The organism is Leadbetterella sp. DM7, from assembly GCF_040829825.2.
Lineage (GTDB): Bacteria > Bacteroidota > Bacteroidia > Cytophagales > Spirosomataceae > Leadbetterella.
The window spans coordinates 230,687-415,000 of record NZ_JBFOLH020000003.1; the positions used below are offsets into that span (position 1 = coordinate 230,687).

The 184,314-nt window shown below is 50.1% G+C and carries 162 protein-coding genes, 2 tRNA genes and 1 other RNA gene (1 of these 165 running past the window's edge); 72 read left to right on the top strand and 93 right to left on the bottom strand.

The features are described from left to right. From AB2U10_RS04750 to AB2U10_RS04775, 6 genes are all read left to right on the top strand, one after another. Window positions 1-2, top strand: partial view of an efflux RND transporter periplasmic adaptor subunit gene (locus AB2U10_RS04750; RefSeq protein ID WP_367913155.1) — a 2-nt sliver only. Its footprint begins 1,180 nt before the window's first position; only 2 of the gene's 1,182 nt are visible here; its start codon lies off the left edge, out of view; the stop codon is cut by the window's left edge — 2 of its three bases fall inside, at window positions 1-2. A 3-nt stretch (window positions 3-5) separates the two neighbouring features. Then, entirely contained in the window at window positions 6-3,161 is a 3,156-nt protein-coding gene (locus tag AB2U10_RS04755) for an efflux RND transporter permease subunit (RefSeq protein WP_367913154.1), read from the top strand. A gap of 102 nt (window positions 3,162-3,263) precedes the next feature. After that, window positions 3,264-4,649, top strand: coding sequence for an efflux transporter outer membrane subunit (locus tag AB2U10_RS04760; RefSeq protein WP_367913153.1), 1,386 nt, complete (start codon window positions 3,264-3,266; stop codon window positions 4,647-4,649). A gap of 59 nt (window positions 4,650-4,708) precedes the next feature. Next, a complete protein-coding gene (locus AB2U10_RS04765; protein WP_367913152.1) occupies window positions 4,709-5,164 on the top strand; it encodes a hypothetical protein in 456 nt (151 codons plus the stop codon). Window positions 5,165-5,366: 202 nt separating this feature from the next. Further along, window positions 5,367-5,645: a type II toxin-antitoxin system RelE/ParE family toxin gene (locus AB2U10_RS04770; protein ID WP_367913151.1), complete on the top strand. Its 279-nt coding sequence runs from the start codon at window positions 5,367-5,369 to the stop codon at window positions 5,643-5,645. 12 nt (window positions 5,646-5,657) lie between these two features. Then, complete coding sequence (locus tag AB2U10_RS04775) at window positions 5,658-5,996, top strand: HigA family addiction module antitoxin (protein WP_367913150.1); 339 nt, start codon at window positions 5,658-5,660, stop codon at window positions 5,994-5,996. A 296-nt stretch (window positions 5,997-6,292) separates the two neighbouring features. Here the strand turns inward: AB2U10_RS04775 and metH are convergent, their stop codons facing one another. Next, entirely contained in the window at window positions 6,293-10,042 is a 3,750-nt protein-coding gene (gene metH / locus AB2U10_RS04780; RefSeq protein ID WP_367913149.1) for a methionine synthase, read from the bottom strand. A gap of 211 nt (window positions 10,043-10,253) precedes the next feature. Here metH and AB2U10_RS04785 point away from each other — a divergent pair, with 211 nt between their 5' ends. The 5 genes from AB2U10_RS04785 (at window position 10,254) to AB2U10_RS04805 (ending at window position 14,533) form a co-directional block, all read left to right on the top strand. Further along, window positions 10,254-10,730, top strand: a complete 477-nt coding sequence (locus tag AB2U10_RS04785; protein ID WP_367913148.1) for an Lrp/AsnC family transcriptional regulator — start codon at window positions 10,254-10,256, stop codon at window positions 10,728-10,730. A 98-nt stretch (window positions 10,731-10,828) separates the two neighbouring features. Further along, complete coding sequence (locus AB2U10_RS04790; protein ID WP_367913147.1) at window positions 10,829-11,239, top strand: HYC_CC_PP family protein; 411 nt, start codon at window positions 10,829-10,831, stop codon at window positions 11,237-11,239. Between the two features lie 48 nt (window positions 11,240-11,287). Further along, entirely contained in the window at window positions 11,288-13,489 is a 2,202-nt protein-coding gene (locus tag AB2U10_RS04795; protein ID WP_367913146.1) for a TonB-dependent receptor plug domain-containing protein, read from the top strand. Between the two features lie 22 nt (window positions 13,490-13,511). After that, window positions 13,512-13,862, top strand: a complete 351-nt coding sequence (locus AB2U10_RS04800; RefSeq protein WP_367913145.1) for a heavy-metal-associated domain-containing protein — start codon at window positions 13,512-13,514, stop codon at window positions 13,860-13,862. Between the two features lie 248 nt (window positions 13,863-14,110). Next, the gene (locus AB2U10_RS04805; protein WP_367913144.1) at window positions 14,111-14,533 is read left to right on the top strand and encodes an OsmC family protein; all 423 of its coding nucleotides are present in this window, start codon (window positions 14,111-14,113) and stop codon (window positions 14,531-14,533) included. Between the two features lie 393 nt (window positions 14,534-14,926). Here the strand turns inward: AB2U10_RS04805 and AB2U10_RS04810 are convergent, their stop codons facing one another. After that, on the bottom strand, window positions 14,927-16,918 hold the full coding sequence (locus AB2U10_RS04810; RefSeq protein WP_367913143.1) for a thioredoxin domain-containing protein: 1,992 nt from the start codon (window positions 16,916-16,918) through the stop codon (window positions 14,927-14,929). Then, window positions 16,915-18,534 (bottom strand): T9SS type A sorting domain-containing protein, encoded by a 1,620-nt coding sequence (locus tag AB2U10_RS04815; protein ID WP_367913142.1) that lies wholly within the window; start codon window positions 18,532-18,534, stop codon window positions 16,915-16,917. Before AB2U10_RS04815 ends, AB2U10_RS04810 begins: the two co-directional genes overlap by 4 nt. 38 nt (window positions 18,535-18,572) lie before the next feature. Here AB2U10_RS04815 and AB2U10_RS04820 point away from each other — a divergent pair, with 38 nt between their 5' ends. Together AB2U10_RS04820 and AB2U10_RS04825 are read left to right on the top strand one after the other, a co-directional pair. Next, on the top strand, window positions 18,573-19,019 hold the full coding sequence (locus AB2U10_RS04820; protein ID WP_367913141.1) for a hypothetical protein: 447 nt from the start codon (window positions 18,573-18,575) through the stop codon (window positions 19,017-19,019). Between the two features lie 20 nt (window positions 19,020-19,039). Beyond that, the gene (locus AB2U10_RS04825; RefSeq protein WP_367913140.1) at window positions 19,040-20,482 is read left to right on the top strand and encodes a helix-turn-helix domain-containing protein; all 1,443 of its coding nucleotides are present in this window, start codon (window positions 19,040-19,042) and stop codon (window positions 20,480-20,482) included. 89 nt (window positions 20,483-20,571) lie between these two features. On the opposite strand, the gene AB2U10_RS04830 is transcribed toward AB2U10_RS04825, so the two are convergent. The 3 genes from AB2U10_RS04830 to rplU form a co-directional block, all read right to left on the bottom strand. After that, the gene (locus tag AB2U10_RS04830; protein WP_367913139.1) at window positions 20,572-21,168 is read right to left on the bottom strand and encodes a NifU family protein; all 597 of its coding nucleotides are present in this window, start codon (window positions 21,166-21,168) and stop codon (window positions 20,572-20,574) included. A gap of 180 nt (window positions 21,169-21,348) precedes the next feature. Continuing rightward, window positions 21,349-21,621, bottom strand: coding sequence for a 50S ribosomal protein L27 (rpmA, locus tag AB2U10_RS04835; RefSeq protein WP_367913138.1), 273 nt, complete (start codon window positions 21,619-21,621; stop codon window positions 21,349-21,351). Window positions 21,622-21,654: 33 nt separating this feature from the next. Next, window positions 21,655-21,969: a 50S ribosomal protein L21 gene (gene rplU / locus AB2U10_RS04840; protein ID WP_367913137.1), complete on the bottom strand. Its 315-nt coding sequence runs from the start codon at window positions 21,967-21,969 to the stop codon at window positions 21,655-21,657. Between the two features lie 265 nt (window positions 21,970-22,234). Here rplU and AB2U10_RS04845 point away from each other — a divergent pair, with 265 nt between their 5' ends. Together AB2U10_RS04845 and AB2U10_RS04850 are read left to right on the top strand one after the other, a co-directional pair. Beyond that, entirely contained in the window at window positions 22,235-23,719 is a 1,485-nt protein-coding gene (locus AB2U10_RS04845; RefSeq protein WP_367913136.1) for a leucine-rich repeat domain-containing protein, read from the top strand. Window positions 23,720-23,784: 65 nt separating this feature from the next. Continuing rightward, window positions 23,785-24,576: a thymidylate synthase gene (locus tag AB2U10_RS04850; RefSeq protein WP_367913135.1), complete on the top strand. Its 792-nt coding sequence runs from the start codon at window positions 23,785-23,787 to the stop codon at window positions 24,574-24,576. An 85-nt stretch (window positions 24,577-24,661) separates the two neighbouring features. Here the strand turns inward: AB2U10_RS04850 and AB2U10_RS04855 are convergent, their stop codons facing one another. After that, window positions 24,662-26,497 (bottom strand): LTA synthase family protein, encoded by a 1,836-nt coding sequence (locus tag AB2U10_RS04855; protein ID WP_367913134.1) that lies wholly within the window; start codon window positions 26,495-26,497, stop codon window positions 24,662-24,664. A gap of 87 nt (window positions 26,498-26,584) precedes the next feature. Between AB2U10_RS04855 and AB2U10_RS04860 the strand changes: the two genes are divergently transcribed. The 9 genes from AB2U10_RS04860 (at window position 26,585) to AB2U10_RS04900 (ending at window position 36,806) form a co-directional block, all read left to right on the top strand. Continuing rightward, window positions 26,585-28,780, top strand: a complete 2,196-nt coding sequence (locus tag AB2U10_RS04860) for a glutamine synthetase III family protein (RefSeq protein ID WP_367913133.1) — start codon at window positions 26,585-26,587, stop codon at window positions 28,778-28,780. Between the two features lie 2 nt (window positions 28,781-28,782). Continuing rightward, on the top strand, window positions 28,783-29,316 hold the full coding sequence (locus AB2U10_RS04865) for a hypothetical protein (RefSeq protein WP_367913132.1): 534 nt from the start codon (window positions 28,783-28,785) through the stop codon (window positions 29,314-29,316). Continuing rightward, window positions 29,300-30,007: an RsmE family RNA methyltransferase gene (locus AB2U10_RS04870; RefSeq protein WP_367913131.1), complete on the top strand. Its 708-nt coding sequence runs from the start codon at window positions 29,300-29,302 to the stop codon at window positions 30,005-30,007. Before AB2U10_RS04865 ends, AB2U10_RS04870 begins: the two co-directional genes overlap by 17 nt. A gap of 103 nt (window positions 30,008-30,110) precedes the next feature. Further along, on the top strand, window positions 30,111-30,761 hold the full coding sequence (locus tag AB2U10_RS04875; protein WP_367913130.1) for a DUF4159 domain-containing protein: 651 nt from the start codon (window positions 30,111-30,113) through the stop codon (window positions 30,759-30,761). Between the two features lie 112 nt (window positions 30,762-30,873). Continuing rightward, window positions 30,874-31,452, top strand: coding sequence for a 30S ribosomal protein S16 (locus tag AB2U10_RS04880; RefSeq protein ID WP_367913129.1), 579 nt, complete (start codon window positions 30,874-30,876; stop codon window positions 31,450-31,452). 74 nt (window positions 31,453-31,526) lie between these two features. Beyond that, window positions 31,527-32,057: a ribosome maturation factor RimM gene (gene rimM, locus AB2U10_RS04885; RefSeq protein ID WP_367913128.1), complete on the top strand. Its 531-nt coding sequence runs from the start codon at window positions 31,527-31,529 to the stop codon at window positions 32,055-32,057. A gap of 3 nt (window positions 32,058-32,060) precedes the next feature. Further along, entirely contained in the window at window positions 32,061-32,738 is a 678-nt protein-coding gene (gene trmD, locus AB2U10_RS04890) for a tRNA (guanosine(37)-N1)-methyltransferase TrmD (RefSeq protein ID WP_367913127.1), read from the top strand. Window positions 32,739-32,860: 122 nt separating this feature from the next. After that, window positions 32,861-35,368, top strand: a complete 2,508-nt coding sequence (gene gyrA / locus AB2U10_RS04895) for a DNA gyrase subunit A (RefSeq protein ID WP_367913126.1) — start codon at window positions 32,861-32,863, stop codon at window positions 35,366-35,368. A 28-nt stretch (window positions 35,369-35,396) separates the two neighbouring features. Next, window positions 35,397-36,806, top strand: a complete 1,410-nt coding sequence (locus AB2U10_RS04900; RefSeq protein WP_367913125.1) for a tetratricopeptide repeat protein — start codon at window positions 35,397-35,399, stop codon at window positions 36,804-36,806. Window positions 36,807-37,090: 284 nt separating this feature from the next. Here AB2U10_RS04900 and AB2U10_RS04905 read toward each other — a convergent pair whose 3' ends face one another. Next, entirely contained in the window at window positions 37,091-37,501 is a 411-nt protein-coding gene (locus AB2U10_RS04905) for a helix-turn-helix domain-containing protein (protein ID WP_367913124.1), read from the bottom strand. Window positions 37,502-38,012: 511 nt separating this feature from the next. Beyond that, the gene (locus AB2U10_RS04910) at window positions 38,013-38,822 is read right to left on the bottom strand and encodes a 2,3,4,5-tetrahydropyridine-2,6-dicarboxylate N-succinyltransferase (RefSeq protein WP_493820241.1); all 810 of its coding nucleotides are present in this window, start codon (window positions 38,820-38,822) and stop codon (window positions 38,013-38,015) included. A 318-nt stretch (window positions 38,823-39,140) separates the two neighbouring features. Between AB2U10_RS04910 and gap the strand changes: the two genes are divergently transcribed. Then, a complete protein-coding gene (gene gap, locus AB2U10_RS04915) occupies window positions 39,141-40,154 on the top strand; it encodes a type I glyceraldehyde-3-phosphate dehydrogenase (RefSeq protein WP_367913123.1) in 1,014 nt (337 codons plus the stop codon). Window positions 40,155-40,228: 74 nt separating this feature from the next. Here the strand turns inward: gap and trmB are convergent, their stop codons facing one another. The 6 genes from trmB to AB2U10_RS04945 form a co-directional block, all read right to left on the bottom strand. Continuing rightward, a complete protein-coding gene (gene trmB / locus AB2U10_RS04920) occupies window positions 40,229-40,897 on the bottom strand; it encodes a tRNA (guanosine(46)-N7)-methyltransferase TrmB (RefSeq protein WP_367913122.1) in 669 nt (222 codons plus the stop codon). 3 nt (window positions 40,898-40,900) lie between these two features. Next, entirely contained in the window at window positions 40,901-42,196 is a 1,296-nt protein-coding gene (locus tag AB2U10_RS04925) for a bifunctional folylpolyglutamate synthase/dihydrofolate synthase (RefSeq protein WP_367913121.1), read from the bottom strand. A gap of 2 nt (window positions 42,197-42,198) precedes the next feature. Continuing rightward, window positions 42,199-43,149, bottom strand: coding sequence for a hypothetical protein (locus AB2U10_RS04930; protein ID WP_367913120.1), 951 nt, complete (start codon window positions 43,147-43,149; stop codon window positions 42,199-42,201). Next, complete coding sequence (locus AB2U10_RS04935; RefSeq protein ID WP_367913119.1) at window positions 43,142-44,086, bottom strand: HU domain-containing protein; 945 nt, start codon at window positions 44,084-44,086, stop codon at window positions 43,142-43,144. Before AB2U10_RS04935 ends, AB2U10_RS04930 begins: the two co-directional genes overlap by 8 nt. Window position 44,087: 1 nt before the next feature. Continuing rightward, window positions 44,088-45,803, bottom strand: coding sequence for a hypothetical protein (locus tag AB2U10_RS04940; RefSeq protein ID WP_367913118.1), 1,716 nt, complete (start codon window positions 45,801-45,803; stop codon window positions 44,088-44,090). 76 nt (window positions 45,804-45,879) lie between these two features. Continuing rightward, entirely contained in the window at window positions 45,880-48,867 is a 2,988-nt protein-coding gene (locus AB2U10_RS04945; RefSeq protein WP_367913117.1) for a tetratricopeptide repeat protein, read from the bottom strand. A 111-nt stretch (window positions 48,868-48,978) separates the two neighbouring features. Here AB2U10_RS04945 and AB2U10_RS04950 point away from each other — a divergent pair, with 111 nt between their 5' ends. Further along, window positions 48,979-50,790, top strand: a complete 1,812-nt coding sequence (locus AB2U10_RS04950; protein ID WP_367913116.1) for a M61 family metallopeptidase — start codon at window positions 48,979-48,981, stop codon at window positions 50,788-50,790. A 54-nt stretch (window positions 50,791-50,844) separates the two neighbouring features. On the opposite strand, the gene dapB is transcribed toward AB2U10_RS04950, so the two are convergent. From dapB to AB2U10_RS04995, 9 genes are all read right to left on the bottom strand, one after another. After that, window positions 50,845-51,561 carry a 4-hydroxy-tetrahydrodipicolinate reductase gene (dapB, locus tag AB2U10_RS04955; protein ID WP_367913115.1) on the bottom strand — a complete coding sequence of 239 codons (717 nt, stop codon included), beginning with the start codon at window positions 51,559-51,561 and terminating at the stop codon, window positions 50,845-50,847. Between the two features lie 36 nt (window positions 51,562-51,597). Further along, the gene (locus AB2U10_RS04960) at window positions 51,598-52,269 is read right to left on the bottom strand and encodes a DUF5683 domain-containing protein (RefSeq protein WP_367913114.1); all 672 of its coding nucleotides are present in this window, start codon (window positions 52,267-52,269) and stop codon (window positions 51,598-51,600) included. A gap of 2 nt (window positions 52,270-52,271) precedes the next feature. Beyond that, the gene (locus AB2U10_RS04965) at window positions 52,272-53,159 is read right to left on the bottom strand and encodes a ParB/RepB/Spo0J family partition protein (protein ID WP_367913113.1); all 888 of its coding nucleotides are present in this window, start codon (window positions 53,157-53,159) and stop codon (window positions 52,272-52,274) included. Further along, window positions 53,149-53,757: a ParA family protein gene (locus AB2U10_RS04970; RefSeq protein ID WP_367913112.1), complete on the bottom strand. Its 609-nt coding sequence runs from the start codon at window positions 53,755-53,757 to the stop codon at window positions 53,149-53,151. The genes AB2U10_RS04965 and AB2U10_RS04970 overlap by 11 nt, the downstream gene beginning before the upstream one ends. Window positions 53,758-53,962: 205 nt before the next feature. Then, window positions 53,963-54,826: a sigma-70 family RNA polymerase sigma factor gene (locus tag AB2U10_RS04975; protein ID WP_013407728.1), complete on the bottom strand. Its 864-nt coding sequence runs from the start codon at window positions 54,824-54,826 to the stop codon at window positions 53,963-53,965. 58 nt (window positions 54,827-54,884) lie between these two features. Next, window positions 54,885-57,047, bottom strand: a complete 2,163-nt coding sequence (gene pnp / locus AB2U10_RS04980; RefSeq protein WP_367913111.1) for a polyribonucleotide nucleotidyltransferase — start codon at window positions 57,045-57,047, stop codon at window positions 54,885-54,887. A 119-nt stretch (window positions 57,048-57,166) separates the two neighbouring features. Then, window positions 57,167-57,442 (bottom strand): 30S ribosomal protein S15, encoded by a 276-nt coding sequence (gene rpsO, locus AB2U10_RS04985; RefSeq protein ID WP_367913110.1) that lies wholly within the window; start codon window positions 57,440-57,442, stop codon window positions 57,167-57,169. A 287-nt stretch (window positions 57,443-57,729) separates the two neighbouring features. Next, window positions 57,730-59,091, bottom strand: a complete 1,362-nt coding sequence (locus tag AB2U10_RS04990; protein WP_367913109.1) for an LptF/LptG family permease — start codon at window positions 59,089-59,091, stop codon at window positions 57,730-57,732. 94 nt (window positions 59,092-59,185) lie between these two features. Beyond that, complete coding sequence (locus tag AB2U10_RS04995) at window positions 59,186-59,566, bottom strand: START-like domain-containing protein (protein WP_367913108.1); 381 nt, start codon at window positions 59,564-59,566, stop codon at window positions 59,186-59,188. Window positions 59,567-59,695: 129 nt separating this feature from the next. Here AB2U10_RS04995 and AB2U10_RS05000 point away from each other — a divergent pair. From AB2U10_RS05000 to AB2U10_RS05015, 4 genes are all read left to right on the top strand, one after another. Then, window positions 59,696-59,772: transfer RNA gene (locus AB2U10_RS05000), tRNA-Met, on the top strand. Between the two features lie 315 nt (window positions 59,773-60,087). Then, complete coding sequence (locus AB2U10_RS05005) at window positions 60,088-62,868, top strand: TonB-dependent receptor (RefSeq protein ID WP_367913107.1); 2,781 nt, start codon at window positions 60,088-60,090, stop codon at window positions 62,866-62,868. Window positions 62,869-62,881: 13 nt separating this feature from the next. Continuing rightward, the gene (locus AB2U10_RS05010) at window positions 62,882-64,138 is read left to right on the top strand and encodes a beta-helix domain-containing protein (protein WP_367913106.1); all 1,257 of its coding nucleotides are present in this window, start codon (window positions 62,882-62,884) and stop codon (window positions 64,136-64,138) included. A gap of 11 nt (window positions 64,139-64,149) precedes the next feature. After that, window positions 64,150-65,217 carry a phytase gene (locus tag AB2U10_RS05015; RefSeq protein ID WP_493820246.1) on the top strand — a complete coding sequence of 356 codons (1,068 nt, stop codon included), beginning with the start codon at window positions 64,150-64,152 and terminating at the stop codon, window positions 65,215-65,217. Between the two features lie 40 nt (window positions 65,218-65,257). On the opposite strand, the gene AB2U10_RS05020 is transcribed toward AB2U10_RS05015, so the two are convergent. From AB2U10_RS05020 to AB2U10_RS05030, 3 genes are all read right to left on the bottom strand, one after another. Further along, window positions 65,258-67,468 (bottom strand): TonB-dependent receptor, encoded by a 2,211-nt coding sequence (locus AB2U10_RS05020; RefSeq protein WP_367913105.1) that lies wholly within the window; start codon window positions 67,466-67,468, stop codon window positions 65,258-65,260. A 144-nt stretch (window positions 67,469-67,612) separates the two neighbouring features. Then, complete coding sequence (locus AB2U10_RS05025; protein WP_367913104.1) at window positions 67,613-69,901, bottom strand: hypothetical protein; 2,289 nt, start codon at window positions 69,899-69,901, stop codon at window positions 67,613-67,615. A gap of 189 nt (window positions 69,902-70,090) precedes the next feature. Beyond that, a complete protein-coding gene (locus AB2U10_RS05030; RefSeq protein WP_367913103.1) occupies window positions 70,091-70,750 on the bottom strand; it encodes a DUF937 domain-containing protein in 660 nt (219 codons plus the stop codon). A gap of 315 nt (window positions 70,751-71,065) precedes the next feature. On the opposite strand from AB2U10_RS05030, the gene AB2U10_RS05035 reads away from it, so the two are divergent. Continuing rightward, complete coding sequence (locus tag AB2U10_RS05035) at window positions 71,066-73,081, top strand: tetratricopeptide repeat-containing sensor histidine kinase (RefSeq protein WP_367913102.1); 2,016 nt, start codon at window positions 71,066-71,068, stop codon at window positions 73,079-73,081. 10 nt (window positions 73,082-73,091) lie between these two features. On the opposite strand, the gene AB2U10_RS05040 is transcribed toward AB2U10_RS05035, so the two are convergent. From AB2U10_RS05040 to AB2U10_RS05060, 5 genes are all read right to left on the bottom strand, one after another. Continuing rightward, on the bottom strand, window positions 73,092-73,424 hold the full coding sequence (locus tag AB2U10_RS05040; protein WP_367913101.1) for a tRNA-binding protein: 333 nt from the start codon (window positions 73,422-73,424) through the stop codon (window positions 73,092-73,094). A 76-nt stretch (window positions 73,425-73,500) separates the two neighbouring features. Next, entirely contained in the window at window positions 73,501-74,886 is a 1,386-nt protein-coding gene (locus AB2U10_RS05045; protein WP_367913100.1) for a sigma-54-dependent transcriptional regulator, read from the bottom strand. A 207-nt stretch (window positions 74,887-75,093) separates the two neighbouring features. After that, a complete protein-coding gene (locus AB2U10_RS05050) occupies window positions 75,094-75,270 on the bottom strand; it encodes a lmo0937 family membrane protein (protein ID WP_367913099.1) in 177 nt (58 codons plus the stop codon). 309 nt (window positions 75,271-75,579) lie between these two features. Beyond that, the gene (locus tag AB2U10_RS05055; RefSeq protein ID WP_367913098.1) at window positions 75,580-76,203 is read right to left on the bottom strand and encodes a YciE/YciF ferroxidase family protein; all 624 of its coding nucleotides are present in this window, start codon (window positions 76,201-76,203) and stop codon (window positions 75,580-75,582) included. Window positions 76,204-76,305: 102 nt separating this feature from the next. Continuing rightward, complete coding sequence (locus tag AB2U10_RS05060; RefSeq protein WP_367913097.1) at window positions 76,306-76,902, bottom strand: hypothetical protein; 597 nt, start codon at window positions 76,900-76,902, stop codon at window positions 76,306-76,308. A 438-nt stretch (window positions 76,903-77,340) separates the two neighbouring features. On the opposite strand from AB2U10_RS05060, the gene AB2U10_RS05065 reads away from it, so the two are divergent. Continuing rightward, window positions 77,341-77,541 (top strand): CsbD family protein, encoded by a 201-nt coding sequence (locus AB2U10_RS05065; RefSeq protein WP_367913096.1) that lies wholly within the window; start codon window positions 77,341-77,343, stop codon window positions 77,539-77,541. A 58-nt stretch (window positions 77,542-77,599) separates the two neighbouring features. Here the strand turns inward: AB2U10_RS05065 and AB2U10_RS05070 are convergent, their stop codons facing one another. The 11 genes from AB2U10_RS05070 to AB2U10_RS05120 all read right to left on the bottom strand — a co-directional run bounded on the left by AB2U10_RS05070 (window position 77,600) and on the right by AB2U10_RS05120 (window position 86,562). Continuing rightward, a complete protein-coding gene (locus AB2U10_RS05070; RefSeq protein WP_367913095.1) occupies window positions 77,600-78,451 on the bottom strand; it encodes an SDR family oxidoreductase in 852 nt (283 codons plus the stop codon). Window positions 78,452-78,626: 175 nt separating this feature from the next. Continuing rightward, window positions 78,627-79,286: a YetF domain-containing protein gene (locus AB2U10_RS05075; protein WP_367913094.1), complete on the bottom strand. Its 660-nt coding sequence runs from the start codon at window positions 79,284-79,286 to the stop codon at window positions 78,627-78,629. 55 nt (window positions 79,287-79,341) lie between these two features. After that, the gene (locus AB2U10_RS05080) at window positions 79,342-79,878 is read right to left on the bottom strand and encodes a DUF4142 domain-containing protein (RefSeq protein WP_367913093.1); all 537 of its coding nucleotides are present in this window, start codon (window positions 79,876-79,878) and stop codon (window positions 79,342-79,344) included. Window positions 79,879-80,251: 373 nt separating this feature from the next. Then, the gene (locus AB2U10_RS05085; protein ID WP_367913092.1) at window positions 80,252-80,698 is read right to left on the bottom strand and encodes a hypothetical protein; all 447 of its coding nucleotides are present in this window, start codon (window positions 80,696-80,698) and stop codon (window positions 80,252-80,254) included. Between the two features lie 2 nt (window positions 80,699-80,700). Further along, the gene (locus tag AB2U10_RS05090) at window positions 80,701-81,102 is read right to left on the bottom strand and encodes a helix-turn-helix domain-containing protein (protein WP_367913091.1); all 402 of its coding nucleotides are present in this window, start codon (window positions 81,100-81,102) and stop codon (window positions 80,701-80,703) included. Beyond that, a complete protein-coding gene (locus AB2U10_RS05095; protein ID WP_367913090.1) occupies window positions 81,089-81,484 on the bottom strand; it encodes a hypothetical protein in 396 nt (131 codons plus the stop codon). The genes AB2U10_RS05090 and AB2U10_RS05095 overlap by 14 nt, the downstream gene beginning before the upstream one ends. Window positions 81,485-81,559: 75 nt before the next feature. Next, the gene (locus AB2U10_RS05100; protein WP_367913089.1) at window positions 81,560-82,027 is read right to left on the bottom strand and encodes a GNAT family N-acetyltransferase; all 468 of its coding nucleotides are present in this window, start codon (window positions 82,025-82,027) and stop codon (window positions 81,560-81,562) included. 98 nt (window positions 82,028-82,125) lie between these two features. Further along, window positions 82,126-82,998: a DMT family transporter gene (locus AB2U10_RS05105; RefSeq protein ID WP_367913088.1), complete on the bottom strand. Its 873-nt coding sequence runs from the start codon at window positions 82,996-82,998 to the stop codon at window positions 82,126-82,128. Between the two features lie 32 nt (window positions 82,999-83,030). Continuing rightward, window positions 83,031-84,095 carry an NADH:flavin oxidoreductase/NADH oxidase gene (locus AB2U10_RS05110; protein WP_367913087.1) on the bottom strand — a complete coding sequence of 355 codons (1,065 nt, stop codon included), beginning with the start codon at window positions 84,093-84,095 and terminating at the stop codon, window positions 83,031-83,033. 66 nt (window positions 84,096-84,161) lie between these two features. Next, complete coding sequence (locus tag AB2U10_RS05115) at window positions 84,162-85,289, bottom strand: RCC1 domain-containing protein (RefSeq protein ID WP_367913086.1); 1,128 nt, start codon at window positions 85,287-85,289, stop codon at window positions 84,162-84,164. Between the two features lie 49 nt (window positions 85,290-85,338). After that, window positions 85,339-86,562, bottom strand: a complete 1,224-nt coding sequence (locus AB2U10_RS05120; RefSeq protein ID WP_367913085.1) for an MFS transporter — start codon at window positions 86,560-86,562, stop codon at window positions 85,339-85,341. A 333-nt stretch (window positions 86,563-86,895) separates the two neighbouring features. On the opposite strand from AB2U10_RS05120, the gene AB2U10_RS05125 reads away from it, so the two are divergent. Together AB2U10_RS05125 and AB2U10_RS05130 are read left to right on the top strand one after the other, a co-directional pair. Next, on the top strand, window positions 86,896-89,118 hold the full coding sequence (locus AB2U10_RS05125) for a glycosyltransferase family 4 protein (RefSeq protein WP_367913084.1): 2,223 nt from the start codon (window positions 86,896-86,898) through the stop codon (window positions 89,116-89,118). A gap of 3 nt (window positions 89,119-89,121) precedes the next feature. Further along, the gene (locus AB2U10_RS05130; RefSeq protein ID WP_367913083.1) at window positions 89,122-90,564 is read left to right on the top strand and encodes a glycoside hydrolase family 130 protein; all 1,443 of its coding nucleotides are present in this window, start codon (window positions 89,122-89,124) and stop codon (window positions 90,562-90,564) included. Window positions 90,565-90,642: 78 nt separating this feature from the next. Here AB2U10_RS05130 and AB2U10_RS05135 read toward each other — a convergent pair. Continuing rightward, window positions 90,643-90,727: transfer RNA gene (locus AB2U10_RS05135), tRNA-Ser, on the bottom strand. Between the two features lie 87 nt (window positions 90,728-90,814). Next, a complete protein-coding gene (locus AB2U10_RS05140) occupies window positions 90,815-93,538 on the bottom strand; it encodes a PD-(D/E)XK nuclease family protein (protein ID WP_367913082.1) in 2,724 nt (907 codons plus the stop codon). A 143-nt stretch (window positions 93,539-93,681) separates the two neighbouring features. Here AB2U10_RS05140 and AB2U10_RS05145 point away from each other — a divergent pair, with 143 nt between their 5' ends. The 3 genes from AB2U10_RS05145 to AB2U10_RS05155 are packed head-to-tail and all read left to right on the top strand — an operon-like array spanning window position 93,682 to window position 95,940. After that, a complete protein-coding gene (locus tag AB2U10_RS05145; protein WP_367913081.1) occupies window positions 93,682-94,821 on the top strand; it encodes a 5-(carboxyamino)imidazole ribonucleotide synthase in 1,140 nt (379 codons plus the stop codon). Then, on the top strand, window positions 94,818-95,306 hold the full coding sequence (purE, locus tag AB2U10_RS05150; RefSeq protein WP_367913080.1) for a 5-(carboxyamino)imidazole ribonucleotide mutase: 489 nt from the start codon (window positions 94,818-94,820) through the stop codon (window positions 95,304-95,306). Before AB2U10_RS05145 ends, purE begins: the two co-directional genes overlap by 4 nt. Before the next feature lies 1 nt (window position 95,307). Further along, window positions 95,308-95,940 (top strand): LysM peptidoglycan-binding domain-containing protein, encoded by a 633-nt coding sequence (locus AB2U10_RS05155; protein ID WP_367913079.1) that lies wholly within the window; start codon window positions 95,308-95,310, stop codon window positions 95,938-95,940. Window positions 95,941-95,968: 28 nt separating this feature from the next. Here AB2U10_RS05155 and rnpB read toward each other — a convergent pair. The 6 genes from rnpB to AB2U10_RS05185 all read right to left on the bottom strand — a co-directional run bounded on the left by rnpB (window position 95,969) and on the right by AB2U10_RS05185 (window position 101,808). Then, an RNA gene (gene rnpB / locus AB2U10_RS05160) (RNase P RNA component class A) lies at window positions 95,969-96,321 on the bottom strand. A gap of 50 nt (window positions 96,322-96,371) precedes the next feature. Continuing rightward, the gene (locus AB2U10_RS05165; protein WP_367913078.1) at window positions 96,372-97,661 is read right to left on the bottom strand and encodes a DUF4403 family protein; all 1,290 of its coding nucleotides are present in this window, start codon (window positions 97,659-97,661) and stop codon (window positions 96,372-96,374) included. A 189-nt stretch (window positions 97,662-97,850) separates the two neighbouring features. Next, the gene (locus AB2U10_RS05170; protein ID WP_367913077.1) at window positions 97,851-99,932 is read right to left on the bottom strand and encodes a VWA domain-containing protein; all 2,082 of its coding nucleotides are present in this window, start codon (window positions 99,930-99,932) and stop codon (window positions 97,851-97,853) included. Between the two features lie 10 nt (window positions 99,933-99,942). Further along, window positions 99,943-100,686, bottom strand: a complete 744-nt coding sequence (fabG, locus tag AB2U10_RS05175) for a 3-oxoacyl-[acyl-carrier-protein] reductase (protein ID WP_367913076.1) — start codon at window positions 100,684-100,686, stop codon at window positions 99,943-99,945. A gap of 10 nt (window positions 100,687-100,696) precedes the next feature. Continuing rightward, the gene (gene rsmI / locus AB2U10_RS05180) at window positions 100,697-101,368 is read right to left on the bottom strand and encodes a 16S rRNA (cytidine(1402)-2'-O)-methyltransferase (RefSeq protein ID WP_493820270.1); all 672 of its coding nucleotides are present in this window, start codon (window positions 101,366-101,368) and stop codon (window positions 100,697-100,699) included. Window positions 101,369-101,685: 317 nt separating this feature from the next. Next, on the bottom strand, window positions 101,686-101,808 hold the full coding sequence (locus AB2U10_RS05185; RefSeq protein ID WP_367913074.1) for a hypothetical protein: 123 nt from the start codon (window positions 101,806-101,808) through the stop codon (window positions 101,686-101,688). Window positions 101,809-101,911: 103 nt separating this feature from the next. Here AB2U10_RS05185 and AB2U10_RS05190 point away from each other — a divergent pair, with 103 nt between their 5' ends. Beyond that, window positions 101,912-102,676 (top strand): queuosine precursor transporter, encoded by a 765-nt coding sequence (locus tag AB2U10_RS05190; RefSeq protein WP_367913073.1) that lies wholly within the window; start codon window positions 101,912-101,914, stop codon window positions 102,674-102,676. On the opposite strand, the gene AB2U10_RS05195 is transcribed toward AB2U10_RS05190, so the two are convergent. The 3 genes from AB2U10_RS05195 to AB2U10_RS05205 are packed head-to-tail and all read right to left on the bottom strand — an operon-like array spanning window position 102,673 to window position 105,129. Further along, the gene (locus AB2U10_RS05195; RefSeq protein ID WP_367913072.1) at window positions 102,673-103,188 is read right to left on the bottom strand and encodes a YfiT family bacillithiol transferase; all 516 of its coding nucleotides are present in this window, start codon (window positions 103,186-103,188) and stop codon (window positions 102,673-102,675) included. The genes AB2U10_RS05190 and AB2U10_RS05195 overlap by 4 nt on opposite strands. Before the next feature lie 2 nt (window positions 103,189-103,190). Continuing rightward, complete coding sequence (locus AB2U10_RS05200; RefSeq protein WP_367913071.1) at window positions 103,191-103,979, bottom strand: inositol monophosphatase family protein; 789 nt, start codon at window positions 103,977-103,979, stop codon at window positions 103,191-103,193. After that, window positions 103,960-105,129, bottom strand: a complete 1,170-nt coding sequence (locus AB2U10_RS05205) for an Lnb N-terminal periplasmic domain-containing protein (RefSeq protein ID WP_367913070.1) — start codon at window positions 105,127-105,129, stop codon at window positions 103,960-103,962. The genes AB2U10_RS05200 and AB2U10_RS05205 overlap by 20 nt, the downstream gene beginning before the upstream one ends. Before the next feature lie 126 nt (window positions 105,130-105,255). Between AB2U10_RS05205 and AB2U10_RS05210 the strand changes: the two genes are divergently transcribed. Further along, window positions 105,256-105,753 (top strand): SixA phosphatase family protein, encoded by a 498-nt coding sequence (locus AB2U10_RS05210; protein WP_367913069.1) that lies wholly within the window; start codon window positions 105,256-105,258, stop codon window positions 105,751-105,753. A gap of 42 nt (window positions 105,754-105,795) precedes the next feature. Then, entirely contained in the window at window positions 105,796-106,692 is an 897-nt protein-coding gene (locus AB2U10_RS05215; protein ID WP_367913068.1) for a helix-turn-helix domain-containing protein, read from the top strand. Window positions 106,693-106,764: 72 nt separating this feature from the next. Here AB2U10_RS05215 and AB2U10_RS05220 read toward each other — a convergent pair whose 3' ends face one another. Continuing rightward, a complete protein-coding gene (locus AB2U10_RS05220) occupies window positions 106,765-109,293 on the bottom strand; it encodes an ATP-dependent Clp protease ATP-binding subunit (RefSeq protein ID WP_367913067.1) in 2,529 nt (842 codons plus the stop codon). Window positions 109,294-109,334: 41 nt separating this feature from the next. Further along, complete coding sequence (locus tag AB2U10_RS05225; RefSeq protein ID WP_367913066.1) at window positions 109,335-109,934, bottom strand: WbqC family protein; 600 nt, start codon at window positions 109,932-109,934, stop codon at window positions 109,335-109,337. Window positions 109,935-110,021: 87 nt separating this feature from the next. Here AB2U10_RS05225 and AB2U10_RS05230 point away from each other — a divergent pair, with 87 nt between their 5' ends. Then, window positions 110,022-111,920: an OmpA family protein gene (locus AB2U10_RS05230; protein ID WP_367913065.1), complete on the top strand. Its 1,899-nt coding sequence runs from the start codon at window positions 110,022-110,024 to the stop codon at window positions 111,918-111,920. A 19-nt stretch (window positions 111,921-111,939) separates the two neighbouring features. Here the strand turns inward: AB2U10_RS05230 and AB2U10_RS05235 are convergent, their stop codons facing one another. The 3 genes from AB2U10_RS05235 to AB2U10_RS05245 all read right to left on the bottom strand — a co-directional run bounded on the left by AB2U10_RS05235 (window position 111,940) and on the right by AB2U10_RS05245 (window position 115,322). Continuing rightward, window positions 111,940-112,899: an L-threonylcarbamoyladenylate synthase gene (locus tag AB2U10_RS05235; protein ID WP_367913064.1), complete on the bottom strand. Its 960-nt coding sequence runs from the start codon at window positions 112,897-112,899 to the stop codon at window positions 111,940-111,942. Window positions 112,900-113,228: 329 nt separating this feature from the next. Beyond that, a complete protein-coding gene (gene truA, locus AB2U10_RS05240; protein ID WP_367913063.1) occupies window positions 113,229-114,014 on the bottom strand; it encodes a tRNA pseudouridine(38-40) synthase TruA in 786 nt (261 codons plus the stop codon). Window positions 114,015-114,086: 72 nt separating this feature from the next. Continuing rightward, window positions 114,087-115,322: an MFS transporter gene (locus tag AB2U10_RS05245; protein WP_367913062.1), complete on the bottom strand. Its 1,236-nt coding sequence runs from the start codon at window positions 115,320-115,322 to the stop codon at window positions 114,087-114,089. A 176-nt stretch (window positions 115,323-115,498) separates the two neighbouring features. On the opposite strand from AB2U10_RS05245, the gene fumC reads away from it, so the two are divergent. The 4 genes from fumC to AB2U10_RS05265 all read left to right on the top strand — a co-directional run bounded on the left by fumC (window position 115,499) and on the right by AB2U10_RS05265 (window position 118,786). Next, window positions 115,499-116,896: a class II fumarate hydratase gene (gene fumC, locus AB2U10_RS05250; protein WP_367913061.1), complete on the top strand. Its 1,398-nt coding sequence runs from the start codon at window positions 115,499-115,501 to the stop codon at window positions 116,894-116,896. A gap of 62 nt (window positions 116,897-116,958) precedes the next feature. Next, window positions 116,959-117,192 (top strand): hypothetical protein, encoded by a 234-nt coding sequence (locus tag AB2U10_RS05255; protein ID WP_367913060.1) that lies wholly within the window; start codon window positions 116,959-116,961, stop codon window positions 117,190-117,192. Between the two features lie 53 nt (window positions 117,193-117,245). Beyond that, window positions 117,246-118,265, top strand: coding sequence for a YncE family protein (locus tag AB2U10_RS05260; protein ID WP_367913059.1), 1,020 nt, complete (start codon window positions 117,246-117,248; stop codon window positions 118,263-118,265). Beyond that, on the top strand, window positions 118,262-118,786 hold the full coding sequence (locus tag AB2U10_RS05265; protein WP_367913058.1) for an NUDIX hydrolase: 525 nt from the start codon (window positions 118,262-118,264) through the stop codon (window positions 118,784-118,786). Before AB2U10_RS05260 ends, AB2U10_RS05265 begins: the two co-directional genes overlap by 4 nt. Window positions 118,787-118,799: 13 nt before the next feature. Here the strand turns inward: AB2U10_RS05265 and AB2U10_RS05270 are convergent, their stop codons facing one another. The 6 genes from AB2U10_RS05270 to AB2U10_RS05295 form a co-directional block, all read right to left on the bottom strand. Beyond that, a complete protein-coding gene (locus AB2U10_RS05270) occupies window positions 118,800-120,671 on the bottom strand; it encodes a tetratricopeptide repeat-containing sensor histidine kinase (protein WP_367913057.1) in 1,872 nt (623 codons plus the stop codon). 72 nt (window positions 120,672-120,743) lie between these two features. Continuing rightward, on the bottom strand, window positions 120,744-121,763 hold the full coding sequence (gene holA / locus AB2U10_RS05275) for a DNA polymerase III subunit delta (RefSeq protein ID WP_367913056.1): 1,020 nt from the start codon (window positions 121,761-121,763) through the stop codon (window positions 120,744-120,746). Continuing rightward, window positions 121,753-122,355 carry an acyl carrier protein phosphodiesterase gene (locus AB2U10_RS05280; RefSeq protein ID WP_367913055.1) on the bottom strand — a complete coding sequence of 201 codons (603 nt, stop codon included), beginning with the start codon at window positions 122,353-122,355 and terminating at the stop codon, window positions 121,753-121,755. The genes holA and AB2U10_RS05280 overlap by 11 nt, the downstream gene beginning before the upstream one ends. Beyond that, window positions 122,352-122,810 (bottom strand): deoxycytidylate deaminase, encoded by a 459-nt coding sequence (locus AB2U10_RS05285; protein WP_367913054.1) that lies wholly within the window; start codon window positions 122,808-122,810, stop codon window positions 122,352-122,354. The genes AB2U10_RS05280 and AB2U10_RS05285 overlap by 4 nt, the downstream gene beginning before the upstream one ends. A gap of 7 nt (window positions 122,811-122,817) precedes the next feature. Continuing rightward, on the bottom strand, window positions 122,818-124,062 hold the full coding sequence (locus AB2U10_RS05290) for a zinc metalloprotease (RefSeq protein WP_367913053.1): 1,245 nt from the start codon (window positions 124,060-124,062) through the stop codon (window positions 122,818-122,820). Beyond that, on the bottom strand, window positions 124,043-124,981 hold the full coding sequence (locus tag AB2U10_RS05295) for a PhoH family protein (RefSeq protein ID WP_367913052.1): 939 nt from the start codon (window positions 124,979-124,981) through the stop codon (window positions 124,043-124,045). The genes AB2U10_RS05290 and AB2U10_RS05295 overlap by 20 nt, the downstream gene beginning before the upstream one ends. Before the next feature lie 208 nt (window positions 124,982-125,189). Between AB2U10_RS05295 and dnaB the strand changes: the two genes are divergently transcribed. Continuing rightward, window positions 125,190-126,737: a replicative DNA helicase gene (dnaB, locus tag AB2U10_RS05300; RefSeq protein ID WP_367913051.1), complete on the top strand. Its 1,548-nt coding sequence runs from the start codon at window positions 125,190-125,192 to the stop codon at window positions 126,735-126,737. A gap of 101 nt (window positions 126,738-126,838) precedes the next feature. Here dnaB and AB2U10_RS05305 read toward each other — a convergent pair whose 3' ends face one another. The 3 genes from AB2U10_RS05305 to lysA all read right to left on the bottom strand — a co-directional run bounded on the left by AB2U10_RS05305 (window position 126,839) and on the right by lysA (window position 130,336). Next, window positions 126,839-127,855 (bottom strand): Gfo/Idh/MocA family oxidoreductase, encoded by a 1,017-nt coding sequence (locus tag AB2U10_RS05305; protein ID WP_367913050.1) that lies wholly within the window; start codon window positions 127,853-127,855, stop codon window positions 126,839-126,841. 74 nt (window positions 127,856-127,929) lie between these two features. Beyond that, window positions 127,930-129,126 (bottom strand): acyl-CoA dehydrogenase family protein, encoded by a 1,197-nt coding sequence (locus tag AB2U10_RS05310; protein ID WP_367913049.1) that lies wholly within the window; start codon window positions 129,124-129,126, stop codon window positions 127,930-127,932. 1 nt (window position 129,127) lies between these two features. Continuing rightward, window positions 129,128-130,336 carry a diaminopimelate decarboxylase gene (gene lysA, locus AB2U10_RS05315; protein WP_367913048.1) on the bottom strand — a complete coding sequence of 403 codons (1,209 nt, stop codon included), beginning with the start codon at window positions 130,334-130,336 and terminating at the stop codon, window positions 129,128-129,130. A gap of 216 nt (window positions 130,337-130,552) precedes the next feature. Between lysA and AB2U10_RS05320 the strand changes: the two genes are divergently transcribed. From AB2U10_RS05320 to AB2U10_RS05330, 3 genes are all read left to right on the top strand, one after another. After that, on the top strand, window positions 130,553-131,989 hold the full coding sequence (locus AB2U10_RS05320; protein WP_367913047.1) for an arginine deiminase family protein: 1,437 nt from the start codon (window positions 130,553-130,555) through the stop codon (window positions 131,987-131,989). A 32-nt stretch (window positions 131,990-132,021) separates the two neighbouring features. Continuing rightward, window positions 132,022-132,945 carry a citrulline utilization hydrolase CtlX gene (gene ctlX / locus AB2U10_RS05325; protein ID WP_367913046.1) on the top strand — a complete coding sequence of 308 codons (924 nt, stop codon included), beginning with the start codon at window positions 132,022-132,024 and terminating at the stop codon, window positions 132,943-132,945. Between the two features lie 116 nt (window positions 132,946-133,061). After that, window positions 133,062-134,213 carry a Gfo/Idh/MocA family protein gene (locus AB2U10_RS05330; RefSeq protein WP_367913045.1) on the top strand — a complete coding sequence of 384 codons (1,152 nt, stop codon included), beginning with the start codon at window positions 133,062-133,064 and terminating at the stop codon, window positions 134,211-134,213. A 70-nt stretch (window positions 134,214-134,283) separates the two neighbouring features. Here AB2U10_RS05330 and AB2U10_RS05335 read toward each other — a convergent pair whose 3' ends face one another. Further along, window positions 134,284-135,009 (bottom strand): nitroreductase family protein, encoded by a 726-nt coding sequence (locus AB2U10_RS05335; protein WP_367913044.1) that lies wholly within the window; start codon window positions 135,007-135,009, stop codon window positions 134,284-134,286. 438 nt (window positions 135,010-135,447) lie between these two features. On the opposite strand from AB2U10_RS05335, the gene AB2U10_RS05340 reads away from it, so the two are divergent. Genes AB2U10_RS05340 through AB2U10_RS05350 form a run of 3 tightly spaced genes read left to right on the top strand, consistent with a single transcriptional unit; the run spans window position 135,448 to window position 141,177 of the window. Beyond that, window positions 135,448-136,818 (top strand): TolC family protein, encoded by a 1,371-nt coding sequence (locus tag AB2U10_RS05340; RefSeq protein WP_367913043.1) that lies wholly within the window; start codon window positions 135,448-135,450, stop codon window positions 136,816-136,818. A 4-nt stretch (window positions 136,819-136,822) separates the two neighbouring features. Beyond that, window positions 136,823-140,095, top strand: coding sequence for an efflux RND transporter permease subunit (locus AB2U10_RS05345; protein ID WP_367913042.1), 3,273 nt, complete (start codon window positions 136,823-136,825; stop codon window positions 140,093-140,095). After that, window positions 140,092-141,177 carry an efflux RND transporter periplasmic adaptor subunit gene (locus AB2U10_RS05350; protein ID WP_367913041.1) on the top strand — a complete coding sequence of 362 codons (1,086 nt, stop codon included), beginning with the start codon at window positions 140,092-140,094 and terminating at the stop codon, window positions 141,175-141,177. Before AB2U10_RS05345 ends, AB2U10_RS05350 begins: the two co-directional genes overlap by 4 nt. A 4-nt stretch (window positions 141,178-141,181) precedes the next feature. Here the strand turns inward: AB2U10_RS05350 and AB2U10_RS05355 are convergent, their stop codons facing one another. Then, a complete protein-coding gene (locus tag AB2U10_RS05355) occupies window positions 141,182-141,361 on the bottom strand; it encodes a hypothetical protein (protein WP_367913040.1) in 180 nt (59 codons plus the stop codon). A 227-nt stretch (window positions 141,362-141,588) separates the two neighbouring features. Beyond that, a complete protein-coding gene (locus AB2U10_RS05360; RefSeq protein ID WP_367913039.1) occupies window positions 141,589-142,356 on the bottom strand; it encodes an endonuclease/exonuclease/phosphatase family protein in 768 nt (255 codons plus the stop codon). A gap of 118 nt (window positions 142,357-142,474) precedes the next feature. On the opposite strand from AB2U10_RS05360, the gene AB2U10_RS05365 reads away from it, so the two are divergent. Both AB2U10_RS05365 and AB2U10_RS05370 read left to right on the top strand, forming a co-directional pair. Further along, the gene (locus AB2U10_RS05365; protein WP_367913038.1) at window positions 142,475-143,389 is read left to right on the top strand and encodes a bestrophin family protein; all 915 of its coding nucleotides are present in this window, start codon (window positions 142,475-142,477) and stop codon (window positions 143,387-143,389) included. Between the two features lie 56 nt (window positions 143,390-143,445). Then, entirely contained in the window at window positions 143,446-143,865 is a 420-nt protein-coding gene (locus tag AB2U10_RS05370; protein ID WP_367913037.1) for a DUF805 domain-containing protein, read from the top strand. 54 nt (window positions 143,866-143,919) lie between these two features. Here AB2U10_RS05370 and AB2U10_RS05375 read toward each other — a convergent pair whose 3' ends face one another. After that, window positions 143,920-144,681: a MerR family transcriptional regulator gene (locus AB2U10_RS05375; protein ID WP_367913036.1), complete on the bottom strand. Its 762-nt coding sequence runs from the start codon at window positions 144,679-144,681 to the stop codon at window positions 143,920-143,922. A gap of 116 nt (window positions 144,682-144,797) precedes the next feature. Between AB2U10_RS05375 and AB2U10_RS05380 the strand changes: the two genes are divergently transcribed. Next, window positions 144,798-146,453: a glycoside hydrolase family 140 protein gene (locus tag AB2U10_RS05380; RefSeq protein ID WP_367913035.1), complete on the top strand. Its 1,656-nt coding sequence runs from the start codon at window positions 144,798-144,800 to the stop codon at window positions 146,451-146,453. A 21-nt stretch (window positions 146,454-146,474) separates the two neighbouring features. Here the strand turns inward: AB2U10_RS05380 and AB2U10_RS05385 are convergent, their stop codons facing one another. After that, window positions 146,475-146,909, bottom strand: coding sequence for an OsmC family protein (locus tag AB2U10_RS05385; RefSeq protein ID WP_367913034.1), 435 nt, complete (start codon window positions 146,907-146,909; stop codon window positions 146,475-146,477). Between the two features lie 188 nt (window positions 146,910-147,097). Between AB2U10_RS05385 and AB2U10_RS05390 the strand changes: the two genes are divergently transcribed. The 3 genes from AB2U10_RS05390 (at window position 147,098) to AB2U10_RS05400 (ending at window position 149,520) form a co-directional block, all read left to right on the top strand. After that, the gene (locus tag AB2U10_RS05390) at window positions 147,098-147,763 is read left to right on the top strand and encodes a DUF2461 domain-containing protein (RefSeq protein ID WP_367913033.1); all 666 of its coding nucleotides are present in this window, start codon (window positions 147,098-147,100) and stop codon (window positions 147,761-147,763) included. 58 nt (window positions 147,764-147,821) lie between these two features. Then, window positions 147,822-148,682 (top strand): helix-turn-helix domain-containing protein, encoded by an 861-nt coding sequence (locus AB2U10_RS05395; RefSeq protein ID WP_367913032.1) that lies wholly within the window; start codon window positions 147,822-147,824, stop codon window positions 148,680-148,682. 70 nt (window positions 148,683-148,752) lie between these two features. Continuing rightward, window positions 148,753-149,520 (top strand): hypothetical protein, encoded by a 768-nt coding sequence (locus tag AB2U10_RS05400; protein WP_367913031.1) that lies wholly within the window; start codon window positions 148,753-148,755, stop codon window positions 149,518-149,520. A gap of 12 nt (window positions 149,521-149,532) precedes the next feature. On the opposite strand, the gene AB2U10_RS05405 is transcribed toward AB2U10_RS05400, so the two are convergent. The 3 genes from AB2U10_RS05405 to sucC all read right to left on the bottom strand — a co-directional run bounded on the left by AB2U10_RS05405 (window position 149,533) and on the right by sucC (window position 153,408). Then, window positions 149,533-151,209 carry an alpha/beta hydrolase-fold protein gene (locus AB2U10_RS05405; RefSeq protein ID WP_367913030.1) on the bottom strand — a complete coding sequence of 559 codons (1,677 nt, stop codon included), beginning with the start codon at window positions 151,207-151,209 and terminating at the stop codon, window positions 149,533-149,535. A 69-nt stretch (window positions 151,210-151,278) separates the two neighbouring features. Beyond that, window positions 151,279-152,103 carry a helix-turn-helix domain-containing protein gene (locus AB2U10_RS05410; protein WP_367913029.1) on the bottom strand — a complete coding sequence of 275 codons (825 nt, stop codon included), beginning with the start codon at window positions 152,101-152,103 and terminating at the stop codon, window positions 151,279-151,281. Between the two features lie 93 nt (window positions 152,104-152,196). Continuing rightward, window positions 152,197-153,408 carry an ADP-forming succinate--CoA ligase subunit beta gene (sucC, locus tag AB2U10_RS05415; RefSeq protein WP_367913028.1) on the bottom strand — a complete coding sequence of 404 codons (1,212 nt, stop codon included), beginning with the start codon at window positions 153,406-153,408 and terminating at the stop codon, window positions 152,197-152,199. Between the two features lie 122 nt (window positions 153,409-153,530). Here sucC and AB2U10_RS05420 point away from each other — a divergent pair, with 122 nt between their 5' ends. Next, complete coding sequence (locus AB2U10_RS05420; RefSeq protein ID WP_367913027.1) at window positions 153,531-154,181, top strand: ABC transporter ATP-binding protein; 651 nt, start codon at window positions 153,531-153,533, stop codon at window positions 154,179-154,181. On the opposite strand, the gene AB2U10_RS05425 is transcribed toward AB2U10_RS05420, so the two are convergent. The 6 genes from AB2U10_RS05425 to AB2U10_RS05450 form a co-directional block, all read right to left on the bottom strand. Further along, a complete protein-coding gene (locus AB2U10_RS05425) occupies window positions 154,178-155,554 on the bottom strand; it encodes a sensor histidine kinase (protein ID WP_367913026.1) in 1,377 nt (458 codons plus the stop codon). The genes AB2U10_RS05420 and AB2U10_RS05425 overlap by 4 nt on opposite strands. Beyond that, window positions 155,554-156,246 carry a response regulator transcription factor gene (locus AB2U10_RS05430; RefSeq protein WP_367913025.1) on the bottom strand — a complete coding sequence of 231 codons (693 nt, stop codon included), beginning with the start codon at window positions 156,244-156,246 and terminating at the stop codon, window positions 155,554-155,556. Before AB2U10_RS05430 ends, AB2U10_RS05425 begins: the two co-directional genes overlap by 1 nt. A 51-nt stretch (window positions 156,247-156,297) precedes the next feature. After that, window positions 156,298-157,989 (bottom strand): sodium:solute symporter family protein, encoded by a 1,692-nt coding sequence (locus AB2U10_RS05435; RefSeq protein WP_367913024.1) that lies wholly within the window; start codon window positions 157,987-157,989, stop codon window positions 156,298-156,300. Between the two features lie 219 nt (window positions 157,990-158,208). Beyond that, a complete protein-coding gene (gene porW, locus AB2U10_RS05440) occupies window positions 158,209-160,338 on the bottom strand; it encodes a type IX secretion system periplasmic lipoprotein PorW/SprE (protein WP_367913023.1) in 2,130 nt (709 codons plus the stop codon). Window positions 160,339-160,418: 80 nt separating this feature from the next. Then, window positions 160,419-161,273, bottom strand: coding sequence for an MBL fold metallo-hydrolase (locus AB2U10_RS05445; RefSeq protein ID WP_367913022.1), 855 nt, complete (start codon window positions 161,271-161,273; stop codon window positions 160,419-160,421). After that, window positions 161,270-163,864, bottom strand: a complete 2,595-nt coding sequence (locus AB2U10_RS05450) for a T9SS type A sorting domain-containing protein (protein WP_367913021.1) — start codon at window positions 163,862-163,864, stop codon at window positions 161,270-161,272. Before AB2U10_RS05450 ends, AB2U10_RS05445 begins: the two co-directional genes overlap by 4 nt. Window positions 163,865-163,937: 73 nt before the next feature. Between AB2U10_RS05450 and AB2U10_RS05455 the strand changes: the two genes are divergently transcribed. The 5 genes from AB2U10_RS05455 (at window position 163,938) to AB2U10_RS05475 (ending at window position 168,603) form a co-directional block, all read left to right on the top strand. Continuing rightward, window positions 163,938-165,866, top strand: a complete 1,929-nt coding sequence (locus AB2U10_RS05455; RefSeq protein ID WP_367913020.1) for a RecQ family ATP-dependent DNA helicase — start codon at window positions 163,938-163,940, stop codon at window positions 165,864-165,866. Between the two features lie 71 nt (window positions 165,867-165,937). Continuing rightward, a complete protein-coding gene (locus tag AB2U10_RS05460; RefSeq protein WP_367913019.1) occupies window positions 165,938-166,252 on the top strand; it encodes a hypothetical protein in 315 nt (104 codons plus the stop codon). Continuing rightward, window positions 166,239-166,970, top strand: a complete 732-nt coding sequence (locus AB2U10_RS05465; protein ID WP_367913018.1) for a phosphoglycerol geranylgeranyltransferase — start codon at window positions 166,239-166,241, stop codon at window positions 166,968-166,970. The genes AB2U10_RS05460 and AB2U10_RS05465 overlap by 14 nt, the downstream gene beginning before the upstream one ends. Beyond that, the gene (gene folK, locus AB2U10_RS05470; RefSeq protein WP_367913017.1) at window positions 166,971-167,486 is read left to right on the top strand and encodes a 2-amino-4-hydroxy-6-hydroxymethyldihydropteridine diphosphokinase; all 516 of its coding nucleotides are present in this window, start codon (window positions 166,971-166,973) and stop codon (window positions 167,484-167,486) included. Next, window positions 167,464-168,603, top strand: coding sequence for a glycosyltransferase (locus AB2U10_RS05475; protein ID WP_367913016.1), 1,140 nt, complete (start codon window positions 167,464-167,466; stop codon window positions 168,601-168,603). The genes folK and AB2U10_RS05475 overlap by 23 nt, the downstream gene beginning before the upstream one ends. Here AB2U10_RS05475 and aat read toward each other — a convergent pair. Then, the gene (aat, locus tag AB2U10_RS05480) at window positions 168,596-169,183 is read right to left on the bottom strand and encodes a leucyl/phenylalanyl-tRNA--protein transferase (RefSeq protein ID WP_493820271.1); all 588 of its coding nucleotides are present in this window, start codon (window positions 169,181-169,183) and stop codon (window positions 168,596-168,598) included. The genes AB2U10_RS05475 and aat overlap by 8 nt on opposite strands. Beyond that, a complete protein-coding gene (pyrR, locus tag AB2U10_RS05485) occupies window positions 169,183-169,722 on the bottom strand; it encodes a bifunctional pyr operon transcriptional regulator/uracil phosphoribosyltransferase PyrR (protein WP_367913014.1) in 540 nt (179 codons plus the stop codon). The genes aat and pyrR overlap by 1 nt, the downstream gene beginning before the upstream one ends. A 60-nt stretch (window positions 169,723-169,782) precedes the next feature. On the opposite strand from pyrR, the gene pth reads away from it, so the two are divergent. Both pth and AB2U10_RS05495 read left to right on the top strand, forming a co-directional pair. Further along, on the top strand, window positions 169,783-170,343 hold the full coding sequence (gene pth, locus AB2U10_RS05490; RefSeq protein ID WP_367913013.1) for an aminoacyl-tRNA hydrolase: 561 nt from the start codon (window positions 169,783-169,785) through the stop codon (window positions 170,341-170,343). Window positions 170,344-170,605: 262 nt separating this feature from the next. Beyond that, window positions 170,606-171,037 (top strand): hypothetical protein, encoded by a 432-nt coding sequence (locus tag AB2U10_RS05495; protein WP_367913012.1) that lies wholly within the window; start codon window positions 170,606-170,608, stop codon window positions 171,035-171,037. A 52-nt stretch (window positions 171,038-171,089) separates the two neighbouring features. Here AB2U10_RS05495 and AB2U10_RS05500 read toward each other — a convergent pair whose 3' ends face one another. Both AB2U10_RS05500 and AB2U10_RS05505 read right to left on the bottom strand, forming a co-directional pair. Next, window positions 171,090-171,593 (bottom strand): GNAT family N-acetyltransferase, encoded by a 504-nt coding sequence (locus AB2U10_RS05500; protein WP_367913011.1) that lies wholly within the window; start codon window positions 171,591-171,593, stop codon window positions 171,090-171,092. Then, the gene (locus AB2U10_RS05505; RefSeq protein ID WP_367913010.1) at window positions 171,590-172,204 is read right to left on the bottom strand and encodes a 7-carboxy-7-deazaguanine synthase QueE; all 615 of its coding nucleotides are present in this window, start codon (window positions 172,202-172,204) and stop codon (window positions 171,590-171,592) included. The genes AB2U10_RS05500 and AB2U10_RS05505 overlap by 4 nt, the downstream gene beginning before the upstream one ends. Before the next feature lie 92 nt (window positions 172,205-172,296). On the opposite strand from AB2U10_RS05505, the gene ispG reads away from it, so the two are divergent. The 4 genes from ispG (at window position 172,297) to AB2U10_RS05525 (ending at window position 175,890) form a co-directional block, all read left to right on the top strand. Next, entirely contained in the window at window positions 172,297-174,222 is a 1,926-nt protein-coding gene (gene ispG / locus AB2U10_RS05510) for a (E)-4-hydroxy-3-methylbut-2-enyl-diphosphate synthase (protein ID WP_367913009.1), read from the top strand. Window positions 174,223-174,273: 51 nt separating this feature from the next. After that, window positions 174,274-174,465, top strand: a complete 192-nt coding sequence (locus AB2U10_RS05515; RefSeq protein WP_367913008.1) for a DUF6728 family protein — start codon at window positions 174,274-174,276, stop codon at window positions 174,463-174,465. Then, the gene (locus AB2U10_RS05520) at window positions 174,465-174,824 is read left to right on the top strand and encodes an MmcQ/YjbR family DNA-binding protein (protein ID WP_367913007.1); all 360 of its coding nucleotides are present in this window, start codon (window positions 174,465-174,467) and stop codon (window positions 174,822-174,824) included. The genes AB2U10_RS05515 and AB2U10_RS05520 overlap by 1 nt, the downstream gene beginning before the upstream one ends. 163 nt (window positions 174,825-174,987) lie before the next feature. Next, a complete protein-coding gene (locus AB2U10_RS05525; protein ID WP_367913006.1) occupies window positions 174,988-175,890 on the top strand; it encodes an OmpA/MotB family protein in 903 nt (300 codons plus the stop codon). 107 nt (window positions 175,891-175,997) lie between these two features. Here AB2U10_RS05525 and AB2U10_RS05530 read toward each other — a convergent pair whose 3' ends face one another. After that, the gene (locus AB2U10_RS05530; RefSeq protein WP_367913005.1) at window positions 175,998-176,564 is read right to left on the bottom strand and encodes a hypothetical protein; all 567 of its coding nucleotides are present in this window, start codon (window positions 176,562-176,564) and stop codon (window positions 175,998-176,000) included. A gap of 154 nt (window positions 176,565-176,718) precedes the next feature. Here AB2U10_RS05530 and trxA point away from each other — a divergent pair, with 154 nt between their 5' ends. Next, window positions 176,719-177,042, top strand: a complete 324-nt coding sequence (gene trxA / locus AB2U10_RS05535) for a thioredoxin (RefSeq protein ID WP_367913004.1) — start codon at window positions 176,719-176,721, stop codon at window positions 177,040-177,042. Window positions 177,043-177,088: 46 nt separating this feature from the next. Here the strand turns inward: trxA and AB2U10_RS05540 are convergent, their stop codons facing one another. The 6 genes from AB2U10_RS05540 to AB2U10_RS05565 are packed head-to-tail and all read right to left on the bottom strand — an operon-like array spanning window position 177,089 to window position 183,194. Beyond that, window positions 177,089-178,282, bottom strand: a complete 1,194-nt coding sequence (locus AB2U10_RS05540) for an aspartate aminotransferase family protein (protein ID WP_367913003.1) — start codon at window positions 178,280-178,282, stop codon at window positions 177,089-177,091. Further along, on the bottom strand, window positions 178,283-179,482 hold the full coding sequence (locus AB2U10_RS05545) for a hypothetical protein (RefSeq protein ID WP_367913002.1): 1,200 nt from the start codon (window positions 179,480-179,482) through the stop codon (window positions 178,283-178,285). It lies immediately after the preceding gene. Next, the gene (locus AB2U10_RS05550) at window positions 179,467-180,300 is read right to left on the bottom strand and encodes a type 1 glutamine amidotransferase (protein WP_367913001.1); all 834 of its coding nucleotides are present in this window, start codon (window positions 180,298-180,300) and stop codon (window positions 179,467-179,469) included. The genes AB2U10_RS05545 and AB2U10_RS05550 overlap by 16 nt, the downstream gene beginning before the upstream one ends. A gap of 46 nt (window positions 180,301-180,346) precedes the next feature. Continuing rightward, window positions 180,347-181,444: a carboxylate-amine ligase gene (locus tag AB2U10_RS05555; protein ID WP_367913000.1), complete on the bottom strand. Its 1,098-nt coding sequence runs from the start codon at window positions 181,442-181,444 to the stop codon at window positions 180,347-180,349. 2 nt (window positions 181,445-181,446) lie between these two features. Then, window positions 181,447-182,454 (bottom strand): ATP-grasp domain-containing protein, encoded by a 1,008-nt coding sequence (locus AB2U10_RS05560; RefSeq protein ID WP_367912999.1) that lies wholly within the window; start codon window positions 182,452-182,454, stop codon window positions 181,447-181,449. A 29-nt stretch (window positions 182,455-182,483) separates the two neighbouring features. Next, window positions 182,484-183,194, bottom strand: coding sequence for an alpha/beta hydrolase-fold protein (locus AB2U10_RS05565; RefSeq protein ID WP_367912998.1), 711 nt, complete (start codon window positions 183,192-183,194; stop codon window positions 182,484-182,486). A gap of 80 nt (window positions 183,195-183,274) precedes the next feature. Between AB2U10_RS05565 and AB2U10_RS05570 the strand changes: the two genes are divergently transcribed. Further along, entirely contained in the window at window positions 183,275-184,093 is an 819-nt protein-coding gene (locus tag AB2U10_RS05570; protein WP_367912997.1) for an alpha/beta hydrolase, read from the top strand. The last annotated feature ends 221 nt before the right edge of the window (window positions 184,094-184,314 follow it).

Sequence of the window (184,314 nt, forward strand, 5' to 3'; positions counted from 1 at the left end):
AAGCTATGTTAAAAACATTTATAGAAAGGCCGGTCTTTTCATCGGTTATTTCTGTTTTGATCGTCATATTGGGGGTGCTGGGCCTGTATACCCTGCCCGTTTCGCAATACCCCGAAATAGCCCCGCCTACCGTGCAGGTTATGGCCAACTACCCGGGCGCCAACGCCCAGACCGTACTGGAAAGTGTAATCGTACCCATTGAAGAGCAGATCAACGGGGTGGAAGGCATGGACTATATTGCCTCTACTGCCTCCAATAACGGCTCGGCCACCATCCAGGTGATCTTTAAGCAAGGCATTGACCCGGATATTGCTACCGTAAACGTGCAGAACCGGGTTTCAAGGGCCACGCCCTTGCTGCCGGCCGAAGTAACCCGCTCTGGAGTAACTACCCAGAAGCAGCAGACCAGCGCGCTGATGTTTCTTTCGTTTTATTCTTCCAGCACCGAATACGATGCCACCTATATCCAGAATTACCTGAACATAAATGTGATACCCGTACTGAAACGGGTAAATGGGGTAGGAGATGCCACCGCCTTCGGGCAGAAAATTTACTCCATGCGGATATGGCTCGACCCGGTAAAAATGGCCACCTACGGACTCGTACCGGCCCAGATCTCGCAGGCCATCAACGAACAGAGCCTGGAGGCAGCCGCAGGGCAACTGGGTGAAAATAACGGGGCTTCTTTCCAGTATATCCTGAAATACGGCGGCAAATACCGTACGGAAGACCAATACGAAAATATAGTGGTGAAAGCATTGCCCGGCGGACAGGTGCTTTACCTCAAAGACGTCGCCAAAATAGAGCTGGGCTCCCTGTCTTACTCCGGGAACGGCGAGCTGAACGGGAAACCATCGGTAACCATTGCCGTATACCAGACTCCCGGCTCCAACGCCCAGCAGATCAATAACGACCTGAAAACAGAGCTGGAAAAAATAGGGAAGCAATTGCCTGACGGCGTAAAATACATCATTAACTTTGATACCAACGAATTCCTGGATGCCTCCATTTCAAAAGTGGTCAGCACGCTGATAGAGGCATTTTTGCTGGTGTTTATAGTCGTATTTATTTTCCTGCAGGACATCCGTTCCACCCTCGTACCCCTGATAGCCGTTCCGGTATCTATCATCGGTACCTTCTTCTTCCTGACCCTTTTCGGGTTCTCGCTGAACCTGCTCACGCTCTTTGCCCTGGTGCTGGCGATCGGTATTGTGGTAGATGACGCCATTGTGGTGGTAGAAGCTATCCATGCCAAGATGGAAAGCACCCGGATGGAGGCCCGGCCGGCCTCGATCAGTGCCATGGGAGAGATCTCCACGGCCATTGTCTCCATTACCCTGGTGATGGCTGCCGTGTTTATCCCGGTTACTTTTATCACCGGTCCTACAGGCGTATTCTACAAACAATTCGGGATAACCCTTATTGTAGCCATCTTTATATCGGCCGTCAATGCCCTAACGCTCAGCCCGGCCCTGTGTGCGCTGTTCCTGAAACCGCACGAAGAAGGCCATAGGAAAGGGTTTATGCAGCGTTTCTTTACCGCTTTTAACTCGGCCTTTAACACCATGACCCGGAAATACGCCCGGGCGTTCACCTTCCTTTTCCGGAACAAATGGGTAACGGCCCTGATCCTGGTGCTTTGCCTGGGGGGTGTTTACCTGGCGAACAAAACCATGCCTTCAGGCTTTGTACCCAACGAAGACCGGGGCTTCCTTTTCGGTAACGTGGAGCTTCCTCCGGGAGCATCTACTGACCGGGTTTATTACCTGCTCAAAGAATTTGAAGGGAAAGCCATGAAGATCAAAGGAATCAATAACGTGACGGCCATCACCGGGAACAACTTTATTTCGGGAGCAGGCGCTAACCACGGTATGTTCCTGATCAAGCTTGACGGCTTCAAAGACAGAACCACAGCTGAAACTTCGATTACTTCCATCATCGGGAAGCTGTTTGCCCTGGCGGGTAAGGATTTCAAAGACGCCAAAATGGCCTTCTTCCAGCCGCCCAGCATACCTGGCTTCGGAGCTTCGGCCGGTTTTGAGCTGAAGCTGCTTGACCGTTCGGGAGGCGAGCTGAAAAGGCTGGATGAAGTAACCCAGGGCTACCTGGCCGAGCTCACCAAAAGACCGGAAATACAATACGCCCAGTCGTCACTGAATACCAACTATGCCCAGTACGAGATCAAGCTGGACGTGGAGCGGGCCAAACGTTCAGGCGTTACCGTAAGCAGCATCCTGTCTGCGCTCCAGGGCTATATCGGCGGTATTTATGCAGCAGATTTTGTACGGTTCGGTAAGCAATACCGGGTGATGATCCAGTCGCTGCCGGAAGACCGCAGGGACGAATCGAGCCTGAACAGCATCTATGTGAGCACTTCTACCGGGCAAATGGCGCCTATCACGCAGTTTGTCACCCTTCAGAAGGTATATGGCCCGCAGTCGGTCAACCGTTTTAACCTGTTTACGTCGGCCAACATTTCAGGCGCCACCAACCCGGGGTATTCCAGCGGAGACGCCATCAAAGCCATCAACGAGGTGGCCGCTACACAGCTCAGCCAGGACTTCGGCGTAGACTTTACCGGTCTTACCCGCGAAGAGCTCAAAGCCGGCTCCCAAACCCTGCTGATCTTCATCCTGTGTGTGGTGTTTGTATACTTCATCCTGTCGGCACAATACGAAAGCTATATCCTGCCGCTATCGGTTATCCTTTCTTTACCGGCCGGTATTATGGGGGCTTACATGTCGCAAAAGCTGGCCGGCCTCGAAAACAACATCTATTTCCAGATAGCCCTGGTAATGCTCGTGGGACTCCTCGCAAAAAATGCCATCCTCATCGTCGAGTTTGCCATTCAGCGCCGGCAGCACGGGGAATCTATTCCCCAGGCAGCCATTAACGGGGCCATCTCCCGTTTGCGCCCTATCCTGATGACCTCGTTTGCCTTCATCCTGGGACTGATGCCGCTGGTATTTGCATCAGGGGTGGGGTATATCGGTAACCGTTCGGTAGGTACGGGAGCAGCCTTCGGTCTGCTGGTAGGAACCGTGATCGGGGTATTTATCATCCCGGTACTGTTTGTGATCTTCCAGACCCTGCAGGAAAAGATCAAACCGGTAAAGCAAGTGGAAACGAATAATAATGGACAATTGACAGTTGACAATTGACAACGGTCGTCCCGGTACCCACTCGGCACAAATGTACTCGGAACTCGGAACTAACGCACTCGGAACTCGGAACTAACATACTCGGAACTCGGAACTAACAAAATGAAATATTACTCACTCATAATCACTGCTCTTTTACTACAATCGTGTTTTGTGGCAAAAGACTATAAAAGACCCGAACTGCCGGTAGCAGATGGCTTTAAAGCCGAAGCAGCGGCGGCAGACAGCGCCAGCCTGGCATCGGTATCGTGGCGAACCTTCTTCCGCGATGAAATGCTGGGCCGTTACATTGAAAAAGCGCTTCAGAATAACCTGGACATCCGTACAGCCCTGCAGAATGTATCCATTGCAGAGTCGTACATGAAGCAGGGAAAAGCGGGGTATTTTCCTACCCTGAACATAGGGCCCAACTTTACCTTTACCAAAACCTCGGCCAACACGCAATTTGGCCGTATCACGGGCAGCCAGACGCTGGCCCAGTTTGATATCACCGGAAACTTTGCCTGGGAGGCAGATATCTGGGGAAAAATACGGAGCACCAAAAGAGGGTTTATTGCCGACTACCTGCGCAGCATCAATGCGCATCAGGCGGTGTCTACCCAGATTATTGCTTCGGTAGCCAATACCTATTACAACCTGGCAGCGCTCGACGAGCAGAAAAAAGTGCTGGAAGAGACCATCCGTACCCGCGAGGAAGGAGTGGAGACCAACCGGTCGCTGAAAACAGCCGGTATTGTGAGCGAGGTAGCCGTCAAACAGAATGAAGCGCTTTTGGTCAATGCCCGCGCCCTGCTGCTGGATACCGAAAATGCCATCAAGCTGAACGAAAATATCCTGAGCGTGCTGCTGGGAGAAGCACCTGCTGCAACCGAACGGAATTCATTTGACGCACAGGCACCGCTCATGGACGTAAAAACCGGTTTCCCGGCCCAATTGCTGGAAAACCGCCCGGATGTGAAAGCCGCTGAAATGGCACTGGTCAAAGCCTTCGAAAATGTGAATGTAGCCCGGAGCAGCTTTTACCCTACCTTAAGGATCACCGCCACAGGAGGCTTCCAGAGCATTGATTTTCCCCAACTGTTCAACCCGAAATCCTTGTTTACCAATGCCGTAGCCGGTCTTGCCCAGCCGGTATACAACCGCCGGGCACTCAAAACCCAGAAAGAAGTGGCTGACGCAGGGCAGGAGCAGGCCTACCTGGCCTACCAGAAAGCGGTCATCACGGCCAGCCGGGAAGTATCTGACGCCCTGTACAATTACACTACCGCCGACCGTAAGATTGCATTGAAAGAAGAAGAATACGCTTTGTACAACCAGTCGATAGACTATTCGGAAGAGCTGCTGGAAAACGGGATGGCCAACTACCTGGAGGTGATCACTGCCAAGCAAAATGCCCTGAATACCCGGTTAAGTATTATTACCACGAAACTGCAGAAGCTGAATGCAGGAGTGGAGCTGTACCGGGCCCTGGGCGGTGGATGGCGCTGAGAAGGTTAAAAAAATATGGGGAAGATATGTAAATTTGCAATTGCAAAACAACCTTATATATGAAAAAAATCTTACTCCCGGCCCTGATAATGGGCTTATGCGCCTGCCAGAACGGGGCAACAACAGGCAAAGATCACTCGCTGTCAGGTACTTACCGGCTTCTGAACTCCGTAACCATCAAAGGCCCGGATACCACCCGCGTAGCCGTGGATGACTCGCGTACCGAAATGCTGAAGATGTTCAACGGCACTCATTTCTCTTTCTTCAACCACGACAAAGCCAAAGGAGCCGACAGCCTCAACAATCTCTATGTCAGCGGTGCCGGTACCTTTGTTCTGGAAGGAAATAACTATACGGAAAACCTCGACTACTGCAATTACCGCGCATGGGAAGGCAAACAATTTCACTTCACGGTCGAATTCAGGGGCGATACCCTTATCCAGTCCGGTGAAGAAGCCATTCCCGAGCTCGGCATCAACCAGGTTATCCGGGAAACGTACGTAAAAGTCAAATAAAATAATAGGAACACGCCCTGGGGCGTGTTCCTGAAAAATTATAAAATTTACCTCATCCTCAACTTCCTCTTCAACTTACAATTTCTGTAGCCGTCTGCAGTCTGCTTTAGCCTTTACCCGGTTTTTAATTGCAATAACAGAACTTAATGTAACACCCTCTTGTTATCAGGATAACACATAACGTTATGCGTTAATAATTCACATGATCTGTAATTTCCATCACAAAGGATTGAAGTTTTTCTTTGAAAGAAACGACCCTTCAAAATTAAATAATAACCACGTTGAAAAGATACGAAGAATTTTATATCGGCTGGATGTGGCAGAAGATTTAGAAGATATGAACGTTGCAGGATGGTCCCTGCACGCTTTATCCGGAAATTACAGAGGGTTCTGGTCTGTCAAAGTCAATGGAAACTGGAGAATTATATTTCGGTTTATTAACGGATTAGCCCACGATGTGGATTATTTAGATTATCATTAAAGAGAAAGTAATATGTTAAAAAGAGGTATGCGCCCACCACATCCGGGCTCTATGATACGCGATGTCATTGAAGGGATTAAAGAAGAAACCGGAGAGAACTTTACAAACAAAGAAATAGCGGAAGGCCTGGGGATAACCCCCAAAACCTTATCGAATATCCTGAATGAACACCAGGGAATAAGTTCGGAAATGGCCATTCGATTATCCAGGGCATTCGGTTCTAAACCTGAATTCTGGCTGAAGCTTCAACTCGATTATGATTTATGGAAGGCACAGAATACCATAGGAAATATTAAGGTGAGACACTTCCGGCAAATAGAACCCAATGGCAGAAGCACCCCCGTCTTGTGAGAAAAACGGCTAATTTTTTTTGCCCTGCACAGCTTGCTGTAAGAATCAATAAGCCGTTTCATCCAGCAGATTTAGCCGATAATCTAATTGTATATTTCGCTATTTTACTAAATATTTATAATAACAGGAATAAATTGAACCACAGTATTTCGCCTTTGTGTCCTTTGCGCACTCTGTGTAAAATAAACTATATTTTCACAAAGCCCACCAGGTAAAATGCTCAAAGAACACGAAGCAAAGCCCGGGAAAAATCATAATCATCTGCGTTCCTTACACCGTACTTCTTATATCCCCCATCAATAATTCAGTACCGGGCTCAGCCACCGCTCCGCCTCTTCAACCGATACCTCCCGTACCCGCACATACGCTTCGATCTGGTCTTTTTCAATTTTCCCCAGGCCGAAGTAGCGCGACTGCGGATGCGCATAATAAAAGCCTGAAACCGCCGATGCCGGCCACATAGCCAGGCTTTCGGTCAGCCGCAGCCCGATTTTCTGCTCCACATTCAGCAGGCGGAAAATATCACGCTTCGGATTGTGGTCGGGACAGGCCGGATAACCCGGTGCCGGCCGGATACCCACATATTTTTCCTTGATGAGCTCTTCATTGCTCAGCTCCTCATTCGTTTGGTAAGCCCAAAGCTCTTTCCTGACCTTTTCGTGCAGCAATTCGGTAAAAGCCTCGGCAAAACGGTCAGCCAGCACTTTCACCATAATGGCGTTGTAGTCGTCAAACTGGGCCTCCATTTCCTTGGCAATCTTCTCTGCACCAAAGATCCCCACAGCAAACGCACCGAAATAATCCTGTTTCCCTGTTTCCAGGGGGGCAACAAAGTCGGCCAGCGACAGGTTGGGAATCCCGCCGCCCTTTTTCCCCTGCTGGCGCAAATGCTGGATACGGGCAAGCACCCGGCTGCGATCCGGCTGAAAAACCCGGTGCTCATGCCCCGGCAGCTTGCAGTCGCACCGCACGGTGGTTTCCGTAAAATCATATACCAGCTGGGTATCGTCGTTTTCTACATTGCTCGGCCAGAACCCGATAACCGCCCGCGCGTCAAACCAGTTTTTCTCCAGCACCGTTTCCAGCATTTTCTTCCCGTCTTCAAAGAGCCTCTGCGCCTCTGTGCCTACTACTTCATCGTTCAGGATCTTCGGGTAATGCCCGTGCAGGTCCCAGGCCTGGAAGAAGGGCGTCCAGTCAAAATAATTGACTATCTCCTTTAAATTATAGTTCTCATAAGACTTTGTTCCCAAGAACTTTGGCACCGGTATCTCATAGTTGTCCCAGTCGATTTTCAGCTTGTTTTCCCGTGCTTCTTTCAGCGGGATATACGTCTTAATGGTCTGGCGTTTCTGGTAATCTTCCCTGAACCTGGCGTAGTCCAGCTTCACCGACTGGATATAGTGATCTCTCTGGTCCTTACTCAGCAGGTTAGACACCACCGGCACCGATTTGGAGGCATCCAGCACATGGATCACGGGACCGTCAAAGCAGGTATCAATTTTCACGGCCGTATGCGCCCGTGATGTGGTGGCTCCACCAATAAGCAGGGGCATATCCATGCCTCTTTTCTGCATTTCTTTGGCCACATAAACCATTTCATCAAGCGAGGGCGTAATGAGCCCGCTCAGGCCTATGGCATCTACCCGATGCTTCTCGGCCTCTTCCAGGATCTTCTCGGCCGGAACCATCACACCCAGGTCAATGATCTCGTAGTTGTTACAGGCCAGCACCACGCCCACAATGTTCTTCCCGATATCGTGCACATCGCCTTTTACCGTGGCCATCAGTACCTTACCGTTATTTTGGGCGGTATTCCCCGACTTCAGCTTTTCTTCTTCCAGGAAGGGCAGGAGGTAAGCCACCGCCTTCTTCATTACCCGGGCCGACTTCACCACCTGGGGCAGAAACATCTTCCCGGAGCCGAACAGGTCGCCCACCACATTCATTCCATCCATCAGCGGCCCTTCAATCACCTGCAGCGGACTGGGGAAAAGATGACGGATCTCTTCGATATCCTCATCAATATACTCCACAATTCCCTTCACCAGGGCATGTTCAATACGCTTAGCCACCGGGAGGGTCCGCCATTCCTGAACGGCTTTTTCATCGGTCTTTCCTTCTCCTTTCAGGCCTTCTGCCATCTCCAGGAGCACCTCGGTGGCATCATCCGTACGGTTTAGCAGCACATCTTCCACGGCTTTCAGGAGATCCTGCGGGATATCATCGTATACTTCCAGCATGGCCGGGTTCACAATGCCCATATCCATACCCGCCTGCCGGCCGTGGTATAAAAAGGCCGAATGTATGGCCTCCCGCACCCGGTCATTTCCCCGGAAAGAAAAAGACACGTTGCTCACCCCGCCGCTGACGTGGGTGTGCGGCAGGTTCCCGCGCACCCATTTCGTGGCTTCAAAGAAAGACACCGCGTTGATCCGGTGCTCTTCAATACCGGTAGCCACCGGGAAGATATTCAGGTCAAAGATGATATCCTGGGGTGGGAAACCCACCTTATTGACCAGGACATCGTACGAACGCTTCGCTATTTCTATTCTCCTTGCGGTATTGTCGGCCTGCCCGTCTTCGTCAAAGGCCATTACAATCACCGCTGCACCGTACTTCCGCACGGTTTTGGCCTGGCGGATAAACTCTTCTTCGCCTGATTTCAGCGAAATAGAGTTCACAATGCCTTTCCCCTGCACACATTTGAGGCCGGCTTCGATGATCTCCCATTTGGAGGAGTCAACCATCACCGGGATCCGCGATATTTCCGGCTCGGAGGCCATCAGGTTCAGGAAAGTGGTCATGGCTTCTACGCCATCCAGCATGCCTTCATCCATGTTAACGTCGATCACGTTGGCGCCGCCTTCCACCTGGTCAAGGGCCACGCTGAGCGCGTCATCGAATTTCCTGCTTTTGATCAGCCTCAGGAACTTTTTCGAACCGGTCACGTTGGTTCTTTCTCCCACGTTCACAAAACCCAGCTCAGGGGTCAGTGTCATGGGCTCAAGGCCGCTCAACCGCAGGAAAGGAGTTATTTCAGGGCGTTTACGCGGTGCATAGCCTTTGGCCAGCTCAGCAAATGCCCGGATGTGGTCAGGCGTGGTACCGCAGCACCCGCCCAGGATATTCACATAGCCTTCTTCCAGGAATTCTTTTACCTGGTCGGCCATATACTCCGGCGACTCGTCGTATTGCCCCATCTCATTGGGAAGGCCCGCATTGGGATACACGCTCACAAAACAATCCGCCACCCGGCTCAGCTCGGCCAGGTAAGGCTTCATGGCCTTTGCACCCAGGGCACAATTCAGGCCTATAGAAAGCAGCCCCCCATGTGCAACCGAGTTATAAAAGGCCTCGGAAGTCTGGCCTGTAAGCGTACGGCCCGACTGATCGGTGATGGTACCGGAGACCATCACCGGCATTTCAAAGTCCGGGTTGGCCGCTTTTCTTTCCTCAATGATGGTATTGGCGGCAAAAAGAGCCGCCTTACAGTTCAGCGTATCGGTAACGGTCTCAATAAGCAGGCAATCTACACCGCCGTCTACCAGGGCATTGATCTGCGTGGAGAAGGCATCGGTAAGCTGATCAAAACTAATGGCGCGGAAGCCCGGGTTATTGACATCAGGAGAAAGAGACGCCATTTTAGTCGTGGGTCCGATAGAACCTGCCACAAACCGCGGCTTCTCCGGGTGCGCACGGGTATATTCATCAGCGGCCTGCCGGGCCAGCCGGGCCCCTTCAAGGTTAATTTCATAGACCAGGCCGGCCATATGATAATCGTCCTGAGCCACCCAGGTACCGCTGAACGTATTGGTTTCGAGTATATCGGCACCGGCTTCAAGGTATTCTTTGTGAATAGCCAGAATGACATCCGGCCGCGTCAGCGAAAGCAGGTCGTTGTTTCCTTTTATATCGTGCGGGAAGTCTTTAAAGCGTTCTCCCCTGTAATCTTCATCGGTAAGTTTATAGCGCTGGATCATGGTGCCCATGGCGCCGTCTAAGATCAATATGCGTTTCCCGAGCTCTTCTTTTAAAGTCGACATAGCTGCCCCTAAGTAAATTTTTACTTCAAATATACTATGAAAAGATAAAAATATAAGTCATTTCAACAACAAACAGATAATTTATCTAAAAAAATACAATATTTTTGATTTATTTTCTAATTTTGCAACACAATATAATGATCAAAGCTAAAATATCTTTTAAAACCGGCGCTGATCAGGCCCAAACGGGTATATCCTGTACGATACAATTATGATAAAACTGGACGACACCGACCGCGACATCCTGCGCTACCTTCAGCAGGATGCCAAGCTGACCACCAAAGAACTGGCCGGAAGGCTCAATCTTTCCGCCACACCGGTTTATGAACGCATCCGGCGACTGGAAAACGAAGGAGCGATCAAAAAATACGTGGCCCTGGTAGACCGTGAGAAAATAGGCAAAGACCTCATGGTATTGTGTAACATCCGGCTGAAAGAGCACGCCCGCGAGGCAGGAGCCCGGTTCGTAAAAGCAATAATAGCTATGCCCGAGGTGGTGGAATGCCTCAATATTTCCGGCGATTACGACTTCCTGATCAAAGTAGTGGTAGGCGACATGCGCGAATACCAGTCGTTTATCATGAATAAGCTGGCCGGGCTGGAGAACATCGGTTCTACACAATCTATTTTTGTGATGGGGGAAATTAAAAATGAAACGGCCTATGAGCCGGCAGGCGCTGCGAATTAACGAAAGAATAGCGGTACCCGATCACCTGCTCTCTCATAAAAAATGAAGCCGGTGAATTATTTTTCCCGAAATTTCGTTAGTATGTCATAATGGCGAAAATGTTCAAAAAAACACTGGCAATTTCTCTGGCGCTTACCGTCCTGGTAAGTTCGCACTCTTTTGCCTGGTTTGAACACCTGTGTACCATTACAAAAATCAAAAAGCTGTCGTTTGACGTAGAGTCCTGTTTTGGTGAAGCTACCCAAACCCCGCCTTTGCAGCAGCATGCCACCCTGAAAAAGGGAAGCTGCTGTGAGATCACCCTGAAAGTAAATAAAGCCAACACCGCCGTTCAGCAGAATTTCGGCCCGGCATATACTTTCCTGGTAGCCGAAGAGCCGGTAGTTCCTGCATTTACTTTTGAACCGGTAACCGAAACGCTGGCCGAAGAACCGGCTTTTTCCCACGGTGATTCATCACCGCCCCGTTTACTTCCCCTGTATCTTCTGAATGAGCAGTTCATTATCTGAGATTGCGGTAAAAAGTTATTTTCTTTTTATCCGTAATTTTCTATTTATATGAACCGACTGATCATAGTATTATTCTCATTATATACATCAGCTGCCTTTTCACAGGATGTAAAGGGCAAAGTGGCCGATAACGCCAACTCCGCCATTGCCGGCGCCACGGTTTCGTGGGTAGGCAAACCGGTAACCGCCGTAATGACCGATGAAAACGGCATGTTTACCATTGCCCGGATCCCCTCAGAAGACCGGCTGGCCTTTAGCTTCATCGGCTTTAAACCCGATACCCTGTATGTGACCGAAGACCGTTTCTATGCCGTATTCCTCAAAGAAAGCAGCACAGATCTCGATGAAGTGGTGGTAAAAACTTCCGGAACCACGCTCGATAAAATGTCGCCGATCCATACGCAGATCATCAGCTCAAAAGAGCTCGTAAAAGCCGCCTGCTGTAACCTTTCGGAAAGTTTTGAAACCAATGCCTCCATCAGTGTGGGCAATACCGACGCCGTAACGGGCTCACGGCAGATCCAGCTGCTGGGCATGAGCGGCTCGTATGTGCAAACCACCCTGGAAAACATCCCGGCCATCCGCGGACTGGGCCAGACCTTCGGCATGAACTATATTCCCGGTACCTGGATCCAGTCGATCGACATCGGCAAAGGAGTGGGCTCGGTAGTTACCGGTGCCGATAACATGGTAGGACAGGTTAATGTAGAGCTGAAAAAACCGGATCTGCCCGAAAAAATGCTGGTCAACATGTATTTTAACAACTTCGGCAGGGCAGAGGCCAACCTCAATATCGCCCGGAAGCTGAAAAACGAAAAGTGGTCTTACGCCCTCCTGACGCACGGCTCCCTGTTGAAATCGGAGATCGACCGCAACGACGACGGCTTCCGTGACCTGCCAAAATACCACCAGGTCAACCTGTTCAACCGCTGGAAATACGGCGGCGAGCGCATGATGGCCCAGTTCGGTGGCCGTTTCCTCTCCGAAAACCGGGCAGGAGGACAAACAGGCTTCAAAAGCAATGCCGCAACACCCGGCCTGTACGGTTTCGTGAACCATACGCAGCGCTATGAGGTATTTTCCAAAACAGCGCTCCTGTTCCCGGAAGCACCTTACCGCGGGCTTGGCCTTATCCTGAACGGAACGATACACGATTCGGAATCTTCATTCGGGAAAACACCTTACCTCGGAAAGCAGACCACGCTCTACAGCAACCTGATCTACCAGGACATTTTCGGAAATACCAATCATACCTATAAAACGGGGGCAAGCTTTGTCAACGACGTATTTGATGAGCAATACGGCAGCATCTACCTGGATAGAAATGAAGTAGTTCCGGGTGTTTTCTTCGAGTATAACTATAAAAGTACCGATAAGACCAGCATCCTTGTGGGACTGAGAAATGATTTTCACAATCTTTACGGCAATTTCTTTCTTCCCCGTATCCATATTATGCAAAAGCTGGCCCCGCGTCATACCCTCAGGCTCTCAGCCGGCAAAGGCTACCGGGTACCCAACCCGTTTGCCGAAGGCTACGGATTGCTGGTCAGCAGCCGGACGGTCCGTATCCTGGAAGAGCTCAGGCCCGAAGTTTCCTGGACATTTGGCGGAAGCTATGTGATCGATTTCCTGCCCAACCTGTCGCTGTCGGGCGAGTTCTACCACACCCGCTTTGAAAACCAGATGATTGTAGACATGGAACACGACGGATACCTGTACTTTTATAATCTTCAGGGAAAATCACGTACCAACAGCGCACTGATAGAGCTGAATTACGGCCCGGTAAACCGCTGGGAATTCAAAATGGGTTACCGGTATGTCAACAATAAGCAAACCGTGGGCAAGCCTATGGGCGAAAAGGTGCTGATGGACAAGATGTTCCTGCCGCAGGACCGGCTGCTGGTGAATGCAGCCTACAGCTTCCCGTACGAAAAATGGAAAATTGATGCTACCCTGCACGTAAACGGACGGCAGCGGATACCCGTGGGCCATGCCGTAAGCGATAAAATGAGCTATGCAGAAATGCAATCTCAATATGCCCCGACATACATGAATATCAACGGGCAGATTTCGCGGAATTACCCCAAGCTGGAAGTGTACCTGGGCGGTGAAAACCTCACCGGCTTTACCATGAAAAACCCGGTGATCAGCGCAGATCAGCCTTTCGGACCGGAATTTGATGCAGGTAAGATCTGGGGACCGGTCACCGGGGCAACCGTATACACCGGTTTCCGTTATAAAATCAAGTAAATAACTTAAATTAAATATACCTATGAAAAATGTAATCGGCGTTTTAACACTTGTTCTGGGCCTTAGCTTCGGAGCGTTTGCCCAGAAAGGAAAGACAGCAGAGGTCAGCTTTGCCTCATCGGTTAAATGCGGCATGTGCAAAAAAACGGTAGAATCTAACCTCGGAAAAGAAAAGGGCGTGCAGGAAGTGAACGTAGACCTCAAAAGCCATACGGTAAATGTGGTTTACAATCCTAAAAAAGTAAGCAAGGACGAGCTGAAAGAAAAAATCACGAAGATCGGGTACGATGCCGACGAAATGGTGGCCGATCAGAAAGCGCACGATGCGCTTCCGGGATGTTGCCAGAAAACAGCGAAGGCCCATAAGGATTAATTTATTAAATTTGGGCTTCGGTTCTCGACTTCGCTCGAACTGACAAGTGCCATTTGCTTCTGTCAGCAAGTGCTGGTTCTTCCTGTTGGTAAGTGCCATTTACTCTGTCAGCAAGTGCTAGTTCTTTGTGTCAACAAGTGCTAGTTCTTCCTGTCAGCAAGTGCTAGTTCTTCCTGTCAGCAAGTGCTAGTTCTTCCTGTCAGTTCGAGCGAAGTCGAGAACCAAAACCCAAACAAAATAAATAAACAATGAAAATTGAACTGGACAGAGTAGACGACGCCTTCCATATGCAGGGAAAAGGGATGTCGCCTGTAGTAGTGAACATCGATGCGGCCGAAGATATCGGCGGAAAAAACGCAGGTGTACGCCCCATGGAGCTCCTGCTGATGGGACTGGGCGGCTGCACCTCCATTGACCTGATCCTGATCCTGAAAAAGCAGCGTCAGCCCCTCAACGACCTTAAAATTGAGGTGACCGGCGATAGAGAGCAGATAGAGGGTACGGAAATGAAGCCGTTTAAGAAAATCAATATTCACTATAAATTGTACGGCGCGCTTGATCCAGCCAGGGTAGAAAAGGCCATTGCGCTCTCTATGGAGAAATACTGCTCGGCCACGGCCCAGCTCAGGCCTTCTGCCGAAATCACGCACAGTTACGAGATTATCGCGTAATTGGCACCATATTGGGCTTAAAAGAGGTATAACTTTTAAACCCATGATATAATGAATATCATCGGGGCGAGTTACATACTGAATTGTTCCTTATTCAGGTTTTAGAGACCGTTTGAGCCTGACGGAGTCGGCGAAAGAGGTTATTCTAAAACCTATGTTTTTGCTCTACTTTTTCAAAAAAGTAGAAAAGAAAAATATTTATATTGGCTTAAGAGACTCAAATTGTTATTATCCGTAAATTAAAATTCAATAGCTTCTTTTTTATTGGAATTTCAATAAATAGATAATTGTATAAGTCTACAAATATATTCGCATTATTACCGGATTGATTTTTATTTGCGAAGCAATCGACTGTTCCAAGAACAGATCTGCCGCCCCGGCACATCGTATTCCTTATTCACCGGCCAGGGCTTCTTCCAGGGTGAAAACAGGCCTCCTGCAGCTATAATCTTCACAGATATACACCGTGTTTTTCCCGGTAAACCGGTTCTCAAATACGGGCAGGGAGCTTGCATTATCAGCACCAAAGTACAGGGTGGCCGCTGAGGTTCCCTGCTTCTGCAATGCCCGGACCCACTCCCGGTAATCGGGCCCGGTGACCACCACCTCTACCTGCTTGGCACTCAGCAGGAGGCCCAGGTCTACCCAATTGCCCAGCCATTGCGGGTCCTGCAGGGTCAGGGGTTTCAGGCGGGCAAACATCTGCCGGGCAATTTCGGTATAGCTGGTCCGGCCGGTGTACCTGCCCGCAAAATACAGGCTTTTGGCCATCATGGAGTTCGAAGAAGGGATCACGTTGTCAAACAGCTCTTTTTTGCGCGAGATCAGCTTCTCGGCCTCTACATCGGTATAGTAAAAAAGCCCCTCATCCGGGTCGTAAAAATTGGCCAGCACATACCAGCACAGCTGTTCTGCCGTTTCCAGGTAATGCTCTTCCAGGCTGAGCGAATACATATCGGTATTGGCCTGTATCAATGCAGCATAATCGTCGAGAAAACCCGGTATCTTTCTTTCACCCGCCTGGTGGAAAACCCCCAGGGCAGTATCGCCGTCTTCGTTCCGGCAGGAGAAAGTGAGGTTCCGGTTGAGATAGGCCAGCTTTTCACTGGCAAGGGTATAGTCGCCGCCCCACGTTCTGCTGCGCTCTGCCAACCCCGAGATCATCAGGGCATTCCAGGAGGTCAGCACTTTATTATCCAGGCCGGGAGACACTCTTTTCTGCCTTGCTTCCAGCAATTTTTCGTGCGATTCCCTTATTTTATCCCATTGTGCAGGCAGATGCTCCAGGTGCAGGATGTTGTTCCCGTTTTCCCAGTTCCCCTCTTTTACTATACCGTATTCACCGGTAAACAGGGCGGCATCAGCTCCCAGCGCTTTCTCTGTCTCATCCAGGGTCCATACATAAAATTTCCCTTCTTCTCCTTCCGAATCTGCATCCAGGGCCGAGAAAAAGCCCCCTTTGGGCCGGTTCATCTCCCGAAGCAGCCAGGCGTATGTCAGGTCAACCGCCCACCGGTACAGGCCCTGCGGGTCTGAACGGGCCGCGGCGGCGGCGTAAAGGCTCATCAGCTGTGCGTTATCGTACAGCATTTTTTCAAAATGAGGCACTTTCCAGTAGCTGTCTACCGAATAGCGCGTCCACCCGCCGCCCACATGATCAAACAGGCCACCCAGCACCATGCGCCCCAGCGTAAATTCCAGGTGCTCCTGCAGGTACGGATCACCGGTAAGCCCGGCCAGGCGCCGGATCATATTCCACAGTGCCGGCATCGGGAATTTCGGTGCGCGCTGCATGCCCCCGTCTTCCGCATCAAAATCTTTGGCCAGCTTTTCGCTGATAATGCTCAGCTCTTCTTTCGTATATAATGAACTATCTGATGTTTTACCGAATAAATACTTATCAGAGTCCCGTGTATTTAGACTATTAACAAAGCTTCTACCTGACTCTTCCACCTCTTCGCGCCGGTGTTGAAATACCTGGACCACCCCGGCCATAACCTCCATCCAGCGGCCCTTCGGGAAATACGTACCGCCGTAAAAAGGCTCACCGCCCGGCAGCAGGAATACATTCAGGGGCCAGCCCCCGCGGATACCCATGTTCTGCAGGGCTTCCATGTACACCTGGTCAATATCGGGGCGCTCCTCCCGGTCTACCTTGATATTGACAAAATGCGCATTCATAAAATCAGCCACTTCCCGGTCTTCAAAGCATTCGTGCTCCATCACGTGGCACCAGTGACAGGCCGAGTAGCCTATGCTCAGCAGGATCACCTTGTCGTTCGTACGTGCTTCTTCCAGGGCCTCGTTTCCCCAGGCATACCAGTGCACCGGGTTGTCTTTATGCTGAAGCAGGTAAGGGCTGGTTTCGTATTGTAATCGGTTCATTGGCTGATAATAATTTTTCGGGTATGCCGGAAAGTGCTTCCTTTTACCTGCAGGTATACCTTGTACAGTTTAAATTTCCGGAGGTCAAGATGCCCCGTATATTCGCTCACCCCTGCGGTATTCAATTCTTCCGAATGCAGGACACGTCCCGATTCATCAGAAACCGACAGGGTCAGGAGGGATTCTCCCCCCGTTTTAACCGAATAGGTCACGGGTCCTTCTGCCGGGTTGGGGTATACGACCAGGCCGGTATCTTCCGGTTCATTACCGGCAACCGGGTCAGCCGCGTATTCGCACAGGAAAACCTCATAGCCCTTCAGGGTGATGTTTTCTTTCAGGCTCCCGTAATTTATAGTAAGCGTAACTTCTTCATTATCTGTTGTTGCCCACGGGTTATGCGCAGCTACCAGCAGCCTCCCGTTTTTGTACACCCCGCGCCAGACCGGCAGCTTATTTTCATTGTAATCACGGGCCGAAATGGTTTGCACCAGCCGGTAATCCCCCTCGAAAAACGAGCGGAAGGCAGAAAGCCGGTAGAGTCCGTTCATGAAATATTCATAGCCCGAATAATCGGCTGAGGGCGACATATCGTCCCACAGCCAGATTCCCCGTGCCCCGGCAAAAAAAGGGAAGATGGCCATGGCCTCCGACATCCACGGCCGGATGTTCTTTCCCACGTATTGCGGCGTGTAGCTGTACCTGTTCCATAAAAACAACCACTGATCACGCGAAGACCAGGCCCGGTTAGCTTCGGTCTGGAACATCAGGTAAGACAGGTACTCACCGGCAAAAATATGGGGATAGTCGTAATAAAAATACGCATTGGGCGAAAGCACGGTCATCAGCTCATCATAGCTCCCGCCTGCCTTGTTGCGGGTAAAGTCGTAGCTGATATAATGCAGCACGGAAGGGTCGGTCTGCCATTTCTCCCACGTAGGCCCCTGTATGTTGGTAAACGTATTGATCACGGGTACATCGCCATAGGCAGTGAATACACGGGCATTCACCCTTTCTTTTATATAAGCCGCCGCATGGGCATAAAGACCCTGCATGTCCTGCTGGTAGCGCAGAACAAACGCATCATCATTCAATGCCCGTACATCTGCCGGTACAAAATCCATTTTCTTCAGTGTCAGCACCGAATCGCGCGATTTATAATGCATTTCAATATCCAGGCAAAAAATATCCACATCTGCGCTGCCGCCGTTCAGCGATTTGAAATACGCCAGGTCTTCGTCCCATTTGCGGTGATAAACGGCCATATCATTGCCGTAAGGCGACTTGTAGTTCCTCCAGGGCTGATCGGCACCGGCCACCCCGTAGTAAATATAAGCCCGGTTGCCTACAGGCAAATTACTGATGCCGTTGGGGTTCGATACATGCGTAAAGCCTCTTTTGAGCAGGGCGCCCGGATCGGAAAGGGCCTGGGGTCCGCTGTAAATAAGGGTAAACGGCAGTGAAAATTCAGGAAAACGGTACCAGTTCACTCCTCCGGCCGACGGCACAAAGGGAGTATCACCTGCCGGCCGGCAATTCTGTCCCGAAACCCGGAAAGCAGAAACAAAAAGCAGCGTGAATCCGAAAACAATCCATTTCCTTTTTAAATTTGCAACCATTATCCTGCGTTATTATATAAATCAAACTCAAAAGTAATTTGAAAAATTTTGTTTTAATTTCATTCTTCGCGCTTATTTTAACTGCCTGTAAAGATCCGAATATAGGAGCAGAAGACAAAACTACTTCTGAATTATTGGTAGCGCACGGCTGGCAGCTCGACAAATATACCGATACACAGGGTACTACGATCAGTGACGGCCAGTTAAATTCTTCAGCCCGGATGCTTTACGGACTGGCTTTTGAGTTCAAGGCCAGCCAGGAGGTGCGCGGTATCGACAAGACCACCAAAACGGTAGTGAACCGGGGAAAATGGGCCATAGAAACCGATCAGACAACACTGGATATTGATATTGTAGGATTTGAAGGAGATTTTGAGATAGTTCAGATCAATAATACCTCTATGATCCTGAACGCCAAAACCGGGAATAACCTGCTGGGGGTAGGACCGGAGGTTCACCTGGTATTCTCTGAATTTAAATTGTAAACCCAACGGAAATCAGGCGTATGAAGGAGAAAGCAGATCCCATAAGACTGATTTTCGGTTTAAAGCTCAAACAGTTCCGCCAGGAAAAGGGGTGGTCGCTCCAGGAGCTCTCGGAACGGAGCCATATTTCGGCCTCCTATCTGAATGAAATAGAGAAAGGAAAGAAATACCCCAAAACCGACAAAATAGCCGACATTTCACGGGCCCTGGGGGTAGAATACGATGAACTGGTATCTTCTGACCTCAAAAAAGCACTGGGGCCTACCGGTGAAATCCTCAAAAACAAGTTCTTTACCGATATCCCTTTCGAGTTTTTCGGGATAGATCCCGCCCATATCATAGAGATTATTGCCGATGCCCCTGTCAAATTCAGCGCCCTGGTCAATACCCTCATAAAAATAGGCCGGAGCTATAACGTAAGTGTGGAAAAGCTGTATTTCGCCGTATTGCGCTCGTATCTCGAAATCCACAAAAACTATTTCCCCGAGCTGGAAGATCTGGCCGACCAGTTTCTTCCCGGTGAAGAAAAAACCGAAAGCACCCTTAAAAAATACCTGCGGGTGGAGCATCAGCTGGCCACAGATATTTTTGACGGCGAAAAACATCCCGCCCTGGCCGGCTTACGGACCGTACTGGTGCCTAAATCCAGGAAATTCTTCCTGAACCGGAACCTCACTGAAAAACAACGGATTTTCGCCCTTGCGCGGGAGTCCGGCTTCCGGTATATGGGCATCCGGGTGCGCCCGCTTACGTCTACATGGGTGAGTGTGCATTCTTTTGACGAGGTTTTTAATAACTTCAAGGCCTCTTACTTTGCTGCCTGCATTCTTATTCCGGGAAATGTACTGATCCGGGAAATGCAGAAGGTGCTGTCTGATCACAAATTCAGCAAACGCAAATTCCTGCAGGTGCTTGACCAGTTTCCTGTATCCGAAGAAACAGTTTTTTACCGTCTTTTTTCCCTGTTACCTGCACATTTCCAGGTCGAAAAGCTGTATTTCCTGAAGTTTACCTCTTCTGACGGGAGCCGGGCGCCCCGCCTGATCAAGGAAATTCACCTGGTAGGACAGCACGATCCCCAGGAAAGCCGGAACCAGCATTACTGCCGGAGGTGGCCGGGAATCAGCATCCTGGATGAAGTTCTGCCGAACAATGAGGAGCGGATAGTGAAAACCCAGATCTCCAATTTTGAAAGCATGGGCCACCGTTATTTCGAGATAGCCCTGGCCAAGTCATCCAAAGACGGCGGACAGGAGAGCATCACCCTGGGGATGGAGATTGACAGCAATGTGCGGTCAAGGGTAGCGTTTACCGATGACCCCGGGATCACCCGGAAAGAAGTGGGGCAGACCTGCGAAAAATGTGCCCTGTTTGACTGTAAAGACCGCGTGGCGGCCCCGGCCGTGCTGCATCAGCAAAGGAAGATGAGCGAGGTGAATAGAGCGATTGAGCAGCTTAGGTAGTTCCGAGTGGAGAGTTCCGAGTGGATAGAGCAAGTTTTGACACATTAGCTAGAACCTGCTTTCATTTACTCGGAACTCGGAACCCGAACTTACATCTCCTCCGCCTCCACCAGCCTCACTTCAGGGATCATAGACGTCAGCAGGCGCTCTATACCCGCCTTCAGTGTCATGGAAGCTGACGGGCACCCGCTGCAGGAGCCCTGGAGGAGCACTTTCACCGTGCCGCTCTCCTCATCAAACGACGAGTAGTTAATAGCGCCGCCGTCTGATTCCACAGCCGGCCGTACGTACTGATCGAGCGTAGATTTTATTTTGGCCACTACCGGCGAATCATTGCCCTGAACAATCAATGTATTGGAATCAATGGTTTTTTTGGCAAATACCGGGTGGCTTTCATCAAAGTAAATTTTGAGGAACTTCCGCACATCGCCGATCACCTCTTCCCATTCGATATCTTCCCGCTTGGTGATCGTGATAAAATTCGAAGAAATGAAAACGCGCTCTACAAAATCAAACAGGAAGAGGTCGGAGGCAAGGGGAGAAGCCTTCTTTTCTTCGAGTGTAGCCGCCTTGTCAGGATAATCAAACGACAATCCCTCGGGAACAATCTCGTAATTGAGTACAAATTTCATGGAGTTAGGGTTAGGACTTAACTCCGTATATATCATGGTGTTTCTTTTCAGCATTATTTCTTAAGATGTTCTTTGGTAAATAACAAATGGGAGGGGCTGAAAGTGCCGGGAGGAGGGTTTTTGTTTTTTGTAAAGTCGTTTTTCCGGAGAAGCAGCTTCGGGCCCACCAGAAAAACAAAAACACAAAAAAAGAGGCCCTAAAGCCTCTTCCTTCTATTTCTCTAACCCGTTTGCTTATGCTTCAGCAGACGCCTCAGCCGGAAGTACGTGTACGAAAGATTTTCCGTCACGGCCTTTCCTAAAGTTAATTACGCCGTCTGTTAAAGCAAACAAGGTATGATCACGGCCCAGACCTACGTTCTGACCCGGGTTATGCTTTGTACCGCGCTGACGAACAATGATGTTCCCGGCGATAACTGACTGTCCTCCGAAAAGCTTAACGCCCAGACGCTTACTTTCCGACTCACGACCGTTTTTCGAACTACCGACCCCTTTCTTATGTGCCATTGTATTCTAATGTTTTAAGATTCTGAAATTTTGTTATGCACCAACAATCTGGTTGATCTGAACTTTCGTCAATGCCTGACGGTGTCCGTTCTGCTTCTGGTAACTTTTACGTCTCTTTTTCTTGAAAACGATTACCTTTTCGCCTTTCAAATGCTCTAAAATGGTGCCTTTTACAGACGCACCTGCTACGGTAGGGGCTCCTATGGATACTCCTCCTTCCGATTCAACAAGAAGAACCTTGTCGAATACAAGCTCAGCGTTCGCTTCACCTTCTAACCGATGGGTATAGATGTAACGACCCTCTTCTACTTTAAATTGCTGGCCTGCGATCTCTACGATTGCGTACATATGATTACTAATTAAATTTTTGAGGTGCAAAATTAAAAAGATTCTCCAATATAAACAAATATTTTTCAAAATCCCTGGTAAATAATGCATTATAACCACAAAGTAGTAGCATTACCATAGAAACCGGTGCCATCCGCCCGCCTTAACCCTGAAAGGGCGACATTTCTCGCCTGTACCCGGTTAACGGTGCAGGTATATTTTAAACTAATTCATTAGTTATTTAATTATTCCTTTCTATATTTGCTTTATCAAACTTTTACAATTCATGAGAAAACCGCTATTCCTTACCCTTATTCTGTTGCTCAGCCTGTCGGCAGGAGCCCAGAAGATCGTTTGTATAGGCGATTCCACGATGTTAAAACAGTATTTTGGCAAAGCCAGGGAAGTGACTTCCGTATCGCCGGATAAAAAAGTGACCCGCACCATGCAGAACACCATAGTGCTGCCCCGGCCTGAAGTAAAACAAGATGAAGAGAACGTAGGGATACCGGGCGGGCCCCGGATCAGCCTGCCCCGCCAGGATGCAGCCGCTCTCTTACGCAAGCAACTGACCTCTGTAACCCGTACCATGGACTGGTCTCCGCTGCTGACCGGTACCACTACCCGCCTGCAATTCTATGTATATGTTAATCCGCAGGGCACCGCCGACAGCCTGATCTATTGCCTGGTGCAGGCCGACAGCACCCGTGGAGCGCGGGTTTTCCGGATGCGCGACAGGCTGGCCAACCTGGAAGCAGGCAGCTTACGTACCCACCTGGAAGCCGTATGGTCAAAGCTCCTGGGGAATTTCAAAATGGAAACCTCGGATTCACCGGTGCGAACCTACTCCGGGATGATTTTCCTGAGAACACTTCCCCGGGATATCGATGAATTCCTGGGCGCCCAGCCTGATGATATAACTGAAATCAACCTGACCGACTTTGGCCTGACCGAATTCCCGTACCAGCTGAAGCGCTTCCGGAACCTGCAGAACATCAATCTCAAAGATAACTTCATTGCTTCGGCCACCCTTGACAGGAAAGATTTCCCGAAGCTGGCCACGATTTCTTTCCAGAATAACCTGCTGGCCAACAACAGCCTCCGGGTTACGGGCAGAAAAGGCCCCACCGCCATTAACCTCACCGATAACCATTTTACCCGTATCCCGAAAACCCACCGGAAGGTAAGGTACCTGTACCTCGCCAACAGCTCGGTCAGCGAGGTAACCCGGAAAGACATCCGGAAAATAAAAAAAGTACAATTCCTCAATCTGTACGGCAATACCCTTACGGAAATCAGTCCTGCCATACGCCGCCTGAAAAAGCTGAAAGAGCTGGATCTTTACCGGAACCGCTTAGCTTCCCTGCCTTCCCGCTTAACCCGCATGAAAAAACTGGAAACGCTGGCCATATCGTATAACCGGCTGGAAGAGCTGCCGGCCGGAATACGCTCCATGCGCGGACTCAAAATCCTGTATGCTCACCACAACCGGCTGGAAGCACTGCCGGTGCTCCCGCCTAACCTCGAAACCCTAGATGTAGGCTATAACCGGTTGCAGGAGGTATCGGCACGGGTACAACCCCTTAAAAAGCTGAAAACGCTGGATTACAGCTACAACAAGGTAAAAGGCGACCTGGATTTCCTGCTGGGCCTGCCGCAGATAAAAGAAATTTACCTGCTCGAGAACCGCTATGCCGGCACGGAAGAAGAAGAAAAATATTTCAGCCGCATATTTACCACGCTGGTGAGCAAAGGGGTGAACATAAAGTAAAAATCGGGAGATCGGCTCGGAGCCGTGTGGAATATTTGTTTTCTTTGTACCAAAAATTCAGGGAAATGCAGCAATACCACGATCTCTTAAAACATATTTTAAAGGAAGGAACCCCCAAAACCGACCGCACCGGCACGGGCACGCTCAGTGTTTTCGGCTACCAGATGCGGTTTGATCTGAACAGGGGCTTCCCGATGGTGACTACCAAAAAGCTGCACCTGAAGTCGATCATTTATGAGCTTCTCTGGTTCATTCAGGGCGATACCAATACCCGGTACCTGAATGAGCACGGCGTGAGCATCTGGGACGAATGGGCCGATGAAAACGGTAACCTGGGCCCTGTTTACGGGAAACAGTGGCGGGCCTGGTCGTCGCAAAACGGCGAAATCGATCAGCTGAAAGAAGTATTGAAGCAGCTCAAGAATAATCCCGATTCGCGGCGTATCATGGTTTCTGCCTGGAACGTGGGCGAGCTTTCGCAGATGGCCCTGATGCCCTGTCACGCCTTATTCCAGTTTTATGTAGCTGACGGCAAGCTGTCGTGTCAGCTGTACCAGCGCAGCGCCGACGTATTCCTGGGCGTACCCTTTAATATTGCTTCTTACGCGCTTCTTACCATGATGATCGCGCAGGAATGCGGGTTGGGACTGGGTGATTTCGTATGGACCGGCGGCGATACCCACATTTATTCCAACCACCTCGAACAGGTAAACAAACAGCTGGAACGTACGCCCCGCCCGCTGCCCGTTATGAAGCTGAACCCGGCCGTACGCTCCGTATTTGATTTCAGGTTTGAAGACTTCGAATTGCTGAATTATGATCCTTACCCCGGTATCAAAGCGCCCGTAGCGGTTTAAACCGGCCTGAACCACAAAGTCATATAAGTCAATCAAAAGATTAAACTTATATGCCTTATATAGTGAAAAAACAAGGCGGAGCCGTTTACAGGTCCAGGAAGCTTTGGTAGGTTCGCTGCATGAGCGCCTTGCCGGCTTCCAGCTCCTTAGAGCGGGCGGCCTCAGGGTTATCCATCACCAGGCGGCCCACGTTATCAAAAAGCACGGGTGTGCGGTCGTTCACGTAGCCGAAACCATCATTAAAGACAAAGAAAGCCCAGGGATGCGTACCCTTATCGAAGATATTCTTGCTCCACCCGAACTCCCGTGACGGGATACCCAGCTGGCCCAGCACAGTAGCCGCCACATCCAGCTGGCTGTATACATGCTTCACCGTGAACCCGTTTTTCACGAGCCCGCCGGTCCAGATCATCGGCACCTTAAAATTATCAACCTTGCTGCCGGTCTCAGGCCACTTATGTCCGTGATTGCCCAGGATGATCACCAGTGTGTTATCCCACCAGTCCTGCTTGCGGGCTTCCTCCAGGAACTGCTCCAGGCTGCGGTCGGCATAATGCAGCGAATTATAGAACTGCTCCTGTACCGTAGCACCGGCAAGCAATCCGCTTCCCGGAATTCCGTACGGCTCATGGCTGGAGAGGGTCAGGATTGTGCTGAAAAAGGGCCGGGAATGATGGTTCCCGTGGTCATCCAGGAACTTACGGTACACCGTGCTGTCGGGTGCTCCGAGCGACGACAGATCATCCGCTCCGTCAAAATCTCCTTTCTCCAGTATCTTCTCAAAATTACTGGCAAAAAGATAGGACTTCAGGCTCAGGAAGCTCACATCTCCGCCATAATAAAACTGGGTAGAGTAGCCCTGATCATTGAAAATACTGCTTAAAAACGGTAATTTCTTAATTTTATCCGAAAATTCAGACAAAGCTTCCCGGGGTTGGGCCGGGTAGGCGCTCAGCACGCTCACCACCGTCTTATCGGTGCGGTCGGCCGCTGCATACATATTTTCAAAGTAGATGCCTTCCTGCTTCAGGCGGTTCAGGTAAGGGGTTACGGGCACATCGTTATACCGGAAATCCATGACCTTCCCCGTCAGGTTTTCTACCAGGATCAGCAGCACATTGCTCTTTTCTGCCGTCCGGATCACCTTGTCGGTATTTTCACTCCGGCTGAAAAGGCTCTTCAGGTTGTTGTCCAGGGTTTCCCGCGGAAGATAGCTGTACGGGTTTTCATTCACAGAGGTGCGGTTTAGCAACGAGCTGAAAAAATTCCAGGGGGCGTTAAGCGCTGAAACATTCGCGAAATTGCGGGTGGAAAAATACACCGAGCTCTGCTTCAGGGGCTCACGGCCCCATCCGCCGCGGATGGGCAGGAGCAGGGCAGCGCTCATTATAAGCCCGTAAAGAATAAAAGGGAAATTGCCGATGCGCTTCCAGTCGTAAATCTTGTTGGCCACAATACGGTATACAATGATGCTGGCCATGGCCAGCAGGAGAATATAACTCAGCAAAAGCCTCAGAATAGGAGAACTTTTTACCGAAATATAGGCTTCCTTGGGGCTGCTCAGGAACTTCAGCGGGGTGCTGTCGAGCCGGAAATTCCAGGTATTGTACACCTCAAGATCGGCTACAACAATCAGGTTGGTCAGCGTAAGCAGGATAAACGTATACGAAAAGAAGCTATTCTGGAAAACGCCTTTATCGATAAAATTACTGAAGGTTACCCACAAAAAGGGCAGGAGGGAGTAATAGGCGGCCATGGCCAGGTCCATCCGGATCCCGTGCCGGAAAATCCCGTACACCTGCTCCAGGGTCAGGCTCCTGGAATCATCTATATGGTATGCCAGGAAAAGTATCCGGGCAAAAACGAAAAAAACCACCCAGAAGGCATAGTAGATCAGCAAAAAACGCAGCCGCTCCCGCATTAAATTTCAGCTTTTAGTTTAAAATAAAAGAATCAGGTATTTATTTTGTTGTAAATATAGATACTTCCTACAAAAATACCTTTTCATATGTCAGAACTTAGACGGAAAGCCATTCAGGTAGCACAATCAAGAACCATACCTGAAGTGGATATTCCTACGGGAAAAGTGAGCGAATACTACAGCTCCAATACATTCACTGATGAAGTGATGAAAGAACTACTTACCGCTGAAGCCTACGAAAAGGTATCCCAGGCCATCCGCTCGGGAGAGAACATAGAAGGAAAGGTGGCAGACGAAGTGGCTACAGCCATGAAAACCTGGGCAATCTCCAAAGGAGCTACCCATTACACCCACTGGTTTCAGCCCCTGACCGGCGGTACGGCTGAAAAGCACGATTCGTTTTTTGATGTTTCGGGAGACGGTCACGCCATAGAGAAATTCAAAGGTTCTGCTTTGGTTCAGCAGGAGCCCGATGCTTCGTCGTTTCCCAGTGGCGGCTTAAGAGCTACATTTGAAGCCCGCGGGTACACCGCCTGGAACCCTACCTCGCCGGCATTTATCCTCTATAACCGGGCCGGCAGCGGTACGCTTTGTATTCCTTCGGTTTTCTTCTCGTATTCGGGTGAGCTGCTGGACGCCAAATCGCCGCTCATTAACTCTACGGCGGCCCTTGACCGCACCGCCACTGCAGTAGCCCGGATATTCGACGAAAACGTTACCCGTGTAACCGCTACCTGCGGCATTGAGCAGGAGTATTTCCTGGTAGACAAGGCCCTGTACAACTCCCGGCCCGACCTGGTCATGTGCGGCCGTACGGTATTCGGGCACTCGCCGGCCAAAGGCCAGCAGCTGGAAGACCACTATTTCGGGTCAATTCCTACCCGGGTCAATGCCTTTATGGTAGATTTTGAATTCGAGGCCCTGAAGCTGGGTATCCCGCTGAGAACCCGGCATAACGAGGTAGCACCGGCCCAGTTTGAGGTGGCGCCCACCTTCGAGGAGATCAATATTGCCAGCGACCATAACATCCTGCTGATGGATGTAATGAAGAAAGTGGCTTCAAAGCATAATTTCCAGGTGCTGTTCCACGAAAAGCCCTTTGCCGGCATCAACGGCAGCGGCAAGCACAACAACTGGTCGTTTTCTACCGATACAGGAGTGAACCTCCTTTCGCCCAGCGATGACCCTACACGCAAGCTCATGTTTATCACCTTCCTGGTAAACGTGGTGAAAGCCGTGCATGATCACGCCGATATGCTGCGCGCCACCGTGGCCACAGCCAGCAACGAGCACCGCCTGGGGGCTAACGAGGCACCGCCGGCCATTATGTCGATCTTCCTGGGCTCTACCATGACCCGAGTGCTGGAAGAGCTCGAAAACAAGGAGAATTTCGACATAAAGATAGGGGAGAACGCCTACATCCAGCTGGGAATCAACCGGATCCCTTCTATTCTGCTCGACAACACTGACCGGAACCGCACCTCACCGTTTGCCTTTACCGGTAATAAATTTGAATTCCGGGCGGTGGGTTCGCTGGCCAACTCGGCTACGCCCATGATGGTGCTGAATACCATTGTGGCCCGGCAGCTGAACGACTTCAAGGCGGCTTACGACGAAGCCATTGCTACCGAAGGCGACAGCAACAAGGAAGGCGTGGTTCTGAAGATCCTGAAAGGATATATCAAAGATTCTAAAAACATCCTTTTTGAAGGAAACGGCTATTCCAAAGAATGGGAAGAAGAAGCCGCCCGGCGCGGACTAAGCAACATCAAGGATGTTCCGGAAGCGCTCAAGGCTTATATTTCCGATAAAACCATCGGGGTATTTGAATCCATGAAGGTGCTTAACCGGCGTGAGCTGCACTCGCGCTACGAGATCAGGGTGGAAAACTTCATCAAAAAGATCCAGATCGAATCCAGGGTGATCGGCGACCTGGCCCAAAACCACGTGGTGTCTACCGCCGTGAAATACCAGACCCGCCTGGCCGAAACCGCCAAGGCCCTGGTAGACCTGGGCTTAAAAGAAGAAGCCGACCCGATCATCAATATCATCAAAACCATTTCTTACCGGGTGAAAGTGATCACTGAAAACGTGAAGCTGATGACCAACGCCCGTAAAAAAGCCAATAACCAGGACGACGTCTTTGAAACAGCCCATATTTACTCTGCAGAAGTAAAGCCTTATTTTGATATTATCCGGAGGCAGGTAGACAAGCTGGAGCTGATGATTGACGACCAGGACTGGCCATTAACCAAATACAGGGAACTTTTATACGTTAGATAAAAATGAATGCAGGTTACACCCAGGAAGAAATTGATCTTCTGAAAGAAGAATGTGAAGAGCTCGGCCTGAGCTTTGTGCTCGTTGACGAAGACGATGAGCCCGAAGAGGAGGCCGATTACGTGCAGTTCCAGTTTGTGGGAAAGCACGAAGGCAAAGAGGTCATCTACGATGCGGTACTGAGTACCCTATCGATGCACCACAGCAGCCGGCTCTACGAAGAAGCCGAGAAAAAGGTAGCAAAGATCTACAAAGATTTTGTGCCTTATGAGCTGAGAGACGAAAACACGCCGGTAAACGAAGAAGCCGAGCTGATGATGGAAGAGTTTATCCAGGAAATGGAAGACGAAGAAACCATCAAGGTGGCAGAGTTTGTGGAAATCGACCTCGACTTTGATTTCGGTATCGGCATAGACGCCGCGTTAAACGTGGAAGAAATTACGGCAGATGTCATTGAAAAGTTCATTTCCGACTTCAATAACGGTACATTGAAGCTGGATAAAACCTTGTATAGCTTTAAGGATGGATTTGAAGACTGATTTCTTGTTTTATAGTCCTGATATAGAAAAAACGCAGGCTTTAGACCCAATAGAATCACTTCACGCCGTTAAAGTTCTCCGGAAAAGACAGGGAGATTTAATTCAGGTTACAGACGGAAAGGGCGGGTGGTTTCGCTGCGAGATCACCCGTCCGGATCCGAAATGCTGTCGGGTGAACATCCGGTCGGCAGAATACGGCTATCAGCAGCCCGATCGCGGCATTTATATCGCCATCAGCCCCACCAAAAACAGTGACCGGATCGAATACTTCCTGGAAAAGAGCATTGAAATAGGGATTTCGGGCGTTTTTTTTCTCAAAACACAGAATACCTATCCAAAGAAGATCAACCGCGAAAGGCTGGAAAAAATTGCGGTATCGGCCATGAAGCAGTCGCTCAAAGCCTACCGGCCCGAACTTTCCGACCTGGTCAGCTTTTCTGACTTTGTCAAAGCATCCGGTTCTTTTACCCATAAATACATTGCGCACCTGAACGATACGGCCACCGATATCATGGACATCCCGATGGGCGACAGGATGCTGGTGGTGGTGGGTCCGGAAGGCGATTTTTCAAAAGAAGAATTGCAGATGGCTGCTGAAAACGGTTTCAAGACCATAACTTTGGGCAAAAGCCGCCTGCGCACCGAAACGGCAGGGGTGTTTGCGGCCAGTATACTTAATGCAAGAAAGTAATCTCGTGCCGGCTTACCGGCAGATTTCAAAGTACCCGACACTCGGCACTAAAAACTCGGTACTCGGTACTCGGAACTAAGTACTCGGAACTAATATAACATTTATGAAGAAGCTCACCCTGTTTATATACCTCCTGGCCCTTTCACTGCCGGGAACCGCCCAGGTCAGGATTGCCAAGCTGAAATACAACGGCGGAGGTGACTGGTATGCCAATAAAACCGCGCTGCCTAACCTCATCCGGTTTTTTAACCAGAACCTGAAAGGGAATATCTACCCCGAAGAAGACATTATTGAAGTGGGCGACAGCAAGATATTCCAGTACCCCTACGTATACATGACCGGGCACGGTAACGTGGTTTTCAGCGAGCGCGATGTGGAAAACCTGCGGAAATACCTGTTGGGAGGCGGTTTTCTCCATATTGATGACAATTACGGGATGAACGAGTTCATCCGGCGGGAAATGAAAAAGGTCTTCCCGGAGCACACTTTCGTGGACCTGCCGTACAGTCACCCGATCTACCACCAGAAATACGCCTTTCCGGGCGGCATACCCAAGATTCATGAGCACGACAACAAGCCGCCCCAGGGCCTGGGTATCCTGCACGAAGGCCGGCTGGTATGCTTCTTTTCGTATGAAACCGACCTCGGAAACGGGTGGGAAGACCGATCGGTGCACAACGATCCCGAAGAAAAACGCCAGGAAGCCCTCCGAATGGGCGCCAATATCCTCCAGTTTGCTTTTACCAGCTATTAATCCCGGACAAAAACAACGAAAAATTGAAATCTCCCGATTGTTTATCCAAATAAAACCCGTATCTTTGCACTCCAATTTTTAACAGGGACGGGTTCCCATAAAATAAAAACCAATGGCAGTAAAAATCAGATTAGCAAGAAGAGGTCGTAAAAAACATCCTGTTTATGACATCGTTGTTGCAGATTCTCGTTCACCACGTGATGGTAGATTTATCGAGAAATTAGGGCAGTACAACCCGCATACCACGCCTGCTTCCATCTACCTGAAAGATGAGAGAGCATTGTACTGGATGCAGGTAGGAGCTCAGCCTACAGACACCACCCGCAAAATCCTGAGTGTAAAAGGCGTTATGCTGAAAAAACACCTCCAGATCGGTGTGGAAAAAGGAGCGATCACGCAGGAGCAGGCCGATGCTAAATTCCAGTCGTGGGTAGATGCCAAAGCTACTATACGGGAAGAAAAGCTGGCTAAGCTGGCTACCGGTAAAGAAAGCGCTAAAAAAGCCGTTCTCGAAGCCGAACGCAAGAAAAAAGAGGAGATGATCGAAGCGAAAAAGAAAGCGGAAGCGGCCCTGATCGCTGAAGCAGAAGCTACCGAAGAAGCTCCGGCTGCATCAGAAGAAGAAACTCCGGCAGAGGAGGCTCCGGCTGCAGAAGCTGCAACCGAAGAAACAGCTTCTACGGAAGAATAATAGCCGATGAGTAAGGTTTTCAGGATCCCCGCAAGTATATTGCGGGGATTTTTTATTCGGAACCAATAACTAATATGCAAAAATCAGATTGCTTTTCTTTAGGCAAAATTACCAAAACGCACGCCCTGAAAGGAGAGGTCATTATCTTCCTCGACGTGGATGCGCCCGAATATTACAATAATCTCGAAGCCGTTTTCCTGGAAATCAAAGGACAGCTGGTTCCCTATATCATCGAAGAGCTGCAGGTCAAAGGCCGTAAGTCTATCCTGAAGCTGGAAGACATCAATTCCATAGAACAGGCCGAAACCATTGTGAATGCGGAGGTCTGGCTGCCGCTTACCGCGCTCCCGGACCTGAAAGGCAACCAGTTTTATTACCACGATGTGATCGGCTACGAGATTCATGACGTTTCTTCAGGCACCACCATCGGGAAGCTCAAAGCTATTTACGAAAGTACCGGCCAGGATCTTTTTGCCATTGAGGCCGAAGACAAAGAGGTGCTGGTGCCTATTGTAGACGACTTCATTCACAGGATCGATCGTGAAAATCAAAAAATTGAAGTAAAGCTGCCGGAAGGCCTCCTGGAGATTTACATGAATCCGTGAACTATGAGAATTGATATTATCAGCTGTCAACCCGGGCTGGTAGAGGGCTTTCTGAGCCAGTCTATCGTAAAAAATGCCGTTCAGAGTCAACTCGTCGATATCCGCCTGCACGACCTGAGACCCTACGGACTGGGCAATTACAAACAGATTGACGACTACCAGTATGGCGGCGGCGCCGGGATGGTGCTGATGGCCGAACCGCTGGCCCGGCTCATTCGTGACCTGCAGGCAGAATTCACCTACGACGAGGTGATCTACATGACCCCTGACGGCGATACGTTTAACCAGAAAACCGCTAACCGCCTTTCCCTGAAAAAAGGGATCATCTTTATCTGTGGCCATTACAAAGGCATAGACCAGCGCATACGCGACATGTTTGTTACCCGTGAGATCTCGATAGGCGACTACGTGCTCTCCGGCGGAGAGATTGCCGCAGCCGTGGTTACCGACGCCATCGTACGGCTCATACCGGGTGTGATCAACGACGAAACCTCGGCCCTTACAGACTCTTTCCAGGACAATCTCCTGGCTCCGCCGGTCTACACACGTCCGGCCGATTTTGAAGGGCACCTGGTGCCCGATGTGCTGTTATCCGGCAACGAAAAGCTCATCCAGGAATGGCGAATGGAAAAATCAATAGAAAGGACCACCCTCAGGAGGCCTGATTTATTAGATAAATGATTGCGAAAATAGTAATATTTACGTATTTTTGACCATTAATGTCTGAGCATGTCTGAATCTTGCGGAAGCAAATTTCAAATAGGCTCGTAAACGCACTTTAGAAACATTTTTCACAATAATTTATGGCAGAAGAGACTGAAAATCCCGATTTGGGTGCCGGTACCATAATCCCGATCAATATTGAAGATGAAATGCGTGGCGCGTATATCGATTACTCGATGTCGGTAATCGTTTCACGTGCTTTGCCGGATGTACGCGACGGCTTTAAACCGGTTCACAGAAGGGTGCTTTACGGAATGTCCGAACTGGGCGTATTCCATAACCGGCCTTACAAAAAATCAGCCAGGATAGTAGGAGAGGTGCTGGGGAAATACCACCCGCACGGTGACTCTTCCGTTTACGACACCATGGTACGGATGGCCCAGGACTGGTCACTGCGGTACCCGCTGGTTGACGGACAGGGGAACTTCGGTTCGGTAGACGGTGACTCTCCGGCCGCGATGCGTTATACCGAGGCCCGCCTCCGGCGGATAGCGGAAGAAATGCTGGCCGATATCAATAAAGAAACGGTTGACTTCCAGGGAAACTTCGACGACTCCCTGACCGAACCTTCCGTTCTGCCTTCGCGTATCCCGAACCTCCTGTTGAACGGAACATCGGGTATTGCTGTAGGTATGGCCACCAACATGGCCCCGCATAACCTTTCAGAGGTAACAGACGGCATCACGGCCTACATCAATAACCCCGAAATCACCATTGAAGAGCTGATGCAATACATCAAAGCTCCTGACTTTCCGACCGGTGGTATCATTTACGGGTATGGCGGCGTGAAATCTGCCTTTGAAACCGGCAGAGGCCGCGTGGTGCTTCGCTCCGTAGCCAATTTTGAAGTATCCAAAACCGGCAAGGAGCAGATTGTGGTCACGGAGATCCCGTACCTGGTCAACAAAGCCAACATGATCGAACGCACGGCCGTGCTGATCAATGAGAAAAAGATCGAGGGCATTTCCGATATCCGCGATGAATCAGACCGCCTGGGACTGCGCGTGGTATACGACCTGAAAAGAGACGCCGTACCCAATGTGGTACTCAACAACCTGTACAAATATACCCAGCTGCAATCTTCTTTCAGCATCAATAACGTGGCCCTGGTGAACGGACGCCCCGAGATTCTGAACCTGAAAGAGCTCATTGAGCATTATGTAAAACACCGGATCGAGGTCATTACCCGCAGAACCCAGTACGACCTGAAAGAAGCCGAAAAACGGGCTCATATCCTGGAAGGCCTGCTGATTGCGCTGGACCACCTCGACGAAGTGATCGCCCTGATCCGGAGCTCGAAAGACCCGGATGAAGCCCGCAGCGGACTGATGGAGAAATTCTTACTCTCCGAAATACAGGCCCGGGCTATCCTCGATATGCGGCTTCAGCGTCTGACCGGCCTGGAGAGAGAGAAAATTGTGGAAGAATACCGGCAGATCAAAGAGCTGATCGAAGAGCTGAAATCTATCCTGGCATCGGAAGAAAAGAAAAAAGAGCTGATCAAAACCGATCTCCAGGACATCAAAACCAAATACGGTGATGAAAGGCGGTCCAAAATTGAAATGGCGGGCGGCGAATTCAACATCGAAGACATGATTCCTGATGACGAGATGCTGGTGACCGTTTCCAGCCAGGGATACATCAAACGAACCAACCTTTCCGAATACCGGAGCCAGAGCCGGGGCGGTACTGGCTCAAGAGGCGTGAAGACCAAGGACGACGACTATACCGAGCACCTCTTCATGGCCACCAACCACAACTACCTGCTTTTCTTTACAGAGAAAGGCCGGCTTTACTGGCTGAGGGTTTTTGAAGTTCCGGAAGGCAATAAAACCTCGAAAGGCAGGGCCATTCAGAACCTGATCAACATTGAATCAGACGACAGGATCCGGGCGGTTCTTAACGTAAAAACCCTTTCAGACGAAGACTACATCAAGAACAACTATATCGTGATGTGTACACAGAACGGTACTGTGAAGAAAACCCTGCTGGAGCTCTATTCAAGGCCTCGCCAGAACGGTATTATCGCCATCAATATCAACGAGGGTGACCAGCTGATCGATGTGGCCCTGACCAACGGCAACGATTATATCATCATTGCGGCAGGGCAGGGGAAAGCGGTCCGCTTCCACGAGTCGGGAATCCGGCCGATGGGCAGGGGAGCTACCGGTGTAAGAGGGATCAACCTGGCCGATGACGACAAGGCGATCGGCATGATCTGTGTGAGCCGTGAAGATGCCCAGTTGCTGGTGGTATCTGAAAAAGGCTTTGGTAAACGTTCGGATATAGAAGATTACCGGATCACTTCCCGGGGTGCAAAAGGTGTAAAAACTTTGAACATTACGGATAAAGTAGGTAATTTAGTTGCCATAAAAGAAGTAACCGACGACGATGACCTCATGATCATCACCACCCGCGGTATTGCCATCCGGATCCACGTATCGGATCTCCGGGTAATGGGAAGAAATACGCAGGGGGTGAAGCTGATCAAGCTCAACGACAAAGACGGCATAGCTTCTGTAACCCGTATTATCCGGGAAGAAGACGAGGAGGAGCAGGGTGAGGATGAAACCACTTCTGAAGAATAAAAAACGTAAAACAAAACCGTAACATAGAATGAAAAAACTAGTTTTAAGCGCATTCGGCAGCTTTATAGCGCTGGCCGCGCTGGCTCAGCAGGATGCCTCTTTACAGGCGATAGAATGTAAGGGGTATGCTGATGCCGTAGCCAAAAATCTGAAGAATACCGAAAATGCGAAAAAAGCGGAAAAAAGCGCTACATGGGTAGCCCTGGGCGATTCTTATCTTAACCTGGCACAAAGGTGTACAGATGACTCTACCGCCGCCATGAAAGCGGAAAATGCTTATAAAAAGGCGTTGGAAATAGAGAATGCTGCCGGAGGCAAAAAAGCAAAAGATATCGAAACCTCTTTGAAAAGTCCGGAACTGGCTTCTGCATTCCTGATGCAGGGTGCCGGCTTCTACAATAACAAAAACTACAAGAAAGCAGCCGAATTCTTTGGGAAAAGTGCATCTATCAGCCCTAAAGATACAACTGCCGCTCTTTATGCCGGTATTGCTGAGCAATTGCTGGAAAATAACGCCGGAGCTCTTGCTCATTTGAATAGCTTTATTGCTAACGGAGGTAAAGATGTCAGCGTATTTTACAGTGTGGCACAGATTTACAAATCGGAAAAGAAATTTGACGAGGCGACTGCCGTTCTGAAAAAAGGAATGGAGGTCAACCCTGAAAACAAAGACCTTCCGAACGAGCTGATCAACGTTTACCTGGCTTCCAACAATATTGACAAGGCCATTGCCGACCTCGAAGTGCTGGTGAAGAAAGATCCGAGCAACCTGATCAACCTGACCAACCTGGGTCTGATTTATGACTCCAAGGCACAGGAAATGGGCAATGAGCTGAATAAAATCCAGGATAAGCTGGCAGAAAGCAATACTGAAAAGCTGGATAAGAAATTACTGGCTGAGCAGGATAAGCTGGCCGCTTATGATTCGGAGATCGCTTCGTTGAACGCCAAGCTGAAAAAAGAACCGAAAACAGCGGCTGCTACCAAGAAACGTCTTACCGAAATCACCGAGCAGAAAGCAGATATCGAAAAGGGTATAGCTTCACTGATCAGCGAGATCCAGCAGAAAAAATCAGCTGCAGCGGGCAATACCGAATTAAATGCCAAAGCTGAAAAGCTGGCCGCCCAGCAAAAAGAAGCAAAAGACAAAGCTTCTGAAACGTATCACAAAGTACTCGAAAAAGATCCTAACAGCTACGAAGCGCTTTACAACCTGGCCGTATTGAACTACAACGAGGGCGTAGAGATCAAGAAAATCGTAGACTATATGGATATCGCTACGTACAGGAAAGAAGGTAAGGCCATTGAAGACAAAGCCTGTGCCAAGTTTTTGACCTCAAAACCGTTCTTTGAAAGAGCTTCCAAACTGAAGCCCGATGATGACATAGTGAAAGAAAGCCTTTCCAACCTGGAGAGAATCCTGGAACAATGTAAATAAGAATAGAGAAACGGATATAAACAGGGCTGCGTTCTGAGAACGCAGCCCTGTTTTTTTTTTATTATCACCGCACAATCACTTTATCTCTGCCGATCACGGAGATCGGTGAGAGGATTGGTAAGGCATTCCAGGCATTCATGAAAACACAGGAATCTTTATTTAACATAATATTAATTATACAACAATAGTATTGCAGACCCTGGGGAAGCCCCACAGGCCTTAAATAAACTCCATTCATGGAAACAACCATCCCCGGTAAATAGAAAAGCTCCGGTAAGCCCGGGTTAAGAAAATGCTTCCGGGCTATAGACTTTAAAGGTATCGTCCGAATAGAAAAACATGACTTTGGTGAGAACCCGTCCGGGTTTGGGTTCGGCCTGAGAATGGAGTATTTCCGGCTCGCCTGCCTCAGTGCCCGAACCATTCGATTCTCGTGCGGAAGCAGAAAAGTCGTTGTTTTCCTTAATAGTCCTGATTACTTCCGGATCCAGGTCCTGGTCGTCACCAATCCAATTGTATTCCAGCTCCGGAAACCGCTCTACAATCTTCTGAATAATATCGAGGCTGGGTTTGTTCCTTTCCGTCAGGATATGGCTTATAATAGGCCGTTTAACGCCTATTACATCAGCAAACCGTGTAGAGCTGAGCTCCAGGCCCAGGATCAGTGCTTCTATTTTATCTCGTAATGAAGACATTCTAACCGGGAAATAACATTTGAAAATTATTCAAAGTAACAATAGTATTTCCTGATTTACAAAAGTTATTTATAAAATTTTCATTTGTAATTAGATAATTTACAATTGTTAATTTTAGATATATTTATAGATAATTAATTGTAACTGTTTAATAAATAGTATTTTGTATTATTCCAATAAGAAGACATATGGCTATATATAATTATCCAAAATAATTATACCCGGGTGTTTGGAATTACAATTCTTTATGGTTTACATTTGCAATGTGAAGTCGGGGATGACCGGCTTACGTGCTGAAATAAATAACTTACGTGCTTTCCTTATACTACACATGGAGTTGCCTGATCACATTTTTGTTTAGACAACTCCATGTATTCAGATCTAGGCTTTCCTGATAAAAAATATATAGGTTTAAGAATCCATTTTAATCAAAAAGGCCCCGGAAATTTCCAGGGCCCTTTTTATTTTTTACCATATAAGGCATATGAGGCATAGAAGTATTTTTTTATGGTTACACAGTCACATTATTCTCCCGCAACGCCTCATTCAACGAAGTCTTCAGATCCGTGCTGGCCTTTCTCTTACCAATAATCAGCGCACAGGGCACACCGTATTCGCCCGCAGGGAATGATTTGTTGATCGTACCCGGGATAACCACTGAGTTTTCGGGCACATAACCCGTGTATTGTACAGGCTCCGGACCCGTCACATCGATAATTTTAGAACTACCGGTAATGGTAACTCCTGCACCCAGCACGGCCCGTTTCCCGATGTGCGCTCCTTCCACCACAATACAGCGTGAACCGATAAAGGCGCCGTCTTCCACAATGACCGGTGATGCCTGGGCCGGCTCAAGCACGCCACCGATGCCCACACCACCGCTCAGGTGCACATCTTTGCCGATCTGGGCACAGCTGCCCACCGTGGCCCAGGTATCTACCATAGTGCCCGAATCCACATAAGCTCCTATATTCACATAGCTCGGCATCAGGATAGCACCCGGGGCAATATAAGCGCCATACCGCACTACTGCCGGCGGAACCACCCGTACACCCAATTTTTCATAATTGCCCTTTAATTGCATTTTATCGTGATATTCGAAGATTCCCGCCTCCATTTTTTCCATTTTCCGCAAAGGGAAATAAAGGATAATCGCTTTTTTGACCCATTCATTAGTTTTCCACTCTCCGTTACTATCCATATTAGCAACCCTGAGCTCACCGGCATCTACCATAGCAATAGCCTTTTCTATGGCTTCTACCGTTTCCTTTTCCTTAAGTAATTCCCGGTTTTCCCAGGCGGCTGAAATAATCTGCTCCATTTGAATATTATTGATATTTACTTTATTTACTTATACTGTTACTATTCAACTATAAAATACTGGTTTTGTCTACAATAGGATTATTCCTCTACCCCTTCCCTCCTATTTCCGTCTTGTACTTTTTATGGCCGAATATTATTCTGTTTTACAAGCGGTGCTGTAAAGTTAATCAAATCTGCTGCTTGTGGTAATAAAAAGTAATATGCTATTTTAATTAGTCTTTGCTTCTCCCCTTATTCCGGTATAAATTACATCAAAATCAACATCCTGTTTAACCAGAAAAATGCTAACTTTGCAGAAACTTAACGACATAATCAAATGAGAGAAATTAAAGTTGCGATTAACGGATTCGGCAGAATCGGACGTCTTGTTTATCGTCAGATTTACAACATGCAAGGTATTGATGTGGTAGCGATTAACGATCTTACCAGCCCCAAAGTTCTGGCGCATCTGTTAAAATATGATACGGCACACGGCAGATTCAACGGTACCGTGGAATCTACCGACAACTCAATAATCGTAGACGGAGATACCATTAATATTTATGCACAGAAAGATCCGGCCCAGATTCCATGGGGCAACCACGATGTGGATGTGGTGCTGGAATGTACCGGGTTCTTTGCCGATGCCGAAAAAGCAAAAGCACACATCACGGCCGGGGCGAAAAAAGTAGTGATTTCTGCTCCTGCTACCGGAGACCTGAAAACCATTGTATTCAACGTTAACCACCAGATTCTTGACGGTTCGGAAACCATCATCAGCTGTGCTTCCTGCACCACCAACTGCCTGGCTCCCATGGCCCAGGTACTGGATGAGAAATTCGGTATCGTTAACGGTCTGATGACCACGGTTCACGCCTATACCAACGACCAGAATACACAGGATGCACCGCATCCGAAAGGCGATCTGAGAAGAGCAAGAGCTGCTGCGCAGAACATCGTTCCCAACAGCACAGGCGCAGCCAAAGCCATCGGCCTGGTGCTTCCCGGCCTGAAAGGCAAGCTGGACGGCTCAGCTCAGCGTGTACCTACCCTTACCGGATCACTGACCGAGCTTACCGTTATCCTGGGTAAGAAAGTGACCGTAGAAGAGCTGAACGACGCTATGAAGGCTGCAGCCAACGAAAGCTTCGGTTACACAGAAGACGAAATTGTGAGCAGCGATATCATCGGCATGCATTTCGGATCGCTTTACGATGCCACTCAAACCCGCGTTCAGAGCGTAGGCGATACCCAGCTCGTAAGAACCGTATCGTGGTACGATAACGAAATGTCATACGTTTCTCAATTGGTAAGAACGGTGAAATATTTCGCAGAATTGATTTCTAAGTAATAGAAAGCGAATTATATCAGCTATTAGCTCAATAGAAGAAATTTAAGTTTTCTATATTAGCTGATAGCTGATAGCTACTTTTTCTTATGTAACCGGGCCTTCAGGTAATTAATGGTGGCCCCCCGCTCCGTAAAAAAGCGCTCATAATGCGTTACAATCTCGAAATGACCTTCCATTAAGGGTGAATTGTATAAGTCCGTGGTAGCGTCCAGGATCTCAAATTCCGGGTCACTTTTCATGACCTCCAGCGAGTAATCGAACAAAAAACGGCTATCGGTTTTCAAATGGAATATCCCGCCGTCTTTCAGGTAGGTTTTGTACAGGTTCAGGAATCGCGTATTGGTCAGCCGCCGCTTTTCTTCTTTGTCGCGGGGTTGCGGATCAGGATGAACCAGCCAGATCTCCGACACCTCATTTTCTTCAAAAAATTCATCGAGAAACTGGATACCCGTACGCAGAAAAGCCACGTTTTTCAGGGCCAGCTCACCGGCCCGGGCGCTTCCCCGGGCTATCCGGTCGCCCTTGATGTCGATACCAATGAAATTACGCTCCGGTAAGCGGCTGCCCAGTCCCACGGTGTATTCACCCTTACCGCAGGCCAGCTCCAGCACAAGTGGATTCTTGTTCTTAAAATACACCTCATTCCATTTTCCTTTGATCGTTGTGTAGAGCTCTTTACCGCGTTCTATCACATTGCCGGCCTCTGCATTGTGCCGGAACCTGCTTAATTTTCTTCTTGACACGTTCTATAAATCGTTTATTTCTGCTACCAGGTAGGTGCTGCCCCCGATAAAAATAATATCCTCAGCACCGGCTTCCTGCCGGGCTTTCTCAATCGCCTGGTTGACATTATCAAAAATGCTAATTTCTTTAGCTTTTTTAAATTCCAATTGCCGGAGATGCTCCTTCTTCCGGGCCCTGAAGGAGTCAAATTCGCAGAGGTATACAATAGCCCCTTCCGGTATATATCCGCTCAGGTTGGTGATATCCTTGTCCTGTACAAAGCCCAGGATAAAGTACAATTGCCGGTGCGGCTCGCGCTGTATGCGGTTCAGGGTGATCCGGAACGCCTGGTCGTTATGGCCGGTATCACAGATCATCAGCGGCTGTTTACCCAGGATCTGCCAGCGCCCTTTTAAGCCTGTATTGACAATTACCTTATCCACCCCCAGCCCGAATGCCTCATCACTGATAGCATAGCCTTTTTTACGCAGCTGCTCCACAGCTTCGGTTACTCCTGTAATATTGGCTTTCTGGTAAGAACCGGTCAGGCCGGAGCGCAGCGTATAGGTCCGCCCGTCTTTCCGGTTAACCAGCTTTACGTGAAGATGATCTACGGTTTCTTCTCCCGCCTCAGTGAGCCATTCGTCCTGCGCAAAGTACAGGGGAGCGCCCTGCCGGGCCGCTGTTTCCGTAAAAACCGGCCGGGTTTCGGGCAGATACTCCGAAACCACTACCGGCACACCCGGCTTGATAATACCGGCCTTCTCCCCGGCAATCTTATCCAGCGTGTGGCCCAGCACATCGGTATGGTCAAACCCGATATTGGTGATCAGGGAAAGATCCACATTGCTAATTATATTAGTCGAATCCAGCCGGCCGCCCAATCCCACTTCAATAACGGCCACATCCACTTTTTCATCAGAAAACGTTTTGAAGGCCAGGGCTACCGATACCTCAAAAAATGACGGCCTGAGATTTTGAAATTCATGGGCATAGGTACGGACAAAATCAATTACGCAATTCTCAGGCACCAGCTTTCCGTTGATCCGGAACCGTTCTCGGTAGTCTTTTAAATGCGGAGACGTGTAAAGGCCTGTTTTATAACCGGCTTCCATCAGTATAGAAGCCAGGAAATGGGAACTGCTGCCCTTACCGTTGGTGCCGGCCACATGAATGCTTTTGAAATTGTCCTGGGGATTTCCCAGTATTTCACAAAGGCGGGTAATGTTGGTCAGCCTGGGCCGGATGGCTTTTTTCCCGATCTTCTGAAAAGTGGGAAGTTGACTATACAGATAGTCAACGGTTTCCTGGTAGGTCATGGCTAGCCTCTGGTGATTCTGATGGTAATGGTTCCAGACGAGCGGCTTGGGGGTGTTCCTTCTGCCTGCAAGGTAGATTTAAGCTTGGAACGGATCTGCTCCCGGTAATAACTTACTACAGACGGGCTCAGCGACGTAGGCCTGTTTTTGATATTGATCACATCACCGAAGTCATTGATGACCACATCAAATACAATGGTGCCGGTTTCGCTGGAGTTGTCTTTGCTGATATTCAGGTTGCCCTTATTACGCCAGCCTGAAATACTGACCGAGGTACCGCTGCCTGAACCTCCCTTCCCGGGATTGCCGTACAGGCTCTTGCCGTCAGGAGTACCGCGCGGATCGCCTTTATCACCCACTTCTCCCGGTTTCCCGTCGCCGTTGTTATTTCCACCCACGCCATCGCGGGTACCTACGGTTCCGTTAGAACCCGTGGTTCCGCCTGACCCGGATGATTTCTTCATGATAGAGCTGTTATCTACGGTACGTGGCGGCGACACCGGTGCCGGCGTGGTTTTCTCCGGGGTGGCTTTCGAGGTTTCAGCGGCCGGTTTTGCAGCCGGCTTGCTCTTTTCTACCGGCTCTTTTACCGTTACTTTGGTATCTTCGTCAGCGGTGAGCACCTTGGCCGGAGTGGCTTTGGCTACCGATTTCTGCGTTTCGGGCTTGGGCTTGCTGGGTATGGGCGTAGCCTTTACATTGGCTTTCGGACCGGCCTCCGGCTTTACGTCGTACGAATTTTTCGAATCATTGGCTTTGTTGAGCGTCTGGATGTCACCCGAGCCCACCAGGTCTACCCCATAATTGAGATCTACCCCGAAAGCTACTTCTTCCTGCGGCGGCTCATACACGATCTTGATAAAGTATAAGCCCAGCAGCAACACGGCATAGAGCACGATGCTGTAGGTCCACGCGCGCGTCTGAATATGTTTATTTTCTATATAATTATCCATTGTTCTTTTTTCTTTCGTAAATGGGCGTATCGTCAATCAGCTGCTCCACTTCTTTAATATAACGCCGGGCCTGCTCTTCGGTGTCTGCCACCAGGTAAACTTTAAACAGGGGACCGTGCGGCCGCACCCTGGGAGCATAGCCTTTCCCGGACAGGAAAGCCACTATTTTTTCGGCATCTTTCTCCCTTTTATAAATACCGATCCGCACAATATGCTCTTCTGCAACAACGGTTTGCGGAGCAGGCTCGCTGTACAGGGTATCTACCGTCACCGCGCCTTCTTCGAAGTCGCTGTCGTCAAACACCGGCACCGCTTTTTCTTTGACACTTTCACGAAGCGAAGGTTTAAAAAATACCATGTAAATCAACGCGGCCGTAAGCAGGGCCAGCGGCAGGGCAAAGATCAGGTAGCGCGCGGCCTTCCCGCTTTCGGGTACTTCTTCTTCCTCAACCGGCTCTTTTTCGCGGTAGGTCTTCACCGGCGGCGCGGTTATCTCAGGCTCGGGCAATACGGTCTCCGGCGAAGGTTCCTCCTGCACAAGTTTTCTCTGCACAAGCGTCTCCCCCGTTGAAGGCGTAAACGGCAGGAACTGGAAGGGGGCGTCGGGACCTTCGCGGAGAAGAATACCGAAATCTTCCCAGTAATACCGGTTAAAGGCCGTTATCTGCGCGTTTACGGTGTCCAGGAAGGCAAAATATTGCTCCTGTACTTCCGTATCCGAAATGTGCATCTTTTCCTTGAACACGTTGAGGATGTCCACATCCGAGTCGTTCCGCAGCAGCGGATTGAACCGGATCGTTCGCTCGGCCGGCACTATTTCACCGTTCTGATCAAAGTAGGGTTTGGAATATTCAGCCACGAATGCCCCGATTCCCGGAAGCATCACAAAATCATGAGAGAGAATATATTCCCGGATGGCTGACTGAATATTCATCATTTTACAAAGCTATGTTTATTCCCGCCAGGAAGTTCAGACCCAGCTGCGGATAGTTATAATACCGTTGATAATTCTTACCGATAATGTTGTTCAATTTAACAAATGCCGCAAAATGATCGGTGAACAGGTAAGTGAATTCCGCATTCAGATCAACAATGTCTTTCAGCTTCACAACAGACTGCGAAGGATCGTAGTCGCCGTTCATTGCACCGGTATTTCTGGCAAATATACCGCCAATATAATAAAAATCTACAGACGAAACCAATCTGTCGGTAAGAGTTATCGTATTTCCCAACCGGGCGGTAAGGGCCGGCCGGTGCAGGGGTTTTTCAAAAGTTCCTTTCTGGTAATAGTTGTATTCGGCCTTCAGCACCGGTTTCCAGATATCAAAACCCGAATATCCCACCTCCAGCGAGCCGTTTATAAAATCGGTTTGCTGCTCATCGTACACCACGTCAAATTTGGTCACATACAGGGGCTTGCCGGTCGGCGAAAATGTGGATCCGTCGTACTGATCAAAGTAATACAGGTCCTGGTATTTCCCGTAAGAGGCTTTCACGTTAAAGCTTACGCCCGAAAACAGGTCGCCGCGCGCACCCACAAAAAGATCCATGTTTTTGTAGGTATTCTGAACGGTCACCTGCTCTTTCAGCCAGGGGTTTTCGGTCAGAAGCGAACGCATGGTGTTCCTGACAATATCGCCGTCGGTTCCTGCAAAAAAGTACACCAGCGAAGGCGTTTTATAGGTCAGCGTCAGCGTGGGATACCCCTTGGTGATATTGGTATGAATATACGGATCAGACTGGCTTACCGCCTTGAAGCCCACACGGGCAGAGAAGCTGCCGTAATCAAAATTAAAGGCAGGCTCAATACGGAACAGGTTCCTTTTTCGCGACGGGTTTTCGGTGCGGCTGTCGGCCATCTGGGTAAGATAAGCTTCTGCATTGATCACGGCCTTGATCTTGTCTTCCCATATAGGAAAAAATGTATTCAGCTGGGTGCCCCAGTCCAGCTCTGAAGCATCATAAAAATCATTGAGGGAGTATATTCCCGTAGAAAGCTTGTAGTCGATTTTCGGTTTCGGACGTGTATTTTCTATCGTAGCGGCAAAGCTGTACAGGTTCAGGCGCTGGCGTATGTCGGTCCGGGTGTAATCCAGGTGAGCCGTGGTATCGTACCCGTAAAAGTGGTAGCCCCGGTTTTCATAGCCGGCATTCATTTTCACTTCGTAGGTGTCCTGGTGGTATTTCCCGTCAATACCGAACCTGGTGAGCGCCTGGCCCGATAAGTTGCCGTCTACAGGGCCTTTACGGGTGGAGTTGTGCAACGCCGAAAGGCCGTACACAAACTTGCGGTCCTGGGCCGAGTTGATGAACAGCTCGCCGTAGAGCCGGCCGTAATTGCCCGCACCCAGCTTGAGGTAGTTATCAAAGCCCAGCACGTCTTCCTTTGTCCGTGATTTATCGAGCGGCGGAATAACGTTGGGATTAAATTCCACTTCTTCAATACCGGTAGGCTTGCGGTCAAAGAAAGAATAATTCATCTTCTTTTCTGTCACCGGGGCTTTAGACTGCGGGATTTTCTCGGTAAGCTTGGTGGCCTTGGGCACGCTTACCTCCCGCTCTTTGGTAATATTGATTTCCTCGTTCACCACCTTCTTCTGAGCGGTAGCCATATAAGCCAATGCCAGGAAAGTTATTGTCAGGGTGTATTTCATTGGTATACTATTTTGAGCTGTCAGCTATCAGCCTTTAGCTATCAGTTCCTTTTGGCTGAAAGCTAATAGCTGAGGGCTATTTTATCGAGTTTAATTTTTGTCTGGCCCGGGTTACGGTTTCCTGGTTTTCCGAATTTTCAATGATCGAATTCAGGGTGGCTTTGGCCATGAAGCTGTCGTTTTTGGCAATATAATTATCGGCAATCAGCAAAAACGCATTTTCATACCACAGCAGGTAGTCTGAAAAATCATTGGCCAGCTCCTGCATGGTTTTAATGGAGGCATCGTATTCCTTTTGCTTGTACTGGATCTCTCCTATCCGGTATTTGGCCTCTGCCGCCGATTCGTCTTTGGCCAGCCCTATGGTTTTCTGGAACTGCGATTTCGCCGCCGCGTAATCCGCTTTGCCCATCAGCGCCTTGCCGCGGAACAGCTCGGCCCGGTTAATAGCGCCGGCTACCACGCTCCCACCTGACGACAGGATCTTATCGGCCATTTCAATGGTTTTGTCAAAGTCATTTTTCCCAAAATACGAACGCATCAGGCCTTCGTAAGCCACCACCGTTTCGCGCTGGTCAGAGGTGCTGTAGGTTACCTGCTGGTAATTCCGGATGGCATCGTCGTAGCGCTTCATGTCGTAATAAATGCCGGCCGAACGCATGGCCGCCTGCCCCAGGAACTCCAGCTGGTTGCCGTTCACGATCTCCTGGTAGTATTTCAGGGCTTCTGCCTGGTTTTTCAGGGCCAGGTACGATTCGCCCAGCAGGTAGTTAGCCTCCGGTATGAGCACCGAGCCGGGATACTGGCTGAGAAAACGGGTAAAGGCAGAAATGGCTTTGTCGTAATTCTCGGCAAAGAACAGGTCTTTGGCCGTTTCAAACTGCAGCCCCTGCACCGACGATCCCTCGGGGTTATTTCGTTTGTACTGTTCTGCGATCTCAAAGAATTCCTCCGAACGGTTGGCCTGGCTCAGCGCTTCACGGATACCGAGGAAAGCTTCAGAGGCATACTTCGATTTTCCGAATTTGTCCAGAATTAACTTAAAATCGGCAATAGAACGATCGTAATTTTCAATGTTGCTGTAGGCAATCCCTCTCCGGAGAAGCACCTGGGGCACCAGCTCAGAGGTAGGCTTCTTCTTCAGCAGGTCGCTGAAAACAGAAATGGCCGCCTGGTAGTTGCCGCTTTCCATGGCCAGGTTCCCGTTCTGGAACAAGACATCGTCAATCAGCCGTGAATTTCCAAACGAGCGGGTAAAGAGATCAAAAGTACTTTTGGCCTCTGATTCCCGGCCGAGGTATTTCAGCGCCATCCCTTTCTGGTACAGCGCGTAATCTTTGCCTGATTGGTTGTTCCGGTAGGCGTCATCGTAGGTATTCAACGCCTGGGTAAAGTTTTTGGCCATGAGGTAGCAGTCGCCTATCCGGAGGCTGGCGTCGTCAGCAGCAGCGGTCAGCGAGGCTTCACCGCGGGCACCCGACCGGAAGTCCTGGAACAAACGGAGCGCATCGGTGTATTTTTCCCGGTTAAAGTTGATGTACCCCATGCTGTACTGGCTTTTCAGCCGGGCAATTTTATCGGAAGAGGTCAGCAGCTCCCGGTACAGGTCTTCTGCTTCCGGTTTTTCAAGCTGGAAAAGGGCTTCTGCTTTCCATAATTTCGCCTGGATAACCAGGTCGCGGCTCAGCGGCTTGCGCAGCGATTTATCAAAATAGCCGATGGCTGCGTCATATTTTTCAGAGTTGAACTCGGCCACTCCCTGGTTATAAGCCAGCTTCTGGTAGGCTTCGTCAATTTTGGGGGTGGTTCTTTTCAGGCTTTCAATATAACTGATGGCCGAAACATAGTTATTGGTTTCAAACAGGATCTCGCTTAGCAACTCGTTGGTCTCGTCTACGTATTTTCCTTCGGGGTAATCCCTGACATAGTTCTGCAGATCTACAATGGCCTGCTGGTTATTGCCTTTCTCTACCAGCACCTTCACGTAATTGTAGGCGGCTTCTTCTTTGATCGACTTATCAAAGCCGGCTTTGCGGGCCGCATCAAAGGCGGCCATGGCTGAGTTCAGGTCGCCCTGGCGCAGGGCGCATATGCCTAGGTAATAGGCCGACTGCTGCCCCAGCTCATCGTTAGACCCGGCCACGGTTTTGAACAAGGCGGCCGCATTTTCAAATTTTCCTACCTTATAAAGGCTGAAAGCATGCCGAAAAGTCACCTGGGGTGTGGTTTTAACCTTTTTAAGCGATTTGTATTTGTCGTAATACAGGGCGGCCTTTTCAAAATTATTGTTGAAATAGCTCACTTCGCCTGCCAGGAGGGCCAGGTCGTCGTACTTGCGGCCATCGGGCCGGGCAATCACGGGTTCGGCATAGGCCAGCAGCTCGTTGTATTTTTTCTGCTTGTACAGGATCTGGCCGATCCAGTTGGGCACTTCCTGGCGGTAGGCCGGCACATTCTCTACCCGCCGCAGGTCAGTAAGGGCCAGATCGTAATTCCCGTTACGGAAATTGATCACCGCTGCATAGTAAGCGGCATTAACGGCATTATCAATGACCGTACCCTTCACATAATCAAATTGCTTCAGCGCATTGGCGAAATCGCCCAGCTGGTAGTACGAGAGGCCCAGCTGGTACCGGATCTCGTAGGTGTCGAGGTTATCGGCCCGGTTCACCAGGGCTTTTTCATAGTACCGGATCGCGTCTTTGTATTCTCCCTGCTCAAAATACCGGTCGGCCAGGTCTGAAAAAATGATCTTGGCCTTGGGGTGGTCACCGTGATTGAGCACAAAACGCTCCACCTCAATGTCGGCATCGAGCGCCTTGCTGTAAAGCGAGGCCATGGCTGAATAATATTCGGCATTGGCCAGGTTAAATTTGTTGGGGTTGAGGCTTTTGCCGGAGAGCGAAATGTAGTTTTGAAACTCTTTCCGGGCTGAACTGTAGGCTTTCTTTCCGAAAAGCTCCACGCCGTTATTGTAATGCGACTCTATGGAAGAGTAGCTGAGCGTGTTCTGCGAAAAGGCTCCAAAACAGGTCAGCACAAGGGCCAGTGTTTTGAATTTCATAGGTGACTTGATAATTGGCAAAATTAGGAAAATATTCGAGTATTTTTCCCCGAAAAAACGTTCAAAGCGCATAAAAATTGTAGATTTGTATAAATCAAATTTCAAACATTTATGATGAAATATTTTGTATTATCTGCTTTACTGACCCTTCCCTTACTGGCGGCCCGGGCTGCTGAGATCCCTCCTGCTTTCGCCGGCTATTCCACCACCTATGAAGTGGCTATGCCTGAGCCACATACGCATTTTTTCGAGGTTAAAGTCCGTATTGATGACCCCGAAGTGCTCCGGGCCGGTCACGTAGATTTTAAGATGGCTACCTGGACACCCGGCTCCTACCTGATCCGGGAATATGCCAAAAACGTGGAAGGCCTGACCGCCACAGCAGGAGGAAAAGCCATAAATGCGATAAAAACATCTAAAAATACCTGGAAAGTAACAGGCCATAACGGACAACCCATTGAAGTTTCCTATCGTTTATACTCTTTTGAGATCAGTGTAAGAACCAATTTCCTGGATGCTTCGCACGGTTATTTTAACGGTGCGGCCACTTTCCTGTATGTTCCGCAGCTGATGAATAAGAAGGCCCTGGTGAAGATCATTCCGCGTGCCGGCTTTGCCAAAGTGTCTGTAGCCCTGCCTGAAGTGGCTAAGAATGCGTTTGAGGCCGAAAATTACGACCTGCTGGTCGACAGCCCGTTTGAGATAGGCAACCACGAGATCCTGGAGTTTGAAGCTCTGGGTGTAAAGCACCGCATAGCCAATTATTCTATGGAACCGCTGAGCTACGACAGGAACCGGCTGATTGAAGATTATAAAAAGGTGGTTACGGCCAGCCACAGTGTATTTGGCGGCAAGCACCCCTGCAAGGAATATCTCTTTATTATTCATCACCTGGCTTCAGGCGGTGGTGGCGGACTGGAGCACCTGAATTCAACGACCTGTCAGACTTCAACGCTGGCGTACCAGAGCCCGGCCCGTTACGAGGGTTTCCTGGGACTGCTGTCGCACGAATATTTCCACCTGTGGAATGTGAAGCGCCTGCGGCCGGTAGCGCTCGGGCCCTTCGATTACGAGAATGAGAATTACACGAACATGCTCTGGGTTTCAGAAGGATTCACGAATTATTACCAGAGCGATATCCTGAGAAGAGCCGGCCTGATCGATACCGAACGTATGCTGGCCCTGGTGGCAGGAAGCATCGGAACCATTGAGAACCAATACGGTAACCGGGTGCAGCCGGTGGCGGAGTCATCCTGGGATGCCTGGATCAAGTATTACCGCCCCAACGAGAACGCGCAGAATTCCACCGTATCGTATTACAACAAGGGCGGTGTGCTGGCCAATGTGCTGAACATGATCATCATCGGCAATACACAGGGCGAAAAATCGCTGGATAACGTGCTTCAGAACCTGTACAACGACCTGTACCTGAAGAAAGATATCGGTTTTACCGACGAGCAATTCTTTAACGAATGTTCAAAAGTAGCCGGTGTAGACCTCAGCGACTTTTTCCGGAAGTATGTTTTCGGTACGGAGACGATCGACTACGCGAAATATTTTGCCCTGGTGGATGTGGATGCTAAAATCAGCCTGTCGAACCCGGATACGCCTTATTTCGGTGCCATGGCCCGGGGCGGGAAGGTAAGCCGCGTTGACTTCGGAACAGGGGCTTATGAAGGCGGCATTAATGTCAACGATGAGATTTTGGAAACAGACGGGAGGCCGTTTACCTCTACCGAGGCCATTACTGCCGGCAAAAAGGTGGGCGACAGTGTGAAAGTAACCGTTTTGAGAGGCGGAGTAAGGCTTACGTACGATATCCGGCTTCTGCAGGATCCGCGGATTCGCGTTTCACTTACGCCCAAAAACTCTGCAGACGCGGCGGCGAAGAAGAAGTTTAATAAGTGGATGCATATCCGGTGATCATATTTTACCACATAGATACATAGGCATACAGGTATCTATGTATCTATGTATCTATGTGGTTAACATATCCTCCATCCCAAACACCCCCGTCTTATCCGACAGCCATTCGGCTGCCAGAACCGCACCCAGCGCAAACCCCGTACGGGAATAGGCCGTATGCTTTATTTCGATCTCATCGACGTCTGAAATATACTTAATGGTATGGGTTCCGGGTACTTTTCCTTCCCGCGAAGACCAGATCGGAACCTCATCGGGCCTGGCCAGCAAATTATTCACCCACGAAGCTTTATCGGTCCGGTTTTCCAGGATGCCCTCAGCTAGGGTAATGGCCGTGCCGCTGGGAGCGTCCAGCTTCTCTGTATGGTGAATTTCAGCCGTGTATACCGCGTATTGCTTCTGCGGCGCCATCAGTCGGGCCAGCACCTTGTTCAGGTGAAAAAACAGGTTCACGCCTATGCTGTAGTTCGATGCATAGAAGAAAGAGGCCTTACGGGCCCTGCAAAGCTCTTCAATCTCCTGTTTGTGCTGCAGCCAGCCCGTGGTACCACAAACCACTTTCAGGCCTTTCTCCATGCAAAAACGGAGGTTGCCGGCAGCGGCATGGGGCGAGCTGAACTCAATCACCACATCAGCCGTTTCTTTTGAGAGTTTTTCTCTGTCTTCCGCATTGCTCACATCAACGCGCAAAACCACTTCATGGCCGCGTTCAAGAGCGATGGCTTCGATGGCTTTTCCCATCTTTCCGTATCCGAGGAGGGCTATTTTCATATATTTCAGTTCCGGGTATATTCGTTCCGGGGTTGTTTATTTAAAATTCAGGCTGAACTGTACACCTGCCGCGTAGGTTCCGCCACCGGGAATGACCGTGGGGCTCCAGCGCAGGCTGATATCGTCAGAAATATCAAAGGTTTTCAGGTGAGCGGTTACATTGGCTTCTACGGCAAAGAGGGTCCAGCCCAGGGCAAAGCCGATAATGCTGAGGTCGCGGTACCGTTTGAAGGCCGAAGCCGCCCGGGCATAGGTTTCTTTGGAAATCGATATCCCGTTGGGGTTATCCAGCGGCGGCATGGAGGCCTGGTTGTTTTCCTGCAGGATCTCCACGTGCTTCAGGTAGTAATTGTACCGGTCGCTGTTTTTATGGATAGCGATAAGCCCGCCGGCAGCCGCCCCGTATACGATCGGCAGTTTCCAGTAGTCTTTGTTCATCAGCTGCCCCCAGCCCGGCACCAGCATGGATCTCAGGAAGATGATCCGCGGGCGATCCCGGTCGGTCAGCGAGTCGATCCCCACAATTTTCAGGGTGGTGCTGAAGAAGTTTTCAGATACTTTTTTCAGGCGTTTACCCCGCGTGGAATCAAAAGGCACAGCCATTTCCGAGCGGGTGAGGCTGTCGCCTACCACCACCAGCGTATCGGTCTGCGCATAACCGCACAGGCCGGAGAATACCAGAAGTATTGCTATAAAAAGCCTTGCCAAGTTCAGTTCTTTAGCTTGTCTACAATTTCATCCAGTTCCGCCCGCGAGCCGTACGGGATCTTTATTTCACCGCTGTTGGAGGCATCGGCCTGTACAATCACCTTACGCCCGAATACATGCCCGAATTGCTGCTGGTAGCTGTCCAGGATCTTTTTGGGAGATGAGGATGACGGGGAAGGTTTCCGGGCCACTCCCGACCGGTTTTCGGCCTGTAAGCTTTTGACCAGCTCTTCCACTTTCCTGACCGAGAGCTCCCGGCTGACCACTTCTTCGTAAAGCCGCAGCAGCTGATCGGTGTTTTCTACTCCCAGCAGGGCGCGGGCATGGCCCATGCTCAGCTTACGGGCGGCCAGTCCTTCCTGCACGATCTCCGGCAGCGAAAGCAGCCGGAGGTAATTATTAACGGTAGTCCGGTCTTTGCCCACCCGGCCGGCCAGCTCCTCCTGCTTCAGCTGACACTCGTCAAGCAGCCGCCGGTAAGCCATGGCAATTTCCATGGGGTTCAGGTTCTCCCGCTGTACGTTTTCAATAATGCCCAGCTCCAGCATCTGGCTGTCAGATGCTTCCCGGATATAGGCGGGAATGGTCTTCAAACCGGCCATACGCGAAGCTTTCAGCCGCCTTTCCCCGGAAATAAGCTGGTATTTATCGCCCGTTTTCCGCACGGCGATAGGTTGTATTACGCCCTGCACCCGGATAGATTCTTTCAGCTCATCGAGCGCTGTGTTGTCAAACTGCGTCCGGGGCTGGTAAGGATTGGCTTCTATGGCATCAACGGGTATTTCAAAAGAGTCTGACGCTTCTTCCCGCACCGCTTCCGTTTCTGCAGGCGCATCTGATAAGAGCGAACTCAACCCTTTCCCCAAACCCATCTTTCTTTTAACATTCATGCTCTAGTAATTCATTTGCCAGTTTCAAATACGCTATAAACCCGCTGTGCCATCCTTTCCCGCTCAGATCGGTAAGGGAGAATTCAGGCCGGGCCAGGTAATAATTTCGCATTATATCTGAATTTAACAGAAAAGGCGAAAAATATTCTTTTAATTCTGCTTCCATCTTGTGCGGGGTACTGCTGCCCGATTTCACTTTGGTGAGCAGCATCCCTCCTATCACCAGGTGCTCATGCTGCGCCACTGCCTGCAGGGTCCGGTTCAGCTCAGCGGTTCCGTAGTATTCCGCTTCTACCGGGATCAGCACCGAATCCAGCTTTTCCAGCACGGCCTCATGGCCGGGTCCGGAGGGAATATCGACCAGGATATCGTCGGCGTCATCTTCCGGCAGATCCCCCTCTCCTTTCCATTTCCGGTATTTCCAGGTGAGTCCGCCGGCGTGCACTTCTTCTCCTGCAAAGTATTTCCCGAGGTCGCCGTTCAGGTCCACGCACACCACTTTGCGGTGCAGTGTGGCCAGCGCCGCCGCCAGGTAGGCACAGGTAGTGGTTTTGCCACTTCCCTTACTCCAACTGAAAATGCCTGTTTTCTTTGCCATGTATCCGCCTGCAAATTTGCTTCAAAACGCGGCTCCAAGCAAGTAAAGGCCCGAAAATAAAAAGAAGCTGTTCCTAAAGCGCACCTGTTACTGCGTAGAACCCGGTTTCTGTTGCCTGCCTTCCGGCCGGCTTCGTCCGCCTCGTTCTCAACGCCCGCATTTTGTGCACTTTTTGAACAGCTTCTATATGCTGACCCGGCTTTCCTTATCCCAAATAGGCTTTCAGGGCCTTACTGCGGGAGGTTTGCCGTAAACGGCGGATGGCTTTTTCCTTGATCTGCCGTACCCTTTCGCGGGTCAGGTTAAATTTCTCACCTATTTCTTCGAGGGTCATGGCCTGTTCGCCGTTCAGCCCGAAATAGAACATAATGACTTCCGCCTCGCGTTGGGTAAGCGTAGAGAGCGCACGAAGCACTTCCCTGCGCAGCGAGTCGTTCATCAGCTCCTGGTCCGGACGAATCTCGGTATCGTTCTCCAGCACATCTAAAAGGCTGTTTTCTTCGCCCTGTACAAACGGGGCATCCACCGATACGTGCCGGCCCGATATTTTCATGGTATCGACCACCTCATTGGCTGAAATTTCAAGCACTTCGGCCAGCTCTTCCGGCGACGGCTCCCGTTCAAAACGCTGCTCCAGCTCGGAGAAGGTTTTGGAGATCTTGTTCAGCGAGCCTACCCGGTTAAGCGGAAGCCGTACAATACGCGATTGTTCGGCCAGCGCCTGAAGAATACTCTGACGGATCCACCACACGGCATATGAAATGAACTTAAATCCCCGCGTTTCATCGAACCGCTGAGCGGCTTTGATCAGCCCCAGGTTTCCTTCGTTGATAAGATCACCCAGAGAAAGACCCTGATTCTGGTATTGCTTGGCCACAGACACCACAAAACGCAGGTTAGCTTTGGTAAGTCTTTCCAGCGAAAGCTGGTCTCCGTCGCGGATTTTCTGGGCCAGAATTACCTCTTCATCGGGGGTCAGCAGGTCAACTTTTCCAATTTCCTGGAGGTATTTGTCAAGCGACTGGCTTTCCCTGTTGGTAATCTGTTTACTGATCTTAAGTTGTCTCATTCGTGTTCTGTTGTCAAAAAGTAATTAATAGGAACCTTTAACTATCAACAATTTAAAATTAATTATTGTTCACCGTTTTGTTGTCAACGGCCGGTTTTTCTTCCCGCGGAGGGCGGGCAAGCAAAACTTTCCTTGATAAACGGTATTTGCCGGTCTTTTTGTCTATTTCGGTCAATTTAATCTGCAGCTGATCTCCTTCTTTCAGCACGCCGTCCATGTTAGGAAGACGTTCCCAGCTGATCTCAGAGATGTGCAGCAGGCCTTCTTTGCCCGGTAAGAATTCAAGGAATGCACCGAAAGGCTGGATAGATTTCACTACCGCTTCGTAGATCTCGCCTACTTCAGGCTGTTTCACGATAGCGTCGATCCGCCGCTTGGCGATGTCCATGCTGTCGCCGTTAGTGGCAAAGATGGATACGTATCCTTTGTTGTCTTTTTCTTCAATATTGACTGTAGCTCCTGATTCCCGCTGGATCTCCTGTACCACTTTACCGCCAGGTCCGATCACCGCTCCGATCAGCTCACGATCAATCACGATGGTGTAGGCACGCGGTGCATGCGGTTTCAGATCCGGTTTCGGTGTCGCCAGTACCTCGGTCATTTTACCCAGGATATGGAGACGTCCTTCTTTGGCCTGGTTCAGGGCCTTTTCAATGATATCAAACGAAAGTCCGCCGATTTTAATGTCCATCTGGCAGGCTACAATACCTTTGGCTGTTCCGGTTACTTTAAAGTCCATGTCGCCCAGGTGATCTTCGTCGCCCAGGATATCCGACAGCACCGCCCATTTACCGCTCTGCTGATCGGTGATGAGTCCCATAGCGATACCGGAAACCGGTGCTTTGATAGGCACGCCGGCGTCCATCAGCGACAGGCAGCCCGCACAAACGGTAGCCATGGATGAAGAGCCGTTCGACTCCAGGATGTCGCTTACGATCCGGATAGTGTACGGGTTATCGTCTCCTGACGGCATTACTTTTGCCAGGGAACGTTGTGCCAGGTTACCGTGGCCCACTTCGCGTCTGCCTACACCCCGGTTGGGTCTTACTTCACCGGTTGAGAAGCCGGGGAAGTTATAATGCAGGAAGAATTTAGAGTACCCTTTCACCATAGGAAGGTCTACGATCTGCTCATCCAGCTTGGTTCCCAGGGTAGTGGTAGAAAGCGACTGGGTCTCTCCTCTCGTAAAGAGCGCAGAGCCGTGGGCTGTGGGCAGGTAGTCTACTTCCACGCTGATCGGGCGGATCTCGGTAAGGCTACGGCCGTCAAGGCGTTTGCTTTCTTCCAGCACCATCTTGCGGGAAGCATCGTAGTTAATATCTCCGAAATAAACCTTGAATAAGGGGTTTTCTCTTTCTTCTTCGGGCTGAGCTGCAATAAAATCTTCAAGGATTTTCGCAAAGCTGTCGCTTCTGTAATGCTTGTTCGGGTTTCCTTCCATGCATACGGCGTACACTTTGTCAAAAAGCTCGGAATACATTCTTTCTCTCAGGACGCTGTCGTGCACTTCATGGTTGTATTCTCTTTTAGCCGTCTTGCCTACTTTGGCTTCCAGCTCTTTCTGGGCGGCTACCTGGGTCTGGATGGCCAGGTGCGCTACGCGCAGAGCTTCCACCATTTCTACTTCAGATACCTCGTTAGCCTCGCCTTCCACCATGATAATGCTGTCGGCAGTACCGGCCACGATCAGGTCAAGATCAGCTGAATCTATGGCTTTCAGAGGCGGATTCACCACGTATTCGCCGTTAATTTTGGCTACTCTCACTTCGGAGATGGGGCCGTTAAACGGAATGTCAGAAACCATAATGGCCGCAGAAGCCGCCAGGGCTGCCAGGGCATCCGGTTTGATATTTTCATCAGCCGAGTGCAGGGTAACCATTACCTGGACTTCAGCATGGAAATCTTCAGGGAAAATGGGGCGCAGCGCCCGGTCAATCAACCTGGAGATAAGCACTTCGTTATCGGATAATTTACCTTCACGGCGCTGGAAAGAGCCCGGAATTTTCCCGTTGGAAGCAAATTTCTCCTGATAATCTACTGACAGGGGCAGGAAGTCGGTGCCTTCCTTGTGGGTTCTGGCTGCACATACGGTGGCCAGCATCACCAGGTTACCGCTTCTTAATACCACTGAACCGTCCGCCTGTCTTGCTAATTTTCCGGTTTCCAGGGTGATTGTTGAACCATCCGGCATCTGGATGGCCTGATTTACAATATTAAACATTGAAGTTAATTTTATGTGTTGTATTTTCCGCTTTCGATACAACGATTAATCCTTTATTTCCGCGGGGATAAAATACGATGAAAAAGGGAACCCGGTGGTCCGGGTTCCCGATATCTGGTTTATTTACGAATACCAAGTTCTGCAATAATAGCTCTGTAACGATTGATGTCTACTTCCTGCAGATAATCAAGAAGGCGACGACGCTTACCCACCAGCTTAAGAAGGCCTGAACGGGTAGAATAATCATGCTTGTGAACTTTCAAATGCTCGGTAAGGTGAGCAATTCTATAAGTAAATAATGCAATCTGAGACTCGGCAGAACCGGTATCAGTAGCTTTTCTCAGAAGACCCTTCGATACGAAGATCTCTTCTTTCTTTTCCGGAGTTAAATACATCAGATATTAACCTAGATTAATGATAAAAAAATAAAACAGGTGCAAAGATACGGAAATATTGTTATTTTTTAATTATTAGGGTAAAAGTTTTATGGAGTTACTCTATTGCATGTAGTTCCCTACTATGCCTGGTTCTCGACTTCGCTTGGTTCTCAATTTCACTTGATTCTCAATTTCACTTGGTTCTCGACTTCACTTGGTTCTCGACTTCGCTCGAACTGACAAGTGGCAACGGCGCCTGTCAGTTCGAGCGAAGTCGAGAACCGGGCGTAGAGTAAGAACCGAACTTAAAAATTCCTCGCCCGCCGCATCAGCAGCACCCCGATCAGGAAAAGCACGGTAAACGGGAACCAGGCCCCCACTATAGACGGGATAAGGCCTTCTTTCGCGTATTTATTGCCCAGCTGCTGCATCAGGTAATACAGGATAAAGAAGGCGATGGAAACCAGCACCGGCATACCAAACCCGCCCCTTTTGATGATGGAACCCAGCGCTGCACCGATCAGGAACATGGCCAGGCAGGAGAAAGCCGTGGTGGCTTTATTCCAGCGCTCCAGGTCAGCGGCCCATACCGACCGCTCCACACTCAGCAGGTAGCTCATGTCGCCCACCAGCTGCGATTTCTGGCTCTCCACCTTGGTGCGGGCCGAGGAGTACAGCTCCTGGGTGGTAGTGTTTTTTTCTACGTAGGCCAGCAGCGAATCGGCCCATTTCCCGCTTTTGATGGTTATTTTCTGCGCGGTATCCGTAGAGATCTCCGGGAAAGAATACAGCTCCATGCGTTTGAAAGAAGTGGCCTGCTGTCCCATCTTTTCATCTACCACCTTGTTCAGCGAGTCGATCTTTGCATTCAGCTCCGGGATGCTCTTCATGTACTCGTGGTAGGTAAAATCGTTCTCATCGGTTCTTTTCATACCGAAGCTGCCCAGCGGGAAAACCAGCTTGTTTTTCCGGAAAGCATACTCCGTGAGCTGGGTAGCGTTATTGTAATTGGTGCCTTCTGTATAGTTCACCCCGTTATACAGCTCAAAAACCAGCTGGCTTTCCATGTTAACGGTGTACATCCGGCCCGAATCGGCCAGGGTTACGTTCTTGTTGCCGTTTCCGCCGTTATGGTCATAGACAATGACATTCTTCAGGGTCTGGCCGTCGGGCATCTTCTTTTCCACCTTGATCCGGTAGCCGTTGATCTGGTTGTAAAAGATGCCTTCCTGGATATTTAACGCCGGTTTTGTGGTTTTTACATCGTAGAGCAGCGACCAGCCTTTGAGGTTGGCCCAGGGATTGACGTAATTGTTATATATAAGTGAAAAAACCGCTACAAAAGCAGAAAGAACAAAAGTAGGCATGATCAGCCGGGTGAGCGGGATACCCGCCGACTTCATGGCGGTAAGCTCGGAGCGTTCTCCCATGTTCCCGAAGCACATCAGCGTGGCCAGCAGCGTGGCCAGCGGCAGCGACATGGGCAGGGTCATCAGGGTAAAGTAGAAGAACAGCTTCGCAAAAACAATTCCATCCAGGTTCTTCCCGATAAAATCATTGAAATAGATCATCAGGAAACGCATCAGGAAGATGAATACCACGATAGCGGTAGTAAGAACAAAAGGCCCTATATATGATTTGACAAAAAGCTTGTCTATTTTTTTCATCCTTACACGCATTAACTCCCGGCGGGCCCTGTTGCATGCGGCTGCCGGCTATAAAGAAGATGCAAAAGTCAAAATCTTTTCGTCTATTTCAAAATCAGCCTCCTACAATTTCTTTCAGATGGGAAATTAATTCATTCCACATGGTTTCCAGGTCATCCGCATCATCGTTATCCGAATTATCGGTAACCTTCAGGTAGGTAGAGTTGTCGAGTTCACTGGTTACAAACTTAAATTCCAGGAAATTGCCCTCGTCTTCGCCGGTAAAATCAAAACGGCTTGATTTGTTGAGGCGCGATGAGGTCAGCTCGGCCACATGGTCTTTCCCGTCCCAGTTAAAAACAAATTTGCTATCTGAATTTAACCTTACGCTTTCTGCAAACCATTGCTGAAGGCCGCCGGGCGTGCTGATATAGTTATACAGCACCTTGGGTGACGCACGAAAAGGGAATTCCTGGGTATATTTAAATTTAGCCATATCCGTCCTTTTTTTTACAATATCTCACTTAGCGGATACTTAATCAAGTTTTTTTTGAGATTTTCAATAACAATTTCTTTTTTCTTGTGCGATTTGAGAAAGTTTTCTATTTTTGCACCTCCAAAACACGGCGGGGTAGCTCAGATGGTTAGAGCGTAGGATTCATAACCCTAAGGTCGGCAGTTCGATCCTGCTCCCCGCTACCAAAAACAGGGAGGATTGTCAAAGAAAGGCAATCCTCTTTTTGTTTACCCCCCTCCCCTTTTTCATGTACCCTTACGCAGAGCTGCCGGCTACGTCTGTTTCATCTGCCCATTATGCTGTTAACATTAAGTTCACATAAAGATAACCAAAACATAATAATGCTTCAAACTCAATTAATATACTAATAATAAATAAGTTATATTCTAAAATTTACCCCGGAAAGCGCTCACGGTAAGCAGGCAGCCCTGCTATGCGAAGGAAATGTTTTTGTGTACGACATCTTTGCACCGTCAAACAAAAACAGCTGACCCAAGTATATGAACAAATTTTTAAGCATGTTATTTTTCCTGTTGGCATGCACAGGCATGGCCCGTGCAGCCGGCCTCAAAGGAAAAGTAGTTGACCGGCAAACGGGTGAGGCTCTGCCGGGCGCCACGGTAACCCTCCATAATAGCGGTAAATCGACCATGACCGGCCTCGACGGGTCGTTTGAATTCAAAAACCTTTCTCCCGGCAAAGATGCGATAACCATCAGCTTTGTTACCTACAAAACCCTGGAAGAGCCTGTTGAAATTTCAGAAAATGACACGCCTGTACGCGTGTTTTACCTCGAAAGCGCTTCCATTGCCCTGATGGAAGTTTCTATCAAAGGGATCAGGCAGGGCGGTTCCGATGATCAGAGCGCCAGGAGGCTCGAAAAAAATGCGTCGCAGGTCATGAACGTGGTGTCGGCCCGCGCCATAGAAATCTCCCCCGACCTGACCGTTGCCAATGTGATGCAAAGGGTTTCGGGGGTTTCGCTGGAAAGAAACAGCAGCGGCGAAGGACAGTACGCGATTTTACGGGGAATGGATAAGCGCTACAACACCACGCTGGTGAACGGCGTGAAAATGCCCAGCCCGGATAACAAGTACCGCTATGTACCCCTGGATCTTTTCCCGTCTGATATGCTGGAAAGGCTGGAAGTGTACAAGTCGCTTACGCCCAATATGGAAGCCGACGCCATTGGCGGGCTGGTCAATATGGTGATGAAATCTGCGCCGGCCGGGCTGCAGTTCAATGCCAATTTATCTACCGGCTACAACCAGCAGTACTTCAGCCGTGATTTCACCCGCTTCAGCAGCTCTTCTGTTCAAAGCAAATCGCCCTATGAGCTGCACGGGAAACAATACAACGCCACGCAGGCAGACTTCAGCAAGGGTACCCTGCGCTATAAAAACCAAAGCCCGCTTCCTGACCTGGTAGGAAATTTAACCCTGGGCCAGCGGTTTCTGAACAATAAGCTGGGCGCTATTGCAGGCATCAGCTACCAGAATACGTACCGGGGCAGCAACAGTGTATTCTACAATTCATCGGTTAACGGTACAGACCCGTATGCGGTGATCACAAGCAAAAGCGACCGTACGTATTCCGAGCAGCAGCAACGCCTGGGTCTTCACAGTAAAATAGACTTCCGGGCTAACCCGAACCACCGGGTGAGCTTCTACAATATGTACGTGGATCTGAAAAACCAGCAATTGCGCGAAGCCATCGGTACTACCTACAACAGCGTATACAAACCGGAGCTGGGCGAAGCCGAGCTGACCTATACTACGCGAAGCCGGTTAACCCATCAGCAGATCTATAACGGAAACCTGCAGGGCGACCACCGGTTTTCAGATGATCACCTGAAGATACGGTGGGCCACCGTTTATTCATCGGCCAGGAACGAAGTGCCGCAAAACACCAGCATCAGCCTGAACGGTATAGAGAAGAATTTCGAACAATACCGTACCTCGCTGGTAAATACGGCGCCCGTAACCTACCGGTGGGAACGCAATACCGACGAAGACAAAGCCGGGTATTTGGATCTGGCTTACCTGTTTGACCTGAACAAGGGGAAGCTGGAGCTCTCTACGGGAGGTTTGTACCGGGATAAGCAGCGCAGCAGCTTCTACAACAATTATACGCTTGCCCCCAGCGCGGCCGATGCCAAAAAACAATACGGTGTGGATTTCAACGATTATACCGAACTGAACCTGGTGGTCACCAACCCTACCGGCGCAGTGAGCAACCCGCTGACCTACGATGCCTCAGAGAAAACAACCGCCGCTTACGGTATGTTCAATTACGAGAACGACGCCTTCCAGGCCATCGGAGGCATACGGGCCGAGCATACGGATCAGGGCTATCATCTCCTGTTTCCGGCCGGTGAAAAAAGGCCCGAAGGAAGCCAGGTATATACCGACTGGCTGCCGAGCCTGACCCTGAAATACCACGTGGGCCCCCGGGCACAGCTGCATGCAGCCTATTACCGGGCACTGAACCGTCCCGGATTTTACGAAATCGTTCCTTCAAAAGTAGTGAACGAAGAATACCAGGAAAGAGGCAACCCTGACCTGAAAAGGGCGCTGGCCGATAATTTTGACCTTCGTTACGAACTATTCCCGGATGCTTCCGAGCAGTTCCTGTTCGGGGCTTTTTATAAGCGCATCCACAACCCTATTGAATATACTTTCCAGGCCGATGCCAGCAGGGGTCAGGACATTTACTACAGTCCGGGGAACTTCGGTACGGCCACCAACTACGGTTTTGAAACTGATTTTATCAAATATTTCAGGGTGTGGGGCGTAAAGGCAAATTATACCTATACGCATTCGGCAATAACCACTCCTAAAACGGCCCGGCGGATCAACCCGGCCTCAGGAGATATAGAAGCCTATTCGGTCAACCAAACCCGGCCGCTGTACGGGCAGTCTGCGCACATTGCCAATGTATCGCTTTTGTATAAGGACGCCTCAAAAGGATGGGATGTGCAATTGGCCGGCGCCTATACCGGTCCACGGATCAACACCATTTCCCAGTTTCTCGACAACGACCTGTGGCAGGAGGGCTTTGTACAGATGGATGCCTCGGCAGAGAAATCGTTAAAGCACGGGCTGACCGTCTTTGTTAAAGCCAATAACCTTCTTAATACGCCGATGAAGCTGTTTATCAAAGGAACCAACCCGGAGAACGACAAAATTGCGGAAGACCTGGTCAACAAGGGCCGTACGCTCATCCGCAAAGACCTGTACGGGCAAAACTACCTGGCAGGCCTTCGTTACAAGTTCAATTAATTCGTAAAACATCATGAAAAGAATCATAACCCTCTTATTGCCGGCTGCTCTCTGGCTGACCGGCTGCGAAAAGGCCAATATATATGTAGATACATCGGCCATCGACGGCTCGGCCATCGGCGAAGTATCGGGCATCTGGCCCAAGGGAAGCGTACAGCATGTCAACGGCGACATCATCATTCCGGAAGGCAAATCACTGACCATAGAAGAAGGGGTAACCGTTCTGATGGACCCTTCGGCCAAGCCCGAAGTGGTGGTATTGGGCAACCTGTACGTGCTGGGAACAGCAGAAAACCCGGTGAAGTTTACCGTGGATGAAAAATACAGGACGGAGGAGAACGCCTTCGGCGGATTGTGGGGCGGTATCCTGGCGCCGGCCAGCTGCGAAGAGCTGGTGCTGGATAACGCGATAATCGAGTACGGCGGTGCCACCACCTCTGACGCTTCCACATCGGTAAAAATGGGGCTTTATAAAAATACGGCCGGCGAGGCCCTGCCCGCCATCTGGTTCAACAATGTAAAAGGAAAGCTGGTGGTGCAAAACAGCATCTTCCGTAACCTGCATGAAGACTGTACCTATATTGAAGGGGGACAGATCATTTTTGCCAGCAATACCTTCTATACCACGGGAGTTACCGGCGGGGAAGCCATGAACTTTAAGTCGGGCTGTCTTGCCGACGTAGCCTATAACCTGGTGTACAGCACCAATACCAACGCCTTAAAGCTTTCAAACTCGGGAGACCGCAACCCGCAGGCCTACATTATCATTTACAACAATACCATGCTGAACACCGGGTGGCGCAGGCCTACGGCCAAGGGCGGATCGGTATGGCTGGAGGCTTCGGTCAGGGCCGATTTGTACAACAATATTTTTGCGAACACCCGCTTCGGCATAAAAAGAGACCCCAAGAAGCCGGAAGACAGCCGTACCAAAATCAGCCATAACTGGTATTACGGCTATGACCAGGCAACGGTTGACCAGTTTCAACCCGGGAACAACGACGTGGTGGGCGGCACCAACGAGACCATCGGTAAAAAAGCGGGCGATAATGATCCTAAATTTGTGAACTACCCGTTGAATACCAGCGTTAATAACAGCCGGTTCGACGAAAGCTGGGATTTTCATCTGCAGGCCAGTTCACCGGCTTTAAATGCGGGAACCATTAACTTTACACGGCATTTTAAAGACGGGATCACCATGTCGAACGGCATTACCTATACCTCTCCGGAGCCTTCTGTTTACGTGGGCGCGCAGGGAACCAGGCTTTAACAAATGAATACATGATCAAAAGATATGCTTTACCGCTTGCAGCTGTGTGTACAGCTGCTGTTATGACCGCCTGTAACAGAACAGGCAATAATGCACAGGAGGCCCGGCCCGTTATCATTACGGAGGCCGTCAAGCACGACTCTGACGATCCGGCCATCTGGATCAACAGGGAAGACCCGGCCCAAAGCCTCATTATCGGGACGGATAAAGACCAGGACGGGGCCCTGTATGTCTTTGACCTGAACGGGAAGATCGTGAAAGACAAGGTGGTCAGCGGCTTAAAAAGGCCGAATAATGTAGATATTGCTTACGGCCTGCTGCTTAACGGAAAGCCTACCGATATTGCCGTTACCACCGAGCGCTTCACCCATAAGCTGCGGGTCTTTTCTCTGCCCGATATGCAGGCCATCGATAACGGTGGACTGGATATGTTTACAGGCGAAACGGGAGAAGGTTATCGCGATTTAATGGGTATCTCACTTTACACGGCCCAGGACGGTAAATTATACGCCATTGTGGGCCGTAAGAACGGACCCGCCGAAGGTTATCTATGGCAATACCTGCTTTCTGATAACGGGCAGGGAAAGGTGAAAGCAGATTTAATTCGCAAATTCGGTACTTATAGTGGCAAAAAGGAAATTGAGTCGATAGCTGTAGATAATGAGCTGGGCTATATTTACTATTCGGATGAGCAAACCGGTGTGCGGCAATACTACGCCGACCCTGAGAAAGGGAACGCAGAACTGGCCTTGTTCGCTACAAAGGGTTTCGCGGAAGACAACGAAGGGATCTCGATTTATAAGCTGACAGACAGCACCGGCTATATCCTGGTTTCTGACCAGGGAGCAAACCGTTTCCAGGTATTCCGCCGCGAAGGCACGGCCGCAGCCCCTTTTGAACATACACACCTGAAGACGGTTCCTGTGGCGGCCAGGCAAAGTGACGGTTCAGATATCGTACACGTGCCGCTGAACAGCACATTTAAGCACGGTCTTTTCGTGGTGATGAGCAACGACCGGACTTTCCATTATTACCGGTGGGAGGACATAGCCGGCAAGGATTTACAGATCCGGAAATAACCGTTTCGTTTCAGGGGCCGGTCGGGCAATTTACCGGCCTCTAAAACGAATACCTTACGACCAGCCGGGCATTAAAGGGCGTGCCCGGCGTAAAATGGATCTCTTCTACAGGAGCCGGCTCATTTTGCAGCCTGCTTTCGGTAAGGAACTGCGTCTCTTTCCATTTTGTATTCAGCAGGTTGTCTATGCTGATGCCCAGGCTGGTTTTCCGGTAACGGTAGCTTAACGAGAAATCGGTCACCAGATAGCCCCGGGCCGTGACCGAATAGTCTTCATTGGCCGGCCGGTTACCCAGGTAACGGGCTTTCAGACTGCCTGAGAACCTGTTCAGGTCTTTGATGCTCCAGCCGGTAGTAAAGGTGAAAACGGGAGCCAGCGGCAGGTAATCTTCTCCTTTGGGCTCATCTATGGCGCGGGCATGCGTGTAGGTGGCATCGGCATTCCAGAATACTTTATCCGCCAGCTGGTACCGTATGCCGGCGTCTATCCCCTTCCGGGCTGTTCTTCCACCCGGCTCTACTACGGCTTCGTCGCCCACATAGATAAATTCCTGCTCCAGGAAGAGGTACCACAGGGCGCCGTTGATCACCATTCTTGGAAACGGTTTCCAGATGGCGCCCAGGTCGGAACCGTAGGCAGCCGGTAAAATCTCTTTCCCGTTCCGGGGAATTACCACTCGGGTGTCATTGCTGTGGAAGCCTTTGCCCAGCTTGAGAAATACGTTCAGACCGGGACCGGCCGAATACAGGAAATTGAGCTTGGGGCTGACTATGGCTTTGGTTTTGCTTTGGTTTGCGTAAACCGGTTGCAGCAGGTCGATATAACCGAATTTGAAGTAATCTATTCTCGCACCGGCATTGATAAGCCACTTGCCTGCCGTATAATCGGCAGCGGCATAGGCATAGAGGTTAGCCTGGCTGATATCACCGAAGCTCAGCCGGTCTATAATAACAGAACGGTTCAGGGTATGCGAAAGTTCCGTTCCCCGGGTGTAATCGCTTCGCAGACCTGCGCCGGCCTTGTAGGTAAGACGTTCAGATACGCGCTCATGGTATTCGGTCTGCATGCCCGTTATATTCCTGCTTTCCTTTTGTTTGATCTGGTCGCCGTTATCGGGGTCGTTCAGGAAAAAGGTAAAGTTGGAAAACAGCTCAAAATCGTAGTGGCTGAAATAGGCCGTATTCTTTATCCAGGCGTTTTCACTGATCTTTTTATCGTATTGCAGGTTAAAGTTGCTACGGCTGGTATTGCCCCCTTCCGTGCTGTCAATAGCGCCGAAATAAGAGATCAGGCCGGAAGCCACCGCCCGCTCCGGGATCTGCCCGCTGGCATCCCAGCTGCTCTTAAAGTGAGAAACCGACAGCGAGATGCGGTCTCCGGGCGACAGCCGGGCCGTATATTTGCCAAAGAGGTTGTTCCGGTTAAAATTCTGCGGAGCTTTGAAGTAGTTGTCCGTCAGCATGTATTCACCGGCAAAATAGGCGGATTGTCGCTCAGAATTCAGCAAATTGAACATCCCCAGTCCTCTCAGGGTGTTGAACTGTCCTATTTCGGCCGATACGAGACTGCTTTCGAGGCGGTCTTTGGTTTTGAAGGCCACATACCCTGCCGTGGTGAAGTCGCCCTTTTCGGCAAAATAAGGCCCTTTGTCAAAATCGATTTCTTCCACGGTTTCCGGTATAAGAAAATGCAGGTCGGCATAACCCTGTCCGTGGGCGTGCGAAACCATATTTACGGGCATGCCGTCTACGGTGATATTGATATCGGTTCCATGGTCAATGTCAAAACCCCGTAAAAATATCTGCTCGGCCTTGCCTCCGCCGGCATGCTGCCCGATAAACAGGCCCGGCACTTTACGCAGCAGCTCCTGCGAGGTATGCACCGGCTGTGTCTCAATATCGATGGCCGAAAGGGTATTCAGATGCCTGAGCCCGGCCGTAATGGTCACCTGGCCCAGCTCAAACGCTTTTACCTTTAACGCGATGTGAAGGTTCTGAAATTTAGTAACCGCCAGGTAAAAGTTGGCATAGCCGGGATGCGAGACCTCAATGCTGTCTCCTGCCGATACGTGATCAAGCAGGAAGGCCCCGTAACGGTCAGTATGAGCGTGGGTATTTTGCGTAATATTTTGTACCAGGGCTCCTTCTACGGGTGTGCCGGCGGTGTCGGTTATTTTCCCGGTAAGGGTCTGCGCATCAGCGCCTGAACACAGCAAAAGAGTTAAAGTGTAAGCTAAGATGTATCTGATCATGCGGCGATATTATAGACAAAAACGATCTCAGCCTAATAAACGGCCTTGTTTTTTTGAAGAAGGGCCATCAGCACCGACAGGAGAGCCATACCGGTAATTACCCAGGCGCCATGCCCGGCTATCTTCTCCGGTCAGCTGGTAATGTTATTCATAGTGTTCCGATATTTTATTCGTTACACGTCCGTTTACCTTCACCTTGCGCCCGTAAATGGTGGTGTACGCCAGCTTGAAATCAACAGGATCAAGACCCGCCGGAACGTCAAGCGCCTTATAGTATACTTCGTGACCGGTTAGGCTGATCCGGTAGGTCCGGTTACCGGCTGTAAGGGTAAGCTCCTGCGCTTCCTGGTTTTCCAGGGTCGGATTCAGGAAAAAGACATACAATTTGCCTTTGTAGTAAATACCGGAAGAAATGACTTCCGAGTTTTTCCGGCCCCAGAACGGGTAATAAAAATGAATGTAGGTCCAGTCGGTGCTTTTGCTTCCTTCCAGCGGCTTTAAAACGGTTTGCACGGCGGCCAGCTTGGAATGATACCGGCCCCAGTAATCGTCTTTCCCGTACAGGGGCTGGCTTTTGTCGGGTAGCTCGGTACGAAAGGAGCCGTCGTCCCACGACGACAACGCCTGTCCGCCCGACAGCAGCAGCATAAAGGTATCGTAGAAGATCTGGCTCTCTCCTACTTCCCTTACTTCTGTTGAATTCCCGCCGAAGGTCCAGGGCTCGGTTTGCGGCCGGTGCTCTCCGTAAAGCTTGTATTTCACATTAGCCCTGGAAATATCCCATTTCCCTTTTTCAAGGCGGGCCAGCATGAGCAGGTCGTACATGATGCCGTCGGCCCGCCGGTAAATGCCTTCTACCCACATGCCGGTTTCGGGTTCCCAGTACTGGGGATAGGGCCTGGCCAGCCCGTTCTCGTTCCAGTTAAAGCCTTTCCGGGCAATTTCCCGCTTGATGGTGGCTGAACCGTCAGGGGCTATATCCACATATTGACGACCAAACAGCTGCTCACCCGTTTTGCTGTTATTCAGGGCATAGCGGATATTTTCATCGGGGGTGGCCAGCACCGGGGTAGTCCGGTTGTAGATCTTCAGGTTAAAATTTTCATTCCGGTATTTCCGCTTCCCGATCTTATCGGTGGCGATCTTCCCGTTTATTTTTTCGTAAATGTCCGTATGGCTCAGGAAAGGCACTTTGGAGTAAGCACCGGAAGCATCCACATACCAGGTGCTGTTTTTCCAGCCGGCCGAATTCATGAGAATATTGCGTTCGTTGAAAGCTCCCTCGATTTCCTTTTCGGAGAGCTGGGCAACGCTCTGGTAGGCGCTCGCCAACGACCACTTTTGCACCGGCTGTGCATACCAGAAGATACGGTAAGACGGCCCGGCCGCTTCCATCATGCCCTGGTTCAGGTAGCCCAGGAAAGCATAGCTGTTGCCACCGGCCCACTCGTACTGGGTCATGCTTTCTTCGTCAAGCATGATCACGCTTTCATTCAACGGAACCGTATAGCGTTGGTCGTCAATGCTGTTGGCACAGCAGGCAGAGCGGAAAAGATACCGGCCCAGCTCTTTGGCCCCTTCTACGGTAAGCCGGTTGTAGGGGATATTGGTATTGTCGTTTTCAAGGCGGGCTATAGTGGCAATATCGCCGTATTTTCCGCCTGTTTTGCCTTCTTTTACCATATCCCGGGCTGCTACCTTCAGCAGGTAATACAGCTGGTTAAAGTAATAGCTGTTGCGGCCGTCCCATGTCTTGCGCGGCAGGGCACCCAGGTTCACCACGTTGGTAAATCCTTTGGCCAGCAGGTTCACCTTACCGTTCTGCAGCTTTTCATTTTTATACAGCGGAAAACCGTAGCCGCCCACATGGGTAATGCCCTCCGGCACCTCCAGGCTGGCAAATTGCTCCCAGTCGGTAGTATTATTGCCTTTGGGCAGGGCATACGAAACCGAACCGCTGATGCCTGCCGGTACGGGAACTGCTTTAGCGGCGGCCGTTCCCCTCACCCACTCGCCTTCTTCATTCTGCTGGTAGCCCAGGCCCGGCATTTCGGCAGCAGGAAAGTTTGCGGGCGGGTACAGCCCCCCCAACTGGCTATCGCCGCTTTTGATCTGGGCCAGTTGAAAGCTTTTGTTCTGAATGACCGTCCGGGGATCGTTCAGCAGGTTTTTTCCCCGTGGCACCATATACGTGGCGGCGGCATCGCGCTGCACCAGGTAATAGCCGTTTTTAAATTTACGGGCGGCCAGTATCCGGTCAGGAATGTCCCAAAAACCGAGAATTACCTCGCTATTATCCTGGATAACCGATTCCCGGAAGTGGTTTACGGGCGAAAAGCCATGTTTTGCATATTCTTTGACCCGGTAAAAATCAGTGTTCAGGGCCAGAATAAGCGAAAGGGGTATAAGGCTTGCGGCCAGTATTTTCTTCATACATCTTTTAGTCAAAACCAATGCTTTTCATTAATAACGAATAAAGGTGGGGAAATGTGCGGGAAATCCAGCTCGGGGTGGCTGGTGCCGGATAGTTAGTGCCGGAGAATACGGATTTTTTGGATTCTGCTGTATAATTTAAAAAGCCCCGGGTTTTTACCCGGGGCCTCTTCATGAAACTGCATCTTCTTATCTTCCGAAAAGCCCGGCCAGGTTGTCGAGCACGTTACCGGCCTGCGACGAGTTGTTTCCTTTGTTAAAGAAATCACCGGCCAGGTTAACCAGGGCACCCATAGCATCGCCACCGGCAGGAGCTGCCTGCTGACGGCTACCGCCACCCAGCACACTGCCGAGCAGTCCGCCCAGAAGTCCGCCGCCGGCGCTTTGCTGTCCGCCGCCGCCCAGCAGGCTGCCCAGGAGGTCAGTGGCAGAAGAAGACTGCGACTGCTTCTGCTGTCCGAGGTAGCCCATAACCACGGGTGCAAGAACAGCCAGTACGCTACCCACCTGCCCGGCAGAAAGACCGGATTTTTGCGACAGGTTATCGGTAACATAATTGGTGTTGTTGCCGAAAATATGGCCGATGATCTTGCTTCCGTCTTCTGAAGCGCCGCCGGACAGGAGCCCGGAAAGGTTGCCCAGAATTCCACCCGAGTGCTGACTAAGGGCATTGTCAATATTGCTGGCCTGATCTTTATTTTTTGCGTTATAGTTCAATGCCGCGATCATCAGGGGCACAGCAGCCGAAACCACCCACTTGGCTTTGCTTTCATCGATATTCAGCATCCTGGCTATAGACGAGGTAACCGTAGATCCGATACTTCCGGTAATTAAATCTGAAATGTTCATTTTTTGTTTAATAAGTTTAAATACTTTGTTTAGACGGGGCTTTCCCGAATAGTAACCAACAATATTAAAAATTCTTCGGCTTAACCCCATCATTTCCCGGCATATAAATTATCCCGGACCGGCAGGAAACCCTGCCGTACGCCGTTATTTTTAGAGGAGTATACCGTATTATGCAAAATAACCCGTATTTTTGGAAGTCATTAACCCGATCAACCCAACCTCATAACCCCGCTTTCCCCAAATTATAAAGTCTGATCCTGCCCGGGTCCGAACCCCGGAATGGCTATACTTTAAAAATGTATATATAAGATAGATATGCCGCATTTTGCATATAAGGTTCTTTGCTCTTTTTGTTTTGTTCTTACCGGGTTGAGCCCGGTTGCCGCCCGTGCGTTTTCGCCGGCTGATTCATTGAAGGTGGCTGCTATATACCAGACCACCGTTGAGATGATGTACAATCCGCGGGAGTTGAAAATAGACAGCCTGGTTTCCCAATGCCGTATAGGCATCCGGCTGGCCAAAGCGTATCATATCCCTACGTTCATTCCTGATTTTACCACCAACATGGCTTATGGCTATAAGCTCATCGGGCAGCTTGATTCGGCTATTTTTTACGCTTCCCAGGCTTACAGAGAGGCCATAAAGCTGAATTATGTCACAGGGATTTCCCGCAGCGGCTATACGCGTGCCATGATCTTTTTTGACCGGGGCGATGTCAAACCGTCTATTGAGCAGCTGTCAGAAAACCTGCAATTTGCCCGTAAGCACCGGCTGAATATGGCGCTGCACTCCAATTACCTCCTGCTGGCCAACGTTACCGGTTATACCAATAACCTGCTGATCACGGATTATTATGCCGAAAAAGCCTATGGATACCTGGAAGACAGTACGCTGCTTAACGCCTTCCGGGTGCAGAACCGGCTTAAAAGCGCTATCCGGGAAAAGGAAAATGAAAGCGCAGAAAAATTGTACCGCGAATTCAGAGGCCTGGTCTTAAAAGACAAGCAGCGCCTTAATGGAAGCGAGATTCATTTCCTGGTGAGTATTGCCGGCACCTACATGGACTCGGGGAATCCCCGGCGGGCCGTGACCATCCTGGAGGAATTTCTCGAGGGTAACCTGGAAGACAGTGGTTACCCGGAAAATGCCTATTATGCCAACCTGGCAGCTGCTTACCTGAAAAACGGACAGTATGAGAAGGCAGAAAGGATGAACCGGAAAGCCAATACAAACATTTCTCTCTTATTTAACTATATTGAATACCTCATTATACTCAAAACCCAGGCTGCTCTGCAGGAGCGAAAAGGCCTGCAGAAGGAGGCACTGAACACCTGGAAAGAGCTTTACAGGATAGAAGACAGCCTTTCGCATATGAAAAACGAGATCAACTACCTGTTAGTGACCAGCCTGAAGAACCTCGAATCGCTGGAGAATAAATTTGAGTCGGTCAACCGGGAAAATGCGATGCAACGGCAGCTGCTGGAAAAGGAAAAAAGGCAAAACATATTGCTGCTGAGCCTGGTGCTGGTGCTGATCGTTTTCAGCCTGGTGGTGTATGCCTTATTCAGGAAGCTTACGGTGCGCAACCAGAAGATCCTTGAACAGAATGAGGCGATGTCCCGGCAGAGCGAGAGCCTCAGGGAGTCGAATCTTATCAAGGATAAGCTTTTTTCGCTGTTAAGCCACGAGCTGCGGAGCCCGGTGGCCGAGCTGATCACTATCCTGGATGTGAATGAATGGAAGAACAAAGACAATGCGCTGAATCCGTATTTTAAAAATGTGAACCTGAAAGCCAAAGCCATTTATAATACGCTCGACAATATCCTTACCTGGTCTGCCTCCCAGCTGAAGTTCAAGAAAACAGACGTTAAGCCCATGAATATACGGGAAACCGTCAATACGGCGCTGGATCTGAGCCTGCCCTATATTCAGCAAAAAAACATCCGGATCAGCAATGAAGTAAGCGACTCCCTGGTGGATGCCAACGAGAGCTACCTGATGATCATTTTGCGGAATGTGCTGAACAATGCCACCAAATTCACGCTTACCAACGGCAGGATTCGCCTGTACAGCGTGGAAGAAGGCGATTACAGCGGTATAGTGGTACAGGATTCAGGTAAAGGTATGGAACCCGAAACCTTAAAGTCGCTGTTTGTTAATGCCCAGACCAGCTCGGAAGGCACCGAAGGAGAGAAAGGCTCGGGTGTGGGCCTGATGCTTTGCAAAGACCTGATGGACAAGCTGCAGGGAAAGGTAGAGGTTACCAGCGTGTTGAACCGGGGCACCTCGGTAAAGCTCCTGTTTAAGAAAGCCGGGTACTTTGTGCCGTGATCAGGTGCTGCTACCCTATTTTCAGGCCATTTTTCACCGGCTTATCGGCAGTAAGCAGTGTCACTTCCTCTTCATTTACGGCACCCAGCAGGAGAAACTCGCTATTCAGGCCGGCTATCCGCTTGGGTGGAAAGTTCAGCACACCCACCACCTGTTTCCCGATAATCTCTTCCGGGCGATATAAACGGGTCACCTGTGCCGAGGTGGTACGGATGCCCGCTTCTCCGAAATCTACCCGGATCTTATAGGCCGGCTTACGGGCCTCAGCGAAAACTTCCGCGGCTATTATGGTGCCGGTGCGGATGTCTATTTTAGCGAAATCGTCCCAGGTAATGGGTTCCATATCTTTGAAATTTATGATCCGGATTGCGGATAAGGTGATTTGCAAAGTTCGCTCTTTTTGTCCGGATTATCGTTTCTCAGGAATAACTACATTGGCTTTGTATGAGCTTATTGTAGGTGCTGATCTTGTTGTAGAGGGTTTTGCGGTTAATGTTCAGTCGTTGGGCGGCCCGGCTTTTATTGTATTTTTCTTCTTCCAGCACTTTCAGGATTTCTTCGTATTCAGCCACCACGCTCTTGTATTTAAGCCCGCTATCCGGAGCGTTTTCAGGAAGCTTATCCTGGAATTCCCGGCTTTTGTATTCGGCGTTCAATTTCTCCATGAAATCTTCTGCCATGCAGTCGGGGGTGATCTCCCGGCCAGCCATCAGGCAACCCCGGCGGATCACATTCTTCAGCTCGCGGAGATTTCCCGGCCAGGAGTATGCCATAAATTTTTTCAGCAAAGCCGGGCTTACGCCCCTGATCTCCTTGTTTAAATCATCGTTGGTTTCCTGGATGAAGAAATTAATGAAAGGTTCCAGGTCTTCCATCCGCTCCCGTAACGGCGGGATATTGATCTCGAATTCATTCAGGCGGTAATAGAGATCTTCCCTGAACCGGCCGCTTTCCACCGCTTCGGAAAGCCGTTCGTTGGAAGCCACGATGATCCGTACGTTAATATCGATCTCCGTATTGCAGCCTATTTTCTTTATCTTTTTTTCTTCAATGGCCCGCAGCAACAGGATCTGAACCGAATAGTCAAGGTTGCCGATTTCGTCCAGGAAAATCGTCCCGTTATGCGCTGCCTCAAATGCGCCGGTCTTATCTTCAAATGCACCGCTGAAGCTCCCTTTCTTATGGCCGAATAATTCACTGGCTGCCAGCTCCCTGCTTAAGCACCCGCAATCTACGGCCACAAAAGGCCGGTCTTTAAAAACACCTTTGCAGAGGCGCCGGGCCACAGATTCTTTTCCTGTACCGGTTTCCCCGTAAATGATCACTTTAAAGTTGGTATCGGCCACGGTATCGATCTGGGTATACAGCTGGATAGCCGCTTCGCTGAACGCCTCAAAGTACCTGGAACCCGGACCTTTTTTGCGGACAATCAGGGCCGGAGTGCGTACGGTCAGCGTTTTCAGGATATTTTCAAGGACCATTTCTACAGCAAAAGGCCGGGTATAGCAGTATTCCACGCCCAGCTTGGTAAGCGAAATAGCAAGCGCTAAATCAAGGTCATTCAGGATAAAAAATACCGGAATGTAAGGATTTACCTCGTGTATGCTCTTTAAAATCCGCCTGGGACAGCGTTCTGTCATTAACGGGACACAGGCCAGGACGGCATTGCAGTGGCCCCCGCGAATGATTTCAATTCCCTTAATGAGATCCGGTTCCACAATGAGCTGGCAGGAAAGCTCCCTTGCACCGGAAGCAAACATTTCATTTAAGAGAGGATCATGGCTAAGAAATAAGATTTTATTCATATCTGTGGTTAAATAGTTGGTAATCAATAAAGAAATACCTTATATTTTTCAAGGCCTGATGTAAAGCAAACAAATGTGCTGTTCGTTGTTAACGCCCTTTTTTCCGGGTGAAAAAACGGCTATAGATATAACGTGGATTCCCGGCTTTTATTTTCCTTTGCTGCCAGCTTAAATTATCCTGCGGACAGAGGGTGGCGGGAGACGGACTTATAAGCCGTCTCCCGGCCTCCGGCCTGAAATAATGTTGTAAAGCACCACTATCAGCGCAATTACCAGAAGTATATGAATTAAGTTTCCGAGGGCCATGCCCGCTCCCAGGCCAAGCATGCCCAAAATCCATACGAGGATGCAAATCACCGCAATTAACCACAATAGGTTTCTCATAGCTATAGTATTTAGTTTAATGAATAGTCGTAGTTGAATTAAAGCCCGGGCAATTACAGTACCATATTTACCTCCGGCCTTCCTCCATTACCAACAATATACTCATAGTCAGCAAAATATGCAAAACAAATGCCCCGGATAAAAGTTACCGGGTGAGTAAAATAATCAACACCGGAGAATCATGTGTGTAAAAATTTCCACAGTGTTACCCCCAATGCAGTTATGTTCCGGGTTGAGCAAGAATAAGAGGGCAATCGGCCGACCCTCTTATTACTTATTAAAACCCGTTCGGAAAAGAAAAGATGTGAGTTAAAGTGTCTTTTTACTGCTTTCACCGCTTTTAGCGCTTCTGGCCGATGTCTCTTTAAAGCCGGCAACGTCCTGGTCTTCTTCTTCCGCTGCTTCGAGGTTGATATGAGATTCTGCTATATCGGTCAGGAGCAGGTCTGTTTCTTCTTCCTCATCCAGGGTTTTTTCCAGGATATCGGCAATAGCGTCCATATTGAAAGTAAGCGCTATCTGAACGAGTCCGCCGTAGCTTGCGATTTCATAATGCTCTATTTTCTGTGCTGCAATGATAAGCACGGCGTCGCGGGTCATGGACTTTTCCGGAGTTTTGGAAACAATTTCTTCGGCTTCTTTGAGAATACCGGCCATGGCTTCGCATTTTTTGGCTTCCGGCTCCACCTTCAGGGCCTGGAAAACTTTTTCCAGGCGTGAAATGTGTTTTCGGGTCTGCATTTCATGATCTTCCAGCGCTTCTGAAAGCTCTTCTGTGCGAGCCAGCTGTTTATTCTTGCCTAAAGCCGTCTCAATGGCTTTTTCAGCCCAGTACAGGTCTTTGATACCGTCTGTAAAGAACTGGAAAAGAGGCTTATATTTGTTTTCCAGGATTTCCCGGGAAAGCGGAGAGAATGAATCTGAATTTTTCATGCTATTTAAATTAAAAGGTTTTGAAAACAGCTGCCGGCCCGTTCTTTCTGCACTAATCGGATATGCCTGGCCAAAACCGGCTGGCAGCTGTAGTTCGCCGGTTTAACGGTTCCGGCCACCGAAGCCACTCCGGGCTCTTCCGGACGCCTTACCTCCCATGCGGGCTATGCGCGTACGCTGTGCTTTGGACATGGCGGCAAAGCCCCGGCGCGAGTTTCCGGAACCCGAAGAGCTACCCGATCCGCGGGATGAACCGCCCCTGCTTCCTGAAGAGCTTCCGCCCCGCTGTGATCCCGATGAGCCCCGTCCCGATGACGAGGACCGCGACCGGCCAGCGGATGCTCTGCCGGAGCGACCACCCCGGGAAGACCTGCCGGAGCTTCTGCTGCTCCGACCGGAAGAGCCCGAACGCCGGTCATCATCGTCATCCTCATCGTCGTCATAATCCTCATCATCGTAATCCTCGTCATCGTAGTCTTCGTCGTACTCGTCATCATCGTAATCCTCATCGTACGACAATTCATTCATGGCATCTTCGTAACCATGCTGGTACCCCTCCTCATAAGCGGAATCATAATCTTCCTCATCGTAATCGTTATCGCCTGAATAGCGATGGCTTGTGGGTCGGGTGCTTCTTGAACCGGAACCTCTGTTCCCCTGGTGGCTGGCGCTGGAAGAGCGCGATGTGTTACGTTTCATAGTATAAAATTGTTTAGTTTGCCAAAAGAATGGCATACATTGTACCACAAACACAAACTACTTATTATCACACATTTAAAAACAACACAAAGAAGGTACCCTGTGTATTATTATCCTCATTGTGCGGAAGCAGAGCAACACCAGGGACAGGATACTACCGGATCAGGTGGCTATACGGTAGGAGCATTTTCGGAGCGGGCTTATCCTCTCAGATTATACATTTACAAAAGGGCTGACCCGGCCAAATGGTGTACAGATTACCCACAGTGTAGAACATTATACACACTTTAAGTGCTACAGCCTGCCAGCATTCTAAAATACAAAAAACATAAATTACTGTATATAAGTAAATTACAATAAAACATACCCGATCACACCAAAACGGCCTTCTCTTTGCACTACTGGGAGGTATATTCTTAATCTTAAACACATATAACAATGAGCACATTTCAGGATAAGCTAAAAGGAAACTGGAACCAGATCAAAGGGATGTTAAAGCAGGAATGGGCGGATCTTACCGACGACGACCTCCTGTACGAAGAAGGCCGGGAAGATGAGCTGATAGGAAGAATTCAGAAAAAAACGGGGGAAACAAAAGAGCAGATCAATGCGTTTATAGAGGGGTTAAAATTTGACTAAGTCAACGCAACTGTTGCAAAAAGGCTGCCATCACGGCAGCCTTTTTTATAGGAAATGGTCAGGCCATACTATCTCCACCATTAGGATGCAGCACCTGGCCGGTCATGTAGCTGTTTTCTTCCAGCACCAGGAAGAGGTATGAGGGAGCTATTTCGTAAGGCTGGCCTTTGCGGCCCAGAAGGGTATCTTCTCCAAACACAGCCACATGTTCCGGGTCAAACGATGCCGGGATAAGCGGGGTCAGTACGGGCCCCGGCGCTACGGCATTCACCCGGATCTTTTTTTCAGCCAGCTGCAGCGCCAGCGAACGGGTAAACCCGACAATGGCCGCTTTCGTAGCAGCATAATCGACCAGATGGCCGCTCCCCCGGAACGCCGTAACCGATGAGGTGTTGATAATGCAGCCTCCCTTCTTCATGTATTTCAAAGCGGCCTGCGTCAGGTAAAACATGCCGAAAACATTTACGGCAAAAGTCTGGATCAGCTGCTCTTCTTTGATAAGTGAAAGGTCATTTTGCGGATACTGGACGCCCGCATTATTGACCAGGATATCTATCCTGCCAAAAGTATTTATGGTTTCTTCCACCACCTGCCGGCAGAAAGAACGATCGCGGATATCGCCCTGTATGGCTATACCCTCTGCTCCTGCCGCTTTTATCTGTTCCAGGGTGATTGCCGCATCGTCGGGCTCGTTGTAATGAACAATAACGCTCCGTATTCCGTAACCGGCATATAACAGGGCCACGGACTGCCCTATCCCACTGTCGCCACCGGTAATAATGGCTACCTTATCCCGGAGATTAACACCTGCATAAGTCCCGAATGCAGAACAAACAACAGGTTTTTCATCCATTTCGGCGGTTTCCGCCGGCTGATGCTTCAACTGGCTCTTCTGTGGATAATTTTTCATGTGTATAAAATTTTAGCTTTCAGCCTTCAGCTATCAGCCGCAGCGGCGGAGCGCTTATTCATGGGCCGGTTGGTGTGCCCGACTTCTGATAGCTGATAGCTGACTGCTCATGGCTATTTCATGTGCTTAAAAGTTACTGGTTGTTTAAAATGTTCAGTAATCAGAAGAGCGGCTTTCAGGCCGTATTAATGGCGGTGGTCCACTCATTTTTGCCACAGCGGCTGCACCGCAGAATACGGCTTCCGGATTCTTCCACTTTTCCGCAGAACGTACAAACCCTGGGGGCGTGGTTATCCGTCGCGGTGGTATCTACAGGAAAAAGGGGCAGGCCGTAGCGCACTTCCTGTTCAGGATACCGGAGGATGCTCATGGTACCGTCTACTTCCAGCAGCGCGATTTTCACCTGCCCCAGGTGCTCTACCGACTGGTTCCGGAGTTCGGCAAAAAACTCGTTTTGGGAGAAGTCGGTTCTTCTATTCTCTTCGATATTGAACATACCGTTTTTTACGACCACCATTTCCTTCCCTTCCAGCAGGCGGGTAAGCAGCTTCGAACGTGAGGCCAGGAAGGTAATAAGCTTATACCAGGCCAGTACGATGCCGAATACCACGATGGCGTAGAACACCGGCACTTCTTTCTGGAACATCGGGTCACCGGCCGCCGAGCCCAGGGCCAGGATCATAGCCACTTCAAATAAGGTAAGCTGACGTACACCCCGCCGGCCCGTCAGCCGGAGGAGGATAATGATGAGCAGAAACATGCAGGTGGTACGGAGAATGATTTCTCCCGTAAAGGCGAGTTCGGCCTGTTGCAGGCCGGGTATGCGGTATTCCATGTTCTGTTAAATTGTTTTCATGAAAAACGCCGCATTGCTCAAAATGGGATATTGCCTATGCATTTAAAATTTCCGCCAGGTTTCTGGCATGCTCCAGGTGCTTCTGTAAGGTAGGCAATGTTTTCCGTGCCCAGCTGGTCAGCTGCTTGTCTTTCCCGTTCTCTATCTGGCGGAGAAAAGCGTTAACGGTTTTTTCGTGGTCCTCCACCATCTGTCTGGCAAAGGCTTTGTCAAACTCTGTCCCGCTTAAATTGCTTATCCGGGTATAATTGGCCCTGGAGCTTGCTGAAGAGGCATCCGGCAAATCCGTATAATTTTTCCGTTTCACTATCTTTTTCAGCTGGCTGTTTGCTTTCTGGTGATCTGTCACCAGCATTTCAGCAAGCTGCCGCACCGGCTCGGTTGCGCTTTGCTCCAGTGCCAGGTTCCCGAACAATACCTCGGCAATTCCGTCTTCAATGGCACTTTTTACGAACTGGTAGTCGTCTGACTGAGAATAACCGTGCAGATCCCGTTTCCCGTTGATAGCTTGTGTAAGTACCACCATGCTCACAGACATGCCGAGAGCAAATGGCAAAATGTAATTTCTCATGATATTGATGTGATGTTGTTGAAATAGAAAGGCGATAATTGTACCAGGGAAATGGCTGTTTCCCTGATCCGGCACGTCATTTTACCCGTAAGAATCTTGTTATAAAATTCTTAGCTCCCTATTATAAAAATGATCTATACCCTCTTTGAACCTCAGAATTTAAATACTTGCCGTTAGAAGTGTATAGATTTATACACAGGTTGGGGAGTTTTTTATACATGGATGAATTAACAAATAGTCATGGGATACGGATAAGTGTTTAGAGAAGAGACCATATTCAGTTAAGCATTAGAAATTCGAATTGTTGTATCAAACGTTCTTTCTAACGAACATTTTCTAAAGCATAACCCTACAATGAAAGACTTAACCCATATCACTCACCACTCAGAATATCTTTCGGGTCAATCACAGGTAAAAAATACTTGTCTTTGAATACAGTGGGGCTAAGCTCTGTAGCTAATAATGCCCGAGCATGAGAAAATGCAATAGCGTAGAGTTGAATGATCAGATTGTCAGGTATATTGTAGGAATCGTTTTCAACAGTATATACCTGATCTATTCCTTTAACTTCATATACAGTTCGGGCTACATGCTGAACTAACAGCTCGTTTTTTTGAGTATCCGTGATATGGGAAGTAATGTCAAAAGACATAGTCGATTTTTCTCTGTCAACATTTACTTGCACATTCAATTCTCCATTAAGTTTACTATCTATAAGTAAAGAATCTACATAGGCTTCGTCAATGTCAGAAAAACTGAATTTAACAGTGTGAATTTTTACAACACGATATTCAAACCAATTTCTTATTTCTGCCTCCATTCTTATGCGATCTTTTTACTTATCTGGCTGGGAAAAGATATTATTCTGGGTTCCTCCTGACTTAAACTAATACTTGTATAGCCTCCTTCAAAAAAAAATGAATGCTTATAACGGTATTTATTACATCTAAACTCCTCAGCATCTTTAAGTTCAAATACCGGATACTTCCCTATCTTCAATGCTATTTCTATAAGCTTCTCAATACTGAAGTTGATCTGACCATCATTAAGTATCTGTGATACACGTCCCTTACTTATTCCTAAATGAGCTGCTAACTGGGTTCTATTCTGATGTTTTTTTTCCATGTAATCCAATATGGAATTATACATCATACCGTTGACTCCTTCAATCCAATAACCCGGTTCACGCAGGATTCTCTCTATTCTGTCATTACTTGTTCTCATCAATATACTCCTTTATTAGCTTTAAAACACCCTTTATATCTTTGTCCTGATCACTTTTCATACCGCCGGTAACTATTATACGCCCCGTTCTTTCCTCATGGAACAGATAAACTCTGATTACTCCCGATTTGGCTTCGTAAATTTTGCAGTTTAGCTTATGGCCTTCAATGGGTCTGAATTTACTTTTAGGCCGCCGGTTTAAATTAGCCGTGTCTTCTATAATTCTAATACTTGCTGCTAAGTTCGACATAAGGTTACCAGCTTGCTCAACTTCATCAAAAAATTGCTCAAATAAGCTTTCTCCGTTTTTATACAGTTCAAACACCTTTATCTTAGTGCTTGGGGAGACATTGCGGGACAAAAATATTGAAAATTTCTTCAATTTGTTTAGTTATAGCTAAATTGTTGGATTTTTATTTTACGCTGAATGTAAATATAGTAGTTATTCAATAAATATTCATAAAATTAAGTTTATACTCATTTTAACATCTGCCCGCTTATACTTCCCCGCCTCTACCGGTACTTCGGTAAAACCCAGCTTTTTATAAATACCAATGGCGGGCTTGAGGGAGGAATGCGTATACAGCACCAGCTCTTTCATGCCCATTTCACGGGCTGTGCTGATGGCGGAACGGCATAATAATTGGCCTGCTCCGAGACCATGGAAAGCCTCGTTTACACCCATTTTAGCCATTTCCACGGTTTGATCACCAGCCATTTTCAAAGCCACGGTACCTATTACCTGGCCGTTATATACCGCAAAGAGAATCTTCCCTCCCTCTTTGAGAATGGCTTCTTCCGGGTTGGACAATACCCACCGGTCAATTTCTTCCAGCACAAAGTATTTCTCTATCCACGCTTTGTTCAGCGCCTCAAAGTATGGTTTCCATTCGGGCCGGAATTCTTCTATAATGATCGTATTCATCTCAAAAAACTTTTATGCTGCACCCGGTTCACATCGACCGGGAAATAGTTACTTACCGCCCATTTTCCCATATCCTTTATTAATGCAATACACCCCGCTCAGCGCCGCCGCCAACGCCAGGAAGGTATGCCCGTCAGCGGCTCCTGCAGGAAGAAATAGCCCAGCAAAATAGCGATAAACGGGTTGATGTAGGCATAAAGAGACGAAACACCGATGGGCAGGTGCTTCAGCGCATACACAAAGCAGGAATAGCCCACAACAGAGCCGAAAACGATCAGGTAAACAAGCGCCCAGATGCTCGGCGCCGTAACGGTCTTCAGCTCGCGGTAGTCGTCGAGGAAAAGGCTAAGCAGCAATAGCGCCAGGCCGCCGAAGAAGAGCTGCAGGGCGGCGTTTTGCAGCACATTACTGCTGCCTGAGGTTTTATGCTTGGTATAAACGCTGCCCGCCGCCCAGATCAGGCAGGAGAAAAAGGTGATCAGCATACCGCTAAGATATTCCGGCCGGGCCAGGTCTCTGAGGTTGTCACGAAAGATGAGCACTATGCCCACACAACCCAGGAAAAGCCCGGTCATGATCAGCCGGTGGGGCCTGCGCCGGTCGAGCCCGGAGGCGTAATTGATCAGCACCACAAACACCGGGATCAGCGAGAGGATCAGCGCCGCCAGTCCGCTGGGTATATACCGTTCGCACCAGCCCACCACACCGTTGCCCAGGGCCAGCATCAGTATGCCGGGAATGGCCTGATGCAGGACATCCGTACGGGTAATCTTCAGTTTTCCTGCCAGCCCCAATCCCAACAGGAGTGATCCGCCCGCTGCAACCTGCCGGATGCCCGAAAACAGGAACGGCGGAAAGGTTTCCACACCGATACGAAGGGCAAAATAGGTGGTGCCCCACAAAAGACAAACTACTGCCAGGGCAGCATAGGCCCACAGGTTTTGGGTTTCAGAGATAGATCGCGACTCCATTCAAGCATAAATTAACAGGTTACGGCATCATTTTACCATTGGGCCCGATCGTATTGCACCGGCCAGTCTATCGTCTCTTTCAGCTCGTGTGCCGCCCGCAAAGGAAAATGCGGGTCTCTCAAAAATTCACGGGCCAATAAAATGAGGTCGGCATCGCCGTTTACCAGGATCGATTCGGCCTGGATGGCGTTGGTGATCAACCCTACGGCAGACGTAACAGCACCCGTTTCACGCTTTACCCTGGAGGCAAAAGGCAGCTGGTAAGCCGGCCCCACGCTGATCTTCTGGTGGCTGACCAGCCCGCCGCTGGTGACATCCATCACATCCACACCCCGCTCTTTCAGGATACGTGCCAGCGCCACGGCGTCATCGGGCGTCCAGCCGCCTTCGGCCCAGTCGGTACCGGGTATCCGTACAAAAAGCGGGATTCCGGCAGGTAAAACGTTCTGCACGCGCCCGGTTATTTCCAGCAGGAGGCGAACCCGGTTGTCAAAGCTTCCACCGTACCCGTCGCTACGCTGATTGGTTAAAGGAGACAGGAACTGGTGCAGGAGATAGCCGTGAGAGGCATGAATCTCAATCACCTCAAACCCGGCTTTCAATGCCCTTAAAGTAGCCTGTTCAAAGTCGCTGATCACTTTTTCTATACCGGCAGCATCTAACGCCACCGGCTGGGGATAGTCTTCAGAATAGACCAGCGCCGACGGCGCCAGCACCTGCCAGCCGCCTTCTTCCGGCTCTACCCTGCCCCGGCCCTTCCACGGCGCATGGGTGCTGGCTTTCCGGCCGGCATGGGCCAGCTGGATACCGGCTACACTGCCCTGCTGCTTCAGAAAGGCCGTAATCCGGCTTAGCTTTTCAATATGTTCGTCTTTCCAGAGGCCGAGATCCTGCGGAGAAATACGCGCTTCCGGCGAAATACCAGTAGCTTCTACCATGACGAGGCCCGCACCGCCAATGGCAAAACCGCCCAGGTGAACCAGGTGCCAGTCGGCTGCAAAACCATCGGTGGCAGTGTACTGGCACATAGGTGAAACCACAATCCTGTTTTTCAGGGTAACGCCTTTGAGGCGAAGGGGACTAAATAAACGGGTCATAAGTTTTCTTCAGGTAATTATATCTTTTTCTTTTGCGGGAGTGACAGATCCGGATAACCACTTAGCTCAATTTTTTTTATCCCCCGATATATATACCGGTACCAAAACATTCCTGTTGGTAAAGCTGCCATCGCCTAACTGGCCCTCTCTATTAAATCCGCAAGCCCACAAAGTATTATCATTTTTTAACACCAAATTATGAGCACCTCCGGAACTTACCGCTTTTACATTATCACTGACTTTAACAAGATCTCTCCGGTTAACCCCTGTTCCGTCACCCAGTTCATTGTGAAAATTATAGCCACATGCCCAGAGAGTATTATCGCTTTTCAGCACTAAAGTATGCGCATATCCGGCACTAACAGCTTTTACATTGTCTGTAATTTTGATAAGCTCATTTCGGGAGGTATTCGTGCCGTTGCCTAACTGGCCATAATCGTTCCACCCGCAAGCCCAAAGCGTGTTATCGTTTTTCACAACCAGTGTATGTGCCCATCCCACACTAACCGTCTTTACATTATCCGTGATCTTAATGAATTCTTTCCGGGTAGTGTGGGTACCGTCGCCCAATTGACCGAATTCATTCCACCCGCATGACCATAACGTGTTATCGTTCTTCAGGATCAGCGTGTGAGCCTTCCCTGCACCTACCGCTTTAACATTGTCCATGATTTTAATGAGATCTTTCTGAGTATAAATCGTATCATTGCCTAACCATTGGTAATCATTGCTTCCGCAGGCCCACAACGTGTTATCATTCTTAAGAACCAATGTATGATGCCCTGCTGCATTCACGGCTTTTACATTATCGGTGATCTGAATAAGCTCTTTCCGGTCTATAGTGGTACCATCTCCCAGCTGGCCTTCCGAATTCCTGCCGCATGTCCAGAGCGTATTATCGTTTTTCAATACTAATGTATGGTAATCCCCCGTGCTTACTGCTTTTACATCAGCATACACTTTTACCAGAGTACTCTGCTTTCTGGTTAAACCATCGCTCAATTGGTCGAAACCGTCCGTAAACCCGCATCCCCAAAGGGTATTATCCCCTTTCAGAACAAAGGTACTCACCTCCCCCGTTGCTAACTGCACAATATCATCCGGTTTGGCCGGCTCTACCGTCTCTTTACTGCCCGGTTCTCCACAACCGGTAAACAGGCCTGCCAGCATAAGCAGCATTATCTTGTTCTTCATAGCATAAAAGTTTATTTGTGAATATTCTCATCCTTCTCCATGGCCGATATCACGCCCTCCGCTTCTTCGTGCCCTCCACATTCGGTAAAAACCCGGTAATAATACCCAGCAAGGGCAGGTAAGCGCAAATCGAAAATACATATTCAATACTGGTCCTGTCGGCCAGCCAGCCCAGAACGGCCGACCCGATACCGCCCATTCCGAAAGCAAAACCGAAAAACAGGCCGGCCACCGTTCCTACTTTTCCCGGGATCAGGTCAGTGGCATAGACCAGTATGGCAGAAAACGCCGATGAGATGATCAGGCCGATGATCACCGCCAGGAAAACGGTCATGTACAGGCCCGTATGCGGCAGCAGAAGCGTAAAAGGAGCCGCACCGAGGATAGACACCCAGATCACCAGCTTCCGGCCGTAGCGGTCACCTGCCGGGCCGCCCAGTATGGTACCCGCCGCTACCGCCGCCAGGAAAGCGAACAGGTATATCTGCGACTGCTGCACGCTGACATGAAACTTATCGATCAGGTAAAAGGTGAAATAGCTCGACATGGAGGCCATGTAGAAATATTTGGAGAAAATAAGCACCAGCAGGATACCAATGGAAACGGTGATCCGCCTGCGCGAAACCACCGGCCCTCCGGCCACTGCCGCCGGCCGGCTGCTTCTGCGGCTCAGGTTTTGCTGGTACCATTTGCCTACAAAGGTCAGTAAAATCATGCCCATAAAGGCCACTACCCCGAACCAGCCGATGTATTTTTGCCCGAAAGGCACCACGATCAGCGCTGCCAGGAGCGGACCGCCGGCGCTGCCCGCATTGCCGCCTACCTGGAAAATCGATTGCGCCAGGCCCTTCCGGCCGCCCGACGCCAGGTGCGCCACCCGCGAGGCCTCCGGGTGAAAAACCGAAGAGCCCATGCCGATGAGGCTGACCGACAGTAGAATATGGATATAGTCTTTCGCAAAAGCCAGGAACAAAAGACCCGTAAGTGAAAACAGCATACCCAGCGGTAACGACCGCGGCGTAGGGTGCTTATCGGTATACAGGCCTACAAAAGGCTGCAGCAGCGAAGCCGTTAGCTGGAAAACAAGGGTGATCACGCCAATCTGTGCAAACGTCAGCGTATAATTCTCCTTCAGCAGGGGGTATACCGACGGTATGACCGACTGGATCACGTCGTTCAGCATGTGCGAAAAGCTGATGGCAAATAAGATGGGGTATACAGTTTGCGGACCTTGTAAGCTGTACGCTTCGGTCCGGCTACGGGTTTGGCTCATACACAAAATAAATGTCCGCAAATTTGAGAGGTTTTTGACCGTAATCCTACCGGATTTATGAAAATATTGTTCCTTATCGGGTACAACAATATGTCAATTGCCCGGAAAAATTCGTTTTATATATAAAGGCAATGACCTGTCAATATGAACAGAATCAGCATTCCTTCACATACACGTTTCAGTCTGATACCGACCTCTGGAAAGTGGTAGCCAAAATGTAATTCCGGTTCAGCGACCGGAGTTTCATCTATGCAGGATAGCCCCGCTACAGCAGAAAGGACGCCGGCAAACCAGAGACCGGAACCGTTAGTCACGAAAACCAAACACCAACACATGAACAAAATTGCACTCATCGGCAATTTCCCGCCGCGGAAATGTGGGATTGCCACCTTTACAAAAGACCTGCTGGAAGGTATCAGGAACAACGATACATCCGTGTCTGTAATCGCCATGAACGACGGGCTGAAAAACTACAACTATCCTCCCGACGTTGAGTTTGAAATTGAACAAAACGAGATAGCCTCGTACATCAATGCCGCTAATTTCCTGAACACCAATAATTTCGACGCTGTGATCCTGCAGCACGAGTTCGGAATTTTCGGCGGACGCGACGGCCGGCACATTATCCAGCTTCTCAAACGACTACAGATGCCCGTCATCACCACCCTGCACACCATCCTGGATAACCCCTCCGACGGCCAGAAAGCCGTACTGCAGGAAATTGCCGGCATCTCTAAAAAGCTGATCAGCATCTCCCAAAAGGGAATTGAAATTCTCCGGGATACCTACGGTATTTCTGCATCCAAATGCGAACATATCCACCACGGAGTGCACAAAATAGAAACGCAGGATACCCGTAAAATAAAGCAGAAGCTCGGCATAGACACTCAAAAAGTATTGCTGACCTTCGGTCTTCTTTCCAGGAACAAATCGATCGAAGTGGTCATCAAAGCATTGCCCCGGGTGGTGGAAAACCACCCGGACGTGATCTATATTGTCCTGGGCGAAACGCACCCCCATGTGCTCAAGCACCAGGGCGAAGACTACCGCCACTCGCTCATACGCCTGGTAAACAAGCTGAAACTAGAGAAAAACGTCATATTTATCAATCGTTTCGTATCCAACAAAGAGCTGTTCGAATTCCTCAAAATAGCCGATATTTACGTCATCCCCTACCTGGGTGAGAAGCAGATATCCTCGGGCACCCTTATCTATACCATGGGAGCAGGCACACCCATTATTTCCACGCCGTTCTGGTACGCACAGGAAATGCTTGCCGGCAACCGGGGAATCCTGTTCGATTTTAACGATTCGGAACAGTTGAGCGGGAAGATCATCTACCTGCTCGACAACGAGGCCGAACGCGGGCAGATGGGGAATAATGCGCTGGCCCTAGCGGAACAATGTTACTGGCCGAATATCGGCCGGCAGTACGTGGAGCTGCTGAAAACGCTGATCGAAGAAGACCAGGCCGCCAGCCGGTACCGGATGGCCAACGATATGGAATTTGCCTTCCAGCTGCCCCCGCTTAACCTGCTTCACCTGCGGGTGCTTACCGATGACACGGGCATATTGCAGCATTCCCGCTACAACATTCCCGACCGCGCGCACGGCTATTGCCTGGACGACAACACCCGGGCCCTGATGCTTTCCGTCATGCTGCAGACCGATGTACAGGATACCGACCGGCTGAACCGCCTGACCAGCATCTACCTGTCGTTTATCGACTATGCCTTCAATCCTTCCAACGGGAAATTCCGGAACTTCATGTCGTATGAACGGAAATGGCTGGAAGAAGAAGGTTCGGAAGACAGTGCAGGCCGGACCATGTGGGCGCTGGGCTATACGGCCGCCTACACACGTGTCAGCAATTTCTACTATCATTCCGACAGCCTGTTTAAAAGAGGGCTGGAAAGCACCGGCTACATCACCCATCCGCGTGCGCTGGCTTACCTCATCCTTGGCCTGGTTCACCATGCCGGAGTACACCGGGAAGCGGAGGTTATCCGTATTCTTGAAAGCAAAGCGCAGCAGCTGTCCTCATTTTTTGATCCAACCATAGACCGTGACTGGCTGTGGTACGATACGGTGGTCACCTATGCCAACAGCCGTATACCCCAGGCACTGATTGCCGCGGGAATATTTCTCAAAAAGCCCGGCATGATCAGCAGGGGCTTCAGGATACTCGACTGGCTGATTGAAAAGCAGTTTATCGACAACCTCTTTTCCCCGATAGGAAACAAAGGCTGGCTTACCCCCGAAGGCAAAGCCCTTTTCGATCAGCAGCCCCTCGAAGCGCACGGTATGCTGGATGCCTGCCTGCAGGCAGAAGAGTATGTAAAAGACGGAAAATATGCCGATTACGCCCTGAAAGCATTTGCCTGGTTTATGGGCGAGAACAACGCTTCTTCCGTATTGTACGACTTTGCCAGCGGAGGCTGCCGCGACGGCCTGCATCCCGATGGCGTCAACCTGAACCAGGGGGCAGAATCCACCTTGTCGTGGCTGATGTCGCTGATCAGCATTTCCTATTATCTCAGGAGTAAAAGTAAATAATATATGATTCCCGTTAAAAAGCTTCCGATCAAGATCGTTCCCTCGTCTACCCGGACGCTCATCCGTCCGTTTGTACCGGGTAGCAGCTCCCAGGTTGAGCATATCCTCTTCCGGGTCTTCTCTACCCCGCCCGAAGAGCGGCAAAAAGTCATGCGAAATATCTATGAGCGCCTCGAGCTGCCCGACGAAGACATACGATCGATCTTTCTCCGGCATTTTGAAAATATCAGCAGCCGGATTCCCTCCAATATTGAAATTACCCATGAGCAGAAAGAGTTTATCGGCGCATGCTTTACGCAGCAGTACTCCCTGGAGTCGACCGCCCTGTTCAACCCATCGATCGTGCCTCACCCGGTTCAGGACAAAGAAGGAGTTACCCGCTTTATTATCAGCCTGCGCGCCATAGGCGAAGGCCACATTTCTTCCATCACCTTTATGGAAGGCGAGATCGATGCCTCTTTCCGGATCACCCTGCAGGAAAACTCGCCGGTGATCTACGAATCCCAACGAAAAGCGCACCTCTATGAAAGAGATCTTTTTATACGGAAATCCAATGAGCTGGGTATTCTTTCCGATCTGAACAATTCCCTGCTGAAGCGTTTACCCGATCATTTCACGTTTGACGAGCTGGAACGGGCCATCAATAAAATCCGGAATTCGAATGTGCTCATCAGCAATACCGAGCTCGAAAGGGGGCTGAACAGTGTCCGCATGCTGGCTTTGTCGAACTTCACCCTGAACTTTTCCACCGACACCATTTCGGAAAGAGCCATCTACCCGGCTTCTCCTTCCCAAAGCAACGGGCTCGAAGATGCCCGTTTCGTTAAATTTACCGAAGACGACGGCAGTACCATCTATTATGCCACGTTTACGGCTTACGACGGCAAAACCGTCATGCCCGAGCTGCTCGAAACCTACGATTTTAAAGAATTTAAAGTCTCTACCCTGAACGGATCTGCCGCCAAAAACAAAGGCATGGCGCTTTTCCCCAGGAAGGTGAACGGCAATTACATGATGCTGGGCCGGCAGGACAACGAATCGTTATACATCATGAGTTCAGATAACCCCTATTTCTGGCACGATTACCAACCGCTGGTCAAACCTACCTTTAACTGGGAGCTGATCCAGATCGGGAACTGCGGCTCACCCATCGAAATTGACGAAGGCTGGCTGGTGATCACCCACGGCGTGGGCCCGGTAAGAACGTATTCGCTGGGAGTGATCCTGCTCGACAAAGATGAGCCCTGGCGGGTGATCGGGCGCCTGAAAGAGCCCCTGCTTGAGCCCACCAAAGAAGAAAGGTTCGGCTATGTGCCCAATGTTTTGTATACCTGCGGAGCCATGGCTATCGGGCGCACCCTTGTTCTGCCCTATGCCATCGGCGATGTGGTCACTACCTTCACCCTGGTAAGCATCGATGAGCTGGTTCGCCGCATGAGCGAATAATAACCGGCAATGAACCCGTCTTTCACGAAGCCAATAAACGAAAAAAGGGAGATTTCGCGAAGAAATCCCCCTTTTTTGCAGAGAGAGAGGGATTCGAACCCCCGGACCTGTTACAGTCAACGGTTTTCAAGACCGCCGCATTCGACCACTCTGCCATCTCTCTTTCGATAACGTTTCTGTTAAATCGGATGCAAAGATAGAGTTTTTTTCTCTCACCGCAATAGCCCCTGTCACTTTTTTTGTGAAAATTTCATGAGCTGCCCAATAAGCCCGCAAAATCAGAATAAGGCGGAACCTTCTTCTCCGGATCGGCGGCAAAGGGCTTTCCTGCATCCAGCAGATCGCTCACCACCCTTACCACCAGGTGCTGCACGGCTTCGAGAATCTCTTCGTTTGTATGGTTTTCTACTTCTAAAATTAAATTACTGTCTAATCGTCTAAAAGAATAGAATTTTATTTCATATTTCGCATTTTTACCATATACTTCACTAATCAGGAATTTATAAAGCAATAATTGACGAAATTTATCCAGCTCCGGCAAGGCCAGATATTCTTCTAACGAATACTCCTTCTTGTAGGGCGGATATTTGATTTTCGCCGGATCCACATCGCCGGTTTTATAATCGATCACCACCAGGCGGTCACCGTGGCGCTCTATTTTATCCACCGTTCCCTCCAGCCGCACAGGGGTGCCGTCGATCTCCAGCGTGGTCTGAAATTTTTTCTCCAGTCCTTCAATGTAAAAAGGCCCGGTAAACTCTCTCAGCCGCTTGTCAAAATACTTACCTACCAATTCGGCCGCCAGGGTTTTCAGTACTGCATTGAGCCCGTACTTAAAATCAAAATCAGGCTGGCTTTCGGCCACCAGCGCATCAAAAGAAGCAAGCGCATATTGTTTCTGGTTTTCCAGCACTTCCCTGGTAATCAATGCCCCCACGTACGATTCATCGGTTTTTTCCAGTACATAATGCACAATAGAACCGAATACATTATACCCGATGGCCGCGTCATCCTGCTCCCTTCGCCTTATTCTTTCAATATACTTCCAGTAGAAGCTCAGCTCATTGACAAAGTATTCGTTCAGGGAGGTAGCGCTTAGTCCCCTCTGGCTCAGAAAATGCCTTACTTTCTGCAGGATCTCCGGTGTCTTTTCTACCTGGAAAGCCTGCGGAGGCATAGAACCAGCAGGTAAAACAGCTACTTCAGGATAAAAAAATCTCATTTTGTCGTTTAGGGGTAACAGCTCTTCTTCCAGCTGGTACAAAAAGCGGCTGCGCTCTTTGCGGCCCACACCCGTGCCCGTATCCAAAGGGTACAGGATATTCACCTTCCGGGCCCGCTGCAGCAACCGGAAAAAATGGTAAGCCATGATGGCATCCTGGTCGGAATACGACGGCAGGTCAAAGTATACATGCGCATCATAAGGAATAAACGAGTTGTTTTTCTTTCCCGAAGGCAGGTTACCCTCCGAAAACGACAAAAAGGTGATTTCTTCAAAATCCAGGCAGCGGGTCTCCAGCATGCTCATCACCTGCAGGCGGGCATCGGGTTGCTTTTCAAACGGAAGGCTCAGGTTTTTGGCCACTTCATTGAACAAAATCCGGAACGAAGCCGCCGAGAGCCCCTTTACAGCCCGCGACTTCAGGATTTCCAGCTTCTGAAGCAGGGTAACGGCAAACGGCGATTCTTCCGACTTCGATCCCGCCAGCGCCGCCAGGAACCGTTCTGCTGCGGCCAGGAACGACAGCGGCTCCCGGATAAGCGCTATGGCCTCAAACAGTCCGCTTCCTTTTAACTGCAGGTTTTTACGGGCCATGTACAGGTGGGTGCTTCGTGCCAGCTGCTTTTCCCATTGGGCTACCTGCCGCTCACCCGCCTCCCGGATCATCACACTTTTCAGCAGCTCGTTCCCCATCAGGGCACGCACCAGGTCAAGCCGGAGATTTTCTCCCTCCGTGTCCATGACCCGGAGCAGGATTTCCAGCGCCGGCATCAGCATAGACCCTTTTAAGGCCGCCCCTCCTGAAATATTCACTTTAAAATCAAGCGCAGGCACCTGGATAAACAAAGCCGGGAAATCACTTTCATCCAATACCACCAGGGCGTGGCTCTGCGCCGAAGACCGGGCCGCCAGGTCAGTGGCCAGCCTGGCCTGCAGGGTTTTAGCGCTCAATTCATACACATGTACCTCACGGGCACTTTCCTGCAGCAGGTTTCCCTGGAAATTCCATTCAGCCCCGTATCTCCCTGATTTTTTGTAGCTCCGCAGCTTTTTCCCGGCTTTATCCCGGGAATTCATATAAAAATCATCCGAATCCCAGATACATTCCGCCCGTTTTGCCCTGATCAGGGTAGTAATGATTCTTTCTTCCGCCCGGCTAAGCGCATTTAAGCCTATAAAATAGAAGAACCCGCTTTCGGGGATGTGACGGGTGGCTTCCCGGTAAGCCATGCCCGTATAGCTCAGCCCTTTTTCGGGTAAAATCTCGTTCAACCGGTCATAAACGGCCGCCATTTTATCAAAAAAGGTAAAATATTCCGATGAAACGGCCGAAAATTCATGCTCTTCCAGGTCCCAGCGCTTCAGGGCCTCGGCCTCGCTCATGTAGCGGAACAGCTCGTGCGGATCCGGCAGGAGCGCCGAGTCGATCAGGTCAAAATCACGGATCAACGTAGGCGCCCAGCTCAGGAATTTCTCAAACGACTGCCCGGGATCGAGCACTTTCCATTGCTCATAGCTTTCAAAATACAGGTCAATGGGATCTATGGGCTTCAGGCCCGACAAGCCCTGGATAAAATCATCTATAGAGCTGATTTCCGGCGAAAAAAACGGGATCGACGACAAGCCTGCCAGCTCGTTCCGGAAATACAGGGCGGCCCTCCGGCTGGGCAGCACAATTTTCAGCTCCTGAAGCGCATTCAGCCCGTGTTTTTCAAAAATATACGCCGCCGCCCGGCCAAGAAAACTATTCATAATGCTGTTATATATCCATTGACGAAAACGGAGCACCGGACTGCACTGCACTAACCACCCGGCACTAAACTACCGAACTAAGCAACGAAATTATAAGGTTTTCTGCTCCTTTTGCCGTTATTTTGCAAGATACTACATTATTCATGATTCAAAGCTTAAAGATAGGTATATTGGGTGGCGGGCAGCTCGGGAAAATGTTGATCCAGACCGCCCTTGATCTTGACCTTGATATCGCCGTTTTAGATCCCGATCCCGAATGCTCCTGTTCCTGTATTGCTAACCGTTTTGTATGCGGCTCCATTACCGATTACGATACCGTATATGCCTTCGGAAAAGACCTCGACCTCATTACCATTGAAATTGAGAATGTCAATATCGAAGCGCTGAAACAGCTGGAAAAAGAAGGAAAATCGGTTTTCCCGCAACCGGCGGTCATTGACACCATCAAAAACAAAAGCCGGCAAAAGCAGTTTTTTGCCGGGCACGATATTCCTACCTCGCCTTTTCTTCTTGTAAAAAACCGGGAAGAGGTGATGCAACACGCCAGCTTCCTGCCGGCCGTCAACAAGCTGTCGGTAGGTGGGTATGACGGCAGGGGCGTGCAGGTGCTCCGAACGGAGGCCGACCTCGGCAAAGCCTTTGATGCCGATGGCCTGCTGGAGAAGTTTGTCGATTTTGAAAAAGAGCTGGCCGTAATCGTTGCCCGCAACAGCCAGGGGGAAACCCGGTGCTTCCCGCCCGTGGAGATGGTATTTCACCCGGTGGCCAACCTGGTCGAATACCAGTTCTCTCCCGCCGGTATACCGGAAGACATCAGCAGAAAAGCAGAAGGAATTGCCGAAAAAACAGCCCGCGCCTTCGGCATAACCGGCTTACTGGCGGTAGAAATGTTTCTCACCCGTGACGGTGACATCCTGGTGAACGAAGTAGCCCCCCGCCCCCATAACAGCGGGCACCATACCCAGAAAGCCAATGCCGTTTCACAATTTGACCAGCACTGGCGGGCTATTCTGAACCTGCCGCTGGGCAACACCACTCCTTTCTCCCTGGCCGCTATGGTCAATATCCTGGGTGAAGAAGGGCATACCGGTGAAGCGGAAGTGCTGGGGCTCGACAAAATCCTGGAGATACCCGATGCCTACCCCTTCTTCTACGGGAAGAAGCAGACCAAGCCTTTCCGGAAAATGGGGCATGTCAGTATTTTGGCTGCAGATTTTGAAAACTTAAAAGAAAAGGTCAATTTTGTACAGAATAATCTCAAAGTAATATCAAAGAACAAATGATAGGAATCATAATGGGGAGTATTTCGGACCTGAACATTATGCAGGGTGCCGCAGATATACTGGAGAAATTTGATATTCCTTACGAAATTGAGATCGTGTCAGCACACCGCACACCACAGAAAATGGTGGAATATGCCACTTCAGCCGCTGAAAGAGGCCTGAAAGTGATCATTGCCGGTGCCGGTGGCGCGGCTCACCTGCCGGGCATGGTAGCCTCATGCACCATTCTGCCCGTTATTGGCGTTCCCGTGAAATCAGGCAACTCCATTGACGGCTGGGATTCGGTTTTGTCTATCCTGCAGATGCCCTCAGGCGTACCCGTAGCCACGGTAGCGCTGAATGCCGCACAAAATGCCGGCCTGCTGGCCGTACAGATCCTGGCCACTTCTTCTCCTTCTGTAGCGCTCAGGCTGCTCGAATACAAAGAAGAGCTCAAAGAAAAAGTGACCCGGATGAACGAAGAACTTAAAAACAGCTTTCAATAATATGGAATTTGAAGAGAGAAACGAGGAGCGAAACCGTAAGCCCAAAACCACAGGCACCAATACCCCGGCAATTGTGCTGGGCATACTTTTCGGAATAGTGGTATTGCTTTTATATGCCGGCTGGAACCTGATGTCTGACGATGCCAGCAATATCACCGATATGAAAAGCATGGAAAAAATTGACAGCACCGATTCTGACGTAGTGGAAACCTCCACGCCCATAGCCGAAGAACGCGAAGAGATTGTGGAAGAGCCCGAACCGGAGCCCGCCCCCGTGGTGACCCCTCCAAAACCGGTAGAAACACCTGCCAAATCGACCTACAAAGGCGAAACCGCCATTCATGTGGTCACAGAAGGCGAAACCTTTTTCGGCATTGCCAATAAATTCAATACCAGCAGCGATAACCTCAAAGCCCTGAACCCCGACGTTAACCCGAACGGTATTAAAGTAGGGGTAACCAAAATAAAAGTGCCCGTTCAGGCCGTGCACACCGTTGGCCCCGGCGATATCCTCCGGGTGGTGGCCAGCAAGTACGGTATCACCCTTGAGGCGCTCATGGCCGCCAATGGCAAGAAAAAGAACAACGCCCAACGGGGAGAAAAGCTCCTGATCCCCCATAAAAAGAAAGTATAAACAAAAAGGCTGCCCCGAAAGGCAGCCTTTTTTAAACAGGTCAGTAAGCCGAATTCTGTTTTATTCTGTCATTTATCTGGGAAAGCAGTCACCTGCCTCCTCAATCAACCTACCCTCCGGCTGGAACGAGCCGCTCTTTAGCGCCGGTTTATTTGGTCTTTCAGCTCATGAGGTTTACCTGAACCGCATATTTCGCAATATACGTGGGGGTCTCTTACACCTCCTTTTCACCCTTACCCTTCAACAAGCTCCGGGCGGTAATTTTCTGTGGCACTGGCTGTGGAGACAGAATCTCCCCTACCCGTTAGGTAGCATGATGCTCTGTGCTGTTCGGACTTTCCTCCGCGGCCGGGGGGCCGGGGCGACAGATCAACCTGTTGTAATGCAAAAATACGCTATAACCCGCAGAGGTACAAAATTTTCCGCACCGGTTACATGCCTTTCACGATCAATTGTACTTTGGCGCGCGAATTCACGACCGCCAAAATGGCCTCATCGGTGACAATCACCTGGTCTGGCTCTACCGACAAAATCTCTCCCCGCATACGAATGCCCTTCGAAAACTCCGAATTGATGGTTTCGTGCACGCTCTTTCTTGAATATTCAATAATATCGTTCAGCGGCAGGCCGAATTCCTGCGCAATCCGTCTTTCCAGCGTGCCTTCCAGCAGCCAGGCCGCTGCCCTGTGCAGCAGGTTCCTGGTTTTAACGTCGAGATGTACATTTTTCAGCACCACCATCTTCCGGTCGGCGTCGTAGACCGGGATACCCTGGATACGGATTTCCCCCTTAAAGCTGCCTTTGGTCAGGATAGTAAACGTGATGTACTCTTTTTCGTGCCCCACATCCAGGTCCGTTACCTCGATCCTGTATTTCCCGTTGCTGAATTCAAAGGTCTCCCCGATAAACATTCTTTTGCTGATGGTGTTCGCCTCTTCGTACGAAATCACGTTCAGCAGCTGAACATCAAACTCTTCGGGGATATTCGATACCGTCTTCAGCTTAGGAATATCCACCACCATAGAAGGTGTATAGAGGGGTGTTCCCACAAAAGTTTCAATAAAAATCTTGATGCCCAGGGTAGATTTCAGGCTGGTGCCTACCGATTGCAGCGGGGTGAAATACACTTCCACCGGATCTGCCTTGATCCAGGTATTGTATTCTTCCGACACCTGCACGGGCCGCCTGGCCATGTTCCAGGCTTCTATCAGGTAAGGCTTCAGCGAATAATTCTCGCGTATCGTGTTGTCTATCTGCTCAGCAAACAGGGGCATATTGCTGGTGATCACCCGGCCGATAATGGGCCCGATGGGCACATCTACCAGGCTCGATTTGATCACGGGCCTGGTGATCCAGGCAAAGCTCACCCCCTTGGTCTGGGTTTCGATCTGGTAATCTTCATTGACCCTGAAACGGGATGAGAATTTGATTTTGATCTCGAAATCGGTACTGGGCGCCTGGGAGATCCCCAGCACGGTGATCTCTTTCTGTGCCCACACCTTCAACGGAACCTCATAGGTCAGCACCCCATCTTTATTCTCGGTAAAGATCAGGTTACCCTTCCGCCACACCTTTACTTTCAGCCCGTCGTAGTTGTTATCGCTGAAGCTCTTGTCTTCGTAGATCAGGTCGGGCAGCCCCTTGTTGATCTGGTTCTGCAGGTCATCCAACGAAATATCTACCGGTATGCTGATCACCGATGGCTTTTTTTCAAATATCATTGCTGTCTGAATTTTTTTTAAAATTTCGGCATTTTGTCCTGAAGCAGGAAACCAGGCCAATGCCAGCCAAAAGAGCTTTTTCACCTCAACGTTAGCAATTAAAAAAATGAAGTATTATTTCGCGATAAATATATTTATAAGTAATTAAACAAAGTTACATGTTTGTATAAATATCTAAACCTTCGCGGCTCAGTAGCTTCCGAAATACTTTCTCAGCACCCATTCTACCGTGGCAAAGGCCAGGATAAGCGCCAGGAGCCACCGCAGGTTTATGAGGTCTTTGAGGTCTTCCTGCGCTACCACCCGGTTGATCAGCCCTTTTTCTTCCAGGCTGTTCCGCAGCTCAAAAATATGGGCGGCATCTACAAAATCTCCCCCGTTCTCCCGGGCCAGTGTACGGAGCAGGCTGAAATCAGCCGTGGTGTTCTGGGTTTCGAGGTCGGTATCTGACACCACAAACTGCCCGCCCGATACCTCGTCTTTCCCCTGTACTTTTGCGCTGGCCTCATAGGTATACACGCCGGGAGGAAGCGCCGACAGCTCAAACCGCGACATTCCCTCGCTGATCGTGAAATCATACACTTTTTCAGCCCCGCCCTGCGGCTTTATCTTTAAACGAATATTCTGGTCGAAAATTCTCTCAAATATCTCATTATATACCTCTGCCACGAAGCTCACCCGCTGATCGGCTTCAAAAACATCAGCCACCGGGTACACCCGCAGCTTTCCTTTCTCTTCGCGCACGGAGATCAGCTGCAGGGTTTTCAGCAGCAGGTCGTCGAGGCTTTCGTGCGCGCCGGTCATGGCAAATTCTTCCAGCCGCCATTGCCACAGCCCGTCGCCCAGGAAGGCCGCCATTTTCCGGGTACCCGTCAGGTTGACCGCCAGCAAAGGCCGGGAGGTATTGATGCCGGATACGTATTGCCCGAGAATCACGTCACTACCGGTGTGGAGGGTATAATTTCCGAAAGGCACGGTCAGCGGCGGGAGGTCAGCGATCAGCGCCGCCTGGTTTTGCCCGATCGTAAACAGGCTGAACGAAGAATTCACCTGCGAGGTAACCTTATCCAGCTTTCCCGGCTGAGCCTGGATGCCCACGATATTCTGCATCCCGTTAAAATACGAGAGATCAGACCGGCTGCCGGGAATGAAGAACACGGGTTTCTGGCGGGCCAGCAATGCGCCCAGGAAACGGGTATGCAGCTGGGCGGCATCCGGAAACTGGTGAAGAATCAGCACATCAAACACCTCGTTCTGCACCGCGGCAGCGTCACTGTCCTGCACGATCTTAACATTCAGCTCAAAAAGGTCGTTTTTCTCAATAATGCTTTTCAGGGCTTTGATGTCGGGGTGTGGCGCAGAAGCCAGCAGCAGGATTTTCTCTTTCCCGTTCACCACATCCACCACAAACTCGCGGCGGTTATTTTTTTCCGAATGCTCCCCTTCCAGCACCTGCAGCCGGGCAATGTACCGCTGCTTGCCCACTGCTTTGGCGGGAAGCGTAAACGAAATGCTTTCAAAGGTTTCATCGGTTCCGTATCCCGTGGTCCGGTTTTCCAGCACTTTTCCTTCCGAATCCAGGATTTCCACCCGGGCGGTTTTCCCTTTCATCAGGTAAGAGCCCACATCCAGGCTGACCGTAAAATTATTGCCCAGGTAAGCCAGCCGGTTGGCCGATACCCCGGCAATAAACGCATCACGTTTCAGCGTAGAGTCACCAAAACCCACCGTATGCACGCGGAAAGGATATTTCTGGAAAGTGGGCGACACCCCGTCGTTCATGATCCCGTCTGAAAAAAGGATCACATCGCTCAGGTTCTGTCCTTCGTAATTGTTCCGGATGGCGTTCATGCCGGCAGACAGGTTGGTTTTCCGGGCCTGGAAAGCATCGGGAGTAAAGCCGGTAACGGGTAAATCGTCCAGGTTCCGGATCTCGAACTCGTATCCCTTCTTCTCGATATCCTTCCGGAGCGCCTCCAGCCCGGCACCGGCCTCTTTCAGGTTTCCGCCTGAACGCATGGAGCGCGAGTTGTCTACCAGCACCACCACCTTGGGCTTCAGGATAAGCGAGCTGACCGTTTTGATCAGCGGGTTTAACAATAAAAAAGCCACCAGGAAGCCCAGCACGCCTCTTAACAGCGCCAGCAGTCGCTTCTGGTTTCGGGTAAATACAGAAGCCCTCACATAATAGAGAACGGCAAGAGCGATTCCCCAACCCAGGCAGAGCAAAATATACCAGCCGGGAGTTTGGGAAACAATTTCTGATTTCATACCGGGTGAATTACATTAAAAGGCCCCCGTCTACCACCAGCACCTGGCCGGTGATGTATGCGGAGTCATCCGAAGCGAGGAACATGCAGGCCCGCGCAATGTCGGTACCCTGTCCCGGCCGCTTTAGAGGGATAGACTTGGTCCATTCTTCCAGCTGTGCCGCGTTCAGCTCACCGGTCATTTCGGTTTCAATAAAGCCGGGTGCCACCGCGTTGCAACGGATGTTCCGGGAACCCAGCTCTTTGGCAATCGATTTCGTAAACCCGATCATACCGGCCTTGGATGCGGCATAATTGGCCTGTCCGGCATTGCCCATCAGCCCCACAACAGAAGAAATATTGACAATAGAACCCGCTTTGGCCTTCATCATGGGTTTTGAAATGGCCTTGGTGAGGTTAAATACCGACTTCAGGTTAACCCGCAGCACTTCGTCCCATTGCTCCTCGGTCATCCGCAGAAGCAGGGTATCGCGGGTAATTCCTGCATTATTGATAAGCACATCTACCTGACCGAAATCTGTCACTACATCGTTTACCAGGCGCTCGGCATCTGCATATTGTGAGGCATCTGAACGGTACCCTTTAACACGGGTCCCGTGGGCGCCCAGCTCTTTTTCCAGGGCCTGCCCTTTTTCTACAGACGATAAGTAGGTAAAAGCCACGTTGGCGCCGTTTTTAACGAATTCTTCGGCAATGGCTTTTCCTATCCCCCGGGATGCGCCGGTAATTAACACGGTTTTGTTTTCAAATCTCATATTTGTCAGGTTAATTTTTATTTCCTTCTATAACGATCACGATCTCTCCTTTAGGAGCTTTGCCTGCAAAAATAGTAAGAATTTCTGACAAAGTACCGCGAACCGTCTCTTCATACATCTTGGAAATTTCCCGGCTTACCGCCGCCCGCCGGTCATCACCGAAAGTCTCCCTGAATTGCTCCAGGGTTTTGAGTATGCGGTGCGGTGACTCGTAAAAGACCATGGTTCTTGATTCTTCCTTTAACGCATTCAGCCGGGTCTGGCGCCCTTTCTTCACCGGCAGGAATCCTTCAAAGACAAATGCGTCAGAAGGCAGGCCCGACATGACCAGGGCGGGCACAAACGCTGTAGCGCCGGGCAGGCAGGTCACCCCGATCCCGTTTTCCAGGCAGGCCCGCACCAGCAGGAAGCCCGGGTCAGAAATACCCGGCGTGCCGGCGTCTGATACCAGCACTACCTTCTTCCCTGAACGGATCGTATCCACGATCTTCAGCACCGACTTGTGCTCGTTAAAAATATGATAGCTCTGCAAAGGCCGGGCTATCTCGTAATATTTCAGCAAAATCCCGGTGGTACGTGTGTCTTCCGCCAGGATCAGGTCTGCATTTCTGAGCTCTTCCAACGCCCGCAGCGTAATATCTTTCAGATTTCCGATGGGGGTGGGAATAAGCGTCAGCTGCATATTCATAGTTTCCGTTGAGCTCATCCTTTTACCGGGATAAATCCTGACCAAATTGTTCAATTTTCACCGGAAATGCCCTGAAAATTATGCACATTTGTGAAAATGTTAAACAATTAGCTATCAGTATTTTACTCATAATTAAGTGTTAAATCTAATTAACCGGGAGAAAATTATCCCGATTTACAGCCAATTGCTGAAGTGGATTAACCCACTCATTTTCCACAAATCCACAAAGTGATCTCACTTCATAACATTTCCTTAAAAATCAGATTTTTGTCTCCCTTAGATAATATTTTCTAAAAAAAATCACCCGGTTCTTACATCCCGAATTTGGTCAGCAGCCACCAGATCAGCAGAAAAACAATAATGGTTCCGAAACAGCCGCCGCCAAACTTTTTAGCGCCCCAGCCGGCAATAATCGCTTTGAGTAATTTTTGCATAGTTTATGAATTAGGAAATGAAATTAAATAAAAAATATCAGTATGAGAAAAAATCGTTTAATAATTCTGTAAATCCCTATATTTACTCCGTAAACCGAGCCTTATGTACACCAAGAAAAACATCCTCTTCATTATTTTATGCGGTTTCTTTGTGACCAATGCCGTGACAGCCGAAATTATCGGCTCCAAGATTTTTTCACTGGAAAGTGTGCTGGGCATCCCGCCGGCCCGGATCGATATCCTCGGGTTCCGGCTCGACTTCAACATGTCAGCCGGTGTGCTGAACTGGCCGGTGGTATTCATTATTTCCGATATCATTAACGAGTTTTTCGGTGTAAAAGGCGTGAAGATGATCTCCTACATCACCACCCTGCTGATTGCCTATACTTTTTTTGTGCTCTACGGCGCTTCGGCCCTGCCCCCTGCTCAATTCTGGGTAGACCTCAATAAGACCGATGCCCAGGGCTTACCGCTCAATATCAACAACGCCTACGCCATCATCCTGAACTCGGGCATGGGAATCATCATCGGGAGCATCATTGCATTCCTGCTCGGACAGATCACTGATGCCTATATCTTTAAAAAGCTGCGGCTCGTTACCAAAAACAAGCACATCTGGCTGCGGGCCACCGGTTCTACCCTGCTTTCGCAGCTGCTCGACAGCTTCGTGGTGATCTTCATTGCCTTCTACCTCTTCGGTAACTGGGACCTTAAGCAGATCCTGGCCGTGGGCTCGGTTAACTACATCTACAAATTTGTAGTGGCCATCCTGGTGACACCGGTAATTTACCTGATCCACTTCCTGATCGACAGCTACCTCGGGAAAGAAAAATCAGACGAGCTGATCCGCGAGGCTACATTAAACTAGTTTTTCAGCGCCAGCCGGATATGCCCCAGGTGGTGCTCGCAGTGCCAGCGGTACAGGTGCAATACATTCCGCAGCACATACGTGGCCTGGTAGCCGCTGTGAAAATAGGTTTTATCGTAATCTTCCCGGCTCATATTCCGGTACAGCTGCACTATACGTGCGTGCAGGGCTCCCAGGATCTGCACCGGGTTTTGGATGTCCGGGCCACAATCGGCCGTTTCCGCCCATACGTTCTCATGATAGCCGCTTACCGCCGGATTTTCATCCGTCAGCGCCAGCTTGATCCGGATATAGAGATGCATGTGGGAGTCCGCGAGGTGATGAACCACCTGCCGGATATTCCAGCCATCCGGCCGGTACACCTTTTCCAGGTCTTCCGCCGTCAGGTTTTCCACTTCCTGCCTTAACAGCGCCGGGAAAGCCTCCAGGTAATCCAAAGCCGCCGGAGCGTCCTCAAAAGCATATTGCCGGGTCTTATCGAAGCGCCCGATGGGGTATTTTAAATGTTCCATATTTACCAGTATTTTTTTATCACCTCTAATAACTCCCGGTGCGCCGCACCACCGGCCACCACATCCCCGCGGAAAAGATAATCATCCCCGCCTGAAAAATCGGTCACGCTTCCGCCTGCTTCCTGCACCAGCAGTACACCGGCGGCCATGTCATAACTGTTCAGGTTATACTCAAAGAAACCGTCGTAGCGGCCCTCCGCCACATAAGCCAGGTCCAGCGCGGCGGAACCAAACCGCCGCAGCCCGTGAGTGTTCTGCATCAGCTCTTCCAGGATCTTAATGTATTTATTCACCTCCTCAAACCGGTAGTACGGGAAGCCCGTGGCCATCAGCGTTTCCCCCAGTCGGCCGGCTTCGGAAACTTTCAGCTGCTGCTCCCCTTTCCAGGCACCGCCGCCCTGCACCGCCCAGTAGGTCTCATCGGCCGGTACATGATATACCACACCCGCCAGCACCTCTTTGCCTTTCGCCAGGGCCAGGCTCACCGAATAATGCGGTAACCCGTGCACAAAATTAGCGGTGCCGTCCAGCGGGTCAATGATCCAGTTATAGCCGTAACGGTCAGCGGTAGCCGCCGTTTCCTCTTCCGTAATAAAACCGATGCTTTCGTCCAGTCCTGCCAGCCGGTCCACGATCATCCGCTCGGCTTCCTTGTCTACATACGAGACCACGTTATTCACCTCCTTATACTCAATAGACCGGCTGTTAAACCGTTCCGACTCCCGGCGGATAAAGCTGCCCGCCTCCCGGGCCGTATCTGTCAGAAGGTTTTTAATTTCTTGTAAATCCAATGTATTTGTTTTTAAATAAGAAAACTACACGCATAAAGAGGGTGATGATAATGAACAGCACTGCAGGAGGGAATTTCCCTTCGCTGGCCAGCAGGACAAACAACCATCCTGCCACCAGGAGTACGGTAAAAACCAGGAACAGCCATCCCGCCCATTTTTTCTTTCCCAGGTAAAATACAGCCGGGAAGACCAGCGGGGAAGACCAGAACAGGTTAAGGTTATTGCGGGTTACGCCATGGTCTGTACCAAACCATAGCAGCAGCAGCACCCAGCCGGCCAACCCTGTTATCGTAAATAATACCTTATCCAACGTCATAGACCTGCTTTTCCGGCTATACTGGTAGCTGGTATATCCTCCTACCGCAAACATCAGGAACATAAAGAAAACCGAAGGCGTAAACCAGCCTTTCTTCTCTTTCGGCTGGATCTGGTTCAGATCATACTTCTGCAGCACCAGCTTCTCCAGACCGTTGGGCGTCCGGATACGGGCGGCATCCAGCGCTTTCATGAGGTTATCCGGGATAAACATGGCATCTGACCAGCCCGTTTTCTGATCCGAACCCGTTCCGATCGCCAGGTCCATCCCGAAATCAGCCCACTCCTGCCCGTTATTATGCGCATACTTATCTATCCACTGCCGGAAAGTGCTATCAGCATTCAGCTTGTGATCAAACACCAGGCTGTCGCCACAGGCCACTTGCAGCACATCCCGCAGCCGGGTGCTGCAGTTATCGGTAAAAAACTTATAACGGTATGTACGGTTCTCCGGCCGCAGGTTGTTCTGCAGGTAATCAAACACCCGCTGTTTCTGGTGGGGAGACAGGTTCAGCACCTGCTCGGTGATCAGGCGGTTGCTGCGGTTCCAGTATTCCATTTCCGCATACGAATTATTATAGGAAATGATGTAGTTCAGGTAGCCCCGTAAAAACTTCACGTAAAATCCCGGCGCATCGAAATCAAACGTACCGTAATTGTAGTTGAAATCAATAAACTGAGCCGGGTCGCTTACCCGGATGGCGCTGTGTCCGAAAGTAGAATACAGCTCATCGCCGGGCGAAATGGTCAGCAGCGAAACCCGCGCCTGCGGAGAAAGGGTCTGGGAAAAAGCCTGGAACGACACCAGGATCAGCAGCAATCGGAATAGCTTCACGGGGTAATTCGGTAAATGGTCTCCAAAAATACGAAAAACCGCCGGAAAATCGTTCCCCTGCTGGTGCATCCCGGATATTTATCGTAATTTGTATAGTTGTTCAATATACCACAAAAGTATGAACCTATGAAATATGCCTTTATTCTCCTGTTAAGCCTGACTTTTAGCCCCGATACCTCAGCGCAGGAGGCCCTGGTCTCGAAAATCATCCTGGTACGGCACGCTGAAAAAGCCACCGATGATCCCCGTGACCCTTCGTTATCGGAAAAAGGCCTGCAGCGGGCCTCGCTCCTGGCCGCATTGCTGAAAGATGTACCTGTAGATGCGTTCTATGCCACACCGTATAAGCGAACCCTGCAGACCATCTCGGTTCTGGCAGAGGCCAACGGGCAAAAAGTACAGACCTATAAACCTATGGACAACGGGAACCTGGCAGAGATGGTCAGGGCCGGTAAAGGAAAAACCATTGTCATTGCCGGGCATTCCAACACCGTTCCGCCCATGGTCAATACCCTGATCGGTAAGGAAGCCTACCCGCTGATGGACGATGACGATTACGGCAAAATCTGGATCCTGGTATTTAAAGGCAACGAGCTGGTAGACCAGACGGTATTGAATTACTGAACGGCAGGCCAGACTTTGCCCTAAAAATTGGTGATCAATAACATGGAAAGAAGCTTCTATTTCGAAACCGTAACCCAATACAATGATTTCAATAATCATGAAACGCTGCATCCGCTGGTGAGTGTCATTGATTTTTCAAAGGCGGAAAGAAGAACGGGCTCAAAAATGTATTTCGGGATCTACGCCATCTTCCTGAAGGAGGCCGTGTGCGGCGATCTGAAATACGGCTGCAATACCTACGATTACCAGGAAGGTACGCTGGTGTTTGTTTCACCCGGGCAGGTGATAGACGTGGAGAATAAAACCGATCTCTACCAGCCTTCAGGTCACGCCCTGGTTTTTCATCCTGACCTGCTCCTGGGCACACCCCTGGCCAAGATCCTGGATAGCTACAGCTTTTTCAACTATCGTACTCACGAAGCCCTGCACTTATCCGAACGCGAGCGGCAGATCGTGCTGGACTGCTTTTCAAAAATAGGGTTCGAACTCCGGCAGTCCATGGATAAGCACAGCAAGAAGCTCATCGCCTCCAATATCGAATTGTTCCTGAACTACTGCGAAAGGTTTTATGATCGCCAGTTTATCACGCGGGAAAATGCTAATAAGGGCATCCTGGAAAGGTTTGAAGCGCTCATGAACGATTATTACACTACGGATAAGCCCCAGAATATCGGCCTACCCTCCGTAAGTTACTGTGCGGAAGAACTGAACCTTTCAGCCAACTATTTCGGAGACCTGATCAAAAAAGAGACCGGGAGATCGGCCCAGGAATACATCCAGAATAAAATCATTGACATGGCCAAGAAAAGGATTTTCCATTCGCATAAAACCATCAATGAAATCGCTTACGATCTGGGCTTTAAATACCCCCAGCATTTCATCCGCCTCTTTAAACAGCGGGTAGGCTCTACGCCGAATGAATACCGTCTGTTACGGTAAAGGTCTAACATATATACATAAAAAAAGGCACAAAACGCGATGTTTTGTGCCTTTTTATTCGTATATAGCATCTTACTGCTCTACCTCTTCAATCTTCGATTTCCGGGAGAAACTCAGGTTTTCTTCGTTTTCCACGTGATCTACCAGGATAACATCGCCTTCGCTCAGTGAACCCCTCAGAATCTCTTCCGCCAGCGGGTCTTCGACATATTTCTGGATAGCCCGGTTCAGCGGACGTGCCCCGTACTGCTGGTCATATCCTTTCTCGGAAAGGAAAACCTTGGCCGTATCGGTCAGCTCCAGCGAATACCCCAGGTTATGGATCCTGGCCAGCAGCTTGCCCAGTGAAATATCAATGATCCTGAAGATATCTTCGCGGGTCAGTGAGTTAAAGACGATCACGTCGTCGAGCCGGTTCAGGAATTCAGGCGAAAACGACTTCTTCAGTGCGTTCTGGATGGTAGATTTCACCATATCGTCCTGGTTTTCCATGCGTGACCGGGTAGCAAAACCGATACCGGATCCGAAGTCTTTCAGGTCTCTCACCCCGATATTCGAGGTCATGATAATAATGGTATTCCGGAAATCCACCCTCCGACCGAGCGAGTCGGTCAGGATACCGTCATCCAATACCTGGAGCAGGATGTTGAACACATCCGGGTGTGCCTTTTCAATTTCATCCAGCAGGATCACCGAATAAGGTTTCCGGCGCACTTTCTCGGTCAGCTGACCGCCTTCTTCGTATCCCACGTATCCCGGAGGCGCTCCCACCAGGCGCGATATGCTGAATTTCTCCATGTATTCGCTCATATCGATACGGATCAGGGCGTCTTCCTTGTCAAACAGGTATTCGGCCAGCTTCTTGGCCAGCTCGGTTTTCCCGACACCGGTAGGTCCCAGGAAGATAAACGAGCCAATCGGCTTCTTCGGATCTTTCAGTCCTACCCGGGTACGTTGTATGGCTTTCACCAGCTTTTCTACAGCCGGATCCTGGCCAATCACTTTCCCTTTGAGGCTGTCGCCCATTTTGAGGATCTTCTCGCCCTCATTCATGTTCACCCGTTTCACCGGTATGCCCGTCATCATGGCAATGACCTCAGCCACGTGCTCTTCGGTTACATTAAAGCGTTGTCGTTTCGATTCTTCTTCCCAGGCGGCCTTGGCATTTTCGAGCTGATCGATCAGCCGCTTCTCGCGGTCGCGCAGCTGGGCTGCTTCCTCGTACCGCTGGCTTTTCACCACCCGGTTTTTCTCCTGCTTGATCTCCTCAACGGCATTTTCAAGGTCTACCACCTCCTGGGGCACATTGATATTCCGGATGTGCACCCGGGCGCCTACCTCATCAATCACATCAATGGCCTTATCGGGCAGGAAACGGTCGGTAATATACCGCTCCGAATACTTCACCGCCAGCTCGATGGCTTCGTCTGAATAGGTCACATGGTGGTGATCTTCGTATTTGCTTTTGATATTATGCAAAATCTCGATGGTCTCGTCAATAGAGGTGGCATCGATCATCACCATCTGGAAACGCCGGGCCAGGGCACCGTCTTTCTCAATATACTGCCGGTACTCGTCGAGGGTGGTAGCCCCTACGCATTGGATGTCGCCACGGGCCAGAGCCGGCTTGAACATGTTGGAAGCATCGAGCGAGCCGCTGGCACCGCCTGCGCCCACAATGGTATGAATCTCGTCAATAAAGAGGATGATCTGCGGGTTTTTCTCAATTTCCTGCATCACCGCCTTCATTCTTTCCTCAAACTGGCCGCGGTATTTGGTACCGGCCACCAATGAGGCCAGGTCAAGGGTCACCACCCTTTTCCCGAACAATACGCGTGAAACTTTCTTCTGAACAATGCGCAGCGCCAGGCCTTCGGCAATAGCCGTTTTACCCACACCGGGCTCACCGATCAGGATAGGATTGTTTTTCTTTCTGCGGGAAAGGATCTGGGCTACACGCTCAATTTCTTTTTCCCGCCCGACAATAGGATCCAGCTTGCCGATTTCCGCCATTTTGGTCAGATCCCGCCCGAAATTATCGAGAATGGGTGTTCTTGACTTTTCACTGCCCTTGGTATCGGCTTTTTGTCCGAAACCACTCCCGGTGCCGAAGCCCTTGTCTTCGTCATCGGTGTCCTGGCTGTCCATGCGCGGCTCAATACCGGTCAGTTGGTATTCCAGCATTTCCTTGATCAGCTTATAGTCGATCTGGAATTTGTTCAGGATCTGACAACCCAGGTTATCGTCATCCCGCAGAACCGCCAGCAGCAGGTGCTCGGTTCCGATCACGTTCGATTTAAATATCTTGGCTTCCAGGTGGGTGATTTTCAACACTTTTTCCGACTGGCGGGTTAAAGGAATATTCGCCAGGTTCTTGATCGTATTGGTGGCGGTACCCCGTGTGGAATTTTCGATAGTTGTTCTCAGATCTTCAGGATTCAGGCCGGCTTTCTGGATCAATCCCAGTCCGAGGCCTTCCCCCTCCCTGATCATCCCAAGTATCAAATGCTCCGTTCCGATGTAGTCGTGACCCAGCCGTAAGGCTTCTTCTTTTGCCAGAGATATTACCTCTTTTACTCTTTGCGAAAACTTGGGTTCCATTATTTACTCCTTTGTGTTTTAATTCTATAACAATTTTTTTTTCAAATTGGCTCCCTTACGGTGGTCCAACTTTCGGGTCCTTTCATAAAGAGCAGATCCAGAATACTCAGATTAGGCTCAAACTTATTGCCAAAATTCTGAATGTAGGGCTTAAAAGGCAAATTGGCCGCATTCTCCCCCCTGTTTTTCGCATTAAAGCTAATAAATTGGTTTTTATATTCATAATACGAAAAATCCTGAAGACAAATTGTCTTATCTACTCCCATTAATTTCAGACAAATTGTCAGCGTATCACAATTCAAATCTACCAGCCGTTCGTGTCTTTTGGCAAACACTTTGTATATATAATCTTCAAAGTACTCAAAAAAAGGACTGTTACGGTAAACATTGATCAGTGTTCTCCATGCTTTGCGCTCCCAGGCAGTAGAGTAATCGATCTCTATATTCCGGATCAGCTCATGGTTGGCAAACTTTTTTACGGGAACCAGGAGGGTTTCAACCCGGTGCGGACCCAGAACATAGGCACGGGTGTGGTACGACTGCTTCCGGTATTGCCCGGCGGTATTGATCCAAACGGTATCTTCGACGGGAAGATGCCGGATATAGTCAATACACGGGAAAAAATCGGGTGAAAATATCATTCGTTAATTTTTTCAGGAGCAACATTTTTATACGTTATATATAGGAACAACACCTATATTTGGACACTTCAAAGTTATAAAAGTTTAATGAGAATAAAGTTATTTTTTGTCGCACTCACTTTGTTTTACTCCGCTTCAGCGCAGGACACCGAAAAGATGCGCCTCCAGCTGAGGGTAATTAACGGCATGGACGGGACCGAAGTAAAGAATGCCACCGTAAAAGTAGCTTACGCATTAAGTGAAAATACTATTCCACTTAAAACAGAGAAGAAAAACCGTTTTTACGAGGTCGTCAAAGGCGCCGATGTGAAGATCAGCGTAGACGCCCCGCAATACTATACGGAAGAAAGAAGATTCGAGACCGAAAACCTGTACGACCTGGATGTGCTGGAGATCAAGCTGACACCCAAACCGGCAGAAACCCTGGCAGAGGCGCCGACACCTGCCGTTCAGGAGCCCGCTCCTTTCTTTGTGGTGGTGCGCGACATCACCTCGGGCGATAAAATCAATGCGCAGGTAGAAGTAACGGCCCCTTCGGGCCGCAGGGAAACCGTAACTTCGGGAGAATCGTACCAACCCCGTGAAAAAGGAGAGTATAATTTTGTGTTCAAAAAAGACGGTTTCGGATCGTATTCGCAGAAGCAGGTTACCCGGCCCGGCAACGAGGCCCAGCTGATACCGGTCACCTTTGATGTACGCGCCGTCACATTTACCGAGCACGAATATGCGCTGGTAGACGCCTACACCCTTCAGCCGGTGATGAAAAGCCAGCTCTTTATCCTGGATGAAAACAAAAAGCCGGTAGAAACCCTGTATAACAGCAGCAAAGGCACTTACCTGACCTACCGCATCAACCCGGAGAAAACCTACACCGTAGAGGTCAGGGCAGAAGGCTATGAGCCCCTCACCGGGCCCCTGAAGAACAATGGCCGCAATATTACCCTGACGCTGACCCCGGCCGACCTGCAGAAAATAACGCTTGTTGTACAGGACGACTACACCCGCGAGATCCTGCCTGTTCAGCAGCTGAAAATACGGTCTGCAGCCTCCACAGAGCTGCCGGTAAAAGAAGAAAACGGCGAACATACCGCCATGCTTAACCCGCAGAAAGCCTACCGCGTTCAATTTGAAACGGCCGGCTACGCTTCTTTTGATCAGCAGGTGGAACCCACCGCATTCCGGGATGAAAAACTGGAGATTATGGTCCGGAAGCCGGCGTACCCGCTGGCGCTTGTGCTGGACAATACCCTTACCGACGACCAGAAAAAAGGGGCCACCGCCATCGTGCAGCAGGCTGACGGAGTAAGCCCTGCCGTGTCTTTTGATCCCGGGAAAAACGCATTCCTGCTGGAATCTGACCCGGATCAAACGTTGCAGATCAACATTCATGTGCCGGGTTTCCGGGCCTACAGCGCCTCGAATAACCGCCGGCAGCTGGCCCAGTTTCAGCTGAAGGTTCAGCTGGAGCCGGAGGCCGTTACCGCCCCTGTAGTAGCAGAAACCGTTCCGGAAACAACCCCGCCGGTAACCGAAGCAGCCCCGCCCGTGGTTACACCGCCGGTGACGGAAGCCGTGGTTACCCCCCCGGTAACCGTAACGCCACCGGCACCGAAAGAAGAAGCACCTATGGAAGCTAAAAAAGGCCGCCGGTACGCGTTGAACGGCGTAAACTTTGAGCAAAGCCAGACCACCATGCTGAAAGGTTCGGAAACCAAGCTGCGTGAAGTGCTGCAGTTCCTGAACAATAACCCGAAAGTAACCATCGAAGTGATCGGTCACACCGATAAAACGGGCGACGAGCGCCAGAACCAGCGTTTATCGGAGTTCAGGGCGCGGGCGGTAGCCAACTGGCTGTTCAATAACGGGATCAACCCCGAAAGGATACAAACTTCCGGGAAAGGTTCTTCAGAACCTGTAGCCGGCAATGACACGGAAGAAGGCAAAGCGCAGAACAGGAGGATTGAGATTGTGGTGGTGGAAGAATAGATTAAGTTAAAAACTGAAATTACTCTTCCGCCAGCGTCCGCCTCAGCCGGTCATTAATAGCCCGGCCCAGGCCGGCTTCGGGTACAAATTCGATGAAGACGGTATCAATGGGGCATTTATCCAGGTAGCGCAGTCCTTCAAACAAGCGGGCAGCAGCTTCTTTCAGATCGGCCTTTTCAGAAAGAACAAACTGGCTTGAAAAGCCGGTAACGGGAGAAGAATAGCGCAAAAGTCCGGTTTTATCTTTATCGCATTCCTCCAGGCGGGTATCATCTGTCAGCAGGAGGACTCTTTTATCAGGGGAATAATGCTTTTTAAGCATGCCCGGTGCCTGCGGATTGGAATCGGAGAAGTCATTGATGCGGATAGTTCCCTCAAAAACGGCTTGTAATTCTTCAATTTCCAGTCCGCCTTTCCGGTAAACCACCATTTCATTGCCTTCCATACCTACAATGGTCGACTCTACGCCTACCCGGCTGGGGCCTCCGTCGAGAATGTAGTCTACCCGGCCGTTGAGCTGGTCGTATACGTGCCGGGCGGTGGTAGGCGATATATAGGTAAACGGATTGGCGCTGGGTGCCGCCACCGGGAAATCCAGCGTGGAAAGCAGCTCCAGTGTAAGCGGGTGGCCCGGCACCCGTATGCCCACCCTTTCCGAGCCGGAAGTAACAATATCCGGGATCCGGTCGTTCTTCGGCACCAGGATGGTCAAAGGCCCCGGCCAGAATTTATTCGCAATTTTACCTAATTTATCCAAAGAAGACGAAGTATATTTGTATAATTCTTTAAATTTCGAAATATGTACGATCAACGGGTCAAACGCAGGCCGGTTCTTGGCTTCAAAGATTCGGGCCACGGCCAGCGGGTCCAATGCATTAGCGGCCAGGCCGTACACGGTTTCGGTGGGAATGGCCACCAGCCCTCCCCTCTCCAGGATCATTTTCGCTTTAGCGATATCGGTTCCGATTTCTGTCTGCATATTCTTTACATTCCGGATAGCGACCACGAAGTGATCAAATGTTTATAGAAAAACGGTGTTAAAGCACCCCGTTCGACCCCTTCGGGGTCGCATCTAAACGCGGGCCTATAAATATATCAATCCTTCGGATTTTGTCTTTGAACAATCTTCCTACCTTGCAACTTACCCTATTGTCAATTGTCCATTGTCAATTGTACATTGTCAATTATCCATCGTCAATTTCTCCCCAAAATACCCCTTCGGGTCGCATCTAAACGCGGGCTATAAATATATCAATCCTTCGGATTTTGTCTTTGAACAATCTTCCTACCTTGCAACTTACCCTATTTTCAATTGTCCATTGTCAATTGTCCATTGTCCATCGTCAATTTCTCCCCAAAATACCCCTCCGGGTAATACACCCTCTCCAGGGTCAGTCCTTCCGCTTTGGAGGCCGAGCCGGCCTTTGTCCGGTCTTTGCTTAAAATAATCTGCTCAAACGCTTCCGGGCTGGTTTTGCCGTAGCCCACATCCAGCAGGGTGCCGGTCACTGCCCTGACCATCCCTCTCAGGAAACGGTTAGCGGTGATATGAAATTCCAGGGTTTCGTCATTTTCTTTCCAGATGGCTTCTGTAAGGGTACAGTTGAAGGTAAGCACATTGGTCTTTACCTTGCTGAAACACTGGAAGTCGGTATAGCTGAACAGCAGCCCGGCCGCCCGGTTCATCAGCTCCACATCGGGCCGGCGGGTGTACAGGGCACAGAATTCTTTTTTAAACGGATCTTTCCGGTGAATAATGCGGTAAATATATTTCCGGCCAATGGCATCAAAGCGTGCGTGGGTATCTTCTTTTACCGGGTAGAGGTTCCTGACGGAAATGTCGCGCGGCAGGAAACGGTTCAGCCGCTCAATAATGGGGGCTGACAGCTCAACAGGCACATCAAAGTGGGCAAACTGCTGCCGGGCATGTACGCCGGTATCGGTACGGCTGCTGCCCTGGACAAAAACGGGCATATTCAGAATAGTGCTTAATGCCTTCTCTACTTCTCCCTGGATGGTCGCCGCCCCGTCTTTCTGCAACTGCCATCCGTGGAAGTGGGTTCCCAGGTAGCTTATTTCAATGAAATAACGCACAGATTAAGTGAAAAGATAAAAGTGAAAAGTGAAAAGATAATGTACCATAACTTTTCACTTTTCACTTTTAGTTTATTTTGATTCTACTTTTTCGTTTTTAAAGAACAGGAAGAACAGCACCATCACGGCAAAAGCAATTCCGGCCGGGATGATCCATACTTTCTCCCAGAACAGGGCTATATCCGCATCTTTTATGGCTGCGTAGCTATCGCTGATCAGTCCGGCTGCCCAGAACCCGATCATCATACCTACACCGTAAGTAGCCAACGAAATCAGCCCCTGGGCTGCACTTTTGTATTTCTCTCCCGCCTTGGCATCTGTGTATATCTGCCCGGCCACAAAGAAGAAATCATAACATACTCCGTGCAACGCAATTCCCAGTAGCAGCATAAAGGTCAGGTCACCTGCATTGCCGTAAGCAAACAGCAGGTAACGCAATGCCCAAGCTAGCATAGCCACCAGGATAGTATTTTTAAAGCCAAATCGTTTAAAAAACAAAGGTAAAGCCAACAGGAAAAGGACCTCTGAGGCTTGTCCAAGAGTCATTTTAGCCGTGGGATTAGCCATTTGAATATCTACGAGGAAAGTATTGGCAAACTGGTAGTAGAAAGCAAGAGGAATACAGATTAGAATGGAGGAAACAAAGAATACCAGGAAATTTTTGTCCTTCAACAGGTTTAATGCATCCAGTCCGAGAATGTCTGAAACCGATGAACCGGTATTACCCGCCTTCATAGGTGGCGTAGCAGGTAGTGTAAAGCTGTAAATACCCAGTACGACCGAAACGACAGACGCCATCAGGAAAGTATTCCTTAACATTCCCCCCTGGATAGCATCCGCTGAATCCCATACAAAAACATAACTGATGGCCAACCCAGCTACAATCCAGCCGATGGTTCCCCAGATCCGGATACCGGAAAACTGCTTCTCAGGATTGCTGAGCTGACGGAAAGAAATGGAGTTCACCAAAGCCAGGGTAGGCATGAACAGGATCATGTAACCCAGCACATACGGGAAAAACTCACCGGCAGTTCCTGATTTGTACATCATGTACATCAGCCCGGCTCCCAGCAGGTGCAGCACCCCGAGAATCCTCTCCGCATTAAAGTACCGGTCAGCAATAAGCCCGACAATAAACGGGGCAATGATTGCTCCATAGGACTGGGTATTGAAAATATTGGCCACTACCGTACCTTCGGCATTCAGGTTTTTCCCGAGGAATGTGCCTAAAGTTACAAACCATGCGCCCCAGATAAAGAATTCCAGGAACATCATGAATGATAATTTAAAACGAATAAGTCCGCTCATACAGATAAGGGTTGGTTAAAGATTGGGTTGAAAATCGTGCCAATTTAACAAAAAAAACGTCATTTACTGTATTTGCGCTTTTTTTTGTATGCCCCCCTAAATACTCTGCGGTATTCATTGGGTTTTTACGGCACAGACCAATAAATTTGCATATTAACTACAAATAAAACCAGCGAATGGAATTCAGAATAGAAAAAGACACAATGGGAGAGGTTAAAGTGCCTGCCAATGTGTATTGGGGCGCTCAAACGCAACGCTCTATCGAAAACTTCAAAATAGCGCAGGACATCAATAAAATGCCGAAAGAGATCATCCGTGCATTTGCTTACCTGAAGCACGGAGCGGCCCTGGCCAACCGGGATGCCGGTGTGTTAGACGAGGAAAAGACCCGACTGATCGCTGAGGTTTGCGGGGAGATCCTGGAAGGCAAGCTCGACGACCAGTTTCCATTGGTGGTATGGCAAACCGGCTCAGGCACCCAGTCTAACATGAACTGCAACGAGGTGATCGCCTACCGTGCACACGTGATCAAGGGCGGAGAGCTGACCGATAAAACCAAGTTTGTGCACCCGAATGACGATGTGAACAAATCGCAGTCGTCTAACGACACCTTCCCTACCGCCATGCACATTGCGGCGTATAAAATGCTGGTAGAGGTGACTATTCCGGGCATTGAAAAGCTGCGGGATACCCTGGAGAAGAAGTCAGAAGAGTTTATGAAGGTGGTGAAAATAGGCCGTACCCATTTCATGGATGCCACGCCGCTTACCCTGGGACAGGAGTTTTCGGGCTATGTTTCCCAGCTGAATCACGGTCTGAAAGCCGTTAAGAACACCCTGGCGCACCTGTCTGAGCTGGCCCTGGGCGGAACAGCCGTGGGTACCGGTATCAATACGCCCGATGGTTACGCCGGGAATGTAGCCCAAAAGATAGCGGAGCTTACCGGCCTTCCTTTTGTGACGGCTGAAAACAAATTTGAGGCCCTGGCGGCACATGACGCCATTGTGGAAGCGCACGGCGCCCTGAAAACCGTGGCTGTGAGCCTGATGAAGATTGCCAACGACATCCGGATGCTGTCGTCGGGCCCGCGGGCGGGCATTGGCGAGATCTACATCCCTGATAACGAGCCGGGCTCTTCCATTATGCCCGGAAAGGTCAACCCTACCCAGTGCGAAGCCATGACCATGGTGGCAGCCCAGGTGCTCGGAAATGATGTGGCCATTAACATCGGCGGTGCCACAGGCCATTTTGAGCTGAACGTATTCAAGCCCATGATGATCTATAACTTCCTGCATTCGGCCCGGCTGATCGGCGAAAGCTGTGTTTCCTTCAACGATAAATGTGCCGTGGGCATTGAGCCGCTGACCGAAAACATTACCCGGCATGTCAACAATTCGCTGATGCTGGTAACGGCGCTGAACACGAAGATCGGTTATTACAAGGCCGCTGAAATAGCTCAGACCGCCCACCGGAACGGCAGCACACTGAAAGAAACCGCTGTGGCCCTGGGCTATCTGACACCGGAAGAGTTTGACGAATGGGTGAAGCCGGAGAACATGGTCGGAAAAATTTAAAAGGCTTATCCTTTGCATTATTCCGTTTTTCTTTATACATTTGTAGTAAAGAGTCTTATACCATGAAGAAGTACGCCTTGCTCATCCTGCTTTTCTGCGTCACTATGGCGTTCGGCACCCTGTTTTACCAGGCTGCTTATCAGCATACAGTAGCTGCTTCTGCACAGGAAAGTACCCTGCCTGCGGATAAAGATACCCGTGTGAAGGAAGATGCTTTCTCTGACGCTACAAAAGAGCTGGCCCGTGAAGGAGGTAAGTCTGTCACCCGCTTTTTATTCTCATTGATTTATAAGTGAAATTGAATATTGTTTTAAGAAAAACGTTGTCTTTACAAAGGCAACGTTTTTTTATGCACTACCTGTATCCTGTTATGGTTCTGCTGCTGGTGTCGTGCCACAGAAATGAACCGAAAGTTTCCGATGCGCTCAAACAGCCGGGCGTGTGGGTGATCAATGGCGGCGAGAACAGCATTTCCATTTTTGACCCGGATACCTACCAGGAACGGGAGCGCGTGTTCATTGCTTCTCCCTACAACACCTTTATGCACCATATCGGCGTCAGCCCGGAAGCAGACCGCTTTGCTTTTGCCCTGCCCGAATACGATTTTTCAGCCGGGCATGACGGGCTGCACAACATGACGGCGGGTGGCCATGTGGTGCTGTTCAACCGGAAAACCGGGAGCAACGAACGCACCATTACCGTACCTTTTGCCAACCACAATGCCGTATTTTCCAAAGACGGCAGCGAAGTATGGACGGGCCTGGTTTCGCACTCCGGGCGGGTTATGGTGTATGACAGCCATACCGGCGGCCTGATTAAAGAGATCATTGTAGGGCCTGACCCGCATGAGGTCATGTTCAGTGAAGACGGCCGGTATGTGCTGGTAGCCTGCATGGAATCGTCTTTCCTGACGGTTATTGACCCGGTCACCAAAACTGTAGTGCGGGATATCAAAGTAGACCCCTTCCCTACCAATGTATGGCGCGGGCAAGACGCCGCCCATGTCATTGTGGAAAATGCCAACCAGCGTTCCCTGAATTTTGCAGACCTCAACCAGCTGAAGGTAACCGATCACATTGACCTTGATTTTGCACCCGGCTTTGCCGCTTTTGCGCCTGACGGGGCCTTATGGGTCTGCGCCAAAGGGCAAAATTTCCTGTATGTATACCGGAAAAACGGTGAAACCTGGCAAAAAGAGCGCCAGATTGCTACAGAGAATGACCCGCACTATTTTATTTTCCTGGAAAATAACGTGTGGCTGATCAACCAGAAACAGAATAGCGTTGAAATTTTTGACCGGGAATCTAAAGAAAAGATCAAAGGCCTGGCTACCGGTCAGAAGCCCAATGCCATTATTTATATACCATGACCCCGCTTATCGAAGAAATAAGAAATCTTCCTGCCGGAAGCCCGGAAGAAACCCGGATCAGGAACCGCTTTATCGGATTTATAGAAGAAAATCCCGATTGTTTTTTTCGCAGCAACCTGAAAGGACACATTACGGCCTCGGCATTTGTTATTGACCGCGCAGCCCGGAAGCTCCTGCTTATTCATCATAAAAAGCTGGACAAATGGTTGCAGCCCGGCGGGCATTGCGACGGTGACGAAGACACGCTGGCGGTAGCCATCCGGGAGGTTTTCGAAGAAACGGGTGTAGAGATTGCAGCGCAGGATCAGCGCATCGTTGACCTGGATATCCATACCATTCCCGAGCGGAAAGAGGTGCCTGAGCACGAGCATTTTGATGTGCGGTACCTGTTCGAGTCTGATGCGGAAAAACCGCTAACCCGCAACCACGAAACGCTGGCTCTGCAATGGATCGCCTTTGAAGATATCCGGAAATATACCGGAGAAGAATCGGTTCTGCGGATATTAGGAAAGATCGGCTGAAAAGGCCCGCCGCTTAAAAGGGCACATCCAGCGTGAGCACGGTACCCGAAGCCGACGAACGGATGTCGAGCTGCGCTTTGATTTCTTCTGCCCGGCTTCGCATATTGGTCAGGCCGTTCCGGCCCGAAGCCAGTGAGGGGTCAAAGCCTTTCCCGTTATCCTGAACGGTGATCCGGAGCATGTTTTTTAAGGGCCGGAACGTCAGGAGCGCCTCCGTAGCGCCCGAATATTTGGCCAGGTTATTGACAGCCTCTTTGATGATCAGGTAGATATTCCTCCGTACATCGGCAGGCAGGTTCAGGCCACCGATCTCCGGTTCTGCCATAATCTCAAAGGTAAAATTACCCGATTCGGCCAGGGGTGTGGCAAATTCACGTATACGCAGCACTATGCCCTCCAGGTTATCGTGAACGGGGCTGACCGACCAGATGATCTCGTCTACCGACTGCATCACCGTTCGGCAGTCGGAATTGATTTTGGAAAACATACGGTGATCGCTCCCCTCTTTCTTCCGGGCCATATCGCTGATCAGCATAATGCTGCTTAAGGTACTGCCGATCTCGTCGTGCAGGTCACTGGCAATCTTGTTCCTGAGCTCCTGGTACTCTCTCATCCTTTTGAGCTTATTCCGGTTAAGCACATAGCCCGCCGACAGCCCGGTAAGCAGCAGCAAGGCAATTCCGCCGCCGGTAATACTTTTATTGACCAGGGCGGCTTTCTCGTTCTTTACGTTCAGCAGCGCTATTTCCTGCTCTTTTTTCTCGGTTTCATACTTCCGCAGCATTTCTTCGGTAGCCTGAGCAGTTTCTACCTTGAATAACGAATCTTTGGCTACCTCCGAAGCTACCCGGTAGGTATAGGCTTTCTTAAAGTCTTCTGTTTCTTCGTACAGCTCGGCCAATGCCAGGTTAGCGGTATAGAGATAATCCGGCTGCTCAGTTTCTTTGGCGATCTCCAGGGCGTCCAGGTAGTATTTTTCTGACAGGGGATAATTATGCTGAAAAAAGTACAGGTCGCCCAGGTTGTGATAAATGGTTTTTAAAGGGGTACGCACATCCATCTCCTTACAGATAGCCATGCTTCTTTTCAGGTATTTTTCTGATTTCGCGTAATCGCCGGTCTTCCGGTAAATCAGGCCCAGGTTAGTTAACAGCTCTGACTGAAGCATCTTATGGTCTGCTTTTTCTGCATGTGCCAGGCCCTTCTTATAATGGGTTTCAGCCTCCTTATACTGGCCGAGATCATCGTACACCGCCCCTATCCTGTTTTCACCAATGCCCATGCCTGAAAAATCGTTCAGGCTGGTTTCCACATCCAGGCCTTTCTGATAATAGATCAGCGCCTCTTTGTACTTTTTATAAAATTTGAGATTACTTCCCAGCTGATCGTACGGCCAGCTCTTCAGGGGGTTAAGCTTATTTTTCTCCTGGTAATCAATCAGCTTCACGGCATACCGGGTGGCATTTTCGCGGTCACCCATCTGTTCATAGATAATACCGATATTGTTCAGGGAGTTCTGGTGTCTTTTTTGGGGAAGGTTATATTTCTCTATGACCTCCTGGGCCTTCAGAAAATACTCCATGGCTTTTTTGGGGTTCTGCCTGAAATATTCTACCACCCCGCGCATATTGATCACATAGTATAAGCCCTGCTTATAGTCCAGCTTCTGTACCAGCTGATCCATTTCGTCAATCAGCTCGTTTGCTTTTTTAAAATCCCCGTTCCTGACCTTCATAAAGGAATATTCATTCAAAGCCTGCACGTAGCTGGTATCCCTGGGCTGCTTTTCCAGAAATACGATCAGGGAGTCTTCTGTTTTGGGCACCTGGCACCAGGCGTTTACCGTTGCAAAGAAGAGCATCGCGAGCAAACAAGGGGCTTTCATAAATCAGGGGAAAAAACTTCCATGAAATTTATGGATAAATATTTGAAGTTGGGTAAAGTTGTGCAAAAAAAGTCAGCTCAGGAAACTATAGACCAGCTCTTTGTAAATATCTGATTCGGTGGCGCTTCCTGCGTCTACTCCTTTTGAGCGGGCATCGGCCAGCCGCAGGGCATGCACCGCCCGTCTCAGCTGGGGCAGAGAATACGACTGGGCCGCGCGTTTGTAATCTTTCAGGAAGTAGGGATTCACACCCAGGATACGGGCGAGGTCACTGTCGGGCTTGTTGCCCAGCCCGTGCAGAAGCAGTACTTTTGAAAAGAAATTATACAGGGAGATCACGTTCATGGTGAGCGGATGATCTTTGGCATTGTTCCCGAAATAGTTGGCGATCCGGAAGGCTTTTGTGGCGTTTTTGTCGATCAGCGCCTTCTGAAGCTCAAATACGTTGAATTCTTTGGATACCCCCACAAAACGCTCGATGATATCGGCGTCTACCCCTTCTCCCTCTTTGAGGTTGAGCTTCAGCTTTTCAATTTCGTTGCTGATGGCCTGCGGGTTGTTTCCCAGGTGCTCACTGAGCAGCTGAATGGCTTTGGGGCTGATCTTCACATTTTCTTCCCGGCACAGCTCGGCAATGAAGTCGGGCACCTCTGAATCGTACATTTTTTTAAAGTTGTGGATCTCCCCCCGCACGCCAAACGATTTTACCCAGGTTTTGCGCTCGTCCTGCGGTTTCCCGAAGCACAGCACCAGCAGTGTGGATTCCAGCGGGTTCCGGGCGTAGCTTTCCATCAATCCCTGGGCGTCTTTCTGGCCCAGGTCTGAAATGGCCTGCGCTTCTTTGACCAGCACCAGCTGTTTTTCGGCCATCATGGGAAATTTCCGGGCGTAGTTCAGCACATCTCCCGTGCTGACGTCTTTGCCGTACAGCACATATTCATTGAAGCCCTTTTCATATTCGGGAATAGCGATCTCCTGTATTTTATCGGCAAAGCTGTCGATATAATACGATTCTGTTCCGTGCAGGAAATACAGGGGCTTCAGCTTGTCGCGCTGAAGCTCACGGATAATTTTCCGGTAATTATTGGCCATCTTTAAAAAATTCAGTGTCGCACGACTCTTTCAGCCGCTTAAAAAAACTCAGGAACAGCCGGTCGATTTCCCCGTAATGCTGCTTCATGACCGGCAGGGCTTCCGTAAGATCCACCTGCTGCACGCGGCGGTTGAGGCTGGACAGGGCTTTTTCCACGCCCCGGAAATGAATATAGCTCTTCAGCCAGTCGTGGTATACCATTGACTCCACCAATGCTTTCAACGGCGGGGGCTGCAATTCCGTATACTGCGTGGTAAGGGAATCGTACACCCGGTTTTTGAAGACGTCAAATTCTTCGCCGGCAAAAACAGCCCAGTTTTTGTGCAGGAAATGATCCAGGATCACGTCTACCACTACCGGCGCATATTTGCCGAAACCGGGATAGAAGAACTGCTTGCACGCGGCCACCTCCCGGTCTGAATCGGTAAAGGTATCAATGTGACGATGCAGCTTCAGGCCGGTTTTGACATCGGCCGGCAGGTGCCGGTTGGTTTCGTTTTCCACGCCGCCAACAATGTAGTCTTCCAGCAGGCTGCCCAGGATCATCCCGTGATTTTTACCCGCAAGAAACAGGTGGGCCAGGTAATTCATGACATTTCGTATTTAATGACTTCCGTACCGAATTTCCTGAGAAATTCCACGCCTTCATCCACACCTATGCCTTTGTATTCGGCATAGGAATTCAGGTAAAGCACTTTTTTTATCTTCATGGAGTAGATCACCCGCGCACAGGCAATGCAGGGCGACAGCGTCACATACAAGGTAGAGCCTTCTACGTTCGCCCCGTTTTTGGTGGCATAAAGAATGGCGTTCTGCTCGGCATGGAGGGCCAGTGAGCAGCTTCCCTTGGAGTCGCGCGGGCAGCCGGCCTCGCCAAACTCCTCGTCGCAGTTGTGCGTGCCGGCCGGCGGGCCGTTGTACCCTATGGATATGATCCGGGTGTCATTCACCAGCACGGCCCCCACCTGGGCCCGCACACAATGCGAACGGCGGGCCAGGTTAATGGCCAGCTCCATGAAAATATCGTCAAACTTCGGTTTCTCCATAACACTGCTATAAAAATATGATCCGCCGGTCGATCTGCGTGTCTTTTGACGACAGCCGCAGGTGCCGCATCCCGCTCCCTACCCTGCTTTTGGGAATATGAATCACCCTGCTCAGCGAGTTGGTATATTCTTCCGAAAACAGCACCCTGCCCAGGTCATCAAAAACTTCTATTTTGTAATCGCGCGCCTCGCTGACCAGCACTTTACAGTCGAGGCCGCTGCCTTCTACCGGGTTGCCCATAATCTTCAAAACGAGCTGATCGTTTACCGGCTCAAAAATATCAACCCCGGCCAGCAGGTTCTGCCGGCGCTTGCTGATCTCGAGAATAGCCCTTACCCGCGCTTTCTGGTCCTGCGTGAAGATGCTCATGCAGCTGTCTACGGTGTAGTCCATATAGTTCTCAATCATGTTGCGGGTGGTAACGCCCCGGCAGTTGGAGTACAGCGGCGAACACACCAGCGTATTGTTCGACGATTCGGCCGGCGGAGTATCGTCGCAGTAATCGGTGCCGCAGCGGGTATCGCCCCAGGTATGGATCAGTCCTAGCCAGTGGCCCACCTCGTGGGTGGTGGTGCGGCCGAAGGAATAGGGCGCTTCCACCGTTCCTGTTTTCCGGCCGAAGGCCCGGTAATCTATAAATACGCCGTCTACCCGTTCGTCGATATCCGTACTTTCCAGCCCGTCGTAGTTCCCGATCGGGAATTCAGCATAGCCCAGGTAGCTGCCGGTAAGCGTGGTTACCCAGATATTCAGGTATTTGTTCGAATCCCAATAGGAAAGATCGGAGATGGCACGCGTTTCTGACAGGATATTGAAGCTGCGGCGACTGCTGTATACCCGGTTAATGCCCGAAGTAGGGTGACCGTCAGGATCAATGTTGGCCAGGAAAAATTCGATCTGCATATCTGCCCCCACCGGGTTGGTGTTGTACCCCGGCGTGCCGGGCATACGCCGGTAGTCTTCGTTCAGCACTTCGATCTGCGAAAACACCTGTTCGTCGCTGATATTGGAGCCCGAGCGGGTACCTGACGCATTGTTGTGAATGACATGCACCACCACGGGTATGCGGATCACTTCTTCGAGGGCTGATTTTCGCAGCTTCTCTGACCTCATTTCCTCCACTTTCCGGCTGATAAGCTCGTGAATTGCCGCATTTTCTACTGCTTTACTATCGGCTGCACACCGGACGGCCTGCGCTTCAGCCTTTCCCCATAAAACGAGGAAAAAGAGACTAAGTATCTGCTTTTTCATAGGCTTCCAGGATTTTTACCACCAGCGGGTGCCGCACCACATCTTTACCGTCCAGCTCTATAAAGGCGATCCCGTTGATGCGCCGGAGTATCCTTGCGGCTTCTTCCAGTCCGGACCGCTGGTTTTTGGGCAGGTCTACCTGCGAGCGGTCACCGGTAATAATAATTTTGGAAGAAGGACCCATACGGGTCAGGAACATCTTCAGCTGCATGGGCGTGGTGTTCTGGGCTTCATCGAGCAGTATAAACGCGTTATCGAGGGTCCGGCCGCGCATGTAAGCCAGGGGCGCGATCTCGATGGTGTTCTTTTCCAGGTAGCCCTTGAGCTTATCGGCAGAGATCATGTCGTCAAGCGCATCGTAGATGGGCCGCAGGTAAGGATCAATTTTCTCTTTGAGGTCACCGGGCAGGAAACCCAGGTTCTCCCCGGCTTCCACTGCGGGCCGGGTGATAATGATTTTCCGTACGGATTTATCTTTAAGCGCCTTTACGGCCAGTGCCACAGCGGTAAACGTTTTCCCGGTACCTGCAGGGCCTATGGCAAAAACAATATCATTGTCTTTCACGGCTTCCACCAGCCTTTTCTGGTTGCGGGTTTTGGCCTTAACAATCAGTCCGCGGTTCCCGTGAACAATAATATCGTCCTGGTTCAGGAATTCATCTATTTTGTTTCCTTCCAGCGTGTTCTGCACCTCTTTCAGGGGCAGCACATTGTATTTTTCGAAGTACTGCAGCAGCCGGGAGAATACGTCTTCTATGCGGGCAATATCGGCGTCTGATCCTTTCAGAAAAACTTCATCTCCACGCGCAATGATCTTACTTTCAGGAAACGACCGGCTCAATTCTTTCAGGTTTTCGTTTTGCGGTCCGAAGAACTCATTCAGGTTTGAAATCTCTAATTTTACAGACTTTTCTATCAAAATGCGGCAAGGTTTAATTTGTACACAAATTTGTGGAATTTATTAACAATAACCTTTTTTTTTCCACAAAAAAAAACTTCCCTTTTTCAATTCCCTGAAACTTAGAACGTTCCTCTATCAGAGAAGGGCGATTTAGAAACAGCCCTGTTTTTTAGCTGCCTTTTCCTGTTAATTTTGTGAACCGATTTGGTATGAAGACCCTTTTCACTTGGACGACACCGCGCTACATATTACCCCCGGAATTCAACGGCAGCAAGTCGGCCGTTTACCCCATACTACAGAGATAGAATCTGCTGTACTGGGCGCATTACTTATTGACAAAGAGTCAGTTAATCTTATCCGTGAGATTCTTTCACCCGACAGCTTCTACCTGGAAGAGCACAAGGTCATTTACAAGGTCATCCTGGATATGGCCGATGCCGGCGAGGCCATAGACACCCTGAGCGTTACCCGTGAGCTGCGGAGCAAAGGGCTGATCAGGCAGGTGGGCGGGCCCCGTTTCGTGGCTGCGCTGACCAGCCATATCAACTCGGCTTCCAACGTGGAATTCCACGCCATGATCATGGCGCAGGCCGGTATTAAACGCGAGATGATCCGGGTGGCATCGGAGATCATGGAAGAAGGCATTGAAAACGAGCTGGATATTTTTGAGCTTCTCGACAAGACCGAGCAGTCGTTCTTCAAGATCTCGGAGCGGAACATCCGCAAAAACTATGCAGATGCCAAAAGCATCATGAAGACCACCATTGCCGAGCTGGAGAACAAGAAATTAAACAATAACGAAGGCATTACCGGGGTGCCCAGCGGGTTCAAAGAGCTGGATGCGCTCACAGGAGGCTGGCAGAAAACCGAGCTCATCATTATTGCGGCCCGGCCCGGTATGGGTAAGACCGCTTTTGTGGTTTCGGCCATGCGGAACGCCGCCGTAGACCACCAGAAGCCCGTAGCCATCTTTTCACTGGAGATGTCTTCTACCCAGCTGATGCTCCGGATGATATCGGCTGAGGCCGAGCTGGACAGTGAAAAGCTGCGGAAAGGCACCCTGCAGCAGCACGAATGGGAGCAGCTGCATCACCGGATCACCAGGCTGGCCTCTTCCAATATCTTTATTGACGATACACCCGCGCTCAGCATCCTGGAGCTCAGGGCAAAATGCCGGCGCCTCAAAGCCCAGCACGATATACAGATGGTCATCATTGATTACCTGCAGCTGATGACCGGCGACGCGGGCTCAGGCGTATCCAACAGCCGTGAGCAGGAAATTGCCACGATCTCCCGCTCGCTGAAAAACCTGGCCAAAGAGCTGGAAGTACCGGTTATTGCGCTCTCGCAGCTGAGCCGTGCCGTGGAAACCCGGGGCGGGAACAAGCGGCCCCAGCTGTCTGACCTCCGGGAATCGGGGTCAATTGAACAGGATGCCGACATGGTGATGTTTCTCTATCGCCCGGAATATTACAAGATCATGGAAGACGAAAACGGGAATTCAACCGAGGGCGTGGGAGAAGTGATCATTGCCAAAAACCGGGCCGGTATCACTGAAACGGTACAGCTGCGGTTTGTAGGAAAGTACACGAAATTCGCCAACCTGGGCGAATACAACAATACCCTGGGCAGTTCGGCCTTCAGCCAGGTCTCCGGCCTGGATCATTTTGAGTCGCAGGGGCCGTCAGATCCCGGCCTGAGCACTTTTAAGAGTAAGATCAATCCGCCGGAAGGAGGGCAAAAGGAGCCGGACGGGGGAGATTATCCGTTTTAGTGAAAAGTGAAAAACGAAAAGTTAAGGAACATTTTCTCATAATTAATCTATGAACTAATATTCCTTAACTTTTAACTTTTCGTTTTTAACTTTTAACTCCCTTAGATTTTCCCTGCGCTTTTCACCGCATCCAGTATCCTGATCTGCTCCACGATCTGCCAGGGCTGAATTTCCGGCTCTTTGCCCGAGCGGATGGCCTCAGCCAGGTCATCAAAGAGACGGGCCCAGTTGCCGGGCAGGGTCTCAACGGTTCCTTGTATCTCCAGGCCGTGCGTTAAGGTGCGGATACGGCCGTTGTCAGAAGCCGGCTCCTGCCCGAAACCGGGCTGAACGGGGTAAAGTCCGCTTACCAGGTGGTCTTCCTGCACGTCCATTCCGCATTTGGTATACGAGCCTAAAGTACCGTGAACCACATATTTAGGGCCCGGGTCTTTGACCAGCAGGCCGGACTTCAGCGTAACTTTTACCTTGCCGAAATCCATATAGAGCTGAAAGGCATCGTCAATGGCCGAATTGGCCCGTTGGGTAAATGTTTCCCCCGAGATACAAGCGGGTTTCCCGAACAGGCAGATGGCCTGGTCTACCAGGTGAGCGCCCAGGTCATAAAGAATACCGGTGGTGGCATCGGGCGCTTCTTTCCACGCCTTGGCATTCAATACCGGCTTATAACGATCGAAATGCGCTTCATACGACAAAATTTCTCCCAGAATACCCGATTCTATCACCTTTTTTACGGTCTGAAAATCACTGTCGTACCGCCTGTTCTGGAACACATTCAGCACTTTGCCCTTTTTCCGGGCCAGCTCAAAGAGCGTTTCGGCTTCCGCAGGCCGGGCAGTAACGGGTTTTTCGACCATAACATGCTTTCCTGCCTCCAGGGCCCTTACGGCATAATCAAAATGCGTGGAGCCGGGTGAGCAGATAGAGATCAGATCAATGGATTTATCCGCAAGCAGATCATCAATAGAATCCACCCTCAGCGTATCTACAAAAATATGCGGCGGCAACTCCCTGGAGGTGACAATTTTCACCAGGTTGTATTGGGGATTTGTCAGAAAGAAAGGAGCCTGAAGATACCTTCCGGATAATCCGAAGCCAACTATTCCTACATTGATCATAATATTTGTATAATTATATAAACACCAAAATAAAATCGCTATACCACCAGATATATAACGAAAAACGAAGTATTTTATTTGAAAGCCGGTATCCCGGTAATTTCCTGCCCCAGGATCAGGAGGTGGATATCGTGGGTACCCTCGTAGGTGACCACCGACTCAAGGTTGGCCATGTGCCGCATAATGGGGTACTCTCCGGTGATACCGTTTCCACCCAGGATCTGGCGCGCTTCACGGGCAATGTTCAGCGCCATGGCCACGTTGTTGCGCTTCGCCATGGATATCTGGGAAGAGGTGGCTGCCCCTTCGTTTTTGTTCTTCCCGAGCTTCCAGGTCAGCAGCTGCGCTTTGGTGATCTCGGTCAGGAACTCGGCCAGCTTTTTCTGAACCAGCTGGAAGGAAGCAATGGGCCGGTCGAACTGTATCCGCTCCAATGCGTATTTCCTGGCTGTTTCATAGCAGTCCATAGCTGCGCCTACCGCACCCCAGGAAATCCCGTACCGGGCGTTATCGAGGCAGCGTAAAGGCGCCCGCAGCCCGTCGGCACCCGGAAGCAGGTTGGCCTTTGGTACCCTGACATGATCAAATACCAGCTCGCCGGTAGCGCTGGCCCTCAGCGACCACTTGTTTTTTATTTCGGGGGTACTGAAACCCTCCATTCCCCTTTCCACGATCAACCCTTTGATCCTTCCCTCTTCATTCCTGGCCCACACCACGGCCAGGTCGCAAAAGGGAGCATTGGAGATCCAGGTTTTCGAACCGTTCAGCACCAGGTGGTCGCCTTCTTCATAAAAGTGACAACGCATTCCGCCCGGGTTGGAACCGAAATCGGGTTCGGTGAGCCCGAAGCTTCCCAACCGCTCACCGGCAGCCAGCGCGGGCAGGTATTTCAGGCGCTGCTCTTCAGAGCCGTATTCAAAAATGGGAAACATGACCAGCGAACCCTGTACCGATGCCGTAGACCGGATACCCGAGTCTACCCGCTCCAGCTCCTGCATCATCAGTCCGTACGTGATATAATCGGCGCCCATTCCTCCATAGATTTCAGGGATAACAGGACCGAACAATCCCATTTCACCCATTTTCTTTACCAGGAAAAGAGGAAACTTTGCCTGCTGAGCCGCATCTTCAATAATGGGCGAGATTTCTTTTTTGCAAAAGTCGCGCACCGAAGCACGTACCAGGAGCTGCTCTTCAGACAGCAGCTCATCTACCCCGTAAAAATCGGGGGCTATAAAATCATCGGTTTTTTGTGAACGCGCAAAATCCATATCAGAAGGTGATCAGCACCTGGTTTTTCAGAATATCGTCCAGCGTTTCCCTGCGGCGGATCAGGTATTCCTCTCCGCGATACACCAGCACTTCTGCCGGCCGGAAGCGGCTGTTGTACTGGGAGGCCATGGTAAAACCATAAGCCCCGGCGTTCCGGATGGCCAGGATATCGCCTTCTTCCGTTTCGGGAAGCTCCCTGTCTTTAGCAATATCGTCAGTTTCGCACATATATCCAACCACATTGTATTTTTTTCGTGCGGGAAGCCCCGCTTTTGAAATATTGATGACATCGTGGTAGGCATCGTACATCATGGGGCGAATCAGGTGGTTAAGGCCGGTATTCAGTCCCAGCAAGGTGCCGTTGGGGTTATTTTTTACCACGTTTACCTGCGCCAGCAGGAAACCCGATTCGCTCACCAGGAATTTCCCCGGCTCAAACCAGAGCTCCAGCTCCCGGCCGTACGCTTTGCAGAAGTCCTGAAAACGTGCCGACAGCTTGTCGCCCAGGTCTTTCATATCCGTTACGGCATCGCCTTCGCGGTAAGCCACCTTAAAGCCACCACCAAAATCGAGGTACCGGAGATTGCCGAAGCTCATGGCCAGGCTGAACATCACCTCCGCCGCCCGGATGAACGTCTCCCCGTCTTTAATATCTGATCCGGTATGCTGGTGCAGGCCTACGATATTCAGGTTATACCGGTTCACCAGCTTCAGGATCTCCTCCTTCTGTTCTACCGGGATCCCGAATTTGGAATTGCCGTGCCCGGTAGAGATCTTCAGGTTACCGCCGCCTTCCACGTTGGGACGGATCCGGAGAAAGAGCGGCCGGCTACTGCCATATTTTTGCCCGAATTTCTCCATTGCGGAAAGGTTGTCTACATTTATCAGCACACCGTGGCTGAGGCATTCTTCAATTTCTTCAAACCCTACCCCGCTGGATGTAAACGTAATCTGCTCCGGCGCAAACCCGGCTTTCAGAGCCAGGTGCATTTCCTGGGGCGACACCACATCTACTTCCACGCCCAATGTGCGCATAAGCGAAAGCACCGAGATATTGGTATTGGCTTTGCAGGCGTACTTTATTTTCATGGGCACGCCGGCGAAAGCCGCCCGCAGCTCATTGACCTTTTCTTCTATTTTATCTCCTTCATACACGTACAGGGGCGTACCCCACGTACCGGCCAGGTTCAGCAAAGTAGTATTGTTCATTTAAAAATGCTTGTTGCGCTACAAAAATACACGAAAAGTCAGGGAAGCAGAATGACCCGCCGGATATTATTCCGGAAAGATACCTTGTTTAGATAGTTAAAAAATTATACATATATTTATATATTTTCGCTTTTTTACTATTAAAGATATTTTTACAGAATTAATTTGACTTTGTAAAAAGCAAAAACCATATTGCAAATATCAACAAAACACACTATGAATACCTCCATTTTTGTCAATTCGGAAATTGCTGCTTTAGAAAGGCTGATTATTCACAGTCCTGACAGCGGACTGGGCAAGGTGGTCCCCTCAAAGGCGCAGGACTGGCTGTTTGAGGACATTATTCACCTGGATACCATGCGGAAGAAGGAGTATGACCTGTATGTGAAGCTCCTCCTGCATTTCCTGGATCCTGAGGCTATCCGCTGGTACGACAGTGCCGGAGACGCGCGCAGGGAGTTCTTCAAGCCCAACTCGGATCATTATTTTGAGTCGGATAAGGTCATTGATATCGAACGGCTCCTTTTCGAGGTGCTGGAAAACCCCGAAGTAAGAATCCCGCTGGTGGCTGCCGTTGCGGCCATTGAAGAGTGCTCGTACCTGGAAATGAGGCATTTCCTGAAATATTCCAACCGCGAGCTGTCGAAAATCCTGATCACGGGCATGACCGATGCGGACGAAATGTTTTTCCCGCCCGTACCCAACCTGATTTTTACAAGAGACCTGGGTGTGGTGGTCAACGATCACATCATCCTGACCAAACCGGCCAAATCGGCCCGCACCCGCGAGTCGCTGATCGCCAAGTACATTTTCTTCAATCACCCGCTTTTCAGCGATTTTACCGGCAGGATCATCGAGATAGAAGAAGACGAAGCGCATTTCCTGCTGCCGGAAGACAAGACCCGCCGGATAGATACCCTGGAAGGCGGCGACGTGATGATGGTGGCTCCCAACCACCTGCTTATCGGGATTTCGGAGCGCACCACCCTTGATGCCGCCCGGCAAACCATGAGCAAGCTTTTTGAAAAGAAAGTCGTGGAAAAGGTTTCGATCGTAAAAATACCCAGCAAACGCGATTACATGCATATTGATACGGTTTTTACGCATATCCGGCGCGATGTCTGGGTATTGCTGAGGTCAATTGTGCACAAAAAACAGGATTACCCCAAGGCCTGGGACGATTTTGAACCGGCCGGTAACGATGAAAAAGTACGGATCAAAACGTTTGTAAACGGCCCGGACGGTATTGAAGTGCGCGACATCGATCACCTGGAAGACCTGCTGGCCCGTATTTCGAAAGACGACCTCAAATGTGAGGGGCCGGTGCGGTTTGTATATTCGGGAAATGACCGCTTCCCGTTCGGGGAAAGGGAGCAATGGACCGACTCGTGCAACCTGCTGGTTCTCCGGGAAGGAGTAGCTATTGCCTACGACCGGAATGACAAAACCGATGAGGCTTTCCGGGAGCAGGGTTTCCGGCTGGTTTCTGCCGCTGAGCTGCTGGCTGATTTTGAAAATAACCGGATCCGGCCGGAGGAAGTGAAAGACACCATTATCCTGTTACCTTCCGCTGAGCTTTCACGGGCAAGAGGCGGTTCACATTGCATGAGTTTACCGCTGAAAAGAAAAGATATTTTCGAAAAAATTAATTAATATTGAGCACGAAACCTTAAATATGAACGCTTATGCAAGAACAGGTAACATCTAATCTACTGATGATTAGGCCGGTGAATTTTGCATTTAACCAGGAAACCGCATCTTCCAATACGTTTCAGCAGCCTGAAGATATCAACCGCGAAGCCCTGAACACCTCCGCCCAGGAGTGTTTTGACGAGCTGGTGGCCCAGCTGCGCCTCCGGGATATCAACGTGCACGTATTCGAGGATACGCCCGAGCCCTATACGCCCGACAGCATTTTCCCGAACAACTGGCTTTCTACCCACCATTCGGGAAAGGTGATGATTTATCCCGTAGAAGCGGCTAACCGGCGGGCGGAAAGGAGGCAGGATGTACTGGATTTCCTGAAAAAGAACTATGATTTTCATGTTCTGCTGGACCTGACCCATTTTGAGACGGACGGGAAGTACCTGGAAGGCACAGGGAGCATTGTGCTGGACCGGATCAACCGGATAGCGTATGCCTGCCTGTCGTCGCGTACCCACCCGGAAGTGCTGAAAGCCTGGCAAAAGGTCATTGATTACGAACTGGTGACTTTCGAGGCATTTGACAAAGCGGGGGTTCCCGTGTACCATACCAACGTGGTGATGTCTATGGGCGATACCTTTTGTGTGATTTGCCTGGAAGCCATTGCCGATCCGGATCAGCGCCTGGCCGTGAAGCAGAAGCTGGAAAGTTCGGGCAAGACGATCATGGAGATCACCATGGACCAGATGAGCGCCTTTGCCGGGAATATGCTATTGGTGAAGAACAGGAAAGACAAGAATTTCCTGGTGATGTCAGACCGTGCCTATGCCTCATTAACCCGTGAGCAGGCAGATACTATGGATTATTTTGCTGAAATACTTCATACCGACCTGGGGTATATTGAAACGGTGGGCGGCGGCTCAGCGCGGTGCATGATTGCGGAGATCCATTTGCCGGAAAAGTGAAGTAAGTGAAAAGTTAAAAGATAAAAGTTAAAAGTTATGGAACATTAGTAAAAGAAATGTTCCGCAACTTTTAACTATTAACTTAATAATACCAAGCAGGGTTTAAAGCTTCATCTATGAACAGAAAGATCAGAATGGGAATGACAGGCGGCGGCCAGGGCGCCTTTATAGGCGCTGTGCACCGTACTGCTGCCGCTATAGACGGCGAGATCGAGCTGGTTTGCGGTGCTTTCAGCTCCACTCCTGAAAAGTCAAAAGCCTCGGGCCGTGACCTCATGCTGCCCGAAGAACGCTGCTACGGCGATTACCGGGAGATGATCCGGAAGGAGCTGCGCAGAAAAGATAAAATGGATGCGGTTGCTATTGTTACGCCCAATCATATGCATTTCGGACCCGCTAAAATGGCCCTGGAAAACGGCTTCCACGTCATTTGCGACAAGCCGGTGACGTTCACCCTGGCCGAGGCCCGTAAGCTGAAAGATATTATTGAGCAAACCGGCCTCACGTTTGCCCTGACCCACAATTATACCGGCTACCCGATGGTGAAACAGGCCCGCCACCTGGTAAAAAGCGGTGCTTTGGGCAGAATCAGGAAGGTGGTGGTGGAATACCCGCAGGGCTGGCTGGCTTTCCTGGAAGAAAAACGCGGCTATAAGCAGGCCGAATGGCGTACTGACCCCAAACGGTCGGGAATTGCCGGAGCCGTGGGCGATATCGGTACCCATGCCGAAAACCTGGCGGAATACATCACCGGGCTGAAGATCACCGAACTCTGTGCCGATGTATCCACCTTTGTGGAAGGCCGCCTGCTGGACGATGACGCCAGCGTTCTGCTGAAGTTCGACAGCGGTGCAAAAGGTATCCTGTACTGCAGCCAGGTAGCCAACGGGGAAGAAAATGCCCTGAGAATCCGGGTGTATGGAGAGCTGGGCGGCCTCGACTGGCGGCAGGAAGAACCCAATACCCTGGCGCATAAGTCGCAGACATTCCATCATATCTACCGTCCGAATGTGGGCGACCTCTCCCCTTTTGCCAAAGCCAACACCCGCCTGCCCAACGGCCACCCTGAAGGATACCTGGAAGCCTTCGCCAACATTTACCGGAATTTTGCCCGTACAGTACGGAAACGGATGAACGGGGAAGAACCCACTGAAATTGAGCTGGATTTCCCGGGCATTGACGACGGTATCCGCGGAATGCTGTTTGTGGAGAGTGTCATCGCGTCCGGGAAAAGCAGGTCAAAATGGGTAAAGATGAAAACGCTGTAATAAATTCCGGATATATATCCGGCATTGTCAATTGTACATTGTCAATTGTCAATTCTCCCGGCCGTCTGAATCACAGCGTACGGTATACCTCTTCAAAGGGCACCCGGATCTGCACATCGCGCACGCCTTCGGGTTTCCGTATACCGCAGGGAATGACCATGTTGATCTCCGCACCGGCCGGAAGCTTCAGGATTTTCTTCATGCGCCGGCTGTCAAAGCCCTCCAGCGGACAGGTATCGTAACCTTCAGCCGCCATGGCCAGCATAAAGGTCTGTGCGGCCAGGGCACACGACTTATGCACCACGGCATTCATATCACTTTCTGTAACCTGCCGGGTAATGGGCCTGAAAAGGCCAATTGCAGTGGCAATACATTTACGCACCAGGCCCGGGAGGCCAAAAAAGCGGGCATAGATAAAAGGCATCAGGAAACCGTAATATTGCTTCCGGTTTTTGATCCGGGCCGCCTTCCTGTGTTCAGGAGAGAATTTCGCTATGGCTTCGAGCTCGTACGCCAGCATTGCGCGGCTTCTTTTACGGTACAGGTCCTGACGGGTAACCAGCACCACTATTTCCTTTGCCGTGCGGGTAGAGCTTTGGTCCAGGCAGGCTTTGGAAATGGCCTGCAGGGTGCCGGGTGTGGTTACGTGGTAAAATTCCCATAGCTGCATATTGCTGCTGTTGGGAGCCAGTGTGGCCAGCTCCAGGCAGTGTTTTACTTTGGCGGTGTCTATGGGTTTTTCCGGGTCATAAATACGAACGGAACGCCGGTACCGGACGGTTTCCTCAAAAGTCATTCTGAAAAGATTATCTGCCTGCAAAAATACGATGCTAATTCGGGGGAAAGTGTATACGTAAGGGCGAAAACTTTGGCGGGGAAATCTTTTCCTTTCCTGTGTTTTTCACTTTACCAAGAGAGAATAGAACTGATTTCACATAAGAAACCATAGATTATTAACAATGTTCAATTTCCGGTTTTTGATAAATTTTCGGCTTTTGTCGCCTGATTTCCACGTTTTAGTCCTCCCATCCGCAGACCAACTCTATTGATGCATTCCGGCAAAATATTAATGCCTAGATTTCGCATTCAGCAGCTCTTGACCGTTTCTATGTACGCCCCAGTAATATTGGTAATAAAAGCCGTAAAAAGGGTAACCAAATTTTACCTGTTCCCCGTTAATTTTGCCATCGCAATTAAAAAACCCCGGTTAGCCGGAGCTGACCGCTTATACCTTATGAAATCATTTATACTGGCTCTCCTCATCCCGGTATGCGGGATAGCGCAGGAAAAGCTGACCCTGGCCCGTACCCTGGAGATCGCTGTGGAAAATTACGGCAGCATCCGGGCTAAACGTTACCATAGCGAGGCCTCCAAAACGCTGATCGAGCTGGCCCGGAGAACCAACCTGCCCAATGTTAACCTGGGCCTGCAGCAGGATTTCGGTACGGTCAATGGCCAGAACGGCCCCCTGTACGGCTTCGGAGGACTGGCAGCGGGCTCTTCGGGCCCGGCCCTGGCAGAGCAAAACTGGAATGCCGGTTTTGGCGCCCTGTATCTTACCCAGGTCAACTGGGACGTGGTGACCTTCGGCAGGAACAAAAAGCGGGTGACCGTAGCAGAACATACGGCGCAAAAAGATAACGAAGACCTGCAGCAGGAGATCTTCCGGCACAAAATCAAGGTAGCCGCCGCCTATATCAACTGGGTAACGGCTCACCAGCTCACCCTTTCGTTTACCCGTAACGTTCAGCGGGCCGATACCGTTCAGCAGGTGGCCGGGGTCAAAGCCCGGAACGGACTGGTGCCCGGCGTAGACCTTTCCATGGCAAAGGCTGACCTGGCCAACGCATCCATTGCTTACTCGCGGGCGCTTGACCAGGAACAGGAGCTGCTGAACCGGCTGATCGAGCTGATGGGGATTGAGCCCGCTGATTATCAGCCCGACTTATCGCTGCTCGAAAAAATACCCTCGCGGCCTGCCTTTCAGGGCGACCTGAGCCAGCACCCTGAGCTGCGCCTGTACAAAAGCCTTATCCGGCTGAACGAAGAGCAGACCGCCCTGTTAAAGACCCAATATTATCCTGCCGTTTCACTGGCAGGTGTTTTCCAGACCCGGGCCTCCGGGTTCGGAAACGGGTATATCCAGGACCAGAATGATTTTACTTCCGGTTATTTTTCAGGAATCAACCCCACCCGTGTGAATTACCTGCTGGGTCTGGGCCTGAACTGGAACTTCACCCAGACCTACCGCCTGAAGAAGCAGGTGAGCGCCCAGGAGCTTACCGGTAAAGCGCTGCAAAGCGAATACGAGATGACAGACCTGCGCCTGCAAACCCAGCTGAAAACGGCACAGAACAAATGGAGCAACGCGCTGGCCGTGTATGAGCAGGTACCGGTTCAGCTGACGGCCGCCCGCGATGCCTATCTCCAGAAATCGGCCCTGTATAAAAACGGCCTGACCGACCAGGTTTCGGTTTCCCAGGCCCTGTATGCGCTTATCCGGGCAGAAACTGACCGCGATATCGCCATCAGTCATATCTGGAACGCCCTCCTGCTGCAGGCTGCAGCCAGCGGTGATTTTGATTTAATCGAAAACAATCTGTAACCCGATGAATTTAATACGATTCGCGCTTAGAAAACCCATTACCATACTGGTGATTGTTACCGGATTATTTTTCTTTGGTATCCGTGCGGCACAAACAATAAAGGTAGATATTTTTCCCCAGCTGGACCTTCCCGTTATTTACGTGGCACACCCTTTCGGAGGGTATTCACCCCAGCAGATGGAATCTTTCTTTGCCAAGCAATACATCAACATCTTTTTGTATGTGAACGGCATCAAATCGATCGAGACCAAGAACATCCAGGGGCTGACCCTGATGAAGATCAACTTTTACCCGGGCACCAACATGGCCCAGGCGGCGGCCGAGCTGAACTCGGTCTCCACCCGTATCCAGGCTACTTTCCCGCCCGGTTCCAACCCGCCGTTCATTATTCGGTTTGATGCCTCCACCCTGCCCGTGGGCCAGCTGGTGCTGAGCAGCGATAAGAGGAGCAATAACGAGCTTCTTGACCTGGCCAACGTGTATGTGCGGTCTACCTTTACCGCCATTCCCGGTATTGTTTCCTCCCCTCCTTTCGGCGGAAACATACGGACCATCGTCATCAACGCCAATCCGCAGCTGATGCGGAACTACAACCTGACGCCAGACCAGCTGGTGGAAGCCCTGCGGCTGAACAACCAGACGGCTCCGTCAGGAAATATCCGGATCGGGGATACGCATTATATCACGCCTACCAATACGATGATCCGGAATGTGAAAGATTTTGAAGATATTCCGCTCTTTAAAGGCTCGGTGCAGAACTTATACCTGCGCGATGTGGCCACGGTAAGCGACGGCGCCGATATGACGGCCGGCTATGCCCTGGTTAACGGCCGGCGGTCGGTTTACCTCAGCATTGCCAAAAGCGCCGATGCCTCTACCTGGGAAGTGGTTCAGAACCTGAAGAAAGCCATGCCCGGCATCCAGTCTAACCTGCCGGAAGACGTGAAGCTGACCTACGAGTTTGACCAGTCGAAATACGTGATCAATGCCGTTAAAAGCCTGATGACCGAAGGGATCATCGGTGCGCTGCTGACCGGCCTGATGGTGGTGCTTTTCCTGGGTGATCTCCGGGGTGCCCTCATTGTGATCCTGACCATACCCACCTCTATTATTTCAGCCGTGCTCTTCCTGAATCTTTTTGATCAGACCATCAATATCATGACCCTGAGCGGGCTGGCCCTGGCTATCGGTATCCTGGTGGATGAAAGTACGGTAACCATAGAAAATATTCACCAGCATTTTGATATGGGCAAACCCAAGGCCCTGGCCATCTGGGATGCCTGCAAGGAAATTGCTTTCCCCAAGCTGCTGATCCTGTTCTGTATCCTGGCGGTATTTGCTCCGGCCTTTACCATGGGCGGCATACCGGGGTCGCTGTTCCTGCCGCTGGCTCTGGCTATCGGCTTCAGCATGATTATTTCTTACTTTCTTTCCCAGACCTTTGTACCGGTTATGGCCAACTGGATCATGCGGGTGAAGGCTCACCGGGCGCAGGACGGGCACATCCTGTCGGCAGAAGAAGAACTGGAGGCCTCCGGTATTGATACGGGAGAGGATTCCTGGTCGCAGAAAGAGATTTTGCTTAAAAATGAAGACAGCAACCGCGACGGTAAGGTCAGCCTCTTTGAGCGCCTGCGGTTCCGTTACCTGAGATTCATTAACCGCATCATGCCCTACCGGAAGATCGTGGTGGGAAGCTATATTGTATTGTCGGTTGCGGCGGTTGTGCTGCTGCTGCGCAGTATAGGCCGCGATGTGCTTCCGCAGGTTAACGGCACCCAGTTCCAGGTACGACTGCGGATTCCTGACGGCACCCGGATTGAACATACCGAATTGGAGACCATTAAATTACTGGAAAGCATTAAGGAGATCGTGGGGCCGGAAAATGTCAGCATTACCTCTGCCTATGTAGGGTCACACCCCCAGCTGTTCTCCGTCAGCCCGATCTATCTTTTCATGGCGGGTTCGCACGAAGCGGTTATCCAGGTAGCCCTGAACCCCGATTATAGCACCAGTCTCGACAACCTGAAAGACCGGATACGGGAGAAAGCCCGCTCGATCAACCCGGAAATGAGGCTTTCGTTTGAGCCGATAGAGCTAACCGAAAAGATACTCAGCCAGGGCTCACCTACTCCCATAGAAGTGCGTTTTTCAGGAAGGAACAAGTCGGTCAATGAAGAATTTGCCCGGAAGGTTGAAAAGGAATTGAAAAAGATCTCCCTGCTGCGCGACGTGCAGATCGGCCAGTCGACCCGCTACCCGGCGCTGAACATACAGATAGACCGGGTGAGGGCTGCCCAGCTGGGGCTTGATATCAACGAGATATCGCGTTCACTTACAGCGGCTTTGTCGTCTTCGCGTTATACCGAAAAAAACCTGTGGACCGATGTGGGCGCGGGTTACAGCTACGGCGTGCAGGTGCAGATCCCGGAAAACATGATGAACAGTAAAGCAGAAATAGCGGCCATTCCCCTGAAAAAAGGGGCCAACCGCCCCAACCTGGGCGATGTGGCCACCATTACCGAGAGTTATACCTACGGAGAGGTGGATAACCTGGGGGCCATGCCCATGCTTACGGTTACAGCCAACCTGAACAACACCGACCTGGGTACGGCGTCTGCCGAAGTGCAGAAAGTGATCAACCGCCTGGGCGAGCTGCCAAGAGGGCTGAAAATAGAGCGGATCGGCTTAAGCCAGACCCTGGAAGAAACCCTGAGCAGCCTCCAGGTGAGCCTGCTGATTGCGGTGGTGGTAATCTGCCTGATGCTGGCTGCCAACTTCCAGTCGTTCAAGGTTTCACTGATTGTACTGGTGACGGTTCCCGCGGTACTGATCGGTTCGCTTTCCCTGCTGATGCTCTGCGGGTCTACGCTGAACCTCCAGTCGTATATGGGGATTATTATGTCGGTAGGAGTTTCCATATCCAATGCCGTGCTGCTGATCACCAATGCCGAGCAGCTCCGGAAACACAACGGGAATGCCCTGTTGTCGGCCACAGAAGCTGCCGCCCTGCGGATACGGCCGATTGTGATGACGGCCATGGCCATGGTGGTGGGGATGATTCCCATGGCTTTGGGGCACGGTGAAGCCGGCGGGCAGGTGTCACCCCTGGGACGTGCCGTGGTAGGCGGACTGGCTACCTCCACCTTTGCCGCCCTGTTTATTTTACCGCTGGCTTTTGCCTGGGGGCAGGAAAAAACCGGAACGCAGAGCGTATCCCTGGATCCGGAAGACGAAGAAAGCATCTATTTTATAGCTAAACCAACCCATTCATGAATAAGATATTGATCGTAGCTGCTGCGGCAACAGTGGCCTTAAGCTGCCAAAAAACAGAAGAAAAAACAGGACAGGAAGCCGAGACGCCCGTGGGTACGGAAGTGGTTCAACCCGGAAACGGCGGTTTTGCCACCTCAGTGAATATCCCCGGTGAGCTGCAGGCTTTCCAGCAGGTGGACTTGTACGCCAAAGTGACCGGTTTTGTACAAAAAGTACTGGTAGACGTAGGGAGCAATGTAGCCCAGGGGCAGCTTCTGGCCGTGCTGGAAGCACCGGAAATGAAAGCCCAGATCAGTGCGGCGGCCTCCCGGCTGAAAGCCCAGGAAGCCGTATACCTGGCCAGCAGCGCCACGTATGAGCGCCTGGCGGAAACCAGCAAAACCCCGGGAACCATCGCCACGAATGACCTGGATATTGCCCGTGCAAAACAGCAGGCCGACCTGGCCCAGCTGGAAGCGGCCAAAGCCGCTTTCCGCGAGGTTTCCGATATGCAGAATTACCTGGAGATACGCGCACCGTTCAGCGGGAATATCACTGCACGGAATGTAAGCCCCGGCGCCTATGTAGGTCCCAGCGGAAAGGGTTCTGAAGCCCCCCTCTTCAGCCTGGTTCAGCAGAATAAGCTGCGCCTGGTAGTCAATCTTCCCGAAACGTATACAGGCATACTCGATAAATCGGAGATGATCACTTTTACCGTTCACTCGTTGCCGGGTGAAACGTTCAGCGGCCGGATCTCCCGGAACGCGGGCGCGCTGGACACCCGTCTCCGTTCGCAAAGAGTAGAAATTGACGTAGAAAACGGGAATAAAAAGTTACTCCCCGGTATGGTCACTAACGTTACCCTCCCCTTAAGCGGCAGCACCAAAGCCCTTTCGGTGCCGTATACGGCCGTGCTGAACTCCACTACCGGTGTATATGTGATCAAAGTGGAAAACGGTAAAGCCGCGTGGGTTCCGGTTTCTACCGGCATTTCCAACGATTCGGTGGTACTGGTTACCGGGCCGGTGAGTGCGTCAGATGTGCTGGTTAAATATGCATCGGAGGAAATCCGTAACGGGCAGGAAGTGAAGGTGAGGCAGTAATGCTTCACCGGTTTTGGTGCTTCTCCAGGAAAACCCGGTAATAACCGGCATCGGCAGAAGGCAAGATATAATTCTTCAGCAGGCGGGTCTGAGTTTTAGCGTTCACTCTCCTGAAGCGAACGCCGTCCTGGCTTCTCAGCCTGTCTTTACCTTCCACTTTTAAAGTATCTGTCCGGTATTTCAATGAATATTCCGGATCAAACGTTCTTATCAGGTTACTCCCGTGGTATTGGTAAGTAAAAACTTCATCCGTAAACAAATGGGGGCCTGAGTAAGAATATCCTGTCTTATTACCCAGTAACAGAATAGATTTAAAACCGTGTCCATTATGAAGATACACCGAAATGCTATCATTTTGAGCGTAGCAAAAAACGGGTAGTAACCACAGTGAAAAAACAGCAAGGGATTTGATCATTTTCCCATCTTTACTTTCGCATACAAAGGCAGGTGATCAGAGGCCAGCGACTGAACCGTATGCACTTCTTTTACTTTCCAGTGGCGGTTTCTGGAAAGAAAAATGTAATCGATTCGTCCGCGGGGCTTATCGGCGTCAAAGGTAAATTGCACGTTATTTCCCAGCACAGCGGCATCGTAGAAGTATTCGGTGATGCGTTTGTATTCTTCGCTTTCGGGCATAAAATTAAAATCGCCGGCAATGATCATGGGCAGGCCGGTTTCCCGGTAATGCCGGATAATAGCGTCTATCTGGGCCAAACGGTTGGCTTTGTATTCGTGGCACAGGTGAGTACCGGCCAGGATGATGTTTTTTTCTTTAACGGCAATCATGGCCCGGCCCTCGCCACCCTGCGGAAAAGGAAGCGTCGCCCGGATGATATCAGCAGGTTTCCGGATGAGCATCCCTTCTCCATAGCCGCCTTCGCTGTAATCAATGGCTTTGGCAAAATAGCCCGACCGGCCGCTCAGGCTGCCCAGCTCACCGGCAACGTCCACCTTCCGGCCCCCGTTAAACGCCCGGGTCCGGTTGGTCATGCTGTCTACTTCCTGTAAAAAGACCACGTCAGGATCCAGGCTTCTGATCACTTCAGCAACACCGGCCAGGTTACTGTTGCCTTTATGGTAAGGATTTTCCCCGTGGAAAATGTTGTAAGTTAATACTTTATGTGATGTACCGCAGCCGTACAGGCCGATCATTGCGAAAAACAGGAAAAGGTATCTCATATCTGTTGAAGTAATGCCTCTTTAAAAATACAACTATTTTCCGGGAAAGGCATAAGCCACAGGTATTTTTTGATCCCGCTCCTTTTATTATTTTTACGAAATAATATTCCTCCCGCCCATGCTGTTAAAAGGAAACATCAAGATCGGCCAGGTTATCTCCGGCACATGGAAGAACCTGTTTTTCTCCATACTTACCTGCACATTTGCGTATTCGCTGAATGAGCTGTGGCTGAGCAGATATTTTGAATTTCCTTCTTTTGTGCCGGCGCTGATCGGTACGGCCCTGGCTTTTTTTATCGGTTTTAACAATAACCAGGCTTATTCACGCTGGTGGGAGGCCCGTACGATCTGGGGTTCGCTGGTCAACAATTCCCGCTCCTGGGCCCGGCAGGTGCTCAATTATACAAAACCCTCCGGTACCTTATCCGAAACAAAGCTCAGGGAAATACAGGAAGCGCTTATCAAAAGGCACGTGGCTTTCCTGTATGCTTTGAAGGCTTACCTGAGGGAGCACGACGATCCGTACTACCGGCAATACCTATCGCCCGGTGACTCCGCCTCGGTCTCGGGACAAAGTAACCTGCATAACGCTATTCTTACCCTGCAGTCGGGAGATTTGCAGGAACTCTATACCCAAAAAGCCATAGACGGCTTCTGCTTTATGGAGCTAAACCGGACCATCACTACTTTTTGCGATGATATGGGGCGGTGTGAACGGATCAGGAATACGGTTTTTCCTACCACTTATACCTATTATTCCAAAAATTTCATCTGGCTGTTTATCTACGCGGTAACCATGGCCATCGGCAGTGCCATTGGGGTGTGGGCCATTGTTTTCGGTGCTATTACCGGTTATATTTTCTTTACTATTCAATCGCTGGGGCAAACGCTCGTCAACCCGTTCGAAAAGATGCCCTCCGCCCTTCCCCTGGACCAGATCAGCCGGACCATAGAGATTAACCTGCTTCAAATGCTGGGCGAAAAGGACGTGCCGGCGCCGGTGGAGAGCGTAAATGGCGAGTATATATTGTAAATTACTAGTATTCAGGCGGTTTATTACTATATTCGTTTATAATGTAGTTAATACCTATGGAATGGTTTATCAAAGTTCTGCACCAGTACGCCGATTTTAAGGGCCGGGCAAGGAGAAAAGAGTTCTGGATGTTTGGGCTTTTTTATATTCTTTTTGCTTGTTGTGCGGCATTTGCAGATAAGTTAATGGATACGGAAGAGTACTACCTGGACGATATGTTAGTTGACGGCGTCTTTAGCTCGATTTATGCGCTTGCCCTTTTCATTCCCTGTTTAGCCGTTTCCGTTCGCCGGCTTCACGATACCGGTAAAAGCGGCTGGATGATCCTGGTAGGTATTATCCCATTCGTAGGGTGGCTTTGGTTGTTAGTGCTTTACTGCGAGAACAGCCAGCGGGGAAACAATGCTTACGGACCGAACCCCAAAGGCGAATGGATTCCTCAGGAACGCCCCGAAAACCCGGAATATCGCCCTTAAACGACAAAAATGCCCAAAAAGCACACGTATTGTCTGCTTTTTGGGCATTTAACATTAATTCAGCTCATTAGCGGCAAAATACGCCATCGCAGTTCGCATAAAGCCGGCATAGGCCGGGTCCGGGGTATCCGCGTCATTCCTGGTGTAGCGTTCATCCTGCATATACAGGTCACCCAGGCCGGCATAGGCTTCGGCGGAGGGGGCCGTACCCCAGAAGCGGGCTATGTAGCCGTAATGTTTCCGTACCCGTTCCTGCACGGCCGGTGATTCCGGATCCTGGTCTTTCATAGCCGCCAGTTGGCGGTTTACCGCCATGAAGCTTTCTTTCAGCTCATTCAGCTCTTTGCGGGTCATGTTTTTTAACTGGTATTCCGATTTTTCCACGGCTTCTTCGCCCCATTTTTCAATGGCCTCCCGGCGGTAGGCTTCCGCTTTCTCTTTGGGCAGCCCTTCATATAATTCTTCGTGCTGTAACATTTTTCCTTCTTTTAAATTAAAAATCGTTTTGTTAATGGTATCCATCAGGATCATGATCCGGTCCAGGCGCGCTTTCAGGGCTGACCGGTGGCTTTCCAAAGCGCTTACCGTATCAAAGCCGGGCTGATCCAGGATCTGCCGGATCTCCTGCAGGGGAATATCCAGCTCCCGGTAAAACAGGATCTGCTGTAAACGCAGTAACTCCTTCTCTCCATACATCCGGTACCCGGCCGCGGTACGGATGCCAGGCTTCAGCAGGCCCATCCGGTCATACAGGTGGAGTGTACGTACGCTCACCCCGGCCATGTCTGCCAGTTTTTTTACGGTATAATGAATCATTTGGTTTGGATAACGGGACAAATGTAAACTATGACCTAAGGTAAGAGTCAAGCGTTTTTTCAATTTTTTTTGAAATTGCGGGATTTCTTTCCATATTGATCCCAAAACAAAATCCTGTGAGATTAACCCGCATTATAGGACTTGTGCTCACCTGCGCGGTATGTTTAGGCAGTTGTGACCGGAAATCCGTTCCGCAATGGTCTATCGCCGAGCTGAGCTTTGAAGCCCGGAATACATATGCCAATCCCTATACCGATGTAGAGATTTATGCGGTATTTGTCAGTAAAAGCGGGGATTCGCTGGTCAGGCCGGCCTTCTGGAACGGGGAAAACGAGTGGAAAGTGCGGTTTGCCCCACCCCGGGAAAACGAAGAATGGGCCTGGACCCTCCACGCTTCAGTAGATGACCCTGGATTCATGAACCGGTCGGGGACCCTGAAATCGGTGCCCTACACGGGCACTAACCGGCTGAACCGGCACGGAACGCTTAAAATGTCGCCTAAAAAACGTAACCTGGTTTTTGCGGACGGCAGTCCGTTTCTGCTGGTAGGCGATACGCCGTGGTCGCTACCCTACCGCGCCACTCCTGCACAGGTAGAGATCTACGCCCAAAACCGCCAGGAAAAAGGCTATAATACGGCACTGCTGATCGCTGTGCAGCCGGATACCCGGGCCGAAGGGCCCGATCAGCGGAATACCGACCAGGGATTTGCCCGCGGGTTCTCCGACCTGAAAGACGGGCACCTGAATCACCTGAACCCCGCCTATTTCCAGACATTGGACAGCCTGGTTCAGATTCTTTATGACCATGAAATCGTGCCGGTGTGGGCGCCATTGGCCCACGGCTACGGCTGGAAAGGGAGACAGGCGCTGGGCCCCAATGTATCGGGTGAAGAATATGCCCGGTTTGTACGGTACCTGCTGGCCCGTTACGGCTCAGGTCCGGCCCTGTGGCTGCTCAGCCTCGACGGACACGGGGACGCCCCCGGCATTATACCGGCCGGTGAAATGCTGGAGAAATGGGATGCCTACCGCCAGCCCACCGGGCTGCATTATAACCCCTGCGACGACTTCCTGGCTACCTGGGCCCGGGAAGGCGACGGGCACTGCTTTCACTACAACAAAAAGCACCAGGAGGCCCCCTGGCTGGATTTCCAGTGGGCCCAGACCGGGCACGACGGCCAACATCAATACCATAAAGTGGCTAAAATGTACGAAAATCAGCCTGTTAAAGCCGTTATGAACGGTGAACCTACCTACGAAGGCATGAATGAAGGCAAATACGGGCTGGGCTACTGGCAGGGTGAAGATGCCTGGAACCAGCTGCTGCACGGCGGCACCATGGGAGTGGTATACGGCGCCGTGAGTCTCTGGCAATGGAAGATCAGCCCGGCCGAAAGCGGCTGGGAAGAATGGACCAACGCCCCTTACTCCTGGCAGCAGGCCCTGGACTTTGAAGGCAGCCGCTACCCCGGCTTTGTGGCCCGGGCTTTTGATGGGTTTGATTTCACCGACATGGAGAAACGGCCCGACCTGACCGGAAACAACCGCCTGTTACTGGCCAAAGAAGGTGTTTTCTATTACTCCTACCTGGAAAAAGGAGGTGAAATTACGATCAAAAATATCCCGGCAGAACTTCCCTGCTTTTGGTTTGACCCGCTGAAAGGGGAATTCCGCAGCCGGAAGGTAGCCGGTACTTCCGGCATTTTCACTGCACCGGATACCTTACAGCCCTGGGTATTTTTAGCCGGTAAAAAACAAAGCCATGATTAGAGCCGGGAGGCTTTTGTTGCATTAGCTGATCTCGGGGGTCAGTATTATTTCTGTTTTCATCGAATTGGTCACCAGGCAGCCCGCCTTTGCTTTTTCTGCAATACGCAGGGCTTTTTCCGCATCTTTCCCGGCATCATTTAGCCTGATAACAGGAAACATTTCGGCCCGGGTAATGAGGTACTTCCCCTCTGCCATCTCCAGCTTTGCAATGGTTTTGCAGCTGAAATCTTCTATTTCCATCTTAAAATTGCCGGCAATAGCCAGGAACGTGGCCATATAGCAACTGTTGATCGATGCTACAAACAGGTGCTCGGGTGACCAGATGCCAGGCACTCCGTCAGGAAATTCGGGCGGGGTGGCGCATTCAATCGTTTTTTCCAGGACAGGTGAAGACAGCTCGCCGATCCTTCCTTCTTTCCATTGAATGCTTACTTCGTAAAAATGAGTTTGTGACATACCTGTATAGTTTAATTTTGATGCAGCAAAATTGAATCTGTTCAGGAACCCGTACAGCCACTTTAGTTACACAGCCCTGTTTTTTTTCATAAAAACCAGGCAGCAGCACACAAACTTTCCCTGAAATGAAAATCACCTGGGTATTATCTGAACATTATGGTATTTTTGAGACTTTGATTCAAAAGAAAATGATAAAAAGAGGATTTGAGTTTTTGAAACAGATAAAGGAAAATAACAACCGGGAGTGGTTTACACAGCACAAACCCGGATACGATTCGATTGTGGAGGAAAACAAGGCTTTTTTTCACGGAATCTATTCCGAACTTCAGAAACACGACAGCTTAGAGAATATTCATATTTTCCGGATCTATAAAGACGTTCGTTTTTCAAAGGATAAAGCCCCCTACAAAACCTATTTCGGAGCAGGGTTTTCACGCACAAAACCACGGCTCAGAGGCGGATATTATATCCACCTGGAACCGGGTAATAGTTTTGTCGGAGGAGGCTTCCAGGCTCCGGATAACGAGGATTTGTATCGTATCCGTAAGGAATTTGAAATGAATACTACCGAAATCGAAAAGATTACATCGGACAAAACATTCGTAAAATATTTCGGCGCATTAAAAGGGGAAGATGGCGTAAAAACGGCACCCAAAGGCTTTGATAAAAGTCATCCTGCCATTGATCTGATTAAAAAAAAGCAATATATAGTGAGGAGAAGCTTTTCTGACCAGGAAGTCTTTTCGGATGATTTCACAAAAGAAGTGATGGCTACTTTCCTGGCAATGCGCCCGTTTTTCGATTATATGAGCGATGTGCTCACCACTGATTTAAACGGAGAGCCGCTGTTCTGACAGAAGCCGTCGCAAAAATACCTTTGCAGGACCGGGATGATTTTAAACCTGTGTAATTTTGTTATCTTTACCCCGGATAACCGGCTCTGAAATGTTTCTCACCCATGTTCTTCCCTGCGATTTTCTGAAGTCCCGGGTCCGTTTTTACCGGATCATTCATTTCGATTTTACGAAAAGTCCCGAAGCGGTCAACCGCGTAAAATATTACCGTCCGCGGGTAGAGCATTGCCTGCAGTTCACCCCCTTTGACAGCGAAGCGGTAGATTACATCCACCAAAAAAGCATTTGTAACAACATGGCTGTTTTTGGTCAGCAGACCGTTTTGAGCCAGAGAAGGCTGGGAAGCAATTTCCTTAACTTCCAGGTGGTCTTCCGGCCCGGGGTCTTTTCTTCCCTCTTCCGGGTCTCTGCAGATGAATTTACGAATCAGTATTGGGATGCCGGTGATGTGCTGGATACGGAGGCCCTGTTTATCAATGAACAGCTGGCCGGCTGTGCTTCCTATGACGATATGGTTAAAGTGGTGGAAAGGTATTTATGCCGGCTGGTCAACCGCATAAAATGGAAGGCCCACCCGGTCAGCGCCATTGCAGAACACCTTTACCAGCCGCTGGCCAGGAGCCTGGAATGGTACGCTGACCAGGCCAATTTAAGCTTCCGGCAATTTGATCGTGCATTTAAGTATCAAACCGGGATCACCCCAAAAGACTACCGGAATCTCATCAGGCTGGATCACGCTTATCTTCTAAAAAACCGGAACCCCGGGAAAGACGGGTTGACCATAGCGCTGGAAAGCGGTTTTTACGACTATCAGCACCTGGCCAAGGTGTACAAAAGGTATACGGGTTACGGTCCGGGTGAATTTTACGAGCTGGAAAAGAAAGCCCCGGAGCGCAGCTTCGGTCATTATGAAAAATAAAACTTGTCTTTTTTATACCACCGGATAATTCCTGCGGCAGAATAGCTTTGCTTTATAAACTTCTGCTGACATGAAAATCATCCGGATTTTAGCCCTTCTTGTGCTGGTTGTTCTGCCTTACAGCTCCGTTCTCAGCCATTTTTCACCTTATCTCACGGCACATTCCTTCCCTGACTTTGTATTTGCCAGCCTGGCATACGGTGTGCTCATCGTGGCGCTGAGCCGGTTTATATCGGCAAAGAACACCCGTTTCCCCGGTTTCGGGTTACCGGCTTTGGGGGTGCTCATTGGCCCGCCGCTTATGCTGGGTCCGCCTGAGCTTGGCGAAAATCTCCTGAACCGGGTAACAGAAGAGCATTTCCGGTTCGGTCTGCTGATGGTCGCTACCGTTCTGCTGGGTGTCAGCGGCGGCTTGCTGCTCCGGAAAATCAAGGGACACCCGTTGCTGTGGGGGCTGCTGATCGTGTCGGTCGTGTTGCAGCTATGGGACAATTACAGCTCTTATCATTTCAGCGAAGAAATGAATCACTGGATTCAATCGGGCAGGAATCCGGCCGGCTTCATAACCGATTATCCCTTTCATCAGGCTGTCAGAACCTTCGGCCGCTGCCTGGTTTACGTTCTCGTACCCGCTGTCTCGTGGATCCTGTGGAAAAAAGGAACCCTGAAAAAGTGGATTTTTGTAACGCTGACGGTTTTCTGCTCGGCCGGCCTTGTCTTTTTCTTCTTGTTCAATTTCCAGGGCTATGCCTTTTATTTCCCTTTCATGATTCCGGCCGTGGCCCTTGCTCCTGCCTACTGGCTGGGAATAGCGCTTACGGGATCACACCAGGGGTAACGGCCCGGAAGCTTATACTTTCAGTGCTATGAAATTTACCCAGACCTGTTCCCTGTCCCGGGTGTCTTCAAAGTTTTGCAGCATAAACTCAGGGTTATATTTTATTTTTTGACGATAGTACAGCTTCCCGTTGACGTACACTTTCACTTTCTTTTTTGGATTCACCATTTCCGGCGAAATGTTGATCCGGAAAGATCGGATACACGAGGTTTCAATGCTGAATACATTGCGGGCATAGCCGGCTTTGATTTTGCCCGACCTCCGGGGGAAGTCAAAGGCATTTTTATCTACCGGCACAGTTATTAAGCTGTCGTTCCGGTTATATTCCAGCCATTTACTGATCCTGAAATTCAGCTGCTTATGCCATTTTTCTACCGGCTGAAGGGTATCCAGCTTGATATCGCTCAGCCAGTCGATATTCCCATATTTTTCATCGTCAAACTCCCAGGAAATGTTTTCCGGGAACGGGTTCCTTTCCCGGTTGGCCAGGTCGCTGAAAAGTACCCGGTAAGCCGGCTCCGATTCATCAAACTGCGGAAACCAGTGCGGAAAACCGGGATAACGGTATTCCCGGTAATCGGCTTTTAATTCAGTCATCAGCCGGGTGAGATCATCGTTGGCACCGGGCGGGTAGTAGTAATCTTCATCGGTAGAGAAATTGATAAACGACCGGCTTTTGATATTTTCCACAAAAGTGCCGCCTGTAAAAACTTTCGGGTAGGTGTTGAAGCCGTAAAACCCTGAAAACGGGGTGGGTTGCTTCATCAGGTAGGAGAATGAGCCCGTAGCCCCGTTGGAGTGGCCTGAAATAAAGATCTTGTTATCGTCAACGTGAATAGCCTGCTTTATTTTTTTTACTATTTCAGGAACCATGAAAAAACCGTCATCGGGCGTCATCCAGTTGTATTGACGGCTCCCCTTCGGGAAAACCAGGATCACCTCCTCCTGGTCGGCATACCGGGTATAATACCGGTTCCAGCCGTTTAAATTGGCCTCAGCGGTTTGAAATTCGGTCAGTGCATTGTTTCTCACCGCTCCATGCAGGAACAACAGAACCGGGTATTTTTTCTGCGGGGAATAATTCTTTGGCAGGTGAACCAGGAAAGAAGTCCGCACCGAGTCGTTGACCGGCAGTGACAGGGAATAATCGCGGAGCTGCTTTGACTGGTAAGGATGATATGCCCTGATCTCTTTGTACAGGGTTCGGGGATCCGGTATACGCTTCAGGTCCCTGCCGGAAATACGGTAAAATTCATTTTCCTTTTCTTTCAGCTCCCGGTAGAACTGCGCTTTACCTGTGATTGCTTTTTGCTTTAAAGCCGCCCACCTCGGATCGTCAAGTAAATTCTTATACTCACTCTCCGAGTATTTTCCCACTATATAATTCCACCCCGGGTAACCGTAGTCGTCTGATTTCATTTGAGAAAGCGGGGTAAGGTATTGAAAGGCCTTTTCAAAGTCTCTGAGCTCGGCGGCCAGCACAGACGCCTTGTACAGGGCTGATCCGTTCACGCTGTCGGGATAAGCCCGGAAAGCATTTTCGTACATGTTCAGGGCATTCCGGTAGGCCGTAGTGTCTTTTGCCTTCCACATGGCTTCCAGCGCTTTTCGCGTCAGTACCGAGTACCCTTCCTGCCCGTGGCATAAGAAAATACAAAAAAACAGCGCTCCTGCCAGGTAATATCTCATATTCTTCCGTTTTATGAGGCAAAACTAGGCACGGGAACTTTTGAAAAATTGTAAAAATGTAACCGGCGGTCAGGGATGCAAATGCCAGAAGGTATCTTCTTTCCCGAGAACGGTGCCTTTGTTGAAAAAAGAACGGGGTGAAGTAGCTGTCAGGTTTTTATAGGTTTTGTTGAAATGCGACTGATCGCTGAAGTTAAATTCATAAGCCAGCTCCGTATAGCTTTTGCTAAAACGCTCAAACAGTTTTTTATTGACCGTTTGCCGGAAGAGAACGATTTCGTGAAATTTCTTCGCAGAAACGCCCAGGTGTGCCTGGAAAACCCGGTTCAGATGCTGCCGGCTGATGCCCAGCATACCCGCAATTTCCGTAACTGAGATTTTTTCATACTTCTCAAGAATGTATTGAATGGATCGCTCTAAAGCGGGGTGGCTGAATTCTCTAAACCGTTTTTCCAAAAAATCATCCAGCATACGGGTCAGCCTGCCGGTGTCAGTGGTGGAGAACATTTTTCCCAGTTCATCCGGGGTGAAAAATTCAAACCCGGTGATGTAACCTGCAAAATTCACTTCCCTGTAAAACTGCTGTACTCCCAGGGGATAAAATACCAGCACAAGCCGGTGAACCCTGCCCGATTGCTTTACGTGAAGTACCTTTTCACGGATGGGGGTGAAAATCTGGAACGGCTCTGCGCTTTCATCAAATTGCATTTCACCGTTTTCTGCCCATACGTGCGACCGGTAAACAGAAATCGTGTTATTGAAATGCGGGAAACACTGAAATTCGTTGACCCGGTTACCGGGTTGGATGTCCAGGTAATAGTAGTCCACATACCGGGCAACCAAGGGGTTTTCCGGCTTAAACGTTTCAAATACTTTAGCATTTGCCCGGGTCATTTCAGCTTTGCAGGTAAAAATAATAAAATTTACAGCACGAAAAGAGGTGCCTCCCGCAGGAAGCACCTCGTGTAAGCGTTGAACAGGCAGATCTTAAGCCAGTACTTTCTTTACCAGCTCGGCAGCGTCTTTCAGTTTCACCGCTGAATATACTTTCAGACCCGAGTCATTGATGATTTTGGCGCCTTCTTCGGCATTAGTGCCCTGTAGACGAACCACGATAGGCACCGGGATCTCACCGATGGTCTTGTAGGCCTCCACGATACCGTTTGCCACCCGGTCGCATCTTACGATACCCCCGAAGATGTTCACGAAAATGGCTTTTACGTTCGGATCTTTCAGGATCAGGCGAAAGCCCGCCTCTACCGTAACGGCGTTAGCGCCACCGCCTACATCGAGGAAGTTGGCCGGCTCACCGCCATACAGCTTGATGATGTCCATGGTAGCCATGGCCAGACCGGCACCGTTCACCATGCAGCCTACGTTTCCGTCGAGCTTCACATAGTTCAGGTCGCTTTCCGAGGCTTCCACTTCCATGGGGTCTTCTTCTGACTTATCTCTCAGCGCTGCCAGGTCAGGATGACGAAACAGCGCGTTGTCGTCCAGGTTCACTTTGGCGTCTACGGCCAGTATTTTATCGTCTGAGGTTTTCAGCACCGGGTTGATCTCAAACATGGAAGAATCCGTTTCATCGTAGGCTTTGTAAAGCGATGTAAGAAACTTCACCATTTCTTTATTGGCATTGCCGGTCAGGCCCAGCTTGTAGGCCACATTGCGTGCCTGGAAGCCCTGGAAGCCCACGCGGGGGTCAATCCATTCTTTGATAATTTTTTCAGGTGTATGAGCGGCTACCTCTTCAATGTCCATACCGCCTTCGGTAGAGGCCATGATCACGTTACAGGCTTTGGACCTGTCGAGCAGGATAGAAACATAGAGCTCTTTAGGCTCAGAATCACCGGGATAGTATACATCTTCAGCCACCAGTACCTTATTCACTACTTTACCGTCTTCACCGGTCTGAATAGTCACCAGCGTGTTGCCCAGGAGGTTGGCCGCTATTGTTTTTATATCGTCTGCCGATTTTGCCAGCTGAACACCTCGCTGCTCGGTTCCCCTGATCTTTCCTTTCCCCCTGCCACCTGCATGGATCTGGGATTTCACTACGGCAAATTTTGAATGGGTCAGTTCTGATATTTCCTGGTAGGCTTTTTCAGCTTCTTCTACCGTTGACGCCACTACCCCCCGCTGAACTCTTACCCCGTATTTGGATAATATTTCTTTACCCTGGTACTCGTGAATATTCATAAATAGTTAATTAAAAATTGAACTTTTCTAATTTTTTGCCAAATTAGCAAAATATTGACCGCCAGAAAACAAATTCCGGGAAAAAATACGATTAATTTTAAAATAATAATACGCAAAAACGGATGCTTGAAGGAAGAAATATCCATAAAAAATATGGAAATCTGGAAGTTTTAAAGGGAATTTCGATACGTGTGAACCCGGCAGAAATTGTAAGCATTGTAGGAAGCTCCGGCGCAGGGAAAAGTACTTTACTTCATATACTGGGCACCCTTGACAAGGCCGATTCCGGGGAAGTTTTTTTGGATAAAACAGAGTTAACCCGTCTTGACACCCAGGCGCTTTCCGTTATACGCAATGAAAAAACAGGGTTTGTTTTCCAGTTTCATAACCTGATGGCCGAGCTGACCGCAGAAGAGAATATCTGCCTGCCGGCCTGGATCGGGAAACGCGACCGGCAGGAAACCCGGGAGCGTGCAGCAGAGCTGATGAAGATCCTGAATATTTCCCACCGCTCAGGTCACCTGCCTTCGGAGATGTCAGGAGGAGAGCAGCAGCGCGTGGCCGTAGCCCGGGCGCTGATCAATAACCCCCGCTATGTTTTTGCCGACGAGCCCAGCGGAAACCTCGACACGCAAAACGCCGGCGAGCTCCACGAGCTTTTCTTTACCCTGCGCGATAATTACGGATGCTCTTTTGTGATTGTAACGCATAACCTGGCGCTGGCAGAGCGGTCTGACAGGATTGTGGAGCTGAAAGACGGAAAGATTGTTTAACTTATATGCGGCAGCACCACCACAAAATTACTCCCCACTCCCAGCTCACTCCTGACCAGGATCTTGCCTTTGTGGATATCGGTAATGCGCTTGCAGATGGAAAGCCCGATGCCGTGCCCTTTGTAGTTGGCGGCTGATGCCGTACGGTAAAAGGGTTCAAATACCCGTTCCTGGTCTTCTTTCGAGATGCCGTGACCGGTATCGGCAATATTGATAATGAGGTTGATCTTGTTGAACTTGATCTTTACTTCAGCCGTATGGTTATCTGAATACTTGCAGGCGTTTTCAAACAGGTTGTTGAAAAGGGTTTTCAGGAGGGGGCGGTTGCCCATAACGGTCAGCGGCTCTTCTTCTTCCACCACCTCTTCAAAATCAATAAAAACACTGTAGCCGGGATGCTGCCCCAGCAGCTCTTCCTGCACTTCGAAAAGCACCTCATCTACCCGTACCGGCTTGTGCATGAGGTTCGATTCGCCCTGCTCTGATTTGGCCAGCTGAAGCAGCCCGTTGATCAGCTGTATCATACGCTGGTTGTCCTGGTCAAGTGAGCGCAGGATTTCCCGGTATTCTTCCGGGCCCCTGTCTTTTTCCAGCGCCACCTGGATCTCCGACTTAATGGCCGCCAGGGGTGTGCGCAGCTCATGCGAGGCATTGCTCACAAAGCTCTTCTGCATCTCAAAGGCCTGCTCAATCCGTGAAAGCATCTGGTTAAAGTTCATGGCCAGTTGCGCTATCTCGTCTTTGTTATTTCCCGTACTGATCTTTTTCTTGAAATCCTGGCCCGAAATATTGGATACTTCCTGGTTAATGCGCGAAATGGGCTTCAGTGACTCACCGGCAAAAACAAAGCTCAGGATCACCGTAAGCGTAATGGCAATGAGCAGCCCCCAGATCATGGCATTCTGGATATTCTCCAGCTTGGCATCGCCATAGGTGTCGGTAGCCTGGGCCAGGATCAGGTAAATTTTGCTGTTGGTCTCGTTCGGGATCACCAGGCCCACTACTTTTTTCTCCTTGTATTCGCCCACGTATTCGCCCTGCTCACGGATCCGCTGCAGGAGGTCCGGGCTGTATTTGATGGTTTCGGCATCGGTATTGGAGTAGGCAATCTCGTTTTTCTCGTTAAAAACCAGCACTTCTGCCGCATAGAGGGTAGAAAGCGTATTCTTATCTACAATTTTCAGCAGTCGCTTGTCTACATTGGCCTCTTTGATCAGCAACTTGGCGGTGGTTTCGGCACGGTCTTTCAGGTAGTTGGTAAATTCAACTTTGGTGTAATTCCGGATCAGGAAATAGAGCGCCACCGAAAAAAGAACCAGGATAAGCGCCACAATGAGGCTGAACTGGAAAGCTATTTTGGTCCTGATCTTCATTATTCTTCCGAAAGGGTATACCCCATTCCCGTTTTGGTATGAATGAGCTTGGGGGTAAAATCTTTATCAATTTTTTTTCGCAGGAAATTGATATACACCTCCACCACATTTAGGCTCTGCTGGTTATTGGGCTCCCAGAGAGTGCTGGAAATATCGGCTTTGGAGATCACTTTGCCCTTGTTTTTTATGAGGTATTCCAGGAGCGAGAATTCTTTGGGCGTGAGGTCGATCTTCTGGCCGTCGCGCATGACAGTCCGGGCATCGGCGTCCATTTCCAGGTTGGCAATACGCAATACGTGGTCATGCACCTCTCCCTGCACCGAATTCCGCTTGATAAATACGTTGATCCGGGCCAGCAGCTCCCGGAAGTCAAAGGGCTTGACCAGGTAATCATCGGCCCCGCGGTCAAAGCCTTCAATCTTGTCTTCGGTTTCTCCCAGCGCGGTGAGCATGATGATGGGAATGGTGGGCTTGCGTTTCCTGACTTCCGAGCATACTTCGTAGCCGTTCAGCTCGGGCAGGTTGAGATCCAGCAGGATGAGGTCAAAAGCCTGGGCCAGGGCCAGCCTTACGCCGATCTTGCCGTCGTAGGCCACCTCGGTCTCAAACCCCTTTTCTACCAGTCCTTTGCTGATGTTCTGGGCAATCCGGAGATCATCTTCTATGATTAAAATTTTTTTAACGTCGCTCATGGTTCCGGCCCGGGGGCCCGCTTATTTCACCCTAAATATACAAAAAAATGCTTACTTCTCCCGTTGCTGCAGCAGAAAGGCCATGCCTACTACCAGGATTACACCGATCGGGTTCAGCCAGAGGAACGGCAGGATATTGTGTTTTTCCGTGAAAAAATACCAGATAACAATCACCAGCACCTGGGCAATCACCGCCGCATAAAATACCGGTGCCGGGCCGATGCGCCGGAAGTAAAAGGCTATAATAAAAACGCCCAGGATTACCCCGTAAAACCAGGAGCCGATCACATTGACCAGCTCTATCATGCTGCTGCCCGAGCGCTGCACGGCTATGGCCACCAGGATAATGAGTATACCCCACAGCACGGTAAGGGCTTTGGTCATTTTTAGTTCCTGCTCTTCGGTGCCCACGGGCCGGCCGGTCACTTTGATCACATCGGTGATGGAGGTGGCTGCCAGGGCCGACAGGGCCGAGGCAATGGCACCGATGGAAGCACAAATAATAACGGCTATCAGTATGCCTATAAAGCCGTGCGGAAGCTTATTCATGACAAAATTCAGGAAGACAAAGTTGATGTCCTTGTCGTTGCCGCCCGGGTTGCTTTTCCGGATCAACGAGGCTACTTCCGAACGGATGCCGCTTTCCTGTTCCAGGTAATGATTGAGCTGTTCGCCCAGCCGGTCCGCTTCTGCTGTATTGCCCGCTTCAAGCGCATGATTCAATTCTACCGCTACCTGCTTTTTGAGCAGGCTGTTTTCCCGGTTGCGGGCTTCAAGAGCGTAATAATCCTGCGCATAAGCGCTTTCGGTCAGCTTCTTTACCTCTACGGTATTGTGAAAGGCCGGGGTTTCGTTAAACAGGTAAAAGATAAAAACAAAAACCCCGATCAGGATAATAAAGAACTGCATCGGGATTTTCACAAAGCCGTTCATCATCAGTCCCGTGCGACTTTCCGATACCGACCGGCCCGTAAGAAAACGCCCTACCTGCGACTGATCGGTACCGAAATACGACAGCTGGAGAAAAAAACCGCCGATAAGGCCGGACCAAAGGTTGTATTTGGCTTCCGGATCCAGGCTGAGAACATTCATTTTACCCGCTTTTCCTGCCATTTTCAACCCGTTAACCACCGTCAGATCATCGGGCAGCAATGCCAGGATAAAGAAAGAGGCCAGGAGCAGCGCCACCGTCATAAACATCATTTGCTGAAAATGGGTATGCGAAATGGCTTTGGTACCCCCGATGGTCGTAAAAAGCAGCACAATGCCGCCCAGCAGGATATTGGTATAGGTCAGGTCCCAGTGAAAAAGGGTGGAAACAATAATTGCGGGCGCATAGATGGCCAGCCCGGTGGCCAGCCCGCGGCTCAGCAGAAAAAGCACAGCCGTAAAAATACGAACCCGGTTATCAAAACGGGTTTGCAGGAATTCATAGGCCGTATACACCTTCAGCCGGTGAAAGATGGGCACAAATGTGATGCTCAGCACGATCATGGCCAGGGGAAGCCCCAGGTAAAACTGAACAAAGGCCATGCCGTTGGCGTACCCTTCACCCGGAGCCGACAGGAATGTGATGGCTGAGGCCTGGGTGGCCATCAGGGAGAAGCCCACGTGGTACCAGGGCAGCGAGCGGTTGCCCAGAAGATAGCCGTCAAGGTTCTTGTCTTTCCGGTTTTTGTAGATGCCGTAAAGCAGAATACCGGAGAAGGTCAGCAAAAGAAGGATCCAATCAATTATCTTCATACGATCAGGAAAAATACACCGTTATCAAATAAAAAGCAAGAACCTGGAAGATCAGGAAACCGATCTGCCAGAGGTATATGCGTTGTATTTTCCGTTGTTTGTCCATAATAGTTCCGAGTACTTAGTTCCGAGTGCCGAGTACTTAGTGCCGAGTTCCGAGTACTTAGTGCCGAGTTCCGAGTACTTAGTTCCGAGTGCCGGGTACTTAGTGCCGGGCGGTCAGTTTAATACGGCCAGCATTTCTTTGGCTTTGGGCAGCAGATCGGAGGCCGGGTATGAGCGGATGAAATCGCTTAGTGCAATATAATATTCATCCCGTAGCCCTGCCCTGCCCAGGGCAAAGATGCGCAAAAGCGCCATTTTATCTTCTATCTGGCTGCCCACATATTCGTTCATCCCTTCTTCAAGAGCGCTGATGACCTCTGTCATCTTACCTTCGTCGTACAGCCGGTAAGCATTTTTATAGAGCTCCAGGGCCTCCACTTCCCTGTCGTGGGTCATGGTAACGGTCCCTTTCCTGATCTGCCGGCCAAACGATGTGTTCGGGTAATTCTGCACCAGGCGGGTGGCATAGGCATTGTCCAGGGGATTTTCCTGTGCCAGCGCCAGGTAATACAATACTTCAGGCTCGTAGCTCGACTTCGGGAAGTCGTCGAGGAATTTCCGGAAAGCAGCATTGGCCTTTTGCTCGTCTTTAAATTTCAGCTTGTAGATCCGGGCTATCCGGAAAGCCGCTTCTTCCTGTTTCCGTTTGGAGGCGATCAGCTGAATTTTGGTGACCGGTATGCGCTTTTTAAATTCTTTTATCTCGTCTTCTACGGCTTTCCGCTCGTTTTCTTCTTCTGAGATCTGCGTAGAAACTGCATTGCTGATCACGGGCTGCACAACGGGCTGCTCCACCATCCGGCGTTCGGTTTCACTGAAAACAAAAGATGTAGCTGATTTCTCCCTGCGGCGCCAGTTGTCTTCCAGCACCCGGTTACCCCAGATCCGCACAAATTCGTTTTTTTCCTTTACAATCTCTTTCGCATCGTATAATCTCCACTTCTTACCTGTAGTAGCCGCCGCCTGCACCGGGGCTGCTTCATTCTGTACTTCCCGGCTTTTCTTCAGCTCTGCCCGCCGGGCCAGAACCGACTGCTCCAGCTTCTGATCCAGGGCTTCGGGGCTCAGGGCCGCCATGCGCTGCAGGCTGTCTTCCAGGTCATATATTTTTTTGTACCGGATAAATTCATTCAGCACCATGGCCCTGTCGTTGATATCCGTACGCGCCAGGTAGGCCTTGGGCAGGGTGATCACCGTGCTGTCGTAATAAACGGCGGCATGTTCGTAGTCGGCCAGGTCATCCAGGTAGAGGTCGCCAATGGCCTTGTAGGCAATTCCTTTGCTGAGCGCGTCGTTACCCGCCTCCGATGCCGATTTTCCGTAGTAGCCAATGGCTTCTTCCGTTCTTTTCTTACGGCGGGCGGTTTCGCCCATCTTGTAGTATATCTTGTGCTTCAGATCCTGGTTTTTGCGGTCTTCCAGCATCTTTCCGAACAGCAGATCCGTATTATTGGCCAGCGACTCGGTCATCATCAGCCCCAGCCGGGCGTTGAACACCAGGTCGTATTCGGGCTTATTTTTGATCACCATCCGGAAATTACGGCGCGCCAGTGTTACCTGGTTGAGCTCGTTGTACAATTGTCCGAGGATATAGTGGTACCGGGCTCTCTCTGCCCCTTTTTTCATGCCTTTGAGCGCTTCTTCCAGCAAAACCGCCGTAACGGCCTTCTCTCCCCTCACCTGGTTATAATAGGCCATGTTCAGGAGGTAGGTTTGCCGGCTCCGTTTGGTCAATGTCCTGCTTTTGAGCAGCACGGACAGCTGATCGGCGTTCTTATAGTCGCCCAGCTCAATATACGCGCGCATCATCTGGGTCAGCGCTTCGGTCTTCATTTGTTCTGACGAAGAAACACTGTTCAGGTATTTGTACGTTTCAATGGCATTTTCAAACTCCCCCTTCAGGATCCGGGCCTCACCGATAAGCAGGTAAGCTTCATCCAGGTATTTGCTGTTGGAGTGCTTTTCGGCTATGATAGACGATTTTTTGATGGCATCAATCAGGTAGAATTTGGCCGTATCAAGGCGGGTGGAGTCAATGACACGGTAAACGGGCAGAACGGCCTCGTAGTTATCGGTGTAATGGGCAGCAATATATTCTTTGGCCACATCGATATCCTCGCGGGAGATCAATAAGGCGTTAAAACGCGAATTCATGTTGTGCCAACTCCTGCTCAGCAGGCCCGTATTGTACTGCGAACATGAGCTAAGCGCCAGGAAAATCACATAGGGTATGAGTTTTCGCACAAGCAATGACAGAGTTTGTTAACCATTAACGCTAAAGCAGCCCGATAATTATCCGCAAAATACGAAGAGGATCGCGAAACTTAAAATTTCAAACCGAAATCAGCCAGCGTACCCATGTCGCCCGCCCGGTAGCCCCGTTCGGTTTCCACAACGATGCAGGCTTCATGCTCCACATCGTGGTCAAAGAAAAGAACAATGTCTTCGCGGATCAGCCGGTCGAGCAAAACCTTTTTCTCTTCCATGGATTTGAGCGGGGCAATGTCGTACGACATCACATAGGGAATATGGATATGGGCGTATGTGGGTACGGTATCTGCCGCAAACATGAGCTTTTTATCCCGGTAACGGATAAGCGTCATGATCATTTTCTCGGTATGACCGTCTACAAACGTAAACTCAAATGCATCACTGAAGCCGTGGGCATTCTGATCAATAAAATACAGCTGCCCGGCTTCTACCAGGGGGTGGATATTTTCTTCCAGGAAAGTGGCTTTTTCACGGGCATTGGGATGAACGGCCGACTCGTAATGGGCCGAATGCGTCCAGTATTTTGCCGAGGGGAACACGGGCCGGTAAGAAGTGCCCGAAGGGTGCCGCTCTACCGCTCCGCCGCAATGGTCAAAATGCAGGTGCGACAAGATCACGTCCGTCACGTCCGAAACCGCGTAGCCCGCCTCCATGATCGATTTCTTTAATTCGCCTTCGCCGTTCCGGTAATAGTAGCTTTGCCATTTTTCGGGCTGTTTTTCTCCCATTCCCGTATCAATCAGCACCAGCCGGGAGCCTTCTTCTACCAGCAGGCAGCGCATCTTGAAATTGCACATATTGTTTTCATCGGCAGGAACAGACCTGTTCCAGATAGACTTGGGCACTACGCCGAACATGGCGCCGCCGTCCAGCTTAAAATTCCCGGCATCAATAACAGATAATCTCATAATTTGGTAAACCGTTTAAAGGCCGACCCTTTGGCTTCTTTTACCTGCAGCACGTAAGTGCCTGAAGGCAAAGCGGCCACTCCTACCTGGTGGTGAAAGTCGGTACCGGTGGTGGTTACATATTCATTGTATACTTTTCCGCCGTTCAGTGAAAATATCTCCAGCTGCACCTTCTGGGCCTCGCTGAGGGTCATTTCAATGTCAATGTGATCGGTAGTGGGATTAGGATACAGCGTGATGCCGTAACCCGGCTCCACTTCGTTGGCCAGTATAAGCGGTGCGTTTTCCTGGATGTACAGGTTGTCTATGGCCCAGCCCCAGCCGTGGGTCAGCTGATCAGAGTAAAGACGGAAACGCAAAAGCATGGGCCGGCCCTTATTGCTGCCCAATACACCCGTATTAATGAGTAAAGACCGCTTTTTGGCCAGGGTTACATTTCCTTTCGCCGTAGAATTGGGGTAATCTCCCGAGCTCATGCTCTCGTTAAAGCGGCTTTCCCACAGGGTATTGGCCCGGCTGTCGTAGCCGTCTTCCAGCGGTGTCCAGGCAGACCCGTCAAACGATCCTTCCACTACCACATAATCGTAAAAATTATTGTCCCCGTATTTCGACCCGTTATCTCCGGGTTCTACCATGACCACCTCGTCAAAGGTCACCAGGGTGTTGCTGCCGTCTCCCACGCTGATGGGATAACGCAGCATGGCTATTTCGTTCCGGTCAAAATTCACCAGCACACTGCCGTCTGCCGGATCCAGCAGCCCCAGCCCGTTCCGGTACGGATGTGAGCTGTGCAGGCCCAACGTAGGAAAACCCTCCTCGGTACCTACCCGGAAGCCCACCTTTGCGAAGTCGCTTGCCGAATTCTCAAAATCGGTAGAGTAGGATCTTCGGGTACTGAACAGGCTGGTTACGGTAAATTCGTAATACGAGGCCACCGGCGGATCGGTGCTTTTGGTACCCGTATATTCGGTAGGGAGCACCGTGGTATTTCCTGTCTTGTCTTTTGCCACCAGCTGGTATTTTACCTGGTCTCCTGTACGGAGACCGGCAATCGGGTCGGTTAGCACGTACAGGTACTTATCATCATCTCCCAGTGAGAGCTCGGCACCGTGTACGGCGGCGTCGTATTTCTGCATGGGTACTGAAACCTGCGCCCCGCCGTTTACCTGGTAGTTGAGCGTTACCGTGGCCATTCCGTCCTGGAAATCGTCGTCGGCCAGAACCGCAAAGATATTGGGGTAGCTCACTTCTTCAATAGCCAGCGGCGAATGACTCAGCGAAGGCCCGCTGATATCGGTACCCATGCGGAAAGAATAGAGGTACTGCGTGGCATTGAGCCCGTTGGTACCCGGTGAACGGACCGTGCTTCCGAAGTCATCCTGAACTTCAAAATAATACCTCACTTCGGTCACCGAAGGCGGAAAGGTGATCTCCGTGCGGTATTCATGCGTACCGGCCACCCGTACCAGGTCTTTGCTCTGCAGGGTACCGGAGGCCTGGTAATAAAGCTTTGCCGTACCTTCTTTCAGCGTGGTATCGGAAAGAATGTTCACCTTAAATGTGACAGGCGTACCGGCCGGGAAATTCTTCAGCCGCTCATGCACAATGGAGGTGCTCTTCCATCCCATTTCATAGAAAACCGACATGGCCAGCGGACCCGGATCGTGGGTTACCTCCATGCTTTTGGCGGTGGAAGTCATGAGCGCATTGAGCGACCCATGTGTATAGGTATTGTCGTCCATATGCGAAATGCTTGACCCGGTTACATAGGGAGACGGAGCATAGAGCCGCGGCCGGCCGGCCCCTTCTCCTTTCTCAAAAAAGAGGGCATTACCGGTAAGCACGCGGTAAAGTGCATTGCTGTTGTTTTTGAAGGCCGTGGTATCGACCAGGTTATTCCCCGCTTCATTTTCCAGGTAAATGTCGTAGACCGACTTGTAGGGAGTGCCGTAGCCGTAATTACCGTTTTGACCGGATACCGACATGGTGGAAATAAAGCCCAGCCCGTGGCCCAGCTCGTGCAATACAATGGTGGTAAAGTCAAACGTACCTGATTTGATATCTTCGGGCTCTCCGTAATGCCAGGGAATGGTGCTGTTAAAGCGGCAATAAATGTCTTCTACCGAGTCGCTGTTCAAGGGCTTACCGGCCAGCTTTTCAGCCAGTGCCATGGGGTAATAGGTCTCTACGTACCGGGCACCGTCAAAATTCATCAGGAAGTTGGAGGTATTGGCCGATCCCAGGATATTTGACCCCAGGTTCTGCCATTCGGCGTATACCCGGATGGGCACGTCTGAGTACACCAGGTATTCCCAGATATCTACCGCCCGCTGGAAGGCCGCTTTGGCTTCTTCCGGGAAACCGCTGTAGGTTACAATGAACTGCGAGTTCCGGGTGGCCTGTGTCCGGAGGTTCCGCGACTTACGGATATAATCGCGGGCCGCCACAATAGAAAAGTGATCTTCATGGATGCCGGGGCAGATCACATCTCCCCCGCGGAATGTCCTGATCTTATCTTTATACAGGGTTTGTGAGGTTACGGAACAGGTAGCCCCCGCCAGCAAGAGGACCGTAAGTAGTATTTTTTTCATATCATTCTGATTCACAAGACCGGGTAATTCACTTCCAATACAGATACGTAAAAATATCCCTATTTTTGTATTCATGATCGAAAAAAATGAAAAAATAATCTCCGGACCCGAAACTGTCCTGCAACACTACTGGGGTTACGACGCGTTTCGTCCCCTTCAGAAAGACATTATTGCCAACGTGCTGGCCGGCCGCGATACGCTGGCCATTTTACCCACCGGTGGCGGCAAATCGGTTTGCTTCCAGGTTCCGGCGCTGATGCTCAACGGGACATGCCTGGTGATATCGCCGCTGATCGCCCTGATGAAAGACCAGGTTTTCCAGCTTCAGCAGAGAGGGATCACCGCAGCGGCCATTTATTCGGGCATGGACCAGGCCACCGTTACAGATACCCTTAACCGGGCCATTGACGGGCACATCCGTTTTCTTTACGTTTCGCCGGAAAGGCTGAAGACGGTCTCCTTCAAAAATGCCCTGAATTATCTTGCCATTGGCCTATTGGCTATTGATGAGGCCCACTGTATTTCCAAATGGGGGCATGATTTCAGGCCGGCTTACCTTGAGATCAGTGAAATCAGGCACTATACGGCCGGCCGGAAGTACCCGGTAATTGCGCTGACGGCCACGGCCACCCGCGAGGTACGGAAAGACATCATTCAACGGCTTGGCCTTCATACGCCGGGCCTGTACGTACAGTCTTTTGCCCGCGAGAACCTGTCTTACCGGGTGCAGTATTCCGACCGGAAAGAGCTGCACCTGCTGGAATTTCTCCGGGAAACCCCCGGTTCAGCCATTGTGTATGCCCGAACCCGCAAAGGAACCGTGGAAACGGCGGCTTTCCTTTGCAAAAACGGTATTGCAGCTGATTTTTACCATGCCGGGCTGCCCCTCCCGGAAAGAAATAAAAAGCAGGATCACTGGCTGGCCGGAACAGACACCGTAATGGTGGCCACCAATGCCTTCGGAATGGGCATTGACAAGGCAGACGTGCGGGCGGTGGTGCATACTGACCTGTGCGACAACCTGGAAGCCTACTACCAGGAATCGGGCCGTGCCGGGCGCGACGGGAAGCCCTGCTCAGCCCTGCTGCTTTACAACAAAAATGATATACTGACCCTGGAAAAGAACCTGGACATGAAATACCCCGACCTGCCGGTGCTCAGGCGGGTGTACCAGTGCCTGGCCAATTATTACCAGGTACCTGCAGGAGAGCTGGAATACAGCCTCCACGACTTTGACCTGTATGGCTTTGCCTCCACGTTCGGGCTTGATATGCTGCCAACCCATTACGCCCTGAAGCTGCTGGAGTCACAGGGACTGCTTTTTTTATCGGAAAGCTACTACCAGCCCTCCCGCCTGAAATTCCTGTTGCGCGGCGATTCGCTCATGGAGTTCCAGGAGAGAAACCCGCAGATCAGTGAAACGGTAAAGGCCATTCTCCGGGTTTACGGGGGCGAGGCGTTCCAGGCCTATGTAGATATCCGTGAAAACGAGGTGGCTTCTGCAACGGGCAGCTCGTATTCCAAAACCCTCGAAGCCCTCCTCTTCCTGCAAAAGCACCGCGTTATTGAATATATACCGCAAAAATCCACCCCGCAGCTGAGCTTCCAGGGCTTCCGGTACGATGCCGCGCATCTCCCGCTCAATCACCGGCACATTACCGACCGGAAAAACAACGACAGGCGGTCTATGAAAGCCATGATCATGTACGCCGAACAGGATCATCGCTGCCGGATGACCGTAATCCAGGATTATTTTGACGAGGAAAACCCGGAACCCTGCGGCAAGTGCGATGTATGCAGGAAAGCGAATGAGGCCGGGCTGCCCGCACAAACAGCCGGCCTCAAGGCCCGGCTGTACCGGCTTTTGCCGGCCGGCGTGGAAGACCTGCAGCGCGCATTTACCGCCGCTGAGCGGGATGCCGTGGCCGCGATGATAAAAAAAGACCTGGCCTCCGGCCAGCTCGGAATGGACCGCTACGGCTTAATTTTTGTAGCGGAATAGCACCTATAAATAGAATAAATTTCATAATTTGCCACTTCATTAGAGAAGTTTACACTTAAACTATAACGAAGATGAATGCCAGAGAAATCAAGCAGGCCGAGCTGGAAGGAGAAATTGAAAATGCAACACTGGCTTTACAAAACCAGCTTTCAGAATACAAGGAAAAGGGGGCAAATATCCTGATTGTTCTCGGAATCATCGCCTCGGCTTATGCCCTGTACAAGCTGCTTACCGATGACCCGGAAAAAGCAGCCCCAAAGGTTACCGTCAAAAATGAGAATTTTCTCCGGAATGCCCTGGTGGGCCTGGCCACTTCGGTAGCCGTGGGCCTGGCCAAAAAGCAGATCCTGGACTTCGTTGACCGCTTTATGAATGAAAATAAATAATATGATCAAAAAGGGCTTTGCTGTTCTCCTCGATCCTGACAAGCTGAATGCCGGTACACTGGCCGAAAGGATAGCGTGTATCAACGATTCGCCTGTAGATTATATATTTGTGGGTGGCAGCCTTATTTCCACCGATAATATGGATATGGTGCTGTCTGAGCTGGCGGTGAAAACCACGGTGCCGAAAATCCTGTTTCCGGGTAACAGCCTGCATATTCACCGGGGTGCCGATGCCATCCTGCTTCTTTCGCTGATTTCGGGCAGAAACCCGGAGTTCCTGATCGGGCAGCACGTTATTTCTGCACCTATGCTCAAACGAAGCGGACTGGAGATCCTGCCTACGGGCTATATCCTGGTAGACGGCGGCAGGCCTACTACGGTAAGCTATATCAGCAACACCACGCCGGTTCCGGCCGATAAGCCCGATGTGGCAGCCGCCACGGCCCTGGCCGGTGAAATGCTGGGCCTGCACTATATTTACCTCGATGCAGGTTCAGGCGCCCTGTTCCCCGTGCGGGAAGAGATGATCCGGATGGTCAAAAATACCGTGTCGGTACCCGTTATTGTGGGCGGAGGTATCCGCACCACCGAAGATGCCCGCAAGGCGCTGTCAGCCGGTGCCGATGTGATCGTCATCGGTAATGCCATTGAGAAAAACCCCGGCCTGCTCCGGGAAGTATCGCAGGCGGTGGCGTCGTACAACATGTCGGTTGCCTGAATGATGTTTACCGCATTCCTGGGAATAGGCAGCAACCTGGGCGATAAGCCGGGCCATATCCGGGCCGGCCTGCAGAAGATAGCCGAAAAGGCCGGCCGCCTGAAAAACGTTTCGGCCGTTTACGAAACCGAGCCCTGGGGCGTGAGCGGACAGGATACCTACTATAACCTGGTAGCCGAAATAGAAACCCCGCTCTTTCCGCTGCAGCTTTTGCACGCGCTTCAGCAAACCGAGCACGAATGCGGCCGCGAACGAAAAGAACGATGGGGAAGCCGTACGCTGGATATCGACCTCCTCTTTTTTGAAGATTATCACTTCAGCATGGACGACCTCACAGTACCGCACCCGCGGCTTGCTGAACGAAATTTTGTTTTGTATCCTATGGCTGAAATTGCGCCCGGCTTGGTTCACCCGGCTTACGGGCTGACCCTCTCCCGGCTGAAAGAAATAAGCCCCGACACAGGGTGGATCAAACCCTTAAACCTACCGGCCGATGCGGATACTGCTTGTTCATAATTATTACCAGGATCCCGGCGGGGAAGACGGCGTTTTTCACCAGGAAGAAGCGGCCCTGAAGGAGAGACACCGGGTAGAGCTGCTGACGTTCCGGAACAGGAAAGGACTGAAAGGGCTGCTGCAATACCTGCTTTATCCTTATAATATCTTTGCGGCCTTCCGGCTGCGGAAAAAGATCAGGGATTTTGCCCCTGATCTCATCCATATCCACAATATTCATTACGCTTCAGGGCCTATCCTGTTCCGTACGGCCCGCCGTTTGCGCATTCCCGTGGTTTTTACCCTGCACAATTACCGGCTGCTCTGCCCCTCGGCCCTGCTGTTTTACAAAGGCCGGCGGTATATGGGCAGCGTAGGCAAGGCCTTCCCCTGGGATGCCGTACGAAAGGGCGTGCTCGACGGCTCCGTACCCAAAACCTTCCTGACCGCTTTTACGTACCGCTTTCACGCCTGGCTGGGCACATGGAAGAACACCGATGCATTTTTGCCTCTGACCAACTATGCCGGGGAGCTGTTGCTCCGGGGCCGGCTGGGTATCCGGGCAGAGCATATTTATATAAAGCCTAATTTTATTGAGCCGCTTGCCGTGCCGGCCGTTTCCGGGGATAAAACCCCTTATTTTCTTTTCATTGGCCGTTTATCGGAAGAAAAAGGCGTAAAGCAGCTCATACATGCATTTAACCGGCCCGATGCTCCGCCCCTGCAGATCATTGGCGACGGGCCGCTGCGGCATTTGCCCGAAAACCCCGTTAACGCCGGCCTGCGCCACCTGGGCTACCTCAGCCGGGAGAAAATAGCCGGGCACATGGCCGGAAGCCGGGGCATTGTCATTCCCTCCATCTGCCTGGAGGGCTTCCCCCTGGCCCTGCTGGAAGGGTTTTCCCTGAAAGTGCCGGTGATTCTTTCGTCAGAAGTAGCCGCAAGCGAGGTCATTGAAGACGGCAGGAACGGCTTTCTTATCGACCCCCGGGATTTCGCGGAAAAAATTAAGGAAATTTACAGCCGTGCCGACCTGGCCCCTATCGGCGAGGCGGGATTTCTTACGTATACCGAACGGTTTACAAAAGAAAAGGTGATCGGTCGCCTGGAAGAAATTTACCGGGACGTACTTATATAAAATGCTTTTCAAGGCTGACGTTCTTTTTGAGAACCGCCATAAATTCTTTCCTGGAAATCTCCGTTGCACCGAAACGTTTTACGTTGTCGTTCATGATCTGTGAATCCAGCATGCGGTATCCTTTCTCCCTGAGCCGCAGGATAAGGTAATGAAAAGCCACCTTTGATGCATTGGGAACCGTATGAAACATGGACTCCCCGAAAAACACTTTTCCCAGGGAAACGCCGTACAGCCCTCCAGCCAGCTCTCCTTCGTACCAGGCTTCCACAGAATGGGCATATCCCAACCCGTGCAGCTGCGTATAAACCTCGATAATCTGCTCTGAAATCCAGATGCTGTCAGAATCAGAACGCGGCCGGGCACACTGCCTCATAACGGCCTCAAAAGCCGTATTCAGCCTGATCTCAAAGGTGCCCCGGTTCAGCACCGGCCGCAGCGAACGGGCCGGGCGGTAATTTTCAAGGGGAATAACGCAACGGGGATCGGGGGCATACCAGAAGATGGTACCCTCCGGCTCAGCCATGGGAAAACACCCCTGCAGGTATCCCGAAAGCACCATGCCCGCACTAAATTCTTCCATTAACCGATGATCCAGATCGTGTCTTCCGCAAACCCCTGCTCTTTCCATTCTACCAGAACTTTCTGGCTGTCTAAGGTATTTACGCCCTGGCCTACGTAGTCGGGCTGTATGGGCAGATCCCGTTCGTATTTCCGGTTGATGAGGCACAGGAGCTCTACCCGGGCGGGCCTTCCGAAAACCTGCATGGCATCTATACCGGCGCGCACCATCCTGCCGGTAGCAATGACGTCATCAATGAGCACTACTTTCTTGTCTTCAATGATAAAATCTACCTTATTGGAATTGGGCTTCAGGATATTCCCGCCCCGGTTGTAGTCGTCGCGGTAAAAAGTGGCATCCAGGTGCCCCAGCGGCAGATGGGTGTCAAACTCCGTACGGAGGAAATGGTTCAGCCTTTCTGCCAGGAAAATTCCCCGCGGCTGCAGGCCCAGCAAAACCGTGGGGGTGTGCTCATCCAGGTTTTCCACAATTTCCTGGCAGAGGCGTTTTAATGTAATATCCAGCAGGGGTTGCCCCAACAAAAGCCTTTTCTTTTGCATCCGAAGAATTTAATTATCGACAAAAATAGCTTATTTTGTATATTATTAAAAAGAAAGAAAATGAAATACCTGATAGTAGGATTAGGTAATGCAGGCCCCGATTATGTTTTGACCCGTCATAATGCCGGGTTTATTGTTTTAGACCGGATAGCTATAGACAACGGGCTGACCTTTACACTCGAACGCCACGCGTATGTCACCGAAATGAAGCACAAGGGGCACCAGCTGACGCTCATTAAGCCTACTACTTTTATGAATCTCAGTGGCAAGGCACTGGTTTACTGGATGACCCAGCTGAAGATACCGGTAGAAAATGTACTGGTGTTGGTCGATGACCTGGCCCTGCCCCTCGGAAAGCTGCGCATGAAAGAAAGGGGCTCTTCAGCAGGGCATAACGGCCTGAAAAATATACAGGAGCTGCTGCGCACCGATGCCTATCCCCGCTTACGGATCGGAATAGGCGACGATTTCGCAAAAGGAAGGCAGATCGACTGGGTTTTGGGGCGGTTTTCAGAGGATGAGCTGCTCGTACTTTCGCCCAAAATTGATAAGGCCATTGAAATGATTTTCAGCTTTTGCACCACCGGAATCACCCGCACCATGAATTTATACAACGAATAATTGTATTTTTCAAAGAACTTTTGCATTTACTGCAAAAACAGATAAAATATAACTCAAGGCCTGCATCAAAAGAATAATATTTCAAATATGATGCAATATTTTAATCGTAATACAGCATTATTGAAAAATTGCGATAATATAACCAAATAATATTTCGTATATCATACCGAATAAAATTTGGTAGGTACATTTATTCTTCTCAATTTTGCAGTGTAATAAAAATGCAATAATTCAAGAATCAATAAGTAAAGAGAAGAATAAAATGAAAAAGCAATTTAAAACACTGATCGTTATCTGTACTATCCTGGCTACCTGTTTTACCACAGCTTCTGCCAATGAAGGTAACAAATTACAAATTAAAAGCACTTCAGAGGTAGTTAATACGCTGAATAAGAAAGGTAAGAAAATTGTTAAGAAAAACAGCGAAGATCTTAATCTTTACCTGGCCGTAATGGACATGTACAGCAAAGATCCCGCTAATTTCTACAACCTGGATGAGCAAACCAAAGCGAAATTCTTTGCTGCTGCCAGCAACCTGAACAAGTCACTGGCTTCTTCAAAGAACAAAGAGCTGAAAAACCTGGGCGAGCAGATCGCTTTTAACCAGGCGGTTTCTAACTACATCTGGAATGTAAAGAAATCAAATACTGTGGTACTTCCTGTAGTGGAAGTGGCTCAGCAAACCAGTCTTTAATATCATTTCATAGTTTAATAGGTTAGGGTTGAATAGGTGCTTACCCCGCTCTCTATGAGGGCGGGGTTAAGTTTTTTATAAGCACGAAATCATCCATTACATAGCCCCTGCCGATATCGATCACCTCGGGACGGTCTATGCTGAACCCCACTTTCTGATAGAAGCCCAGCGCCTTATTGTATTTATTGACATTCAGGGTAAGCGAATCCTGCTGATGAGCCGATGCTATTTCTTCTACTGCCCTGATCAGCCTGGCACCGGTGCCGCTACCGTGCATTTCGGGTAGCACGTACAGCTTATGAATCTTACACCAGCCGGCAGCGGGATAATTCAGCTGGTACGAGATAAAGCCGGTAACTTCCGTTCCGTGATGATAAAGCAGGAAAGCCTGCTGCCCATCAAGAAGCGTTTCCCGGATGGCAGGCAGGTTATAAAACTTCCCTATCATATAATCGTATTGTTCCGGGGAAATAATATCGCGGTAGGTGGCGGCCCATGATTTTTCCGCAACGGCAATAATGGCGGCCGCATCCTGTTCAGTAGCCCGTGAGATCATGGGATATTCATATATTTATGGGTTTGAATGCTTACTCTCCATTCGGGGTGATCTTTCACATATTCCACCATCTCCGGCATCATCCTTTCTCTCCTGTCCCACTCCACCTGGAGAAACAGTTTACAGTTTTTATTGACCCGGGCGGCATGCTGCTCGGCAAATGCAAAATCAGACGAATTAAAAATGATGACCTTAAGCTCATGGGCTACTTCGTAAAATTCTTCGCGCGGGGCTTTGAATTTTTTGGGCGAAAAGCAGATCCAGTCCCAGTGCCCTGACAACGGGTGTGCCCCAGACGTTTCAATATTGGTTTGAAACCCGGCCTGCTTTAAGGCAGTGGTCAGCTCCTCCAGGTCATACATCAGGGGTTCTCCGCCCGTTACCACGGCCATTCTGCCCGGAAAAACCGACGCTTCTTTTACAATCTGCTCTACCGTATACCGGGGGTGGGCGTCAGCATCCCACGACTCCTTCACGTCACACCACACACATCCCACATCACATCCGCCCAGGCGAATGAAATAAGCCGCTTTACCGCTGTGAAATCCTTCTCCCTGCAGGGTATAGAAGTATTCCATCACCGGTAATTCTGTCATTATGCTCTTTTCCATTTTCAATGTGCAAAATTAAGCATTTTTGCCCGGAATGATTTTGACCGGAACCAAATTAGTATATTTGCAATGTATTTCATCATGAGTAAGCTATGTCGTCGTATTGCACTTCGTTAACCGCTTATTCCAGGCGTATCACTAATCCTGTAATGGTAGGTGACCTGGGTATAGGTTCTGATTTCCCCATCCGCATCCAGTCTATGACTACCGTAGACACCATGGATACGGCCGGCTCTGTGGCCCAGACCATCCGGATGATTGAAAGCGGATGTGAGCTGGTCAGGATCACGGCCCCCAGTGTGAAAGAGGCGCAGAACCTCGAAAACATCCGGCGGGAGCTGCATGCGGCTGGTTTTACCACTCCCCTGGTGGCCGACATCCATTTTACACCCAACGCGGCCGAGTTGGCTGCAAGAATTGTAGAGAAAGTACGTATCAACCCCGGCAATTACGCCGACAAGAAACGTTTTGAGCATATTGAATATACCGATGCCTCGTACGCTTCCGAGCTGCAACGTATCCGGGAGCGGTTTCTGCCCCTGGTCCGGATCTGCAAGGAATACGGTACGGCCATGCGTATCGGTACCAACCACGGCTCGCTCTCTGACCGTATCCTGAGCCGCTACGGCGATACGCCCGCGGGCATGGTAGAGTCGGCCCTCGAATTCCTGAAGATCTGCGAAGACGAACATTATTACAATGTGGTTCTGTCCATGAAATCCTCCAATCCGCAGGTTATGGTGCACGCCTACCGGCTGCTGACCCAAAGGCTGGAAGAAGAGGAGCTGAAGCCGTACCCCCTGCACCTGGGCGTGACCGAGGCCGGTGAGGGCGAAGACGGCCGCATCAAGTCGTCAATGGGAATCGGTACCCTGCTGGAAGACGGCCTGGGCGACACCGTACGGGTCAGCCTTACCGAAGACCCTGAATTTGAAGCGCCGGTGGCTGCTGCCCTGGTGAAACGCTATTTTCCTAATCCCGGTAATTACAGTCTGCATGCAGCCGACACCTCCGTGCTGCATCCGTTTACCTATAAGAAAAGAACCACCACAGAAGTTTTCAACCTGGGCGGAACAAATGTACCCCGCGTAATTGCCGATTACTCCGCTTTTGAAAAGGTGGAGATCGACGACCTGAAGGACATCGGGCATTTTTACCTGCCTTTACCGGATAAATGGAAGATGAATGACCTGGGGGCCGACTATGTTTATTCGGGCAGCCGGCCCATTTCGTTCATGCTTCCTAACGGGCTCAAGGAGATCCTGGATTTCCCGGCCTGGTCACAGCATACCGATCCGCTCAACAAGCTGCCGCTTTTTGAATGGAACGACTACCGGCTTGCTGACCGGCGGCACCCTGAAGTGAATTTTGTACGCATCGATGTATCCGCATGGAGGCCGGAATGGATAGAGGAAATAGCCGCCCTGGAAAAGACGGTTCTGCTGCTGCATTCTCCCCGGCCCAATTCTTTCCAGGAATTCCGGGGTATCTTGTCGGTTCTTACGGCAGCCGGCATTCAGCTGCCCGTGGTTTTCAGCCGGAGCTACCCGGAACAGCCCCTGGAAGACGTGCAGCTGATGGCCTCTACCGACATCGGCGGCCTGTTCCTGGAAGGGTTTGGTGACGGGCTCATGATCAGCAGCCCGGCCGGTACCCGCGCCATTAACAGCCTGGCTTTCGGTATCCTGCAGGCCGCAAGAACCCGGATTTCCAAAACGGAGTATATCTCCTGCCCGTCGTGCGGCCGTACGCTGTTCGACCTCCAGGAAACCACGGCCATGATCCGGAAACGTACCGACCACCTGAAGGGCATCAAGATCGGCATTATGGGCTGTATTGTGAACGGTCCGGGTGAAATGGCGGATGCTGATTATGGCTATGTGGGAATCGGAAAGGATAAAATTTCGTTATATAGAGGACAGGAGGTGGTGAAACGCTCGGTTTCATCCCTGAATGCGGTAGACGAACTGATCAACCTGATCCGCGAAGACGGGAACTGGGTGGATCCGGAAGGGTGATCGTGCCGGGGACCGGGCATGATCAGTTATATTTTTTAATTTTTATAAAATATGGGAAAGATCATCGAGTTATTAAAGGTAGGACCGGTATTTCAATATTTCGGACGCGTATTTACAAAAGATAAGGAAGGCAGGTATCCTACCAGCAGCAACCTCCGGATCATGCACGGCATCAACCGCATTTCTATTGTGATGTTCGGGATTGCCCTGATTGTAATGGCGGTACGTTATTTTACGCGCTGATGAATATTGAAGAGCTCCGGGAATTTTGTCTCGGGTTTAAGGGAATAACGGAAGAAACGCCTTTCGGCCCTGAGCACCTGGTATACAAGGTGATGGGCAAGATGTATGCGCTTGTTCCCCTCGACAACGAGTTCCCGCAGGTGGTATTGAAAAATACGCCGGCGAAAAATGAGTTCCTGCGAAATGAATATTCGTATATTAATGAAGCCTATCATTTCAATAAGGTGCACTGGATCTCGGTAGACAATACCCTGAAAAACCCGGCTCTTGTACGGGAGCTGATCAGCGAATCTTACGGGCTGGTCAAAAAAGGGCTTCCCCGGAAATTACAGGCGGAGCTGGACGAACCGGCACCGTAAGGAGGCGAAGGACAGTGATTGGGGGGCACAGCATCCCTAAAAACCTCCTGAAAAGGGCTGGTTGGGCATTTTTTAATAAAAAAATAATTTCTTTACTTATGGAATAAGGGGATATAATTATATATTTGTAACTTCTTATACCTTATAAAAACTAGAATTTATCATGGGATTAACAAAGAAACTAATTTACACTTTGCTGGTAGGTCTTGCATTTACTTCTTGTGTATCAAAAAAGAAATTTGCCGGCCTTCAGTCTGAATTAGCCAGTACCAAAGCTGATCTGGAAAGAAGAGGCGAATTAGTGAATGATTTCAAAAACAAGCTGGTAGCCTGTGAGCAGGATCGCGACAGAGCCACTGCTAATTCAGGGCAAAAAGACAACCAGATTTCAGACCTGAAAGCACAGATCGAAGACCTGAGAAAGGTAAGAGATTCGCAAATGCAGCAGGTAGGCGGATTAACCGTTCTTAACCAGTCGGCTAACGAGAATATCAATCGTACCCTGTCTCAGCTGGAGAAAAAAGACAAGTATATCAACCTTCTGCAGTCTGCCAAGTCAAAAGCTGACTCCATGAACCTTGCATTAGCGGTGAACCTGAAAGCTGCCCTGAAAGAAGGCCTTGATGACACTGACGTAGAGGTTAAAGTAGACAAAACAGTTGTTATGGTGAACCTGTCAGACAAAATGCTGTTTACTTCAGGAAGCTACAAGATCTCTCCGAGAGCTCACTCTGTTCTGGAGAAAGTAGCCGCTATCATCAAGTCACGTCCTGACCTGGAAGTAATGGTAGAAGGTTATACCGATAACGTGAGCATCAATACAGCGTGTATCGAAGACAACTGGGATCTGAGTGTGAAAAGATCTACTTCTGTAGTCAGAACTCTTCAGACCCGTTTCGGAGTAGATCCTAACAAGATCATTGCTGCAGGTAGAGGTGAGTACAACACCCTTACTTCTAACAGTACACCGGAAGGTCGCTCAACCAACAGAAGAACAAGAATCATCCTGATGCCAAAACTGGATCAGTTCTATGATCTGCTTAACCCGGATAATGTAGGTAAATAATCCGGAAATGCATAAAAAAGAGAGAGCCGCTGACGCGGCTCTCTCTTTTTTTGTTCACGTGTGGCCTGGTTGGACAGGAGAACCTGTGCTTAGGCCTCTTTTGTGAATTATTTCGCTTTAGCGGCTGCTTTAGGAGCGGCTGCTTTTTTAACCGTAGCGGCTTTTGCCTTAGGAGCGGTCTCTGCTTTAGGAGCTTTCTCCGCTTTAGGCGCGGCCTTCTCTGCCTTAGGGGCTGCCGCTTTCTTCTCTGCTGCCGGTGCAGCGGCCTTTTTAGGAGCGGCCGCTTTTTTCTTAGGCTCGTCTTTCACCAGCGACTTTTTCAGTTCGGCGTAATCCTGGTTGGAATAAAATTCGGAAACCACCAGGTTATCTTTCCACTTACGGATGATCACTTCGTCCCATTGGAATTTTTCTCCTGAATTTTTGCTGAAGATAAAACGGAAGCTGGAGTAAGAAGTATCGCCATCTATAAAGCTATCGAACAGTGAAATTTCTTCTGCACGGGTAAATTCATTAAAGAATCCTTCCAGTAAAGCTCTTTTTTCAGCTTTTGAAGTGGTTTTGTTTCCTGCTTCATCGTAGGTAACCACCCCGTCGGTAAAATACGTATCAAACGCTTCCAGGATTTTTCCTTCTTTAACCAATTTATCTAATCCGGATAATGCAACTTTCATGTTTATTAATTTAATGATTTGAAAATTTTCGCAAAAATAGAGGATTAAATCCGAACTATCTGCATAAAAGCCTAAAAACCTGTCAATTACAAAGAAAGGAACTAAAAGCGTGCTTTTGTTTGTTTTAATTTCAGTAAAATAAATAATCGTAAAAATGGCGAAAAACGCAATAGAAGTTACAGACAACAACTTTCAGGATATAATAAATTCTGATAAGCCGGTTTTGGTAGATTTTTGGGCTGAATGGTGCGGACCCTGCAAAATGATAGGTCCCGTAGTGGAAGAAATAGCCGGAGAATACAGCGAAAAAGCAGTTGTGGGTAAAATGGATGTGGATGCGAACAGCACTATTCCTGCTCAATTCGGGATACGTTCTATTCCTACATTGATGATCTTCAAAGGTGGTGAGCTGGTGGATAAAATCGTAGGTGCTGTGCCGAAGCATGTGCTGGTACAGAAGCTGGATGCGGCGATATAATACAAGGGTTCCCGGTTATGCCCGAAAATCGCGTGTAACCGGGACTTCACAGCTTTTTTACGGAAAGAATAATTTCTTCCAGGGCATCGATCTCCGCATCGCTGATATTTAAGGGTGGCGTAATACGCATGGAATTATCGCAATACAGGAACCAGTCGGTAATTACACCCAGGCCGATATAACGGTCGATATACGCTTTCAACATGGAGAAGTCGGCAAATTCAGCCGCCAGCATAAGGCCTTCTCCCCTCACCTCCCTGACTTCCGGGTGTTTTTCAAAGATCTGACGGATCCGTCCTCCTTTTCTTTTTACTTCTTCCAGGTCAATTTCTTCCTGCAGTACTTCCAGGCCTGCCAGTCCCGATGCGCAGGAAACGGGGTTGCCGCCATAGGTAGTGATATGGCCTAGTATAGGATTTTCCCTGAACACACTCATTATTTCTTTGGGTGCCATGAAGGCCCCTAAAGGCAAGCCGCTGCCCAGGGCTTTGGCCGACAGCAGGATATCGGGTGCAAAACCGAATTTCTCCAGGGCCCAGGTATAACCGGTACGTCCGAGCCCGGTCTGGATCTCATCAAAGATGAGCAACGTGCCGGTTTCCCTGCACTTTTGCGCCAGGGCCGTCATAAAACCGGGGTCTGTAATTCTTATGCCTGACTCGGCTCCCACCGGTTCAATAATCACCGCTGCCGTTTTAGCGGTAATTTTACCGATATCTTCCGGGTTGTTGCGTTCCATCTTGCCGATATCCGGTAAGAGCGGCCGGAAATTCCGTTTAAAATTCTCTTCTCCCAGCGAGAGCGCCCCCTGGGTAGAGCCGTGGTATGAGTTGCGGCAGGCAATGATCTCGCTTTTGCCCGTATACCGCTTGGCCAGCTTCATGGCCCCTTCTACGGCTTCGGCGCCCGAGTTGGTAAAAAAAACATTGTCGATTGACTGCCCCCGGTGTGTGGGAACAAGCGTTTTCACCAGGCTTACGGCCAGCTGCACCTGGGCCGACTGTACAAATTCGCCGTACACCATCTGGTGCATGTACCGGTCTACCTGGTCTTTAATGGCCTGTACCACCCGCGGATGCCGGTGGCCCACGTTGCTGACCGAAATTCCGGAAATGAGATCGAGGTATTTTTTACCTTCCCGGTCAAACAAAAAACTCCCCCCGGCCGAAGTAAATTCAAGAGCTAAGGGGAATTCGGAGGTCTGGGCGAGGTTATTTAAAAAAAGCTGCCTTAAATTCATTTAATTGGTTTCGTAGAATCCTATACTTCCTCCTACCCAGTCGAAATCTTTATTAAAATCTACCCCTATCATCTTTCCCCGGCTCAGCCTGGCCAGGTTGGTCATGAGTTTCGGGCGGTCGGCGCCGTCAGGCCAGATGGCCAGCAAACGCACCTCGCACTTGATTTTATCACCGTTTATATCTTCAATACAAGGCGAATAGGCTATTTTTCGCTGCAGGAGGTAGTTTTCCGGGTCTTGTATCTTCGCAATGTCTTCGCGGGTGACATCAATAATGACCCCTGCCCCGGCAAAGCTGAAGAGCGGCTTCAGCACGTAATTTTCCAGGTCGTCCGGTAGTTCTTTAAAGTCAGACAGGTAGCGGCTTTCCGGGATATACTTTGATTTGAACAACGGCAGGCTGAATTTGGAAACCCGGTAAAACCAGTTCGGATGAGACACCCACTGTACGTCAGCGGCCTTGTTAAAGTCTGCTTCCAGCTTAAGATCCGGGTAATTGCGCTCCAGGTCGTCCATGATCAGGCGGTTATAGATGCGTTCAATGGCGATCTTTTTCCCGTCTTTTTCATAGTAAAGCTCGGTGCCTGAGTTCCGGATACGGGTTACGCATACCGGTTCAATGCCCCACAGCTTGCGGGTGATGGCAAAATCGAGCCGGGTTTTTTGTTTTTCCGGGTAGATTTCCAGCAATACGGTATTTTCAGGGGCAGAATTCCCCAGCAGGAAACTTTTCATTTCCTGCGTATAGCTCATGGTATTCAGCCGGTTGAAAAATTCGGAATAGCCCCGGTCCACGTCGAAAAACTTCCGGAACTTACCGGCCAGGTAAGCCTGGTAGGCATAAAGCGACGGGAACCCCTGCAATTCAATCAGCTGAGGTTCGTATTCCCCGTTTTCTCCCTGCGTAATGGCAAAATCAACTGCCAGGCAGCCGGGTACCGGGTTTTCATGATCCACCCACAGGTTTTCCGGGATGGCCCGCCGGGTAAGAGGGGCAAATTCAGGTTTCCGGATCTGGTCTACAATATCGTTAAACGCGGTCAGCACTTTCATTTTCAGATCGCGCCCTACAAAGACCGGTGATTCAGCGATACGGAAATCCAGCATCCCGGGAAATTCCGTATGGATCTCGTCCAGCATCCGCTGGTACTTCTCATTCGAAAATGAGGCATTGTACCGTTCTCTTATTTCTCTGACCATACGGGTTCCGGCTTATGTTGAAATGCAATTTCGAGAAAAGTGGGAATGATCACCGACTCGGTAAGCATGATCTTGTCCGGGTCTTCGAGCGACTCCAGCATATTCTGCAGCTTTTCCTCCCCGAAGTTCTCAATAACCGCTTTTTTCTTTTCTTCGGTCTGGAAATGCCGGTACATCCCTTCGGCGTCTGCTTCGGGGTGAAACTGGGTTCCAACGACTTCATTGGTGAAGCGGATGGCCATCACGGCCCTTTCCAGGTCTACGTGCGGCCGTTCTTTTTCGAGACAGAGAATCCGGGCGCCCAGCGTCTGGAAACGGTCGCTGTCGGGCTGAACTACCTGGTAATCGCGTGAATCAACCACCCAAAACGGGTTTTCCAGCCCCCTGAACAGGGGCTCACCTTCTTCTCCTTCCACAATATGTGTAGGCATCACGCCGAAAGACGTTGATTTCCGGCGGGTGAGCTGCGCCAGCTCAAAATACTGTACCACCAGCTGAAACGAGTGACAGATGGCAAAAAAGAATATTTTTTCCGGTGCTGTACGGTTATGTTCCAGGACATCTCCCAAAAGCTTAAAATAGTCTCTTTCCCAGGAGGTGCCTTCCAGAAGGGGGCTGCCCGGCCCGCCTGAAGAGATATAAGCATCAAATTCATCGTAGGCGGGCAGCGTATCGCCACGCCTGACATCAAATACCTGGTAATCGGTTTCCAGCTCTTTCCGCATAAAAAACTCTTCGATCAGGTATTTGATGCAACGCATACCCTCATTAGGTGCGCCGTTATTCATATCCAGAACACCTATTCTAAAATTACCCATTATCTTCGCTACATTGGTCTGCAACGCAAATTTCGTAAAAATTTACTTAAAGTCCGAACTTTGTTTCCTCTATCATGTAGTCTACCACGGCATTAAAAGAGCCTGTTTCATCGTAAACCCGCAATTGCCGGTCAGCTCCCGTACCGTTTTTCATGATGGTGTTGATATAGCCGATCTCTTCTGTTGAACCCAGCTGAGCGCCGGTTTCCCAGATGAATTCGAGCAGCTCATCCACCAGCTGGACGTACGGCACTTCTCCTTCTATTCCGAAGTCGATCAGCTTGGAATGAATACCGTAACGACCGGCCCGCCATTTGTTTTCGTTGATCAGGTATTTGGGGTAGGTACGGTAGCTGAGGTTCTTTTCTTTCAGCGAGTACAGCTTGGCCACCAATGCCTGCATGATGGCTGCCAGGCAGATGGTTTCATCTACCCGCATGGGCACGTCGCAGATCCGGAATTCAATGGTAGGATAGAACGGGTGCAGGCGCAGATCCCACCAGATTTTCTTCCCGTTATCAATACAGCCGGTCTTGATGAGCAGCTTAATGTAATCATCATAATCCGACGCACTCTCAAAATGTTCGGGGATACCTGTCCGCGGAAACTTATCAAACACCTTGGCCCGGTACGAATGAAAGCCCGTATTCCTGCCACACCAGAAGGGTGAATTTACCGATAGGGCAAAGATATGCGGCAGAAAATACCGCAGCTGGTTCATGATGCGGATGGCGTCGTTCCTGTCGTCAATCCCCACATGCACATGCAGGCCGAAGATCAGGTTTCCCCGGGCCACGTCCCGCATTTCATCGATCAGCTTATTGTAGCGGTCATCTTCCGTGATAAGCTGGTGCTGCCAGTCAGAAAAAGGGTGAGTTCCGCCGGCGGCAATCTTCAGTCCCTGGTTATCGGCCAGCTCCAGGAGCTTCTGGCGCAGGAAGGTCACTTCCTGGCGGGCTTCGTGGATGTTAGCACAGATGTCGGTACCCATTTCTACCACGGCCTGGTGCATTTCCTGCTTTATTCTTTCCTGGAGAATGGTTTTACCTCCCTCTACTATTTTAGACATGTGGCTTTTGAGCTCGCGTGTCTCGGGATCAATGGTCTGAAACTCTTCCTCGATCCCCAGCGTAAACAGTCCCATTGTTATTTACTTTTTTTCGTTGCAACTTTTTTGGGCTTTTCTTCTGCCGCAGCCGGTGCAGCAGACGCCCCGGAAACAAATGTACCCCAGGTACAGTTGTTTTGTCCCGGCTTATGGGACTGCGCTTTCTCAATCGCAAAATTGGCGGCATTTTCCACCACCCATTCAAAGTTGGTCTGCCCTACCGAGTTGATGTCGGCATCGGGTGCCGGGTTACAGAAGTCAATGGCATACGGGATACCGTCGCGAACGGCAAATTCAACGGTATTAAAATCATAGCCCAGTGCCTGGTTGAGCTTCAGCACGTAGTCTGTAATGGTAGCCATCAGCTTTTTGTGCGCCTCTCCCTGGGTTTTGGGCTGGGTAGCATAGCGCAGATGGTGCGGGTTACGGGGTTCGTACGGCATAATGTGCACGTATTTCCCGCCTATACAATAACAGCGGTAGTAATCGGTAAAGACGATCTCCTCCTGCAGAAGCATAACCAGCTGGCCTGTTTCGCCGTGCTTGGCCCAGAGGTCATCGGGGTTTTCCACTTTGTAAACGCTCTTCCAGCCTCCGCCGGCATGCGGCTTCATGTAGGCCGGGAACCCTACGCGCTCCAGCATATATTGCCAGTCCATAGGCATGGCCAGGTTCCTGAACGACTGATCCGATGTGTCGTCAGGGCGTTCTTTCGACGGCAGCAGGAGTGTTTTCGGAACCGGAACCCCCAGCTTTATGGCCAGGCAGTTGTTGAAAAATTTTTCATCGGCACTCCACCAGAACGGGTTGTTCACCACGGCCGAGCCGTTCAATGCTGCATTTTTCAGGTATGCCCTGTAAAACGGCACATCCTGTGAAATACGGTCAAAAATAACCGCGTAGTCTGTAGGAACTCCCTGTTCTACCTTGTCGATCAGTACGGGTTCTGCAACAATATCTTTTTTCCCCGTTTTTTCATTCACTTTGTCAATAAAAGCCCACGGAAAAGTGTTTTCCATGCCGAACAATATCCCTACTTTTTTCATTATGTATAAAATTTATGATTTATTACTTTTTATTTTAATACCGCTCCCAGGTATTCGGGGAAAGCCATATTCCATAAAGGCCAGTCGTGCTTGGCCCATTTCTTCTCGTCATACCAGTGATCGATGCCTTTTTCGCGGAGGATCCCCGAGAAACGGAGGGTCTCGTTCCGGCAGATGTCCCAGTCGGAGGTACCCAGCACAATTTTCATGTGATTGTATTTCCACGATTCCGCATTGGGCATAAACTCTACCGGGTTGTTGAAGTATACGTTGTTATCGTGGTACCCCCGCATAAAGCTGCTGATGTCGTATGAACCGCTCATACCGATCACAAACGAAGCGATATCCGGGTTCTTAAAGGCGAAATTTACGGCATGGTACGCCCCGAAGCTGCAACCGGCCAGGCCTATGCGGTGCACACGATTTTCTTCCTGTATTTTCGGCACCAGCTCACTGATCAGGAAACGGGTATAGAGCTCATAATTGTAGGCCCGGTCATGCGGCGAGATGTTCTTTCCATAGAAACTTTCAAAGTCGATGGTTTCTATGTTATACGTCTTGATACGGCCTTCGTCTATCCACGGTTTTACACTGTGAATCAGTCCCATATCTTTATTCTGGCTTACAGAACCCATTGAAGTAGGAAACATCAAAACCGGATATCCCCAATGCCCGATGATCTGCAGGCTCAGATTTTTGCCCAGAATATGAGAATAAAAATTGATGTTTCGTTCTTGCATAGTTATTACTTTTGTATTTTAAAAGGGTAAATTAGATTACTCTGTGCAATAAACAAAATATTATTTTAAACAAATAGACTTTGACAACGAATTATTTTCAGATTATCCGCAACAGAGTAATATTTTCTAAATTCCTGAAAAGAGAAGTAAAATATGATATAATCCTGCCTGCAGGCACCGGGCCGTTCCCTACCCTGTATATGAATGACGGCCAGGACCTGGAAAAGCTGGCCCCGGCTCAGCTGTGCCAGCGGCATTATAAGAACGGCGGGCGCCCTTTTATATGGGTAAGCCTGCACACCAACGAAAGGCGGTTGCAGGAATACGGCACTGCGTTTATCCCGGATTACAAGAAAAGGGGCGCGCAGGCCACGGCCTATATGCATTTTATTACCCGTGAAATGATGCCCCATATCCAGGCTACTACCCCCTCGTCAGCCTCTGCCGGCCTCAATTATTTCTGCGGCTTCTCCCTGGGCGGGCTGTCGGCTTTTGATATTGTATGGGAAAACCCCGAACGGTTTTCGCGGGCGGGTGTATTCAGCGGCTCTTTCTGGTGGCGGAACAAAAGCTATGAAGAGGGTTATGATGAAGACCAGGACCGCATCATGCACAACAAGATCAAAAAAGGTCCCTTCAGGCCCGGCCTGAAATTCTGGTTTGAATGCGGTACGAACGATGAAACCGAAGACCGGAACAACAACGGGATCATCGACTCTATTGAAGATACCCTGGAGCTGATCGATGAGCTGCATACCCTGGGGTATGAAGAGGAAGATACGACTTATGTGGAAATCCGGGGCGGCGAGCACAATTTCAATACATGGCAGGCGGTATTCGGCGATTTCCTGGGTTGGGTTCTGGAGGAGAATCCTTCGCCGGCACACCGGGAAGAATAAGAGTAACAGGACCGGAAACCGGCCCTGTACAATTGATTATTATAATAGAGAAACCTTAGAGGTTCCATGCGTTAGTTACGAAAGAGTCCTTCTTAGGGCCATTCAGAAAAAGCCCAACTTGTTCATTAAGAACTTGTTGGGCTTTTGATTATCTTTGTATATCACCCCGAATAATACGGTTGGAGCCAAAAATCGGGGTAACGAAACGGAAAAGATATGCG

What these genes read in the sequence shown, in the direction of transcription:
- AB2U10_RS04755 (WP_367913154.1), top strand. Translation starts at nt 6, where the DNA reads ATGTTAAAAACATTTATAGAAAGGCCGGTCTTTTCATCGGTTATTTCT.
- AB2U10_RS04760 (WP_367913153.1), top strand. Translation starts at nt 3,264, where the DNA reads ATGAAATATTACTCACTCATAATCACTGCTCTTTTACTACAATCGTGT.
- AB2U10_RS04765 (WP_367913152.1), top strand. Translation starts at nt 4,709, where the DNA reads ATGAAAAAAATCTTACTCCCGGCCCTGATAATGGGCTTATGCGCCTGC.
- AB2U10_RS04770 (WP_367913151.1), top strand. Translation starts at nt 5,367, where the DNA reads ATGATCTGTAATTTCCATCACAAAGGATTGAAGTTTTTCTTTGAAAGA.
- AB2U10_RS04775 (WP_367913150.1), top strand. Translation starts at nt 5,658, where the DNA reads ATGTTAAAAAGAGGTATGCGCCCACCACATCCGGGCTCTATGATACGC.
- metH (WP_367913149.1), bottom strand. Translation starts at nt 10,042, where the DNA reads ATGTCGACTTTAAAAGAAGAGCTCGGGAAACGCATATTGATCTTAGAC.
- AB2U10_RS04785 (WP_367913148.1), top strand. Translation starts at nt 10,254, where the DNA reads ATGATAAAACTGGACGACACCGACCGCGACATCCTGCGCTACCTTCAG.
- AB2U10_RS04790 (WP_367913147.1), top strand. Translation starts at nt 10,829, where the DNA reads ATGTTCAAAAAAACACTGGCAATTTCTCTGGCGCTTACCGTCCTGGTA.
- AB2U10_RS04795 (WP_367913146.1), top strand. Translation starts at nt 11,288, where the DNA reads ATGAACCGACTGATCATAGTATTATTCTCATTATATACATCAGCTGCC.
- AB2U10_RS04800 (WP_367913145.1), top strand. Translation starts at nt 13,512, where the DNA reads ATGAAAAATGTAATCGGCGTTTTAACACTTGTTCTGGGCCTTAGCTTC.
- AB2U10_RS04805 (WP_367913144.1), top strand. Translation starts at nt 14,111, where the DNA reads ATGAAAATTGAACTGGACAGAGTAGACGACGCCTTCCATATGCAGGGA.
- AB2U10_RS04810 (WP_367913143.1), bottom strand. Translation starts at nt 16,918, where the DNA reads ATGAACCGATTACAATACGAAACCAGCCCTTACCTGCTTCAGCATAAA.
- AB2U10_RS04815 (WP_367913142.1), bottom strand. Translation starts at nt 18,534, where the DNA reads ATGGTTGCAAATTTAAAAAGGAAATGGATTGTTTTCGGATTCACGCTG.
- AB2U10_RS04825 (WP_367913140.1), top strand. Translation starts at nt 19,040, where the DNA reads ATGAAGGAGAAAGCAGATCCCATAAGACTGATTTTCGGTTTAAAGCTC.
- AB2U10_RS04830 (WP_367913139.1), bottom strand. Translation starts at nt 21,168, where the DNA reads ATGCTGAAAAGAAACACCATGATATATACGGAGTTAAGTCCTAACCCT.
- rpmA (WP_367913138.1), bottom strand. Translation starts at nt 21,621, where the DNA reads ATGGCACATAAGAAAGGGGTCGGTAGTTCGAAAAACGGTCGTGAGTCG.
- rplU (WP_367913137.1), bottom strand. Translation starts at nt 21,969, where the DNA reads ATGTACGCAATCGTAGAGATCGCAGGCCAGCAATTTAAAGTAGAAGAG.
- AB2U10_RS04845 (WP_367913136.1), top strand. Translation starts at nt 22,235, where the DNA reads ATGAGAAAACCGCTATTCCTTACCCTTATTCTGTTGCTCAGCCTGTCG.
- AB2U10_RS04850 (WP_367913135.1), top strand. Translation starts at nt 23,785, where the DNA reads ATGCAGCAATACCACGATCTCTTAAAACATATTTTAAAGGAAGGAACC.
- AB2U10_RS04855 (WP_367913134.1), bottom strand. Translation starts at nt 26,497, where the DNA reads ATGCGGGAGCGGCTGCGTTTTTTGCTGATCTACTATGCCTTCTGGGTG.
- AB2U10_RS04860 (WP_367913133.1), top strand. Translation starts at nt 26,585, where the DNA reads ATGTCAGAACTTAGACGGAAAGCCATTCAGGTAGCACAATCAAGAACC.
- AB2U10_RS04865 (WP_367913132.1), top strand. Translation starts at nt 28,783, where the DNA reads ATGAATGCAGGTTACACCCAGGAAGAAATTGATCTTCTGAAAGAAGAA.
- AB2U10_RS04870 (WP_367913131.1), top strand. Translation starts at nt 29,300, where the DNA reads ATGGATTTGAAGACTGATTTCTTGTTTTATAGTCCTGATATAGAAAAA.
- AB2U10_RS04875 (WP_367913130.1), top strand. Translation starts at nt 30,111, where the DNA reads ATGAAGAAGCTCACCCTGTTTATATACCTCCTGGCCCTTTCACTGCCG.
- AB2U10_RS04880 (WP_367913129.1), top strand. Translation starts at nt 30,874, where the DNA reads ATGGCAGTAAAAATCAGATTAGCAAGAAGAGGTCGTAAAAAACATCCT.
- rimM (WP_367913128.1), top strand. Translation starts at nt 31,527, where the DNA reads ATGCAAAAATCAGATTGCTTTTCTTTAGGCAAAATTACCAAAACGCAC.
- trmD (WP_367913127.1), top strand. Translation starts at nt 32,061, where the DNA reads ATGAGAATTGATATTATCAGCTGTCAACCCGGGCTGGTAGAGGGCTTT.
- gyrA (WP_367913126.1), top strand. Translation starts at nt 32,861, where the DNA reads ATGGCAGAAGAGACTGAAAATCCCGATTTGGGTGCCGGTACCATAATC.
- AB2U10_RS04900 (WP_367913125.1), top strand. Translation starts at nt 35,397, where the DNA reads ATGAAAAAACTAGTTTTAAGCGCATTCGGCAGCTTTATAGCGCTGGCC.
- AB2U10_RS04905 (WP_367913124.1), bottom strand. Translation starts at nt 37,501, where the DNA reads ATGTCTTCATTACGAGATAAAATAGAAGCACTGATCCTGGGCCTGGAG.
- AB2U10_RS04910 (WP_493820241.1), bottom strand. Translation starts at nt 38,822, where the DNA reads ATGGAGCAGATTATTTCAGCCGCCTGGGAAAACCGGGAATTACTTAAG.
- gap (WP_367913123.1), top strand. Translation starts at nt 39,141, where the DNA reads ATGAGAGAAATTAAAGTTGCGATTAACGGATTCGGCAGAATCGGACGT.
- AB2U10_RS04925 (WP_367913121.1), bottom strand. Translation starts at nt 42,196, where the DNA reads ATGACCTACCAGGAAACCGTTGACTATCTGTATAGTCAACTTCCCACT.
- AB2U10_RS04930 (WP_367913120.1), bottom strand. Translation starts at nt 43,149, where the DNA reads ATGGATAATTATATAGAAAATAAACATATTCAGACGCGCGCGTGGACC.
- AB2U10_RS04935 (WP_367913119.1), bottom strand. Translation starts at nt 44,086, where the DNA reads ATGATGAATATTCAGTCAGCCATCCGGGAATATATTCTCTCTCATGAT.
- AB2U10_RS04940 (WP_367913118.1), bottom strand. Translation starts at nt 45,803, where the DNA reads ATGAAATACACCCTGACAATAACTTTCCTGGCATTGGCTTATATGGCT.
- AB2U10_RS04945 (WP_367913117.1), bottom strand. Translation starts at nt 48,867, where the DNA reads ATGAAATTCAAAACACTGGCCCTTGTGCTGACCTGTTTTGGAGCCTTT.
- AB2U10_RS04950 (WP_367913116.1), top strand. Translation starts at nt 48,979, where the DNA reads ATGATGAAATATTTTGTATTATCTGCTTTACTGACCCTTCCCTTACTG.
- dapB (WP_367913115.1), bottom strand. Translation starts at nt 51,561, where the DNA reads ATGAAAATAGCCCTCCTCGGATACGGAAAGATGGGAAAAGCCATCGAA.
- AB2U10_RS04965 (WP_367913113.1), bottom strand. Translation starts at nt 53,159, where the DNA reads ATGAATGTTAAAAGAAAGATGGGTTTGGGGAAAGGGTTGAGTTCGCTC.
- AB2U10_RS04970 (WP_367913112.1), bottom strand. Translation starts at nt 53,757, where the DNA reads ATGGCAAAGAAAACAGGCATTTTCAGTTGGAGTAAGGGAAGTGGCAAA.
- AB2U10_RS04975 (WP_013407728.1), bottom strand. Translation starts at nt 54,826, where the DNA reads ATGAGACAACTTAAGATCAGTAAACAGATTACCAACAGGGAAAGCCAG.
- pnp (WP_367913111.1), bottom strand. Translation starts at nt 57,047, where the DNA reads ATGTTTAATATTGTAAATCAGGCCATCCAGATGCCGGATGGTTCAACA.
- rpsO (WP_367913110.1), bottom strand. Translation starts at nt 57,442, where the DNA reads ATGTATTTAACTCCGGAAAAGAAAGAAGAGATCTTCGTATCGAAGGGT.
- AB2U10_RS04990 (WP_367913109.1), bottom strand. Translation starts at nt 59,091, where the DNA reads ATGAAAAAAATAGACAAGCTTTTTGTCAAATCATATATAGGGCCTTTT.
- AB2U10_RS04995 (WP_367913108.1), bottom strand. Translation starts at nt 59,566, where the DNA reads ATGGCTAAATTTAAATATACCCAGGAATTCCCTTTTCGTGCGTCACCC.
- AB2U10_RS05005 (WP_367913107.1), top strand. Translation starts at nt 60,088, where the DNA reads ATGAACAAATTTTTAAGCATGTTATTTTTCCTGTTGGCATGCACAGGC.
- AB2U10_RS05010 (WP_367913106.1), top strand. Translation starts at nt 62,882, where the DNA reads ATGAAAAGAATCATAACCCTCTTATTGCCGGCTGCTCTCTGGCTGACC.
- AB2U10_RS05015 (WP_493820246.1), top strand. Translation starts at nt 64,150, where the DNA reads ATGATCAAAAGATATGCTTTACCGCTTGCAGCTGTGTGTACAGCTGCT.
- AB2U10_RS05020 (WP_367913105.1), bottom strand. Translation starts at nt 67,468, where the DNA reads ATGATCAGATACATCTTAGCTTACACTTTAACTCTTTTGCTGTGTTCA.
- AB2U10_RS05025 (WP_367913104.1), bottom strand. Translation starts at nt 69,901, where the DNA reads ATGAAGAAAATACTGGCCGCAAGCCTTATACCCCTTTCGCTTATTCTG.
- AB2U10_RS05030 (WP_367913103.1), bottom strand. Translation starts at nt 70,750, where the DNA reads ATGAACATTTCAGATTTAATTACCGGAAGTATCGGATCTACGGTTACC.
- AB2U10_RS05035 (WP_367913102.1), top strand. Translation starts at nt 71,066, where the DNA reads ATGCCGCATTTTGCATATAAGGTTCTTTGCTCTTTTTGTTTTGTTCTT.
- AB2U10_RS05040 (WP_367913101.1), bottom strand. Translation starts at nt 73,424, where the DNA reads ATGGAACCCATTACCTGGGACGATTTCGCTAAAATAGACATCCGCACC.
- AB2U10_RS05045 (WP_367913100.1), bottom strand. Translation starts at nt 74,886, where the DNA reads ATGAATAAAATCTTATTTCTTAGCCATGATCCTCTCTTAAATGAAATG.
- AB2U10_RS05050 (WP_367913099.1), bottom strand. Translation starts at nt 75,270, where the DNA reads ATGAGAAACCTATTGTGGTTAATTGCGGTGATTTGCATCCTCGTATGG.
- AB2U10_RS05055 (WP_367913098.1), bottom strand. Translation starts at nt 76,203, where the DNA reads ATGAAAAATTCAGATTCATTCTCTCCGCTTTCCCGGGAAATCCTGGAA.
- AB2U10_RS05060 (WP_367913097.1), bottom strand. Translation starts at nt 76,902, where the DNA reads ATGAAACGTAACACATCGCGCTCTTCCAGCGCCAGCCACCAGGGGAAC.
- AB2U10_RS05065 (WP_367913096.1), top strand. Translation starts at nt 77,341, where the DNA reads ATGAGCACATTTCAGGATAAGCTAAAAGGAAACTGGAACCAGATCAAA.
- AB2U10_RS05070 (WP_367913095.1), bottom strand. Translation starts at nt 78,451, where the DNA reads ATGAAAAATTATCCACAGAAGAGCCAGTTGAAGCATCAGCCGGCGGAA.
- AB2U10_RS05075 (WP_367913094.1), bottom strand. Translation starts at nt 79,286, where the DNA reads ATGGAATACCGCATACCCGGCCTGCAACAGGCCGAACTCGCCTTTACG.
- AB2U10_RS05080 (WP_367913093.1), bottom strand. Translation starts at nt 79,878, where the DNA reads ATGAGAAATTACATTTTGCCATTTGCTCTCGGCATGTCTGTGAGCATG.
- AB2U10_RS05085 (WP_367913092.1), bottom strand. Translation starts at nt 80,698, where the DNA reads ATGGAGGCAGAAATAAGAAATTGGTTTGAATATCGTGTTGTAAAAATT.
- AB2U10_RS05090 (WP_367913091.1), bottom strand. Translation starts at nt 81,102, where the DNA reads ATGAGAACAAGTAATGACAGAATAGAGAGAATCCTGCGTGAACCGGGT.
- AB2U10_RS05100 (WP_367913089.1), bottom strand. Translation starts at nt 82,027, where the DNA reads ATGAATACGATCATTATAGAAGAATTCCGGCCCGAATGGAAACCATAC.
- AB2U10_RS05105 (WP_367913088.1), bottom strand. Translation starts at nt 82,998, where the DNA reads ATGGAGTCGCGATCTATCTCTGAAACCCAAAACCTGTGGGCCTATGCT.
- AB2U10_RS05110 (WP_367913087.1), bottom strand. Translation starts at nt 84,095, where the DNA reads ATGACCCGTTTATTTAGTCCCCTTCGCCTCAAAGGCGTTACCCTGAAA.
- AB2U10_RS05115 (WP_367913086.1), bottom strand. Translation starts at nt 85,289, where the DNA reads ATGAAGAACAAGATAATGCTGCTTATGCTGGCAGGCCTGTTTACCGGT.
- AB2U10_RS05120 (WP_367913085.1), bottom strand. Translation starts at nt 86,562, where the DNA reads ATGAGCCAAACCCGTAGCCGGACCGAAGCGTACAGCTTACAAGGTCCG.
- AB2U10_RS05125 (WP_367913084.1), top strand. Translation starts at nt 86,896, where the DNA reads ATGAACAAAATTGCACTCATCGGCAATTTCCCGCCGCGGAAATGTGGG.
- AB2U10_RS05130 (WP_367913083.1), top strand. Translation starts at nt 89,122, where the DNA reads ATGATTCCCGTTAAAAAGCTTCCGATCAAGATCGTTCCCTCGTCTACC.
- AB2U10_RS05140 (WP_367913082.1), bottom strand. Translation starts at nt 93,538, where the DNA reads ATGAATAGTTTTCTTGGCCGGGCGGCGGCGTATATTTTTGAAAAACAC.
- AB2U10_RS05145 (WP_367913081.1), top strand. Translation starts at nt 93,682, where the DNA reads ATGATTCAAAGCTTAAAGATAGGTATATTGGGTGGCGGGCAGCTCGGG.
- purE (WP_367913080.1), top strand. Translation starts at nt 94,818, where the DNA reads ATGATAGGAATCATAATGGGGAGTATTTCGGACCTGAACATTATGCAG.
- AB2U10_RS05155 (WP_367913079.1), top strand. Translation starts at nt 95,308, where the DNA reads ATGGAATTTGAAGAGAGAAACGAGGAGCGAAACCGTAAGCCCAAAACC.
- AB2U10_RS05165 (WP_367913078.1), bottom strand. Translation starts at nt 97,661, where the DNA reads ATGATATTTGAAAAAAAGCCATCGGTGATCAGCATACCGGTAGATATT.
- AB2U10_RS05170 (WP_367913077.1), bottom strand. Translation starts at nt 99,932, where the DNA reads ATGAAATCAGAAATTGTTTCCCAAACTCCCGGCTGGTATATTTTGCTC.
- fabG (WP_367913076.1), bottom strand. Translation starts at nt 100,686, where the DNA reads ATGAGATTTGAAAACAAAACCGTGTTAATTACCGGCGCATCCCGGGGG.
- rsmI (WP_493820270.1), bottom strand. Translation starts at nt 101,368, where the DNA reads ATGCAGCTGACGCTTATTCCCACCCCCATCGGAAATCTGAAAGATATT.
- AB2U10_RS05185 (WP_367913074.1), bottom strand. Translation starts at nt 101,808, where the DNA reads ATGCAAAAATTACTCAAAGCGATTATTGCCGGCTGGGGCGCTAAAAAG.
- AB2U10_RS05190 (WP_367913073.1), top strand. Translation starts at nt 101,912, where the DNA reads ATGTACACCAAGAAAAACATCCTCTTCATTATTTTATGCGGTTTCTTT.
- AB2U10_RS05195 (WP_367913072.1), bottom strand. Translation starts at nt 103,188, where the DNA reads ATGGAACATTTAAAATACCCCATCGGGCGCTTCGATAAGACCCGGCAA.
- AB2U10_RS05210 (WP_367913069.1), top strand. Translation starts at nt 105,256, where the DNA reads ATGAAATATGCCTTTATTCTCCTGTTAAGCCTGACTTTTAGCCCCGAT.
- AB2U10_RS05215 (WP_367913068.1), top strand. Translation starts at nt 105,796, where the DNA reads ATGGAAAGAAGCTTCTATTTCGAAACCGTAACCCAATACAATGATTTC.
- AB2U10_RS05220 (WP_367913067.1), bottom strand. Translation starts at nt 109,293, where the DNA reads ATGGAACCCAAGTTTTCGCAAAGAGTAAAAGAGGTAATATCTCTGGCA.
- AB2U10_RS05225 (WP_367913066.1), bottom strand. Translation starts at nt 109,934, where the DNA reads ATGATATTTTCACCCGATTTTTTCCCGTGTATTGACTATATCCGGCAT.
- AB2U10_RS05230 (WP_367913065.1), top strand. Translation starts at nt 110,022, where the DNA reads ATGAGAATAAAGTTATTTTTTGTCGCACTCACTTTGTTTTACTCCGCT.
- AB2U10_RS05235 (WP_367913064.1), bottom strand. Translation starts at nt 112,899, where the DNA reads ATGCAGACAGAAATCGGAACCGATATCGCTAAAGCGAAAATGATCCTG.
- AB2U10_RS05245 (WP_367913062.1), bottom strand. Translation starts at nt 115,322, where the DNA reads ATGAGCGGACTTATTCGTTTTAAATTATCATTCATGATGTTCCTGGAA.
- fumC (WP_367913061.1), top strand. Translation starts at nt 115,499, where the DNA reads ATGGAATTCAGAATAGAAAAAGACACAATGGGAGAGGTTAAAGTGCCT.
- AB2U10_RS05255 (WP_367913060.1), top strand. Translation starts at nt 116,959, where the DNA reads ATGAAGAAGTACGCCTTGCTCATCCTGCTTTTCTGCGTCACTATGGCG.
- AB2U10_RS05260 (WP_367913059.1), top strand. Translation starts at nt 117,246, where the DNA reads ATGCACTACCTGTATCCTGTTATGGTTCTGCTGCTGGTGTCGTGCCAC.
- AB2U10_RS05265 (WP_367913058.1), top strand. Translation starts at nt 118,262, where the DNA reads ATGACCCCGCTTATCGAAGAAATAAGAAATCTTCCTGCCGGAAGCCCG.
- AB2U10_RS05270 (WP_367913057.1), bottom strand. Translation starts at nt 120,671, where the DNA reads ATGAAAGCCCCTTGTTTGCTCGCGATGCTCTTCTTTGCAACGGTAAAC.
- holA (WP_367913056.1), bottom strand. Translation starts at nt 121,763, where the DNA reads ATGGCCAATAATTACCGGAAAATTATCCGTGAGCTTCAGCGCGACAAG.
- AB2U10_RS05280 (WP_367913055.1), bottom strand. Translation starts at nt 122,355, where the DNA reads ATGAATTACCTGGCCCACCTGTTTCTTGCGGGTAAAAATCACGGGATG.
- AB2U10_RS05285 (WP_367913054.1), bottom strand. Translation starts at nt 122,810, where the DNA reads ATGGAGAAACCGAAGTTTGACGATATTTTCATGGAGCTGGCCATTAAC.
- AB2U10_RS05290 (WP_367913053.1), bottom strand. Translation starts at nt 124,062, where the DNA reads ATGAAAAAGCAGATACTTAGTCTCTTTTTCCTCGTTTTATGGGGAAAG.
- AB2U10_RS05305 (WP_367913050.1), bottom strand. Translation starts at nt 127,855, where the DNA reads ATGATCAATGTAGGAATAGTTGGCTTCGGATTATCCGGAAGGTATCTT.
- AB2U10_RS05310 (WP_367913049.1), bottom strand. Translation starts at nt 129,126, where the DNA reads ATGGATTTTGCGCGTTCACAAAAAACCGATGATTTTATAGCCCCCGAT.
- lysA (WP_367913048.1), bottom strand. Translation starts at nt 130,336, where the DNA reads ATGAACAATACTACTTTGCTGAACCTGGCCGGTACGTGGGGTACGCCC.
- AB2U10_RS05320 (WP_367913047.1), top strand. Translation starts at nt 130,553, where the DNA reads ATGAATACCTCCATTTTTGTCAATTCGGAAATTGCTGCTTTAGAAAGG.
- ctlX (WP_367913046.1), top strand. Translation starts at nt 132,022, where the DNA reads ATGCAAGAACAGGTAACATCTAATCTACTGATGATTAGGCCGGTGAAT.
- AB2U10_RS05330 (WP_367913045.1), top strand. Translation starts at nt 133,062, where the DNA reads ATGAACAGAAAGATCAGAATGGGAATGACAGGCGGCGGCCAGGGCGCC.
- AB2U10_RS05335 (WP_367913044.1), bottom strand. Translation starts at nt 135,009, where the DNA reads ATGACTTTTGAGGAAACCGTCCGGTACCGGCGTTCCGTTCGTATTTAT.
- AB2U10_RS05340 (WP_367913043.1), top strand. Translation starts at nt 135,448, where the DNA reads ATGAAATCATTTATACTGGCTCTCCTCATCCCGGTATGCGGGATAGCG.
- AB2U10_RS05345 (WP_367913042.1), top strand. Translation starts at nt 136,823, where the DNA reads ATGAATTTAATACGATTCGCGCTTAGAAAACCCATTACCATACTGGTG.
- AB2U10_RS05350 (WP_367913041.1), top strand. Translation starts at nt 140,092, where the DNA reads ATGAATAAGATATTGATCGTAGCTGCTGCGGCAACAGTGGCCTTAAGC.
- AB2U10_RS05360 (WP_367913039.1), bottom strand. Translation starts at nt 142,356, where the DNA reads ATGAGATACCTTTTCCTGTTTTTCGCAATGATCGGCCTGTACGGCTGC.
- AB2U10_RS05365 (WP_367913038.1), top strand. Translation starts at nt 142,475, where the DNA reads ATGCTGTTAAAAGGAAACATCAAGATCGGCCAGGTTATCTCCGGCACA.
- AB2U10_RS05370 (WP_367913037.1), top strand. Translation starts at nt 143,446, where the DNA reads ATGGAATGGTTTATCAAAGTTCTGCACCAGTACGCCGATTTTAAGGGC.
- AB2U10_RS05375 (WP_367913036.1), bottom strand. Translation starts at nt 144,681, where the DNA reads ATGATTCATTATACCGTAAAAAAACTGGCAGACATGGCCGGGGTGAGC.
- AB2U10_RS05385 (WP_367913034.1), bottom strand. Translation starts at nt 146,909, where the DNA reads ATGTCACAAACTCATTTTTACGAAGTAAGCATTCAATGGAAAGAAGGA.
- AB2U10_RS05390 (WP_367913033.1), top strand. Translation starts at nt 147,098, where the DNA reads ATGATAAAAAGAGGATTTGAGTTTTTGAAACAGATAAAGGAAAATAAC.
- AB2U10_RS05400 (WP_367913031.1), top strand. Translation starts at nt 148,753, where the DNA reads ATGAAAATCATCCGGATTTTAGCCCTTCTTGTGCTGGTTGTTCTGCCT.
- AB2U10_RS05405 (WP_367913030.1), bottom strand. Translation starts at nt 151,209, where the DNA reads ATGAGATATTACCTGGCAGGAGCGCTGTTTTTTTGTATTTTCTTATGC.
- AB2U10_RS05410 (WP_367913029.1), bottom strand. Translation starts at nt 152,103, where the DNA reads ATGACCCGGGCAAATGCTAAAGTATTTGAAACGTTTAAGCCGGAAAAC.
- sucC (WP_367913028.1), bottom strand. Translation starts at nt 153,408, where the DNA reads ATGAATATTCACGAGTACCAGGGTAAAGAAATATTATCCAAATACGGG.
- AB2U10_RS05420 (WP_367913027.1), top strand. Translation starts at nt 153,531, where the DNA reads ATGCTTGAAGGAAGAAATATCCATAAAAAATATGGAAATCTGGAAGTT.
- AB2U10_RS05425 (WP_367913026.1), bottom strand. Translation starts at nt 155,554, where the DNA reads ATGAAGATCAGGACCAAAATAGCTTTCCAGTTCAGCCTCATTGTGGCG.
- AB2U10_RS05430 (WP_367913025.1), bottom strand. Translation starts at nt 156,246, where the DNA reads ATGAGCGACGTTAAAAAAATTTTAATCATAGAAGATGATCTCCGGATT.
- AB2U10_RS05435 (WP_367913024.1), bottom strand. Translation starts at nt 157,989, where the DNA reads ATGAAGATAATTGATTGGATCCTTCTTTTGCTGACCTTCTCCGGTATT.
- AB2U10_RS05445 (WP_367913022.1), bottom strand. Translation starts at nt 161,273, where the DNA reads ATGAGATTATCTGTTATTGATGCCGGGAATTTTAAGCTGGACGGCGGC.
- AB2U10_RS05450 (WP_367913021.1), bottom strand. Translation starts at nt 163,864, where the DNA reads ATGAAAAAAATACTACTTACGGTCCTCTTGCTGGCGGGGGCTACCTGT.
- AB2U10_RS05455 (WP_367913020.1), top strand. Translation starts at nt 163,938, where the DNA reads ATGATCGAAAAAAATGAAAAAATAATCTCCGGACCCGAAACTGTCCTG.
- AB2U10_RS05460 (WP_367913019.1), top strand. Translation starts at nt 165,938, where the DNA reads ATGAATGCCAGAGAAATCAAGCAGGCCGAGCTGGAAGGAGAAATTGAA.
- AB2U10_RS05465 (WP_367913018.1), top strand. Translation starts at nt 166,239, where the DNA reads ATGAAAATAAATAATATGATCAAAAAGGGCTTTGCTGTTCTCCTCGAT.
- folK (WP_367913017.1), top strand. Translation starts at nt 166,971, where the DNA reads ATGATGTTTACCGCATTCCTGGGAATAGGCAGCAACCTGGGCGATAAG.
- AB2U10_RS05475 (WP_367913016.1), top strand. Translation starts at nt 167,464, where the DNA reads ATGCGGATACTGCTTGTTCATAATTATTACCAGGATCCCGGCGGGGAA.
- aat (WP_493820271.1), bottom strand. Translation starts at nt 169,183, where the DNA reads ATGGAAGAATTTAGTGCGGGCATGGTGCTTTCGGGATACCTGCAGGGG.
- pyrR (WP_367913014.1), bottom strand. Translation starts at nt 169,722, where the DNA reads ATGCAAAAGAAAAGGCTTTTGTTGGGGCAACCCCTGCTGGATATTACA.
- pth (WP_367913013.1), top strand. Translation starts at nt 169,783, where the DNA reads ATGAAATACCTGATAGTAGGATTAGGTAATGCAGGCCCCGATTATGTT.
- AB2U10_RS05495 (WP_367913012.1), top strand. Translation starts at nt 170,606, where the DNA reads ATGAAAAAGCAATTTAAAACACTGATCGTTATCTGTACTATCCTGGCT.
- AB2U10_RS05500 (WP_367913011.1), bottom strand. Translation starts at nt 171,593, where the DNA reads ATGATCTCACGGGCTACTGAACAGGATGCGGCCGCCATTATTGCCGTT.
- AB2U10_RS05505 (WP_367913010.1), bottom strand. Translation starts at nt 172,204, where the DNA reads ATGGAAAAGAGCATAATGACAGAATTACCGGTGATGGAATACTTCTAT.
- ispG (WP_367913009.1), top strand. Translation starts at nt 172,297, where the DNA reads ATGTCGTCGTATTGCACTTCGTTAACCGCTTATTCCAGGCGTATCACT.
- AB2U10_RS05515 (WP_367913008.1), top strand. Translation starts at nt 174,274, where the DNA reads ATGGGAAAGATCATCGAGTTATTAAAGGTAGGACCGGTATTTCAATAT.
- AB2U10_RS05520 (WP_367913007.1), top strand. Translation starts at nt 174,465, where the DNA reads ATGAATATTGAAGAGCTCCGGGAATTTTGTCTCGGGTTTAAGGGAATA.
- AB2U10_RS05525 (WP_367913006.1), top strand. Translation starts at nt 174,988, where the DNA reads ATGGGATTAACAAAGAAACTAATTTACACTTTGCTGGTAGGTCTTGCA.
- AB2U10_RS05530 (WP_367913005.1), bottom strand. Translation starts at nt 176,564, where the DNA reads ATGAAAGTTGCATTATCCGGATTAGATAAATTGGTTAAAGAAGGAAAA.
- trxA (WP_367913004.1), top strand. Translation starts at nt 176,719, where the DNA reads ATGGCGAAAAACGCAATAGAAGTTACAGACAACAACTTTCAGGATATA.
- AB2U10_RS05540 (WP_367913003.1), bottom strand. Translation starts at nt 178,282, where the DNA reads ATGAATTTAAGGCAGCTTTTTTTAAATAACCTCGCCCAGACCTCCGAA.
- AB2U10_RS05545 (WP_367913002.1), bottom strand. Translation starts at nt 179,482, where the DNA reads ATGGTCAGAGAAATAAGAGAACGGTACAATGCCTCATTTTCGAATGAG.
- AB2U10_RS05550 (WP_367913001.1), bottom strand. Translation starts at nt 180,300, where the DNA reads ATGGGTAATTTTAGAATAGGTGTTCTGGATATGAATAACGGCGCACCT.
- AB2U10_RS05555 (WP_367913000.1), bottom strand. Translation starts at nt 181,444, where the DNA reads ATGGGACTGTTTACGCTGGGGATCGAGGAAGAGTTTCAGACCATTGAT.
- AB2U10_RS05560 (WP_367912999.1), bottom strand. Translation starts at nt 182,454, where the DNA reads ATGAAAAAAGTAGGGATATTGTTCGGCATGGAAAACACTTTTCCGTGG.
- AB2U10_RS05565 (WP_367912998.1), bottom strand. Translation starts at nt 183,194, where the DNA reads ATGCAAGAACGAAACATCAATTTTTATTCTCATATTCTGGGCAAAAAT.